General features: G+C 32.7%; 201 protein-coding genes (1 of these 201 cut by a window edge). 116 read left to right on the top strand and 85 right to left on the bottom strand.

The genetic code is table 11. The features are described 5' to 3' along the window. The 19 genes from DMB65_RS08355 to DMB65_RS08260 all read left to right on the top strand — a co-directional run. On the top strand, window positions 1–418 hold the 3' portion of the coding sequence (locus tag DMB65_RS08355; RefSeq protein ID WP_073246144.1) for a GNAT family N-acetyltransferase. It extends 29 nt beyond the left edge of the window; 418 of the gene's 447 nt are visible here — the last part of the coding sequence; the start codon falls outside the window, past its left edge; its stop codon occupies window positions 416–418. 266 nt (window positions 419–684) lie between these two features. Continuing rightward, entirely contained in the window at window positions 685–936 is a 252-nt protein-coding gene (locus DMB65_RS08350; RefSeq protein WP_110306189.1) for a type II toxin-antitoxin system ParD family antitoxin, read from the top strand. Continuing rightward, window positions 929–1222 carry a type II toxin-antitoxin system RelE/ParE family toxin gene (locus DMB65_RS08345; RefSeq protein ID WP_110306188.1) on the top strand — a complete coding sequence of 98 codons (294 nt, stop codon included), beginning with the start codon at window positions 929–931 and terminating at the stop codon, window positions 1220–1222. Before DMB65_RS08350 ends, DMB65_RS08345 begins: the two co-directional genes overlap by 8 nt. A 173-nt stretch (window positions 1223–1395) precedes the next feature. After that, on the top strand, window positions 1396–1842 hold the full coding sequence (locus tag DMB65_RS08340) for a GNAT family N-acetyltransferase (protein WP_110306187.1): 447 nt from the start codon (window positions 1396–1398) through the stop codon (window positions 1840–1842). Window positions 1843–2082: 240 nt separating this feature from the next. Continuing rightward, window positions 2083–2427 (top strand): hypothetical protein, encoded by a 345-nt coding sequence (locus DMB65_RS08335; protein ID WP_110306186.1) that lies wholly within the window; start codon window positions 2083–2085, stop codon window positions 2425–2427. A 17-nt stretch (window positions 2428–2444) separates the two neighbouring features. After that, on the top strand, window positions 2445–2906 hold the full coding sequence (locus DMB65_RS08330) for a pyridoxamine 5'-phosphate oxidase family protein (protein WP_230470628.1): 462 nt from the start codon (window positions 2445–2447) through the stop codon (window positions 2904–2906). Window positions 2907–3249: 343 nt separating this feature from the next. Then, window positions 3250–4086, top strand: a complete 837-nt coding sequence (locus DMB65_RS08325) for a hypothetical protein (RefSeq protein ID WP_110306185.1) — start codon at window positions 3250–3252, stop codon at window positions 4084–4086. A 273-nt stretch (window positions 4087–4359) separates the two neighbouring features. Continuing rightward, entirely contained in the window at window positions 4360–5064 is a 705-nt protein-coding gene (locus tag DMB65_RS08320) for a DUF6563 family protein (RefSeq protein ID WP_110306184.1), read from the top strand. A gap of 706 nt (window positions 5065–5770) precedes the next feature. Continuing rightward, window positions 5771–6238, top strand: a complete 468-nt coding sequence (locus DMB65_RS08310; protein WP_123955298.1) for a hypothetical protein — start codon at window positions 5771–5773, stop codon at window positions 6236–6238. 163 nt (window positions 6239–6401) lie between these two features. Then, the gene (locus tag DMB65_RS08305; protein ID WP_123955296.1) at window positions 6402–7475 is read left to right on the top strand and encodes a ComEC/Rec2 family competence protein; all 1074 of its coding nucleotides are present in this window, start codon (window positions 6402–6404) and stop codon (window positions 7473–7475) included. Between the two features lie 167 nt (window positions 7476–7642). After that, window positions 7643–8320: a tetratricopeptide repeat protein gene (locus DMB65_RS08300; protein ID WP_110306180.1), complete on the top strand. Its 678-nt coding sequence runs from the start codon at window positions 7643–7645 to the stop codon at window positions 8318–8320. Between the two features lie 171 nt (window positions 8321–8491). Continuing rightward, complete coding sequence (locus tag DMB65_RS08295; RefSeq protein WP_110306179.1) at window positions 8492–9136, top strand: hypothetical protein; 645 nt, start codon at window positions 8492–8494, stop codon at window positions 9134–9136. A gap of 175 nt (window positions 9137–9311) precedes the next feature. Further along, window positions 9312–9776, top strand: coding sequence for a hypothetical protein (locus tag DMB65_RS08290; RefSeq protein ID WP_110306178.1), 465 nt, complete (start codon window positions 9312–9314; stop codon window positions 9774–9776). A 207-nt stretch (window positions 9777–9983) separates the two neighbouring features. Next, window positions 9984–10439, top strand: a complete 456-nt coding sequence (locus DMB65_RS08285; RefSeq protein WP_110306177.1) for a DUF2750 domain-containing protein — start codon at window positions 9984–9986, stop codon at window positions 10437–10439. A gap of 176 nt (window positions 10440–10615) precedes the next feature. Continuing rightward, window positions 10616–11080: a hypothetical protein gene (locus DMB65_RS08280; RefSeq protein WP_110306176.1), complete on the top strand. Its 465-nt coding sequence runs from the start codon at window positions 10616–10618 to the stop codon at window positions 11078–11080. Window positions 11081–11441: 361 nt separating this feature from the next. Beyond that, window positions 11442–12464 carry a nucleoside hydrolase gene (locus tag DMB65_RS08275; protein WP_110306175.1) on the top strand — a complete coding sequence of 341 codons (1023 nt, stop codon included), beginning with the start codon at window positions 11442–11444 and terminating at the stop codon, window positions 12462–12464. A gap of 235 nt (window positions 12465–12699) precedes the next feature. Further along, window positions 12700–13371 carry a hypothetical protein gene (locus DMB65_RS08270; protein WP_110306174.1) on the top strand — a complete coding sequence of 224 codons (672 nt, stop codon included), beginning with the start codon at window positions 12700–12702 and terminating at the stop codon, window positions 13369–13371. A 396-nt stretch (window positions 13372–13767) separates the two neighbouring features. Then, window positions 13768–14304, top strand: coding sequence for a DUF2975 domain-containing protein (locus tag DMB65_RS08265; RefSeq protein ID WP_110306173.1), 537 nt, complete (start codon window positions 13768–13770; stop codon window positions 14302–14304). Window positions 14305–14307: 3 nt separating this feature from the next. Continuing rightward, window positions 14308–14535, top strand: coding sequence for a helix-turn-helix domain-containing protein (locus DMB65_RS08260; RefSeq protein WP_110306172.1), 228 nt, complete (start codon window positions 14308–14310; stop codon window positions 14533–14535). Between the two features lie 240 nt (window positions 14536–14775). On the opposite strand, the gene DMB65_RS08255 is transcribed toward DMB65_RS08260, so the two are convergent. Further along, complete coding sequence (locus DMB65_RS08255; protein WP_110306171.1) at window positions 14776–15762, bottom strand: GlxA family transcriptional regulator; 987 nt, start codon at window positions 15760–15762, stop codon at window positions 14776–14778. Between the two features lie 129 nt (window positions 15763–15891). Here DMB65_RS08255 and DMB65_RS08250 point away from each other — a divergent pair, with 129 nt between their 5' ends. Beyond that, window positions 15892–16317, top strand: coding sequence for an SRPBCC family protein (locus DMB65_RS08250; protein WP_110306170.1), 426 nt, complete (start codon window positions 15892–15894; stop codon window positions 16315–16317). 51 nt (window positions 16318–16368) lie between these two features. Continuing rightward, window positions 16369–16905, top strand: a complete 537-nt coding sequence (locus tag DMB65_RS08245) for an SRPBCC family protein (RefSeq protein ID WP_230470627.1) — start codon at window positions 16369–16371, stop codon at window positions 16903–16905. 67 nt (window positions 16906–16972) lie between these two features. Here DMB65_RS08245 and DMB65_RS08240 read toward each other — a convergent pair whose 3' ends face one another. The 10 genes from DMB65_RS08240 to DMB65_RS08200 all read right to left on the bottom strand — a co-directional run bounded on the left by DMB65_RS08240 (window position 16973) and on the right by DMB65_RS08200 (window position 29610). Then, on the bottom strand, window positions 16973–17605 hold the full coding sequence (locus DMB65_RS08240; RefSeq protein ID WP_110306169.1) for a DNA-3-methyladenine glycosylase: 633 nt from the start codon (window positions 17603–17605) through the stop codon (window positions 16973–16975). A gap of 13 nt (window positions 17606–17618) precedes the next feature. Then, complete coding sequence (gene uvrA / locus DMB65_RS08235) at window positions 17619–20450, bottom strand: excinuclease ABC subunit UvrA (protein ID WP_110306168.1); 2832 nt, start codon at window positions 20448–20450, stop codon at window positions 17619–17621. Between the two features lie 297 nt (window positions 20451–20747). Then, window positions 20748–21497, bottom strand: coding sequence for a hypothetical protein (locus DMB65_RS08230; RefSeq protein WP_110306167.1), 750 nt, complete (start codon window positions 21495–21497; stop codon window positions 20748–20750). A gap of 17 nt (window positions 21498–21514) precedes the next feature. Then, complete coding sequence (locus DMB65_RS22115; RefSeq protein WP_165834897.1) at window positions 21515–21667, bottom strand: hypothetical protein; 153 nt, start codon at window positions 21665–21667, stop codon at window positions 21515–21517. A 12-nt stretch (window positions 21668–21679) separates the two neighbouring features. After that, window positions 21680–22087 (bottom strand): TM2 domain-containing protein, encoded by a 408-nt coding sequence (locus DMB65_RS08225; protein WP_230470626.1) that lies wholly within the window; start codon window positions 22085–22087, stop codon window positions 21680–21682. Between the two features lie 228 nt (window positions 22088–22315). Next, window positions 22316–25312, bottom strand: a complete 2997-nt coding sequence (locus tag DMB65_RS08220) for a sensor histidine kinase (RefSeq protein WP_110306166.1) — start codon at window positions 25310–25312, stop codon at window positions 22316–22318. Beyond that, window positions 25296–26051, bottom strand: a complete 756-nt coding sequence (locus tag DMB65_RS08215; RefSeq protein ID WP_110306165.1) for a LytR/AlgR family response regulator transcription factor — start codon at window positions 26049–26051, stop codon at window positions 25296–25298. The genes DMB65_RS08220 and DMB65_RS08215 overlap by 17 nt, the downstream gene beginning before the upstream one ends. Before the next feature lie 53 nt (window positions 26052–26104). After that, the gene (locus DMB65_RS08210) at window positions 26105–27058 is read right to left on the bottom strand and encodes a Fic family protein (protein ID WP_110306164.1); all 954 of its coding nucleotides are present in this window, start codon (window positions 27056–27058) and stop codon (window positions 26105–26107) included. Between the two features lie 59 nt (window positions 27059–27117). Continuing rightward, window positions 27118–28902 (bottom strand): chloride channel protein, encoded by a 1785-nt coding sequence (locus tag DMB65_RS08205; protein WP_110306163.1) that lies wholly within the window; start codon window positions 28900–28902, stop codon window positions 27118–27120. 120 nt (window positions 28903–29022) lie between these two features. Further along, window positions 29023–29610, bottom strand: a complete 588-nt coding sequence (locus DMB65_RS08200; RefSeq protein WP_110306162.1) for an acyl carrier protein phosphodiesterase — start codon at window positions 29608–29610, stop codon at window positions 29023–29025. A gap of 211 nt (window positions 29611–29821) precedes the next feature. Here DMB65_RS08200 and glmM point away from each other — a divergent pair, with 211 nt between their 5' ends. After that, window positions 29822–31210, top strand: coding sequence for a phosphoglucosamine mutase (glmM, locus tag DMB65_RS08195; RefSeq protein WP_110306161.1), 1389 nt, complete (start codon window positions 29822–29824; stop codon window positions 31208–31210). Between the two features lie 75 nt (window positions 31211–31285). Here glmM and DMB65_RS08190 read toward each other — a convergent pair whose 3' ends face one another. The 7 genes from DMB65_RS08190 to rsfS form a co-directional block, all read right to left on the bottom strand. Then, window positions 31286–32065 carry a superoxide dismutase gene (locus tag DMB65_RS08190; RefSeq protein WP_110306160.1) on the bottom strand — a complete coding sequence of 260 codons (780 nt, stop codon included), beginning with the start codon at window positions 32063–32065 and terminating at the stop codon, window positions 31286–31288. A 7-nt stretch (window positions 32066–32072) separates the two neighbouring features. Further along, a complete protein-coding gene (locus DMB65_RS08185; protein ID WP_110306159.1) occupies window positions 32073–32342 on the bottom strand; it encodes an acyl-CoA-binding protein in 270 nt (89 codons plus the stop codon). Beyond that, window positions 32342–32995, bottom strand: coding sequence for a phosphatidylserine decarboxylase family protein (locus tag DMB65_RS08180; RefSeq protein WP_110306158.1), 654 nt, complete (start codon window positions 32993–32995; stop codon window positions 32342–32344). The genes DMB65_RS08185 and DMB65_RS08180 overlap by 1 nt, the downstream gene beginning before the upstream one ends. After that, entirely contained in the window at window positions 32985–33875 is an 891-nt protein-coding gene (locus DMB65_RS08175; protein ID WP_110306157.1) for a phosphatidate cytidylyltransferase, read from the bottom strand. The genes DMB65_RS08180 and DMB65_RS08175 overlap by 11 nt, the downstream gene beginning before the upstream one ends. A gap of 1 nt (window position 33876) precedes the next feature. Beyond that, the gene (locus tag DMB65_RS08170) at window positions 33877–34482 is read right to left on the bottom strand and encodes a lactate utilization protein B/C (RefSeq protein WP_110306156.1); all 606 of its coding nucleotides are present in this window, start codon (window positions 34480–34482) and stop codon (window positions 33877–33879) included. A gap of 114 nt (window positions 34483–34596) precedes the next feature. Next, window positions 34597–36522, bottom strand: a complete 1926-nt coding sequence (gene ftsH, locus DMB65_RS08165; protein WP_110306155.1) for an ATP-dependent zinc metalloprotease FtsH — start codon at window positions 36520–36522, stop codon at window positions 34597–34599. 18 nt (window positions 36523–36540) lie between these two features. Next, the gene (gene rsfS, locus DMB65_RS08160) at window positions 36541–36912 is read right to left on the bottom strand and encodes a ribosome silencing factor (RefSeq protein WP_110306154.1); all 372 of its coding nucleotides are present in this window, start codon (window positions 36910–36912) and stop codon (window positions 36541–36543) included. Between the two features lie 93 nt (window positions 36913–37005). On the opposite strand from rsfS, the gene DMB65_RS08155 reads away from it, so the two are divergent. Further along, window positions 37006–37734, top strand: a complete 729-nt coding sequence (locus tag DMB65_RS08155; RefSeq protein ID WP_110306153.1) for a biotin--[acetyl-CoA-carboxylase] ligase — start codon at window positions 37006–37008, stop codon at window positions 37732–37734. Between the two features lie 218 nt (window positions 37735–37952). On the opposite strand, the gene DMB65_RS08150 is transcribed toward DMB65_RS08155, so the two are convergent. Continuing rightward, window positions 37953–38345, bottom strand: a complete 393-nt coding sequence (locus DMB65_RS08150; protein WP_110306152.1) for an SRPBCC family protein — start codon at window positions 38343–38345, stop codon at window positions 37953–37955. Between the two features lie 29 nt (window positions 38346–38374). After that, window positions 38375–39019, bottom strand: a complete 645-nt coding sequence (pyrE, locus tag DMB65_RS08145) for an orotate phosphoribosyltransferase (RefSeq protein WP_110306151.1) — start codon at window positions 39017–39019, stop codon at window positions 38375–38377. Window positions 39020–39026: 7 nt separating this feature from the next. Between pyrE and DMB65_RS08140 the strand changes: the two genes are divergently transcribed. The 13 genes from DMB65_RS08140 (at window position 39027) to DMB65_RS08080 (ending at window position 55942) form a co-directional block, all read left to right on the top strand. Next, a complete protein-coding gene (locus tag DMB65_RS08140) occupies window positions 39027–39614 on the top strand; it encodes an NUDIX hydrolase (protein WP_110306150.1) in 588 nt (195 codons plus the stop codon). A gap of 510 nt (window positions 39615–40124) precedes the next feature. Then, on the top strand, window positions 40125–41795 hold the full coding sequence (locus DMB65_RS08135; protein WP_123955294.1) for a hypothetical protein: 1671 nt from the start codon (window positions 40125–40127) through the stop codon (window positions 41793–41795). A gap of 18 nt (window positions 41796–41813) precedes the next feature. Continuing rightward, on the top strand, window positions 41814–43868 hold the full coding sequence (locus DMB65_RS08130; RefSeq protein ID WP_110306148.1) for a hypothetical protein: 2055 nt from the start codon (window positions 41814–41816) through the stop codon (window positions 43866–43868). 11 nt (window positions 43869–43879) lie between these two features. Continuing rightward, window positions 43880–44797, top strand: a complete 918-nt coding sequence (locus tag DMB65_RS08125) for an SdiA-regulated domain-containing protein (protein ID WP_123955292.1) — start codon at window positions 43880–43882, stop codon at window positions 44795–44797. A 432-nt stretch (window positions 44798–45229) separates the two neighbouring features. Continuing rightward, complete coding sequence (locus DMB65_RS08120; protein ID WP_110306146.1) at window positions 45230–47593, top strand: N-6 DNA methylase; 2364 nt, start codon at window positions 45230–45232, stop codon at window positions 47591–47593. Window positions 47594–47604: 11 nt separating this feature from the next. Then, window positions 47605–48045: an IS200/IS605 family transposase gene (gene tnpA, locus DMB65_RS08115; protein WP_110306145.1), complete on the top strand. Its 441-nt coding sequence runs from the start codon at window positions 47605–47607 to the stop codon at window positions 48043–48045. Between the two features lie 249 nt (window positions 48046–48294). Continuing rightward, on the top strand, window positions 48295–49638 hold the full coding sequence (locus DMB65_RS08110; RefSeq protein ID WP_165834895.1) for a restriction endonuclease subunit S: 1344 nt from the start codon (window positions 48295–48297) through the stop codon (window positions 49636–49638). 4 nt (window positions 49639–49642) lie between these two features. Beyond that, window positions 49643–49990 (top strand): hypothetical protein, encoded by a 348-nt coding sequence (locus DMB65_RS08105; RefSeq protein ID WP_123955290.1) that lies wholly within the window; start codon window positions 49643–49645, stop codon window positions 49988–49990. A 6-nt stretch (window positions 49991–49996) separates the two neighbouring features. Then, window positions 49997–52204, top strand: a complete 2208-nt coding sequence (locus tag DMB65_RS08100; protein ID WP_110306142.1) for an AAA family ATPase — start codon at window positions 49997–49999, stop codon at window positions 52202–52204. A 212-nt stretch (window positions 52205–52416) separates the two neighbouring features. After that, on the top strand, window positions 52417–52827 hold the full coding sequence (locus tag DMB65_RS08095) for a hypothetical protein (protein WP_110306141.1): 411 nt from the start codon (window positions 52417–52419) through the stop codon (window positions 52825–52827). Window positions 52828–53278: 451 nt separating this feature from the next. Then, window positions 53279–53803, top strand: coding sequence for a helix-turn-helix domain-containing protein (locus DMB65_RS08090; RefSeq protein ID WP_110306140.1), 525 nt, complete (start codon window positions 53279–53281; stop codon window positions 53801–53803). Window positions 53804–53916: 113 nt separating this feature from the next. Next, window positions 53917–55260: a DEAD/DEAH box helicase gene (locus DMB65_RS08085; protein WP_110306139.1), complete on the top strand. Its 1344-nt coding sequence runs from the start codon at window positions 53917–53919 to the stop codon at window positions 55258–55260. Window positions 55261–55492: 232 nt separating this feature from the next. Then, the gene (locus DMB65_RS08080) at window positions 55493–55942 is read left to right on the top strand and encodes a hypothetical protein (protein WP_110306138.1); all 450 of its coding nucleotides are present in this window, start codon (window positions 55493–55495) and stop codon (window positions 55940–55942) included. A 74-nt stretch (window positions 55943–56016) separates the two neighbouring features. On the opposite strand, the gene DMB65_RS08075 is transcribed toward DMB65_RS08080, so the two are convergent. The 3 genes from DMB65_RS08075 to DMB65_RS08065 form a co-directional block, all read right to left on the bottom strand. Next, window positions 56017–56532, bottom strand: a complete 516-nt coding sequence (locus tag DMB65_RS08075) for a DUF421 domain-containing protein (RefSeq protein WP_110306137.1) — start codon at window positions 56530–56532, stop codon at window positions 56017–56019. 106 nt (window positions 56533–56638) lie between these two features. Next, window positions 56639–58006, bottom strand: coding sequence for a 30S ribosomal protein S6--L-glutamate ligase (rimK, locus tag DMB65_RS08070; protein ID WP_110306136.1), 1368 nt, complete (start codon window positions 58004–58006; stop codon window positions 56639–56641). 141 nt (window positions 58007–58147) lie between these two features. Then, window positions 58148–60694, bottom strand: a complete 2547-nt coding sequence (locus tag DMB65_RS08065; protein ID WP_110306237.1) for an ATP-dependent Clp protease ATP-binding subunit — start codon at window positions 60692–60694, stop codon at window positions 58148–58150. Between the two features lie 259 nt (window positions 60695–60953). Between DMB65_RS08065 and gyrA the strand changes: the two genes are divergently transcribed. Next, entirely contained in the window at window positions 60954–63599 is a 2646-nt protein-coding gene (gene gyrA, locus DMB65_RS08060; protein WP_110306135.1) for a DNA gyrase subunit A, read from the top strand. A gap of 44 nt (window positions 63600–63643) precedes the next feature. Further along, the gene (locus tag DMB65_RS08055) at window positions 63644–64912 is read left to right on the top strand and encodes a tetratricopeptide repeat protein (protein WP_110306134.1); all 1269 of its coding nucleotides are present in this window, start codon (window positions 63644–63646) and stop codon (window positions 64910–64912) included. A 485-nt stretch (window positions 64913–65397) separates the two neighbouring features. Here DMB65_RS08055 and DMB65_RS08050 read toward each other — a convergent pair whose 3' ends face one another. The 4 genes from DMB65_RS08050 to DMB65_RS08035 form a co-directional block, all read right to left on the bottom strand. After that, on the bottom strand, window positions 65398–65805 hold the full coding sequence (locus DMB65_RS08050) for a T9SS type A sorting domain-containing protein (protein ID WP_110306133.1): 408 nt from the start codon (window positions 65803–65805) through the stop codon (window positions 65398–65400). A gap of 347 nt (window positions 65806–66152) precedes the next feature. Then, window positions 66153–66560 (bottom strand): T9SS type A sorting domain-containing protein, encoded by a 408-nt coding sequence (locus DMB65_RS08045; RefSeq protein ID WP_110306132.1) that lies wholly within the window; start codon window positions 66558–66560, stop codon window positions 66153–66155. A gap of 595 nt (window positions 66561–67155) precedes the next feature. Next, window positions 67156–67557 carry a T9SS type A sorting domain-containing protein gene (locus DMB65_RS08040; RefSeq protein WP_110306131.1) on the bottom strand — a complete coding sequence of 134 codons (402 nt, stop codon included), beginning with the start codon at window positions 67555–67557 and terminating at the stop codon, window positions 67156–67158. 348 nt (window positions 67558–67905) lie between these two features. Further along, on the bottom strand, window positions 67906–68313 hold the full coding sequence (locus DMB65_RS08035; RefSeq protein ID WP_110306130.1) for a secretion protein: 408 nt from the start codon (window positions 68311–68313) through the stop codon (window positions 67906–67908). 576 nt (window positions 68314–68889) lie between these two features. Here DMB65_RS08035 and DMB65_RS08030 point away from each other — a divergent pair. From DMB65_RS08030 to DMB65_RS08020, 3 genes are all read left to right on the top strand, one after another. Then, window positions 68890–69762 (top strand): AraC family transcriptional regulator, encoded by an 873-nt coding sequence (locus tag DMB65_RS08030; RefSeq protein WP_110306129.1) that lies wholly within the window; start codon window positions 68890–68892, stop codon window positions 69760–69762. A 106-nt stretch (window positions 69763–69868) separates the two neighbouring features. Then, window positions 69869–70738 (top strand): alpha/beta hydrolase, encoded by an 870-nt coding sequence (locus DMB65_RS08025; RefSeq protein ID WP_230470625.1) that lies wholly within the window; start codon window positions 69869–69871, stop codon window positions 70736–70738. Window positions 70739–70828: 90 nt separating this feature from the next. Beyond that, complete coding sequence (locus DMB65_RS08020) at window positions 70829–71350, top strand: hypothetical protein (protein WP_110306128.1); 522 nt, start codon at window positions 70829–70831, stop codon at window positions 71348–71350. A gap of 57 nt (window positions 71351–71407) precedes the next feature. Here the strand turns inward: DMB65_RS08020 and DMB65_RS08015 are convergent, their stop codons facing one another. Next, on the bottom strand, window positions 71408–73204 hold the full coding sequence (locus DMB65_RS08015) for a T9SS type A sorting domain-containing protein (protein WP_110306127.1): 1797 nt from the start codon (window positions 73202–73204) through the stop codon (window positions 71408–71410). A 344-nt stretch (window positions 73205–73548) separates the two neighbouring features. Here DMB65_RS08015 and DMB65_RS08010 point away from each other — a divergent pair, with 344 nt between their 5' ends. After that, window positions 73549–75969 carry a TonB-dependent receptor gene (locus DMB65_RS08010; protein WP_110306126.1) on the top strand — a complete coding sequence of 807 codons (2421 nt, stop codon included), beginning with the start codon at window positions 73549–73551 and terminating at the stop codon, window positions 75967–75969. A 119-nt stretch (window positions 75970–76088) separates the two neighbouring features. Here DMB65_RS08010 and DMB65_RS08005 read toward each other — a convergent pair whose 3' ends face one another. Beyond that, a complete protein-coding gene (locus DMB65_RS08005; RefSeq protein ID WP_110306125.1) occupies window positions 76089–77057 on the bottom strand; it encodes a TerC/Alx family metal homeostasis membrane protein in 969 nt (322 codons plus the stop codon). 273 nt (window positions 77058–77330) lie between these two features. Further along, window positions 77331–78347 (bottom strand): glutamine synthetase beta-grasp domain-containing protein, encoded by a 1017-nt coding sequence (locus tag DMB65_RS08000; RefSeq protein ID WP_110306124.1) that lies wholly within the window; start codon window positions 78345–78347, stop codon window positions 77331–77333. 430 nt (window positions 78348–78777) lie between these two features. Between DMB65_RS08000 and DMB65_RS07995 the strand changes: the two genes are divergently transcribed. From DMB65_RS07995 to DMB65_RS07935, 13 genes are all read left to right on the top strand, one after another. Next, window positions 78778–80967, top strand: coding sequence for a glutamine synthetase III family protein (locus DMB65_RS07995; RefSeq protein ID WP_110306123.1), 2190 nt, complete (start codon window positions 78778–78780; stop codon window positions 80965–80967). 144 nt (window positions 80968–81111) lie between these two features. Then, window positions 81112–83706 (top strand): T9SS type A sorting domain-containing protein, encoded by a 2595-nt coding sequence (locus tag DMB65_RS07990; protein WP_110306122.1) that lies wholly within the window; start codon window positions 81112–81114, stop codon window positions 83704–83706. A gap of 202 nt (window positions 83707–83908) precedes the next feature. After that, the gene (locus tag DMB65_RS07985; RefSeq protein ID WP_110306121.1) at window positions 83909–84613 is read left to right on the top strand and encodes a leucine-rich repeat domain-containing protein; all 705 of its coding nucleotides are present in this window, start codon (window positions 83909–83911) and stop codon (window positions 84611–84613) included. 14 nt (window positions 84614–84627) lie between these two features. Further along, window positions 84628–85800, top strand: a complete 1173-nt coding sequence (locus DMB65_RS07980; protein WP_123955288.1) for a hypothetical protein — start codon at window positions 84628–84630, stop codon at window positions 85798–85800. A gap of 12 nt (window positions 85801–85812) precedes the next feature. Beyond that, a complete protein-coding gene (locus DMB65_RS07975; RefSeq protein WP_123955286.1) occupies window positions 85813–86982 on the top strand; it encodes a hypothetical protein in 1170 nt (389 codons plus the stop codon). A 4-nt stretch (window positions 86983–86986) separates the two neighbouring features. Then, on the top strand, window positions 86987–88132 hold the full coding sequence (locus DMB65_RS07970; RefSeq protein ID WP_110306118.1) for a hypothetical protein: 1146 nt from the start codon (window positions 86987–86989) through the stop codon (window positions 88130–88132). 128 nt (window positions 88133–88260) lie between these two features. Continuing rightward, window positions 88261–88833 carry a hypothetical protein gene (locus tag DMB65_RS07965; RefSeq protein ID WP_123955284.1) on the top strand — a complete coding sequence of 191 codons (573 nt, stop codon included), beginning with the start codon at window positions 88261–88263 and terminating at the stop codon, window positions 88831–88833. An 85-nt stretch (window positions 88834–88918) separates the two neighbouring features. Next, on the top strand, window positions 88919–89371 hold the full coding sequence (locus DMB65_RS07960; protein ID WP_110306116.1) for a hypothetical protein: 453 nt from the start codon (window positions 88919–88921) through the stop codon (window positions 89369–89371). Between the two features lie 44 nt (window positions 89372–89415). Beyond that, the gene (locus DMB65_RS07955) at window positions 89416–91326 is read left to right on the top strand and encodes a tetratricopeptide repeat protein (protein ID WP_110306115.1); all 1911 of its coding nucleotides are present in this window, start codon (window positions 89416–89418) and stop codon (window positions 91324–91326) included. Between the two features lie 94 nt (window positions 91327–91420). Beyond that, complete coding sequence (locus DMB65_RS07950) at window positions 91421–92368, top strand: hypothetical protein (RefSeq protein WP_110306114.1); 948 nt, start codon at window positions 91421–91423, stop codon at window positions 92366–92368. Between the two features lie 44 nt (window positions 92369–92412). Further along, window positions 92413–93474, top strand: a complete 1062-nt coding sequence (locus DMB65_RS07945; protein WP_110306113.1) for a PQQ-binding-like beta-propeller repeat protein — start codon at window positions 92413–92415, stop codon at window positions 93472–93474. Window positions 93475–93492: 18 nt separating this feature from the next. After that, entirely contained in the window at window positions 93493–94725 is a 1233-nt protein-coding gene (locus tag DMB65_RS07940; protein ID WP_196239569.1) for a leucine-rich repeat domain-containing protein, read from the top strand. A 194-nt stretch (window positions 94726–94919) separates the two neighbouring features. Continuing rightward, on the top strand, window positions 94920–96089 hold the full coding sequence (locus DMB65_RS07935; RefSeq protein ID WP_110306112.1) for a hypothetical protein: 1170 nt from the start codon (window positions 94920–94922) through the stop codon (window positions 96087–96089). Between the two features lie 10 nt (window positions 96090–96099). On the opposite strand, the gene DMB65_RS07930 is transcribed toward DMB65_RS07935, so the two are convergent. Then, window positions 96100–96330: a hypothetical protein gene (locus DMB65_RS07930; protein ID WP_110306111.1), complete on the bottom strand. Its 231-nt coding sequence runs from the start codon at window positions 96328–96330 to the stop codon at window positions 96100–96102. Between the two features lie 248 nt (window positions 96331–96578). On the opposite strand from DMB65_RS07930, the gene DMB65_RS07925 reads away from it, so the two are divergent. Together DMB65_RS07925 and DMB65_RS07920 are read left to right on the top strand one after the other, a co-directional pair. Continuing rightward, complete coding sequence (locus DMB65_RS07925; RefSeq protein ID WP_110306110.1) at window positions 96579–96971, top strand: hypothetical protein; 393 nt, start codon at window positions 96579–96581, stop codon at window positions 96969–96971. Then, window positions 96972–97634: a hypothetical protein gene (locus DMB65_RS07920; protein WP_110306109.1), complete on the top strand. Its 663-nt coding sequence runs from the start codon at window positions 96972–96974 to the stop codon at window positions 97632–97634. It abuts the gene before it with no gap. 260 nt (window positions 97635–97894) lie between these two features. Here the strand turns inward: DMB65_RS07920 and DMB65_RS07915 are convergent, their stop codons facing one another. Both DMB65_RS07915 and DMB65_RS07910 read right to left on the bottom strand, forming a co-directional pair. Further along, entirely contained in the window at window positions 97895–98536 is a 642-nt protein-coding gene (locus DMB65_RS07915; protein WP_110306108.1) for a response regulator, read from the bottom strand. 66 nt (window positions 98537–98602) lie between these two features. Next, window positions 98603–100756: a tetratricopeptide repeat-containing sensor histidine kinase gene (locus DMB65_RS07910; protein WP_230470624.1), complete on the bottom strand. Its 2154-nt coding sequence runs from the start codon at window positions 100754–100756 to the stop codon at window positions 98603–98605. Between the two features lie 472 nt (window positions 100757–101228). On the opposite strand from DMB65_RS07910, the gene DMB65_RS07905 reads away from it, so the two are divergent. Continuing rightward, window positions 101229–102044 (top strand): M48 family metallopeptidase, encoded by an 816-nt coding sequence (locus DMB65_RS07905; protein ID WP_110306107.1) that lies wholly within the window; start codon window positions 101229–101231, stop codon window positions 102042–102044. Between the two features lies 1 nt (window position 102045). Here DMB65_RS07905 and DMB65_RS07900 read toward each other — a convergent pair whose 3' ends face one another. Both DMB65_RS07900 and folP read right to left on the bottom strand, forming a co-directional pair. Then, window positions 102046–102672 carry a hypothetical protein gene (locus DMB65_RS07900; protein WP_110306106.1) on the bottom strand — a complete coding sequence of 209 codons (627 nt, stop codon included), beginning with the start codon at window positions 102670–102672 and terminating at the stop codon, window positions 102046–102048. A gap of 1 nt (window position 102673) precedes the next feature. Further along, complete coding sequence (gene folP / locus DMB65_RS07895) at window positions 102674–103498, bottom strand: dihydropteroate synthase (RefSeq protein ID WP_110306105.1); 825 nt, start codon at window positions 103496–103498, stop codon at window positions 102674–102676. Window positions 103499–103650: 152 nt separating this feature from the next. Between folP and DMB65_RS07890 the strand changes: the two genes are divergently transcribed. The 6 genes from DMB65_RS07890 (at window position 103651) to DMB65_RS07865 (ending at window position 109213) form a co-directional block, all read left to right on the top strand. Beyond that, the gene (locus tag DMB65_RS07890; RefSeq protein ID WP_110306104.1) at window positions 103651–104199 is read left to right on the top strand and encodes a DUF1599 domain-containing protein; all 549 of its coding nucleotides are present in this window, start codon (window positions 103651–103653) and stop codon (window positions 104197–104199) included. Between the two features lie 27 nt (window positions 104200–104226). Continuing rightward, a complete protein-coding gene (locus DMB65_RS07885; RefSeq protein ID WP_110306103.1) occupies window positions 104227–105327 on the top strand; it encodes a BT_3928 family protein in 1101 nt (366 codons plus the stop codon). 196 nt (window positions 105328–105523) lie between these two features. Further along, entirely contained in the window at window positions 105524–106543 is a 1020-nt protein-coding gene (gene porQ / locus DMB65_RS07880) for a type IX secretion system protein PorQ (RefSeq protein WP_110306102.1), read from the top strand. A gap of 10 nt (window positions 106544–106553) precedes the next feature. Further along, window positions 106554–107153 (top strand): murein L,D-transpeptidase catalytic domain-containing protein, encoded by a 600-nt coding sequence (locus DMB65_RS07875; RefSeq protein ID WP_110306101.1) that lies wholly within the window; start codon window positions 106554–106556, stop codon window positions 107151–107153. A 40-nt stretch (window positions 107154–107193) separates the two neighbouring features. Continuing rightward, window positions 107194–107886 carry a (d)CMP kinase gene (gene cmk / locus DMB65_RS07870; protein ID WP_110306100.1) on the top strand — a complete coding sequence of 231 codons (693 nt, stop codon included), beginning with the start codon at window positions 107194–107196 and terminating at the stop codon, window positions 107884–107886. A gap of 64 nt (window positions 107887–107950) precedes the next feature. Beyond that, window positions 107951–109213, top strand: a complete 1263-nt coding sequence (locus tag DMB65_RS07865) for a nucleoside permease (RefSeq protein WP_110306099.1) — start codon at window positions 107951–107953, stop codon at window positions 109211–109213. A gap of 76 nt (window positions 109214–109289) precedes the next feature. On the opposite strand, the gene DMB65_RS07860 is transcribed toward DMB65_RS07865, so the two are convergent. The 5 genes from DMB65_RS07860 to DMB65_RS07840 are packed head-to-tail and all read right to left on the bottom strand — an operon-like array spanning window position 109290 to window position 112180. After that, window positions 109290–109760, bottom strand: a complete 471-nt coding sequence (locus DMB65_RS07860) for a nuclear transport factor 2 family protein (protein WP_110306098.1) — start codon at window positions 109758–109760, stop codon at window positions 109290–109292. 50 nt (window positions 109761–109810) lie between these two features. Then, window positions 109811–110335, bottom strand: a complete 525-nt coding sequence (locus DMB65_RS07855) for a hypothetical protein (protein ID WP_110306097.1) — start codon at window positions 110333–110335, stop codon at window positions 109811–109813. A 13-nt stretch (window positions 110336–110348) separates the two neighbouring features. Continuing rightward, a complete protein-coding gene (locus tag DMB65_RS07850; RefSeq protein ID WP_110306096.1) occupies window positions 110349–110822 on the bottom strand; it encodes a hypothetical protein in 474 nt (157 codons plus the stop codon). A gap of 6 nt (window positions 110823–110828) precedes the next feature. Beyond that, entirely contained in the window at window positions 110829–111506 is a 678-nt protein-coding gene (locus DMB65_RS07845; protein WP_110306095.1) for a peptidoglycan DD-metalloendopeptidase family protein, read from the bottom strand. Between the two features lie 8 nt (window positions 111507–111514). After that, window positions 111515–112180: a spermidine synthase gene (locus DMB65_RS07840; protein ID WP_110306094.1), complete on the bottom strand. Its 666-nt coding sequence runs from the start codon at window positions 112178–112180 to the stop codon at window positions 111515–111517. A 63-nt stretch (window positions 112181–112243) separates the two neighbouring features. On the opposite strand from DMB65_RS07840, the gene DMB65_RS07835 reads away from it, so the two are divergent. Further along, window positions 112244–112795: a 1-acyl-sn-glycerol-3-phosphate acyltransferase gene (locus DMB65_RS07835; protein WP_110306093.1), complete on the top strand. Its 552-nt coding sequence runs from the start codon at window positions 112244–112246 to the stop codon at window positions 112793–112795. Between the two features lie 63 nt (window positions 112796–112858). Here the strand turns inward: DMB65_RS07835 and DMB65_RS07830 are convergent, their stop codons facing one another. Next, the gene (locus DMB65_RS07830) at window positions 112859–113311 is read right to left on the bottom strand and encodes a helix-turn-helix domain-containing protein (RefSeq protein ID WP_110306092.1); all 453 of its coding nucleotides are present in this window, start codon (window positions 113309–113311) and stop codon (window positions 112859–112861) included. A gap of 301 nt (window positions 113312–113612) precedes the next feature. Between DMB65_RS07830 and DMB65_RS07825 the strand changes: the two genes are divergently transcribed. From DMB65_RS07825 to DMB65_RS07810, 4 genes are all read left to right on the top strand, one after another. After that, window positions 113613–114767: a M14 family metallopeptidase gene (locus DMB65_RS07825; protein ID WP_110306091.1), complete on the top strand. Its 1155-nt coding sequence runs from the start codon at window positions 113613–113615 to the stop codon at window positions 114765–114767. A gap of 77 nt (window positions 114768–114844) precedes the next feature. Beyond that, window positions 114845–115324, top strand: coding sequence for an Lrp/AsnC family transcriptional regulator (locus tag DMB65_RS07820; RefSeq protein ID WP_007805990.1), 480 nt, complete (start codon window positions 114845–114847; stop codon window positions 115322–115324). 89 nt (window positions 115325–115413) lie between these two features. Next, window positions 115414–117999 (top strand): phosphoenolpyruvate carboxylase, encoded by a 2586-nt coding sequence (locus tag DMB65_RS07815; protein WP_110306090.1) that lies wholly within the window; start codon window positions 115414–115416, stop codon window positions 117997–117999. 12 nt (window positions 118000–118011) lie between these two features. Continuing rightward, on the top strand, window positions 118012–118530 hold the full coding sequence (locus DMB65_RS07810) for a DinB family protein (RefSeq protein WP_110306089.1): 519 nt from the start codon (window positions 118012–118014) through the stop codon (window positions 118528–118530). A 1-nt stretch (window position 118531) separates the two neighbouring features. Here DMB65_RS07810 and DMB65_RS07805 read toward each other — a convergent pair whose 3' ends face one another. The 4 genes from DMB65_RS07805 to DMB65_RS07790 all read right to left on the bottom strand — a co-directional run bounded on the left by DMB65_RS07805 (window position 118532) and on the right by DMB65_RS07790 (window position 121923). After that, window positions 118532–118672 carry an SsrA-binding protein gene (locus DMB65_RS07805; RefSeq protein ID WP_110306088.1) on the bottom strand — a complete coding sequence of 47 codons (141 nt, stop codon included), beginning with the start codon at window positions 118670–118672 and terminating at the stop codon, window positions 118532–118534. 83 nt (window positions 118673–118755) lie between these two features. Beyond that, on the bottom strand, window positions 118756–120486 hold the full coding sequence (locus DMB65_RS07800; RefSeq protein ID WP_110306087.1) for a M56 family metallopeptidase: 1731 nt from the start codon (window positions 120484–120486) through the stop codon (window positions 118756–118758). Between the two features lie 6 nt (window positions 120487–120492). Beyond that, complete coding sequence (locus DMB65_RS07795) at window positions 120493–120861, bottom strand: BlaI/MecI/CopY family transcriptional regulator (protein ID WP_110306086.1); 369 nt, start codon at window positions 120859–120861, stop codon at window positions 120493–120495. 159 nt (window positions 120862–121020) lie between these two features. Next, window positions 121021–121923, bottom strand: a complete 903-nt coding sequence (locus tag DMB65_RS07790) for a right-handed parallel beta-helix repeat-containing protein (protein WP_110306085.1) — start codon at window positions 121921–121923, stop codon at window positions 121021–121023. Window positions 121924–122303: 380 nt separating this feature from the next. On the opposite strand from DMB65_RS07790, the gene DMB65_RS07785 reads away from it, so the two are divergent. The 5 genes from DMB65_RS07785 (at window position 122304) to DMB65_RS07765 (ending at window position 125965) form a co-directional block, all read left to right on the top strand. Beyond that, window positions 122304–122903, top strand: coding sequence for a DUF1684 domain-containing protein (locus DMB65_RS07785; protein WP_110306084.1), 600 nt, complete (start codon window positions 122304–122306; stop codon window positions 122901–122903). A 2-nt stretch (window positions 122904–122905) separates the two neighbouring features. Continuing rightward, a complete protein-coding gene (locus DMB65_RS07780; protein ID WP_110306083.1) occupies window positions 122906–123556 on the top strand; it encodes a TatD family hydrolase in 651 nt (216 codons plus the stop codon). 43 nt (window positions 123557–123599) lie between these two features. Further along, entirely contained in the window at window positions 123600–124316 is a 717-nt protein-coding gene (locus DMB65_RS07775) for a tRNA threonylcarbamoyladenosine dehydratase (protein WP_110306082.1), read from the top strand. Window positions 124317–124388: 72 nt separating this feature from the next. Further along, window positions 124389–125051, top strand: a complete 663-nt coding sequence (locus DMB65_RS07770; RefSeq protein ID WP_110306081.1) for an HAD family hydrolase — start codon at window positions 124389–124391, stop codon at window positions 125049–125051. Window positions 125052–125122: 71 nt separating this feature from the next. Further along, a complete protein-coding gene (locus DMB65_RS07765) occupies window positions 125123–125965 on the top strand; it encodes a DUF2911 domain-containing protein (protein ID WP_110306080.1) in 843 nt (280 codons plus the stop codon). A 65-nt stretch (window positions 125966–126030) separates the two neighbouring features. Here the strand turns inward: DMB65_RS07765 and DMB65_RS07760 are convergent, their stop codons facing one another. Then, the gene (locus tag DMB65_RS07760) at window positions 126031–126882 is read right to left on the bottom strand and encodes an aldose 1-epimerase family protein (protein ID WP_110306079.1); all 852 of its coding nucleotides are present in this window, start codon (window positions 126880–126882) and stop codon (window positions 126031–126033) included. 186 nt (window positions 126883–127068) lie between these two features. Here DMB65_RS07760 and DMB65_RS07755 point away from each other — a divergent pair, with 186 nt between their 5' ends. The 13 genes from DMB65_RS07755 (at window position 127069) to DMB65_RS07695 (ending at window position 142907) form a co-directional block, all read left to right on the top strand. Beyond that, window positions 127069–129336 (top strand): M1 family metallopeptidase, encoded by a 2268-nt coding sequence (locus DMB65_RS07755; RefSeq protein ID WP_110306078.1) that lies wholly within the window; start codon window positions 127069–127071, stop codon window positions 129334–129336. Window positions 129337–129803: 467 nt separating this feature from the next. Next, complete coding sequence (locus DMB65_RS07750; protein ID WP_110306077.1) at window positions 129804–130442, top strand: GNAT family N-acetyltransferase; 639 nt, start codon at window positions 129804–129806, stop codon at window positions 130440–130442. Between the two features lie 61 nt (window positions 130443–130503). Next, window positions 130504–131697: an argininosuccinate synthase gene (locus DMB65_RS07745; protein WP_110306076.1), complete on the top strand. Its 1194-nt coding sequence runs from the start codon at window positions 130504–130506 to the stop codon at window positions 131695–131697. Beyond that, window positions 131690–132667: an N-acetyl-gamma-glutamyl-phosphate reductase gene (argC, locus tag DMB65_RS07740; RefSeq protein ID WP_110306075.1), complete on the top strand. Its 978-nt coding sequence runs from the start codon at window positions 131690–131692 to the stop codon at window positions 132665–132667. The genes DMB65_RS07745 and argC overlap by 8 nt, the downstream gene beginning before the upstream one ends. A 78-nt stretch (window positions 132668–132745) precedes the next feature. Next, a complete protein-coding gene (locus DMB65_RS07735; RefSeq protein WP_110306074.1) occupies window positions 132746–133885 on the top strand; it encodes an aspartate aminotransferase family protein in 1140 nt (379 codons plus the stop codon). Window positions 133886–133982: 97 nt separating this feature from the next. After that, a complete protein-coding gene (locus tag DMB65_RS07730; protein WP_110306073.1) occupies window positions 133983–135179 on the top strand; it encodes a glutamate-5-semialdehyde dehydrogenase in 1197 nt (398 codons plus the stop codon). 126 nt (window positions 135180–135305) lie between these two features. Then, complete coding sequence (gene proB / locus DMB65_RS07725) at window positions 135306–136067, top strand: glutamate 5-kinase (protein ID WP_110306072.1); 762 nt, start codon at window positions 135306–135308, stop codon at window positions 136065–136067. Window positions 136068–136144: 77 nt separating this feature from the next. Further along, complete coding sequence (locus DMB65_RS07720) at window positions 136145–137092, top strand: N-acetylornithine carbamoyltransferase (RefSeq protein ID WP_110306071.1); 948 nt, start codon at window positions 136145–136147, stop codon at window positions 137090–137092. An 86-nt stretch (window positions 137093–137178) separates the two neighbouring features. After that, window positions 137179–137955 (top strand): acetylglutamate kinase, encoded by a 777-nt coding sequence (gene argB, locus DMB65_RS07715; RefSeq protein ID WP_110306070.1) that lies wholly within the window; start codon window positions 137179–137181, stop codon window positions 137953–137955. Between the two features lie 85 nt (window positions 137956–138040). Next, on the top strand, window positions 138041–139111 hold the full coding sequence (locus DMB65_RS07710) for a M20 family metallo-hydrolase (RefSeq protein ID WP_110306235.1): 1071 nt from the start codon (window positions 138041–138043) through the stop codon (window positions 139109–139111). Window positions 139112–139323: 212 nt separating this feature from the next. Beyond that, complete coding sequence (gene argH / locus DMB65_RS07705) at window positions 139324–140604, top strand: argininosuccinate lyase (protein ID WP_110306069.1); 1281 nt, start codon at window positions 139324–139326, stop codon at window positions 140602–140604. Window positions 140605–140745: 141 nt separating this feature from the next. Next, on the top strand, window positions 140746–141741 hold the full coding sequence (locus DMB65_RS07700) for a DUF2157 domain-containing protein (protein ID WP_110306068.1): 996 nt from the start codon (window positions 140746–140748) through the stop codon (window positions 141739–141741). After that, entirely contained in the window at window positions 141738–142907 is a 1170-nt protein-coding gene (locus tag DMB65_RS07695) for a hypothetical protein (RefSeq protein ID WP_110306067.1), read from the top strand. Before DMB65_RS07700 ends, DMB65_RS07695 begins: the two co-directional genes overlap by 4 nt. Before the next feature lie 76 nt (window positions 142908–142983). Here the strand turns inward: DMB65_RS07695 and DMB65_RS07690 are convergent, their stop codons facing one another. The 3 genes from DMB65_RS07690 to DMB65_RS07680 all read right to left on the bottom strand — a co-directional run bounded on the left by DMB65_RS07690 (window position 142984) and on the right by DMB65_RS07680 (window position 146094). Further along, window positions 142984–144366, bottom strand: coding sequence for a pectate lyase family protein (locus DMB65_RS07690; RefSeq protein ID WP_110306066.1), 1383 nt, complete (start codon window positions 144364–144366; stop codon window positions 142984–142986). A gap of 409 nt (window positions 144367–144775) precedes the next feature. Continuing rightward, window positions 144776–145564, bottom strand: coding sequence for an anti-sigma factor (locus DMB65_RS07685; RefSeq protein WP_110306065.1), 789 nt, complete (start codon window positions 145562–145564; stop codon window positions 144776–144778). Continuing rightward, entirely contained in the window at window positions 145564–146094 is a 531-nt protein-coding gene (locus tag DMB65_RS07680) for an RNA polymerase sigma factor (RefSeq protein ID WP_110306064.1), read from the bottom strand. The genes DMB65_RS07685 and DMB65_RS07680 overlap by 1 nt, the downstream gene beginning before the upstream one ends. Window positions 146095–146821: 727 nt before the next feature. On the opposite strand from DMB65_RS07680, the gene DMB65_RS07675 reads away from it, so the two are divergent. Beyond that, on the top strand, window positions 146822–147406 hold the full coding sequence (locus tag DMB65_RS07675; RefSeq protein WP_110306063.1) for a glutathione peroxidase: 585 nt from the start codon (window positions 146822–146824) through the stop codon (window positions 147404–147406). Window positions 147407–147453: 47 nt separating this feature from the next. Here the strand turns inward: DMB65_RS07675 and DMB65_RS07670 are convergent, their stop codons facing one another. Both DMB65_RS07670 and DMB65_RS07665 read right to left on the bottom strand, forming a co-directional pair. Beyond that, window positions 147454–148401: a tRNA dihydrouridine synthase gene (locus DMB65_RS07670; protein WP_110306062.1), complete on the bottom strand. Its 948-nt coding sequence runs from the start codon at window positions 148399–148401 to the stop codon at window positions 147454–147456. 84 nt (window positions 148402–148485) lie between these two features. Then, window positions 148486–148983: a GNAT family N-acetyltransferase gene (locus tag DMB65_RS07665; protein ID WP_110306061.1), complete on the bottom strand. Its 498-nt coding sequence runs from the start codon at window positions 148981–148983 to the stop codon at window positions 148486–148488. Between the two features lie 181 nt (window positions 148984–149164). On the opposite strand from DMB65_RS07665, the gene menD reads away from it, so the two are divergent. Beyond that, window positions 149165–150826 carry a 2-succinyl-5-enolpyruvyl-6-hydroxy-3-cyclohexene-1-carboxylic-acid synthase gene (menD, locus tag DMB65_RS07660; protein WP_110306060.1) on the top strand — a complete coding sequence of 554 codons (1662 nt, stop codon included), beginning with the start codon at window positions 149165–149167 and terminating at the stop codon, window positions 150824–150826. Between the two features lie 120 nt (window positions 150827–150946). Further along, window positions 150947–151801 (top strand): CvfB family protein, encoded by an 855-nt coding sequence (locus DMB65_RS07655; protein WP_110306059.1) that lies wholly within the window; start codon window positions 150947–150949, stop codon window positions 151799–151801. A 181-nt stretch (window positions 151802–151982) separates the two neighbouring features. On the opposite strand, the gene DMB65_RS07650 is transcribed toward DMB65_RS07655, so the two are convergent. Next, window positions 151983–152852, bottom strand: a complete 870-nt coding sequence (locus DMB65_RS07650) for a lysophospholipid acyltransferase family protein (protein ID WP_110306058.1) — start codon at window positions 152850–152852, stop codon at window positions 151983–151985. A gap of 113 nt (window positions 152853–152965) precedes the next feature. On the opposite strand from DMB65_RS07650, the gene DMB65_RS07645 reads away from it, so the two are divergent. Then, window positions 152966–153604: a rhomboid family intramembrane serine protease gene (locus DMB65_RS07645; protein ID WP_110306057.1), complete on the top strand. Its 639-nt coding sequence runs from the start codon at window positions 152966–152968 to the stop codon at window positions 153602–153604. Window positions 153605–153656: 52 nt separating this feature from the next. Beyond that, complete coding sequence (locus DMB65_RS07640; RefSeq protein WP_110306056.1) at window positions 153657–154346, top strand: SIMPL domain-containing protein; 690 nt, start codon at window positions 153657–153659, stop codon at window positions 154344–154346. 118 nt (window positions 154347–154464) lie between these two features. Here the strand turns inward: DMB65_RS07640 and DMB65_RS07635 are convergent, their stop codons facing one another. The 4 genes from DMB65_RS07635 to DMB65_RS07620 form a co-directional block, all read right to left on the bottom strand. Beyond that, window positions 154465–157455 (bottom strand): glycoside hydrolase family 2 protein, encoded by a 2991-nt coding sequence (locus DMB65_RS07635; RefSeq protein ID WP_110306055.1) that lies wholly within the window; start codon window positions 157453–157455, stop codon window positions 154465–154467. 293 nt (window positions 157456–157748) lie between these two features. Beyond that, window positions 157749–161372 (bottom strand): helix-turn-helix domain-containing protein, encoded by a 3624-nt coding sequence (locus DMB65_RS07630; protein WP_165834893.1) that lies wholly within the window; start codon window positions 161370–161372, stop codon window positions 157749–157751. A 1004-nt stretch (window positions 161373–162376) separates the two neighbouring features. Continuing rightward, window positions 162377–163534 (bottom strand): mannonate dehydratase, encoded by a 1158-nt coding sequence (gene uxuA / locus DMB65_RS07625; RefSeq protein WP_110306234.1) that lies wholly within the window; start codon window positions 163532–163534, stop codon window positions 162377–162379. 25 nt (window positions 163535–163559) lie between these two features. Then, window positions 163560–164372, bottom strand: coding sequence for an SDR family oxidoreductase (locus DMB65_RS07620; RefSeq protein ID WP_110306053.1), 813 nt, complete (start codon window positions 164370–164372; stop codon window positions 163560–163562). 469 nt (window positions 164373–164841) lie between these two features. On the opposite strand from DMB65_RS07620, the gene DMB65_RS07615 reads away from it, so the two are divergent. Then, window positions 164842–165540 carry a DUF1826 domain-containing protein gene (locus DMB65_RS07615; RefSeq protein ID WP_110306052.1) on the top strand — a complete coding sequence of 233 codons (699 nt, stop codon included), beginning with the start codon at window positions 164842–164844 and terminating at the stop codon, window positions 165538–165540. Between the two features lie 400 nt (window positions 165541–165940). Here the strand turns inward: DMB65_RS07615 and DMB65_RS07610 are convergent, their stop codons facing one another. The 8 genes from DMB65_RS07610 to DMB65_RS07575 all read right to left on the bottom strand — a co-directional run bounded on the left by DMB65_RS07610 (window position 165941) and on the right by DMB65_RS07575 (window position 173102). After that, window positions 165941–166444: a hypothetical protein gene (locus tag DMB65_RS07610; RefSeq protein WP_110306233.1), complete on the bottom strand. Its 504-nt coding sequence runs from the start codon at window positions 166442–166444 to the stop codon at window positions 165941–165943. Between the two features lie 178 nt (window positions 166445–166622). Further along, window positions 166623–168455, bottom strand: a complete 1833-nt coding sequence (locus DMB65_RS07605) for a BamA/TamA family outer membrane protein (protein ID WP_110306051.1) — start codon at window positions 168453–168455, stop codon at window positions 166623–166625. A gap of 80 nt (window positions 168456–168535) precedes the next feature. After that, the gene (locus DMB65_RS07600; RefSeq protein ID WP_110306050.1) at window positions 168536–169636 is read right to left on the bottom strand and encodes an AI-2E family transporter; all 1101 of its coding nucleotides are present in this window, start codon (window positions 169634–169636) and stop codon (window positions 168536–168538) included. A 102-nt stretch (window positions 169637–169738) separates the two neighbouring features. Beyond that, window positions 169739–170269: a mechanosensitive ion channel domain-containing protein gene (locus tag DMB65_RS07595; protein WP_110306049.1), complete on the bottom strand. Its 531-nt coding sequence runs from the start codon at window positions 170267–170269 to the stop codon at window positions 169739–169741. Window positions 170270–170279: 10 nt separating this feature from the next. Next, entirely contained in the window at window positions 170280–170864 is a 585-nt protein-coding gene (locus tag DMB65_RS07590) for a Maf-like protein (protein ID WP_110306048.1), read from the bottom strand. Further along, a complete protein-coding gene (locus tag DMB65_RS07585) occupies window positions 170857–171783 on the bottom strand; it encodes a geranylgeranylglycerol-phosphate geranylgeranyltransferase (protein WP_110306047.1) in 927 nt (308 codons plus the stop codon). Before DMB65_RS07585 ends, DMB65_RS07590 begins: the two co-directional genes overlap by 8 nt. Before the next feature lie 46 nt (window positions 171784–171829). Next, the gene (locus DMB65_RS07580) at window positions 171830–172357 is read right to left on the bottom strand and encodes a KdsC family phosphatase (RefSeq protein ID WP_110306046.1); all 528 of its coding nucleotides are present in this window, start codon (window positions 172355–172357) and stop codon (window positions 171830–171832) included. Further along, the gene (locus DMB65_RS07575; protein WP_110306045.1) at window positions 172341–173102 is read right to left on the bottom strand and encodes a Rossmann-like and DUF2520 domain-containing protein; all 762 of its coding nucleotides are present in this window, start codon (window positions 173100–173102) and stop codon (window positions 172341–172343) included. Before DMB65_RS07575 ends, DMB65_RS07580 begins: the two co-directional genes overlap by 17 nt. A 286-nt stretch (window positions 173103–173388) precedes the next feature. On the opposite strand from DMB65_RS07575, the gene ccsA reads away from it, so the two are divergent. Then, a complete protein-coding gene (gene ccsA / locus DMB65_RS07570) occupies window positions 173389–176664 on the top strand; it encodes a cytochrome c biogenesis protein CcsA (RefSeq protein ID WP_110306044.1) in 3276 nt (1091 codons plus the stop codon). A 259-nt stretch (window positions 176665–176923) separates the two neighbouring features. Here the strand turns inward: ccsA and DMB65_RS07565 are convergent, their stop codons facing one another. The 7 genes from DMB65_RS07565 to glyA all read right to left on the bottom strand — a co-directional run bounded on the left by DMB65_RS07565 (window position 176924) and on the right by glyA (window position 183278). Further along, window positions 176924–177298 (bottom strand): DUF4258 domain-containing protein, encoded by a 375-nt coding sequence (locus DMB65_RS07565; RefSeq protein ID WP_110306043.1) that lies wholly within the window; start codon window positions 177296–177298, stop codon window positions 176924–176926. A 39-nt stretch (window positions 177299–177337) separates the two neighbouring features. Further along, complete coding sequence (locus DMB65_RS07560) at window positions 177338–178537, bottom strand: alanine dehydrogenase (protein ID WP_110306042.1); 1200 nt, start codon at window positions 178535–178537, stop codon at window positions 177338–177340. Window positions 178538–178617: 80 nt separating this feature from the next. Further along, window positions 178618–179091: a GNAT family N-acetyltransferase gene (locus DMB65_RS07555; protein WP_110306041.1), complete on the bottom strand. Its 474-nt coding sequence runs from the start codon at window positions 179089–179091 to the stop codon at window positions 178618–178620. A gap of 9 nt (window positions 179092–179100) precedes the next feature. Then, a complete protein-coding gene (gene tsaE, locus DMB65_RS07550) occupies window positions 179101–179508 on the bottom strand; it encodes a tRNA (adenosine(37)-N6)-threonylcarbamoyltransferase complex ATPase subunit type 1 TsaE (protein ID WP_110306040.1) in 408 nt (135 codons plus the stop codon). Window positions 179509–179587: 79 nt separating this feature from the next. Continuing rightward, window positions 179588–181141 (bottom strand): T9SS response regulator signal transducer PorX, encoded by a 1554-nt coding sequence (porX, locus tag DMB65_RS07545; protein ID WP_110306039.1) that lies wholly within the window; start codon window positions 181139–181141, stop codon window positions 179588–179590. Between the two features lie 108 nt (window positions 181142–181249). Continuing rightward, window positions 181250–181843 (bottom strand): tRNA-(ms[2]io[6]A)-hydroxylase, encoded by a 594-nt coding sequence (miaE, locus tag DMB65_RS07540; RefSeq protein ID WP_110306038.1) that lies wholly within the window; start codon window positions 181841–181843, stop codon window positions 181250–181252. Window positions 181844–182003: 160 nt separating this feature from the next. Further along, entirely contained in the window at window positions 182004–183278 is a 1275-nt protein-coding gene (gene glyA, locus DMB65_RS07535) for a serine hydroxymethyltransferase (protein ID WP_110306037.1), read from the bottom strand. A 108-nt stretch (window positions 183279–183386) separates the two neighbouring features. Between glyA and fahA the strand changes: the two genes are divergently transcribed. After that, window positions 183387–184670, top strand: coding sequence for a fumarylacetoacetase (fahA, locus tag DMB65_RS07530; RefSeq protein ID WP_110306036.1), 1284 nt, complete (start codon window positions 183387–183389; stop codon window positions 184668–184670). Window positions 184671–184741: 71 nt separating this feature from the next. Here the strand turns inward: fahA and DMB65_RS07525 are convergent, their stop codons facing one another. Beyond that, window positions 184742–185782: an agmatine deiminase family protein gene (locus DMB65_RS07525; protein WP_110306035.1), complete on the bottom strand. Its 1041-nt coding sequence runs from the start codon at window positions 185780–185782 to the stop codon at window positions 184742–184744. A 522-nt stretch (window positions 185783–186304) separates the two neighbouring features. Here DMB65_RS07525 and DMB65_RS07520 point away from each other — a divergent pair. Next, the gene (locus tag DMB65_RS07520) at window positions 186305–187561 is read left to right on the top strand and encodes an OmpA family protein (protein WP_110306034.1); all 1257 of its coding nucleotides are present in this window, start codon (window positions 186305–186307) and stop codon (window positions 187559–187561) included. A gap of 68 nt (window positions 187562–187629) precedes the next feature. Here DMB65_RS07520 and DMB65_RS07515 read toward each other — a convergent pair whose 3' ends face one another. The 4 genes from DMB65_RS07515 to DMB65_RS07500 all read right to left on the bottom strand — a co-directional run bounded on the left by DMB65_RS07515 (window position 187630) and on the right by DMB65_RS07500 (window position 190899). Beyond that, window positions 187630–188517, bottom strand: a complete 888-nt coding sequence (locus DMB65_RS07515) for a carbon-nitrogen hydrolase (protein WP_110306033.1) — start codon at window positions 188515–188517, stop codon at window positions 187630–187632. Between the two features lie 152 nt (window positions 188518–188669). Then, on the bottom strand, window positions 188670–189731 hold the full coding sequence (locus tag DMB65_RS07510) for a DUF4097 family beta strand repeat-containing protein (RefSeq protein WP_110306032.1): 1062 nt from the start codon (window positions 189729–189731) through the stop codon (window positions 188670–188672). Continuing rightward, a complete protein-coding gene (locus DMB65_RS07505; RefSeq protein ID WP_110306031.1) occupies window positions 189715–190251 on the bottom strand; it encodes an anti-sigma factor in 537 nt (178 codons plus the stop codon). The genes DMB65_RS07510 and DMB65_RS07505 overlap by 17 nt, the downstream gene beginning before the upstream one ends. A 93-nt stretch (window positions 190252–190344) precedes the next feature. Continuing rightward, window positions 190345–190899: an RNA polymerase sigma factor gene (locus DMB65_RS07500; protein WP_110306030.1), complete on the bottom strand. Its 555-nt coding sequence runs from the start codon at window positions 190897–190899 to the stop codon at window positions 190345–190347. Window positions 190900–191184: 285 nt separating this feature from the next. Between DMB65_RS07500 and lon the strand changes: the two genes are divergently transcribed. Continuing rightward, window positions 191185–193644 (top strand): endopeptidase La, encoded by a 2460-nt coding sequence (lon, locus tag DMB65_RS07495; RefSeq protein WP_110306029.1) that lies wholly within the window; start codon window positions 191185–191187, stop codon window positions 193642–193644. A gap of 80 nt (window positions 193645–193724) precedes the next feature. Here the strand turns inward: lon and recQ are convergent, their stop codons facing one another. The 5 genes from recQ to aroB form a co-directional block, all read right to left on the bottom strand. Beyond that, on the bottom strand, window positions 193725–195842 hold the full coding sequence (gene recQ / locus DMB65_RS07490; RefSeq protein WP_110306028.1) for a DNA helicase RecQ: 2118 nt from the start codon (window positions 195840–195842) through the stop codon (window positions 193725–193727). A 130-nt stretch (window positions 195843–195972) separates the two neighbouring features. Next, the gene (locus DMB65_RS22110; protein WP_165834891.1) at window positions 195973–196380 is read right to left on the bottom strand and encodes a DNA primase; all 408 of its coding nucleotides are present in this window, start codon (window positions 196378–196380) and stop codon (window positions 195973–195975) included. Window positions 196381–196387: 7 nt separating this feature from the next. After that, window positions 196388–197356, bottom strand: a complete 969-nt coding sequence (locus DMB65_RS07480) for a deoxyhypusine synthase family protein (RefSeq protein ID WP_110306027.1) — start codon at window positions 197354–197356, stop codon at window positions 196388–196390. 115 nt (window positions 197357–197471) lie between these two features. After that, the gene (locus DMB65_RS07475; RefSeq protein WP_110306026.1) at window positions 197472–198875 is read right to left on the bottom strand and encodes a type III PLP-dependent enzyme domain-containing protein; all 1404 of its coding nucleotides are present in this window, start codon (window positions 198873–198875) and stop codon (window positions 197472–197474) included. 296 nt (window positions 198876–199171) lie between these two features. Next, window positions 199172–200239: a 3-dehydroquinate synthase gene (gene aroB / locus DMB65_RS07470; protein ID WP_110306025.1), complete on the bottom strand. Its 1068-nt coding sequence runs from the start codon at window positions 200237–200239 to the stop codon at window positions 199172–199174. 300 nt (window positions 200240–200539) lie between these two features. Between aroB and DMB65_RS07465 the strand changes: the two genes are divergently transcribed. Beyond that, window positions 200540–201709 carry a proline dehydrogenase family protein gene (locus DMB65_RS07465; RefSeq protein WP_110306024.1) on the top strand — a complete coding sequence of 390 codons (1170 nt, stop codon included), beginning with the start codon at window positions 200540–200542 and terminating at the stop codon, window positions 201707–201709. A gap of 70 nt (window positions 201710–201779) precedes the next feature. Here the strand turns inward: DMB65_RS07465 and purU are convergent, their stop codons facing one another. From purU to DMB65_RS07445, 4 genes are all read right to left on the bottom strand, one after another. Continuing rightward, window positions 201780–202634 (bottom strand): formyltetrahydrofolate deformylase, encoded by an 855-nt coding sequence (gene purU / locus DMB65_RS07460; RefSeq protein WP_110306023.1) that lies wholly within the window; start codon window positions 202632–202634, stop codon window positions 201780–201782. Between the two features lie 31 nt (window positions 202635–202665). Next, complete coding sequence (locus DMB65_RS07455) at window positions 202666–203385, bottom strand: DUF4197 domain-containing protein (protein ID WP_110306022.1); 720 nt, start codon at window positions 203383–203385, stop codon at window positions 202666–202668. 229 nt (window positions 203386–203614) lie between these two features. After that, window positions 203615–204199, bottom strand: coding sequence for a hypothetical protein (locus DMB65_RS07450; protein ID WP_230470623.1), 585 nt, complete (start codon window positions 204197–204199; stop codon window positions 203615–203617). A gap of 202 nt (window positions 204200–204401) precedes the next feature. Next, window positions 204402–205499: a pectate lyase family protein gene (locus tag DMB65_RS07445; RefSeq protein ID WP_110306020.1), complete on the bottom strand. Its 1098-nt coding sequence runs from the start codon at window positions 205497–205499 to the stop codon at window positions 204402–204404. A 238-nt stretch (window positions 205500–205737) separates the two neighbouring features. On the opposite strand from DMB65_RS07445, the gene DMB65_RS07440 reads away from it, so the two are divergent. From DMB65_RS07440 to DMB65_RS07355, 18 genes are all read left to right on the top strand, one after another. Continuing rightward, on the top strand, window positions 205738–206307 hold the full coding sequence (locus DMB65_RS07440) for a Crp/Fnr family transcriptional regulator (protein WP_110306019.1): 570 nt from the start codon (window positions 205738–205740) through the stop codon (window positions 206305–206307). 192 nt (window positions 206308–206499) lie between these two features. Next, window positions 206500–209940, top strand: coding sequence for a methylmalonyl-CoA mutase family protein (locus tag DMB65_RS07435; protein ID WP_110306018.1), 3441 nt, complete (start codon window positions 206500–206502; stop codon window positions 209938–209940). A 226-nt stretch (window positions 209941–210166) separates the two neighbouring features. After that, on the top strand, window positions 210167–210739 hold the full coding sequence (locus DMB65_RS07430) for an RNA polymerase sigma factor (RefSeq protein WP_110306017.1): 573 nt from the start codon (window positions 210167–210169) through the stop codon (window positions 210737–210739). A 242-nt stretch (window positions 210740–210981) separates the two neighbouring features. Beyond that, window positions 210982–211827: a FecR family protein gene (locus DMB65_RS07425; RefSeq protein WP_110306016.1), complete on the top strand. Its 846-nt coding sequence runs from the start codon at window positions 210982–210984 to the stop codon at window positions 211825–211827. A 74-nt stretch (window positions 211828–211901) separates the two neighbouring features. After that, window positions 211902–215123, top strand: coding sequence for a TonB-dependent receptor (locus DMB65_RS07420; protein ID WP_230470622.1), 3222 nt, complete (start codon window positions 211902–211904; stop codon window positions 215121–215123). Between the two features lie 481 nt (window positions 215124–215604). Continuing rightward, on the top strand, window positions 215605–216897 hold the full coding sequence (locus DMB65_RS07415; RefSeq protein ID WP_110306232.1) for a hypothetical protein: 1293 nt from the start codon (window positions 215605–215607) through the stop codon (window positions 216895–216897). Window positions 216898–217031: 134 nt separating this feature from the next. Then, window positions 217032–217880: a T9SS-dependent choice-of-anchor J family protein gene (locus tag DMB65_RS07410; RefSeq protein ID WP_110306014.1), complete on the top strand. Its 849-nt coding sequence runs from the start codon at window positions 217032–217034 to the stop codon at window positions 217878–217880. A gap of 23 nt (window positions 217881–217903) precedes the next feature. Next, on the top strand, window positions 217904–218677 hold the full coding sequence (locus tag DMB65_RS07405; RefSeq protein ID WP_110306013.1) for a hypothetical protein: 774 nt from the start codon (window positions 217904–217906) through the stop codon (window positions 218675–218677). Window positions 218678–218729: 52 nt separating this feature from the next. Beyond that, window positions 218730–220097: a S41 family peptidase gene (locus tag DMB65_RS07400; protein WP_110306012.1), complete on the top strand. Its 1368-nt coding sequence runs from the start codon at window positions 218730–218732 to the stop codon at window positions 220095–220097. 298 nt (window positions 220098–220395) lie between these two features. Then, window positions 220396–222159 carry a hypothetical protein gene (locus tag DMB65_RS07395; protein ID WP_110306011.1) on the top strand — a complete coding sequence of 588 codons (1764 nt, stop codon included), beginning with the start codon at window positions 220396–220398 and terminating at the stop codon, window positions 222157–222159. Window positions 222160–222184: 25 nt separating this feature from the next. After that, window positions 222185–223237, top strand: a complete 1053-nt coding sequence (locus DMB65_RS07390) for a ferritin-like domain-containing protein (RefSeq protein WP_110306010.1) — start codon at window positions 222185–222187, stop codon at window positions 223235–223237. 30 nt (window positions 223238–223267) lie between these two features. Then, window positions 223268–223705, top strand: coding sequence for a VOC family protein (locus tag DMB65_RS07385; RefSeq protein ID WP_110306009.1), 438 nt, complete (start codon window positions 223268–223270; stop codon window positions 223703–223705). A gap of 35 nt (window positions 223706–223740) precedes the next feature. Next, on the top strand, window positions 223741–224604 hold the full coding sequence (locus tag DMB65_RS07380; RefSeq protein WP_110306008.1) for an EboA domain-containing protein: 864 nt from the start codon (window positions 223741–223743) through the stop codon (window positions 224602–224604). 3 nt (window positions 224605–224607) lie between these two features. Then, window positions 224608–225516, top strand: a complete 909-nt coding sequence (locus DMB65_RS07375; protein WP_110306007.1) for a TatD family hydrolase — start codon at window positions 224608–224610, stop codon at window positions 225514–225516. Continuing rightward, a complete protein-coding gene (gene eboC / locus DMB65_RS07370) occupies window positions 225517–226413 on the top strand; it encodes a UbiA-like protein EboC (protein ID WP_110306006.1) in 897 nt (298 codons plus the stop codon). A gap of 16 nt (window positions 226414–226429) precedes the next feature. Then, the gene (locus tag DMB65_RS07365; RefSeq protein ID WP_110306005.1) at window positions 226430–227602 is read left to right on the top strand and encodes a 3-dehydroquinate synthase; all 1173 of its coding nucleotides are present in this window, start codon (window positions 226430–226432) and stop codon (window positions 227600–227602) included. Beyond that, entirely contained in the window at window positions 227596–228843 is a 1248-nt protein-coding gene (gene eboE / locus DMB65_RS07360) for a metabolite traffic protein EboE (RefSeq protein ID WP_110306004.1), read from the top strand. Before DMB65_RS07365 ends, eboE begins: the two co-directional genes overlap by 7 nt. Before the next feature lie 20 nt (window positions 228844–228863). Continuing rightward, window positions 228864–230237 (top strand): alkaline phosphatase family protein, encoded by a 1374-nt coding sequence (locus DMB65_RS07355; RefSeq protein ID WP_110306003.1) that lies wholly within the window; start codon window positions 228864–228866, stop codon window positions 230235–230237. The last annotated feature ends 449 nt before the right edge of the window (window positions 230238–230686 follow it).

Raw genomic sequence — 230686 nt, 5'->3', positions numbered from 1 at the left:
GTTTTGCATTTCAACCGACAAGGTAAAATTAGACCTTGACGCCATTCACGAATTTTTATCAACCAGAGCGTATTGGTGCATAAATATTCCGAAAGACAAGGTGCAAACTGCTATTGAAAATTCATTCTGCTTTGGTGTTTACCAAGACGAAAAACAAATTGGCCTTGCAAGAATCATTACCGATTTTTCAACGATTGCCTATTTGGGCGACGTATATATTTTAGAAGAATACAGAGGATTGGGGCTTTCTAAATGGTTAATGGAAACGGTTATGAACTATCCGAGTCTACAAGGTTTAAGACGTTGGATTTTACTCACAGGAGACGCACACGAGCTATATCGTAAATTTGGGTGGATAGACATTGCAGACCCAACCAAATGGATGGAACTTCATGATAAAAACGTTTATTCAAAGTAACAACGACAGGACAAAAACCAGCCCGAAACAAGCCCAAACCCCTAACACACGCTACAAGCAATTTGGGCATTAGGCTTAATTTGAAATTGGTTCTGTATTTGGGACGATTTACTTCGTCTGTTCGCTTCGCTCGGGTGGCAAAACCGAAAACTGGCCTTAATTTAGTCTCAAACCCGCTATAGTAACAGAACGTTATGTGAGATTCCAAAAAAAATAAGGAATAATTGAAGAAGTTACCATTTTTTGGTAACTTAGCTAAAAAAATTATGGGACGAAATACTTCTATATCGCTTGGTAATCATTTCGAAAATTTTATCGAACACAGTGTAAATGATGGAAGATTTAATAATGCAAGTGAAGTTATCAGAGCCGGTCTTCGTCTTTTAGAAGATGAGGAAAATAAAATTGTAGCTTTAAGAAAAGCAATCAATGATGGAGTTGAAAGTGGGCGTGCAGTAGATTTTGATGCTAAAAAACATCTCAACGTTTTAAAAGCAAGAAAAACATCAAATGGCTAAATATTATTTTACCAATAAAGCTGTTGATGACTTAACTGAAATTTGGGATTATACAATCGAAACTTGGTCAGAAATGCAAGCTGAAAAGTATTATGATTTACTTATGGCAGCATGTGATGATTTAGCAAATAATCCAGAACTTGGTAGAAACTATACTATAGTTACGAAAGGAATATTAGGTTTTAAATCAGGTGAACATATTATCTTCTACTCAATTATATCAAAGAACGAAATAGAAATCGCAAGAATTCTTCATGGAATAATGGATTTAAAAAGTAGACTATAAGGAACCTCACCTAACAGCTACAACGGATTTGGACATTCGGCTTAATGGAAAATTGGTCTTGTATTTGGAAGATTTGGCAAATCCGAAAATAGGGCTTAATTTAGTCCCAAACCCGCTGTAGTGGCGGGACGTTAGTGGTCAGGCTAAATCGACACGGAAAGTAAACAGAAACTATGACAGACATAAACATATACAAAGGCGAGTTTTGCATTTCAACCGACAAGGTAAAATTAGACCTTGACGCCATTCACGAATTTTTATCAACCAGAGCGTATTGGTGCATAAATATTCCGAAAGACAAGGTGCAAACTGCTATTGAAAATTCATTCTGCTTTGGTGTTTACCAAGACGAAAAACAAATTGGCCTTGCAAGAATCATTACCGATTTTTCAACGATTGCCTATTTGGGCGACGTATATATTTTAGAAGAATTCAGAGGATTGGGGCTTTCTAAATGGTTAATGGAAACGGTTATGAACTATCCGAGTCTACAAGGTTTAAGACGTTGGATTTTACTCACAGGAGACGCACACGAGCTATATCGTAAATTTGGGTGGATAGACATTGCAGACCCAACCAAATGGATGGAACTTCATGATAAAAACGTTTATTCAAAGTAACAACGACAGGACAAAAACCAGCCCGAAACAAGCCCAAACCGCTAACACACGCTACAAGCAATTTGGGCATTAGGCTTAATTTGAAATTGGTTCTGTATTTGGGACGATTTACTTCGTCTGTTCGCTTCGCTCGGGTGGCAAATCCGAAAACAGGTCTTAATTTAGTCCCAAACCCGCTGTATTGCAAAGACGTTATGCGGTATATTCCGAAAAACCGAAACCCTACAGAAAATAGACACAATGAATAACTACGACTTTAACAACAAGAAATTTGTACTAATTGAAAACTCCGAAAGTGGACAAGTAAACTCGGAAACTGTTTTTGAATATAGACAAGACAGCAATCTTGTAACCGCTGACTATTTTGGTGGAACAATAAAATATGGAAAAATTATTGCTGACTTGAAAGGAGATGAATTAAATATGTTATATCAATGTTTGACAACAGATAATTTATTGAAAGCGGGAAAAGCAATAGCTAAAATTTCTTTAACAGATAGCGGGAAAATAAAATTGAGTTTAGATTGGGAATGGCTAACAAACGGTAACGAAAAAGGCAAATCTGAATACATTGAAATTAACTAACCCAATAAACAAAAACTGTGGCTAAAATCGAACTAACTAAAGAGATTAAGGAATCTATTGACAAAAGCGTACTTTGTTGGCTCGCAACAGTATCAGTAGAAAACATACCAAATGTTTCGCCAAAAGAAATTTTTAATTATTATGGAACAGACAAGGTAATTATTGCAAATATAGCTTCTCCGCAAACGGTTTGTAATATTAAAATTAATGAAAATGTATGCATAAGTTTTATCGATATTCTGTTACAGAAAGGATTTCAAATTAAAGGGAAAGCTGAAATCATTGATGAAACTGACACCGAATTTTTAGCAATGGAAAAAATATTATCAAAAATGACTGAAGGCAAATTTCCTTTTAAATCTATAACCAAAATTACGATAGCACAAGTTAAAAGGATTATAGCTCCGAAATATATTTTATATCCAGAAACAACAGAAATTGAACAAATTGAAAATGCAAAAAAAGTTTATAGAATATAGAAACACCAACACAAAAAGTTTGAGCCTTACTTAATCGATTATAAGGGACCAACTTTATGGTTAAAAATACGCCGTATAACAGTGTTGAATTCTTAAACCATTCACGAAAAAGTCAGGTGACTTTTATTAGATTTACGGTTTTCGAGAACATTTAAAAAAATACGTAAAGTCTTCAGACTTTGCCAGCGGGATATTCATAAATTGAATTAATTTAGTGTGATTTATGAACATGAAGAGCTATATGAAGTGAGACTTTCAAGCACGGTTCCGTGAGAACGTAAGGGTGAAATTCCCTTGCGTGACTTGATTAGCAGTAATTTGAAACCGCAGAACCGAAAATTTTATGAGAGAACAAATATCAGTTGATAAAGCAATAAAAAGAGGACACTTGATTGTAAATGTCCCTGTATTCATTGCAATAATCGGTTGTCCAGCTTTAGCTCTTTATTTATCAGAACAGAACTTGATTCCTGGTTGGGGAATTGGAATTGCTTTCCTAATTGGATTTGTGTTAGCTTGGTTAATTTGGAGTTTTATGATAACCAAATGGAGAGTTTGGGCTTTTGAAAATGTTAGAAATGTTCACGAGTTAAAGAAAAGAGCAATTCAAGAAAAACTGATTTGGAATGATGGAAACATTTTCGAAAAAACTGAAATTAGAAATACCGATGATAAAAGAAAACTCAAAGACCTTGAAAAGAAATTTGAGCAAGAAGATGAATACAGAGAGGATTATTCACTTCCTCCAAAAATAGAAATTCACTTTTCAAAAGCGTATATTTATTTTGAACTCGGAATTTCAGTTTTAATAATTGGAGTCGGTATTTATTTATTCACTATAGGGGAAAAAAAACAATATATTTTGGGAGCAATTATGGCTGTAATTGGAATTTACAGCACAATAAAACAATACCGAAAAGCATTTAACAACAAACCACAAATAATAATTGACTCGAAAGGAATCCAAACTAAAAATGTTGAATTTAGAGACTGGTCAAATATAGAACTTGAGGAAGTAGTTCAAGAAGGTTACGGTAAATCCTCAAAATCCTACCTGATTTACTTTTACGATGAAGAAGAGTTTGAAAAGATAGAAATTGACTCTCTGAATGTAACACACAGAGAATTAGAGAATATATTAAGAACATATAGAATACGACATAATAAAAACTATAGCTAATAGCTAACAGATTAGTTGCATGCGCAGCACGAACAATGAAACCCGTGTTGAACGGAACCACTGAGACCGCAACACTGTAATGGGGCTACCAAAATAAAAGATTCTTAATCTGTTTTATCAAGTAGTACATTTCTAAAAAGACACATTGCAAACGCTTTGGTTTAGTTTGTACAAGTAAAACGGTACTCGTTCAAAACAATCAACGGATTGAGTTTTACAGCAAGTTTTTTTTGTAGTTTAAATCAGCTATATTTACGTTCAAAATAATAAAAAATGGAGGTTTTGAGACAAACGATGTTATGGGCTATTTTGCATCAGCAAACTGAAAGAAAATCAAGTAATAAAAAAATGAGAAATACAATTATAGCATTATTAATACTTTTGAGTGTCAACAGTTACGGACAAACAAAATATCAAAAAGGAATTTATTTAAATTATGAAGAAATAATTCAAAATAAACCGAGTGCAAATTATAACGTTGAATTAGAAAAAAGAACCGAAGGTGAAATTAAAATGAATGGCGGAAATGATTATCAATTAAATTCATTAGATAAATCAACTAACAGAGGTGAATTAAAAAAAGTAGTTGAAGCGTATTCCGACGGAGAAAATTTATATTTAAATTGTACTAAACTAGAAATTAGTAAATGGTACGCTAAAGTAATAAGCGCTAAAAAATATTTTGTTTTTAGTGGTTCATTTCCAAATAAATATAAAGAGTATGGATTAGAAATTGATAAATTGCCCTTTATGTTTGGTGGATTGGGTGGAGGATTAAGTGCAATGAAATTAGCAATGTTGAGATTTCCTTATATTATGGAAAAGTCAAATAAAAAGATAACTTTAGTTTCTGAAAAAAACATAACAGAAATTTTAACAAATGACAAAGAACTATTGGATAAATACAATCAAGATCCAGAAAAGAATAAAATGGAAACAATTCTAAAATATCTAGCAGAGTGGAATGAAAAACAATAAAAAAACAGCCCATAATAACCATCCCTCATAATATTTAAAAAGATAATTGTAGCGTTTGCAATGCGGGCTAATAAAAAAAGATTCTTAATCTGTTTTATCAAGTAGTAACTATCTAAAAAGCCACATTGCAAACGCTTTGGTTTAGTTTGTACAAGTAAAACGGTACTCGTTCAAAACAATCAACGGATTGAGTTTTACAGCAAGTTTTTTTGTAGTTTAAATCAGCTATATTTATGTTCAAAATAATAAAAAATGGAGGTTTTGAGACAAACTGATTAGCAGTAATTAAAAAAACTGAACGATAAAAAATGGGACTTGACATTAATATTGGAGTAAATAATGACGAAATTGTTTTTTCTGATGAATACCATAATGACGAAAATGGATATTTCGAAAGACATAGTCTGAGTAGAGAATTTTGTAATTTCATGAGTCGACAACATGTATTCTTAAGCCGTTTACGGAAAAGTCAGGAGACTTTTATTAGATTTACGGTTTTCATAAGAGCAAAAGTACAGTATTGAATATCTGATAAATCAAGAGTCATTTTGATGATTTAGGGTGATTTTTTTTATATTTGGTTAAAATAAAATCTGACTTTAGTCAGAACTATCTCTGTAATTTAGTCGTGATAGGTCTGATTTTATCAGACCTATATGCTAGTTGTATGCTATGTTAAAAGAACAGAACCTAATAAAGAGAAAATTTGAATTGGATAATTAGAAGCACTAAGAAATTGTATTGTCATACAAATCTAAATAATCTTTTAGATTCGTCGTGGATAGACATATCAGAATTTAATTGGTTAGTGTCAGATTTAGACGTTGTAAACTTTTCAAAACAAGAACTCCCTATTGACTTCCGTGAAAATTATTCAATACTTTCTTCCGAAAATTTCAAAAAAATAATCGAATCAAATCTTCAAATTATTTGGGGTGTGATTTCTGCCGTAAAAAAAACTGAAAATCCGAAATTTGACAAAGAAAACTTTCCTTACGTTGAAGGAAATGATAACGTTTGGAACAATGACCAATTTCAAGTGGAAAACGCAGTTTTTGAAATAACTGCTTGGGATAGTTCATATACAATTGTGAAATTTAAAGATGCAGAATTATCAGAAAAATTTAAGAATCACTTTGACGAAGCAATAGAATTAGATAAATACAAATTTTAGAACATAAAAAACACAGCATACAACACACGCTACAAGCAATTTGGGTATTTGGCTTAGTTTAAATATTGGTTTGTATTTGGAAGATTTGGCAAATCCGAAAGATAACGCTTATTTAATCCCAAACTGCTTGTAGCGCGAGAACGTTAGGCGATATATGACAAAAATGACAGAAATAATGATAAGAACATTTTATCCGATTGGGCAAGGTGCCTTCTACACAGAAAAACACGATAACAATATTAATATTGTATATGATTGCGGAAGTAAATCAAATAAAAATAAAGTGGATAAGAAGATTATAAATTCATTTAACAATGAAGTAATTAACATACTATTCATTTCACATTATGATGAAGACCATATTAATAAAATTCACTTATTAATACAAAATAATACCGTAAACATTGTAATCTTACCTTTATTACACGACGACGAAAGACAATTGTTATATAACTTTTATCTTTCTATAGGATTTAATGAAGTTGCAAGCTTAATTAATAATCCTGATTCATTTTTTTCGGACAATACAAAAATTATTTATGTCAGTCCTGATGAAGATATTAAAAATGATGAAGACGAAACAAGTATAACTTTAAAAGAATTAGAAACTAATAGTATCACAACTTTAAAAAGTAAAACAAAAATATTGATAAATGAATTTTGGGAATACATTCCATATAATCATTTATATACTCAACGCAATGAGGAATTGATTAATTTACTAAAAGCTAACACAATAGATGTTGAAAACTTAAAATCAGACCTAAACTATGGCCTAAAAAACATAAGTACTATTCGAAAAATATATAAAGAATTATCTGGTAATATAAATGAAAATTCATTAATTGTATATTCTGGTCCTTTAGAAAACGTAACAAGTCATATTTTACTTGAATGTCCAATATTTCTCAACCATTGGTTTATAAATGACAAAGTTGCGTGTATATTTACTGGAGATACCAACTTTAATATCGTGAATATAAAAGAAGTTTTTAAAAAGAAATGGAAGTTAGTTGGTACTGTTCAGATTCCACATCACGGTTCAAAAAAAGATTTTAATCAAAATTTTCTTTTAGAAAATAGCCTAATTTGTCCAATCTCTTTTGGTACTGAGAATATATTTGGACATCCATATATTAAAGCCATAGAATTAATAACTTCAAATGATTCATTCCCTAAATTAATAACAGAAAATACGGATACCATATACATACAACAAATAAAGTACATCGCCTAACAGCCACTACAACGGATTTGGGCATTTGGCTTAATGGAAAAATGGTTTTGTATTTGGGATGATTTGGCAAATCCGAAAATAGGGCTTAATTTAGTCCCAAACTGCTTGTAGCGCGAGAACGTTAGCGGTAATGTTGAAAAATGACGGAGAATTCAATAAAGTGATTTATGAAAATTATAAAAAAAACACTTCTATTTTTATTTACTATTAACTCATTCGCACAAACTATAAAACAAGAAAAAGATCTTTTAGGTGTGGATATGAGTTTTAATAATAGTTATTATAATGAAGGAACGAACAAATATTCATTTGGAGATTTTAGTGGTGCAATATTAGCATTTAACAAAGCAATAGAAATTTCTCCGAACGAGGAATATATTTACGCCAACAGAGCAGATGCAAAATTCGCACTTGATGATTTTCGAGGTGCAATATTAGATTATAGTATTTCTATTAAAATCAATGCTAATAGTTACTCATATAATAATCGTGGCATCTCTAAATTTAAATTAAACGATTATAGAGGAGCAATAAAAGACTATGACATGGCAATAATTGAAATAGATAAACTAATCGAAGAAGATCCTAATGATTACTATAAAAGCGAAAAAGCGAAAATTCAATTAAACAGAGGAAATGCAAAATTTATGCTTAACGATTTAACTAGTGCAATAAATGATTACAATTTAGCAGTATCTGAATATGAAATTGATATTGCTTATTTTAACATGGGAATTGCCAAAATTAAATTAAATCAAAAAGATAGCGGATGTCTTGATTTAAGCAAGTCAGGCGAATTAGGCTTAGAAGAAGCTTACAAAATGATAAAAAAATATTGCAATTAAAAAAGCACTACCGCTAACAGCCGTTTGGCGAGATTGAGGTTTTAGGCTGAATTTAAAGATGGTTTTGTATTTGGGAAATTTGTGTTCAACCGAAAATCTCGCATCTTTATTCCCCAACCTCGCCAAGCGCCAAGACGTTATGCGCAAATTTCCCACAATAGAGCTTTAGTTATGAAATGGACTTTTCTTTTACTTTTCCCTTTATTAGTTTTTTCGCAAGACAATAGTTTTAATGGAATAAAAAAACTGACGAAAGAAAAACTAGAAATTGTTATAAATGATAGTATTCAGAAAATGGAATCGCTTAATTTATACAATTTCCTTTTGTACATAGAGGAAGAAAAATTAGCGAATCTGAAAGATTACAATAGACAGTTAATCGCAAAAATGGAAGCGTCAAAATGGCCAATCGATTTACATTTTTTATCTAAAATTCTTATTGAGCAAAAAACCAAAAAAAACATTATTGAAAATATTTTAGATAAAAAAAGAGACGTTTGGGAACTAAATTCCAATTGGTCTCCAAAATTTTGGAAAATGATTAATGACAACAAATTGAATATTACGCCAAGTTCTATTTACACAAAGGAGAAAATAGCTGAAGTGATTGACAATTACGTAAAAGAAAATAAATTAGGAGCAAATCCAATACTTAGTCTCAATGGCTACGATCTCACAGAATATGAAAAAGACAAGCTTAAAGAGTATCTTTATCAATTTAATATTCTTTACATAGGATTTGTGTCGAAAGAAGAATGTCCTAAAACTTATGGTTACCGAGGAAGAGATGGAATGTTAATCGTGAAAACAAAATAAAATCTGCGCATAACAGCGGTTTCGCGCAATTGCTGGTTTTTATTTTTACGCGTTCACGAAAAACTTTTATCTTTAACAGAAAATAATCAGTTCGCTGGCTTCGCAACTGTCGCGAAGCCGCGGAACGTTACCGGTAATTTTCGCGGACGAACGGACTTGAAACAGAATCAATAAAATGAAAAACTTAGTATTACTTATTTTACTATTTAATGGCTTATGTTCATTTGGACAGAATCACCCTGCAAAATCTAAGTTGTTAAAATCAGGACATGTCAAAATTGATAGTATAGAAGTTCATGTTTCCGTTTACGAATACGGCGAAATTGTAACTGAAAGTTATTTTGAAAAAAGTAAAACCAAATTAAGTGTTGCTTATTTAAAATTTGATAAGTCATCTTATAAAATTTCAACCCGAGAAAATAGTTCAATGCCTGAAGATTTTTGGCGTACAAATGAATTTGACTTTGAAAATGGAAAAACGCTAAACGGAAAAGAAAGGTTTTGCTTTAGTGGAAAAATGAGTGGAATATTTGGAAAAACTAATGATGAATACGGAAAATATTTTAGCAGGACTCTGAATTCTAAATTTGTTGAAATATATGTAGCAGAATTGTTTGAGAAGATAAAAAACTACCGGTAGCAGCTACAACGGATTTGGGCATTTCGCTTAATGGAAAAATGGTTTGTATTTGGGATGATTTACTTCGTCTGTTCGATTCGCTCGGGTGGTAAATCCGAAGAATGGGCTTAATTTAACTAAAAAACTACTGATTATCAAGGTGTTGTCGGAAATAGCAACAGAAAACAACGAAAACAGAAATTCAACAGAAATCTAATAGAAACGAAGATGTTTAAAAATCATATTGACGTAAAATTGAAACATGAGAAATTCGTTAAAAAAGTTTGTGAAACAAGTTTGGTTTACGGATTAGAAAATGAAGATGGATTTGCAACTTCAAGTTCAAATGATTTGGAAGATGAAGACGGAGAACCGATTGGAATAATATGTTTTTGGTCAGAAAAAGCTTTAGCAAAATCATGTGCTAAAAATGGTTGGGAAGTATACGAAACAACAGAAATAAACCTAGCCGAATTTATTGAGAATTGGTGTATCGGAATTGACAATGATGAATTATTAGTTGGAACAAATTTTGACCAAAATATGTTTGGCTATGAAATTGAAGGTTATGAACTTATTCTAGAATTAATAGAAGAATTAAAGAAGAATAATAAAGATTTAGTCTTTGAAAAGTTTGAGAATTTAGAAGATTTGGAAACTCAAATTAGAGAAGCAATGGAATAAAAGCCACTATCCGCCAACAGCTACAACGGATTTGGGTAATTGGCTTAATGGAAAGTTGGTTTTGTATTTGGCAGTTTAGTGATAACCGAAAAATAAATCTTAATTTAGAACCTAAACCCTTTGATTACCATGACTTTAGTTAGAATGACCACGCAGAATCAACAATTCATTTGTAAATGAGTAAACCAACTTTTGAGGACTTTATAGAGCTTTGCAAACTAAACACAGAAAATGCATATGTTCCTGAATTACTAAATATAACAAAAGATTCAGATTGTATTTATTCATCAGGAATAATTATGCCTTATGAACACGTACTGGATATTTATACAATAAGATTAGAAATTGCAGAAGAAAATAAAAAACTTTCAGAAAATGAAATTTTAGATTCTAAAAGTTGTGTTAATAATATTTCTAAAGTTAAATCTGAAAATATTGGAATTTTAAATTTAGCTACTGAAAATAATTTTTATATGCTCTTTTATGAACCAAAAGAAAATAGAATTATTGGAATTATAAAATTTCTAAAAACAGAATCCCTAAATGATGTCGAAAATTACAATGATGAAACTATTCAAAAAGGATTTTCTTCAAAAGCTCAAAAATATTCAAAAGGAAAATTAATTAAAGAATGGAAATAATACTACTGCAAACAGCTACAACGTATTTGGGTAATTGGTTTTGTATTAGTGATGATTTCTTCGTCTGTTCACTATCTCGGGTGGTAAATCCGAAAAATGAGGTTAATTTAGTCCCAAATCTGCGGTAGTGAAGAACGTCAGGCTGTGAAAAAAAACGCTTCAAATTTAAAAAGTATTGGGAGGGCTGCCAAAGAAAAAACTCAAATAAGAGATTCTCAAGAGGCTGATTTTAGTTTTTTACAGACAGACGCCGGATGCCATTTTAGGAACCGCAGGACATGAGACTTTTAACAAAATAGTCATCAAAAATTTAAAAAAGATTTTTACTTTACAGAATTAAAAGGATTAAATATTTAAATTAATGAAACATATTATTCAAAGATGTCTAATTGGAATAATTCTGCTACAAGGATTTTCTGTCTACGCTCAAAAAAACACTGTATATTTTAATGAAACTGTTAAATCGAGAATTCGTGTAATAATTGATAATGACTTTGGCGGAGACCCCGATGGTTTATTTCAATTGGTGCATCATATACTATCGCCATCGGTTGAAATTAAAGGAATAATAGGTTCTCAACATTATAAAGATGGATTTTATGGTTCACCGGGTACTGTAGCTTATGCATGTACCAAAGTAAATGAATTATTAAGTATAATGCAATTAACCGGAAAACTGCCTGTTTATGAGGGTGGTGCTTCAGGGTTGGCAGATATTAAAACACCAATTGTATCAGATGGTGCTAAGGCTATTGTGCAAGAAGCAATGCGTGAGGATACAAAAATGCCACTATATGTGGTTTGCGGTGCAGGCTTAACCAATATAGCGAGTGCTTATCTTTTGGAACCTCGAATAGCTAAAAAAATTATATTGGTTTGGATTGGAGGTGCAGAATATCAAGGATTAGCATTACCACCTCCCAAGGGCAAAAATCTTGAATATAATTTAGGGATTGATATAAAAGCCACTCAGGTAATTTTTAATGTTTCTGATATTTCAATTTGGCAGGTACCAAGAGATGCATACCGACAAGCATTATATTCATATTCAGAATTAGTTTATAAATTTAAAGCAAATGGCTCAACTGGGGAATTTTTAATTGAAAACCTTGAGGATTTAATGAAAAGGTCAAAACGTTCTCTTGGAGAAGCGTATGTTTTAGGTGATAGTCCTTTAGTTTTACTAACTGCTTTGCAAACTTCATGGGAATCAGACCCGGCATCTTGTAAATATGCAATAAAACGAGCTCCAGGCATTAATGATTCTGGATTATATGAAGAAACTTCGGAGGGTCGTAAAATTAGAGTTTATACCAGTTTAGATACTCGATTAATGCTTGACGATTTGGTTGCAAAACTAGTTTTGTTGAATATGAAAAAATAAAAAAAACAGCATTCAGTCGGGTAGGCGGCTCCCCTCTGGTGCTCGTTTCGCAACGAGTGCCTACATAAATTTAAAAAGATAATTGTAGCGTTTTCGTGTTACCAAAACAAAAGGTTCTTGAAACGTTTTATTAAGTTGTAATTATCTAAAAAACACATTGCAAACACTTTGATTTTAAGACAAACTGACGTTGGCAGAGATTTTGTGTGAGAACTCGAAAAATAAAACTTCTAAAATGAAATATTTTTTTTTAATAGTGATTTTATTTAACTCTTGTAATAATTTAGAGTCCAAGAAGAACATAAATAAAGAGCAAAAAATAACAAAAGAAAAAGTAATTAAGAATATTTCAATATTGAGAAAATGTGGTTTTTTCAAATCTTATGAAAAATTAAATGACTATGAAATATTTGAGAAAATACATTTAGAAAGAAAAGCCAAGTATGCAAAAATATTTGAAAAAAAATACGACCCAGGAATGGAGTTAGATGAATTTGAATTAGCTTGTATTGACAAAACCAAAGCTATCTTTATTGATTTAGAGGCTGATGTTTGCAGGGAAAATAAAGTATATACAAAAGTAATAAAAGCATTTTCTGTGCTAACAAATAATGTTTTTAATCCAAAAAGAATAAAAGAAAATTGGATTGGAGAAACTGGACCAATAGAAATCGAATTTGAACTCGAAAATATAAAGTCAAAATTCAAACCTAAATATAATGATGATTGGTTAGATGAAATTGTTTTCAAAGTTTGTGAAAAGAAAATCAAAGAAAAAAATATTAGACTTGTTGATTGTTTAGGTGATAGCCAATATGGATTTGGACAATCAATATTAATAATGAGACTAACCAGAAAAGAGCAAAATATTTTACAAGATAATTTTAACTGGAAATTTGTAGAATAAAAACCCGATCACGATATGTCTCAATGATGGCAGAATGGCTTGCTGTACCTGCATTCACAATCCAATAAATTAGCTTAAAATAATTTATGAAAGTGAAAATTTGGTTCTTTCGATTTCGAAATAACTTCAACACTTTACTAATCCTGTGTCTTTTTCGACTTGTAGATATAATTAATTAAGCTGAAATACCTAAAAGGTTTAAAAAAAACTGAAGAACAAATGCAAAAATCAATAGATCTATTGAGAGTCCCGGCATGCCAGAAAAATGATACTCACGTGCACACTCTAACAGATGTTTTGGAGTGATTTTATTGTTTCGCTTGTTTTTTAATAAAAATTTATTGTTTATCAATAATTGTTTATTATATTTACAAAGTTATTTTAAATTTAATATTTATGTCAAAAACTAATAACTTCGTATTTTGGGGGCTATATATAGTGGCCTGGATGATTTTTGTTGGCTTGTGCATTGAAGCAGGAGGTTTAATTGTTAATTTCGTTTTCAGCTTGTATAGACCTGAATTTATCCATAATCTTTATCAAAAGCTGGACTTAATTAATATGTATCAAAGCAGTAAATTAGCTTTTTTCGCTGTTTATAGTTTTATTTTAATCATTTCAATTTTAAAAGCCTGGCTGTTTTATACAGTTACCGTACTAATGCACAAAATGGATTTGTCAAAACCATTCAGTACTTTTGTAGCAGGACAAATTTCACAAATTAGCTATTATACCCTTTCGATAGGATTTTTGAGTTGCATTGCCAGACAATTAGTTGAAAATTTAAAGCATCATGGTTTTGTTCCCGACAACTTAAACCAGTTTTGGGCAGACAGTCAGGCTTTTATTTTAATGGGAGCTGTAATTTATATTATTGCGACAATTTTCAAAAAAGGAGTAGATATTCAAAACGAAAACGATTTAACTGTTTGATCTATGTCAATAATTGTAAATTTAGATGTGATGATGGCCAAAAGAAAAATTTCTCTCAATGAACTTTCTGAAAGAGTTGATTTGACATTATCTAACCTTTCAATCTTAAAGACTGGAAAGGCAAAAGCAATCCGTTTTAGCACTTTAGATGCAATCTGTAAAGCCTTGGACTGTCAGCCAGGTGATATTTTAGAATACATAAGCGATAGTAAAACAACGGAGAACCATTAAGCTAAAATTTATTAGGCATGTAGAACTAACACGTACTCTCTTCTGGTGCTCGTTTCTCAACGAGTACCTACATAAATTTAAAAAGATAATTGTAGCGTTTGTGTGTTACCAAAACAAAAGGTTCTTGATACGTTTTATTAAGTTGTAATTATTTAAAGACCAATATTGCAAACGCATTCACTTAGTTTGTACAGGTAAAGAGAGCTTTATAGGTTAGCAGCTAAATAAATATATCAAAATTCAACTTCCTATATTATATTTTTCCTTGTAGTCGATAGGAGTTGTTCCGGTTATTCGAGTAAAAACTTCCCGAAATGCTTTTGCATCCATATAACCCACTTCATACATTACTTCATTGACGGATTTTCGCGAATTTTCAAATTCCTTTTTAGCAACTTCAACTTTTATCCTTTGTAAATAATCAAAAGGTCTGAGACCTGTTGCTTTAATAAATCTTCTGTCAAAGTTTCGTCTGCTTAATCCAAATTTTAAGGATAAATCTTCAATAGAAATCTTGTCCTGATAATTATCTTCCATAAAAGTTTGTGCTTCAAGAATAACATCATCATTATGATTTTTATGGCCTTTAAAAATTAAAAATTCGGATTGTAAATTTCTATCCAGATCAATCTGAAAGTATTTGGCACAATAAATAGCCGCTTTTCGGTCATAAAATTTTTCGACCAAATACATCAATAAATGCAAAAAAGAATATGCTCCGCCATTGGTATATATTCCGTTGTCGTCAGTTATCAGTTTATCAGTCTGCAAATCGACATTAGGAAATAAGCTCTTAAACTCTTCTGCCAATGCCCAATGAGTAGAGCAAATCCTTCCCGAAAGCAGTCCTGTTGAAGCCAGCATAAATCCGCCAGCACACATACTTGCAACTTCTGCTCCTTGTTTGTATTGTAGTTTTATCCAGTTAATGAGTAATTTATTGTTTTCTGTAGCCGTTTCATAACTCCGAATCAATGTGGCGGGAATAATAATAAGGTCGTTTTCCCGGCTTTCTTTTATAGTAAGATTAGAGTTTATGGATAAGAATCCATTTTTAAGCACTTTTTCATCCGAAGCACTTACCAAATCGACTTTAAATACAGGTTTTCTGCCCAGCTTTTCAAAAAAAGCATTAGCAGCACTAAATACCTGATAGCTTCCAACAATACAAGCAATGGTACTCATACTTGTCTGATCATCCGGAACTAATATCCCCAACTGTTTCATTTGAGTAAAATTTGGTATAAAGATAAATCAAACGAATGGCTAAATCAACCCCTTACAATGTCTAAATAACACTCTGATAAATTGTGTATTAGAAATTATCTTTGTCATTCAAATATAAAATTTAGAAACATGAGCAATTATACATTTTGTTTCGCAACACATAAACCGTCAAAGGAAATATTTGATTTATTATTAGATATAGATAAATGGTGGTCTGGTATTTTTGGAGAAACCATTACAGGTAACAGCCGAAAAATTGGTGATGAATTTACTTTTTCTGCTGGAGATGGCATGCATTTTTCAAAGCAAAAATTGGTAGAATTAGTTCCTTATAAAAGGATTGTTTGGGAGGTCACAGAAAGTAATCTTTCTTTTTTGGATAACCCAAAAGAATGGGCAGGCACAAAGCTTACTTTTGATATTTTAGAAAATAAAGGAGAAACACAAATTCAGTTTATGCATTTGGGGTTAGAACCACAAAATGAATGTTATGGAGGATGTTCGACAGCCTGGAAACAATATTTTCAAAATCTGGAACAAAAACTAAATAATTAATAAAAAACACCAACAGCAATATTTTTAATAATCGTATTGATTTCCTGCAATATGAATAACAAAACAGGAGATCAGACTTTAAAAGTAACAATAATGAAAGACAAAAATTATACGTCGATAATTGCAGTAAATAAAGATACCGAAACATCTTTCAAAGCTATTAAAAACTTTAGAGCCTGGTGGTCAGAAGAAATCGAGGGCAATACTGATAAACTTGATGAAACATTTTTCTATCATTACAAAGATGTTCATGTTTGCAAACTAAAGCTTATTGAAGAAATTCCAAACAAGAAATTGGTTTATCTGGTTATAGATAATGCATTTAATTTCACAAAAGATAAAACCGAATGGATAAACACGAAACTTATTTTTGATATTTTGAAAGAAGGCGAACATTGCAAAATAACCTTCACGCATGAAGGTTTAATTCCGCAATATGAATGTTATGAAGTATGTAACGATGCCTGGACAGGTTATATTCAGGGAAGTCTGAAAAAATTAATAGAAACCGGAACTGGAAAACCGAATGGTAAGGAAGGCGGATTAAACGCTGAACTCGTTAAAAAATGGGGACTCCCGAATAAATAAGTTTGGATGTTACTTTCTTCCATATAATCCTTCGGATATACTTTTATATTGAGTAAATAATTTTGTGTTATATCTTGTTGGGTTTGCTTACATATTTAGTACCCTTAATAAAAAATCTCCAGGGTAAAAGTGAATCTTCCTGTGCATACGCTACGCCAATACGAGGAGTTGAAACAATTTCATGCGTATTATACCGAATGCCATGATTCTCAATCCAGATTTCCTCTCCAGTTAAATCTTTTTGATTAAAAGACCTGTCGATACCCAGTGCTTTGGCAGCAGATCCCGGACCTGATGAGATTGCTGCTTTCGTGGAAGGAATCTTACGTCTGATTTCCATAATATCTTTTCCAATGAAGGGTTCAATACTGCGTATCAATATAGCATGAGGTTCACCCGCCACTGAAGTAACAACATTAAAAAGATGATGAATTCCATAACATAGATAAACGTATGAAACGCCTCCTTCGCTATACATCGTTTCGGTTCGGTTAGTACGTTTACCGCCATAGGCATGTGAAGCTTTATCAGTTACTCCAAAATAGGCTTCGGTTTCTGTAATGATACCAGCAGTTAATTCTCCATTAATTTGGGTAAAAAGTACCTTTCCCAAAAGATCTTTAGCAAGGAAAAGGACATCCTGATTTTGATAATAAGAAAATTGTAATTTTTCCGGATTATTTTTGGGAGATGCCGACATAAATTTTGTAGCGTTAACGGAGCTCTTTCTTCAAAAATTTAGCGGTGTAGCTTTTTTTGTTTTGTGCAACTTCTTCAGGAGTCCCTTTGGCAACAAGCTGTCCGCCGCCTTTTCCGCCTTCCGGACCTATATCGATAATGTAATCGGCAAGTTTGATAACGTCCATATTATGTTCGATTACCAGAATTGTGTTTCCTTTATCAACGAGTTTATTGATAACGTCCATTAAAACTCTAATGTCTTCAAAATGAAGTCCTGTAGTTGGTTCGTCTAAAATATAGAATGTATTTCCGGTATCTTTTTTAGACAATTCTCCTGCCAGTTTGATACGCTGTGCTTCACCCCCCGAAAGTGTGGTGCTTTGCTGACCCAGGGTAATGTAGCCTAAACCAACATCCTGAATGGTTTTTACTTTTCTGTAAATCTTCGGAATGTTTTCAAAAAACGGAACCGCTTCATCAACCGTCATATTCAGTACATCCGAAATAGATTTCCCTTTATATCGAATTTCTAAAGTTTCTCTGTTAAAGCGTTTTCCCTGACAGGTTTCGCATTCCACATAAACATCCGGTAAAAAGTTCATTTCGATTGTTCTTACACCGGAACCTTCACAAGTTTCGCAGCGACCGCCTTTTACATTAAAACTGAAACGACCTGCTTTGTACCCCCTGATCATACTTTCAGAAGTCATCGTAAACAGATTTCGGATTTCTGTAAAAACCTCCGTATAAGTCGCGGGATTAGAACGTGGTGTTCTGCCAATCGGGCTTTGGTCAATATCAATTACTTTGTCAATATGTTCTAAACCTTCTATTTTTTTGTATGGTTGTGGTTTTTTTACGCCATTAAAATAATAGGCATTCAAAATAGGGTAGAGCGTTTCATTAATCAAAGTGGATTTTCCGCTTCCTGAAACTCCAGTGACACAGATTAATTGTCCTAACGGAATTTCAATGGAGACATTTTTAAGATTATTTCCTGTTGCTCCGGTCAGTTTAAGGAATTTTCCATTTCCTTTTCTACGTTCTTTTGGAATCTCTAATTTCATTTTACCATTCAGATATTGAGCAGTAATCGTGTTCGATTTTAAAGTCTCGGCAGGAGTTCCAATACTGATGATTTCACCACCGTATTTTCCTGCTTTTGGACCAATATCAATTACATAATCAGCACGTTCGATCATGTCTTTGTCGTGTTCTACTACAATAACGGAGTTTCCGATATCACGTAATTGTTCCAATGAATGAATCAGTTTTTCATTATCTCTTTGGTGTAAACCAATACTTGGCTCATCCAAAATATATAAAACACCAACCAATTGTGAACCAATTTGTGTTGCAAGGCGAATACGCTGAGCCTCGCCACCCGAAAGTGATTTTGAACTTCGGCTTAAAGCCAGGTAATTCAGCCCTACATTCATTAAAAAGTTCAAACGGTCTTTGATTTCCTTAACTACTTCTGAAGCAATTAAAAGCTGTTTGTCTGATAAATGATTGTTCAGATCCAGAAACCAGGCTGTCAGATCAGAAATATCCATTTCACACAGCTCAGTGATGTTTTTTCCATTAACCCTAAAAAACTGGGCTTCTTTCTTTAAGCGGGAACCATCGCAAACCGGACAATCAATTTCGTCCATGAAATCTTTTGCCCAACGCTTTAAAGTTGTCGAGGAACTTTCATCATATTGATTTTTGATGAAATTAGAAATTCCTTCAAAATCAATTTTATAATCCCTTGTAACCCCCAGATCTTTAGAGCTTATCGTAAATTTATCTTTTCCGCCGTGAAGAATCATCTGCATGGCTTCTTCAGGAATTTTTTCAATTGGATCTGTAATTTTAAATCCGAATTTTTCTCCTATAGTTTCTAATTGCTTAAAAATCCACGAAGATTTATATTCACCAAGAGGAGCAAAACCACCAGCTTTTATAGATAATTTAGGATTCGGAATAATTTTTTTTACATTGATTTCATGCACAGTACCTAATCCATTACAATGTGGGCAAGCACCTTTTGGAGAGTTGAATGAAAATAAATTTGGTTCAGGATTTTGATACGAAATCCCTGTCGAAGGACACATTAAGTTTCTGCTGAAATAGCGTACTTCGTTAGAATCCTGATCCAAAATCATCAGGACATCTTCACCATGATGCATGGCCGTATTAATACTTTCTGCCAATCTTTTTTGAGTTTCGGCAGTATCATCTATGACCATTCTGTCAACAACAATTTCAATATCGTGCGTTTTATAACGGTCTAATTTCATTCCGGAAACCAAATCCTGAACTTCGCTATTTACACGAACTTTCAGAAAACCCTGCTTGGTAATTTGTTGGAATAATTCGGCATAATGCCCTTTTCTGGCTCTAATAATTGGCGCTAAAATGTTAATTCGTTTTCCGTTAAAATCCTGAATAATCAAATTTTTAATTTGTTCATCAGAGTAAGAAACCATTTTTTCGCCTGTATTGTAGCTGTAAGCATCGGCACCACGGGCAAAAAGAAGTCTAAGGAAATCATATATTTCTGTAATTGTCCCAACGGTCGAGCGTGGACTTTTACTTGTTGTTTTTTGTTCAATCGCAATTACAGGCGAAAGTCCGTCGATTTTGTCAACATCCGGACGTTCCAGCCCGCCAAGAAATTGTCTGGCATAAGCCGAAAAAGTTTCTACATATCGACGCTGTCCTTCAGCATAAATAGTATCAAAAGCCAAAGAGGATTTTCCTGAGCCTGATAAACCGGTAATTACGACCAGTTTTTCTCTCGGAATCGAAATATCGATATTTTTCAGATTATGAACTCTTGCGCCAAGAACTTCAATAGTATTGTCTTTTTCTAACATAATTTTGAGCAAAACGCAAAGTTACCACTTTGATTTATTCTTTTGTTGCTAGAGTATAGAAGTTTATGTTAAAAATTGTAACAAAAAACGCTAAGTTTTGAGGTTAGCGTTTTCGATAATTTGAATAAGTTTAGATTTTTTTAAATAATCTGATACTTAATTATTCTTTTCACAATGACAATTCCATTCCCATTCATCACATCGTTTGCAATACAAATAGATAGCTTTATTTAAGAATCTTTTTAAATTTTTCATTTTTGTTTAGATTAATATTTTTTTTAAAATAAGATTAGAATTTTATTTGCATAATCTTAAAAGTCTCTGTGGATAAACTAGTTGAAAAGGAATGTTTTCTTTTTCATTCTCATAAATAAACCTTCTGCTGGATAGTATTTGATAGTTGCATTCAGGTTCTACTTCATATATATTATTGTGAAAAATAACTTTATCTACACAGTATCCTGATGAATCTCTAAATCCATAATCATGTTCATATTCTATGGTAATACCTCTATTTTCTTTATAACCTTCTATGGTTTTATAAGCAAGTACTTCAAAAGTTTTTTCTTTTTCTTCAGGTTCTAAACCATTTTTATTTTTAACTCTTACTGTAAATATTTTAAATTCGTTAAGATTCAATTTTGACATGAATTCTCCTGAAAGTCTTGGTTCTGATGTAGGATTGGTATCAACTTGGATGAAGTTTAAGATTTTTGATTCTTCCTGTGTTTGGATATTTTCTGTATTGTTGTCATTGATTTTAAATATTTGTTCTATCGAATTACTAGCTTCGTTCTTTGATAATTCATTTTTCACTATCGTTTTTCCTAAAATTAATAATCCAATAATAGCAACAATCCATTTTGTTTTGGCTGTAAGTTTTAAATTAGCTTTTTCTTCTATTAAAAACTGATATGTTGATGGAATTATAAATAAACCAAATGGAATTAAAATTAAACCTATAAAATTTTGTTGAATTATAGAGCCTAACGCTACTAGTAAAAAATATATTCCTATAATCCATTTTAAAATTATTTTTGCTTTCATACTCATTTTATAATTAATTATTTTTTCTTTTTAAAAAATGATATCGTTTTACCTTTTCTTCCACTTCCTCCTTTTTTGATATAACTTCCACTTTTGCCTTCCCACAATCTAAAGCCTTCTTTTTTGCCTCCTTCGGTTAGAAAAGTGATGAAGCTGTCAAATATTCCCATAATTTTAGTTTTTTAATTCCCTTTTGCAGCAAGTAACATTGCCAAATTTCTTGCCTGTTCGGCATCTCTGTCTCTTTTTTCTATTTCGTCAATTTGTTGAAAAATTAGAGCATTATGATTAGCAATTCTTCCTGAAAGAGTAAATAAATCTATAATTGCCCATATAAAGAAACCTCCGAAAGTAATCCAATATAAAATTTGAAGTCCCCATTTGCCGAGATAAGCATAATGAAATCCAAAAAAGAACCATAATAGATATGTTGTTCCAGATGATTTTATTTGTGATTGTAAGTAATGTTTGTTCATGTTTGAATTGCTGTTATTAGTTATTTTATTTCTTTTGATAATTATTATTGCAACAATTATTACAACGAGCATTAGATATGCTAATATTCGTTCTACAGAATTTAATCTTTCCATTTTTTATTTTAATTTGTTAATAATTTTGATGTTGTTGTATTCGCAATAAAAATTGGGCATATTTTTTTAGTTTTATGGTTATGATTCAAAAATACTCTAATACTTATTTGTTGCTTTTTTACTTTATAAAAGCACTATAAAATACTTTGAAAGTATCATTCTACCCAATAAACAAAAAAAAAGCACTTGCTAAAAAAACAAGTGCTTATAAAATAATAATTAGAAATTTTAAACCATCAACAGTATCGTTACCGTTGTGCCATCATTTTCTGAAAACGTAGTTTCAATAGGGCTACTATTCAAATCTTGCAAAAGCAAAAGCCGCTCTTTGGTAAGCTCAATTCCTTTTGATTGATGTAGTTTGTTTTTTTTAGATGCCTTGAGTCCCATTCCGTTGTCAATAATTTTGCATTCTAAAATGGTTTCTGAAATCATTTTAAACGAAATTATCAATTTTGGAGAAGGAATAGATTCATTGAAAGCATGAACAAAAACATTTTCTACAAAAGGCTGTAATAACATTGTTGGAATTTTTGTAAAACAAGTGTCAACTTCTGGCGAAATTTCAATTTCAAAATCGATTAGATTATCAAATCGCATATTTTCGATTGTAATGTATGCCTCCAGGTACTCTATTTCTTCATCAATTGTAATCTTTTGTTTTGACGAATTTTCCAATGTTTTCCGAATTAATTTTGAAAATTCGCTAATGTAGAGCAAGGAGTTGTCAATATCGTTACTAATGATGAAATCCTGAATGGCATTCATTGCGTTAAAAGTAAAATGGGGGTTCATTTGACTTAATAATGCTTCCAATTTTGTCTCGGCAATACGTTGCTGAATGATGGTTTTTTCATTAGATTTTCTTTTAATTCTTAGAAAAACGAATATTATTAAAGCTAATAAAAATAGAATAGTTAATGTTATAAACCACCAACTCAACCAAATTGGCGGCTGAATTTGAAGTTGTAAAATTGTAAAAATTCTTGATTTTCCGGCATTCATATCAAAAATTTCAATTTGTACATTATAGTTTCCGTAGGGCAGATAAGGTAAAAATAAGTTCGTTTTTTCACTATAAGGACTCCATCGCTCATTTGATTTTAGACGGTAACGAAATTTTAGTTTATTGGGAAAAGAATGCCCTTTCGGAATAAAATCGATCGAAAGTGAATTGTGCTTATAGTCGCAAACTATTGTTTTTGAGTTGTAGCGAAACCATTTATAATTGTTGGGGCTTAACGGTACGTTATTTATTGAAATTTTGCTGATACCTATTTCAGAAACTGTGAGTTGAGTAGAAATTAATCGATTTAAATCAATGGTATAAAAACCTTTTTTTGTTCCGAGCCACAAAGCATTTCCAAAAATTTGCGACGTGGTTATATTACAGTCTTTTAATCCTTGCTCTTTATCAATAAGCCTGGTAACTCCATTTTTATAAATATTAATTCCTTTTTCGGTACCTATCAAAATGTAATCTTTGTAGGCTTCGAGAAATAAAATAGTATTCCCGGTAATTTCTTTTTTAGAAATAGTTTCCAGAATCTTAAAAGATTTTGAATCATCAACAATAAAAACATCGCCAAATTCTGCCCCTAAGATAAGCTGCCCTTTATTGTTTTTTGTAATGTGTTTGAACTTTTTTTCGTTCCAGATTCCATTAGCCAAATAGGATTGAAATTGATTGTTTTTATAAACATACACGCCATTAAAAACAGATAAAAGATAAGTCTTATTATTGTTGTTTAAAATTTTTACGATGTATTGTGGAGTGTTTTTCTGGAACTTTGAATAATGTGTGTTTTCTAAAGTTTTTAAATTTTCGTAAACGCGAACTCCGGCATAAGTAATAGTTTCAATTAATTTACCATTATATGTAAAACCAATTTTTAAGCTATGTTTTGGTAAGTAATTAATTATTTTATAATTTTTATCAATTTCAAAAATTCCAATGTTACTATTAATCCATAAAGAATTTTGATTTTTTACGATTTCGTAAAACTCAATTTCATTTGTCGGAATATTAAAATTTAACTCAAAATCTCGCGATTCTGCCCCCTGTTTATTTGAGATATTTTTTCCCTTTCTATAAAAATTCATTTCAATTTTCTTAAAATCTTCAAGTGAAATTGAATTAATAATTTGTTGTTTTGGGTTTAGAACTTTTACTCCTGTGGTTTCTAAAATTAATTTATGATTATTAAAATTTTCAAAATCTATGATGGATGTAGTATTGAATAAATTATAATTAATGATTTGATCCAATCTTATCTGATAAATTCCATTATTGTTCGAACCAACATAAAGTATGTCATTAAATTGATCATAAACAACATTTAGTAAATTTTTGGAATCAATTCCATATATAGTAGAAACATCTGTCATTTTATCATTTGCAATAGTATAAAGTCCTCCATTAGGAGTGTAGACGCCCCAAGCTGCAGCAAAAATGGTATTTCTATTGTCTTTTGCAAATTGCCAAACAAAAGATTTTCCAAAGTTTATTGATGATTTGTCTCCTTTTGAAATTTTATTAAAGTCAAATTTATTAATATAGGTTTCGTTTCCGCTATAAAGTGTAGAACCGAAGAGTCCTAATGAATAGGAATTTTTATGTAAAATCACAGACCTAATGCGAGGAGTTGAAAATGACTCATCAATTTTAAATAAACCTTCAAAAATAGAAGTGAAATATACAGTACCATTATATTCAACAAAGGCTATAGAAATAAAATCTTCTTTGTGCTCTGGAACTTTTGGAGTAATGAGCCTGTTCGTTTTTATATCAATTATAGAAATACCTTGCTCGGTACCAACGTAGATTTTGCCTTTAGACGAAAAAACTTTCCTAGTTTTATTGGCTAAAAGCCCATTTTTGGTTGTGAAAACAGTGAATTTTTTTCCGTCAAATTTACTTACGCCTCCGCCATAACTGGCAAACCACATATTTCCATCTGTATCTTCAGTAATATCCCAACAGCTATTATGACCTAAGCCACTGCTTTCATCAATGGTAGTAAATATTCCGTTTTCCATTCTTGAAACACCGTTTTCAGTTCCTATCCATAATATGTTTTTAGAATCTAAAAATAAAGAACGGACGGCATTATTGGGTAAACCATCAGCAGTCGTAAAATTTCTCGATGGAAAATATTGACCAAAAATAGAAGATGTAATTAAAAGAAATAGTGATGCTAAAAAAAACTTATTTTGTAATCGCATCAATAAGTTCTTTTTTATTAAATGATTTGTCTGAAACAGGAATTTTATCACCAGAAGTCATTTCTAAAACATAAACGTCAGATTTGAAATTCTTTACATATTCCGCATTAATCAAATAGCTTCTGTGCACTTTTAGAAATTTGATTTCAGATTCTAATAATTCACCTATTTCTTTAAACGATTTGGAAGTATAATGTTGTTGTTCTGTAGTTTGAATGAAAGTATAAGAACCATCAGATTTACAAAAGACAATTTTATTTATATGAATTATTTCAAAACCAGTTTTGGTAGGAAATGCAATTCTTTGTTTTGCTGAAGTCGGCTGGTTTAAATTTTCGGTCAGTAATTGATATCGGTCTAAGTTGTGTTTGTTTTCTAAAACAGATTCAAGTCTGTTAATAGCAGTTTTAAAATCTTGTACATCAATTGGTTTTACCAGATAATCTAAGGCACTTTTGCGAATTGCTTCAATTGCAAATTCTTTATGAGCTGTTGTAAAAATGATTTCAAAAGGAATATTTTCAAATTGAGAAAGCAATTCAAATCCATTTTCATCGGGCATCTGAATATCCAGAAAAACAAGATTTGGAGTATTATTTTTTATTGAAATTAAAGCCGAAGCAACAGAATTGCATTCATCGACGATTTCGATTTTATCTGGAAAATATCTATTGCATAATTTTTTTAGAAAACTACGTGCATGAGATTCATCATCAATAATAATGGTTTTAATTTTCATGTTTAAAATTTGAATTATAATCCTTTCAAATTTTTAATTTGAAAGGATTAATTTTAGCGTTTCCTTTTTCTTGTTGCCATATATTCTTCGATAGCTTCTCTGGTTGTATACCAGTTTCTGCCTTCTTTATAAGCATCTATTTTTCCGGTTCTGGCTAGTAAACTTACATATTCCTGACCATAAGGAGTTTCTGGTTCACTAACAATATCAGAGATTTTCTGATACTCGTAGTCACTTCCTGGCATGGCATTTAAATAAATATTAATTGTTCTTTCAAGTGCCTGACACATCAAAAGGGTCAGCTTTTGATAATTGCCATTGTTGGCCTGATTAAGGGCTTCATAATATTTTTTTCTGTCATTTTTGAGGATAATTGCCGGAGGAAAACCACAACGCATTAATAACAGATTCATACTCAAACGTACCGTTCGCCCGTTTCCATCAAAGAACGGATGTATCCAGACCAGTTTGTGATGAAAAACTGTAGCAAGTTCAATATCGTTGAGATTAAGTGGGTTGGTATTTATAAAATCAATCAATTCATCCAGATAATCAGAAACTTTATTCGCATTTGGAGGAACAAAATTGGCTCCTGAAATCCGAACACCTCCGTTTCTTAGACGCCCAGCAAAATCATCTTCAATAGAACGTAAAACTAAACCATGAATAGAAAGAATATCAATGCTTCTAAGTTGATAAGTATCATCTACAATTGAATATAAATAGTCAATGGCTTTATCGTGATTATGGGTTTCGAAATGTTCTCTTAAAGATTTTCCTTTAATGGTAATTCCTTCCTGAATAACCATTTGAGTTTCACGTAAACTCATGGTGTTTCCTTCGATGCTGTTCGAATTATAGGTCCATTCTAATGATAAGCTTTCTCTGATTTTATTCAAAGCGATATTTGGGAGGGGTCTGCTTTTTTGCAAATCCTGTCTTTTTTGATATAACCTGTTAAAGGTTGATTCAAATTCTGATCGGTATGAGAGGTCTATATTCCACATGCCACAAAGATACTTCTTAATATCGGGTAATAAAAATATTTTCCATATCCGATATTAATTTATTCAATAGTCATGGAACGCAATTTCATTCTGTAGGCTTCAAGTGCAATGGATTTGGAGATAAAACCATAGTATTTCTCATTTCGTATAACAGGAAGAAAAGCTGATTTAGATTTTTCAAACTTACTCATGACTGTTTCCATGCTGTCAAAGGAGTAAATAGTTGCCAAAGGTTCTTTCATTACATCTTTGATCTGGGTATATTTTACTCGGTATTCATTAAAAATAATTTCCCTGATATCGTTAAAATGAACTATGCCCATTAAGTCTTTTTCATTATTTATTACGGCAAAAACAACCTGATTTGAATGTGAAATCAAATCAACAAGCCTACCTAAATTTTCATCTGGGTATACTGTTAAATAATCGCATTGAATGATCGTGTTAATGTCGAGAGTTGATAAGATATTTGAGTCTTTATTACTGGTAAAAGCATGACCTTTTTTGGCAAGACCTTTTACATCAAGCGAGTATTTTTCGAATTTTTTAGAAATAGCAAAACTTATTGAAGAGACAATCATAAGCGGAATCATTAAGCTGTAACCTCCTGTTATTTCTGCAATTAGAAAGATAGCTGTAAGCGGTGCATGAAATAATCCGCTCAATATGCCTGCCATTCCAACCATGGTAAAATTAGTAACAGGCAGTTTTGATAAACCAATGAGAGTAATGAATTTTGAAAAGAAATAGCCTAAATAAGAACCTAAAAATAAAGATGGTGCAAAATTCCCTCCATTTCCGCCACTTCCAATTGTAAGTCCCGAAGCAAATACTTTAATCAGCATAGTGCATCCTACAAAAAGAAGCAAAATCCATTGATTGTTTCTAAAATCAGAAAACAATGTATTGTCTAATAATTTTCCCGGATCAGTTTCGGATAAAGTTCTAATACTTTCATAACCTTCACCAAAAAGAGTTGGGAAAACAAAAATTAGTAATGCCAGAAGCGATGAGCCAAATAAAGCCTTTTTGTAAGGATCCATATTCAGTTTTGAAAAGTAATGCTCGACCTTTTGAAAATTTCGCGCATAATAAACGGCCATAAAACCAGTCAATATGCCTAAAAGGATATAAAAAGGAATGTTATGAAAATTAAAAGCTTCCTGCTTTTTGAAAGATAATAAAATGCTTTCGTCTAATACAATCGCAGAAACCAAAGCACCTGTAGCTGCAGAAATCATAATAGGAGTAAAGGCTGAAATACTGACATCAACTAATAAAACCTCAATTGCAAATAATACTCCGGCTATTGGTGCGTTAAATGCGGCTGCAATTCCGGCTGCAACGCCACAGCCAATCAATAAAGTTCTGTCTTTATAAGCTAGTTTGTAGTTTTGTGCAAAGTTAGATCCAAACGCAGCTCCTGTAATCACAATTGGACTTTCTAAACCTGCGGAACCCCCTAAGCCAACAGTTAATGAACTCGTTACAATCTGGGCATACATTTGTTTTTTCGGTATAATACTCGCTTTTTTTGCTACAGCATACAAAATTTGAGAAGTTCCTTTTTGAATAGTGCCATACAGTATTTTTTTTACTACAAAAACGGTTAATAGTATTCCGATAATTGGTAGAATACTATTAATGAAACTTAATTTTAGAATTCCGTTTATATAAGTTGCAAAAGAAAAAACACTGTGGGCAAATGTTTTTAAAACAATAACGGCAAGTGAACACGAAATTCCGATTAAAACGCTTGATAAAAAAATAAATTGTTTTTGAGTCATTAAGGACTGAGCCAGAGCAATTATACTTTCAAGTTTTCTAAAATATTTTTTAAGCATTCTGTATCTAAAATTAAGGGGGATATTGCAAATTTAGCTCATAACATTTGAAAAAGAGTTGTTTTCGAGAAAAAATAGGCTCAAAATTTATTTTACGGATTTGTTATTTTAAAGATAATTTTAGTTTTCTAAAAGGAGTTTTTGCTTGGTCTGCTTTTGAATATCTTCAAAAAAAATAGTAAATTCCTGTTCAAATTCGTTATAAAATTCTATTAATTCCACACTCGCAAACTGCATCTTGGATATATTTTTAGACCTTCGGTCCATCTGAGTTAAAATTTGATGAATTCCTTCGACTGTCTGATAACTCAAAAGCCAGTTTCTTTCAATCATATAAGGCATTAAGCTTTGTGTTTTTTCAGTAAGTATAGAGTAATTATGATGTAATGAATTATAAAACCGATTGATAAATTCTTCTAATTTTTCATCCGAATATTTCGTCCAGTTTTTGGCTAAAAAATGATCATAAATAATATCTACAATCACTCCGGCATAATGATGGTATTTTTCATGTAATCGTTTGGTACTTTGTCTGAAAACAACATGAGAATCAGTGTATGTATCTATAAAACGATGCAAAATAATTCCTTTTTGCACATCATCCGGGAAATGTTCAAATTGTTTTCCACGAATGCCATCGGCCATAAAATTACCAATTTTAATTAAATCATTTTCGCCTGAAAGATATATATGAGCAAGGAAATTCATTGTTTTTGTAATATTTAGGATTCTGGAGAATGAAGGAATTATGATCGTCAGGTAAATATATAAAAAAAACTTTTTAAATCATTTTTGTTAAATAAACAAGCCGTCATTTAATCCTATTTATTTAACGATTATTTTAAAATCTTAGTGTTTCAATATCCCAGTAACTCAGCAACTTTTTTATATTTGTAACAAATAACCATAACTCACAAAAATGACTTTAATAAAATCAATTTCAGGAATAAGAGGAACAATCGGAGGGAAAGTAGGAGATAACCTGACTCCTTTGGATGCTGTGAAATTTGCATCGGCATACGGAACCTTTCTGAAAAATAATACTTCAAAAGAAAAACTGACCGTTGTAATTGGTAGAGATGCCAGAATTTCAGGACCAATGATCCATAATCTGGTCGTAAATACTTTGATAGGTTTAGGAATTAATGTAATTGATCTCGGACTTTCGACAACGCCAACTGTAGAGATTGCTGTGCCATTAGAAAAAGCAGATGGTGGAATAATTCTAACTGCTTCTCATAATCCAAAACAATGGAATGCGCTAAAGTTACTGAATGAAAAAGGGGAGTTTTTAAGTGGTGCTGAAGGTTCAAAAATTCTTGAGATTGCAGATGCTGAAGCTTTCGATTTCTCTGATGTAGATAATTTAGGGGATATTATAGTAAATGATGCCTATATGGACATTCATATTGATGAAGTCTTGAATTTACCATTGGTAGATACTGAACTTGTAAAATCTGCAAAATTTAAGGTTGTTGTAGATGGGGTAAATTCATCTGGAGGAATCATTATTCCGAAACTATTAGAACAAATGGGCGTTGAAGTTGTAAAGCTATACTGCGAACCAAACGGACATTTTCCTCATAACCCGGAACCTTTAAAAGAACATTTGACAGATATTTCAGAATTGGTTGTTAAAGAGAAAGCACATTTAGGGATAGTAGTCGATCCTGATGTTGACCGCTTAGCCTTTATTTGCGAAGACGGTGAAATGTTTGGAGAAGAATACACTTTGGTGGCTTGTGCAGATTATGTTTTAAGTAAAACTCCAGGAAACACAGTTTCGAATATGTCATCATCACGTGCATTACGCGATGTAACTAATGCACATAGCGGTAACTACGAAGCAAGTGCAGTAGGTGAAGTAAATGTTGTAGAGCTGATGAAGAAAAATAATGCTATTATTGGTGGTGAGGGCAATGGTGGAATTATTTATCCTGAATCACACTACGGCAGGGATAGTTTGGTTGGTGTAGCATTGTTTTTAACACATTTAGCAAACAAAAAGATATCAGTTTCAGCATTGCGTGCTTCCTACCCTGAATATTATATGAGTAAAAATAAAATAGAATTGACACCACAAATTGATGTTGATACGATTTTAGTTGCCATGACTGAAAAATATAAAAATGAAGACATTTCGACAATTGATGGAGTAAAAATTGATTTTGCGGGAGAATGGGTTCATTTAAGAAAATCAAATACAGAACCCATTATTCGAATTTATACTGAAGCCCCTTCTCAGGAAAAAGCTGATGTTTTAGCACTTCGAATAATTGATGAAATAAAAGTTATTGCCGGTATTTAAGTTTTCAATATCAGTTAGAAAAAAAGTTTGATGAAAATTTAGTTCATCAAACTTTTTTTTTCTAATTCAATTTTTTTAATACTTTTTAACCTTGCTGAGAGCAGTTTTATAATTTTCATTTACTTTCTCCCAATTGATTAATTTGTAAAAAGCATCAATATAACTTCCTTTTCTATTCTGATAATCCAGATAGTAGGCGTGTTCCCATAAGTCAATTCCTAAAATAGGCGTACCTGGTATCAGGGCATTTCTCATTAGAGGATTATCCTGATTTTCGGTAGTTGTAATTTGTAGCTTTCCTGCTTTGTCAACAATTAACCAAACCCATCCGGAACCGAATTGTTTGGTTGCCTCATTTTTAAATTGAGTAGTAAGATTCTTAAAAGAACCAAATTCTTTGTTAATAGATCCGGCTAAAGTATCTTTAGGAGTTTGTTCTTTAGGAGTTAAAATATCAAAATAAAGAGTGTGATTATAATAACCTCCAGCATTTTGACGAAGTTTGGCATTATTCAGATCCATTTTTTTCAGGATATCTTCAATAGAAGCATTTTCAAACTCAGTTGATGCTATTTCTTTGTTTAGGTTATTGGTATAGGTTAAATAATGTTTAGAATAATGAGTTTCTAAAGTCAATGATCTTATAGCCGGAGCTAAAGCATCGTATCCAAAAGGTAATTTTGTTAATGCAAATGAACCTTCATCTGCCTTTACGTCTGCAGGCGTTCCTATTATAATCTTTTCTTCTTTTGTTGGCAAAGGAACTTCAACAACTTCGGTTAACTTATTTTCATTACAGGAAAATAACATCAGTAACGAAGTTGTGAGAGTAAAACGAATGATGTTTTTCTTCATAATCTAATTATTTTGATGTAAGTGAATTGATTATTTCAATATAATTCTCTTTTGCTTCTTCAATTGATATATGACTAATTTGCATCCATGCATTTGTTTTAAATGCATCTCGTAGACCAAAACTTTCAGATTGATTGTATACAGCTGTACCAAATGTAGCTTGTTTATAATAAGCATAAAGCCTTAGCTGCACATCTTGTGGAAGTGAGGCCTGTGTCATTTTCATAGCTATTTCTACAGCTTCAGAAAAACGAATATCTAAATCTTTTTTAGTCATTAAGCTTTTGTGGCGATAATAGTTTTACCTCCAATTGCTTTTTGGCCTAAAACCACATCGATTGGAGTACCCAAAGGTAAAAATAAATCTACTCTCGAGCCAAATTTAATAAAACCTGCATCGGTTCCCTGAATAACCTGCATTCCTTCCTTTGCGTAATTTACAATTCTGCGTGCCAATGCACCAGCAATTTGTCTGTAAAGTATTTGTCCAAAGGTATCGTTCTCAATTACAACAGTAGTTCGCTCGTTTTCTTCACTAGCTTTTGGATGCCATGCAACTAAGAATTTACCAGGGTGATATTTACTAAATTTAATAATGCCATCCATTGCATAACGTGTTACGTGTACGTTAATTGGAGACATAAAAATAGAAACCTGTAAACGTTTATCTTTAAAAAACTCACCTTCATAAACTTCTTCAATAACTACTACTTTTCCGTCTACCGGGGCAAGAATTTGGTCGCTATTTCTGATTGCAATCCTTTTCGGATTTCTGAAAAATTGTAGAATAATAATTAAAACAGCCAAAGCAAAAATTTGCACTAGTTTCTGTAACCAATAAATATTAATAAACTGGTCAGCTAATAAAACTACAATAACAGTAAAAACTACACCTAATAAAATCGATGGTCCTCCTTCTTTATGAAACATAATATAAAATTTGATAAAATAAAAATATAACTGGTGCTACAAATATAACACTATCTAATCGATCTAAAACACCACCATGACCCGGCATTATTGCTCCACTATCTTTTACACCTGCAATTCTTTTAAACTTAGATTCAATTAAATCTCCTATTGTTCCAAAGATACTGGCAATTAAAGCAATAATCATCCAGATTAAAATAGATCTGCTGCTGAAATCAGGATTGGGCTGAATGTATAATTTTGAAATTAAAAAACCTGCAAAAGCGGCAAAAACTGTTCCTCCAAGAAATCCTTCAATGGTTTTTTTTGGAGAAATGCGTTCAAATAGTTTGTGTTTTCCAATAGATTTCCCTACTAAATAGGCAAATGTATCATTGGTCCAGATCAAAATAAATAATCCGATAATAATTTTCGGATTATAGTCATTGGTGCCAAAAGAAATTTTAATAATAAATACAAAAGGTAATGTAATGTATCCCAATAAATACAAGTATTTTGAAGAAGTACTTATTTTCTGTACATTATCATAAAATAAAAATAAAATACATTTAATAGCTATAACAATAGTTACAGCAAGCAATATTAAGTCTAACTGTTGTATATTGGTATTTAAATCTAATTTTGAATTAAAAGTACTGTCCAAATATTGAGTAATCTCTTTATTGTAATGACTAACCAATATGATGGCTGTGTATAATAAAATGCCAAAAAGAATTGAAAATACTTTATTAAGATTGACTAAATTACAAAATTCGTAAGTAGCAATAATTAAAAAAATGCCAAAAAGAATAATAAAGCTTTCGGTAGAAAACAGAATAGAAGTTAGTAATAAAGCGATATAAACAGCACCAGAAATGGTTCTCTTGAGTGTTTCATTCATCTTAAAGGTCCTCTAAGAGCAATAAATACAAATTTTTTGCAACACTTCCGTATTGGGTAAAATCTTCTTCTTTTGCTTTTTCGAAATATTTTATGGTGGTAATATTCGTAGGGTAATCTCTTTCGTATTTTCTTTTAATAGCGCTTAAACCATCGCTTTTCATAGGCAGGATTTGGCTTGTAGTTGCTATTATGACAATATTTGCCGGCAACTCGTTTGGTTTCTCTTGTCTGATTTGTTTTGATGAAAATAAAATTGAACCTTCATCAGCAATAAGATTTTCGCAGGAAGCCAATAAAAATTTTGGACTTTTAGGCGAAATATAAAGTAGTTTGTTCTCTTCTAATAAAGGAAAAAGTCCTGATTCATAACATAAAGCTTCACTTTCAAACCAATCATTTTCTTCTAAAATATTTTCTAACTGTTCTTCAACTTCCTGTTTGTTTTCGCAATACAAAAATTTTCCTCCATTTTTCTTAAAATTAAAAATGAATTGTTCATCTATAGATAAATGACTGTTGGGGGTAGGATTGTTTCCATACTCACTTTCATTTTCTTCGTCAGATGAAGTATTGGCAGAGCCAAATATTTTTTTGAAAAAACTCATTTTATGTGAAATACTTTACATGTTAATTGAAAACGTTCAAAGATAAAAAAATCTTAATTCAAAAGAGGTATTTGAATTAAGATTTTAAAAAATATTAAATATTTCCTTGAAAATTTATGAAACGACTTCTCCTAAATTTTTGTCAAAAGTACGTTTCCCAAATATTGTTTCTAAGTCATCTTTAAAAATAACTTCTTTTTCAATCAATATATCGGCAAGCTGATTTAACTTGTCTTTGTTCTCTTCTAAAATTTGAATGGCTCTTTGATATTGACCTTCAATTAATTCTGAAATTTCGGCATCAATAATTTTTGCTGTTTCATCAGAATATGGTTTAGAAAAGTTATATTCACTCTGTCCTGTTGAATCGTAATAGGTAACGTTTCCAATTTTATCATTCAGACCGTAAATCGTTACCATGGCTCGAGCCTGGCGTGTAACTTTTTCCAAATCGCTTAATGCTCCTGTCGAAATTCTGTCAAAAGTTACTTTTTCAGCAGCTCTTCCGCCCATTGTGGCACACATTTCGTCCAGCATTTGGTCAGTTCGTACAATTTGTCTTTCTTCTGGTAAATACCAGGCAGCTCCTAAGCTTTGTCCACGAGGAACAATAGTTACTTTGATTAATGGAGCAGCGTGTTCTAGCATCCAGCTTACAGTTGCATGACCGGCTTCATGTATAGCGATTGCTCTTTTTTCTTCTGGAGTAATAATTTTATTTTTCTTTTCAAGACCACCAATAATTCTGTCAACAGCATCTAAGAAATCTTGTCTGTCGACTGCTGCTTTGTTATTTCGGGCAGCAATTAAGGCAGCTTCATTACAAACGTTTGCAATATCAGCACCAGAGAATCCCGGGGTTTGTTTTGCTAAGAAATCCAGATCAAGACCTTCTACTTTTTTGATAGGAGCGAGGTGAACAGCAAATATTTCAGCTCTTTCGCGAATATCCGGTAAGTCAACAAAAATTTGTCTGTCAAAACGGCCTGCACGCATTAAAGCTTTGTCAAGAACATCGGCTCTGTTGGTTGCAGCTAAAACAATTACGTTTGAGTTTGTACCAAAACCATCCATTTCGGTTAGTAATTGGTTTAAGGTGTTTTCTCTTTCGTCATTTCCGCCAGACATATTGCTTTTTCCTCTTGCTCTACCAACAGCATCGATCTCATCAATGAAAATGATAGCCGGAGATTTTTCCTTGGCTTGTTTGAATAAATCACGAACACGTGAAGCACCAACACCTACAAACATTTCCACAAAATCAGAACCGGATAATGAGAAGAAAGGTACCTGAGCTTCGCCTGCAACAGCTTTCGCTAATAAAGTTTTACCAGTTCCCGGAGGTCCTACAAGTAAAGCTCCTTTTGGAATTTTACCGCCAAGGTTAGTATATTTTTCAGGGTTTTTAAGGAATTCTACAATTTCCTGAATTTCTTCTTTTGCACCTTCTAAACCTGCAACATCCTTAAATGTTGTTTTAATATCTGTTTTTTCATCAAAAAGTTTGGCTTTAGATTTTCCAATGTTGAAAATTTGTCCGCCACCGCCACCTGCACCACCTGACATTTTGCGCATAATAAAAATCCAGACACCAATAATGATGATGATAGGGAGTAAGCTTACTAAGATATCACTCCAGTTGCTTGCTTCCTTGAAATCATAATCGACTAATTTTTTTGCAGCCTTCGCCTTGTCAAGTTTTTCCTGAAAAGATTTCAGATCACCAAACTTTGTGGTGTAATGAGGTCCCTTATTAGGCCGGTCAAACATATCCCTAGCAACCTTTTTATTTGCTGGATCTTTTAACGCTGCATCAGAAAGATAAATTTCAGCATCTTTATTATTGAAAATAATAACATTTTTAATTTGCCCTTTAGCTAACATATTATCAATGTCAGACGATTTTAATTGAGCAGGTTCGCTTAAATTTGACCCTCCTGTTGCAAAACTTATAAATAAAAATACAAGGAGTATAGCGGTGTATATTAACCAGGGACTTATCTTAAATTTACCCGGATTTGGATTATTATCTTTAGCCATTAGTAGAGAAAGTTTCTTTTAGTATTTGTTTTCGATTGTAGTTATTTTGGCATCACCCCAAAGGCTTTCGATATTGTAGTATTCACGAATATGCTTTTGAAAAACATGCACTACGATATGCACATAATCCATAAGTACCCATTCTGCATTATCGGTTCCTTCTACGTGCCAGGGTTTATCTTTTAAGTCTTTAGATACTGTTTTTTGAATTGAGTTTACAATGGCGTTAACCTGAGTATTTGAACTTCCGTTACAAATCACAAAATAGTCACAAACTGCCGTTTCTATTTCTCTTAAGTCCAGAATATCGATATCGTTTCCTTTTACTTCTTCGATTCCTTTGATTATGTTCGCCAATAGAACATCATTATTAATAGTCTTTTTCGCCATGAATTATTTTATATGAATTTGTAAAGTTACCAAAATTTGTGATTATTTTTGAACCTTAACAAAATATTAAATTAAGTTATTTAAATTACTTGAATGAAACTAATCAAACTCGATGCCATAGATTCAACAAACGACTTTCTTAAGGCATTATCAAGTCAGGAAGAACTAGATAATTTTACAGTGGTAACGGCTGAAAATCAGACAAAAGGCAAGGGGCAGATGGGGGCTAAATGGGAGTCTGAATCCGGTAAAAACTTAATTATGAGTATTTTGGTGAAGGATTTTTTATATGATAATGAGCAGGTTTTTAATATGAGTGTCATAGTTTCATTAGCCGTTATTGAAACATTAAAATCTTTAGATATTCCTGGTTTAAGTATAAAATGGCCAAACGACATTATGTCAGATAATAAAAAAATTGGTGGCATACTTATCGAAAACACGATTAAAAGTGATGGCAGGATTGTGTCAGTAATTGGATTGGGGTTAAATGTTAATCAGATAAATTTTGGACATTTGCAACAAGCTTCTTCTTTAAAAGTAATTTGTAACGTTGAATTTGACAAAGATTCTTTATCATTTTTAATTATTGAAAAAATAAAAGAAAAAATAGAGTTCTGGGAAACTAATTCTGCTCTTTTTTGGAAAGAATATTTCAATTCGTTATTCCGAAGAGGGATTCCAACACCATTTAAAAACCTTTATAATCAAAATTTCATGGGGATAATTAAAGGAGTTTCTTCTGTCGGAAAAATACAAATTTTATTAGAAGATGATTCGGTTTCAGAATTTGATATTAAACAAATCCAAATGCTTTATTAATTAAAATATCTGCAAAAACAGATACTTTTTATAATACCAATAAATTCTTTTATAGTTCGGAAATTTTATGATACAATGTCGATATCCTATGATAACAGACTTTTTTAGCGCATATTAAATTTATAATCGGTATCGGAAAAGTATATTTTTTCAAGTTGGTGAAATAAAAAAAGTCCTGATTTATAGCCAGGACTTTTAATTTTATCAATAATAAGTAATTATAATTTAGTCATATTGTTCGCCAGAGTTTCAATAAATTTACTAATTGGCCCCTTAATCATCATCGCCATCATTGGATTAAATTCTCCTTCAAACAATAATTGAACAGCACTTGAAGAGTCAGTAACGCTTTCGATATTTGAAACTAGAGTAAAAGGTAGTTTATCACTTGCAGCTCCTAAAACAATTTTGCTTGGGGCTGATTTTTCTTTCATTTTTAATTTTATTTCTGGCATACCTTTCAGTCCAAAAATAAAAGCATCTTCACCAATTACTTCAAATTTAGCAATGTTTTCAGGCATTAATTTTTCAAAATTCTTTACATCACTCAATAAATCAAATAAATCCTGAGCTGATTTCTGAACGGTAACTTTTGGACTTTCTAAGTTCATATTTTTATTTTGTTTGTTTTAATGTAAAATTATTCCTGTCTCCAAGTAGATGGACTGACACTCCAATCCTGTAAGGCACTTTGTTGGTCTTCGCTTATGTATTGCTTTTGAACTGCTAAATCCAATAAATTAGCATAATTACTCAGTGTGTACAAGTCAATATTTGCATTTTTGAAGTTTTCTTCAGCAACATTAAAACCGTAAGTAAAAATAGCTGCCATTCCTTTAATATTAGCCCCTTCATTACGTAATGCTTCAACAGCCATTAAGCTGCTTTTTCCTGTGCTGATTAAATCTTCAACAACAACAACGTTCTGGCCTTTGTGCAAAAAACCTTCAACCTGGTTTTGTCTGCCATGTTTTTTGGCTTCTGGTCGTACATATACAAATGGTAATCCCAGACTTTCGGCAACAAGAATTCCAATTCCAATGGCTCCTGTAGCAACACCAGCAATAACCTCTGGTTTTCCAAATTGTCTTTCTATGTTTTTAGCAAATTCATCACGAACATAATTTCGGATAGCAGGAAATGAAAGAATTAACCTGTTATCACAATAAATAGGTGATTTCCATCCAGACGCCCATGTAAAAGGATTTTCTGGATTCAATTTAATTGCATTTATTTGCAAAAGCAATTCTGCTGTTTTTTCGGCGGTATCTTTATTAAAAATCATAGTACAAATGTATAAAGTTTTTGTGAACGACAAACCACTTTTTTTGACAAATGAAATCTCAAAAGAGACTAATTTTCAATTATTCCTATTGGAAAGTATTGATATAGAGCAGGTAATCGTGAAAATGTTTCAAAATAAAATTCAGAAAGCTTACCTGTATCACCCTGATGAAAAGGAAATAATGAAAACTTTGAAAGCCAAAATACCGGTAAATAAGGCAGGTGGCGGCTTTGTGTATAATAAAAAAGGAGAAGTTTTATTTATTTTTAGAAATGGAAAATGGGACTTGCCAAAAGGCGGAACTGAAAAAGGAGAAGAAATTGAAGATACAGCCATGCGGGAAGTTGAAGAAGAAACCGGTGTTGGTAAACTCCGAATTACAAATAAACTCCAAAAAACATATCACGTCTTTAAACGTAACGGAAAATATAAATTAAAAATCACACATTGGTTTGAGATGCATTCAGATTTTGAAGGTATACCACAAGGTCAGCTTGAAGAGGGTATAGAAAAAGTTGCCTGGCTAAATCCTGAACAAATCAAAGAGGCCTTGAAAAACTCTTATGAAAACATCAAATTATTATTTGAAAAATAGCATCTTTTATAAATTCATATTTACCCGGAGAATTCTATTTTAGAATAGAATTCTCAATACCAAAAGTACTCTGTTTTCATCCTTGAAGTTAAAAAGAGTAAAACTAAATTACAAATTTTAAAATCGTAAAAGTTACATAAAATCACTGATTATTAGCGAATTGAATCAAAAATAATTAACTATGTACTTTTATGAAGAACTTTATAATTCTTAATTTTTTGCATTACCGCACATTTTTAGCAACGCTATTCATGTTAATTTTTTTAACAATTTATTTTTGAGCTATTATTATTACTAAATTATTAAAAGTTCAACCCTCCCTAACAACTGTTATTTTTTTCGCTACTTTAGTACACCACCAAATATTAATCCGTTTAACTTAATGATTATTAATGAAATACCTTAAAAGAGGTGTTGAGAATTTCTATGCTTTTAAGTTAAATTATTATATAAAACCAGGATGCTGAAAAGGGTTTTTTAGAGTAGGCTGAATTTTAATTATTACTTATTATGTCCTCAACACATTTTTTTATTTCATTCAGCATCATAATGATGATGCTAAGTTTAGTTTCTGAACGGGCTGCAAATTTTATTAAATTATATTTTCAGGGAAAAGAAATTTACATTCCTTTCATTTCCAAGATAAAGGGGAAATGGCAATATTATTTAAAAGTTAGACTTGAAATATTAGCTTATAAACAGCCAACTGAAATGGCTGAAAAAGAAAGAGAATATAGGGTTATGATTATCAACGTTCTTGTAGGAATCGTTATTGCCTCACTCGCCAATGCCAGTCTCTTCGAATTAATAAAACAAATCAGTAGTAATGAAAATGAAAGTATTGCCATTAAAGGAATTCTCTTTAACAATGATAATGCATGGAATCTAATTGTTGGGGCGATTTACATGCTCTTTTTTTTATGGTCGATGAGTTTAATTCTTTTTAGCCGCTTGCCTGAATTTGAAAGTGACAATAAAAAAAAGAATTATAAAACTCCTTTAATTATTTGGTTTGTTACAACTGTAATAATAGTAATTGTTTATAAGATTGGTGAGAACATGAAAGATCCTTTTCGTACCGATTTGGACTTCTTGTCAATCGTTAGGCATGTTATGGGTTATATTTTTACCGGATTATTCTTAAGTCTAGGTTCAAAATTTTGGCATGATTTACTTGATATTTTCTTTCAGTTAAAAAATACACAGCAAGTACTATCGGACAAAAAGACCTATACGGATTATGATAGTGCTGATAAATTAATTTCGTTAGCTGAAACCCCGCAATATGATATAGCAGAAGGATTATATGGCATATATAAGGATCAAATTAAGGACATTGAAGGAGTAGTTTCACATGGTTTGACCACTGTCTTAGATGATACCACCAAACTTTATAAAAAAATTATCGAGGTCGAATTTACCAATCCTGAAGCACAAGAAAAACTGCAAAGGCTTAAATTCAGTGGTAGTATTGTTTTGAAATTAAACACCTTTTATTTGAAGGATTATTTAAGAATTCTTAAAACAGATTATTTGAGGGCACTTACCACTACTGAAACACCTCCATTGTGTTATGTCTGCAATGCCGATTCAACTTCAAACATGGGGTCATTCAATACGCTAATCAGAAATGAAAAATACTATGCGGTTAGTAACCTACATGTTTTTGCAGATGAAAAGGAATTGATAGATTTTAACAGTGGGAAGATTAACCATTTTACCAAAACAGCTATTCACTTCAATATTCAAGGAAAGGTTTTTTTAAGCGATTTTGAAGCAGATGGTTTGCAGTTTGGCAATAAGAATTTTGAAGGGAAAGACCAATGTTTTGCTCCAATAACGAAAGATATTTATGTTGCCCACCAAAACTTCTTAAGTCAATATAACTTAAACAATTTTAGTCCTTCAAGAATGGTACTTTTTGGTGCTACAAGCAAGTATCTAGAAATACCCCGGTTTAGCGACCTTCAACCTACGGATTGTAGTATCAAATATAAGGGATTTGTCAAACAACTAAACTTGATAAAAATTGATTGCCAAAACGACAATAATGTAGATTTTGGTGATAGTGGTTCATTTGTGTACTACAAAATAAAAACAGGTCAGACTACTTCCATCAAAAAAGGAGTCATTGTCGCCAAAAGTCAAAATTTCGCCTTTATGTTCAGATATAGTAACTAATCTTAAAATTTAAAAATTATGAAAAAATATTTATTGGCATTATTCGTTAGTGCATTTTTTAACAATTATTCCTATGGACAATATGGCGTTTTCCTTGATAAAGATGCTTTACAAGTTTCAAAAATTGGAACTATTGGAACTATTACATTTCATGATGGCGACCCTAGTGGTGTAAAGACAAAAACTTCGGACGAAAAATTAGAAGCAAAAGTATTGACTACCGACTGCGAAAAAATCAAAGACAAAAAAGTTATTGCAATAAAAGAAGGTCTTGAATTTACATTTGCCATTGACTGCGATAAGAAAACAGTAGTTATTGGTTATTTAAAGTCAACACTAAATTTCACTTATGACAAAGAGTTATTTAAGCAGGTAAAAGATATAACGATACCACCAGTAGTAACTCCACCACCGCCTGCAACTACCGATTTATCTAACCAAGTTTCGGTGTATATTGAAAATGAAGAGATTAAAGCTGATTCAACAGGAAGCCTTAATAAAATCTTATTCTATGACGATAACCCTAAGACTAAAAAATTAGAATCAAAATTTACAGTTGATGAAAATAGTTTTGGAAAAGATTGCAAAAAAGATTCTGTCTCTGTTAGTGCTTCTTTAAGTTATGTTTTGGATTGTAATAATAAAGAAGTAACAATATTCCGAGGCAAAATTATAAAGGAAAATTTTAATTTTAAATTTAAATATAATAAAGACAGTAAAGTATTTGAATTTATAGCAAAACCGATTGAAAAAGTAGTTAAAGACATTGTTTTTTTTCCTTTAAACGAGAAAAGGAATAAAGACAGGAATAAAGAAGGTTCGTGCAGTATATTACATAAAAAAAATCGTGTTTTAATACTAGACGCCAATCCTTCAAAATGCCATAATTGTGACGGAACTGGCTTGTATAAATTTAAAAAGATTACGAAAGAGTCCTGTACAATCCAAGATGGAGCTGATAAAAAATTAGGGGAGGCATCATCTAATGGAGAAAAAACCTGTAGCTGTCCCAGAGTGAATGCCGAGGCCTTACCTATTAACCGTTATCTATCGGTATTAATTGAGAACTATAATTTTTATGACCTAGAGCAGTTTTCAATTACTATGAATGGCGAGAATTATAGCTACGACCAAGATTTGAAGAAAATATATGAAATTGCATTAGCTAAGCCAACTAAAGCTGATAATAAAACAGATGGTTCAAGTGCTGGCACAGGTAATGATCTTACTGAACGCTCAAATGGCAAACCATTAAATAATTACCTAAAGAGAATCATTGACATTTTAGATACCTACGAATATTTAAACCTGAATGACTTATATAAACTAGAAGAGTACAAGGATAATTTAGAAATTTATTACAATAATCATAAATCGGAATTTAATGACAAGGAGCCATTTTTTGATGAACAAGCCAAAGGTTACTTACAAAAAATAATGGCCTGGTTTCCTAAATATGTATCTCTAACTCCTATTTCTATTGATATTCCAGACAGGGATGAAGTGGATATAAGCTACACTATGAAAAATAAAGGAGCCAATGCAGTTACCAAACCGCTAGGGAATTTTAAGACTTTTGGTGGTGTTTCTGTTGACTATGGAGCCGCATTCTACCAAACAGATTTAAAAAACCAAAGGGTTTATACTAAAACCACAGGAACAGTAGCTGACAATAATCAGGATACAAGGGCATATATGTCTTCGAAAGACGGCGATTCTATCGGTTTTGGGCTGAATATTGGCCTCTCTTACCGCACCGGAATCCACATGAGGCCTACCTTTAACTTTGGCTTTTTCGTACCACTAGAAGAAGATATTACACCCTTTATAGCTACCGGACCAGGGATTGGCTTCTACAGCAAAAACTATAAAGTAAATTTTTCATGGGGGATATCATTGGGGAAAGTCAATAGCATAAAAGATGAGTATATAGAACATGACCCAGCTTCAGCCAATGTAGGACAATCCATAAATCTGAGTGGCCTGAATCTAACCAATGAAGCTTTAACCGAAAAAGTTTTAAAAACCGGCCACTACTATAGTATTTCCATAAGTTTTAATGTATTTAAATAATGAGTCATATTATGAAAAATATATTGCTTTTTTTGGGGCTTCTTTATTCAGCTTTGGGCTATAGCCAATTCAATTTTCCACAACAAGAAATGAAGTTAGATATTGAGATTAATCATCATTTAAAAAAAAAGGATTACCATCCTGAAATTTCTGGAATGACTATGTTAGAAAACGACTTTTATGTTGTTTGCGAGAAAGATAATCGTATTCTTAAATATGATACACAATTTAATTTAGTGGATTCAATCAAAATACCTCTATTAAGTGAATTACCTAAACCTGAATATGAAGGTATTGCTGTGTACAAAGACCATTTTCTTCTTTCCGATGAAAAAAATGTTACAATCATTGATTTTACAAATAAAACGATCATTCCTATTTCAGTGCCGGAAATAAACGGTATGAAAGATGATTCCGGAGTAGAAGGAATCGCAATAGATGCTGAAGCCAAAAAATGCTACTTAATGCAGGAAAAAACCGGAAGTAATGGATATAGCATTTTACTTGATTGTGATATAACTGAAGATAATGGTCATATTAAATTAACAACTAAAAATAGTATTATTATCAATCATACCTATTTAGGCAAAGAAAAAGATACTATCTCGCGTTATAGTGATATTTATGTTTACAACCATAAAATATATGCCTTGAAATTGCATTATCCGGAAAACCCAAAGTATTACATTGATGAAATAAATATTGATGCTATTCGTAAGGACAAACCTAAGGATTGGAAAATTGATAATTCAAACAAAAAGTACTTTAATAGCAAGGAAATTACAGATTTCATAAATAAAGAAGATTCCAATATTGAAGCTGTAGTACTTTCAAAAAAAGATAATTATTTTTATATAATCAATGATGATAAAATGAGCGATAAAAAGGATAAAACTACTTTGTATAAATTAAAAAACCCTTTTGAATAATTTTACTATTATAGTCGATTATGACAAATAGTAAGATAATCGATAGTAAAACTTAACAAAGAATTTCAAAAAGTTTTAAAATCATAAATTCTAAATAAATAAACCTTGAAGCCAGGAATGTTAAAACGAAAGATTATTATTAAGTTTGAGAAATCTTAAAATATATTTTGTCCCTGCTCCCCAAAGCGTTCCAATAAAAAGCTCCGCAAATGTGTCCTGACTTTGCGGAATTTTTCTTTAAAATCTACAGTCAAGTATATCTTGTGACAAAATTTTCGTTTCAAAAAAAAAATCACAAAAAGTGTGACAAAAATTTCAGTTCAAAAAAAATGTCACAATTCAGACTATAAAATGCACAACTAAAATACTTCTTTAGAATTGCCTATATGTGAGAAATTTGGTAGGTTTGAAGGAATTATATACATTAACAAAATGAAATTAGAAGTTCAGATAAAGGATCATAAGATATTTGCCCCTTTACAAAACAAGTGGTTAGTGCTCAAACCCGAAGAAAACGTTAGACAGCAATATATTTGCCGTTTGGTAAATGACTATGGCTTTGCTCTTGACCAAATGGATCAAGAAGTTAAAGTTAGCAATTCGCAACGTGGACAAGGTAGAGCAATGGCTGATATTGTTATTTGGAGAAATCCCAAAGACAAACACGAAAGCAAAAGTCCTATTGTGGTTGTGGAATGTAAAGCAGAACATATTACCGTTCGTGAAGAAGATTATTTTCAAGGATATAATTATGCCTCTTGGGCTGGAGCAGATTTTTTTGTTACTTCAAATATTAAAGAAACTCGAATTTTTAAAGTTATAAAAGGTAATATTCCAAAAAAGTTAGAAGAAATCATTGATATTCCTAAAGCAAATATTGTTAATGACGAAAAGAAAATCTCTGATTTATTAAAGCAAACCAAAGCCTTTACAAGAGATGAATTTTCTAAACTGCTTTTCAAATGCCACAATATTATTCGTAACAATGACAAACTATCTCCAGAAGCTGCATTTGATGAAATAAGCAAAATTTTGTTTATCAAAATTAGATATGAGCGTTCAAACACGGGTTCTCAAATATTTTCAAAAGAGAATTTTAAGAAAGCTAAAGAAAGTTACGACCAATTCAAGTCTAAAGATGCAAAAGATTTTTACCAAAATTTATTTGAACAAACTAAAGAAGATTTCAAAGATGATGATTTGTTTGAAGCATCAGAAATTATACGAATTCGTGAAAATAGTTTTGAAGCCATTGTTGAAGAATTACAAATTTACAACCTTTCTACAACCAGTGACGATGTCAAAGGAATTGCATTTGAGCAATTTTTAGGCAGAACATTTAGAGGAGAATTAGGGCAGTTTTTTACACCAAGAACAGTTGTTGATTTTATGGTTAAAGTGCTTGACCCCGAAGAGGGAGAAATCATTTGCGACCCTTGTTGTGGTAGTGGCGGTTTCTTAATCAAGGCGTTTGAATATGTAAGAGCCAAAATTGAGCAAGAAATACACGAGGAAAAAGAACGCATAAAATTACTTTATTTTGATGAAGCTTTTGATAAAATGCCTGAAAAGGAAAAAGAAAAAGTTGATGAAATCGTAAATGATTTGTTTGCCAAATTAAATGCAGAATTGGACATAAACAACGAAAAAAGTAGGTTGAGAGTATTGAGTTATGATTGTATTTTTGGTACAGATGCGAACCCAAGAATGAGCCGTACCGCCAAAATGAATATGATTATGCACGGCGACGGACACGGTGGCGTACATCATAATGACGGTTTGTTGAATGTAAACGGAATTTTTGAAAATAGGTTTGATGTTATTTTAACTAATCCTCCATTTGGGGCAAGAGTGGAGAAATCTTTAAAAATTAGCGAAGCAGATAAATATACAGACGAAGCCAGAATTATAAAATATCGTCAGCGTTATGGAAAAGCTTATGATGAAGCATTAAAACAAGTCAATAATAATATTGGTAAACCCTTATTGAGTTTGTATAAAACAGGAGCAATGAGTACGCTTACCGAAGTGCTATTTATTGAGCGTTGTCTTAATTTGTTGAAACCTGGTGGAAGATTGGGTATTGTTTTACCAGAAGGAGTTTTAAACAACACCAATTTGCAAAAAATTAGAGATTATGTTGAGGGTGTTGCAAAAATTATACTAATCACCTCTATTCCTCAAGATGTATTTATTGCCAGCGGTGCTACCGTCAAACCCAGTTTGTTGTTTTTCAAGAAGTTTACAGAAGCAGAAGCCAAAGAGTATAAAAGCATAAAAACAAAAGCAAAAAATGAAGTAGATTCAAAATACTTGATAAAGGTCGCTGAACAAAAGGAAGCTTTGGTTATGGTAGAAGCGGAATTGAATACTGTTTCTAAAGAAATAAAAGATTTTAAAACTTTCAAAAGAGGGTTGAAAGTTCAAGTGAATCAAGAAAAACTTGATGATTTATTTGAAAGAGAAACTCAATCTAAAAATAAAGTCAAAGAAGCTAAAAAAATCTATGTTGATGCTTTAAAACAATTTGAAACCGCAAAAGAAAATGAAATTAAAGCTTTGATTAAACAACGTTTTGATTACCAAATACCCATTGCCGAAGTTGAAAAAGCAGGAATTAGCACAACAGGTTCCGTAATTGAAAACGAATTAGAACCGCTTGAAGTTGAATTTACCGCTTATAGAAAAGCCAATAAACTTTGGGAAAATGTAATTGAAGAAGTAAAGTATGAAATTATAGACGAAAACATTTTTAGAATGGTTGCTGGAGAACCCGAAATATTTTATGGTAAATAAAACAAGAACTTATGCCTTTTATAAAAGTATATATTCATTTTGTTTGGAGTACAAAAAACAGACAACCCTTTCTTGCTACTAAAGAATTGAGGTTAAAAATGTGGAATCATATCAGAGAAAATGCCAATGAAAAAGGGATTTTTGTTGATTTTATAAATGGCTATAGTGACCATTGTCATTGTTTAGTATCGCTTGGAGTTGATCAAACAATTCAAAAAACAATACAATTGATAAAAGGCGAATCTTCTTTTTGGTTTAATAATCAAAAATTGATACTTGAAAAATTTCAATGGCAGGATGAATATTTTGCAGTTTCAGTTTCAGAATCTATGATTGACAAGGTGAGGAATTATATCAAAAATCAGGAAGAACATCATAGCAAAAAAACATTTCAAGAAGAGTATGATGAATTTTTTAAAAAATATGGATTTCAAAAATTTGATGATAAATAATATTTTGGCTAAAGCCAATTTAATCAAAATATAATGTTCCTCCAGATAAATCTGGAGGCAATTCAAAATTTGAGACATTTCAAAATTCGCAAACAATTCAAAATGAATAGGAATGGGTTTCAACCCATTCAAATAAATAATGAATTACAAAAATTGGCTTTAGCCAAAAGATAATAATGAAACAAAAAATAAACAATAATAGTTTTAAAATAGAACTTGGCGAACCCGAAACATTTTATGGTAAATAGTATGCAAATATCAAAATATATAACATTTGTTCCGTTTGCTAATTTTTCGAGTTGGGATGTAAAAACTTATGGTAATTCTAAATTATCATTTAACTTCATTTCTGTAAAATTAAATTCAGTTTTAAAACCTATTAAAACGGAATGGGTAGACATAAAAGATGATGAATTATATCCCATTTTAGGAGTCAAAGGACAGGGTAAAGGATTATATATAAATAGAGTTTCGAAAGGAAGTGAGTTGACAATGAAGCGCTATCAAAAATCAAAATTATTTCATCTTTTTTATTGTAAAGTTAGAACTGTTGGAGGGCAATGGGGTGTTGTATATCCTCAATTTGAAAATTCTTTTGGTTCAAGTAATATGCAATATCTAAAAATTGAGTTAGATATAATAAAGCCTGAATTTTTAGAACTATTATTAAAAGTAAAAAAACTAACTGACGAATGGGATAAAAATGCTATCGGTGCTGATGGAAGACATTTTACCTTATCCACTTTATTAAATTTAGAAATCCCACTTCCAACAATAGAAGAACAAAACAGAATCGTTGCCAATTATAATAACAAACTGCAACTTGCCCAGCAACAAGAACAACAAGCCAAAACACTCGAAATTGAAATTGAAAGGTATTTATTTGAGGAGTTGGGTGTTGAGAAAATGATTGTAAAACCTTTTGTCAAAGGTGTATTGAATCTATTTAATTTTTCTGAAATTTTTGATAGATGGGATTATAACAAAGGTTCAAGTTCTGTTTTTTCTATTTTGCATCAATCAAAATATCCTGTTAAAACTTTAGATGAAGCATTTAATTTCACTAATAGAAGTTGGAATAAAAAAGCACACAAAGAAAAAACTTTTACTTATGTTGAAATGGGTGGAATAGATGCAGGTTTAGGTATTGTAGAATCAACCAATTTAGAAGTTTCAAAAGCACCAAGCAGAGCAACTCAAACTATCTTAACAGGCGATTTGATTATTGGAACAACACGGCCTTATTTGAAAAAATTTGCAATTGTATCAGAGAAAAATAATGAAAACATTGCTTCTTCCGCCTTTCAAATTATTGCACCAAGCGAAAATTACTGTTTAGATTATTTACTTGAGTATATCAAATCAGAATTTGGAGTAAAACAATTTGAGTATTATATGACAGGTGCTTTATATCCTGCTATAACTTCAAAAGATTTGAGAAAAGTTCTAATTCCATTTCCACCAGTTGAAAAGCAAAAACAAATTTCTAACCATATGAATTCATTAAAAATAAAAATAAAAGAATTGAATGCTTTGAGTGCAAAAAATAGAGATGAAGCTATTGTTGAGTTTGAGAAAGAAATATTTAATTAAGATTATGCTAAACGGAGAAGAAATAAATAATACTTACAAATATGAAAATTTTATAAATAGAATTTTTAGAATAGATAAAAGATTATCAAAAGCAAGCAAAAGAGAGTTTGCAGATTTATTAATTGTCGAAAAGGGTTCGTTTGATTCAATTTTACCTAGTTATGAAATCCAATCAAAAGCTATCAAACAAAAAATCGAAAGAGCTTTTGAAATGCTATATAAATACGATTTAACAGAAAATGAGAAAAAGTGGTTACCTATCTTAATGAGTGAAAATGCACAAGCAAAAACAACTGTGGATTTTGTAAAAGTTATAGAAAGAGGATTAGAATTTACAGATAGATTTAAATAAATAATTATGAAGCTAAAAAACCTAAAAATTGTAGGTCAACATAAAAATTTTCAGAATCTTGAAATTGACTTTTCCAGTTGCAAAGGTGTTGCTGCTTTTATAGGGAATAATGGTAGTGGAAAAAGTAATATTCTCGAAGTTTTTAGCGCTATTTTCAAAGCTTTGTATCTTGATGAAAAAGATGAGTTTGCTTATTTTTTAGAATATGAAACTTTCAATACTATTTCTGTAAAAATAACAAGTAATGGAAAAGGTAGAGTTTTTGCTGTAAATGGAAATCCTGTATTTGATATAAAAGAGTATTTGCCCAAAAGGGTAATTGCTATTTACAGCGGTGAAGAAGACAGACTTTGGAGGAAGTATTACAGACCGGTTTACATGAACTACATAGCTGGTGTAAATCAATCCAATGTTTTGGAATACCCAAAAATGTTTTATTTGAACAAGTTTTATTGGAATATTATATTACTATCATTATTAGTTTCAGAAGCTAATGATGTAAAAGAATTTGTAAAAGAAAAGCTTGGAATTATAAACGTAAACGAAATAAAATTTAAGTTTTTTAAAGATCGCTACAAGAATTATAATAATAGTCCTGCATTAAGCTTTATTAAACAAATTGATAGTGTTGATTCCTATTCCTTGGAAAGTTTTAAAACAGTATTAGGAGGCGATTTTAGTTCAGAAGATTATAATTCGGATGACTATTTCACTGGTTACGACAGTACTGATGTGTTTCAAGCATTATATATCGCTTTTACTCCGGAAGACAAAAAAATAATTGACGACATTGAAATTACTTTTAATGACGATTTAAATGTTAGTTCTTTAAGTGAAGGTCAAAAGAAAATGCTTCTAATAAAAGCAACGTTAGAATTTGCTAGTTCTGAAGATACTTTAATTTTACTGGACGAACCTGATGCACATATACATATTAATAATAAAGAACAAGTAGTTAAAGTTTTTGAACCCTATGAAAACAACCGCCAAATTATAATTACTACTCATTCGCCAACACTTACGCAAAGTTTCAAAGACGAAAATGTCTTTATGCTTACTGATGGTGAATTAATAAAAAAAGACAGGCAATATATAATCAATGAGTTAACTAAAGATTTCTGGAATAAACATCAGCAGAGTAATTTTCTTGGCGAAAATAAAGATACTATTTTAGTAGAAGGTAAAACTGACATAACACATATTAAAACTGCTTTAGAAAAGTTGAGTTCTATTGATGAAAGATATAAAGTTTTAGATTTTAAATTTTTACCATTTAATGGAGCTAGTGGGTTAAAACTATTTGTAGATGAATTTCCAGTTAATAAAAACACGAAAACCTTTGCTTTTTTAGATAGAGACCAAGCAGGCTTTGAAGCTGTAAAAGAAACTCTAAATTTCAAGGGAACAAAAGATGAATTTAAAGGAGATGAGAAAAACAATATTTATATAAATTATATACCAAAAAAGGAAGGCCATACAAAGTCTGATTTTATAATTGAAGATTATTATCCCTTAAATAAATACAAAGACTTCTTATTTGAAAACGTAAGTTGTGTAACTGAAATGCCCAATCATTCAAGCAGTAGATTTAAAATTAAATTTGCGGAGAAAACAAAAGAATTTGAAATATCAGATTTTGATGGATTTAGAAAATTATTTGATTTAATTTTAGAAATAAGTAAATTAAATAAAATTCCTGTTGCTCCTATTGTAACTCCGCCAGTTTCACCTCAAAATGAAGCTTTCAAACAAGAAGAAACAAATGTTGAAAAAACAGACAAAGAAGAAGTGTCAGATGAAATTAAAAAAACATCATCAAATTTTGTCAATTTAAAACACAAAAAGAGTGGTATCGCAATTACTGAAAGTCAGCATTTAAGAAATAAGCCTGCTTTTGTAAAAAGAATGTATACTCTTTTGAAAGAAGAAATTTTAGAAAAAGATTCTTCTATTGTGATAGACTCGAAAGTAGAATATATTGCTTTTAAAAGAAACAAGAAAAATATTTTTGATATTAAAATACAGGACAAAAAAATAATTCTTTGGGTAAATAAAAAGAAAGGTGATATTCCTGTACAATATTCAGCATTATTTCAAGATTGTTCAGGAAAAGGTCATCACGGAAATGGCGACTATGAAATACATTTTAGTTCAGAGGCCGAAGTTAGAGGATTTATTGTAGTTGATGTAATTGATAGTATATTAAAATTATAGATTTATGGAATTTGGATTAAGAGATTTATTAACAATTGTTGGTATAGTTTGTACTACAATTGTTACTTTCTGATCAACAAGGTATAATTAGTCGAGATGAATAGGTTACATCCTAATTAATACTTTAAGAAAAATCCTAAATTTTTCTTAAAGTAAAATATTACATATTCAACTATCGTTCAATGTGTATTATTAACTTTAAATCCTTTTTTATGTCTTATTCCATTAGTAAAATCACCTCTGTAGCAGACTGTGATTTATTACTTGCTTGGGCTGCAAAAGAAAGAGCAGACCTCAATTTCAAAAAACTTTCTGAGGAAAGATTAACGACCAACTACAGCGCCACCTCTATCGAGATCGATGCTGAACTACAAGCCATCACCACTGAGATTGCGTCAACAGAAACCGTTATTGCGGCCCTGCCAGCGGGTAATAGCAAAGAAGATGCGATTAAGAAAAAAGTAAAACTAGAATACAAAAAGTTTTTACTTGAAAATCGTAAAGAAAGTTATGGTGTGGTTGCCCTATTAGAAAAAGAGCTCGATTTAACCATGGTTACACTCGAACTCGCAGAAATTGATACTTTCTCGGCAGCCATAACCACCCGAAAAGCAGAATTGTAGCAGTGCAGTTGTAGATAAGCAAAGAGGTTGTTCGAGAGAGCAACCTTTTTTTGGGTAAATAGATCTGCTCCTAGATTGAGAACATTATAAAAAACGTTTTGCTCTTTTGAGTTCAATTGCCTTTGGCTTTAGCCAAAGGTTATTTAGAAATTGTATTTATTGGCTTTAGCCAAAATGGTATAACTCTTTTGGCTAAAGCCAATTCAATAGTTAACCTAAATTCCGTTGACTAAAGTCAACGGCAATTGAAAAACAATAGTAACCTAAATTTAAGATAAACAGAATTAACTCTATTTTCATTTTGTGACATTTTTTTCAAAACGAAAAAAAAATCACAAAATCGGTGGCAAAATTTTCATTTCAAAAAAAATGCCACAATTTCTGTGGCAAAAAATTCGTTTTAAAAAAAAATGCCACAACTGTAACCCCCATAAAAAAATAGCAGCTAACTATGAACCAAGATAAAAAAATAAGAGAACTACTAGGCTTGAGACAGGAGGATATGGCAATACTTTTGCGGGTTACTCGAACGCAGTGGTCAATGTATGAAATAGGAAAGCGAGATTTGCCGCTTGTAGCGCAACTAAAATTGGGCGAATTGCTTGCCTTTATTCAAGAACCCAAAAACGCAACAATTGATAGTTTCGTGGATCTAAAGAGTGAAGAAGCCAAAGCAAAAAAAGTTTTTGAAAACCTAAAACTGATTAATAAACACCGACAAATCCTCACGGAATACAAACTAAAAGCTATTGAAAAAAAATACGAAGCGGGCGTTACTACCTTGCGCTTTATTCATTTTTTAGAAACCAAAGACCAACAAATAGTTGCCGAACAAGAAATGGTACTAACCGTATTAAAAGCAAAAGCCGAAGATGCAATGCGAAAAAATGGTTTACCGCTTCAAGCAAAATATCGGTTTAAACTGAAATCACTTTTACAAGAAGAGGTACTATTGAATGAAATGGTACAGGAATAGTTTTCAGATTGCAGATTTTAGGTTTCAGATTCTTCCAACTTCCAACTCCCATCTTTTCTCACAACTGAACACTAAAAACTGCCATCTGCCAACTTTTTCCCTACCTTTGCCAAATGAATAAAAATCACCATTCTAATAATATACTTTCGAACTTAGGGATCAAAAGCCTAAACGAAATGCAAGAAGCTGCGCAGGATGCTATTTTAAACGAAAATAATGTTCTATTGCTTTCTCCTACAGGATCAGGAAAAACATTAGCTTTTTTACTGCCAATTTTAGAATTATTACAACCTGAAATTCTTTCGGTTCAATGTTTAATTTTAGTTCCTTCGCGCGAATTGGGTTTGCAAATTGAACAGGTTTGGAAAAAAATGGGAACCAGTTATAAAGTGAATATTTGCTATGGCGGACATTCTATAGATACAGAAATTAAAAACTTAAGTAATCCACCAGCTGTTTTAATTGGAACTCCGGGCAGAATTGCAGATCACATTGACAGAGAAACTTTTAGGACAGATAAGATTCAGACTTTAATTTTGGATGAATTTGACAAATCACTACAACTGGGTTTTCATGAGCAAATGTCTTATATTATTGGAAAGTTATCAAAATTAAACAAGAGAGTACTTGTTTCAGCGACTTCAGATATTGAAATTCCAAAGTATACCAGAGTAATTAATCCAACAGTTTTAGATTTTATTACAGAAGAAGAAGAAAAAGCGAATCTTTCGATGAAAATGGTGGTTTCGCCAGCCAAAGATAAATTAGGAAGTCTATTTAATTTGATTTGTTCTTTGAAATCACAATCCGCTATTATTTTTTGTAACCATCGTGATGCGGCTGAACGGATTAGTGATACTTTGAATGAGAAAGGAATTTACGCTACTTATTATCATGGAGGAATGGATCAGGAAGAACGTGAGCGCGCCTTGATTCAGTTTAGAAATGGAAGTATGAGTTACTTAATTACAACTGATTTAGCAGCCCGTGGTTTGGATATTCCTGAAATGAAACACGTAATTCATTATCATTTGCCCTTAAAAGAAGATGAATTTACACACAGGAATGGTCGTACGGCACGTATGGAGGCTTCGGGTACAGCTTATATTATCATCCACGAAAGTGAAAAACGATTAGATTATATTGATTATGAAATGGAAGTATTAAAGGTAAGTGATATAACTACTTTACCGAAACCACCGGAGTTTCAAACCATTTATATCAGCGGTGGAAAAAAAACAAAACTGAATAAAATTGATATCGTTGGATTTTTTTCTCAAAAAGGAAAACTCGAAAAAGGTGATTTGGGTTTGATTGAAGTAAAAGATTTTGTCTCTTTTGCAGCAGTAAAATATAATAAAGTAAAAGATCTGCTTAAAAATGTAAAAGATGAGAAGATGAAAGGCAGGAAATTCAAGATTGAAGTCGCAAGAAAAGTCATAAAAAAGGAAGAATAGGAATGATTTTTTTAGTTATTTTATAAAATTTGAGTAAAAAAAACAGCTAATTTTTCTTTTTGATTTTTTTGTAATTTGTTGATTATGAAAATATTGCGATTTTTTTAACTAACGAATAAATCAATATTGAGTAAAATTCACAATTTATTGTTAACCAAACTGTAATTTTAGAAGTAATTTTTCATAATTTCGGCGTTCATTAAAGTAGTAAAAAAATTAACCCCAATTCATTATGAAAAAGATTATTACCCTTGCCATTTTGTTATTTAGTTTTGTTTCATTTGCACAGATCAAAGTTCTAGAAACTGTACCGGTTGAAAAATTAGGAAAAGTAAATAACAACTATATTCAAAAAATCGGAGATGAATACACTGTTTATTATACTAGTATTGTAAGTGATGGCGATGATTCTTCAACCTTAAGAAAATTCTCTTTCAAAAACGTTAATAACGATTATACAAATCTTTACAATATTATTATAAATGGTTTTAGTGCAACTCCATTGTATGATATTAAATTAGAACTACCGAATAATTACATTTGGTTGCATTATACAGGAAGTACTTTACCTGAAAAAGCTACAGTTCAGTTTATGGTTTCTAGCAAAGATGCTTCTTCAGGTTCAAGTAATGTTTCTGAGCCGTTAGTAAAAGATCAGATTAATAAATTATTTCAAAAATAATTTTATTCTCAATAAAATGAAAGGGCTTTTCAATATCTGAATGGCCCTTTTTCTTTGTGAAAAATTTAAAAGTTTTACTTTCTAAAATTTTTATGATTGCGTTTTCGTTTATAATGTGATTGCTTAAGGTTTTTTTTATCTTCAGAAATTACACTGATAGTACCGTCAATTTCCAGCATACATAATTTTACTTCTGTATAGTGTTCTACACCATGTTCCCGAATGGCTTCTTTTAATTCGTCGTTAGAAATGTCTAATTTGCTTAAGGCTTTAAAATCTAATTTTCCATTGTGAATTAAAACTTCGGGTTTATCCAATAACAATTCATCCAATATTTTATACTTCCGGGTTAATTTTTTAATTATAAAATTAATTACAAATAGTACCAGCGCAGCCACTAAACCTCCCCAAAGACTCGTGTCTGAGCCAACCATTGCATTTTGAACAGAGTTGCTAATTAATAGAATCAGGATAATATCAGCGGTATTTAATTGCGAAAGTTCTTTTTTACCAAAGATTTTTAATGCTATTGTCATAAAAAGATAGACAGCAGCACTTCTTAAAATGATATCTAAGTAGGGGAACAACATATTTTTTATTTTAAAGTTTTAAAAAAGCTTTCTCAAAAATATGTTGATGACAAAGCTTTTAAAACAAGGTATAAAATTTAGAGAGTGTATTTAAGAGCACTTAGAATTATAATTTAAAATTCTTTTCAATAGCTTTGATCATTTCACCGGCAACATCTTTGTTCGTGGCCCCTTCAATGCCCTCAAGACCAGGGGAAGAATTTACCTCTAATAACAAAGGTCCTTTAGAAGAGCGGATGATATCAACCCCAGCTACCTTTAAATCCATTGCTTTTGCGGCTTTTATAGCAATTTTTTTCTCCTCAGAAGTTACTTTGATTACAGATGCAGTTCCTCCAAGGTGTATATTGGCTCTAAATTCTCCCGGCATAGCTTCGCGCTGAATGGCGGCGACCACTTTTCCGTCAATGACAAAACAACGAATATCTTTTCCGTTTGCCTCTTTGATGAATTCCTGAACCAGAATGTTTGCATTTAAGCTTTTAAAGGCATTAATAACACTTTCTGCAGCTTTTTTGGTCTCGGCCAAAACAACGCCTTTTCCTTGTGTTCCTTCTAGTAACTTTACAATTAATGGCGAACCGCCAACCATTTTAATGAGGTTATCAGTGTCCAATGGTGAATTAGCAAAACCAGTGGTAGGAATATCGATACCACTGTTTAAAAGCAACTGTAAAGAGTATAATTTATCACGCGATTGAGTTATAGCTGTAGCCGAATTTAAAACAAAAACCTTCAAAGCTTCAAACTGACGTGTCAAAGCACAACCATAAAAAGTAATGCTAGGTCTAATCCTCGGAATTATAGCATCAAACTGATTTAAGATTTTTCCGCCTCTGTAATGAATTTCCGGAGTCTTCGCATCTAGTTTCATGTAACATTCTTTAATATTCAAAAAATGCATTTCATGTCCACGCATTTCGCCGGCTTCCATGATTCTTTTATTACTGTATAATTCCGGATTACTGGCCAAAAGCCCAATTCGTAATCCGGAAGCTGCTTTTTCAGAGTTTTGGTATAGCTCTTTTAATGTTTCTGTAGATGGCTGTCCTAACATATATTTCTCTTCAGGATCTACCAATACACGGCCGCTCATTGCTTCACGGCCTAAAAGCATACGAAAACCCATTGAATCGCGATTGGTCAATGTCATTTCGATTGGCCATTTTATTTCACCAAGCTTAATACTGGTCTGGATTACATAACGATGTTCCCTGAAGCCGCTTGAACTTTTTACAATTCTTTTGTCAACCAATGGAGCTTCACAATGAATGACAGTTTTGATATTATTTTGGATTGGATTAATGTCAAATTTCACCCAATTGGCATCATTTTTTATAAAAGGAGCTATGTTTATAGCGTGCATAGCCGAAGTTTTTGCACCAGAATCCACACGGGCTTTAATTGTAGGGATCCCAAGATCGGGAAATGCACACCATTCTTCACTCCCTAAAATGACTTTGTTTTGAAGCATATATTGTTTTTTATTGTAGAAATTTAATATTCAAAAATAGCTATTTGTATTTACTAAAGATAGTGAATTACCTAAAAAAAACACCCGTTATGTTATGAAAACGTAACGGGTGTATTATTTCTGTTATGATTTTTAACTAATTTATTGATTAGTCGGCTCTTCTGCTTTGTGTATTTCAACTGAAAGTTCTTGAGAACCATCTTTTAAATCCATTAAGATTTCATCACCTGAATGTATTTTTGAAGTTATGATTTCTTCAGCCAACAAATCTTCAACATATTTCTGGATTGCCCTTTTTAGAGGTCTTGCTCCAAATTGTCTGTCAAAACCTTTTTCTGCAATAAAAGCTTTTGCTTTATCAGTCAAACTTAAATTGTATCCAAGTTCAGAAATACGTGCATATAGTTTTTTAAGTTCAATTTCAATGATAAGATCAATATCAGCTTTTTCTAATGCATTAAATACAATTACGTCATCAATTCTGTTTAAGAATTCAGGAGCAAAAGTTTTTTTCAATGCATTTTCGATTATACTTTTTGAATTTTCATCAGCCTGAGCGACTTTCGCAGCAGTTCCAAATCCTACGCCTTGTCCGAAATCTTTTAACTGTCGTGCCCCAACATTCGAAGTCATGATAATGATCGTATTTTTAAAATCGATTTTACGACCTAAACTATCTGTCAAATATCCGTCATCCAATACCTGAAGCATCATGTTGAACACGTCTGGATGTGCTTTTTCAATCTCATCTAAAAGAACTACACAATAAGGTTTTCTGCGAACTTTTTCAGTTAATTGCCCACCTTCTTCGTATCCTACATATCCCGGAGGTGCTCCAACTAAACGTGAAATAGCAAATTTTTCCATGTATTCACTCATGTCGATACGAACTAATGCGTCTTCAGAGTCAAATAATTCTTTTGCTAAAACTTTCGCTAATTGTGTTTTACCAACTCCGGTCTGACCTAAGAAAATAAACGAACCAATAGGTTTGTTAGGATCTTTAAGTCCGGCTCTGTTGCGTTGAATCGAACGTGCAATTTTTAGTACAGCATCATTTTGACCAATCACTTTATTTTGAATTAATTCAGGTAATTTGGCTAATTTGTTGCTCTCTGTTTGTGCAATTCGGTTGACAGGAATTCCAGTCATCATAGAAACAACATCAGCGACATTGTCTTCTGTAACTTCAATTCGGTTGCTTTTTGAATCTTCTTCCCATTGTTCCTGAGCAAGAGCTAAATCTTTTTCAATGCGTTTTTCGTCATCACGAAGTTTGGCAGCCTCTTCATATTTTTGCTTTTTGACAACCATATTTTTGTTTTCACGTACTTCTTCTAACTGACGCTCTAAATCAAGAATTTGTTTTGGAACATCAATATTGGTGATGTGTACACGAGAACCAGCTTCGTCAAGGGCATCGATGGCTTTGTCAGGTAAAAAACGCTCAGACATATATCTGTTTGTTAATTTAACGCAAGCTTCGATAGCTTCAGGCGTATAAGTTACGTTGTGGTGATCTTCGTATTTATCTTTTACATTATTTAGGATAGCGATTGTTTCCTCAACAGAAGTTGGTTCAACAATTACTTTTTGGAAACGTCTTTCCAAAGCACCATCTTTTTCAATATATTGTCTGTACTCATCAAGGGTAGTAGCACCAATACATTGAATTTCACCTCTTGCCAGTGCAGGTTTGAACATATTTGAAGCATCAAGTGAACCAGTTGCTCCTCCTGCACCTACAATGGTGTGAATTTCATCAATAAAAAGAATGATATCGTCATTTTTCTCAAGTTCGTTCATTACAGCCTTCATTCTTTCTTCAAACTGTCCGCGGTATTTTGTTCCTGCAACTAAACTGGCTAAATCAAGTGTTACTACACGTTTATTAAAAAGGATACGGGAAACTTTCTTTTGGATAATACGCAAAGCTAGTCCTTCTGCAATGGCAGATTTACCAACTCCTGGTTCACCAATAAGAAGCGGATTGTTCTTTTTTCTTCGGCTTAAAATTTGAGAAACACGTTCAATTTCTTTTTCGCGTCCCACTACCGGATCTAGTTTTCCTTCTTCAGCCATTTCTGTTAAATCTCTACCAAAATTATCTAAAACCGGAGTTTTGGATTTTTTGTTTGACTTATTGGCTGGATTGTTAAAACTACTTTCCTTTAAACTGTCATCTTGTCCTGAATCATCGTTGTATGATTCGTTTTTTGGCAAGTTTTCTAAGAATTCTTCTTCGTTTGGAGTCATATTTAAATATTGTTCTTTAGCTATGTCATAATCTATTTTTAGTTTATTCAACAGCTTGGTTGTTGGATCATTTTCGTTTCGTAAGATGCATAAAAGCAGGTGTGCCGTGCTGATCGATGAGCTTTGAAATACTTTAGCTTCAAGAAAGGTTGTCTTCAGGGCTCTTTCGGCCTGTCGGGTAAGGTGAAGATTTTTCTTTTCGGTATTTACTTCAACGCTGTGGTTGGCGGGACTCAGTATTTCTACCTTCCTGCGTAAATGATCTAAATCGACTGCAAGGTTATTAAGTATGTGAATAGCTTTTCCATTACCATCTCTTAAAATGCCCAGCATGAGATGTTCAGTACCAATAAAGTCGTGTCCTAAGCGAAGGGCTTCTTCCTTACTGTAAGTAATAACATCTTTTACTCTTGGTGAAAAATTATCATCCATAATATATAATTGGTATTGTAAATTTAATGAATTTAGTGATTGAAAAACAAAAACCATACCTTTCAGAAACACCTGTCAGCTAATAGACAAAAAAAATAATAATAAAATAGTTAAAAAAGGCTTAATTTATTAACTAAAACGCAAAAAAAAGTTGTTAATAAATCATTGAAATATGTGTAAGGAAATAGCCGAAAAAATTTCAAAAAAACGTATCTTGGCACGCTTTGAAAATTAATATAATTATTTAATATAACAATTTATGTCTGAAGGAGAAAAGTTAATTCCTATTAACATCGAAGAAGAAATGAAATCAGCTTACATCGATTATTCGATGTCGGTAATTGTATCAAGAGCGCTTCCGGATGTTAGAGATGGCTTGAAACCAGTGCATCGAAGGGTTCTTTATGGAATGTATGACTTAGGAGTAACATCAAGATCAGCCCACAAAAAATCTGCAAGAATTGTAGGGGAGGTTTTGGGTAAGTATCACCCACATGGAGATACATCTGTTTATGATGCCATGGTGCGTATGGCTCAGGAATGGAGTCTGCGATATCTTTTGGTAGATGGTCAGGGTAACTTTGGTTCTGTAGATGGCGATAGTCCCGCTGCGATGCGTTATACAGAGGCGAGAATGAAAAAGATTTCGGAAGAAATTATGGCAGATATCGAAAAAGAAACAGTTGATTTTCAATTGAACTTTGACGATACATTATATGAGCCAAAAGTTATGCCTACCAGAGTTCCTACCTTGTTAGTAAATGGAGCAACCGGTATTGCGGTTGGTATGGCAACTAATATGCCTCCACACAATTTAACTGAAGTTATCAATGGGACATTGGCATTCCTTGATAATAATGATATCGAAGTAGAAGAATTAATGACACATATTAAAGCTCCGGATTTTCCAACAGGAGGTATAATATATGGTTATGAAGGAGTTCGCGAAGCATTCAAAACAGGTAGAGGACGTATTGTGATGCGTGCTAAAGTTGGTTTTGAAGAAGTTGACGGAAGAGAATCCATCATTGTTACTGAGATCCCATATCAGGTTAATAAAGCTGATATGATCAAACGTACAGCAGACCTTGTTAATGAAAAGAAAATAGAAGGTATTGCCAATATTCGTGATGAATCTGACAGAAACGGTATGCGTATCGTTTATATATTGAAGCGTGATGCGACACCAAATGTAGTTCTAAACACACTTTATAAATTTACACAATTACAATCTTCTTTCAGTGTAAATAATATTGCATTAGTAAAAGGTCGCCCTCAAATGCTGAATCTAAAAGACATGATTCATTATTTTATAGAACACCGTCATGATGTAGTAGTCAGAAGAACTCAATTTGAATTGCGCAAAGCTGAGGAAAGAGCGCATATTTTAGAAGGTTTAATTATCGCTTCAGATAATATTGACGAAGTGATAGCAATCATCAGAGGTTCTAAAAATACTGAGGAGGCACGTGAAAAATTAATTGAAAGATTTAGTTTAAGTGATATTCAGGCCCGTGCAATTGTTGAAATGCGCCTTCGTCAGTTAACAGGTCTTGAACAAGATAAGTTAAGAGCTGAGTTCGAAGAATTAATGAAGTTAATCGAGCATTTGAAAGCGTTATTAGCGGATGTAAATTTAAGAACAAACGTAATTAAAGAAGAATTAGAAGAAATTCGTGATAAATATGGTGACGAACGTCGTTCTCAAATTGAATATTCTGGAGGAGATGTAAGTATCGAAGATTTGATTGCTGATGAAAATGTGGTTATTACAATTTCTCATGCAGGTTATATCAAACGTACAAATCTTACAGAATACAAAACTCAAAATAGAGGAGGCGTTGGTCAAAAAAGCGCAGGAACAAGAGATCAGGATTTCCTTGAGCACATGTTCGTAGCGACGAATCATCAATATATGATGTTCTTTACGCAAAAAGGAAAATGTTTCTGGATGCGTGTTTATGAAATACCGGAGGGAAGTAAAACGGCAAAAGGAAGAGCAATCCAGAATCTTGTGAATATTGAAAGTGATGATAAAGTTAAAGCTTTTATTTGTACACAAGACTTAAAAGATAAGGACTATATCAACAGCCATAATCTTGTGATGGTTACAAAACAAGGTCAGGTTAAAAAAACATCTTTAGAGAAATATTCTAAACCAAGGGTAAATGGTGTTGCAGCTATTACGATTAAAGAAGGTGATGAGTTAATGGGAGCACAGTTAACAAACGGAGAAAGTCAGATTATTCTCGCAGTTAAATCGGGTAAACTCGTTCGTTTTGAAGAAACAAAAACCCGTCCAATGGGAAGGACTGCTTCAGGAGTTCGCGGGATTACTTTAAAAGATGATACTGATGAAGTAATAGGTATGGTTACTGTTGATAAAAACGACATTAATGATTCACAAATTTTAGTGGTTACTGAAAACGGATACGGCAAACGTACCAAACTGGTTGACGAAGATGGTGAAGATGTCTACAGAATTACCAACCGTGGAGGTAAAGGGGTTAAAACTCTTAATATTACTGAAAAAACCGGGAAATTAATCTCGATTAATGCTGTAACAGATTCTGATGATTTAATGATTATCAATAAATCCGGATTAACTATCAGGATGGCCATTGAAGATTTACGTGTTATGGGACGTGCAACTCAGGGAGTAAGATTGATTAACCTGAAAGGAAAAGATTCTATTGCGGCTGTAACCAAAGTAATGAAAGATGAAGCAGAAGAAGTTGTTGTTGATGAAGATGGAAATGTTATCGAATCAGGAATTGCAAGAGTTAAACCGGATTTAGAAGTTCTTGAAGATGATGGTACGATAGAAGAGGATGAAGAAGATGATGCTGAAGGTGAAGCCGAAGATGATTCTGAAGATGAAGAATCAGAAGAATCAGAAGAATAAAATTGAATGACACAAATTAAAATTAAATATACAAATAGAATATTATGAAAAGTAAATATGTAATACTAGCGTCAGCATTATTGATTTCAGTAGCTACTTTTGCTCAGAAAGATCAAATAAAAAGTGCTGAAAAAGCATTAAAAGGTGGTGACGCTCAAGGTGCAATTGCGCAATTAAAAGATGCAGAAAATCTTATTGTAAATGCAAAAGATACTGAGCAGGCGCAATACTATTTTATTCAGGGAAATGCGTACTTAGACCTGGCAACTAAAAAAGTAGAAGAAAGTAAAAATCTTTCTTTAGCTGCTGAGAGTTACAAAAAATTAATTGAAGTTGAAAAAGCTTCCGGAAAGCAAAAATATTCAACTCAGGCTGCAACATCTATTGCAAATATTAAAGGGCAATTAATCAATTCTGCTATTGCAGATACTCAGTCCAACAAAAGTGCTGAAGGTGCAAAAAAATTGTATGAAGCATACATGTTGGATAAAAAGGATACAATCAATTTATATTATGCGGCTTCAACTTACGTGAATGCTCAGGATTATGATGCGGCTTTACCAATGTATGAGGAGTTAAAAAAATTAAATTATTCAGGAAAAGGAACCAGTTATTCAGCTTTAAATAAGGCTTCGGGTAGTGAAGATGGTTTTAATACGGCAAATGAGAGAGATCTGGCCGTAAAATTAGGGACACATGAAAAACCTAAGACAGAAACAATCCCTTCTAAGAGAGGAGAAATTTATAAAAATTATGCTTTAATCTTAGTTCAGAAAGGAAGAACTGAGGATGCTAAAAAAGCTATTGCTGATGCAAGAAAAGCCAATCCTGAGGATTCTTCTCTAATCCTTTCTGAAGCTAACTTATATTTAGAAACTAAAGATTATGATACTTATAAGAAATTAGTTGGTGAAGCTTTGCAGAAAGATCCAAATAATAAAGAGCTGATTTTCAATCTTGGCGTATTAAGTGCCAATGCTAAAAATGCTGCGGATGCTGAGAAATATTATTTAAAAGTGATTGAAATAGATCCTAATTATGCAAATGCTTACCTAAATCTTGCCGCATTAAAATTGGAGGCAGAAAAACCAATTATTGACGAAATGAATAAATTGGGTACCTCAGATAAAGATATGAAGCGTTACGATATCTTAAAAAAACAGAGAGAAAATGTTTTCAAAAGTGTGATTCCATATCTTAAAAAAGCAAATGAATTAGATTCAAATAACCAGGACGTTTCAAAAACATTATTGGGTGTTTATAAAGCCCTTGAAATGACGGCTGAAGCCAAAGCGTTAAAAGCTAAAATGTAGCGATCTTTAAAAGCAAATAATACTAAATTAAACCGTCAAGATTGATTCTCTTGGCGGTTTTTTTTGATTTTAAATCAGCTGGTTAATGAAAACTTTTTACCAATTATGATTATCCTAAATCCTGCATAAAAAAGCAGGAATTGAATTCATTCGTTTTTAATATTGTTGTATTGGTCAAATGTAATCTTCGTTGCCTTTTCTGCAAGATCAGGAACTTTTTTCTCAAGTTTGTATTTTTAGCGGGGTTCGGGATACGTTCTGCTTGGTTCTCCCATTTTTAAGTTCAAAATACAAAAGTATCCTTACACAAGAATAGCCCGTGAGCTCTTGTTTTAATTGAATAATTCAGTTTCGCTGCGAAATCTGATAAGGATTCAAAAAAAAACAGCTCAAGAACCACCAAGAGCTGTTTTAAAAACCGTTAAGTTTTAAACTTTACTAACTATCTAACCTCATTTTTATACTTTATGAAAGCATAAACTTTTTTAGCGTACTGCTACGCTTGTATTTTGAGCAGAAAACCCTGCTTTGTAAACTGAAGAAATTGCTTTTGATGATATAACTGCAATATCACCTTTAATGGTAATCTCATGCTTTGTAGTTTTTACCTTATCTTCTACTTCTAAGAAATAGGTTCCGGAAGGAAATTCTTCAAAACTAAAAGTTTTTAAAATCCCGTTTTTACCTGAAGCATTTTCAGAATAAATTAGATTTCCATTTTCGTCATAGATTGACAATTTTGCTTTTGTAACATTGTTCAGTCCAAAAGTCACTTTATTGCCATCTCCTTTTATTACATGAAGAGTTGCATTTTCATTCCCATCGATTGCATATGTACTGATTCCTGAAAACAGTACTGCACATACTAAACTTAATTTTAACGTCTTTTTCATGGCTTTATTTTTTTAAATTTTTGTTCTAATTCTATACTGCTAAATTAATTTAATAGTGTTGTATAGTACACAACTGAGTTTTCTAATATATGTGCTATATTCTCATTTACGAAACCGTTATAGGTTAAAATTTGAATTATTTATATCGTTAATGTTAATTTGACGATTATTTAACAAAGTATTGAGGTTGTTGACAAGTCCGGGAGCAATAGATTAATCTACTCTTCAGGTAAAAAAAGCATAAAAAAAACAGCTCAAGAACCACCAAGAGCTGTTTTAAAAACCGTTAGGTTTTAAACTTTACTAACTATCTAACCTCATTTTATACTTATGAAAAGCATAACTTTTTAGCGTATTGCTACGCTTGTATTTTTAGCAGAGAATCCCGCTTTGTAAACTGAAGAAATTGCTTTTGATGATATAACTGCGATATCACCTTTAATGGTAATTTCATGCTTTGTAGTTTTTACACTATCTTCTACTTTTAAGAAATAGGTTCCTTCAGGAAATTGTTCAAAGCTAAAAGTTTTTAAAATTCCGTTTTTACCTGAAGCGTTTTCAGAGTAAATTAAATTACCGTCTTTATCGTAGATAGATAAGTTAGCTTTTGTTACATTGTTTAATGCAAAAGTAACTTCCATACCATTTCCTTTAATAACATGAAGAGCGAAATCTCCATTTCCATCAATTGCATATGTACTGATTCCTGAAAAAAGTATTGCTGCTACTAAACTTAATTTTGACATCTTTTTCATGATTAAATTTTAAAATTATTGCTCTAATTCTATAGTGCTAAATTACTCTAACTGTAAAGTAAAGTACACAACTGAATTTGCTGATATATGTGCTATATTCTCATTTACGAAACCGTTATATGTTAAATTTTAAATTATTATTGGTTTTTTGAATGATTTGATTATAATTTTCTAAAATTTAGAGACAGATTACTAATTTTGAATTTCAAAGTGGGTTTTTATTTGTATATCGTAATTTTCCGGACATAAAAATCGGTTTAATCTATTTTTTGCTTTTTTAAAATTATATAAGGTGTAATTTTTGAGTGTTTTAAGTAGGTTTTGTTAATAGAAATCCGGTAAAACAGGTAAAATATAACAGAATGTATCGGTAAAACAAATTTTCTCACGTTGACCAAATAGGATTCAATTATTGCGAATCAAAAAAAAAATTTTTAATTTCTTTACTCAAAAAACACGGGTGAAGAGGATTCATTTTCTGAAAGCATAAAAAAAAAACAGCTCCTTAACCATAAGAGCTGTTTCTTATAAAAGCATCAAGTTTAATTCTTTTGCTATCGAACCATTTTATACAATCATTAAAACTGTACCTGTTTTAACGAACAGCCACGTTTGGATTTTTGGCAAAATTATTTTTATAAACTGATGAAGTTGCTTTTGTGGATAAAACTGTTTTGTTATTTCCAACAGTAATTTCATGTCTTACTTTTTTGATACTGTCTTCTACTTCTAAAAAATAAGTTCCTGCCGGAAATTCCTCCAGACTGAATGTTCTTAAAATTCCATCTTTACCTGAAGCATTTTCAGAATAAATTAGAGTTCCGTCCTGATCATAGATTGCTAATTTTGCTTTTGTTACTTTGTTTAAAGCAAAAGTAATTAGGTTTCCATTTGTTTTTAATACATGAAGATAAAAATCTTCGTTACCATCGATTGCATAAGTACTTGTTCCGAAAAGTACTGCTACTGCTAAACTTAATTTTGAAATCTTTTTCATGACAATAGTTTTAAATTATTAGTTCTAATTATCTGATGCTAAATTAGTTAGGTTATGTGTGGTTTTGCACAGCTCTGTTTGCTGATATATGTGTTATATTCTCATTTACGAAACCGTTATAGGTTAAATTTTAGATTATTGTAATTCATAATGTTAATTTGATGGTTATTTAATAAATTCTATTTAAAAATAAAAACTGAGGATGTAAGTATAAGTTCCTGTATTGTGCACAAAAAAAGGCATAAAAAAAACAGCTCAAGAACCACCAAGAGCTGTTTTAAAAACCGTTAAGTTTTAAACTTTACTAACTATCTAACCTCATTTTATACTGTATACAGCATAACTTTTTTAGCGTACTACTACGCTTGTATTTTTTGGAGAAATTCCTGTTTTATAAACAGATGAAATTGCTTTTGATGATAAAACTATTTCGTTATAACTAATAGTAATTTCATGTTTTGTTATTTTTACATTATCTTCTACTTTCAAGATATACGTTCCTTCCGGAAAATTTTCAAATCTGATTTTTTTTAGGATACCATCTTTACCAGAGGCATTTTCAGAATAAATTTCATTACCCTCCTGATCATAAATTACTAATTTAGCTTCTGTTACCTTGTTTAATCCGAAAGTAATTTCGTTACCATTTTGTTTAATTACGTGAAGGATATAATCTTCATTCCCATCAATTGCATAGGTACTGATTGTTGAAAATAGTACTGCAACTACTAAACTTAATTTTGACATTTTTTTCATGATTATATTTTTTAAGTTATTTCTTCAAATTTTATACTGCTAAATTACTTCGGCTTTAGAGTAAAATACACAACTATATTTGCTGATATATGTGCTATATTCTCATTTACGAAACCGTTATATGTTAAAATTTGAATTATTCTTAATGTTATTGCTAATTCGGTTGTTATTTTTCAAAACCCTTAGTCAATTGTAAATACTAAAATCAATTCAATGATTTTGTGTTGTATTTGTTATTTTTGTCAGAAAAAAATCATTATTTAATAATTTTATTAAAAAAGCTGAATCTGAATATTTAATGTTTAAGGCGTTTTTTTGATAATTTCAAAATTTTGCATTACATATTTGTCTGCAACAGTTATTTCTTAAATAACACGGATTATTGAAAATTTAATTTAAAAACTTTTTAATAACGTTGATTGTCAAATTAATCTCTAATTTTAGATTTGTTAAAAATAATTAACATTATTATGGTTTTCAATGCGTTTTTCTTAGTTACGAAAGCGTTGTAGGTTAAAATTCGATTTTTTTTAGGTGATTTTGTTAAATTTGCTCTTATTATTTAATCATTACGAAATGAAACCAATTGCCCCAGCTCTTGAAATAATATCCTGTTCCTACGGAAGCTCGTTTACTTATACTAAACATGCTCAAAAAACAAACAGTAAGTCGCATCTGCTGCATTACCATCCCGAAATTGAAATTGTTTTTGTAAATGGTGGAGCAGGAAAGAGACAAATAGGAAGTCATATTTCTTACTATACCAACGGTTCTCTGATTTTGATAGGTTCTAATTTACCGCATTGCGGATTTACCAATGAAAAAACGGGGAATACAGATGAAACGGTGATTCATTTTAAGCCTGATTTTTTGGGAAATGATTTTTTTGGTATTCCTGAAATGAAAAAAATTCAGAAACTTCTTGAGCAGGCAAAAGCAGGAATTGCATTTGGAGGAGAAACAAAAAAAATAATAGGAACAAGAATGGAATTGATGGAAAACAAATCTCCGTTTGAGCGTTTCCTGACTCTTTTAAGCATTTTAAAAGATCTGGCATCTTCTGAAGAGTATACAGTTTTGAATGCAGATGGTTTTCTGCTCGAAATGCAGGTACCGGACAATGACCGGATGAATGTAGTTTTTAGTTATGTAAAGGACCATTTTCAGGAACCAATTTCGGTAGATGAAGTTGCGAATCTTGTAAGTATGACAACCTCATCTTTTTGTCGTTACTTTAAAAAAATATCCAATAAAACCTTTACAGAATTTGTAAATGAATACCGTTTGGTTCATGCCTCTAAGCTTTTGGCAGAAAAACCAATTAGTATAAACGAAGTTTGTTATGAAAGCGGATTTAATAATTTCAGCCATTTCAGTAAGTCGTTTAAGCAATATACGGGTAAAAGTGCTTCAGAGTACAGGCAGGAGCATAGGGCTATGATTATGTAAATGCAGCTTTTATAGGGATTTAATAATGACCATCAATTCGTTGATGGTTTTTTTATGCTGTTTTGAACATAAAAAAGTATATTTATCTTTCTTTAAAAAATCTAAAATGATGAAGTGCTTTAAAATTTTACTATTCATAGTAGTCTTGTTTTCAGGAACAGCTTATGCAGCTAAAGTAGATACCTTACAGATAGCTAGTACGGCAATGACTAAAACATACAAAGCGGCTATTGTGCTGCCCGATTCTTATTCCAAAACCAAAATGACATTCCCGGTTTTGTATTTGTTGCATGGTGCTTACGGACATTTTGATGACTGGCTGAAAAAAACACCAGACAGCGAACTTGTAAAAAAATTAGCAGATCAGTATAATTTGATTATTGTAATGCCCGAAGGCGAAACGTTTAGTTTTTATTTAGATAGTCCTGTAAATACAGGAAGTCAGTTTGAAACTTTTATTACGAAGGAAGTCATCCAGAAAGTAGATAAAACATATAGAACGATTGTTAATAAAAGTGGTCGTGTTATTACCGGACTTTCCATGGGCGGGCATGGTGCTTTGTATCTATCAGCCAAACATCCTGATTTGTTTTGTGCAGCCGGAAGCATGAGTGGAGCCGTTGATATGAGTGTTATGCTGAATCGGGATTCTTCTGCTCAGGTTCTTAAGTTGATAGAACCTGTTTTTGGAGACAAGAGTAATGATATAAAAATGTATGAGCAGCATGCTGTTTTAAATATGATTGATAAAATTAAAGCCAATAAACTGCCATTGATTATTGACTGTGGCATTGATGATTTTTTAATTGAGCCGAACAAAGAGTTGCACAGAAGGCTGGTATACAATAAAGTAGATCACGATTATACGGAAAGACCGGGAGCGCACACCTGGGAATATTGGGAAAACGCATTGCCTTATCATGTATTATTTTTTAGTAAAATACTGCTTAAAAATCAAGTGGTTACAAAAAAATAATATTTTTTTTGATAGGGAAGTGGATAAATTTTTTTTTTGGTTTGATTTTTGGGCTACCTTGTAATATATAAACTTTAAATATAAAAAATTATGAAAAAAATATTGACACTTTTCGCTGTTGTTGGATTATTTGCATTTACAAGCTGTGAGGGACCGGAAGGACCTGAAGGGGCTCCAGGGCAAAATGTAAATAAAGTTTTTGAGATCTTAAATGAAGATTTTGATTACAATAATGATGATGGTTATAATATATATGGTATATTTAATCCTTTGATAGGAGATGCTAGTACTATTTTAATTTATCGATTAGCAGGAACAATTGATTCAAATACTCCAGTTTGGCAGTTGATCCCAAGAACTATCTACTTATCTAATAATCGTGAATTAGATTATGACTATGATTTTAGTAAAGAGGATTTTAAAATTTATGTAAGAGCAAATTATGATATGGAAACTACTGCTGCAGATTATTTAGATAATCAAACTTTTAGAGTTGTAATTGTACCTGGTAGTTTTACAAATAAATCATCCGTTAAGCCAGATTATTCAGATTATTATGAAGTTATCAAGAAATATAATATTGATGATAGCAACGTTAAAAAAATAAACTAAAATTAGTTTAAAAAGCAAAAAAGGAAATCGTGAGATTTCCTTTTTTTATGGTTATTATTAATTTTTAATGAAAGTAAATTGTTTCTTATAACCTCTTCTTGGGTTTTTACTTGAAACATTTATAAAATAAGTTCCACTAATTAAATTTGAAATATCAATGCTAACATGATATGGGGTTATTTTTGTGAAATTATTTAAATTCACAATATTTCCCATCATATCTACAATATTAATACTTGGATCACTCAAATGATCTTCTGTTAATATTCCTGTGGTTGGATTTTCTATATTTATTATAGAAGTTGCTGGATTTGGATATATTATTAATGGTACACTAGTATTAATATTATTTGTTGGAGTTAAGCTTATTTCATTACTATAATATTCTTCTCCTTTATAACTATTATCTGTTGCTATTCGTCTATAATTATAAGTTGGTACTGTAGCAGGATTTCTTCCGATTCCAGGAATGGATTCTAATGCAGGTGGGGAGTAATCTTTCAAATTTGAATTTGGTATGTTAACCCAATTGCTAAATTTTGAATCACGTTCAGAAAACGTTCTACTTTGCCAACGATAAGATAGGTAAGTGTTTTTGTCAGATATGGCAGTTGTTCCAGTTATGATAGATGGTATTTCGATTTCATCCGAAGATGAAATTTGTAAAGTTTGATCGCAACATATAGTATTATTTTCACGAATTGCACGAAGAGATATTGTCAATGAATTGCTAGTTAATCTTAAATCTTGATAAATTGCAATTCTTCTAATTATGTAGAAATTGTCTTTAGAACTATTTGAGCGTGGCAAATATGATGAATTTATTGATGCTGAAAATTGATTTGGAATAGTTGTCCAAATGTTCTCTTTGGAAGTGCCATTTGTTATTCGATATTCCCATTCATATTTCTCAATCATAATGCTTGCTTCACCTCTTTTAGGAATATAATATGGATCTTGTAGTACATTTAAGTTTATGAATGATAGGTCGCCAAAAATGTCTATAGGACTAGCACTGCTGATTTCTATCGACTCATCAGGATTTACAGATCCATTTGAAAAAATTTTATTGTTAGATATAGGAGAAGGAACTACTTTTATTTTAACTGTATTGCTTTTATTTGGCAATTCTCCACCATATACGTATCCAAGTTCTCTATTAATTGTTATGTCTTTTAATTCTGTAGTGTAATCTAAACTTAAAATTTTATTTAGATCGTCATAATTATCAATAATACCGTTATTAATGGTTATTCTATGAGTTATTCCATAAGGCAAGCCCTCATAAGGATTTAAATATTGGGAGAGAATTATTGGAGCGGGTTTCTCCCCTAATCTAATGGTTTGATTGCAGCATAATGTATTTACAATTTTTTTGGGGTTAGGTGCATCTGCAGGAGGATTTAAATTTGTTCCTGTATTTACAGTGGCATTTTTAATCACAGCAATATTTGAACTTACGTAAGCTTTGCTGCTTTTGTATTCAGCAAATATAAAACCCCCAGAGGTTAAAAAATCGCTCCAGTCCAATTTTATAATAAAACTTCTTGTAGCAACTTTTCCGTTTCCGAAATACAATGCGCCACCATCACCGCCATTACTGATATTTGATCCTAATGCAGTGCCTTTTGAAAAGTAAATTTTTATAGTACCCTGGTCTCCCACTGCAGCTGTTGCTGGAATGTCAACTTTTACAGATAATGAAATGGTAGAAGTAGGTGTAGACTTTAGATTGATAGCACCACCACTATAAGCTACTCCGTTTACAAGTGTTGGAGTAAGTGTAACTGTTTGCCCAAACATCGAAATGTTTAATAAGAGCAGTAATACGAGATGAACGTAATTTTTTCTCATGATAAAATTTAATAATTTATAATGAGGCAAAAATAGTTTTTAATAATGTATAATCTTACTTTTTTATTGGTTTAATTGTAAGTTTTATATACATAGTTGCATTACTATTATTAAGTTTTTTAGCTTTAAAGGCTTATAGATCATACTAATATAGAAAGTGAAATGAAATTTAACGGAGAATAGGAATTTAAGTCGTAAACTATTTGAATCTCAAGTTTAGTTTTTCAATAGATAGAGTTAATTATTTAAACTGTTGAATTTTTTCTCTGGTTCATAGTTAAAATTAATAAGATTTTTATGTATTTTTAGCTTTTTTTAATGCGCTGATAAAATCCATATCATAAATGTTTAAAACTATTACTCAAATTAAAAAATACAGCTTCTTTTGTTTTTTATCAATTATTTCAGCATGTGGTTGCTGGGCACAAGACAACAAAACGATTCCTGATATTGAAAAAATATATCTTCATACAGATAATTCAAGGTATTTTGTTGGAGATGATTTATATTACAAAGCTTATAATGTACGTGCCAATAACAACTTGCTTTTTGATAACAGCAATATTTTATATGTAGAATTAATTTCCCCGGATGCTAAAATAATTGCCAGAAACAAGACCAACTTAGAAATGGGGTTAGGTAACGGCGACTTTCAATTGTCAGATTCTCTTGGCGTAAAACCGGGAGTTTATCAGTTACGGGCTTACACCAATTGGAATAGAAATTTTGGTGAAGATTTTGTATTTAAAAAGAATATTGAAATCATTGATGTTTTTGAATCGCATTCCAAAACTAATAAAACTCAAAATGGTATTTCAGATATTAAAACCACTGAAATCAGCAAACAAAATAACTTCAAGATTGATTTCTTCCCTGAGGGAGGTTCTCTTTTGCTAAATGTGACAAGTGTTGTCGGGTTTAAGGCTGTCGACTCAAAAGGATACCCAATAAACGTTACAGGAGAAATTTTTGACTCCGATAATGAATTGGTCACTTCTTTTTCAAGCACTCATGATGGGATGGGGAAATTTCAAATTATACCGATAGAAGGTAAAAATTATTATGCAAAAACTAAGTTTCCGGATACGCCAGACCTGAGAACTGAACTTCCAGGAATATCAAAATCTGGTTATTCATTGAATTATAAAGTAGTAAGGGGAAAAAGTATTATAGCTATATTGACCAACGAGCAAACGTTGCTGCAAAATCCAAATGCAGCACTTACTGTTGTTTGCAGTGCAAAAGGTGTCGCTTACTTTGAAAGCCTGCAAACCGTGACTCAAACGGTCATGTCTTTTGAACTTCCTAAAGAGATAACCCCAGAAGGAATAAGTCAGATAACACTATACGACAGCAATTTAAAACCACTAAGCGAGCGTTTAATTTATATCGAAAAAGAACAGGATTTAGAAGTACAGTTATCGACAGACAAAGTAAGCTATCAGCCAAATGAAAAAGCTACGGTAAACGTTATTTCCAAATCTAAAACAGGCATAGCCAAATCAGCCAGTTTTTCATTAAGTGTAACAGATATGAATGGTGTGACAGAAGAGAAAGATTTTGGTACAACTATTAGTTCTTATTTTTTGATGGAATCAGATATTAGGGGAAAAGTGTATAATCCCGGATATTATTTTGATACTGCGAATCTAAAAAGACTTGATCATTTAGAGAATTTGCTTTTAACGCAAGGCTGGCGGGATTTTGTATGGAAAACTACACCAGGATCTAATGATAATATTAAATATATGGCCGAAAAAGGTTTTACGATAGCCGGAAGGGTCAAGCAGCTTTTTGGTGATAAGGCAAAAGTTAATAACAGGATAGGAATGGTCTTAATGAATAAAAAGCACATGAACAGTTTTAAAACATATACTGATTCAATAGGAAGTTTTAAATTTGAAAATATCATGTTTTCAGGAAAAACCAAAATGTCATTATATTCAAGAAATGAAAAAGGAAAATATAGCGGTGAGATAATAGTAAATCCTATTGAACAGCCTCCATTAGCTGTCTTTTTTAAGAATGAAACAATTAACCGGAATGAATCTACAACGCTAATCGTTGAAAACGTCTTTAAGAAATATACGTCTTTTGGAGTAAAACCTGAAAATATGCTGGCTGAAGTCAGTATTGCCGGAAAAAAGAAACCCAGATCAATTTCCCATTTTGGAATTCCGGATGCAAGTTATGTAGCAGATAAGGATATGTCTTTATTTACCAATATTTATGAACTTATTGAGCAAAAAATAGCAGGAGTTGTGTCCTTTGAAGATTCTGTTCGTTTTGTTCGTTATGAAGCAGCACCACTTTTTGTGATTAATGGAATGGCAGCTTTTAAAGAAGAAGTAGATGCTATTTACCTGGGAGATATAGAAAGAATAGACGCTATAAAAGGAAGTCAGGCAAAGTTATATTTTGGTGACGAAAGCAGTAATGGTATCATTGCAATTTATACGAACCCGAATGCAGGTAATAGGTCTAAAAATGAATATTTCCATTCTATTCAACAAGAAGTAGACGGGTTTTACATGGCACGTGTTTTTTATTCACCAGATCCGGAAAAGATTTCTTCAGAGGATAATAAACTGGCTGTAAGAAATACGCTTTATTGGAATCCCTATGTTCATCCTGATAAAGCAGGAAATGCTAATGTAAACTATTATAATACCAAAGTTGAAACCAAAATAAGAGTAGCTTTAGAAGGAATTACCGGATCAGGTATTCCTGTTGTAAAGAATGCTTATTATATTATTAAAAAATAGAGCAAAGTCTGGTTGGTGTAATATTAAAAACGTCAGTTCAGGAATATGTTTATTTGCAGTCTATAAAAAAAGGAAATTTTGTAATTTCCTTTTTTTATAAATAATGTTTTGATAAAAAACTATTCTTCATCTAAGTCATTCAGTACTTTCTCTTCTCCAAACTTTAAAGAAACGAGAATGCCAACCAATAGCGAAAGTGCAATAAATCCTAATGAAGCCCATTCCGGAAGGTGAATATAATCGTGAAGTAGCATTTTTAATCCAACAAAAGCCAATATAGCAACCAGGCTATATTCTAAATAACTGAATTTTGCCAGCATATTTGCTAAAAAGAAATACATGGAACGCAATCCTAAAATGGCAAAAATATTAGAACTGAATACCAAAAAAGGGTCAGATGTAATAGCTAAAATTGCCGGGACACTGTCAACCGCAAAAAGAACATCCATTACTTCAATTACAATCAAAGCTACGAATAGGGGTGTAGCGGCTTTTTTTGCTTTTTTTGTTGTTATAAAAAACTTCTCACCATCGGTTTCAGCGGTAATCGGAATTATTTTTCCTAATATTTTATAAACAAAAGAATCCTTTGGCTGAAAATCTTCATCTTCGCCTGAAAACAACATTTTTATGGCTGTAAATAATAAAAAGGCTCCAAACAAATAAGTTGTCCAGGTAAATTTGTTAATAAGCATGACACCGAAGAAAATCATCAATCCACGGAAAACAATTGCTCCAAGAATTCCCCAGAACAAAACACGATGCTGGTATTTTTGAGGTATTTTGAAAGAAGCAAAAATGATGGCGATTACAAATATATTATCTACACTTAAAGAAAGCTCGATTAAGTAACCTGTAATAAACTTCATAGAAGCAACAGCAGGTTTTAGATCATCTGGATTTGCAATGTAATCTGTGGTGTAAAGCCAATAGATAACTCCAGAAAAGAGAAAGGAAAGTGTTACCCAAATTAATGTCCATTTGCTGGCTTCTTTTGTACTGATTATATGAGGTGTTTTATTGAATACTCCTAAATCTAAGGCAAGAATAAAAATTACGGCTAATAAAAACAATGTCCAGACTATCATGATGATTTTTTTAAATGATTTACAAAGATAACTCTTGAAATCTAACTTAAAAATTTATTATTACGAAAGTTCGTTTCAAAATTTCAATGTTTGATTTGTGTTAATTTGTATTTTGCACCAGTAGGAATTACATTCTGTATTCGACAAAAATGAGCAATTTTATTTGCAGGGTTTCCAGTGTGATTTATCCTCTGTATATAAACAATATTGTGTAAACAAAAAAAAGTGCCATCAATTACGACGGCACTTTTAGAATATAATGTAAGCTTAGAATTATAGCGCTGATTTAACAGTTTTGATAATTCTTGCAGCGATTTTGTATGGATCACCGTTTGAAGCTGGTCTTCTGTCTTCTAACCAACCTTTCCAACCTTTTTGAACTGTCATCAAAGGAATTCTGATTGAACATCCTCTGTCTGAAACTCCGTAAGAGAAATCGTGGATAGAAGCGGTTTCGTGCTTACCAGTTAAACGTTGTTCGTTGTAAGCTCCATAAACTGCGATGTGCTCAGCAGTAACAGGACGGAATGCTTCACAAATTCTTTCGTAAGTAGCCTGATCTCCACATGTTCTCAATACTTCATTAGAGAAGTTAGCATGCATACCTGAACCATTCCAGTCTGTATCTCCTAATGGTTTTGGATGGTACTCAATATAGTAACCATATTTCTCAGTCAAACGATCTAATAAGTAACGTGCAACCCAGATTTCGTCTCCAGCTTTTTTAGCACCTTTAGCGAATAATTGGAATTCCCATTGTCCACAAGCAACCTCCTGGTTAATACCTTCAAAGTTGATTCCTGCAGCGATACATAGATCAGCATGCTCTTCTACTAATTTTCTTCCGTGAGTGTTTTTTCCACCTACAGAACAGTAGTACATACCTTGTGGAGCAGGATAACCTCCAACTGGGAATCCTAATGGCAATAAAGTTTTTGTATCCATGATGAAATACTCTTGTTCGAAACCAAACCAGAAATCATCATTATCATCATCAATTGTAGCTCTACCGTTAGAAGGGTGTGGAGTTCCGTCAGCGTACATAACTTCAGACATTACTAAATATCCATTAATACGAGTTGGATCTGGATAGATCGCAACTGGAACTAATAAACAGTCAGAAGAACCGCCTTCAGCTTGTTTTGTTGACGAACCATCAAATGACCAGTTTCCAAGTTCTTCTAATGTTCCTTTGAAATTTTCGTGCTCTTCAACTTTAGTTTTACTTCTAAGATTTTGAGTTGGTTCATATCCATCTAACCAAATGTACTCTAACTTAATTTTAGCCATAATAATATAAATTAATTTTTTTTTGTTTTTTTCGCTGGGTCAAATATAGATTTATTTTTTTAGCCGTAAAAATTAGGGGGTGCATTTTGTTTCGATAGATATAATTTTTTGCATAAGCGCAATTTTGACAGGGGTATATTTAAAAAATAGCAATTTTTTAATGTTTTAAAAATAAATTCGTAATAAACCCCTGTGTTTTTTAAATTTGCTTCTATTCAGATTGCGAAAAAATGTTTGATTATTTAGTAATATTCGTATGATTTGTTATATTTTTTCTAAAGTAATTAATTATTCTTTGTAAAAAGTGTTTTTTATTGCTAAAATGCTCTTTAAAAATCTAAATTTTATTCTTAATAAAGGTTTTTTTATTCTTTATATTTGTTGTCCTTATTTTAAATCCAAATTATTACGAATTTTTAAAATTATATACATGTCAACATTACGTTTTCAGGCCTTACAGGAAGCTTCATCAAGAAAGCCGGTGCATTTTGAAGAAATTGATAGGAAATCAACTCTTTTTGGTGCAAATGTTTTTAATGAAAAAGCAATGAAGCAATATTTAACTTCAGATGCTTTTAAAGGAGTGAGGGATGCGATTCAGCACGGAACTAAAATAGACAGAAAGCTGGCTGATTATATTGCAATGGGAATGAAAGAGTGGGCTTTGTCCAAAGGTGTTACGCATTACACACACTGGTTTCAGCCGCTTACCGGTACTACTGCAGAAAAACATGACGCGTTTTTTGAAACTTCTTATGACGGCAGTGATCCTGTAGAAAAATTTGGCGGTGCACAATTGGTACAGCAGGAACCGGATGCATCGAGTTTTCCGAATGGCGGAATCAGAAACACATTTGAAGCCAGAGGATATACTGCCTGGGACCCGACTTCTCCGGCATTTATTTATGGTACCACTTTATGTATTCCTACTGTATTTATTGCTTATACTGGTGAAGCATTAGATAATAAGATTCCATTGTTAAGAGCCTTATCTGCAATGGATGAAGCAGCAACAGAGGTGTGCAGATATTTTGACAAAAACGTAAAAAAAGTAACAGCCACATTAGGTTGGGAGCAGGAATACTTTTTGATTGATAAAGCTTTGGCAAACTCTCGTCCAGATTTGATGATGACCGGAAGAACCTTATTAGGACATACTTCGGCAAAAGGACAACAGTTAGACGATCATTATTTCGGGTCTATTCCAACACGTGCTTTAACTTATATGAGAGATTTAGAGCAGGAATGTATGTTGTTGGGAATTCCCGTAAAAACACGTCATAACGAGGTCGCGCCAAATCAGTTTGAGCTGGCTCCCATTTTTGAAGAAACCAATCTTGCTGTTGACCACAATTCTTTATTAATGGATGTGATGCAAAAAGTCGCAGAACGTCATGATTTTAAAGTTTTATTCCACGAAAAACCTTTTAAAGGCGTAAACGGTTCCGGAAAACATAATAACTGGTCTTTGGCGACTGATACTGGCGTTAATTTATTGAGTCCGAGTAAAACGCCAATGAGCAATTTACAGTTTTTAACGTTTTTTATTAATACCATAAAGGCAGTTAATGATTATGAAACCTTATTAAGAGCTTCTATCGCAACAGCTAGTAACGACCATAGATTAGGAGCAAATGAAGCACCTCCGGCTATCATTTCTGTTTTTATTGGAGAACAATTGACAAAAGTTTTAACTGAACTGGAAAGCGTAACTACAGGAAAATTATCTCCTGAAGAAAAAACCGATTTAAAACTGAATGTTGTGGGTAAGATTCCGGATGTTCTATTGGATAATACGGATAGAAACAGAACTTCACCATTTGCTTTTACAGGAAATAAATTCGAATTCAGGGCAGTGGGTTCAAATTCAAACTGTTCCAATGCAATGACAACTTTAAATGCAATTGTGGCGAAACAATTAAAAGATTTTAAAATCGAAGTAGATGCTTTAATTGATACGAAAGGGTTGAAAAAAGACGAAGCTATATTTAATGTTTTGAGAGAATATATCAAATTGTCCAAAAAAATACTTTTTGAAGGAGATGGATATAGTGATGCCTGGGAAAAAGAAGCCGCTAAAAGAGGTTTAAGCAACTTTAAAACCACTCCGGAAGCCATCAGAGCCAAAGTTTCTAAACAAGCTTTGGATTTATTTGCAGAACTTGGAATTTTAAATCACGTTGAAGCCGAAGCGCGTTATGAAATAGAACTGGAAGAGTACACTAAAAAAATTCAGATCGAGGGCAGGGTTTTAGGAGATATTTCTAAAAATCACGTAATTCCGACTGCTATTCGTTACCAAAATACCTTAATTGAAAATGTAAAAGGCCTTAAAGAAATTTTTGGCGCAGCATTTGAAACGATTGCAAAAGAGCAAATTATTCTGATCAAAGAAATTTCAAGTCATATTGAAGGAATCAGTTCTAAAGTGGAGGCCATGACCAACGAAAGAAAATCAGCAAATAATTTGACAGATGCTCAAAAAATGGCTGAAGCCTATTGTGATAAAGTAAAACCTTATTTTGAGGACATCCGTAATCATTGTGATAAACTCGAATTATTGGTTGATGATGAGAGTTGGACTTTAACTAAATACAGGGAATTATTGCTTACGAAATAGAATAATTTTTTACAATATTTTGAGTGCCTTTCCAATTTATGGAGAGGCATTTTTTTTTATTTTGAAATTATTGAGGTAACAATTGTAAATGGAATCTGATATAAGGGGGTATATACAACTTTATTAACCTCAAAATATTTTATTATGAAAACAATTGTACATCTAATTACGGGATTGTTCATTTTAATGTGCGGCTCTGTTTCTGCACAAAAATATCAGGACACATTAATAACAGTCAAAAATGTTAAACTGCACTATGAATATGATGTAAGCTGGAGTAAAGAAGTGAAAGCGAGAAACATTGAACAGTTTATCAAAAACCAATCAGAACCTTCTATTAAATCTTCTACACAAATCCAGTCTATTCTGCAGCATATAAAATTATCTAAAGAACCTTGCGATAATTCGGGATTTGAAAGCGGCTACAGCGGTTGGACAGGCTTGAGTTTAAAACACGGAATTACAATACTTCCCATTGAAAATGGCTTAATATTAAATCCGGGTGTTTCACCATTACCTTTTACCGGTACTGCATACGGGCAGAATTTTACTTCAATAGAAACAACAGGTACAGATGCTCTTTTATTGAGTTCGACGCCTTCTTTTTCAATGTCTAAAACAGCACCAGGATCCTCAGGGACACAATCTATTCGTTTAGGAAACGATCAGCCGGGATTTGGGGCAGAAGGTATTGCCAAACGTTTTGTTGTAACCGCTGCCAATGCTAAATATTATTTTCAATATGCTATGGTAATGGATAAAAGCCACTCAAACGCAAACGGTAGTGCAAATGGTTCTGAAGTTTTTTTTATTGCAGAGGCAGTAGATATGACCGGGGTAACTGTCGATAAAATGGTAGATATTGCAGCTCCATCCAATCCTTTTATCAGTGCAACTAATACTCCCGGTGAAGGAGTGAAGTATTACAGGGACTGGCGTTGTGCGTATCTGGATTTATCAAGCCATATAGGTAGGGAAGTAGTAATCATGTTTATTAACTCAGATTGTTCTGCGGGTGGTCATAATGGGTATACCTACATAGATGATACCTGTGCAACGTGCAAAAATACAGCTGAGGGAGCAATTGATTTAGATTTAAAAGGGCATGAATGTATAAATCCGAAACAAACTTTCAATGGTACATTTACGGTTCCTCAAGCGGCAACCAATGTTCAGATTAGTTTTGAGATTTATCAAAACGGAACAATGTTAAACACCATTGCTGCCAGTACAGTTTCAGGTTCCAATTATACAGTTGATGTAGCCGCAACAGATTTTCCAAATCAAATGCCCGGTACTTGTTATGATGTAGTGGCAAAACTGACTTTTAATTTAACTGACTTAAACGGAAACGTACAAACAGTTGTTCAGTATTCTGCAAATCCGGTTTTAGGGGTACAATACGGACAAACGTCCGGCTTTAATAATGATATTTGTTTTTGTATCAATAATTTAGGAGCCTATTGTTGTGATTCTGAAAATTTGGTTGTAAACGGTAATTTTGAAGCTGGAAATTCAGGTTTCACAAGTGCTTATACCTTAGACCCATCTACATATCCGGGACAATACAATGTAACGAATACTGCAGTAGCTTTTGGAGCAACAGTAACAGATCATTCTTTTTGTGTTGATCCTGTAACGTATGCTTCAAACGATAATTATTTGACCGTGAACGGAAAAACACAACAAACAGGTTCGTCTGTAATTTGGGAACAAACGATAACAGGATTAAGAAAAGGTGCTACCTATCGTTTTTGTGCTAATTTCAAAAACATGAAACAATGTACTTTTGATATTTTTCCAAAAGTTAAAATAGAAGCGGGATCTGCAAGTTCGGCCGTATTTACAGTAAATATGCCAACAGCCAATGCTTGTGCCTGGCAAAATGCTGACCTGGTTTTTACAGCAACAGGAGCCAGTGAAACTGTTCGGATTTATCTGGATGAGACTGGTAATGGTGATGGTAATGATTTAGCAATTGATGATATTTACGTTGGAGCCCTGAGTGATCCGGGACTAGCTATAACTGTACAGCACAATGGAACCAATAATGCGATTATTGCATCGGTTAATAGTATAGCTACAACAGATGATACTATTAAAGGAAATTGCAGAAAATACTATTGGTATGTAGCCGAAGTAACTTCGTATCCTTCTATCGTGATTAACTGGAGCACTTTTGCTCACGGAAATAATACTGGAAGTAATTTACCACCATACGCAGGAACTTCATCTGCTACGACCTGGGATCTTACAACTGCTTTTCCGGGTTATACTTTTGCCAATAATAAATTGTATATAATCGGAATGTACACACCGGAATGTGATTGTTATGATAGTGATTTTACTTACCAGTTAACCTTTAATACCACCGCTAAAAACGCCAATACTGCTGGTATTACAGAAGAACAAAAAGCAGAGATTATCGATGCCATCCTAAACGGATTAAAACCGGGAAAAACAGATTCATCAAGTACAGATGATCTGGAAACGGCACTAAAAGACAATGTACAGCTTTATCCTAATCCTGTAATGAATGAATTGACAGTTTCTGCTTTAAATGAGTTAATTACAGAAGTAGTCATTTCAGATTCAGCAGGTAAAATAGTTAAAAAACAATCTTTTGTATCACAGAACAGTGTAGAGAAAATGAATGTTTCAGGATTGGCTCAAGGACTTTATTTTGTTAAAGTAATAAGCGATAAAAACGTTTATACATCAAAATTGATTAAAGATTAAAAAACAGGTTTACTAAACAAATGGGTTATCTATAAAGCATTTAGATAGCCCATTTTTTTAGATATAAAATCATTATTTATAGTGATTACTTTCGTTTTGGTAAGAATTAAATTTGATGTATTAAAATAATCGTATGTTTTCTCCAGGATGTTATCTGTAATAATGAAATTTTACGATCTGCCATTTTATAAATTTTTACTTAATGAAAAATATTTTACTTCTTTTCTTTCTTTTTTTTAGTATTTCAAACTATGCACAGTTCACCGGTATACCTGAAATTAATTTCGAAAAAAAACTCATATCCCCGGGAATTGACAGCGGAACCCCTGATGAAAAAGTTTTAACTTCGGCTATCTCATCCGTAACTGCATTGTCTGTTGATAATAGCGGTATAAAAGATCTAACAGCTATTCAGGATTTCTTGGCTCTTAAAGAGCTTTATTGCTACTATAATTCGTTAACAAACTTAGATCTTTCAAAAAACACAAACCTTACAATAGTCCAATGTTATAACAACAATCTGACGAACCTAAATCTTGAAAAAAATATAAGTTTAACCTATTTAGATTGCTCTGCAAATGAATTAATGAGTTTGGATGTTTCAAAAAATTTGATGCTAAAAAAAATATCATTTTCATCTAACCAACTTACTTCAATCAATGTTTCTAAAAATGACAAGCTGGAAACATTACAATGTAATTTTAATAAACGGGCTGTCTTAGATATTCAAAACAATAAAGCTTTGGTTAATTTAATGACTACAAATAATCAAATTACCAGTCTTGATGTTTCTAAACTAACAGACTTAAACCGAATTGAGTGTGGAGACAATCTGTTAAAAAACCTTGATAGTATTGTCTTAGAAAGCGAAAATAAAACAGTTAGCCGAAAAATTATCATCAATTAGAATTGGTAAAAAAGTTGGAAATATCAATCAGATCATTGGATTTAAAAGAAAAATTTAAAGATATTCATCATGTAGAGATTGCAGAGGTGAATGCTTTTGCTACAAACTATTCGTTGCTTCTAAATATTTGGAAAACGGAAGAATATAAGTCATTGAACCAGCAAGTGATTGTCCTCAATAAATTAGAAATCATTGCCAAATATAAGTTTTCAAAAAATTTAAAATGGAATTGTATTCATAACCTCAATAATGGCTTTTATCTGTTGGGAAGCAAATTTTCAAGCTTATACTCGGGTGCTGTACTGGCTTTATTTAAAGAAAATACCATTATAGCTTCACAACTATTTGCTAAAGGATATGCTACTGAAATACATACGATACAAAAAGACAAAGAGGATTCTTTTTTAATTAGCGGCAGCTGGTACCAATTTCTGCCGTGTGGAAGTCATGATGATTATGTTCCGGTACAATGGCAAAGTCAAATAACGATAGAAAGTTCCGGTTTTAAGGATAGAGATCAGGCCAGTCTAAAAACGATTAAGTCTCATATTCCGGATTCAGATACCGAGTCAAAAAATTATTACATACTGGAAGATTATGGCATTTCTAAATATAATAAAGATGATGAATTAATCTGGAATCAGGGCCTTGGAAATGTAGGTCATGAAAGTTTAAAGCCAATTCATAAAATAGTTCCGTTTTTTAAAACCCATAATGGGAAAACAGTTCAGGATGGTGTATGGTTTTCAGGAGCAGATTTTTCAGAACCATTATTTGGAAGAGTAACGGGCGGAGGTACGATTTTATCTTTTAAAAACATACTGATAGATTTTCAGGAGATTTATAAAATTTATACGCTGATTCCGGGACAGGACAACAATTGTTTATTGATTGGAGAAACTCTGATTGCAGGGAAAGGCATGGGCTTATTTATACTTTATAATCATTTTACTGAAGGTATCTGGCAACAAAACATACAATACATCAACTTTAGTGAGAACGGTTTAAAATTTAAAATTCAGGATTCGCCTGAATTTCATAATCGTTATTTACAAATCAAGGCAATCTGTCCTCAAAGTGAACGACTTGAGGATCTTGAGGAAATCATCATTTTTGGAAATGCAGATCATCTTCGCGACCGGAATAACGGTTTTATATGGTCTGTCAGAATAAACAACGCTTTTTAATACCGGTTTCAAATGAAGAATCTCATTTTATTGTTTTTACTTTTTAATACTATAATCATCAACTCGCAGAATAAAAATATGGAATACGAATACGATCAGGAAAAACTGAATAGTGCAGGACAACGTGAGGGTGAATTGATTCATACCTCTTATGATGAAAAGACAGAATACAAACATTTGTATAAATCCGGAAAGCTGATAGAGACGACAAACTACCGTTATTTTGTAGAGGGCAAAAAAGAATTGGTTGGAAGATATAAAGATGGAAATCCTTTTCAAGGCTATTTTGTTTATAGAAATGAACTTGAAATTCCACTGATAGATTATTATGAAAACGGAGTATTTATGTCTCAATATACTTGTTCACTGCTGGATTTGATTCAGTTTGAAGGACAGGAATTTAATTTAAAGTTTACTAAAACCACTTATAAAAATAATAAACCTTATGATGGATTGTTTCATAAAGAAGAATTCCGTTTAGATGGAGCCCATCTTTTAGCTTCGGAATATTACAAAGATGGCAAAATTACCAATGTAGATTTTTGGATTATGGCCCTGCATTATGCCGAATTAATTAAGATGAAGTTTTTGCCAGACGGTTATATGGTTTATAAAGAAAGTCTGCCAAATGTTGAAGATCCGGAAGTTGATAATAAATTCAGAAGCATCACGGTTGAATTCGAAAATCCTGAAAACGGAAATGTTCTTTTTGAGGTCGAAAACAAATTAATAACAAAATACCATTTTAGTTATTCTGATATATCTCAAAATATAAAACCGCTGGCAGGCATTGTATCCTACTTTTTCTTTGATGATAATACGGTTTTAAAGACTCAGAATTACAATCTGAAAACTGATAAAATTTTATATAATGAGGCTTACGGATCTAATTCTAATTTAATTTCTCAGGTTTTTTTAATGATAAATAATCAGCCAGTTCCTCATTTTTCGAATGAAGGTAAAAATGATTATTCACTTTTATTAGATCTGGACAAGCGCATCAATACCAATTCAGTTTTATATCTGGATGAAAAAGGAAATCCGGTGAGAGGCTTTTTGATCGAAAAAGAGAAACAAGACAAATATAAATACACATATTACGAAGATTCTAAAATCATTTCCAAAAAGGATGCATTGACTTTAGAATCTTTGAAAGGATTAATTTTAAAAGAAAAGAAGTAATAATATGAAAAATTTTGAAAAAACAATCAGTCAGGAAGTAGCAGATTTTGCAAAGGATAATCCAGGTAAATATAAGTTAATTACAGACAAGATAAGATCGTACCATTATAACGACTACACTAATGATTACTATTCTTTTGCGCCATTTAAGAATCAGTTATTAGATATTTATATAAACCATGCTTTGCAGGATTACAGGATTTCAAGAAGTAAAAACCTTAGAAATGAAATCATTGAAATTGCCGATTATAAGCTAGATAGACGCTATGACGTCATTATTGCGCTTGACGACGAAGAAGCGTTTCAAAAAGTATTAGGCTATGCGACAGATTTTTTAAAGGGTGACTCTTTTTTATTTGATCAGAAATTGTATGTAAACAGTCAATCCCTTTTTGCATTAGTAAAGGCTTATTATAATCCGAAGTATAAAAATACGGTTCTTTCCTTTTTTAATACAGCTTTTGAATATGCTAAAGTTTATGCCAAAGAAAAAATTGAATTTGGAAGAAAAGCAGACACAGATCCTGATGCAGAAACATTATTAGAACTGGTTCAGGCTATTTCGTCATTTAAAGATGAAGACAGAGAGCAATTTGCCAGTTTGATTTTTGAAATTTACACTTTTAGTAGTCAAAAAAAGAGAGGTTACGCAATGTATCAAGCTTCAGGGTTTATGGCAATTCAGTTAACATATTTTCAGGCCAGCTTTAATATAAAAGTCATAATCGATGCTATAGAAATTACGGGTAAATACTATGCCGACAATATTTTTGTAAAACAAACTTTGTATGCCAAATGGTTTTTAGAAAAAAATACAAAGGAAGCATTTCTTTACTTTCAAAGTAACACTAATCCTATGTTTGCTGTTTTTGTTTTAACCGATTTGGGTTTTAAAGATGCATTGCCCTTATTTATCGAAAAACAAAAAGAAGAAGAAAATCCTGTAATGTGGGAAATTTATGAAGAGGCGATACAAAGGCTGAAAAATGATTTTCTGCCTAAAAATCAAACAGAGAGAATGAGTTGGTTAAACGGAAACTTAACTCCTACCCAAAGAGCACTGGGTGCAGAAAATGACAATGTTTTTGTACAACGTGCGCAGCAAAAAACATTTATTGATGATAACGTATATGAAACTGATAATGATTAATAAAAAAATGAGGCAACAGTTTTCAGACGATACCGATTTTTTTAGTTGCTATTAAAGATGCGTAATGAACTATAATTTGAAAGAAGAATAACAGGAAAATGAAGTTTTTAATAATCAAAACTATTTTAATGCTAAACATCATTACTTGTTTGGCTCAGTCTTCTAAGAAATATATTATGGAACAATTAAAGTCAAAACAAAAACAAGAACTCATTGTAATAGCGCTTCATATTCTAAAAGAAAAGCAGCCTTCATTGGTAATTAATTTTGAGGATTTTGAAAGTACAGTATGGGGAAACAGTAAAGAAATACTAGTCAAATTTCGAAGAATTATAAGATATATTCCACTTAGTACTAATCCTGAAAAACGCTTCTCATACGATATAACAGTGAATTTAAACACCAATGAAATTTCACCATTTGATGTTTGGTTTCAATCTGAATTTTATATTGAAACCAAAGCAGACCAAAAAGCACTTGCGTTTATAAAGAAAAATTTTGGTGTGTTTTCCAGTGATTTTGAAAACATAATTCAAGAAGATGAAGAAGATTATTGTATACATCAGACCAATTCTTACTCTTTAGGTATCTACAGGTTAAATAAAAAAACAGGCAAAGTAGAAATGTCACTTAACGGACACATGGAACCAACGCCCAAACCTATAATTCAAAATCCTGATGATTTTATTGAAATCAAATAACTTAAACAAAGCTGTTTTATAGTTTTAAAAGTTATAAATCGAAATATTTTTGATTGAATAACATTGAGATACAAAAGAAATAAACATGAACGAATTACTTATTACTAAACAAATACAAGAAACATTATTAAAAATTGTTTCCCATGAAGACAATCCTGTAATCGTTTTTATTTACATCGATACTTCTACGGATGAAAATAGGGAAATAGTACCTTTTTTGAATATATATGCCAGTTTGATTTTTGATGGAGCGAACTTTGATGAGGCTATAAAAAACGCAGTTGATAATTGCAATAGCGGTTATATAGAAGATGTTTTACAAGATATTGATTCAAGTAGTTTTGAAATTAATCTTTCAGTATTCTATCCAGACTGGCCTGATGAAGTTGAAATTGGAGACCAGAAGATACTAAATATTCTTAATTTGTTCGTTAATAAAAATCAGGATAAATTCAATCTGATAGAAAAATTATATTTCGATTATGTGGATAATTTTGATTTTGTAAAAATCATTGATAAGTCCAATACTAAAAATTAAATTGCAGCCAATACTAATTTCTTTAAAACAGATTAAATTAAAACATGAAAAATTATAGCAAATACAAAAAAGCAAAAGAAGTTTATTTGAGTCCTGAATTCGCTTTTCCGATAGCGGTGATCGTTATGGCTTCTGCCATTACCTATGGATGTTTATACTTTTTGGGTATTACCGTTGCAATTCTTTTTAATGTATTTATTTCGTTTTGTGGAAATTTCTTTTTCTATTATTATGGTAAGTCATCTACACATATAACTTTAGAATTTTTAATTCGTGTTGCCCTTACTACTGCCTTCTTTTTATTCATAGATTATGGCGTTTATGCACTGGTCATTTATCAAAAAACAGATGTTTTCAATAAATTATACTTGTATATATGGTTGACTATTATCGTAGGAGGGCCTTTTTTGTATTATGTTTTCCAGCATAGCCGCTATTATTTTCAGGAAAAGTCAATGGCGGTAACGTATATAAAAGTTTTTTTTAAAGTTCATCACGACAGGGAATTACTGAGCTATATTGATACTATTCAGTTTGTTAATACAGCAAGATGTACCATGTCTGATATTAAATTAGAAAAGCCTAATTGTTTTTATTCAGAATCTGAATTAAACAAAATGGATAGCAGAGATAGAAACTACTATACAGGAAAAAGCGTTTTTAGTGAAATGATCCACTTACCTTTTGGTACAGATAGTCTTTTTATGTCCTGGTATTCTATTATTGAAGACAAATACTATGATATCGAAGTGCCTTTTCCTTTCGAAAAGCTGGTGATTGAGCAGGAAAAATATCCTACGAATGTTTCTGCTGCTTTAAGGGGTAAGAAAACCAAGAAACTCAATTTACACATTCATGAAAATGGCGGAATTCGTCTTTTTAATGAGGATGAGGTTTTAATTGACCTTCCTGAAAGTATTCCTACTGTCATTTCAGAAGAGCAACGAAATGAAAAAATAGAGTTCCATCGACATTCACATGATTATTATCGAGACCAGAAAGCTTTTTCAGGTTTGATAGAAAAAATTAAAACTTCAGGGCGAATCCAGGAGCGCTTTTTAATAAAAAACAAATTGATGCTGTGGAGTATGACTCTTTCCGGCCTTAAAGGAAATAATTATTTGGATCTGCAGGATGTGTCATTTAGTAAATACAAAACGGAATTGGCAGAACTGGAAACAGAAAATTTAAGATTTCTGCCAAAGGAGATCGGAATTGTATACAGAGGGAATTATTTGTATGATTGGCTGACGTTATCCATCAATACTCTGGAACTGTATCATTCTATTCAGGAGCTGACTGCTGGAAATCATGAAATTCCTGTTTTGTTTGACCTTGTTTTTGAAGATTTTTCAGAAACAGGATTGAAATTTACAATTAGAGCCAGGGATAAATTTGTACTATTTAATAATTGGAAAATTGATATCAAAAAGGATCGTAAACAAGACATGACAGATCATTTGCTTGATATTGATGAAGATCAGCAAAAAAGGGATTTATATAAAGAAGCATGGGATTTGGTTGCAGGAAAACAATACGATCTGGCACAGGCAAAATGCGATGCCATTAAAGCAATAGACCCCAGATATGGTTTTGCTTATTTTCTGGAAGCCCGTTTGGTATGGTATAAAGAAGGCTTAGAAGCCTGTTATGCCAAAAAAGATTATTTTATTGCTAAAACACAGCATGAACCTGCTGCACTGGCACATATTTATAACAATTACGGTTGTTTGTATGACTTAGAATCCCGTTATGAGGAGTCTTTATCAGAGTTTGAAAAGGCCATTGCAAGCAATCCGAAAGAAGGGACTTATGTATGTAATCTTGCCGAAGTTTACTGCAAGTTGAATAATCCCCAAAAAGCACTTGAAGCTGCAGAAAAATCTAAAAAAACAGGGCATGAGTCAGCCACACTCAATGCTATTTTAGAAAGTAAAGGAATGCGTTATTCGTAGAAAATCATTACAAATAGTGATGTCCGGTAAAACCGATAGTGATAAATTTGATTTAAATTTTTTCTGCCTAAATCATTTATAGGTTACCTGCGATATGAAAAAAATTAGATTGTATAAAAAAATAGAGCCCGTAGGGGGAAATTTTGAGCAATATCTTCGCTATGCTATTTTGCCTTTGCTGGTGGCTTCATATATTTTTTATCCCATTTTATATTTTTTAGGTACAGAAGCTGCGTTGTTTTACAATATCATTTTGGCTTTTACCGCAGCATATTTTTACAAGGGCCTAAGGAAATTCTCGTCATTTTTATGCATCAACAGCAGTGATCAGAAAATCAGATCACTTATTTCTTTTGTTGTCATATTGATTATTCTGCTCATTACCAATTACGGTTTTTATTTATTGGTTTTATATCAAAAAAACAACGAGTTCAGTAGCATTAATTTTTATTCCTGGCTGGTTATTTTGTTTGGTATACCGCTAATGTACTATAGCTTTAAATTAGCTCAGTATCATTATGTAAAAAAACAGCAGGATCAGGCGTTTGTAAGTATAGAACTTGTTATCAGTTATGATCTGGATCTTTTCTTAGCGATAGATACCATTCACTTTGTAAATACAGTAAATAGAAAATCTTCTGATATTAAAATTACAAATAACATAAGGTCATATTCTCAAAAAGAATTTATGGCAATGAAAACAAAATCTAGATATTATTATATCAATAAAGAAGGATTTAGAGAGACGGTTCAGATTCCTTTTAATGCAAATATGTTTTTATTGTCATGGTTTTCCTATGTTGAGAATAAATATTATTGCATAGAAATCCCATTTCCTTTTAAGAAATTTATTGAAGAGCAGGAAAAATGTTCAATAGATAAGTTTAAAGTATTTACAGGCAGTGAAACAAAACCGTTGTATCTGCATCTTTATTTAAACGGTGGTTTTAAATTTTTTTACAAGGATGTAATACTAATTGATTGTCCTGAAAATAAGGAGCAACAGATTAGTGAAGAACACAAAAAAATGAAATTCGGATGAATCATAATTATTGGTAATAAGATAAATAGTAAAGGCTTTTTAAAATGAAATCAACACCTAAACAATTTGACCTTGCAAATGGAAATTATATCTTGGACATTCACGGACCTGTAAAAAAAGTAAAAGAGTTATGGAAAAGGAATTTCGAAGCCAAATCTGCTCCATTCGTTTATGAAGGTATTTTATACACCTGCGAAGATCAGACTCTATATGCTATCGATTCGAAAACAGGTAATTCTATTTGGGAGATTACAATTCCGGGACGTGCCACAATTCCGGTTTTTTATAATGATCTTCTGATTTTTGGAGGAAATTATATTGATAGTCATGTATATGCATTAGATAAAAATTCAGGTAAGGAAATCTGGAGATACAGGACTGGACCATCAACAGCCCCTGTTAAAATAGCACCTATCATTGCTGATGATTTACTTTATGTGTCGGCAGGTAAAACCATACATTGTCTTTCGGTTCTTAGCGGAAAAAAACAATGGACATTTGGTTTGAAAAAAAAGTCAGGAAATACCAATATGGTTATCGCCTCAGGAAAAATATATGCTGCAACACAAGAGGCTTCCGGCAAAGAAGAATTACAATGTATAGATAGTGAGAAAAAAGAACTGCTGTGGAAAATCAAAACGCCTGGTCTTTGGTCAAATCTTATTTGTGCAGAAGAATATCTATTTTATCTGAATACGAGTGCCGAATTATGCGAAGTAAATTTAATTACCGGAAAGGTAGAGCAGTCAAAAATAGCAAATCTTACCAATCGCATAACCAATGGAAGTCTGAATTACAACAATGGAATTTTGATTATAACAGTTGCAAGTTATATCCTTGGCCTTAATTTAACCACAAATCCATGGTCTTGGCAATGGAATTTTAAAACGAAAGCAGACATTGGCAGACCGGTTATTGCACAGGACAAAATCTATTTTGCAACCATGGGTAACGGAATTTATGCGATAGATGCCAACTCGGGTCAGGAAATATTTCATAAAGAGTCGGAGGTAAGATCGGGCTTAGCTTGCGGAATTTATGACTCCATAATTTTTGTAGCCGGTTCAATGAGTGAAAAAGAGTTAACAGCATATGCTCAATTATAATCTAAAAACAACTCTTTAATGTTAAATACGTATATTTTAACTGCCATTTTATTTTTAGGAATTTTTCTTTTTTTAGTTCGAAATCTAAATCTCTCAAAATACAAATACTTATTTAGGAATACGATTCTAAGCAACTCCAAAAAATATGAATTGACACCTGTTCTTAGGGGACGCGTGTATTATCCTCGTTATTTTTACATTCCTTCCTTAAAACAATATTTGGTGTATTCGGATGTTGATGAAACAGGCGATTTTAGAGAAGATCAAAATAAAAATAAACCCAACGGAAAAACATATTCACTACTCGATGAAAACGGAAACAGTCTTATTGTTTTAGAAACACCTTTGTCGTTTTCTAACAGAAGCGGCTGCTTTTATGGACCGGCGTCTTATATTCCTTTATTAGAAGCAGGCAAAACAAAAGCGCTTCCTTACGATCAAATACATAACACAGCCCTGGATCTGGGACGCAGGGATTTTGAAAAGCTTTTTATACAATTGTACACATCATCTGAGTACATAGAGTTTATTAATCTTCGGGTGCTTGGCGACCAGATTCATGAAGCAGGTGTAGTTTTCAGACGTCAGGGTAAAATTGAGATTTTGCTTTCAGGAGTAAGAGACAGTCGAATGATTTGTCGGTTTCAGGAAGACAGGATCACCAATAATTTTGAAGATTATTATCTGCCGGATATTTCAAATAAAGAAACTTTTCCGCAATCAGAGCCAGAAATCGAAATGATCAGACTGCAAACCACTAATATTAATCCATTTGTACACTGGAGAATAGGTTTCAATCGTGAGTTTAATATAGAGAACTATAAAAATAAATATTCTGAAGGATTGCAGGGGGGTGGAAGATATGGCTGTATACCAATTTATGTACTTGGTGAATCCGTGGGTACTGCTTATGTTCGCTTTAGGACAAAAGGAGAAACTTTCAGGATTAAAGTTTTAGAAGTAGCAAAAATGAGTTTTGTACCGGCTTATAATTTAGGCCTTCGTACTTTTCAGGTACCCCAACAGCATCAGACTAAAAGGTCACTGGTATTTATGGAATCGGTACAAAATGGTGGTAGCAACCGTATGGGCGGCGGAGTTTTTGTGGTTCGTCCAACGATAAATAGGAATCCATCAGCTGATCTTCCTCAGGATATGAAAGAGAAAGAATTTAATAAGCTGCCCCTCAAATTACAATGGGAAATATTAAATCCGGTTAGTGGCAGCTATCAAAAAAATAAGAAAAATTAGCTGGCTTATCAAAATTTAAAAGAATTTCTGAACTGAAAAAAAGATTGAAAACGTTTTCCGGCAACTTTCTGTTTCATCATGCTTCTCAATTAAACTGGGTAAAACTAAATAAATTGTCAATTGAAACGTTAACTGTATGTGGGGAAAACATAAGGAAGAAATTAGAGGCAGACCATAATTGAGACTTAATAAATATGAACAATACATTATACGCCAAAATACAGGAAGAATTTAATCACATTGCAGATACGTTTATAGAAAAAGAGATTGATGTATTAGCAGATGAAAATCTGATTACGATTCAGTCAAAATATAACCTGTACGATATCCAGCCTTATTTTGCACAGCTTACCAACGATGTATTGGCACCGGATACAAAGCTGACAATTGAATCTGAAGATGATTTTGATCCGGAAACGGATGATTTGTACGAATACAAAATCAATTTTGAAAACAGAAGGGCTTATCTCAAAAGAGAACATTATGGAGACGGTGTTTTTTATAGCACTCTTTATGAATATACAGCTCAATATCACAAAAGTTTTTCGGTATATCAAAATAAAGAGACTGTAAAAGCGATCAACCTTAGTTATCTCTATTTAAAAAACGGGCTGCCTGATCAGTTTATAGAATGCACAGAGTATGGTATTTCGCTTAAAACCTATACTTGCGAAAACGAAATTATTAAAAATTATAAGCTGGAATGGCCTAATCACGATCATCATTGTATTGGTGAATTGACTTTTGATACTGAAAAAAAACTGGTAATGATTACTGAAACAGCTTCTGATGGAAGGGTTCGTGTTTTGTTTGATACTACAGCTCCGACTAAAAATATTGAAGAAGTTTTAGAAAAAATAGAAGCGTTTTTGGTAGAGAACATAGCAGATCAGATTCTTGAAAAAGTAAAAATAGAAGAACCTGTTTATTGTATATTGTTTGAATATACCATGCAGGGGCCTTTTCCGCCAACAATTGCTTTTGGCATAACCTCAGAAGTAGAGGGCAATTTTGAAGATAAAGAATTATATGAACTTTACAATGCGCCTGACATGCGGTATTTCTCTGAGAACGATGAACCCAACCCCATTAATATTGATTTTTATCCAGTCGATATTCAGTCCAGTTACTTGATTGCCAATTCGTATGGAGAAAATATCCCATGGCAAAATGAAGAAGCATGTGAACTATGGGAAAAACAGATATTTGATACGTATTTAAGGATTTGCAAACGATTGATGCATTTTGATTTTTCAAAATCATTTGCTAAAACAGAAAATTTTTTGGTAATGGCGCGCGATTTTGAACAATGTAACGAAGAAGATTTTTATCAAAATATGTTGTATTACATAGCCAAAAAATAAAGGACTAACGTTATTTTAACCAATACGCAATATATTCTTTCGGCATATGACGATCTGGTAATTCTGCATCAGGGTCTAATGCGACTATTTCTCCACATAGTTTAACTAATTCATTAAAGACCACGTAGTATTCATGAAGTACCTGAAAATGCTCAGGGCTTTCATCTAATGATGACCTGTATTGAGTGGCAAGATTTGCCAATTTTATATGCAATTGGTTTATTTTGGTACTATCTTTCATAGTGATTTTTTTACTGTTTAATTTTCATCATAAGACATTAAAGCAATTTTCTTTGATAAAGATATACTTCTGACGATTTAAAATAAAAAGTTTTTTGCATCAATTAAATTTCATTATTAATTATTCTGATTAATAATTTTTGTAAGATTCTTTTCAAAACATAAAATCATTATTTCTAATGACTGCTACTTAAAAACCCAGGATTAAATTTGCAGTAATAAATTTATAATTAACTAAAAAAATAACTCATGGGATTAGCAGAAAAACGTTTAGCAGAATCAATTAAAGTTGAAAAAATACCGGCTTTTGAAGCAAAATTAAAAGATAAGGCAGGATACGATATCAAAGTAGATATTGACTGGAATACTTTTACAGCTTTTAATCAGTATCCGCTTGAAAGATTAGATATTGTTTTTGATGATTTGGAATCATTTGTAAAAAAAATATGTGCTGATGATATGGGGAAAGAAGCTTTAAAAGAAAAACTTTCAACTATTCATTTGACCAACACAGAAAATAATGATGAGGTGGCAATGGAACTAAAAGACAATACTTTGTATTTGACGCATCAGTTGGTTCAGGCTTCTTTTAGCTCACAAACCGATTCGCAAATTGCAGATTACGTAGAAAAGTTACTGTAAATGATTGAGTCTTATAAAAAGAATCTTTTCATTGAATTTTCTGGCTGGTTTATAAAACTTGCTGATTTTGCCGATAAAGCAGAAGATGTTTATACTTTACCTAAACTCGAATTAGTATTGCATACAGGAAATATTATTCGCGGTTGTATTATAGGATATGACAGAACCAGACAAGATAAGCTATTGATGGTTATAGGAATTCCTGATTCAAATCCAAAATCTGAAATTACCTTAGTTCCGGGTTCTCAGGTGGCAGCAATAACTTTTATGGATGCTAATGAGACACTGAGGGTGCTTGAACCTAGTGCTACAGTTAGTGTTTTGGAATTAAAGCGTAGTGTCAAAAAAGTTGAAGAAGATCTGGAAAAAATTGTTGAGTCTAAAATCAGTCTTGTTTTAGACACAGATAATTATCCTGAAAATAATAGAAAAATTGTTTTGGAAACGATTAAATTTTTGCCATCAATTTTTGAATCGCTGACTGAAGACAAACTAGGAAAAAAGGCTGTTATTGAAAATATAGAGAATATTAAAATTTCGATTACAGAAGCGAATTCGATGGTTTTAGAAAACAAAGAACTTCATATCGCAACAAGTACTGGCTATAAACTTCCAGGTAAGGAAAAAGAAAGAATGAAAAGGGAAATTGAGAGTGTTTTGTAATACATTTTTTTTCAATTTCAAAAGATTAAGGTTACTCTAAAAATTTCAAGAGTAACCTTAATTGTTACTATTATTTGTTCAAAAAACAAGAAGTATGATCAAAATTTAGAGTTTAAAAAAATACATTTTAGCACGCGCCAAAGTCCCTGATTACTATTAGACACTTATAACGTATGCATTGAATTTGCTGGAATATATGGATTTTTCAATGACAAATCTAATACTACATTAGTTATTGATGTAGGTAAAGGTTTTGTAAATTAATCAACCAGTCCATTTTCAACAGCATATTTTACCAGCCCGGCCGTATTTTTAGCATTTAGTTTTGATAGCAAATTACGGCGATGGGTGTTGACCGTATTCAAACTGATAAATGTTTTTTCAGCTATTTCTGCCGTGTTGTATTCTTGTGCAATTAAGACCAAAATTTCTTTTTCACGAGAACTTAATTCGGTTATGTTGGAAATTTGCTTTTCTATTTTTTGGTTGTTATTCAAATATTGCTCTTCTACTTCTTTAGAAAAATAGTTCTTACCTCTGGCAACGCAGTAAATTGCTTCTAATAATTCTGATTTCTCCGCATTTTTTAGTAAATAGCCATTTACACCAATCCTGATTAATCTTGAAATTATTTTTGCATTGCTATGCGTACTCACGATTATAATTTTTATGAACGGGTATTCCTTTTTCAATATTTTGCTTAACTCAATTCCGTCCATTTCAGGCATACTAATATCCAGCACTACCATATCTGCACTTTGAATTTTTAAAATATTCAAAACTTCAATACCATTTACTGCTTTGCCAATTATTTTTATTCCGGATTCATGTTCAATTAGTGAAGCAATTCCTTGCAGAAACATCGTATGATCATCAGCAATGATAAGTTTTAATTTTTCCATTATCAATAATTTGGGGTTATAGTTGGGTTAGATTATCAAGTTGTTTTTTTACATTAATTTCTTTTTTTATTTATTTTCTGTATTAGACAATGGTAAAACAGGGATTTCAATATTGGCAATCGTACCTCTTTTAAGTTTAGAATCCACTACAAAAGAACCATTTAGTTTGACTATTCGGTTTTCTAAGTTAATGAAACCAATTCCCGGTTTGTAATTTTCAGGATTAAAACCAATACCATTATCTTCAAATAAAATATTCAGGACATTTTCGATAAGATTAAGTTGTAAATCCATTTTTGAAGCTTTTGCATGTTTAATTGTATTGGTCAGAAGTTCCTGTATTATTTTAAAAATCTCAATCTGGATTTCTTCATTTAAAGCATCAATTTCTTTTTTCGGATATACCGTAAAATCGGTTTTTATGTTACTGGCTTCACCAATATTATTAAAATAGGACTCTAAAACTTCACAAAATTTGTGATGTGTAAATTTTTTAGGAATCAAGGTGTGGGATAAATTTCTAACCTGCTGATAAGTTTCATCTAATAAGGCAGTAAGGTTTTTTATTTTTGGAGAACTGGAAATTATCAAATGATTCAATTGAAGTTTTATTGCGGCTAAATTTCCACCAATACTGTCATGCAACTCCTGAGAAATACGCTCTCTTTCTTTATCCTGGCCACTAATGGACGCTTTAATTAATTTTAACTCCTGATCTTTTAAAAGATTATTTATATTCTGGGTACTTATTTCAGCCTGTTGGATGTTTAACAATCGCTGTGTTTTAAGTCGTTTATAATACTGAAGCAACAATCCGATTATCGGAATCAAAACAATAAGAAAACCAAAAATGGTCATCAGTTTAGTTTCTTTTTCCTGCTTTATCTGTAACGATTTTAGCTGCTGATCCTTTTTTAGCAAAGATATTTCGCTTAATTTTTTTTGTGATGAATTCTGAAAAAATAATATCGTATTTTCGGTTATCTTTTGAGAGATCTCTTCCTGAAGGTTCATATTCTCAATAGCTTCCTGTTGTCTTTCAAGTTTTAACTTTTTAGTAGTATTGTCAAATTGTAAGAACCTGATTTCTTTTTCTCTTTGAGCTGTTTTGTATTTGATTTCCAGTTCGTTAATTTCACTGGTTTTCTGAATCTTATTTATTGAATCTTTTATTTTGGTAGACTTTGTCAGGTAATCAAAAGCATTTTTATAATCTTCTTGTAAAACTGCAATTTTTTTGAGCTCATCATAAAAATATACCTGGTTATCTAAGTAACCGAAATCAGTCGCTTTTTGTAGGGCTTCTGAAAAAATCAACTTGGCATGCTTATAGTTCTTTAAATCGATATAGGTATCACCAATATTTCCGCGTGCAATTAAAGCGATTTGGTTTAATTCGTTTTTATCAGCAATGGAAACAACTTCTCCATACATTTTTAAGGCTTCAGCTGTTTTTTGCTGCAGTTGATAATTCGCTCCGATGCTCAGGGCAATTACTGCTTTGGCTTGTTGATTGTTTGTTTTTTCACTAAGCTGTTTTCCGAGATTATAATAATAATTGCCTTTTTCATACTCTTTTGAATTTGAATAAATATTACCCAGATTAATATAACTTCCCAGACTTATTTCTTCATCATTTTTGTATTCTAAGCATTCTTTATATGATTTTATAGCGTTTGTTTTGTCTCCTAAAGCCTCATAAATGCCAGCTAACCCGTGCAGATGTGTGTAGTATAAATCGGTTTCTTTATATTTTTGACAAGTTATAAGGCCTTTTAAATGCCATTTTTTGCTTAAATCAAATAACCCCTTTTTTTTATAATTCAGACCCATTAGATTATATCCTAAAGAGAGGAACCTGTTTTTTAGAGAGTCGTTCGTTATTTTTGTATTGTACTTTAGAGCTTGGTCAGTATAATAAATAGACGAATCTAATACAGCTCTTTTATTATAATAGTAAGCCTGCAATAAAATAAGGCTGGCTCTGTTAGAGGGGTATCTTACATCTTTTAAAAATGTTTTTGCCTTTTTTAGTGCTTTTTTTTCTTCTCCTTTGTTGTATAAATTATAGAATGATGTAACAACTTCATCTTCTTCATCTTCAGCAGATTTTTTTACCGTTGATAATATTTTTTTTTTATTTCCGTCAATTTGAGCATACAAACAGCTTGATACTATAAAAAAGACAAGTAGAAAAAGACATTTAAAATTAGCTGTCATGCGGTTAAATTACGAAAATAAAAGAGTAAAAATCGGTGTGTTGTTATTTGTTATTTGTTTTTTTGAGACTTTAAATTTAGCATAAATAGATTTAAAATCTTCTTTTTATGTAAATAAAAATGATAAATAAGTTAAATAAATTTAGTGGTAAAATATTGTTAATGGAATGCGTTGAGTGTAGTTCGTTTTTGATTATAGTTTTTCGTCAGTCGATTTTTTTTTAGATAAAAATTGTATGAGGAACAGAAAAATTATCATCAAAATCGGTTATCGATACTTTTTAGTTCCTTTTCTCTGTACAAAAAAACAACTGACGTTTTGAATAATTTCACCCAATGGATTAGTGATAAATATCAATAATTGAAATTATTTTTTCCAACAAAAATTAAAATTATACTATTTTAGAAATAAATTGTGTAACATAAAAAGATAGAATTTTAATAAATTTACCCTATTCAAAAAAGATAAGGTTATGAAAAAATACTTATGCATAACAACGTTTGTAATACTTCTGGTTTGCTCTTGTGCAACCAATCCTGTTACAGGAAAAAAAAGCCTTAATTTTGTTTCTAATGGTGAATTGTTCCCATCTTCCTTTCAGCAATATGAGACATTTCTTAAAGAAAATAAAGTTATATCAGGAACAGCAGATGCTAAAATGGTAAGCAATGTTGGGGCAAGGATAAAAGCAGCTGCAGAAAAATATGTGACTTATTTAGGTCAAAATCAATATCTTAAAGAGTATCAATGGGAATATAAATTGGTAGAAAATAAAGAAGTAAATGCTTGGTGTTTGCCTGGAGGTAAAATTGTAGTCTATTCCGGTATCTTACCAATTACGCAAAATGAATCCGGTTTGGCAACGGTTATGGGACATGAAGTTTCGCATGCTTTGGCAAATCATGGTGCTCAAAGAATGAGTGCGTCCCAACTACAACAATTAGGTGCTGTAGGTGTTGCAGTTGCAACTGGAAACCAAACTGCAGAAAAGCAGGCTATGTGGCAGCAATATTATGGATTAGGATCAGAGGTAGGAGTGATGCTTCCGTTCAGCAGAAGCCATGAGAGCGAAGCTGATAAAATCGGATTAACACTTATGACGATTGCAGGCTATAATCCTGATGACTCAATTGCCTTCTGGACAAGAATGTCTTCTAAATCAGGAGGTTCTGGCACACCTGAGTTCTTAAGCACACACCCTTCAGATGCAACCAGAATTGCTAATCTGAAATCTTTGATTCCACAGGCAAGGCAAATAGCGGCAAAAGTTGGGATTGTCAGGATTTAATCTAAAATATAAACTCCTCATTAGTTAAATTGTAATCAGGCAATTTTAAACGGCCTACCCATATTTTGTTTTGAATATAATTTTCGAAACTCATGTCTTTTTCAAACGAAAACATCAATTTGTTGGGTTTGTCGCTATCCAGGTTGGTTAAATAATTTTGTAGATCGACTTTATCAACTGAAACACCATTTACGAAAATAGAATTTGTTTTAGTGAAAAAAATCAAAATACCAAATTCAGGTTTATTCATCTTATAATACACATTTGTAAAAGGCAAAAAGGCTAAATTTTTTCCAACAGAATCGGCATAAGAATAATAATTGTGCGCCTTTTCATTTTTATGGGCTCTATCACTCCGTTTCTTTTCCTGCAGTTTTATCACTTCGGGAATTATAAGTTTTAATGGCAAACGTTTATCAATATTGAAAATCCAATTGGTTGAAATGATGCTGTTTTTTCTGTTGACTTCCGCAATTGTATCTTTTTCTTCGGTTTTAAAAAAGATATAAATTGGAGAATGATCCTCGACATTTTTAACGATTGAAACATTCGCTTTTGGTAATAATACATCTTGTTTTTTCGCACACGAAATAAAAAGAAAAATTATAAGTAAACTGATGTATTTCATTTTATAAGTTTAATTTATTAAATAACGTCACACACTCTACCGCTTCTTTTACATCGTGAACCCGGAGAATTTTTGCACCTTTTGTTAAGGCTATCGTATTAAGGACAGTTGTTCCGTTTAAAGCTTCGTGAGCCGAATTATTAAGGGTTTTATAAATCATTGATTTTCTAGAAACTCCAGCTAAAATGGGTAATTCTAAGAAATTAAAAAGTTCCATTTTCTGTAAAACTTCATAATTTTGATCTATAGTTTTGGCAAATCCAAAACCCGGATCTAAAATTAAATCATTAATTCCCATATTTCTGGCTTTTTTTACTTTTTCAGAAAAGTAGAAAAGCATTTCTTTTACGATATCATCATATTGTGTCAAACCCTGCATTGTCTGTGGATTGCCACGCATGTGCATCATGATATAAGGAACATTATATTGTGCAATAATTTCAAGCATTTTAGGGTCTAATTCACCGGCAGAAATGTCATTTATAATTGCGGCACCATTTTCTATCCCAGCTTTCGCAACCTCAGATCTAAAAGTATCAATGGACAAAAATGTATCAGGAAAATGCTTCATAATCAATTCGATTACCGGAACAATTCGATCCATTTCTTCTTGTTCAGAAACAAACTCAGCACTTGGTTTACTGGAATAAGCGCCAATATCAATAAAATGAGCTCCTTCAGAAAGCATTTTTTCAACCTGAGAAAGAATTTCAGTTTTATTTTTATATTTTCCGCCGTCATAAAACGAATTTGGGGTGAGATTTAAAATCCCCATTATTTTAGGAACTCTTAAATCAATCAAACGGCCTTTACAGTTAATCAACATTTTGTATGTGTTTTATTTTTGTCAGTTTTAAGCCTCAGATTGTTCGATTAACAATTTGTTTAGAAAAAACTTGAAACAAAGAAACCTGAAACTTGAAACTATTTAATTTAATCCTTATTTTTGAACAAATTTTAGCAAATATACAGCAATAAATGAAGAATACTTCCCTTGAATTTGATAATGTTATTACAGTTTGCCGCACCTTGTTTATCAATAAAATGAAAGATTATGGTAGTGCATGGCGTATTCTGAGACTACCTTCGTTAACAGATCAAATATTCATAAAAGCTCAAAGAATCAGAAGTTTACAGGAGAATGAAGTCCGAAAAGTGGATGAAGATGAAAAAGGTGAATTTGTTGGAATTATTAATTACTCAATCATGGCTTTGATTCAGTTAGAATTAGGAATTGCGGATCAGCCCGATTTGGATGTTTCAAAAGCAACCGAATTATACGATGCTAAAATTAAATTAACCAAAGAGTTAATGGAAGCTAAAAACCATGATTACGGAGAAGCCTGGCGTGATATGCGCGTAAGTTCGTTGACCGATTTGATTTTGCAGAAATTACTTCGCGTCAAACAGATTGAAGACAATAAAGGAAAAACCCTGGTTTCTGAAGGGATCGATGCTAATTATCAGGATATGATTAATTATGCTGTTTTTGCATTGATTTTAGATCCGCTTGCACCACAACAATAGATTTCAAATAAATCCCAAATTTTAAAGATGAAAAATAGTATTACCCAGTTCTCCCGCCTTTTTGTTGGCGTATTGTTTATTATTTCCGGATTAATTAAGCTAAATGACCCTGTAGGTTTTTCGTATAAATTGGCGGAGTATTTTAGTGAACCTGTATTTAATATTCCTTTTTTAGAGCCACTGGCTTTAGGTTTAGCGATCTTTTTGGTGATTTTAGAAGTGGTTTTAGGAGTTGCCTTACTTGTAGGATATAAAGCAAAAACAACTATATGGAGTTTACTGCTTTTAATAGTTTTCTTTACTTTCCTGACTTTTTATTCGGCTTATTTTAATGTGGTTAAAGATTGTGGCTGTTTTGGTGACGCATTGCATTTAACCCCTTGGCAATCATTTACAAAAGATGTTGTTTTATTGTTCTTTATTCTCGTTTTATTTTTCAATCAAAAATTAATCAAACCCTTATTTTCAACTCCAAAAACTAATTTTTCGGTTTATTTAAGCGTTGTTTTATGCGCATTTATGGCAGTTTGGGTGTTAAATCACAATCCGATAAAAGACTTCCGTCCATATAAAGTAGGAACTAATATAGAAAAAGGAATGGAAATTCCTGAAGGTGCACCAAAATCAGTTGTAGAAATGATTTTTATTTATAAGGTGAATGGCGTAGATAAAGAATTTACTGAAAAAGATCTAATGAATATTCCGGAAGGAGCCATATTTGTTGATCGAAAAGACAAAGTAATCACAGAGGGTTATGTACCGCCAATTCATGATTTTACAATGACAAAAGAGGACTCTGATTATAAAGAAGAATTATTGAAAGAACCAAAATTATTGGTTTTTGTAAGTTATGACCTGACCTTAGCAAATCCGGATGGGATGCAAAAATTAGAAAAACTAAATCAGGAAGCTAAAGCGCAAGGATATAAAGTAATTGCAATGACGGCTTCAGGAATTGATGAAATCGCAAAAACAAAAAAACAATATGCACTGAATGTGGATTTTTACTTTTGTGATGCAACTGCTTTAAAAACTATTGAAAGAGCAAATCCAAGTGTTGTGGTTATTCAAAAAGGAACAATTATTCAAAAAGTACATTATAACGATATTGATAAATTAGCATTGTAAAGCCTACTCGTTAAAAAGATTTTTAATTCATAAATGTTTTATAATTAAGCTGTTATTGAATATTCTTTTTTTGTACTTTTATTGCAGTTTATAAAATATATGTGGATTTTAAGTTATATTTTAAAATACAAATGTTTCAGAATTATAATTTTATCTTCATATTTACGTTCTAATGCAGATTAAGCCCTTAACATAAATGTTGAAAAAAGTCACTCTGTTTTTTGTGTTTTTTAATATTTCCCTCACTTTTGGACAAATAGGCGGGAGATATGCTTATCAGTTTTTAAATTTAACAACCTCGCCAAGACAGGCAGCTTTAGGAGGAAAAGCAATTACCATTTATGATGAAGATGTAAATCAGGTAATGTTTAATCCTGCAACATTAAATGCAGATATGGATAATCATCTGGCTATGAATTACGGTAATTATTATGGTGAAGCAACTTATGGAACAGCTTCTTATGCTTATACTTACGACAGGCATTTGCAAACATTTTACGGAGGGATAAGCTATATAAATTACGGTAATTTTGAAGGCTATGATGAAAATGGACAGCCAACATCAGATTTTACAGGGAGCGAAGCTTCTCTTTCAGTAGGTTACGCTTATAATATTCCGTATACAGATATATTTGTTGGAGCAAATGCTAAGTTGATAACTTCTGCTCTAGAGACTTATAATTCTGTTGGAGGTGCATTCGATTTAGGTTTTTTGTTCATTGATCAAAGAAATGATGTGAACTGGGCATTGGCAATACGTAATATTGGAACTCAGTTTACCACCTATTCAGGGATGAAAGAAAAATTACCACTTGAAATTATCGCAGGTGTTTCACAAGAATTAGATCATGTACCGATTAGATGGCATTTATCTTTAGAAAATTTGCAGCAATGGAATATTTCTTTTTCAAATCCTGTTCGTGCACAAAGTAATATTGATGGTTCAACTAAGGAAGATAAGGTTTCATTTGTTAATAATGCTCTGCGACATGTGGTTTTTGGAGTGGAACTTTTTCCCAAAAAAGCATTTAATATTCGATTAGGATATAATTTTAGAAGAGCCGAAGAATTAAGAATAGAGGAACAGCGTAATTTTTCGGGAGTTTCTTTAGGTTTTGGATTAAAAATGAATCGATTAAAATTCAATTATTCGTATTCAAAATATACATTAGCAGCAAACACAAGTCTTTTTGGTTTAAATATTAATCTTCAATGATGTATTTTGTATGAAAATATTTAATTTAATTTTAGTTGTATTAGTATCAGTCTTCTTTATAAGTTCCAAACCTTATTTGAAAGATAAACCCAATAGTCTGGAAATAGAAAGAATTAATTTTAGGATTGAGGAAATGAAATCAATGCTGAATGCTAATTCTAAATACAATGTTAAGATTGCTTTTTTTATTGATATGAAAATTCCATCCGGTAAAAACCGTTTTTTTGTCTATGATTTACAGAATAATAAAATTATAGATAAGGGCCTTGTTGCTCATGGCTGTGGCTCAGAAACAGGAATCAAAGGAAACTTGAAATTTAGCAATACACCCAATTCAAATAGTACTTCATTAGGAAGATATTCTATCGGGGCTAATTATAACGGCATATTTGGCAAGGCATATCGATTATTTGGCTTGGATGAAACCAATAGCAATGCATTTAAAAGAGCGATTGTTTTGCACCATTATTCAGCAGTTCCATACGAAGAACAAGACCATCACATCAGTCGTAGTCACGGTTGTCCAATGATTAACGAACAATTTTTTAAAAGAATTGAGAAAATTATAGATTCTTCGAAATCAAACATACTTTTAGATATTTATTATTAAAAAAAGTAACAAAAAAATACCTTAATTTAAAATTATCACTTTGAGAAATATTACGATTGCTATTGACGGCTTTTCCTCAACCGGAAAAAGTACTTTAGCAAAACAACTGGCCAAAGAACTTGCTTATGTTTATGTAGATACGGGAGCAATGTATCGCGCAGTTACTTTGTTTGCAATGAACAACAACTTTATTAAAGCTGATTTTTTTGATAAAAAAGCTTTAATTAATTCACTTCCTAAAATTAAACTGGAGTTTAAATACAATCCTGAATTGGGTTTTGCAGAGATGTATCTAAATGGTGAAAATGTTGAAAAACAAATTCGCACTATCGAAGTTTCCAGTTTTGTAAGCAAGGTTGCCGAAGTTTCTGAAGTGCGCTCGAAATTAGTTGAACAGCAACAGGAAATGGGAACCAATAAGGCTATCGTAATGGATGGGAGAGATATCGGAACAGTTGTTTTTCCAATGGCTGAACTCAAAATTTTTATGACTGCAAGTGCAGAAACCCGCGCACAGAGACGATTTGATGAATTGCGACAAAAAGGTGATAATGTATCTTATGAAGATGTCTTAAAAAATGTGGTCGAAAGAGATTATATTGATACACATCGTGAGGATTCTCCTTTAGTAATAGCTGATGATGCAATAGAAATCGACAATTCATACTTAAATCGAGAAGAACAATTTACCGCAGTTTTAGAATTGGTAAATGAAGTTGTTAAAAAAGTTTAATTCTTTGTAGATTTCATTTTTAATAGTAGTTTTACTGCTTCATCATTTAAAGACAAATACTATTATGAGTATAAAACTAAGGCTTACAATCATGAACTTTTTCCAGTTTTTTGTATGGGGAATATGGTTGATTTCATTAGGAGGATATATGGGACAGGTTTTTGGCCCTATCGAAGGAAGCAGTATCGGTTTGTCTATTGGCAGAACATATGGTTCGATGGGTTGGGCAAGTTTGTTTATGCCGGCTTTGCTGGGGATTATTGCAGATAAATACCTGAGTGCTCAAAAAGTATTGGGAATTTCGCATATCATTGCCGGAATTGCAATATACTTTGCCACAAGAGCAACCAATTCAACAGAAATGTACTGGATTATTTTTGCCACAAGTTGTTTTTATATGCCAACAATAGCATTAAACAATTCTGTAAGTTATGCGGTTTTAAATAAATTCAGCTTTGACGTCCAGAAAACCTTTACCCCAATCCGTGTATGGGGAACAGTAGGTTTTGTAATCGCTATGTGGATAACTGATTTAACGGACTGGAAATCAAATACGCTTCAGTTTGTTTTTGCTTCAGTATCTATGATTATTACAGGGCTTTTTTGTTTTACATTACCGGATGTACCCGCAGAAAATAAAAACAGCAATCAATCACTTACCAGCAAATTTGGGTTAGACAGTTTTGTACTTTTTAAGCAAAAGAAAATGGCAATATTCTTCGTTTTCGCTATGTTATTGGGGGCTGCATTGCAAATAACGAATATGTTTGGTGATACTTTTATAAGAGATTTTGGCTCTAACCCGCAATATCAAGGCACTTTTGGTGTTGAACATTCTGTTTTTATAATTTCATTATCTCAAATTTCAGAAACGCTGTTTATATTGACTATTCCATTTTTCTTAAAACGATTTGGAATAAAACAGGTTATGATTTTTAGTATGATAGCATGGGTATTACGTTTTGCGCTATTTGGGATTGGAAATCCCGGTTCAGGTGTTATTTTCCTGATATTATCGATGATAGTTTACGGAATGGCATTTGACTTTTTTAATATTTCAGGTTCATTATTTGTTGAAAAGCAAACTGACAGTAAAATCAGGTCTAGTGCTCAGGGACTTTTTATGTTAATGACGAATGGAATAGGAGCCATAATTGGTGGCGAACTTGCAGGACGTACAGTAAGTTATTTTACAATAGGTAATAAAATACAATGGTCTAATGTCTGGTTTACATTTGCGGCTTATGCGTTTGTTATCGCAATAGCATTTGCAATTTTGTTTAAATATAAACATGACCCAAAGGAACTGGAAAATTTAGAGCATTAAAAAATTTTTAGATGTAAAAAACAATCCCGCTATAATTAGGCGGGATTGTTTTTTTATAAATTTGAGTATTATAGTTTTATTTAGTTTGCTGGAATTTTTTAAGCGATAACAATGCCTGTTCTTTTATCTTGTTTTGAAAAAAACCTGTCCATCCTAATAAATATCCGGTAATTCCGAAAGCTTGTTTTGACCATTTCCAAACATCAAAATTATCAGTATGTTTAATAATCAATCCATCCTGAAAAATAAATTCAGAAGAAATCCTGTTAATTACTTTACGGTTTGTTTTGCTGAATTTATAAGTAGCAACCCACCGTGCAGATCCTGAAAATTCATCGGTTTTTATATTTGAAAACTCAATTTTAATATCTCCTTTGCTTTTTAAAATCAGCATCTCCCACATTTTAGAAACCTGATCACCTTTTAAAAGACCAAAAGCAGGGTCTACAAAATGGACTTTTGGATGATAACATTCGACCATTGTTTTTACATCAGCATTTGCAAATGCAGTATAAAATTTACCAATTAGATTTTCGTTAGAATTCATTTTAACAAAATTAGACTGTAAAAATAGGATTATTTTTGGTTAAATAATCTTTATAAGAGATTAATAGAAGCAGCTGTATCAAAAGTTTTTTTAGACTTGTCAAATGCAGTCGAGAAATAACTCTTCCTGCTTACTGCTGTAAAGTAACCAGTTTGGTTTCCAAATGCATTTGAATTACCTGAAATTATAAATCGAATTGCTTTTATGTCGGTTTTTTTTAATTTTAAAAATTCTGCAGGTGTAAAATAATAATAGGATGTTGTTTTTCCTTCTTCGGTCTCCTTGACATTTTTATCTACACATGCAATTACATCAGCATTGACTAAATCAACATATACACCACCTGAGATCCTGGTCTTGTCATTTGTGGTTGCTATTGTTAGTTTTAAAATCCCACCCTTTTCTGTTTTTGCAATCTGCACATCAACTTCTCCCGTAAGAGCGTATTTTTCGCAAATAAAAGTATAACTTTCAGTTGCCGGGTAAGGTTTTGATCCTTTAATAGTGATCGTTTGCTGAGCATTGGCAAAAGGTGAGATTAAAAGAAACAAAAAGAAAGATAATTTAAAATTCATAATTTTTTACTTGTTATTCATTTATTTGCTTGTCAAATTTTTCATCCCAGTCCATTGATTTTATGGCAGAAACCAAATTTTCATCGTTTACAAAAACCCGAAGTTCTTTATTGGCCACCTTTTTCGTATACAATGCATGATAGCGATAAATAGTTTCTTGTTTGGTTTTATAAACACCGTCTAATTTTAAATCAATAAAGCTTCCGTAATACTGCCGAAATCTTATACAAGTTTTGGTAAGATGTTCTTCAGATGTATTATCCATAACCGATTTTGTTACTTCAGTTTCATTAAAAGGTTTGAATTTTGATGTATTGCATGTCTCCAGAACTCTTTTTCCCAATGAATATGCTTTATTTTGCTGATCCGGATTCATTTCGCCACTCAAAACTTTTTTAATTTTTATGTCTTCAGTATTTCTGCTTACTGTTTTGGATTTACAACCTATTAATAGTAGCAAACATATAATCAATACTGCTTTCCTCATAACTATTTATGTTATTTTTAATAATAAATTGGGATCCGGACAGTTTTCAATATAAAAATTTAAGTCTTTTGTATTGCAAACCCCGGGGTAATCGCCCCAATGATCGGCTATGTTTTTAATAATTTGAAAATGTAAATGCGGTGCATAATCTCCGTTGACATCTGAATTTCCAATATTAGCAAGGTATTCTCCTTTTTTAAAAAAATCACCGACACTAATTCCTTCTATACTTTCTAACGACAAATGTCCATATAAAGTATAAAATTTTTGATTTTCAATTTCATGCTCCAAAATTATGGTAGGACCATAATCACCTAATCCAATATTGTTTTTGAAACTATGTATTTTTCCATCAAGAGCTGCTAAAACAGGAGTTTCAGCTTTTACCCATAAATCCATTCCAATATGAATATTGCGTTCAGGAATTAAATCGTTTTTAAAAATGGCACTTCTTTGATACAAAGTCCGCCCTTCTATGTAGCCACCAAAAGCTACCTCGCCATTGTTTTTTTTTAGATGATTAGTGATATATTCTTCAAAATAAGCTGAATTACCGGGTTTATTACCTGTTAAAATCTGGTTATTTATAGATAAATCCAAAGGAATGTATTTAGAATAAGCAATAGTTGAATCGATAATTTTTGTAGGGGGGATATTTTTTAATATAGAGGCTAAAGGTCTCATAATAGTTATTAGGCAACTTTTTCAATAATAATTAATTCGTTATGATGCTCTATGCGAGGCAGCATTTTAGTTGTATATAATTCAGGATCAATTTCTGAAACGTATTTACGATTTCGCGCATTATGCTTTTCATCAAGGATCATAGTGTTAAAAAGTACAAAGCCCTGCTTTTTTAAAATAGAACAGATTTTTTCACTAAAGAAACGTTCAAACAAAAAGTTAGGCATATTAGTATCTTCAAAAATATCGATAATAATTAAATCGTATCGGTTTTTAGTTTTTAGAACAAATTCAAAAGCATCATCGATAACAATTTCTAGTTGCTTAATCTGAGAAAGATTAAAATATTGATCTGCAATCTGAATTATATCTGCATCAATTTCAACTCCTGTTATTTTGCCTTTAAATTCAACTTCATCAACCAGTGTTTTGATAACACTTCCTCCGGCAACACCCAACACCAATATATGATTCATTTCCTGAATAGTTTCAAAACCAATATTTCTTAAACCATATCTTAATATTCGCTGTAAACTTCCATACGAGTAATTTGTATTTTCAGAATCCAGAACTAATTGACCATTAACCCAGGTAACTTCAATCATTTTACTGCGACTTGATTTTTTTTTGAATATTTTAACAGGAATTAAATAACTAAATATTTTTTGAATCATTTTTTACGCTTTTACCCAAATTTAGTATTTATTTTTTTTATTTTGTGCGAAATATGAAATTTAATGAAGAAACAATTGTATGAATTTCTTTTTCTAAAGCTAATGGGCTGGAAGATAGTTGGGATTGAGAATGCTCAAGTAAAAAAATGTGTGATGATGGTTATGCCTCATACAAGTAATCATGATTTTTATTTAGGAATTTTTGTTAGAGGAATATCGGGTTTGGAGATGAACTGGGTAGGGAAAAAGGAATTGTTTAGATTTCCGTTTGGTTATTATTTTAGAAATGTAGGAGGTGAGCCGCTGGATCGGTCCGGAGGTTTGAATAAAGTTGATGCTATTACTTCTATTTTTGATAGAAAAGAAATTTTTCGGTTAGCTGTTGCTCCTGAAGGAACCCGAAAAAAAGTTACAGAAATCAGAAGTGGTTTTTATTACATCGCCCTAAAAGCAAATGTACCTATAATTCCGGTTGCTTTTGATTGGGGTAAAAAAGAAGTGAACTTAGGAAAAGCATTTTTTCCTACTGGTAAATACGATGACGATTTACAAGTTTTGAAAAAAATATATAATGGAGTGAAAGGTAAAATTCCAAATAACGGTTTTCAATTGTAGTATAGATTTTTTTCAAAGCCTAATAATTTTTTCACTGCTAATAAATTAGGAATTAATTTCTAATTATAAGGAATAGGCTTTAAATGTTCCGTTTTTATAAAAAAGTACAATTTTTTCAATTTGCTTGTCTTCTAAATCAAAATTATTATTTTTTAATTCTGATGGACTTTCATTTACTATTTGGCTATTTTCCTGAACGTTTGTTTTGGAAAAAGAATCTTCATTAGTGTTTTTATGGGAGGAAATCTGAGATGATACTTTTGAAATTTCTAAAGGGATTTCGTTGTTTCTTTTGGGGAAATGACCTTTTCCTGTCAAAATCCAATATAAGTCTACATCTGGAAAAACTTCCAGTATTTTCATTATAAAATCTAAACTTGGTTTATTTCTTCCCGATAGAAGATGGGACATACTGGAGCGTTGCACGCCTATTTTATCGGCAAAAGCAGATACACTCAAAGCGTAATACTCAAGCAGGCTTTCAAGTCTTTTTACAAATTCATCGGTGTTTAACATTGTAAAATTTTGTTTCAGGAAAATGTTTTACAAATGTAAACAAAAGGATTCGTCGAAACAATTTTAAAATCAAATTAAGTAGTTTTATTTTGAAATTAATAATTTAAATAATATTGTTTAAACTACTGATATTTAAAAATATAAATGTTATTCTTGTAAGATATTATTTTTATTGCTTTTTTTCTAAAATACGACTGGGAAACATGAAAAAACTGTTTACAATGTTGAATTTTTGTTGAATAAAATGATTTACAATTGTAAAAGTAAAGATGTTTACTTTTGTAAACTAATTAAAAAGACAATGAATTTAGAAGAATTATTTAATCAAAACAAAGAAAAATCTATTGAGGGACGATACCTGACCCTGGAACACATTGAGCCGTTATTGAATAAAATAAATTCCAATAATCAGGTTAAGATTATTGGAAGGTCTGTTTTAGGAAAACCTATATATAGTTATGAAATTGGTTCAGGTGAAATGCGAATTTATTTGTGGTCACAAATGCACGGAAACGAAAGTACAACAACGAAAGCATTGTTTGACTTTATTAATGTTTTGAATAGCGGTTCTGAGTTTGCGGATAAAATGCTTTCAGCTTTTACTTTCTATTGTATACCAATACTAAATCCTGACGGGGCTGCGTTATATACCCGTGCAAATGCAAATAAAATCGATTTAAACAGGGATTCACAAGATTTAACTCAGCCAGAAAGTAAGGTTTTGCGTGAAGTTTTCGAAGCTTTTAAACCGCATTTTTGTTTTAACTTGCATGATCAGCGTACTATTTTTGGAGCGGGGGAAACAGGTAAGCCGGCTACAGTATCGTTTTTGGCACCCTCGTATAATGAGCAAAGAGAAATTAATGAAAACAGATTGAAGGCAATTAATCTAATTGCTGCAATTAATGACAGATTGCAGGAATATATACCTGGACAGGTAGGACGCTTCGATGATTCATTTAATATTAATTGTATAGGTGATACTTTTCAGTATTTAGGAGTTCCTACAGTTTTATTTGAAGCTGGGCATTTTCAGAACGATTACAACAGGGAAGTCACTAGAAAATATGTATTCTTTTCGCTCGTTACCAGTTTTAAAGCGCTTTTCGAAAACGATATAGTTAATAATAGGATTGCTGATTATTTGAATATTTCACAAAATAAAGTGGTTTTTTATGATTTTATGTATAAAAATATCAAAATAAATTATGATGGTATCGAAATTATTACGAATTTTGTCGCTCAATACAAAGAGGAATTGATTGACAACAAGATTCAATTTAATGCTTATATAGTTGAAGTAGGGGAATTAGAAAATTACTTTGGACATTATGTTTACGATGCAAAAGGCGCCGCATACTCAGATGATTTTACCAATTTTCCGAAAACTGATCAAAAAGCAAGCTTTTATTTAGATAAAAACGTTAAGTTTGTTAATGGATTGATAAAAAGTTAAATTTTATGTGAATTTGTTGTTTTTTATATATATTTTTATACTTTGTAATACACATTAGTAATATTAATTAAAGAATTATGAGTAAATTTCGTTTAGATGAAGTAGATCACCAGATTTTAGATATGTTAATAGATAATACGAGAGTTCCGTTTACTGACATTGCAAAAAAATTGTTGATTTCTGCCGGAACGGTACATGTTAGAGTAAAAAAAATGGAAGATGCAGGGATAATCATGGGATCTTCGTTAGCCTTAGATTACGATAAATTAGGGTATTCATTTATTGCTTATGTTGGGGTGTTTCTTAATAATACATCACAGACAAAATTTGTATTAGAGCGAATTAACCAAATTCCATTCGTAACAGTAGCTTCTGTAACGACAGGAAAGTTTAATATTTTCTGTAAAATTAGAGCTAAAGATACTAAGCATGCTAAAGAGGTCATCTTTATGATTGATGATATTGAAGGAGTTTACAGAACTGAAACAATGATTTCATTAGAAGAAAGTATTAACGATAAGAAGCGTTTGATGCATACTATTTTTAAAAATATGTAATATTTTCTTGAATGCTATATTGATAAAATATAACCTCAAGTTTTCTTGGGGTTTTTTTATGACTAAATAACCAACAACTATAAAGGATTATGTACACGTTGCCAAAAATAGAACGTTTTAATCAGGATGTTCTTTCTAAATACCATATTTATAATAGTGTTTTTATAACATTACCTTTCGATTCTATTGATAATACAGGAGTGTTGCTTCCTTTGTTTACAGAAACCTGTGAAACAGGGTTTAAAAAACAGGAAACTCCTAAAGAAATTTTCGACTTTTTCTCAAGTAAATTTTTAAATAATGCTTCAGAAACAGAGAAAATAGATTTGATGTTTCGGTTTATTCAGTATATAGAACGCCAAATTGTATTATTTGATGCTATCGAAGATGCTGCTTTTCCTGTGGTTAATAATATGGAAGGACGAGGCTCTCTTCGTGATATTAAAGAAAAATCAGATGCAAAAGAAAAAGATGATAAATTAATTGATTTTCTTGAAAATTTCAACGTTAGAACTGTATTAACAGCGCATCCGACACAGTTTTATCCTGGACCGGTTTTAGGAATTATAAATGATTTAACGGAGGCTATCAGGCAAAACGATTTATTGAGAATCAAGCAGTTATTAGCACAATTAGGAAAAACACCTTTTATACAGAATGAAAAGCCAAATCCTTATGATGAAGCAGTTAGTCTGATTTGGTATCTTGAAAATGTATTCTATGAAACTGCAGGGGAAATAGTTCATTATTTACAAAAGAATATCCTTGAAGGAGAAGCAATCCAAAATCAATTAATCAAACTTGGTTTCTGGCCAGGAGGGGATCGTGACGGGAATCCATTTGTGACAACTGATATAACATTGAAAGTTGCAGAACGTTTGCGTACTTCAATTTTAAAATGTTATTATGTTGAAATGAGAAATTTAAAAAGGAAGTTAACTTTCTCAGGGGTAGATACTTTAGTAGCTGAACTTGAATATAAGCTTTACCGGTCTGTTTTTTATTCTAAAGGTGAAATCTATATTACCTTAGAAGAGTTGTTGACTCAGTTAAATAAAATCAGAACCATAATTATAGAAAAGCACCAGTCTTTATATCTGGATGAATTAGAAGCATTATTGGTTAAAATTAATTTGTTTGGATTTCATTTTGCTACTCTGGATATTCGTCAAAATAGTAAAATTCACAATGCTGTTTTTCATGATGTCGTAAATTATTATTTAAATTCAGACTCAAAAATATTTCCGGATAATTACTTTGACTTATCTGAGGATGAAAAATTAGTTGTTTTATCTAAAGTTAAAGGTGACTTAAATCCGGCTGATTTTGATAATGAAATTACAAAACTAACTTTGGAGTCTGTTCAGGCTATCAAGACGATTCAGGAAAATAATGGTGAATTTGGCGCCAATCGTTATATTATTAGTAATAACGAGAGTGCATTGAACGTAATGGAAACTTTCGCCATGATTCGTTTAAATAATTGGGAAAATCCAACGGTTGATATTATTCCGCTTTTTGAATCAGTAGATGATTTACAAAATGCACATGAAATAATGGAACAACTATATACGAATCCTGAATATGCTGCACATTTAAAATCTCGAGACAATAAGCAGACTATTATGCTTGGTTTCTCAGATGGTACAAAAGATGGAGGTTATTTAATGGCAAACTGGAGTATTTATCAGGCAAAAATTGAGCTTACGCAAATTTCAAGAAAATATGGTATAAAAGCTATTTTCTTTGATGGGCGTGGAGGACCTCCTGCACGTGGTGGTGGAAAAACTCATAAATTCTATGCGTCTCTAGGGCCAAAAATTGAAAACAACGAAATTCAAATTACTGTTCAGGGGCAAACTATTAGTTCTAACTTTGGAACTTTAGATTCTTGTCGTTATAATATTGAAAATTTACTAAGTGCCGGAGTAACTAATCAGGTTTTTAGTAAAGAAAAAAATGAACTTAGCCCTGAAGAAACTGCTATTTTGACTCAATTGGCAAATTTAGGTTATGATAAATATTTAAGTTTTAAAAATCATCCTAAATTCATACCCTATTTAGAGAAAATGAGTACGTTAAAATACTATTCTAAAACAAATATTGGAAGCCGTCCATCAAAAAGAAGTAAATCGGAGCAGTTGGATTTTGCTGATTTAAGGGCAATTCCTTTCGTGGGTTCCTGGAGTCAACTGAAACAAAATGTACCTGGATTTTTTGGAGTAGGTTCTGCTTTAAAACATTTTGAAGAAACGAATCAATGGGACAAAGTAAGCGATCTGTATCATAACTCATTATTCTTTAAAACTCTTTTAGAGAACAGTATGATGTCTCTGGCAAAATCATTTTTACCATTAACAGCTTACATGAGAAAAGATCCTGAATTTGGTGAATTCTGGCAGATTATCTATGACGAATTTTTAGAAACTGAACGTCTTTTGCTTAAAATTGCAGGTCACAAAACACTGATGGAAAATTATCCTGATGGTAAAGCATCAATTCAAATTAGAGAGCGTATTGTTTTGCCATTGTTAACAATACAACAATATGCTTTGTTGAGAATTAATGAACTGAATAAAGAAGTAACAGTAGATCAGGATTTGATTAAAGTATATGAGAAAATCGTAACCCGATCTTTGTTTGGTAATACAAATGCAAGCAGAAACTCTGCATAAAAAATATTTATTATGATAGCTTCCGATTTATCAACAAACGAATATTCTGTTTTTAATGCAACTTATATAAAAGCCTCAGATAATGGTAAAGAATTATTAGATGGCTTAAAAGATGGTTTGCCTCAGCTGGTTAATTTTGTTAAAAATATACCAACTGAAAAATTAGAATATCGTTATGCAAATGGAAAATGGACGATTAAAGATATTGTACTGCACATGATTGATACAGAAAGAATTTTTGTATATCGTGCCTTGAGGATTAGCAGAGGTGACAAAACACCTTTGCCAGGTTTTGAAGAAAATGATTATGTCCCTTTCGCATTTGCTAATTCACGTTCGATAGAAAGTTTATTGTCTGAATATGAAAATATCAGAAAGGCAACTGTCAGTTTTTTTGAAAGTCTCAATGAAGATCAACTTTTGTTTTTAGGTGTAGCTTCGAATACAGTTATTTCTGTAAGAGCAATTGGATTTATCATCACAGGACATCAAAACCATCACTTGAGAGTGATTTCAGAAAGATATTTGTAAATTAATCTAAGGCTCGTTTTGTGACATATGCGCGATAACCGATAATAGCCATCTGCCATTTTTTGGCTTTAGCAATATCTAGACCTTGTTTTGTAAAGCTTGGTAAAAGGATTTTGTTTATTTTGGCTAAAATTTTATACATAACGAGTTAATTTTTTCAAAGATATAAAAAAGACTTTGCAGTTAAGCAAAGTCTTTTTTGTGTTATTAGGTTTCAAAATAATTTTAAGATCGTTTATTTTCTTTCTCTAATTTTTTCATTTCTTTTTCCTGAAGTTTCATGTTTTTTTCATAAGCCTTCATGTCTTTTTCATATTGCTTCATATTTATTTCATACTCTTCAGAGTTTTTGCCATATTTCTCCTGAATCTCTTCAGTGAATTTCTCCATAGCAACATTGAATTTTTCCATGGCTATTTCGTATTTTTCCATTTCTTTTTCGAAAATAGCCTCACGTTTAGACATGATCTCTTCAATTTGTTTTTCATAAGCGGACATATCTGGTTCAAAAGATTCCATTTTTCTCTCAAATTCAGCCATTTCTTTTTCAAATTTGCTCATAGCTACTTTGTCCTTTGGATTTGCAGGAGGAACAGGAGGTTTAGGCATTTTTGACATATCTGCTGCTGGAGCTTGTGGCATTGGTCCAGTTGGAAACGCAGGCGGAGTAGGAGGGACAGGTAGTGTTATTGTTGAAATTGTACTTATTTTGTCAGGACTACTTGTTTCACTTACTTCAACAATCCGGTTTCCAATGACCATTGGTTTATCTATTCCGCCATCGGTAACTAAATTAATTTTCCTAGATCCATTTTCTGTTGCAATAACAATTCCACAGCTTTTAATGGGCTCATTACCTTCAATCTGAATGGTTTGATCTTGACCAGTACCTTTTTCAATATCAACCTTAATAGCGGTCAATTGATTATTTGAGTTCCTTTTTACTTCAGAAATTTCAATATCAACATGGTGAATTTCCTTCAGTTTTTTTGTTATTTCTTTTAATTCGGCATCCGTTGTGGTATTTTTAATTTTATAAACATCTACTGACTGATTTCTTTCTGAAACTTTTTTGGTTTCATTTTTTTCTTGTGCAATAGTTTTTATCTGAAATAAAAGGATAAATGCTACAAGTGCCGGAAGTATAGCATAATACTTCCAATAATTTCTCTTTTTTGATTGATTTTTGTTTAACATGACGATTCGTTTTTTGATTAATGATTGATAAAAATGATTGGTGATTGCAACACAATTTTCGTGTGTTGTTATTTTTAAAAGCGTGTACTGATACGCTTTTTTGTTGGATATTTTTTTGGCAGCTTCTTTATCTGCAATGAACTCAAGATTTTGTAAAATCGCTTTTTTGTACAGCCATATAATAGGGTTAAACCAAAACAACACACAAAAAAATCTGGAAATCAATACATCAACAGTATGATTTTGGTCACTGTGTACTTTTTCATGCTCAATAATATTCTCTAATTCTGCAGTTGTATACATTGATGAGTTGTATACGATGTAATCAAAATAAGAAAACGGAGCAATATTTTCAGATATATCAACGAATTTGAAATCAGCTTGTTGTTGTATTTTTTTTCCTTTCAGAACTGAATTTAGGCTGTAAAAATCAGCAGCAAATTTTATTAAAAGAGCAATAAATCCAATACAGTAAATCGAAATAAGTATATAATTCCAATTTATTTCAAATGATTCTTGTGGAATAGTTTGCGGTATAAAACTTTGTGAATATTTCAAATTTGGTACAGTAACAGGATCAATCCAAATGATTTTGGTGTAAACAAAAAAGGGCATAACTACTGAAGTCACTAATCCTGAAAGTAGAAACCATCTGTTACTATTAAAAAATGTTTCCTTACCCAATAAAAAATAATAAGCACAATAAAACAATATTATTAACCCGGATGATTTTGCGATATAAATGAAGATGGCTTCCATAAATGATTATTTTTCTTCTTTTGGATTTTCAATCATAGCTAAGATTTCGCGTAATTCTGCTGCTGAAATTTTTTCTTCCCTGGCAAAAAACGAAACCATGCTTTTATAAGAACTATTGAAATAATTATCGATTGCTGTATTCATGAAACCTTTTCGGTAATCTTCTATACTTACAATAGGAAAGTATTGATGTGTGTTTCCGAATGCATTATGGCTTACATATCCTTTTTCTTCCAGATTACGAACAATAGTTGAAAGTGTATTGTAATGAGGCTGGTCTTCAGTAATTTCTGCCAGAACTTCTTTTACAAAAGCTTTTTTTAGCTTCCATAAAATATGCATGATTTCTTCTTCTTTATTGGTTAACTTTTGCATCTGTTTTAATTTTTGTCAAATCTAAAACTATTTTTTTAGTTACACAACTATAAAAGTAGTTATTTAACTTATTTTGTAGTTTTACTAGTGTAAAAAACAGATTGTAAATAAAAAAAGGCTGCCAATTTAATGACAGCCTTGATTTTTTTTGTAAAAAGATTAGTAGAGACGAGTAAATAATCCTTTTTTGTTTCCTGAGCCTCCGCTGCCGGTAATTGTAATGTGTCCGGTATTGCCATTTCCGTCATAACCCCAGGCAAGATTATTTGTGGCTGTATTATTAGTCACGGTATGTGCAACATTTTGTCCGGCACTTCCTAATTTGAATCCGTTTCCGTCACCATTCGATCCAAAGCCGTTGTTGCTGGCGGTGCAGCCCTTTATTGTAACTGTGTATGGCTGTCCGTAAAGATCCCATCCGTCATCAGAATTGTGATTAGCGGTACATTTTTCAAATACATTGTTTTTTCCGGCAGATAATTTGCAGGCAAAACCATCCGCATTTTCACCTCCATTTGCAGTATCATAATTATCGTTTGATTTGCATGAAAGTACATAGTTATCATGTCCTCCGTTGTAGATTTGCAGACCTGAATCGCCGTTAGCTAGAGTGCTTACATTGTAAACGTAATTGTAGCCGCCACTTTGAAATACTATGCCACAGTCTTTTGCATTTTTAATTGTCATATTTGTAATGTTCCAGTAACTTCCGTTTACTTTTACACCCCAGCTCCCTGATGGCTGGCCTGAACAATTTAAAACACCTCCTGTTAAACTTATTTTTGAACTTGAAGTTCCGCTTTTTGCCAGTTCTAAAGTTTGAGTAAGGTTTATTGTACCGCTAATTGTGATAACATCTCCCGCAACCGCAGATGAAACGGCTGATCTCAATGCAGCTTCTGTTGTTACAGTACTATTTTTAGAAGTTAGACCACTATTCTGTGGTGTAGTTTCTTGATTATCAATAGCGGTTTCACTTTCTGTTATTGGTGTATCACTGTTATCACAAGCAGTAAAAGAAAGAATTGAACATAAAACAAGTAATTTAAAATTTGTTTTCATAATAATTTAATGGTTGATTATTGGTTAATAAAGTTCTTTGTTTTTAATTCCAAGCGCTTAGAATTAAAATACTGATTTTCAGTATGTAATCGATTACGCAAATTTATATAAAAAAAATGTTACAAAATGAATTTAATTTAAAAAAAATGTATTTTAATTGATTATTGCAAAAAATAATTGATTAAAAAATTGAATAAGTTCAATTAATTAACTGTTTTTTTGTTTTTTTTAACTGATTTTTTATGTAAGAAGTCAGAATTTATTCAGTGAAGATTATTTGAAAATCTATTTTAATGCTTAAAAACAGATAAAGATCAATAAAAAGTAAAACTGAACAATTAATTTATTGTTTTTGGTTAATTTTGCCCAAAATTTTAATGATGAAGAAAATCTTTATTTTTGTTGTGTTATTAATTTCTACTGTTGGTTTTTGCCAAAAGAAATTCAATCGTTTAGATGCTGAAAATTTCCAAAAAAAGATTAATGCAGAATATGCTGATGTTAAGACAAGTCCGTTAAAGGAAGAAGATTTGCGAATTTTTAAGTCGTTAGAATTTTATCCTATAAACGGTGCGTATTTTGTAAATGCAAAGTTTGTTAAATCAAAAAACGAAAAAGCATTTGAAATGAAAACTTCTACAAACAGAAAGCCTAAATACATCAAATTCGGAACTGTTTATTTTTCAATAGACGGTATAGCATTAAATTTGAATGTGTATCAGGATGTTGAGCTTTCTAAAACTGATGCGTATAAAAATCATTTGTTTTTACCCTTTTCGGATTTAACGTGTGGCAAAGAAAGTTACATTGGAGGGAGATATATTGACTTGGAAATTCCCAAAGGGAATACGATTGCAATCGACTTTAATCAATCTTACAATCCTTATTGTGCTTATAATCACAAGTACTCTTGCCCAATTGTTCCATTGGAAAATGATTTAAATATTGCCGTAAATGCTGGTGTAAAAAAATATCATTAAATATGTTTTTTTTTAATCTTCATACACATCACTTTACCAATAATCCGGATGTTTTAGAATTGGTTAATCAATATCCGCAAGATTTTGATGGTTCAGTTCCGTTTTATTCAATTGGGATTCATCCATGGTATATTGTTGAAAGCAGAATTGATGCTGATTTAAAAATCATTGAAGAAAAATTAAAAGAACATAATTGTCTGGCTATTGGTGAATGCGGTTTGGATAAACGAATTGAAATTCCGTTTGATCTGCAAATTTTGGTTTTTGAAAAACAGCTTGCTTTGGCCGAAAAATATAAAAAACCAGTAGTAATACATTGTGTAGCGGCTTTTCAGGAAGTAATTGCAAGTAAGAAAAAAACAAAAATTGCTGTTCCTCTAATTATACACGGGTTTTCAAAGAATCATCAAATTGCTAATCAGCTAATTAAGGAAGGTTTTTATGTTTCGTTTGGAAAATATTTATTACGAAATCCAGATTTGAAAACGGTTTTTCAAAACTTACCAAATGATCGTTTCTTTTTGGAAACAGACACAATTGAAGAAAGTATTCAACAGGTTTATGAAGTAGCTTCAAAATATAAAGAATTAAAAAATGAGCAATTACAATCTGTAATTTCAAACAACTATAAAAATGTGTTTCAGAATCAATAATCTGAAATAGAAATTAAACAAATTAAAATAACAAAAGAAATATATGGCAGAGTGGACAGAAAGAGCCGAGCTTTTATTTACAAAAGAAGGATTAAATAACCTGCAAAATGCAAATGTTTTAGTTGTAGGTCTAGGTGGAGTAGGATCTTTTGCAGCCGAATTTTTGGCAAGGGCTGGAGTAGGGAATATGACAATTGTTGATGGTGATGTTGTAGATATTACCAATATAAACAGACAATTGCCTGCTTTGCATTCGACTGTAGGTGAGCCAAAAATTAAAATTGTGGGAGACCGCCTGATGGATATTAATCCTGAGCTAAAATTAACCCGTGTGCAGGAATTTCTATCTCCGGATCGTGCTTTTGAAATCGTTTCCCCTGAATTTGATTATGTTTTGGATTGCATAGACAGTATTACACCAAAACTAAATTTGATTATTGCCGCAAAACGCAAAAGAGTAAAAATCATAAGCAGTATGGGAGCAGGTGGAAAAATGTTAGCTTCTAAAGTTAAAGTTTCAGATATTTCCAAAACAATTAATTGTTACTTTTCTAAAGCAATCCGAAAGCGATTAAAAGTTGCAAAAATTAACAAGTTAAAAGTTGTTTTTTCTTCTGAAATACAAGATGAGAAAAGCCTGAAATTAACCGATGGTAAAAATTTTAAAAAATCTTTTTACGGTACTAATAGTTATATGCCCGGATTGTTTGGTCTTCATGCTGCTGAGACCGTAATTCGGCACCTGATTAAAAAAGAATAAATTAAATGCTTAAGATTTTAGCTTCCTCTAATCAACAAAACTTAGATTTTCAGAACCTTTTGAACTAAAAAAATGATTAAAACAGTAATTTTTGATATGGACGGCGTAATTGTCGACACAGAACCCGTTCATCGTTATGCTTATTACAAACAATTTTCAGAGTTAAATATTGAAGTCACCGAAGAAATGTACACTTCATTCACCGGATTTTCAACCCGAAATACATTTCAGACTTTAAAAGGTTTTTTTCCAACTATAGAACATGGTGTGGAGGATTTAATTCAAAGGAAAAGAAGTATCTTTAATGATGCTTTTGATACTAAAGAAGATTTGTATTTATTAGAAGGAGTTGAGGATTTAATCAAGGATCTGTACGCTAACGGAATACAGTTGATTCTGGCTTCATCTGCTTCAAAAGTAACTATTGACCGTGTTTTTAACCGATTTAATCTACATCAGTATTTTTCTGCAGTTGTGAGTGGTGAAGATTTCCCACAATCGAAGCCAAATCCGGCAATTTTCGTGCATGCTGCATCATTATCAATTGCTCCAAAAGAAAATTGTATCATTATTGAAGACAGTACAAATGGTGTAAAAGCGGCTAAAGGTGCAGGGATATTTTGTATTGGGTACAGAAGTGAAAATTCCGAAGGTCAGGATTTATCAGAAGCAAATTTAATAATTAATCATTTTGATGAGTTAAATGCTTTAAAAATATCAGAATTAAGTATTTGAATTAAGTAAAATTTAACTATTCTCTTTTTTTGAATTCGTAATTTTGAAAAAAAACAAACAGATTTATAAAAATGAAAAAACTACTTATTGCATTAGTCATTATTTTGACACCTCTTTTTGGAGAAGCGCAAATAAAAACACCCCAGGCAAGTCCAAAAGGGTATATTAAACAAACCGTTGGATTAACGGATGTTGAAGTTACCTATTCAAGGCCAGGAGCCAGAGGTAGGGCAGTTTTTGGAAACCTGGTTCCATTTGGGAAATTATGGAGAACCGGAGCTAATGAAAATACGATAATCAATTTTGGGGATGACGTTGTCATTGACGGTAAAACATTAAGGAAAGGTAAATATTCCATTTATACGATTCCAAGGATAGAAAGCTGGGAAGTAATCTTTTATCTTTCTACAGATAATTGGGGACTACCTGAAAACTGGAGCGATGCATACGTAGCTTTAAGAACAACGGTTAAAGAAGATGCATTGCCAACTCCTGTTGAAACTTTTACTATTGGCATTAATACTCTGGATCAAAATTCTGGTTATTTAGAAATGGCTTGGGAAAACTCCCATGTAGCTTTGAAATTCGAAGTCCCTACTGCAAAAATAGCTACAGCAAGCATTCAAAAAACTTTAGCTGGTCCAACATGGAATGATTATTATGCCGCATCGCAGTATTTATTTCAGTCAAACGGAAATATGATAAGTGCAAGGGAATATATTGATAAAGCTTTGGAATTGAGTACAGATAAGCCTTATTATTTATCAAGATTGAAATCATTGATTCAGGCAAAACAAGGAGATAAGACAGGTGCTATTGAAACGGCTAAAATTTCTTTGGCTGCTGCCGAAGCTGCAAATAATCAGGACTATGTAAAAATGAATAAAGATAGTATTTCAGAATGGAGTAGGTAAGCTGTATTTTGATTTGATAATAAAAACCCATTTTGATGATACAAAATGGGTTTTTTATTGGTTACTTAAAAGGTCTCTATATCAAATGAAGCATTGAAAGTTTGATTTGCTTCGAGAATAACTATTCCTTCTTTTTTAAACAAATCACCATACTTTTGAAGCGTGTCAGAATAACCAAACCAAGGTTCAATGCATATAAAAGGAGCATTCTCTTTGGTCCAGATACCTAAATTTGGAAAATCTTTATAATCAACTTTAATGTAAGGTTTTGAGTTTTCCAGTATCGTTAACGAATTTGATTCAAGAGTTTTAAAAACTAAGGCATCGTTTTCAAATAATTGGTAATTTAGCGGTACAACTTTTTTTGAAGCTGCTAAAGTTTCGGTTTTATCGGAAATTAAACCATCTTCAAGAAGGAAAAAGTCTAATTTTTCTTCTTTTTCAAACTCAATACTATATTCTGAAAAATCTTTTGGTAGCGCAAAGGCTGGATGAGCACCTATAGAAAAAGGAAGATGTATTGCTCCTTTATTAATTACTTGATAAGTGATAATTAATTTAGTTTCTTCGAGTTTATACATAATCTGTAACTCAAATTTAAAAGGATATTTTAGAAGTGTTTCTTCATTGTTAGATAAAGAAAAAGTAGCTGAAGATTCTGTTTTTTCAATCAATAGAAATTCCAAATCACGTGCAAAACCATGTCTTGATAAGTGATAATCTTTTTCATTAAATCTATAAGTTTCATTTTTTAAACTTCCCACAATCGGAAAAAGTACTGGAGAGTGTTTTGGCCAATAATTTGGATCACCATTCCACATATATTCCTTATTTTGATTATCTGACAGTGAAAACAATTCAGCTCCTAGATGTTTTATTGATGCTTTAAGTTTTGAATTTGATATTGTTGTGTTCAAAATACTATTTTTTTAAAAGATTAATGTATTATTTATTGTAAATATAATTTTATAGTTTTATTTTCTTACGAAAAGTGTTTAAATTATTTTTTTGATAATATTTTGCTAAAATCAAATATAAGTTTTGGTTTTTCTCTGTAAATAGCTTTTTTTTTCATTAATTTGCTACATAAACAGGTATAAAATATGAAAAAGCAGTCCTTTAAAGCCTTATTGACATTGGCTTTGTTTGTAGGAATTTCTTCGGTTTGGTCACAACAGGCACCAACAGCGACAGAAAATCCGGTTAATAGATATAATTATCATGATGCGTTCGCGCCGCATTTTTACACAAAGAACGGTACACCAACCCGTTCAGCTAGTGGGCAGCCAGGTATTGAGTACTGGCAAAACAGAGCAGATTATCAGATCACGGCAAAATTAAATGCTACTATAAACGAGATTATTGGTACAGACGAAATTACCTATACTAATAACAGTCCAGATCAATTATCATTTTTATGGCTAAATTTAGATCAGAATTTATTCAAAAATGATTCAAGAGGAAATGCGGTTGTACCTTTAACAGGAAGCCGTAATGGGGCTCAGGGACAGATTTTTGATGGAGGATTTAAAATAAAATCTGTAAAGGTACTATCAGGAGATAAGAAAAAAACACAAACTGAAGCAAAATATAGTCTTACTGATACCAGAATGCAAATTTTTCTACCTGAGGAGTTGGCATCAAAAGGGGGTTCAGTAAAAATAAAAATTGATTTTTCATTTATTGCTCCTTTTGAAGGATCTGACAGAATGGGAGTTTTGGAAACCAAAAATGGCAAAATTTTTACGATTGCACAGTGGTATCCCCGCATGTGTGTGTATGATGATGTAAGAGGATGGAATACAGCACCTTATTTAGGAGCCTCTGAGTTTTATCTGGAGTATGGTAATTTTGATGTAAAACTTACGGTACCCGCAAACCATTATGTGGTAGGCTCGGGAGAATTACTCAATGGCGCAGAAGTATTTTCAGCCGAACAATTCAAGCGTTATAAAGAAGCCGGACAAAGTGACAAAACCGTAATGATTCGTTCTGCAGAAGAAGTTTCAGCTACTGCAAATGCAAATGTAACTACTGAAAAAACATGGCATTATCAAATTAAAAATGCACGTGATTTTTCGTGGGGTTCATCTCCTGCTTTTATTTTAGACGGAGCAAAAATAAACTTACCAAGTGGAAGAAAAGCTTTGGCTCTATCTGCCTATCCTGTTGAAAGTGCTGGAAAAGATGCTTATGGCCGCTCTACTGAATATGTTAAGGCTTCAATCGAACATTATTCTAAACAATGGTTTGAATATCCTTATCCGGCAGCTACAAATGTAGCAGGAAATGAAGGAGGAATGGAATATCCCGGCATTGTATTTTGTGGTTGGGAATCAAAAGGTAAAGATTTATGGGGGGTTACAGATCATGAATTTGGTCATATCTGGTTTCCAATGATTGTAGGTTCAAACGAAAGATTGTTTGCATGGATGGATGAAGGTTTTAATACTTTTATTAATTCATTAAGTACAAATGCATTTAACAATGGAGAGTACAAAGAAGAGGCTACCGATCTGCATGAAATGGCGGAACCTTTTACAAGACCGGATTTAGAAACCATTATGAGTTCTCCGGATAATATGAAAGAAGTTAATATTGGTATGTTGTGTTATTTTAAGCCAAGTTCAGGTCTAATTATTTTAAGAGAGCAGATTTTAGGAAAAGAACGCTTTGATACAGCTTTCAGGACTTATATTCAGCGTTGGGCATACAAACATCCGCAGCCAGATGATTTCTTTAGATCAATGGAAAATGTTGCAGGTGAAGATTTAAGCTGGTTTTGGAGAAGCTGGTACGTAAATAACTGGCGATTTGATCAGGGAATTAATTCAATAAAATACGTAAAAAATGACCCAGCGAAAGGAGTCATTATTAATGTTGAAAATTTTAACAAAATGCCAATGCCAGTTGTTCTGGATGTAAAAACGAAAGGCGGAAAAAAGACTAGAGTTAATTTGCCTGTAGAAATCTGGCAGCGTAACAATGCCTGGTCTTTCAAACATAATTCTACAGAAGAAATAGAAAGCATAACATTAGATCCCGATCATGTTTTTCCGGATAATAACGAAAGCAATAACATATGGTCAGCAGGAAACGGAAAAGTGGAGAAAGATATTATTCTTGATGGCTATTTAGGAATTTATTCAACAAAAACGGCTCCTTTAAAAATTGAATTAACAGAAAAAAACAGTGTTTTGAACGTTGAAATTACAAACTTTCCAAAATTTTCAGTAGAGCCTGTTGAAGGTGAAAAAGATACTTTTGCATCAAACAGAGCAGGTTTGAAATTCAAGTTCAACGAAGCTAAAACAGCTTTTGATATGACAGTTTTAGGAAACGGACAAGTAATACCATTCACTAAAAAATAAAATAAATTTTATAAGTAATTTAGCCCGATAGGTTTATAAATCTATCGGGCTTTTTTTGTTATATAAAAATAACACTACATTAAAAAAATGTTAGAATTTTGAAAATTGGTTTTCAGAATAAAAAAATAATGTACTTTTGCACCAATGAATAAAATAAGTTTACATATAACTTCTTTGTCACGGACAATCTCACCTGGTACTTCTCCCGAAGTACGGATGCTATCTATTTAGTATTCAAAGAGTTTTTCGCCGCATATTTATTTATATTCATTTTTTATTTTGAAATCACATAAGTTGTCTACCGGACAAACATATACCAAAAGCATTTATTTTTTAAAAAAGTTCCTTAATCAGTTTTTTGATTTCGGGAATATTGCTTCAATGGCTTATGGTTTTATTTGCCTGTCTTTTGGATTTCAAATCAAACAATACGTTTTAATATTTAACGCTAAACTTCAATTATTGAAATGAAGATCTCTATTGTTGTAACTCAGGAAGAACACTTCAAATTCGCACAGGAAATCTGTGATACGATAGAATCATCGGCCTTGTTAAGAGGTACGGGGATTGCTAAAAGAACTCCTGAATATATTCAGAAAAAAATGTCAAATGGTGATGCGATGATAGCTCTTGCAGATGGGAAATTTGCTGGCTTTTGTTATATCGAAAGCTGGCAGCATGGAAAATTCGTTGCGCATTCGGGTCTAATTGTACATCCTGATTACAGAAACCTAGGTTTGGCTAAAAAGATCAAATCAAAAGTTTTTGAATATTCTTTAAAAAAATACCCTGACGCAAAAATATTTGGTATCACCACTGGATTAGCTGTAATGAAAATCAATTCAGATTTAGGTTATAAACCAGTTCCTTTTTCTGAACTTACGACAGATCCAAGTTTTTGGGCAGGATGTAAAACGTGCACTAATTTTCAAATTCTGCAAAGCAAAGAAAATAAGATGTGTTTGTGTACGGGAATGTTATATGATCCTAAAGATAAACCTAAAGATCCGCCAAGACATCCTTTTAACGAAGTTGTTTTAAGCAGACTGAAAAAAATTAAACAGGCCTTATTTTTAAATAAATTATTGTCTGTTTTATTTACCTAACGATTATTAAAAAGAAATATCAAACTGCTACATACGGAAGTATTAGCCTAAATTATAAAAAATGAAAAAAGTAGTATTAGCTTATAGCGGAGGATTAGATACCTCGTATTGTTTGAAATATTTAAAAAATGAAAAAGGATATGAAGTTCATACTGTTCTTGTAGATACAGGCGGATTTTCTGAAGAAGAATTAACAGCAATTGAAAAAAGAGCCTACGAATTAGGAAGTGCGCAACATGCCAACCTGACAATTGTAGACAAATATTATGACAAAGCTATAAAATATCTGATTTTTGGAAATGTATTAAAAAACAATACCTATCCATTATCTGTAAGTGCCGAGCGTGTTTTTCAGGCAATCGAGGCTATAAAATATGCTAAAAAAGTGGGAGCAAGCGCTATTGCTCATGGAAGTACAGGTGCAGGTAACGACCAGATTCGTTTTGATTTGATTTTCCAGACTATAGCACCGGAAATTGAAATCATCACTCCAATTAGAGATTTAAAACTTTCAAGACAGGAAGAAGTAGATTATCTGGCTCAAAATGGTGTTCATTATTCTTGGGAAAAAGCACAATATTCTATTAATAAAGGACTATGGGGAACTAGTGTTGGGGGTAAAGAAACTTTAACTTCAAGCCAGCCATTACCTGGGGAAGCTTATCCTTCACAATTACAAAAAGAAGGAGAAGAAAAAGTCACTTTGCATTTTGAACAAGGTGAATTAGTGGCATTAAATGGAAAAAAAGATGTTCCTGAAAAAAATATTGTTAAACTTGAAAAGTTGGCAAATGCTTATGCAATTGGCAGGGATATTCATGTTGGTGATACCATTATCGGAATTAAAGGGAGAGTTGGTTTTGAAGCAGCTGCACCTTTAATTATAATCAAAGCTCACCATTTATTAGAGAAACATACGCTTGGAAAATGGCAGCAATACTGGAAAGAGCAATTAGGAAACTGGTACGGAATGTTATTTCACGAGGGTCAGTTTTTGGATCCTGTAATGCGTAACATCGAAACTTTCCTGCAGGATACTCAAAAGACAGTAAATGGAACAGTAACCGTTTCTTTAAAACCATATCACTTTTCACTTGACGGAATAGAATCTAAAAATGATTTGATGAATACTGGTTTTGGTCAGTATGGCGAAATGAACAATGCCTGGACATCTGAAGATGCAAAAGGATTTATTAAGATTTTAGGAAATGCACAAAACATATTTTCATCTGTAAATCATTTAGATCATGATTAATATAGGAATTATTGGTGGGTCGGGCTACACAGCCGGAGAACTCATCAGAATATTAATGTATCATCCTAATGTAAACATCGATTTTGTTTATAGTACAACAAACGCCGGAAAACCACTTTATGTAGCGCACCACGATTTGATGGGCGATATTGAAATGAACTTTACGGATAAAATTAATCCAGAGGTAAATGTTGTTTTCTTGTGTTTGGGTCACGGAAAATCGATTTCATTTTTGAAACAAAACCAATTTGCAAGTCATACAAAAATTATCGATTTAGGAAATGATTTCAGATTGAATAAAGGTGCATCTTTCGAAGGAAAAGATTTCATTTATGGATTGCCTGAAATCAATAAGACTGAAATCAAAAAAGCAGATTATATAGCAAATCCAGGCTGTTTTGCAACAGCCATACAGTTGGCATTGTTGCCTTTGGCGAAACATAATTTACTAAATAATGATGTTCATATAAATGCTACAACCGGAAGTACAGGAGCAGGAGTAAGTCTTTCAGAAACTTCTCATTTCAGTTGGAGAAACAATAATTTTTCTCATTACAAAGCTTTTGAACACCAGCATTTAGGTGAGATTTCAGAAAGTCTGGTCCAATTGCAGGATGATTTTGACAGTGAATTGCTTTTCATTCCAAACAGGGGAGACTTTCCAAGAGGAATTTTCGCCACGTTATATACATTATGTGATGATAGTTTAGAGCAATTAGTTGCCAAATACGAAGATTTCTATAAAGATGAGCCTTTCGTAACCGTTACAACTACAAACATCAACATGAAACAGGTGGTTCAAACGAACAAATGTATCGTTAGTTTATTGAAAAAAGGAAACCGGGTTCTCATAACATCAATTATAGATAACTTAACCAAAGGTGCTTCAGGACAGGCGATTCAAAACATGAATTTGATGTTCGGATTAGAAGAAACCACAGGTTTACATTTGAAACCAAGCGGATTTTAATAATAGTTTCAAGTTTAAAGTTTCATGTTCCAAGTTAACCTGAAACCTGAAACCTGAAACAAAATAAACAAAAAACACATGAACTTATTCAACGTTTACCCATTATACGACATAACTCCAGTAAAAGCAGTAGATTGTACAATTATTGACGACAAAGGAGTAGAATATTTAGACTTATATAGCGGACATGGTGTAATTTCGATTGGCCATACACAGCCTGATTATGTTGAAAAACTAAAAAATCAATTAGATCATTTGGGATTTTATTCGAATGCAATTCAGAATCCTTTGCAGGTTGAATTGGCACAAAAATTAGGAAAGCTTTCCGGATTAGAAGATTACGAATTGTTTTTATGCAGTTCCGGAGCTGAAGCCAACGAAAATGCTTTAAAGTTAGCTTCTTTTCATAACGGAAAATCAAGAGTGGTAGCTTTTCATAATTCTTTCCACGGAAGAACTTCTGCAGCCGTTGCTGTTACTGATAACAAAAAGATTGTTGCGCCAATAAATGCACAGCAGGAAGTCACTTTCTTGCCTTTAAACCAAATCGAATTAGTGGAGGCAGAGCTTGCAAAGGGTGATGTTTCTTCAGTAATTATCGAAGGAATTCAGGGAGTTGGAGGTTTAGATCAGGGAACAACTGAGTTTTTTCAGGCCTTAGAAAAAGCATGTAAAAAACACGATGTAGTTTTAATTTTAGACGAAGTACAATCAGGATACGGAAGAAGTGGAAAATTCTTCGCTTTTCAACACCACGGAATCAACCCTGACATTATTTCGGTAGCAAAAGGAATGGGCAACGGTTTTCCTGTTGGTGGAATTCTAATTTCCCCAAAATTCGAAGCCAGTTTCGGATTATTAGGGACTACTTTTGGAGGTAGCCATTTGTCTTGTGCAGCAGGAATTGCAGTTTTAGACGTAATAGAAAAACTTGATCTACAGAAAAATGTAAATGAAGTTTACCAATATTTCTTAGAAAAAATAAAAGAGGTGAAAGGCATCAAGCAAGTAAAAGGAAAAGGATTAATGCTTGGAGTTGAATTTGATTTTGATGTCGCAGCTTTAAGAAAGAAATTAATTATCGAAAAACATATTTTTACAGGAAGTGCGAACAACAAAAATCTATTGAGAATTTTACCGCCGCTAACGGTTAAAAAAGCGGATATCGACACTTTTGTTGTTGCTTTGAAAGAAAGTTTAGAAGAATTAAAAAACTAATTCGGATCATATAAAACCCGATAGTTTTTAAAAGCTATCGGATTTAGAATATAAATTTGAGTTTTGATTCAACCAGAAAAACAACCAACTATAAATTATGAATACAATACTTCCAATCGAAAAAAGGAATGCTGTTTTAACCACAATGGCGGCTTTGTTAGAGCAGGAAAGAGAAGCGTTAAAAAGTATTAATCAACAGGATCTTGCGAATTATTCAGGTGAAGATCTGGCAATGGAAAAGCGTTTGCTGGTTGATGATGCTAAAGTAAACGGTATGATTCTTTCGCTACAGCAATTAGCCATTCAGGAAGATCCGGTAGGACAGGTTCGTTTTACATTCACTCATGAAAACGGAATGAAAATCAGTAATAAAACAGCTGCTTTTGGAACTATTTTAATCATATATGAATCCCGTCCTGACGTAACTGTAGAGGCGGGAGGAATCGCTTTTAAATCGGGTAATAAAATCCTTTTAAAAGGCGGAAAAGAGTCATTGTTATCCAATCAAAAAATTGTGAGCCTTTGGCACCAAGCCTTAGAAAAAAATGGTGTTTCAACGGATTGGGTTGAATATTTGAATTACGACAGGGTTCAAACACAGGAATTCCTTGAAAAACCAACACAAAGAGTCGATTTAATTGTACCCCGTGGTGGCGAAAAATTAATTGAATTTACCAAAAAACATGCTACTTGCCCTGTAATTGTTAGTGGACGTGGAAATAATTTTGTGTATGTAAATGCTGATGCCGATTTAGAAAAAGCGATGACGATTATCATTAACGGAAAAACGTCTAATATCTCGGTTTGTAATGCTCTGGATAAAGTATTAATAGATACTAATCTGCCAGATTGGGATGTATTTGCTAAACAATTAGTGGCAGAATTAGAGAAATTTAAAGTGACTGTTTTAGGAGATGATGCTTTCGCTAAAGCAACCGGAGTAGCGACTATTGAAAGTGATTTAATTTGGTATGAAGAGTTTTTGGATTATAAAATCGTAATCGGAACGATAAATTCAAATCAGGAAGCAATTGCTAAAATCAATAAATATTGCGGAGGCCACTCAGCTTCAATTATTACAAAAAATGAAGCTTTGGCACAGGAATTCATGGACAATGTTGATGTATCTTCTGTCTACCATAATGCTTCAACCCGTTTTACAGATGGCGGACAATTTGGTCTAGGCGGAGAATTAGCAATCAGTACCGATAAACTGCATCAACGTGGACCAATTGGTTTGCAACATCTGGTAACGAATAAATGGTACGTTTATGGAGATGGACAGGTGCGATAGTAACACCTGGCAGTTTTTAGTGTTTAGTTGATTGCAGATTCAGAATTACGATTAATGATTTTAGATTTACTTTACGAACCTTGAGTTTGTAAAGACTTGAAATAAAAACCTTTGCGGTATAAAACCATGGCAAAAAAAAGAATATTATTAAAGTTAGGCAGCAATACCTTAACCAAAGAAACCAATCATATTTCGAGAGGAAAGATTGAGGATATTGGTATGCAGATTGCCGCTTTACAAGACCAATATGAATTTATTATTGTGAGCTCAGGAGCAATTGCTGCAGCAAAACAATTTGTGAAATTGGATAATAATGATAAAGATGTATTTGTAAAACAGGCACTTGCGTCTATTGGTCAACCACATTTAATGCGGATTTACCATGAAAATTTTAGTGATTTAGGATTGCATATTTCGCAATGTTTGCTATCTTATTCTGATTTTGAAAAACAGCAATCCAAAGACAATATTGTAAATACGATTAATGTATTGGTCAAAAATAATTATATTCCGATCATCAATGAAAATGATACTGTTGCGACAGATGAGATTAAATTTGGAGATAATGACAAATTAGCTGCTTTGACTGCAGAGCTATTAAATGTTGATATTCTGATAATTGCAACCAATACAAACGGAATTTATACCAAAGAATCAATTCATAATCAAGTTCCTGAAACTATTAAATTGGTAAACGATTTGAAACTTTTAGAAAAAGAAATCGGAGATTCAAAATCATCTCACGGAACAGGAGGGATGCAGTCTAAAATAGAAGCAGCCGGAATTGCAAAAGCAGCCAATATTGAAACCTGGATAGTCAATGGACTAAACGATAACTTTATTTTAAAAGCACTAAAGGATGAAATTCCATTTACTAAAATAATCTAATGAGTCAATTAGAAAATTAGATAATGCACAATTATCCAATTTTCTAATTATCACATTATCTAAATTAATTAAAAGACATGAACTACATTTCAATAAAAGATATTGACTCTTTATCAAAATGGGTAAAAAGCGCAATAAAAATCAAAAAAAATCCGCTTAAGAACAAAAAACTCGGAAAGAACAAAACTTTGGTAATGTTGTTTTTCAATTCTAGTCTGAGAACCCGTCTAAGCACACAAAAAGCAGCTATAAATTTAGGAATGAATGTTATGGTTATGAACTTTGGCAGCGAAGGCTGGACTTTAGAATTTGAAGATGGTGCTGTAATGAATTCAGGTGCATCAGAACATATTAAAGAAGCTGCAGAGGTTGTTTCTCAATATGCTGATATTATCGCTATCCGTGCTTTTGCAGGTTTGGTTGATAAAGAAAAAGATTATGCAGAAACTGTTATTTCAGGATTTTTAAAACATGCTACAGTTCCAATTGTAAACATGGAAAGTGCTGTTCGTCATCCTTTGCAGTCTTTGGCAGATGCCATCACAATGGAAGAACATAAAACGAAACACAAACCAAAAGTAGTGCTTTCATGGGCTCCGCATCCCAGAGCTTTGCCACAGGCAGTTGCTAATTCATTTGTAGAAATGATGCAAATGCAAAAAGAGATGGATTTTGTAATCACACATCCTGAGGGGTATGAATTGAGTCCTGAAATTACAAAAAATTGTAAAATCGAATATGACCAAAACAAAGCTTTTGAAAATGCTGATTTTGTTTATGTAAAAAACTGGAGCAATTTTAACGATTACGGAAAAGTGACGAACAATGACCCAAACTGGACTGTTACAGCCGAAAAAATGGCTTTAACCAATAACGGAAAATTCATGCACTGTCTTCCTGTTCGTCGTAATGTAATAGTAAGTGATGAAGTAATTGATGGTGAAAATTCAATCGTAATTGAACAGGCAAATAACAGAACGTATTCAGCACAAATAGTTTTGCAGAAGATTTTGAAGAAATTGTAGTTTTTTTTAAAGGTTCTAAGCTACTAAGCTACCGGGAACCTTTTTTATATAAAAAAAAGACATTATAATATTGAAGTCAATACATTATGAGTAAAGTTACCGTAATAAAAATAGGTGGAAACATCATCGACAATGCTACTGAGTTAGAACAATTTTTAACTGATTTTTCTAAAATAGAAGGATATAAAGTACTAGTTCACGGAGGTGGAAAATCGGCTACGAAAATGGCCCAGAGTATTGGGTTAGTTCCTCAGATGATTGACGGTCGTCGCATTACAGATGCTCCAATGCTAGATGTTGTGGTGATGATTTATGCAGGTCAGATCAACAAGCATATTGTAGCACAATTACAGGCAAAAGACAATAATGCAATTGGTTTTTCAGGAGCAGACGGAAATTTAATCCAGTCTGTTAAAAGAAATCACCCAACGATTGATTATGGTTTTGTTGGCGATGTAAAAAAAGTCAATACCGAGTTATTAGCCACATTACTTGAAACCGGAATTGTACCGGTTTTCTCTGCAATTACTCACGATAAAAATGGTCAGTTGTTAAACACAAACGCTGATACTATTGCGAGTGAACTAGCAATCGCTTTATCTGAAGTTTTTGATGTAACGCTAACATATTGTTTTGAAAAACAAGGCGTTTTACAGGATTCAGATGATGACTCGTCTGTAATTACTGAAATCAACGAAGCATTATATAACAAACTGAAATCCGAAAAAGTAATCCATTCCGGAATGATTCCAAAACTGGATAACTGCTTCAACAGCTTATCCCGTGGCGTGCAGAAAATCAAAATAGGGCATCATAAAATGCTTCAGAATCAGACTGTTTTGCATACAACTATTACATTATAGCACAAAAAGTTGCTAAGTTTCAAAGAAACCAAGACTTTTGCAGTCATAGAATATCAGAACCTTAGTGCCTCAGTACCTAAATAAAATGAAAAATATAGAAACGCTTACCCGGGAAGCAATTGAATTATTAAGAAACCTCATTGAAACTCCTTCATTTTCAAGTGAAGAAGATCAAACGGCTCTTTTAATAGAAAATTGGTTTACTCAAAACGGAATTCCTTTTAAAAGAGAAAACAATAATGTGTGGGCTTTCAATAAATATTTTGATGAAAAGAAACCAACACTTTTACTAAATTCTCATCACGATACGGTAAGACCCAATCAGGCGTACACAAACGACCCTTTCAAAGCAATCGAAAAAGACGGCAAATTATTTGGCTTAGGAAGCAATGATGCAGGTGGCTGTTTAGTTTCGCTTCTGGCTACGTTTGTTCATTTTTACGAAAACCAAAATTTATCACACAACCTGGTAATCGTAGCCTCTGCCGAAGAAGAAAGCAGCGGAAAAAACGGTCTGAACAGTGTTTTAAAACATTTGCCTGAGCTGGATTGCGCCATTGTAGGCGAACCAACTTTAATGCAGCTGGCTGTTGCTGAAAAAGGGCTTTTAGTTTTAGATGTAAAAGTAAAAGGAACGGCAAGCCATGCAGCACATCAAAATGATGATAATGCTTTATACAAATCAATTCCGGTAATGGAATGGTTTAAAAATTATAAATTCGATAAAGTCTCTGAAGTTTTAGGTCCGGTAAAAATGACTGTGACTCAAATCAACGCAGGCAAACAGCATAATGTGGTACCTTCAGAATGCGATTTGGTAGTTGACATTCGTGTAAACGATTGTTACACTAATTCTGAAATTCTGGAAGTAGTGACAGCCAGCGTAAATGCCGAAGTAAAACCAAGATCCATGCATTTAAATGCATCTTCTATTCCAATTGCGCACGGTCTTGTACAAGCCGGAATCGCCTTGGGTAGAATGACTTATGGATCTCCAACACTTTCGGATCAGTCGGTTTTAAGTTGTCAGTCACTCAAATTAGGACCAGGAGAAACATTGCGCTCACATTCAGCAGACGAATTTATATTTGTAAATGAAATAGAAGAAGGAGTCGATTTGTATATCAAAATACTGACCGATTTCTTTAAATTATAATAATTAGGAGCTATTTCCCGCTATCCGTTTCAATCTTTTATTTTTTAAAGAAAAAAACAAAAGGATTTCCACTGCTATCGGGGCTAGAAACATTATCAATATAAACAATGACATTAGAACTAAATTAGAAAATAATTTCAAAGAATACGACGTAAAGAAAAAATCTAAGAAGTCTAAAATCTAATAAGCTAACAGGTCAAAAAATCTAAGTTATGAAACTTTGGGAAAAAGGAATACCAACAGATAAACAAATCGAACAATTCACCGTTGGAAACGATCGTGAACTGGATTTGGTTCTGGCAAAATACGATGCTTTAGGTTCAATCGCCCATGCCAAAATGCTGGGGCAAATTGGATTATTAACGTCAGAAGAAACCACTTCTTTGGTAGGTGCTCTAAATGATATTATTGCCGACATTGTGGTTGGAAATTTCGAAATAGAAGACAGTTTTGAAGACGTACATTCTAAAATTGAATATTTACTTACCGTAAAATTAGGCGATACCGGAAAAAAAATCCATACCGCACGTTCCCGTAACGATCAGGTTTTGGTAGATGTTCATTTGTATTTGAAAGATGAAGTAAAAGCGATAAAAGAACAGGTAAAAACACTTTTTGACTTGTTGATGGAATCAGCAGAAAAACACAAAAATGTATTATTGCCTGGTTATACGCATTTACAAATTGCAATGCCGTCCTCATTCGGGATGTGGTTTTCGGCTTATGCCGAAAGTTTAATAGATGATATTACGATGCTGAATGCAGCTTCAAAAATCGTTGATCAGAATCCTTTAGGTTCTGCAGCAGGTTACGGAAGTTCCTTTCCAATCAACAGAACATTTACAACTCAGGAATTAGGTTTCGAAACTTTAAAATACAATGCCGTTGCCGCACAAATGAGCCGTGGAAAGGCAGAGAAAACCGTAGCTTTTGCCATGACCAGTGTGGCAGGAACGTTGTCAAAATTTGCCATGGACATTTGTTTGTATATGAGCCAGAACTTTGACTTTATCGGTCTTCCGGCACATCTTACGACAGGTTCGAGCATCATGCCTCACAAGAAAAATCCGGATGTTTTTGAATTAATCAGAGGGAAATGTAATAAGATTCAGGCGCTTCCTTACGAAATCACTTTAATTACAAATAATCTTCCAAGCGGTTATCACAGGGATTTGCAACTTTTAAAAGAAGGTTTGTTTCCGGCGATTCAAAACCTGAAAGCGTGTCTAGATATCGCTATTTTCTCTGTAAAGGATATTACCGTAAAAGACAATATTTTAAAAGATAAAAAATACGATTACTTGTTTACAGTAGATACTTTAAACGAAATGGTTGTGGAAGGAATACCATTTAGAGACGCTTACAAAGCAGTTGCAGAACAACTGGAAGCCGGAACTTATAAATCTCCAAAAGCAACCAGCCATACACACGAAGGAAGTATTAATAATTTATGCTTAGAGAACATAAAAGATAAAATGAAAGCCGCTTTTTAATTTGTTCATTTTAAAAAACTTAGAAACCGATTTGTATCTATTTGCAAATCGGTTTTTTTATGTAAAATTATACTAATCTGTTTTTAAGAAATTACCTCTTAATTATATACATTTGATGATTATTTAACCTAAAATTAAAATATGGCAGAATTTAAAGAACAGGCATCCCAAAAGCTATTTGAGAGAAATTTTATTACTGAAGAACAATTGATTCAGATAAAAAGTTATCGCAGTTTGGGCATTTTTTCGCTTAATGCTGAACTAAAAATGTTTTTGTATTTATCCGTTTTGCTTTTTACATCCGGTATTGGAATTTTGATTTACCAGAACATTGATACGATTGGACACGTCGTCATTTTGTCTTTATTATTTATTGTTACGATAATCTGTTTTTATTTCTGTTTTAAAAATTCAAAAGGTTTTCAAAAAACAGCAACTACATTTGAAAGTCCTGTTCTGGAATATTTGGTACTTCTGGCCAATATACTGACTTGTATTTTTATAGGATACTTACAATTTCAATACCAACCTTTCGGGATACATTATGGCTTGGCGACATTAGTTCCCACAATTGTCAGTTTTATTTGTGCGTATTATTTTGACAACAAAAGCGTCCTGACTATTGCCATTACAGGTTTGGCTGCTTATATAGGTTTTTCTGTAACACCACAGGATATATTTCATAATGATTTCTATTCTAATCAGGAGTTAAGCTATTCTGCAATTATTTTGGGTGGTTTATTGATTTTGTGGACAATTTACAGTTCAAGAGTGTCTCTTAAAACTCATTTTAATTTAACTTATCTAACATTTGCATTGCACATGATTAGTATTGCTTCCATTAGTAATATGGTCAATGAATATGAGGGTTTATGGGTTCTTTTCTCAGCTGTTTTTACAGGGTTCTGCTTTTATTTTTATAAGGCCAGTTATCAGCAGAAAGCAATTTCCTTATATGTTTTTATGATTATTTATGCTTATATCGGAATCAATATTTTTCTGTTCAGAGTTTTTGAGAGTATAGATTTTCAGGATATTTGGGTGCTATTTGTTTTAGCTATTCCAGGATATTTTATTGGCTCAATAGTCTTGTTTATAAAATTGATTAAAAACTTCAATAAAAATATTACATCATGATAGTGTTCGATAAAAATAAGTTAGAAAATTCTGTGTTGATTGAAGAAGCAGATGCGTTACAAAGTGCCGGTTTTATTGGTAAGGAACAACTGGATTTTATGAAAAAACAACTTCCGGCACTTAACAGCCATAAAAATATTTTGATTCGTATAGGTTTTTTTCTTTTAGGAACATTCTTATATTCTTCAATATGCAGTGCTGTTTCACTTCTGGCAATTTCAGGATTAGACCATTATTGGGAAATTTTTCCTTTTATCTTTGGCATTATTGGCATTATTGGATCAGAATTTTTAGCTCAAAAAGACTATTTTAGTCACGGATTAGATGATGCTTTTATTTTAGGCACTATATTATGTTTTGGGTGTGCAATTACAATTGTTACAGATTTCAATGAAGTGCTTCCGACTGCTATCATTGTTTCAATGGTTTCATTAATCATGTTTTTGCGTTACCTCCATTTATTGTCGGTATTGATTTTTTATTTAGCATTTACGACAACACTTGGGTATTTCATATTGGAATACATGGAGGCAGGTCAGTCAATTTTACCCTTTTTTATGATGCTTTATGGTGCTGGTATTTATTTTTTGTGCAAAAAAATAATTAATGATCTAACAGATTCTTATTACTACAATGGAATGCTTTTAATAAAAAGCATCAGTTTAATATTGTTTTATTTGTCTGGTAATTACTTAGTAGTTAGGGAATTATCAGCAAGTTTAACGGGGGGCTATTATGAGATAAGTCCCGAAATTCCGTTTGCATTTTTCTTTTGGGGTTTTACTTTTGTTGTACCGGTGTTATATCTTGTTTATTCATTAAAAAATAGAGACAGAATTATGCTTTGGATTGGCTTCCTTGCAATCGCTTTATCATTTTACAGCTTCCGGTTTTATCATTCGGTTTTGCCAATTGAAGTTGCATTAACGCTGGGCGGATTAATTATGTTTGCAACTGCGTTTTTTTTCGTAGGAAAACTCAAAACAAAAGAAAGTGGACTAACCTTTAAACCAGACAGAGTCTCAAATTCAAATACATTTTTAAATGCTGAAGCCGTAATAATCGCCTCAACATTCGGAATGAAGCCAGAAGCTAAACCAGCAGAATCTCCAATGGAATTTGGTGGTGGAGGTTTTAGTGGAGGAGGATCAGAAGGAAGTTTTTAATGCTCTTTCTGTAATCTTATAAAAAAAACAGCGGTAAATTATGTCTGCCGCTGTTATAAATTTATTAAATTATAAATTATCCTTTTAAAATCTTGAAGCTTTTAACTCTGTTGTCAATTTGAACTTTACAGATATAAACTCCTCTTGTAATGTTTGCAATGTTTAATTCTAATTTCTCGTTACCAGCAACATTTTTTGAGGTTGTATAAACTTTTGAACCATTTGGAGAAAAAATTTCTACAACTGCTTTACCATTCTCAATACTTGAAAATTCGATATTCAAAACATTATCGATTACTGTTGGATAATATTTAAGTTCTAAGTTAGCAACATTATCATTTACGCCTAAAGAATTTGGGCAATTTGTAGATATAACACCAGTAGCACTAACCTGAAGAGTGGCTCCTGCTCCACAATTTGCATCTGGAACATAAGTTGCTACCTGGGCTGCAGTAAGAGTAGTGTAGGTGTAAGATGGTTTTGAAGGTGCTGTTCCGGCATCAAGACCTGTAACAGCTGTTGGAGTTGATCCTTTAACACAACCATCAAATTTTACTTGAACTGTTCCGGAACCTTCGGTAACAGGACTGGAAATAGTGGCTACTTGTTCAAAATTACAATTTTCCACATAGCAAGTCGTACCTTTATTTCCTGCACCTAAACCAACGGCACTAGCTCCTGAAACAGAAGTTTTGTAATAACAATTTAATAGGTGTAATTCGGCATTTCTCGCTCTTGGCATTCTGGCCTTGCAGCCTTCTGCCCAATAGCAGTTTTTAAAAGTAATACTAAACCTTCCATTAGCATCTGTTGTTGGAAAATCATCAATTCCAGAACCTACTAAATTCGTAAAACGGTGGTCAGCAGAACCACCAGATCCTCCAGCTGTTGGAGCTTTTAAATAAGTAAATTTACACCATGAAATGGTTACATTATCTGCTTTTCCCTTATTATCAAAATTGCCATCTATCCCATCCTGAAATTCACAATGGTCAACCCAAACGTTTGTACCTTCGTTGGTAAGGTTATCACGTCCATCAACATCATATGCTCCGGGTCCTTGAAATTTAAGGTTTCGTATAATAACATTATCAGAACCCTGTTTTATATAAAGTATTCCTGAATTTGCAGCAGAAGTTGGGGAATTACCAATAGTTATCTGAGTGTTTCTAAGTGTAGCACCTGGTAATCCAATAATGGTTTTATTATTTAATTGTACACTAGTATAGATACAATCAATAACACCAGAGACCAGAATTACTGAATTTGCAGTTGCAGTAGATTTAAGTGCTGTTTCTAACTGAGCATAAGTAGTAACAGTAACAGTATTAGAAACGGTTGGGGTTCCACCTCCTGTAGCTGCAGCACCAAATCCTTCAGGAACAGACATATAATAATTTTGTGCAAAAACGCTGGATAAACTTAGAAGGAAAAATAATAAGGGGAATTTTTTTCTCATTTGTAAATTTGTTTTATGTTAATTGTTAATTTAACGATTGTGGTTTTGTAATCGATTGCACAAATTTAATTTAATAAATTTTAAAATGTTTTTTTTAAATAAAATTATTATAATTATAGCAGGTATTTTGTGTTAATGTAATTATAGTTGTGTTTTTTTTGATAAAAAATCATCCAAAAGAGGCTTTTGTTTGATAAAGTTAAAAAAAATATTTAGAATTTAGGACTCCTTACTCATTATTGAAAATCAGATTGTAAGAATTTTTAATTAAAAAAATTAAAATAAAGGAATGAAAATCAAATTCAGGCAAGGGCAAAAAAAATTGAAGCCAACAATTAAGCTTCACGCATTTAAACAATAAGCCCAAATCAGATTGGACTTATTTTATGTGTCTTACAATATTTGTTAATTAAACTTTTCCTAAAGTATATAATTGTTCCATCGTTGGAGATAAACTTCCTCCTGCCGGCTCTAATGTGATTCCAAAAGCTTCTGCATAAACTGTCAGATCTACAGCAAATATTTTTTGGTCGTTATCGTCAAAATTGTTTAATAGACCTATACTTGTAGGTGTTAGGGCAGGACTCAATTTAAGTGCCCAAACCTGATAAACTTTTCCTTTTGGAGGTTTTGGCAAACCTGCTGCATCAATATAGGTTGTTTTGGTTTCTTTATTCCAATACACTTTTGCAAATGATGACGGAGAGACAGCCTGACCACCTAGTGTTACTGCCGTATTTTTAATGTCCCTGACAATAGTTAAACTTTTTTCTGTTTCTTTATTTTGTTTCTCTAAATAAGCAAATTCTCTTTCTATTTTATTTTTTTCATTACCAACAGTTGCAATAACACCTTTTGTTTTGGTCAGTTCTAAAGTCTGATAGCTCAGACCTAACAATAACAGTACAGCGGCAGCCCAGCCAATATATTGAGTTCGGTTTGAGTTCGGTTTCATTTCGACAACTTTGCCGTGTTTCAGTTCTAATCGGGCTTTTATATTTTCAAAATTGGCAACTGAATGAAATGGCGAAAAACTGGATGATAAAGCTACTATTGCTTTTTCTATCGAAAGAATTTCCTGTTCGACTTCGGGATACTTTTTTGCCATTTCGGCTACTTCCAGGTTTTCAGGTTCGGTTAATAAACCGTAAACATATAGTTCTAAAATGCCTGATTCTATGTATTCTCTTGCTTCCATTATATTTTTAGATAATTACGTAAATCATTAATACAGTTCCTGTTTTGTGTTTTGACGGTTCCTAATGGCATTGCCAGTTCTTCAGAAGCTTCTTGTTGGGTATATCCTTTAAAAAACAGCAAGTCAATAATCTCAATGCATTTCGGTTTTAATTTTTTTACAAATTCCTGAATTCCAATTATATCAATTTTATTTGAGAGTTTATTACTGTCATCTAACAGATGTACGAAATTATCTGAGGAAAGGTTTTTTTGACTGTTATTAAAATTCTTAGATCTTAATTTATCAATAGAAGTATTTCTGGCAATATTAAGAATCCAGGTATAAAAACGTCCTTTACCTTCATTATAAGAATCTATGTTTTTCCAGATTTTTACAAAAACTTCCTGTAAAACATCTTCGGCTTCTTCTCTATTTTTTACTAAGACATTAATTACCGAAAACAAACTTTTGGAGTACATGTCATACAAGTGGGTAAAAGCTCTTTCGTCTTTCTTGTAGATTAAAACTAATAATTCTTCCTGACTCATATATTTAGATTTGACTTTTAATAAATTTAAATTACTTTTTTGGGTATCTCAGGATAAAGATAATTTATTTTTTTAACCTTCCAAATCTCAGTAAAATAAGAGATTATGAAAAAAGATAACTTTTTTTAGCTTTTTTTAAAACCATAGATAGTCATCTTACGTATGTGCTATTATAACATAAAACTTAAATATTTATATTTTAATAGCAAAAGAATAGGAGTTTTAAAAAAATAATCTTTTGAAGAGTTAATGAATAAAACGCAATATTTTTTTAAACAAAAGAAATTTCTGATATAATGTAATAATTGACGGTTTTTGACTTCAATACAAAAAAATATAATAATAGCCCTTTGGATGAAATTATTCAAAAGCATCAGTTTGAGTGTTTTTTGTGTAGAGAAACGGAACAAAATAAAGGGGTTTGTTTGAACATGAATACTAATAAAAGGAATAAAAATACCGGGTACGATCGAGAGCAGTTCGGTTTATTTACTAATGACCGGCACTGTTCACTCTTCCGGTAATTAAAGTAGTCTTCATAAAAATTTGAGAAAATTACTTTTAAAGAGTAGATAATTTAAAGATAGATGGTTTGATTTGTTTGAATGATAAAAGCCTAACGCCTGATTAACGTTAGGCATTTATTTAACGTTTGTTTAGTAAAATTAGTCATGGGATATTCTTGATTTCACTTATAATTTAATTAATTTTATAAAAAATAGAAACTATGAAAAAAATATTTATAGCATTTGGTGCTCTGTTTTTGTTTAGCTGTCAAAATCAGGCTCAAACTAATAAAACAAAATCGCCTAAAATAGAAAATATTATGGCTAATGAGACAATATATCAGTACAAAGTAGAAGATTTATCAGGTAATACATTTGATTTTGCTTCCTTAAAAGGAAAAAAAATTATGATTGTAAATACCGCTTCAAAATGTGGATTAACTCCTCAATACAAAGATCTTGAAGCTATTTATAAGCAGTATAAAGATAAAGGTTTTGTAATTGTAGGGTTTCCGGCAAACAATTTTGCATCACAGGAACCAGGTACCAATGAAGAAATTGGTGCTTTTTGCCAGCAAAATTACGGTGTTACCTTTCCAATGATGGATAAGGTTTCCGTAAAAGGAAGCGATATGTGTGAGATTTATAAATTTCTGACACAGAAATCTAAAAATGGTTTACAGGATTCAGAAGTTGAATGGAATTTTCAGAAGTATTTAATTAATGAAAGAGGGGAATTGGTAAAAGTGATTAAACCAAGAATATTGCCTACAGATCCTGAAATTGTGAATTGGATAAAAGGATAATTTTTACAAAAAAATAATTTGAAATGAGATTTTAGGAAACTGAAATCTCATTTTTCGTTTTTGAAGATGGAGGAAACTGCTGCTTCATAATTTCGAATACTTTTTGCCTTTTTTATCTGTTTTAATATTTTATGCGGATTTGAAAATGTTTCTGCGAAATATTCCCATAAATGATACATTTTTAGTAAAATATGAGTTTGTCCGGATAAAGATTCGCTGTAAATGGCATAAAGCGTATCATGAAACGCACTGAATAATTCCATTTTGTTTTTAGGATATTCAGTTGTATTGTTTTTTATCATCGTTGGTAAAAAGGGATCAGAAATTAATCCCCGGCCAATCATCCAGTGGTCTATGGCTGGAAAACGTTCCTGCATTTCCTGAAATTTAGCCACCGAAGTAATATCGCCATTGTAATACAATTTATGTTTTGTATTGTCAATGCACTGCTGAAATGCATCCAGATGTACTCCGCCTTTATATAACTGTTTGCCAATACGGGCATGAATTGCAATGTTTTTTAGGGGATAAGTGTCTAGAATTGGTAAAACATCCAGAATTTCTTCTGTAGTATCATATCCTAAACGCATTTTCATGGATACAATAATATCTGTTTCAGAATGTGCTCTGTCCAGTATGTGATTAATTTGATTGGTATTTTTAATCAAACCTGAACCCATTCCGGATTTGGTAACCATTGGGTAAGGGCAGCCTAAATTCCAGTTTAATTCTTTATATCCTAATTCACGGACATATTTGGCCACAAATAAAAATTCCTCTGCATCATTCGTTATAACCTGCGGAATAACCTCTAATCCAAGATTATTTTCAGGAAGCAAGTCCCTTTCATAAGATGCTTTTATTACCAGTTTTCCGTTTAAACGGATATACGGGGAGTAAAAAGTGTCTATTCCTCCAAAAAATTTGTTTTGGGCATTTCTGAAACGAAAATCTGTGAATCCTTGTAAAGGTGATGAGAGAAGGGTAAAGTCCATATTGTTTTAAAAGATACAAAGATACTACGGATTTTTGAATAAGATTTTATTTTCTAATTATTGCAGAGTTTTTTATTGAAATGGTTATTCTAAAATCAATTGCATAAAAACCAAATCAAGCCAATGATCAAATTTATAACCAACTTCCCGAATCGTGCCTGTTACCACAAATCCAAATTTTTCATGAAACGCAATACTTCCTGTATTATCTGCGTCAATTGCGCCAATCATAACGTGATAGCCTTGTTGTTTTGCCAGATGAATCAATTCGGTCAATAATTGTTTGCCAATGCCCTTTCCAATTACATTGTCAACCACATAAACAGAATGTTCAACAGTATATTGATAGCCAATTTTTTCCCGAAATTGACCATAAGTTCCATAACCTACAACTTCGCCATCTAAATCAGCTACTATTATGGGTAGGTTTTTAGAGTTTTTCTCTTCAAACCATTTTGTCTGGGTTTCTAAATTTTGGATTTCGTAGCTATAATTTGCTGTTGTGTTTAAAATAGAGTGATTTACAATTTCAAGGATTTTGTCTAAATCGGTTGTATTAGCCTGTCTAATGATTACGTTCATAATGTGAAACTTATAAAGAAGTTTGAAAATACGGGTTTACAAATATATTGTGTTTTTGCAAAAGGGGTCTTAATATCTTGCTAAGATATAAGTAAAATCAAGAGTGAAGTTTGTAACTTTGTGTTCACAAGAAAAGAAAATTGTAATAGTATATTTTCTTTTAAAAAAATACACCAACAGAATGATTTACCCCAAAATACCACTTGCTCAAAGCATTATCGAAATTTGTTCAGCAAAAGGAATTCATACTATTATAATATCTCCTGGATCCAGAAACGCACCCTTAACAATTGGTTTTGCCCAAAATCCTAATTTTAAATGTTACAGCATTGCAGACGAGCGTTGCGCTGCTTTTTTTGCTTTGGGAATTGCCCAGCAAACCAAAAAACCAACCGCACTTGTTTGTACATCAGGTTCTGCATTATTAAACTATTACCCGGCTGTCGCCGAAGCATTTTACAGTCAGATTCCATTAATTGTAATTTCTGCAGACCGCCCTCAGAATAAGATCGACATTGGCGACGGGCAAACCATTCGCCAGCAAAATGTCTTCCAGAATCATTCAGTTTTCAATGCTAATTTGACAGAAGAAGCTTCTGAAGAGAATGATTTAAAAATAAATAAAGCCTTAGAAACTGCTATTCTTCAAAAAGGTCCTGTACATATCAATGCCCCTTTTGAAGAGCCTTTATACGAAACAACAGATATACTTTTGGTTCATCCAAAAATCACCGATTATAATGAAATCATCGGAACAAAATCAATTGAAAATGTAAAAGAATTTGTTTCAATCTGGAATTCAGCTAAGCAAAAACTGATTTTGACAGGTGTAAATGAAGCAGGTTCAATTGATGAAAAAACAATAGAAAACCTGGCAAAAGATCCGTCAATTGTGGTTTTGACAGAAACGACGTCTAACTTACATCATCCAACTTTTATTAATAGCATTGATACTTTAATTACTCCTTTTGATGATGCTGATTTCAAAGAGTTTGAACCGGAAATTTTAGTGACTTTTGGCGGTATGGTCGTTTCCAAGCGTATCAAAGGTTTTTTGCGAAAATACAAACCGCTACATCATTGGCATATTGATACTTTACGTGCTTATAATACATTTAATGCTTTAACACAACATTTTGTGATGCAGCCCAATGATTTTTTCAATGATTTATTGCCCAGAACAGATTTTGTAAACAGCAATTATTTCAAGCATATTAATGAGGTTTATCAATTGCGAAAAATTAAAAAGCAAAAATATTTAGACAAAATCCCATTTTCTGATTTTAAAGTGTTTGAAAAAGTAATAGGATCGTTGCCGAAAAACAGTCAGTTACAAATAAGTAATAGTTCAGCTATTCGGTATGCACAATTAATTGATATTGATTCGTCAATAGAAGTTTTTTGCAACAGAGGTACAAGCGGAATCGATGGAAGTACATCAACAGCAATAGGCGCATCAGTTGGAAGTCAAAAACAAACCGTTTTTATTACCGGGGATATTAGTTTTTTATATGACAGCAATGCTTTGTGGAATTCCTATATTCCTAAAAACTTCAAAATCATTTTGATTAATAATGGAGGAGGAGGGATTTTCAGGATTCTGCCCGGACATGAAGAAAAGCCTGTTTTTAATACTTATTTTGAAACTTCTCATCATTTAACGGCAGAGCATCTCGCAAAAATGTATCAAATGAATTATTTCACTGCAACTGATTTAGATTCATTAGAAAAAAGCATCTCATCGTTTTATGCTATAAATGATGCTCCGAATATTTTAGAGATTTTTACCCCAACGGCTGAAAATGATCTTATTTTAAAACAATATTTTAAAGAACTTATTTAAAGAGTAAGAGCGTCGCTGAGGCGCTTTTTATATATCAGTATTTTTTTGGCTGTACCATTTTCAAACTTCGTACATTTGTACTTTAAAACTTAGCTAATTTCTGGCTTAGAACTCAAGAATATGATTGAAATAGGAAAATACAATGCACTTACCATATTGCGTGATACCAAAGTTGGATTATTTTTAGGAAATCCTGAAAAAGACCCTGAGGGAATTCATGATATATTATTACCCAATAAATATGTTCCAAATGAATTTGAAATAGGCGAGGAGCTTATTGTTTTTGTTTATCTGGATCATGAACAGCGTCCGGTTGCAACAACACTTGAACCTTATATTTTATTGAACGAATTTGCTCTGTTGAGAGTAAACTACACTAATCAGGTTGGAGCTTTTATGGATTGGGGAATGGAAAAAGATATTCTGGTTCCGTTTAAAGAACAGGCACGTCCGATGGAAAAAGGAAAACGTTATTTGGTTTACCTTTATATGGATGAAAAAACCAAGCGTTTGGTGGCTTCAAGTAAGTTAAATCAATTTTTAAAGAATGATCATCTTACAGTTGAAAAAGGCGAAGAAGTTGATTTGATCGTATCACATATCACCGAATTAGGAATTAATGTAATCATCAATGAACAACACAAAGGGTTACTGTATAAAGACGAAGTTTATGATGATTCGATAAGGACCGGAGACAGAATGAGGGGCTACATCAAAAATATTCGTCCTGATAACAAAATAGATGTGGCTTTGCAAATTCAGGGCTATCAGAGTGTAGAACCAAATGCGGAGAAAATTTTAGACGAGCTTCGTGCAAGTCGGGGCTTTTTACGCTTAAATGATAGTTCACACCCAGAAGACATTAAGACGGTTTTGAAAATGAGTAAAAAAACCTTTAAAAAAGCTATTGGAGCTTTGTATAAAGAAAAGCTCATTGAAATTAAAGAAGATGGTATTTATCTCGTAAAAGAATAAAATAAATCGCTTCACAAAAGAGAGGCTGTCTAAAAAGTAAAAACCTGAAAATTACCAATAAATTTTCAGTTTTTTTTTTAACTATATATCAGTAAAAGCTCTTTGAAAAGACAATGTTTTATTAAATTATTACCGAAATAAAAAATATAACAATTGATTGTACTTTCCGGACAGCCTTTTTTTATTTTTTATGCTTCCATCTTTTATGTGTCCACAAATAGTATTCCGGTTCTTCATAAATTTGTTTTTCTACTTCCTTTAAATACATTTCTGTAATTTTAAAATCTTCGTAATCTTTTGAATTGTCAGCCAGAGATAAAAAGGTAGCTTCATAATAACCTCTTTTTACTTTTTTTACTTTTACGAATATTACACTTAAATCGTATTTTTTTGCCAGCATTTCGGCGCCCGTATGCACAGGAACTTCAATTCCCATAAAACTGCTTGCATGAAAGATACGATCTAATTTTGGTGACTGATCGCTTGCTAATCCATATAAACTTAATTTTCCGTCACGTTGATTTTGCGCCATCAACGGAATAGCTTTTTTTGTTTCGATTAATTCAGTGTTATATTTTGAACGAATTTTCCGAATTAATTTGTCGAAATACGGATTAGCCAGTTTTTTATAAACAGCAATACCCTGAAAGCCAAGTTTTGGATTAATAGTCAAAAGCCATTCATAACTTGCATAATGCGAAGCCACGAGAATTACACTTTTTCCTTTTTTTGCATAATCCAATATCAAATCAATATTCGTTACATGAAATCTTTTTTCCATTTCTTCAGCAGAAATGCTCATTGTTTTGATCATTTCTAAAAACATATCGCACATGTGCTGGTAAAATTTCTTTTCTATTTTTTTTCGTTCAGCATCGCTTAAATGCGGCAAAGCAAGCGCCAGATTGGCTTGAACCACTTTTTTACGGTAGCCAATAATATAATATACCAAAAAATAAACACAATCTGAAAACCAGTAAAATATTCTAAATGGAAGAATAGAAATAAGCCAAAGTAAGGGATAGGCTAAAATATAAACAAGGAACTGCATCGAACTTTTTTTCACAAAGATAAAATAAAAAAAATGCCAACTTTAAATTTTAGTAATTCTCTAACCTTTATTAGGAGAATGATTATATTTACAACTCACAATAATTATTATTTATGAATATCATTTTATTAGGTATTATCGTTGCAAATGCTGTTATTAGTTATAAAGGTTTCAATGATATTTATTTTTTCAGGAAGTATGAATTTCACGTTGGAAGTATTCGGTCGGGAGAGCAAATCAGGATGCTTTCGTCTGGTTTTTTGCATGTAGATATGATGCATTTAGCATTTAATATGCTGACACTTTGGTTTTTTGCTCCTACTGTTATTGATTATCTAGGTAATTATTCGTTTGCTTTAGTTTATTTTGGGAGTTTAATTTTTGGAAGTCTCCTTACAATGCTTTTTCATAAAAATGATTATAGTTATCGTGCTGTAGGCGCTTCGGGAGCTGTTACGGGAGTTTTGTATGCTGCGATTTTGCTTGAACCAAATTCGAATATAGATTTATATTTTATTATTTCGGTTCCTGCTTATCTTTTCGGAATTTTATATTTATTATATTCTATTTATGGAATGAAGGCCAAAAATGACAATATTGGTCATACGGCACATTTTGGAGGAGCTGTAGGAGGTTATTTGATTACTTTGATAAAAGAACCATCATTGATTATGGATCATAGCTTGATGACAATTGCATTGGCAATTCCTATTATACTACTTTTCATAATGGCTAAAATGAATAAATTATAATGCTGGCATAACTTTTGAAATGCCATTATCAATAATTTAAAATATAACAAAAATGAAAAAACTAGTATTATTTTTAACAATTATGTTGATGACCATTTCTTACGGTCAGGAAAATAAACAAATTCCTCTAATTAGTGTTAATGGGGAAGGAAAAGTAAAAGTAGCACCTGATCAGGTTTGTATTTCAGCAACCGTTGAAACAAAAGGGAATAATGCTAAAGAGGTCAAAAAACAAAACGACGAAAAGATAGATGCTGTTTTAAAATTCATTAAAAAAATGAATATCCCAACAGTTGATTTTAAAACCAGACAAGTTGCGCTTAATCCGCAGTATGATTACGAAAAGAAGAAAACAAGTTATAATGCGACACAAACCATTGAAATTGTGGTCAAAGATTTGTCTAAATATGACGAGTTAATGGAGGGTTTAGTACAACAGGGAATCAATCGTATTGATAAAGTAACTTTTGAATCCTCTAAAGAAGCCCAATTGCAGTCTGAGGCCAGAAAATTAGCTATGAAAGATGCAAAAGCAAAAGCTGAAGATTATGTTTCAGTAGTAGGTCAAAAAGTTGGAAAAGCATTTGTTATTTCTGATAATTCACAAACTTACCATCCACAGCCTATGTATGCTTCAATGAGAATGAAAGAATCAGCTGATGCCGGTGCTTCAAACGAAACTCTTGCAATTGGAGAAATTGAAATAACCGCAAATGTAAGTGTTAGTTTTATTTTAGATTAGTTATAAAATCTTAATCTGGAACTTCAATAACTAAAACAAAATCTATCAAAATCCCAAATTTTACGCTATAAAAGTAAAATTTGGGATTAATTTATTTTAGGGATTCGGGTTTTTATGATTATTTGTCAAGAGGCTCATAAAATTCTACTTCTACGATTGGTAATTCGCCATTCTTTTTATCTCCTGATTTTAATCCGGCCTGGTCCACTTTACCAGTGATTTCAACCAAATTGATTTCATTACTGTCTTTAGTGACGCCAGCCAGTTCAATTCTCACTTTTTTGCCTTTTGAAGGCTTGCATTCCAGTGTTACATATCCTAAACTGGTTGGCGTAGTGCCATTAAATACTTCCTTATCGTTTACATAAATCCGGATAGGATATTTTTTGCTTCTCCATCCTGCAAATTTTATTACTGCCTGATTAATAAGAGCTTCACGTTCCAGTTCAAATTCAATTACCGGACTTCCGTCTTTACTGTTCGACCATTCGGTTAATTCGTTATCATCAAAACTTTTAGCTGCATCAGACTGGTTAGAATTTGTTTTGGCATCAATTATAGTAATCGGTGTTCTGGTTTTTTTAAAAGAGGGCGTACTTGGTGACGGCCCTTTTTGGGTATAAGAAGGCAGTTTATAATCCGGCATAATTGTGGCAAGTTTTCTGCTGTCTGCCGGAATAGTTTTAATGACCAAAGTACCGGTTTTAAGATTTTCAGAAGAGGCACTAATTTTAATTTCTCCTTGCTTTACCCCGGCTCTTACCATGATTCGGTTAACCCCACATTCAACAGGAATATTTTTCGAACCGATGTAATTATCCGGACCCTGAGCTATTCCGCCAATAAAAGTACCCAGTCCCTGAACATCAAAATTGATCATATTCAATGCTGTTGGACAGCGGTTTCCCTTGTCATCTACCACTTCAACTTCTACAATTGCAACATCATTGCCATCTGCGAATGTTCCTCCTGGTCTTTGAATGGGAGTTAGTTTAACAGCTGCAGGTTTGCCTGCGGTTTTAATTTCCGTTTCACAGATTTTTTTACCTGTGCTGTCATATCCAACTGCATGAATAGTTCCCGGTTCAAACTTTATATTGTCGAAGCTGAATAAAAATCGGTCGGACTGAATGCCCTTTCCGAAGCTTTTGTTGTTAATAAATAACTCTACTGTATCAGCAGATGATACTACAGTAACTTTTTTGGTAATATCACTGTCATAGTTCCAGTGCCCAATAATATGAGCGCCTGGACTTTCGATATCTACCCATCCATCCCACATGACTTTATGGGCATAAAAACCGTCTTTAGGAATCCTCATCGGATCAACTTCACCGCTCCTTCTGTAATTTTCAGCCCCTCTGAAATGCGTATTACTGTCGGAGAAAATAATATTCACACCTCCCGAACTTACTCTTGCACCCGTTCCTGGACGCTCCCGATAGTAATCATACCAGCGTGTTACATTTTCTATGGCATGGGTGTCCTGATTATGATTATAGGCGCTTGCGTCTGCTACTTTTGTTCCGTTAACATTGGTATGCGTTGTACCGCCCGTTCCTTCCTTATGAAAAGGTGGCGTTTCCTCGTCCCAGTATTTGCGCAGACCTTCGTCACGACTGTATTCTGTGGCCCAAAAAGGAAGTCTTGCACTTTTGTTGATATATAACATTTCCCCGCCATACTCCGCTATTTTGCTGTCCAGCATTTCCCTGCTTCCTATGGCACGTCCTCCATTAGGGTCGTACTTATCCCGAATGACTTTCATTTCTGCCATGTGTTCTTCAGAAATGCTTTCATTGCCACATTCGTAGAACAAAATACTCGGATTGTTTCGGTTGTAAATAATAGCATCGCGCATTAACTCGGTACGCTGTTCCCATCGTCTTCCGGTAACATCTTTTTCAGAATCCCCTGCCGGCATTGCCTGAATTAAACCAACTCTGTCACAGGATTCAACATCCTGTTTCCAGGGCGTAATGTGCATCCAGCGTACCAGATTACCGTTACTTTCGATCATCTTACTGTTGCTGTAATCACTCATCCAGGCCGGAACTGACATTCCTAATGACGGCCATTCGTTACTCGTTCGCTGTGCATAACCGTGGATCATAATTACACGATCGTTGAGCCAGATCATTCCTTTTTCGAATTTGGTTTTTCGAAATCCAGTGCGAATCGTGGTGTGGTCCACAACTTTATTGTTTACAACCAATTCACTTTTGATATTGTATAGATAACCGTAACCCCAGCTCCAGAAATTCAGGTTATTCAAAGCTTTGGAGGCTTTTAAATCTTTTATTTCATTAGGATATATTTTAGCAGTTTCTCCTGTAAAAGTTGCAACCACTTTTCCGTCCAGGTCTGCAACACTAATTTTTAATTGTGCATTTACAGCCACTGACTGCTCATTTTTAACTTGTGATAAAACATTGATTAGGGCTTTCTTTTTTGAAATATCAATATCTGATGCATATACGTAAGTACCCGTTGTACCCAAACCTGAAAATAGAGGCAGGGTTTGGTATACATTTGATTTTATATGCAGATAAACATTCTTAGGAATGCCACCGTAATTAGCATTGAAGTTTTTATCATTCCACTGAAATCCCGAGCCAGTAGTTTTCTCCTTGTATTTCCAGTCGTTATCTGTTTTTACGGCAATAACATTTTCCTGAGGAAAAGGCTTTACTAAAGGAGTAATATCGAAACCAAAAGCCATAGCGCCATTTTCATGTCTTCCCACGAATTCACCATTTACATAAATCTCCCCCATTTGTCTTACACCTTCAAATTCGATGAAGACTTTTTGATTTTTTGATTTTTCAGGAAGCTGAAATGATTTGCGGTACCATGCAATGCCTGTTGATAATCTTGTAATATCTACTTTAAAAGCTTCTGTCTGATTCCAGGCGTAAGGAAGATTTACTTTTGTCCAGTTTTTATCATTATAAGACACATTTTTTGCCTGATTATCATCACCTGTAAAAAGTCTCCAGTCATAATTAAAATTATATTTGTTGCCCTCAGAATTTTGTTTTTGTGCAAATGTAAAGTTGGCAAGCAGAAGTAATAAAGTGAAGAGAGGATAAAAAAACGTTCTGGTCATGTTGGTTCTTAATGAATTAGTAATCTTTAGGCTTCTGTTAAAAAACGGTGAGAAGCTTTGGCAAATTTAGTTTTATATGCTGTTTTTCTGCTATCAAAATTTGCCAATTCCTATCATATTCTGCCATGTCAGTTTATGATAACAAACTGTTTTTATATTTATAGATTTGATTTATAGATAATTAATAAGGTTTGTTTGTTGGCATAATAAAAAACTGCTGACGATTTTTATCATCAGCAGTTAAGAAATTTAAAATAATAAGAAGCGTAGATTAAATTAAATGTCAGTACTTTTCATTTACCATATTGTGAAGGGCTGCAGCCAAAATGTTTCGAGAATGTTCTTGAAAAATTAGAGGCTTCTGAAAAACCTACTTTATAAGCAATCTGCGAAATACTGAGGTCTGAATTCAGAAGAAAGCTTTTGGCATGATCCATTCTGACTTTTGTAATAAACTCATGAACAGTACAGCCGCTAACAGCTTTTATTTTTCTATATAACTGTCTCTGACTGATTTTTAATTCATTTGCGAGTATTTCAGCACTAAAATCTGTTTCTTCGATATGGGAGCTAATCAAATCAACGGTTTTGGTCAGAAAAGCTTTGTCCAGGTTTGGTGATTCAACCTGAAGCTGACGAATACTGCTGATGTGGGCCAGTCTGTTTTGCAGAATGAGCCTGTTTTCCAGTACACTTTTGATCTGTGCCTTTAAAACTTCTACGCTGAAAGGTTTCATTACATAAGCTTCGGCACCTAATTCATACCCCTCAATCTGATTTTCATCAGATCCTTTTGCCGTTAGTAAGAGTATTGGAATGTGACAGGTGTTTTCATTCATTTTAAGCGCCCGGCATAATTGAGTTCCTTCCATTTCTGGCATCATAATGTCCGAAATAATAATATCAGGAATGGTCTCTATGGCTGTTTCAAGTCCTTTTTTTCCATTGTATTCCTGAATTATAATATATTCATTTGATAATTCATTATTTAAATAGGCCTGTACGTCAGGATTATCCTCAACAAGAAGTACTGTTAGTTTATTGTTAGTATCCTGTACAATAGATAAATTATCAAATGATTTGTCTTCTAAAGTTGCAATTGATATTTGTTTACTGCAGATAAAAGGTGTTTCAGATGAAGCGTTAAACGGTAATGAAACGATTACAGTAGTTCCTTGTCCTACAGTACTTTCAATAGTAATTGCGCCATCTAAAAATTCGACCAGGCTTTTGGTCAGCGATAAGCCGATTCCCGAAGAATATCCGTGGAAAGGGTTAGGACCTGAATTGTTAAAAGGCTCAAATATTTTTTCTAATTCTTTTGATTCAATCCCGATGCCATTATCCTGAACCCTAATTTCTAATGTATTATTATTCAATTGTGCCGAAAGCAAAACGATACCTCCGTTGGGTGTGTATTTTAAGGCATTGGATATTATATTAATCAGGATCTGCTCAGTTTTTTCGAAATCTAAATAACAATTCAGAGTTGTTTGATCTACTTCAAGTTTAAAATTAATATTGCGTTTATCTGCTATATATTTAAAAGTGTTGTAACATTCTTCGATAAATATATTAAAATCCTGCGTATTTGTATTTAATTTTAATTTTCCAATTTCAGATTTCCTGAAATCTAAAATCTGCTGAATTAATCGGGTCAGGTAATTTAAATTTCTGTTGATTATTGAAAAATAAAGTGCTTTTTCATTTGGCGATAAATCTTTGTTTTCTAATTGTTTTACAGGATCTGCAATCAGGGTTAAAGGCGTTTTTAAATCATGGGAAATATTGGTAAAAAACTCCAGTTTCTCCCGATTTATTTCTTCCTGCTTCTCTGTATTCAGTTTTGAAAGTTTGATTTCATTTTTTAGCCGTTCCTTGTACAAAATCTCTTTAAAGATCCAATAAACAGAACCAATTATTACGATCAAGAACAACAGCTTAGCCAGCAGCGTATCATACCACGGAGCACTAATGTTTATTTCTAAAGTAAGGATTGGGGATTTTATATCATTAAGGGATATAATTCTGGCTTTAAAAATATAGTTACCCGGCGTTATTTTGTTATAAACAATATGAGTAGAACTGGTTTTGATCCATTTCTCATCATAACCTACGAGCCTGTACTCAAAGATTTCTTTATTGGTTTTGTTGTAATTCAGGGATGCCAATTCTATTGTAAAACTGCGGTTTTCGTAATCGAGCTGAATTTCTTTGGTTTGTGAAAGGTCTTTTTTAAGTACCTGCTTTCCGTTAATGAGTTTCATTGGACTCACTTTTTCATTGTTTAAATACAAAGATTTAAAAATAAGTCTGTTATTTTCTATTACGGTTTTAATTTTATTAGGATTAAAAGCCACATATCCATTCTTACCTCCAAAATATATTTGGTGTTCAAAAGAATCTTTATAAACAGCCCGCTCTGAAAATGTCCACAAGCCAAACCGGTCTTCTTTCTGGTAATTTGAAATTTTATTGGAACCAATATCAATCATCGAAACTCCCTGTTTATGGGCGATCCAAAGATTACCCTGATTATCATCTGTTATAGAGGATATATAAGAATTTGGGGTTTCCGAAAAAAGTTGTATTTTTTCAAACCGGATAGGAGCAGAGGAGAGCAAAATTTTATTTAAGCCCTCGCTGGTACCCGCCCAAATGTTTCCGTGTTTGTCCTTGTGCAATGCAAATATGATATTGTCTGAAGAATTGTATTTGGAACCTTTCTGAAATGAATTTAACGGGACTACATTTTTTACATTACCATTAGAGGCCAATTTTACACAAACAATACCATTGCCTTCTGTTGCCAGCCAGAGTTCATGATTACTGACCGACAAAATATCCATTACGCTGTGTTGATTAATTTCTTTTGATAAATTAAAAAAACGGATGCTGTCATCGGCTAAATTGACACGGGCGATTCCGTTATAGAGACCAACCCACAAATAGCCGGAACCGTGGTATTCTAATGAAAATACAGACCATGTTCCTAATTTTGGTGCCATAATTTTATTGATAAAAAGTTTGCACTGATTCGTTTTAGGATCATAATATTCAAGTCCGGTGGTTCCTCCAATCCAGATTCTCCCTTTATTATCTGTGAACAAACTGCGTACATTCTTAATGCTGTTATTGGATTTATAAAATGGGTCACCAGAATCCAATTCATCATTTTTGTAGATCAGAATCCCTTCATCAGTACCCAGCCAGACTTTTGCTCCGGATTTTGTTAGCGCTCTTACCGTTGCTAATTTAGTATTGACGCTTCCTTTTCTAAAACTGTAATGCATTTCAAAAGGGTTGCGGTTGGGGTTTGCTTTATAAATGTCGCCTCCTCTGGTTCCGAGCCATATAATGCGCTGTTCATCGATAAAAAAGTCGGTTATATAATCATCCAGTAAATATCCCGGATGATTGATATTGGCTGTATACTGATATTCCTTTCCGGAGCTCAGCTCATTTGAAGTAAAAATATGAGAAGATAAAAAATATCTTTTCCCGTCTATCATTTTATTTTTGTTTGCTGAATTGGAATCACTCCCAAGGTCTTTCACCACAGATTTTGGAACATAAATCGAGTCAACAATTTTAAAAGAATTCAGTGCATAATTGAATTTAACATATTTTCTGTCAAAGGTTAAAAACCACAAACCTTTTTTTTTATCAGAAATAATATTACGAATACGATTATTAGGGAGTGATGTTTTATCGTTTGGATTATGATAATAAAAGTCAAATGTTTTGCCATCATACCTGTATGCTCCATTCCAGCTTCCGAACCAGATATAGCCTACAGAGTCTTTGGCAATTCCGTGAATTGGTGTAACGGGAGTTATTTCTTTTCCGGAAATTTTTTCAAAAAAAAGGTTTTGCGCATCTAAGGCCGTTAAACACGTAAAATAGATAATTAACAAAAAGCTATAGTAATTTTTATGTTTTTTTCTTTGCATATTACGTAGTACAACTGTTGTTTGTGTATCAATTCCCTGAATGAAGTTTATTATTTAAACGCTACTAATATATAAACTTCCTGTTCTAATTATAGAGCAGTCAAATTCTTCAAGCATAATTATTTCAAATTAGGAATCAATTTTCCAAATATACCAATTAGAGAATCTTTAAATTCAAGAATTATGATTTAGTTTTCTTTAATAATTCCTCATATCCAATATTAAAGCCCAATTCGACGGGAGTCTTGGCATTCTCTATTGTATTTAGCTAATAAAGTTGAAGATCAGTTCAAATTGGGAAGTATCAATAGTGGTGTTAAACCAAAATCAATTAAGAAGCAAAAACATAAAAAGAACAATTAATAGCTATTTATTCATTAGTAACAGAATCACAGGTCAAAAGATTAGAGCAGTTTTTTGAAATAATCAGAGAAAAAGCCACAGCAAAAACTGCGACGCAATGGTAGGTCTTATAAGGGAAGGGGGAGCATAATGGATGAGACGGATCAAGGATCAGTAAGAGATTAGTGAATAAGCATATTGCAAAAAAAGAACATTATCAAATAGCTTCTTTTATGGTACATTAGCTGCCTTTGCACTTACATTAGCAGAAGATGAAGTTGCTTGCAACAGACTTTGTAAGAAGAAAAGGAGGCAGACACTATACTCAATCAAACTGCGCTTAACGCTATTTTATAATTCTGAAAATAGCAGACTCATACAATTTACATAAAAACATCACTGAAAGCCGTGATTATTTGTATTATTTTTCTGAAATGGAGATCAAAATTAATCTGCGTGTATCCATCTTGCCACACCAATTGACCCGATTGATACTTTGTATGAAGATGTAGAAAAAATTATTACTAACGGCAATCAAACCAAATTATGATCTTTTATTACTATGGGGATATTTTGACTAAATCCACCTCGACATTTTATATAAAAGATCAAGGTGGAATATCGTTTTATAAACTTCTTTTAATTCCAAGTTCCAAACCTCTTAATTCGGCGAGACCTCTTAAACGGCCTATTCCTGAATATCCCGGATTTGTTTTTTTCTTCAGGTCATCCAGCATTTGATGACCATGGTCAGGACGCATCGGAATAATTCTTCCGGTTTGTTGTTCCATTTTTAAAATAGACTTTACAACTTCATACATATCTACATCTCCTTCTAAATGATTGGCCTCATAGAAATTGCCTTCTTCATCTCTTTGTGTGCTTCTTAAATGGATAAAATTCATTTTTTCTCCATTACGGTCAATCATTCCCGACAAATCATTTTGAGCAATTACACCGTAAGATCCTGTACACATACAGAATCCATTGGAAGGAGAATCGATAGCATTTAACAGTTGTACTAAATCAGCTTCTGTACTCACTACTCTTGGTAATCCTAAAATTGGGTACGGAGGATCGTCAGGATGAATTGCCAATTTGACACCTGCACTCTCGGCTACTGGTACAATTTCACGTAAGAAATAATATAAATTTTCTTTTAATTGATTAGCATCTATACCATCATAGCCCTGAAGTACTTTCAGGAAATCTTCAACTGAATAAGATTCTTCGGCTCCAGGTAAACCTGCGATGATGTTTTGCTGCAGTTTTATTTTGTCAGCCTCGGTCAGTTTTTCAAAAGTTGCCTGAGCTTTAGTTTTTTGTGCTTCTGTATATGTTTCTTCTGCTCCGGGACGTTTTAAAATAAATAATTCAAAAGCAGCAAATTCATTGACATCAAACCGTAAAGCTTTGGAACCATCGGGCATTTCGTATGACAAATCAGTTCTGGACCAGTCCAAAACAGGCATGAAATTATAGCAAACAATCTGAACGCCGCAAGCTGCCAGGTTTCTGATGCTTTGCTTGTAGTTTTCTATATATTTCAGGTAATCACCTGATTGTTTTTTGATATCTTCATGCACCGGAATACTTTCTACAACAGAAAAAGTCAATCCTGCTGCTTCAACTTCATTTTTTCGTTTCATGATTTCTTCCACTTCCCAGACCTGTCCATTTTTGATGTGGTGTAAAGCAGTTACGATTCCGGTTGCACCGGCTTGTCTGGCATCAGCTAATTGTACAGGGTCATTTGGTCCGTACCATCTCCATGTTTGTTCCATAATTTTATATTTTTTTAAATTGTAATTAAATACTTGAAGCACCAAAACCTCCGTCAACTTTGATGATTGTTCCGGTAACAAATTTAGACATATCACTGCATAAGAAAAGCAATACCCCATCCAGATCTTCCGGAACACCAAAGCGTCCCATAGGTGTATGGTCAATAATCTTGATTCCTCTTGGAGTTAATTCACCCTCCGGAGTCAGTAATAAAGCCCTGTTTTGTTCACCGATAAAAAATCCCGGAGCAATAGCATTCACACGAATTCCTTCTCCATATTTGGAAGCCAATTCAACAGCCATCCATTTTGTAAAGTTATCAATAGCCGCTTTTGAAGCTGAATAACCAACTACTCTTGTTAAAGGACGTTCTGCAGATGCAGAAGAAATATTGATAATTATACCGTTTTTTTGTATTGCAAAAAGTTCAGAGAATACTTGTGTTGGCAAGATAGTTCCAATGATATTAAGGTCAAGTACTTTTTGTAAATGATCTGTCTTTAAATTATAAAACGCCTGGTCCGGTCCAATTGTGGCTCCGGGCATATTACCGCCGGCGGCGTTAATCAGAATATCCAAACGACCATATTTCTCAATAATGATATCGCGAATGGCTTCCAGTTCTTCCTGATTTAAAACGTTTCCTTTTACTGCAAATGCTTTTCCTCCCTTTTTTTCTATTTCAGTTACGGTAATTTGTGCTTTCTCAAGTGTCTGTCCCATAATCCCTGTAACAACGCCCTGCTTAGCCAAAACCTTAGCCATATTACTTCCTAATACACCTGCACCACCTGTAATAAGTGCTATTTTTCCTTCTAAATTAAATATTGAATTCATTTTTCTTTTATATTTTATAGTTTATAATATTTTCAATCTCAGATGAAATACCGGGTTTTTTCCGGTGCATTTAGAAAAATCACATTTGTAAAAGCTAATTGACTTAATTACTATCTTTATTTATCTTCATAATATAAGGAGTAGCAATATTTCTCTGAATGCGATAAACTCTTTTCACATGGTTTATTATTAACGTGATACAAGCTGTTATCTTTCTAAAAATAAATTCGATTACTTATTTCGAATTGGTGTATAACAATCCTTTTTTGCTCCTAATATTAAACTATTAAAACATTCGTGTGCGTACACGTATCTTTTACAAATGTATATAAAAACTTAAATAAAAAAATAGCACTTTTGAAATAAAAATGTATCATTTCAAAAAAAATATAGAAAAAATGTAGCAACTGACTTCTATTACCTAATTTTGTACTGTTTGAAGTAGCAGTCATCTTAAACTATTGTAATTATGAATAATACATTTTCTGACAGCAGACAAATTGGAAAAGTATTTACTTTCTCTGAACTTGTAAATACAGATTTCAAGGGAGAAATGAATGCATTATGCTGGGAAAGAAATTTAGATGGCGATTTTAACGAGATTGTTGTCAAGTTATCTTTAAAAGAAAATATAACGGAAGTTTATCCCGAAGACCTAATAGCGTTAGAACTCTCAGAGAAGGGTAATATAGCAAGACAAATAATTTTAAATGATTTACAAATATTGGCTGATTTTGGAGCTTCGCCATTACTTAATTTACTGAAGTGTTATGAGCGTGATAACGAATTTGATTTTATATCTACTGATGTCTATTCGTTTCATGTTGATCGTTCGGCAATACCTACAGATACTTTTTTATGTACCTATCATGGAGCGGCAAGTGATATTATTTCTAATTCTCAGGCAGAGCAAAAAATTTTAATCCCGGAAATTCGGACAAAACTAAAAGCGTTGCATGATGGTACAGACGAAGAATTCGAAAACTTTTTGAAGAAGAATTACTTCGATCTGCATTATCAGGTACAGGAGGATATAGAACCTATTAATTTAGGATTAATGAATATGTGGCGTTTGGCCGTAGATCATCCAGAGCAACAAGTCCTTCCATGTATTCACAGAGCACCAATAGAAAACGAAGGAGAATATCGTTTGTTATTGATTTGTTAGTAATTATTCGAAGCGACAGGAAAACATTTGTAAAAGATTTTTGATGTCATGATTCCAAAAGGGGGGCATTTAATTTGTTTTAAAAAGACTATATTTTCCAAACTACTCTCAATTTTGATCTGATTATATGAGTATGAGTAAAATGCAAACAATTCCGCCATATTCTGATGTCTGAGTACATTAATTTTGGTTTAATTTTTAACTAGCCGAAATTAACTACTTATAAAAAAATCTGTTCGTTATTATACTGATCGACAATTATTGATAATTATTTTTCTCTCACCAATGCTGTTTTACAAGTTTTAGGTTAAGCATATTCAACAGGTTTTGAATATTTTATCGTTAAAACAAAAGAGAGTACGAATTAGGTACTCTCTTTTGTTGAAATTAAGATAAATTTTTATCTTCTTCCATGATCATGATTATCATGCCTCTCATGTCCATCATGTCTATTGTGATGCTTATCGTAATGTTTGTAGTTTTTCTGATTATCATTACGGCGATCATTATGCACATAAGCTGGTCTCGGCTTATAACATCTTTGAGGTGCTCCATGGTATCCTTTGTAATATTTTACTTTGTGATGATCAAAATATTTATATGGAGTTTTTCCATGGTAATCATTTAATACTACTTTATAGCCACTATACAAGTCATAATTTCTATAAGCTCTTGGAAGGTAATTTGTTCTAATCCATCTTCCACCTCCAAAATAAATAAATTGTGAGGCGCGTACATCATAGTAAGCTTCTATGTCCGGAAGATAATAATATTCCATTTCTAAATATCCTGCAGGTCCCCAAGCCGGAGGAGTTCCTATGTTTACATTTATTGATACCTGAGCCTGCGTGGTATTTGCAAAGATTAGAAATAATCCAATGATTGCTATTTTGATTGTTTTCATTTTTAATAATTTTAATGTTAATCTGTAAATGGTAATATTCATATACTGTGCCAAAATAATACTTCTAAATGGATCTGACCCGTAAAAAATGATTTTATTAAGTTTAAAAAAGAATAATAATTTATATGTGTCTGATTATTAGTATTTTTTGGTAAAAATAAAACTAAAAAGGATGAGATTATTTATATTCAATTGCTGCAGGCTTTGCTAATTCAAAAGACTGAAGTCCGATATCCTGAGTTTCTATAGCATTTGTTTTAAAGATACTTTCTCCCTGAAATGGAATACTGGGATAATACGAAATAGATAGCTGAAATGCACTGAATACAAGATAATCATTACTTATTAAAACTCCCAGACTGAATTTTGAATAATATTTATTTTGTAGTAAACCAGAATTACTGTTTCCCAATACGGCAATAGAATAATTAAAATAAGGATTTAACCTAAATCCTAAAACTTCCTCAGGTGCATAAGTCTGCGTTTGTAGGGTGAGTACCATTTTACTGTTGCCATAGTATGCTGCATTAAAACCCTGAAGTCCGTAATTCTCGTTTATAGTAAGCTGATCCCCTACGGAACTTTCCCGATTAATTCCGATAATCATTTCGGGCTTTATGAATTGTCTTAATTTCCAATTTCCAATTGTCAGTAGATTTGTAAAATAATTGGCTCCTAATGCAATAGAAGTCTGATGGGTTTTAGCCTGATGGAAAAATGTTCCGATTTCAAAATTTGTACTTAGAAATCCCCATTTATAATAGTCCCCAAAAGAAGCCTGAGCTCCGAGATAAGGTCGCCATATTTTATTTTTATATTGGTAACCCGCTGTAATTCCATATATTCTCCCAATCGGAATATCTTCGGTATATCCGTTTCTGAAAATATAATTATCCTTGACGAATTCCCGTGTGTTGATTCCAAAACCCATTAAAATCATTTTTTCATCTGAAAAAAAGTTGATGGAATCAAATACAACGCTGGGTTTTTCGGTATAATCAATATTTAGGAAACGTCCGGAAACAATCAGGTTAGTAGTTTTTTCCTTTTTTTGGGTATTTACACCGCTTATATTAAATGCTTTAGCACCCCAAAAATCATGAGAATTATATTTAAAAGGCTGGTATTCATATCTTAGGGTTGCATCCTGTAAGGTATCACGTCTAAATTGCTGTTCTAAAATAATACCACCTGCCCATTTGGCAAGAGGAGAATAAAAAGGACGTTCTATTGAAATGCTTTTATTATAATTATCATTTAAATCTCTGTAGTACTTAAATTTAGTTGATATAAAAGTATTTTTAATGTTAGGTATGGTATATAAAGCATTATGACCATTATGTCCGTCAGCAAACCGATTAGTAAATCGATACTCTAGCTGTTGTCCCGTACCTCCAATGTTCCGATCATTAAATCCGACACCAACCCGTGAACTTGATATTGAGAATTTTGGAAGCAGGCTCCACGCATCTAAAACACGAATTGTAACATCAATAGAATCAGTACCTGTACCAACCAATTCTTCTGATATATTTACTTTATTTACAAATTTTTGAGATCTTATTATACGTTCTGTTTCTTTAATTTTATAACTGTCGTATAAGGAGTTTTTTCTAAAAAGCAGTAAATTTTGAATCGCAAATTTTTTGGTTTTGAGATGTAATTTATTTCCTGTTCGCTCTCCCCAATTATTTGGAACCATGATAGAATCTGTATCAGAATTACCAAAAGGATCTAATGTTATAATTCTGATGTTTCTAATAATTTTTCCATCAATATTTGGCAGGTGTTTTTTTTCAGCTAATGTTTTGTTCTTCTTTTTAATTTCCGAGGAGTTGAAAATTATTTTTCTTAAAAAGTTTGTAAACTTCCTTTTTTCTGAAAGTTTTTTAATTTTCCCATACGTCTCAATACTGTCTTTTTTAGTCTGTTTTTCTTGTGAAAAAGCACTTTGGGAAAAATTCCAAAGTAAAACAAAAAGTATAAAGATTTTTATAAAGTTTCGAAACATGCTAATAAGTTAGCTTTAAAGTTATTGGGGCAATTCTGTTAATTATTAATGTAATATAATATAATGAAGTTTAACACAATTTATTTTTCAGATTTTATTTTTCTAATTCTCCAGGTAAATTTTTCAGGCATATGGTTGCCTATAACGTAGCCCCATGGTTCTAAATAGTCAATTCTGTCAAAAATAATTTTTAAAATTGCCAATAAAGGAATTGCTAGAAACATCCCTGAAATTCCACCAACAGCACCGCCAACAATAATGCCTATAATTGAAAACAAAGCATTAATTTTAACTTTTGAGTTGATAATTAGAGGAACGAGTATATTATTATCTAAAAGCTGAACAATGATGTTTACAACGATGATACTTACAAATATGGATATTTCAGGTGTTCCGCTTAAAGAAGATAAAATAGTTAGAATACCCGCAATCATAATTCCGATATATGGAATTAAATTTAAAATTCCGGTCATGAGTCCTAGTAAAATAAAATATTTAACCCCTGTCATCCATAGTCCCAAACCAGTTAAAATAGAAACAACCAACATTTCAAAAATAAGACCCAGTATATAATTGTTTATAGAAATTTTTATCTGAGTAATAATTTTCCTCAATTTTTCATGGTCTTCCTTATTAAATAATTTAGCCAAAAAGAGAATAAAATGGGTTTTGTATAAAAGAAACAAAAATGTAAAAACGACTACAAGCATACAATTAAAAAATACATCACTTAATGAACCTATCGCAGTTCCTAATGTCCCGGATCCATTTTGTACAGAATCGTTTGTTACTTTTTCTATGTATTTTTTTTGTTCCCCAACACTGATCTGAAATTGCTCATGAATATAAGATTGCAAATTATTAAAAAAGGATATTGCATTCTTCTTAATGATGTCAAAATCATTGGCAATATCTGTTATTTGATAAGATAGGAATGTTAAAATCGCAACGATACAAAGTACAAAAAATGTTACAGTTATAAAAGAAGCAAGATAGATTGGAAAACGTAATTTTAGGTGTAATAAACGATGTAAAGGCAATAGTAGAACAGTAAACAGGAATGCTAACATTACTGGTGTTATTATATTGCTTCCAATGTAAGTGATAACACCTATACAAATTAAACTTAACAATATGCATGTAAATTTGATGTAAAAAGGCAGCGTTAGAGGTTGATTCATTTTTTATTTTTTAAACTAAAATTAGGCTAAACAAATATGAAACTTTATTTATTGAATTTGTTTTAGCTTTAAAAATATAGTTTACAAAATTCCCATTAAATTTTAATCAAAGAACTCTTTATCATCATACACAGAAGGCGTAATTGAAATTCCTTTTTGCAATAAAAGATTGTTCGGATAGATAATTTTTTCTCCTTCCTTAGTTCTTAAATTCACGTGAAAAGCACTGATGTCTTCAATTTCTGCTTCAATTGGGAAATCTTTATCATGGATTTTGATGGTATCACCAATTCGAAAAGGAAAAGAGAAAAACAAGATCATTCCCGAGGTAACGTTGCTTAATATAGACCATTGAGCAAACATTGCCACACCAATTACTGTGGCAATCGACGAAATGGTTATAAAAATATCTTTAGTATCAACTCCCCAAATAATAATCAGACTTATGGTTACCAAAATATTCATTAAAATATGAATGTATTTAATAACCAGATTAGTACGGTGTTCTAACAAATGACTTGTGCTGGCATATCTTCGAACTAATTGCGCAACGATAACACGCAGGGCAGCCAATGCGATGAGGAGAATTATAGTGGTTAAAATTTCCTGGCTATATTCTTTAAATGAAAACATAAATTAAATTTTACTCTAATATACTCAAATATTCGTAAACTTTTGCTGTTGGAAGTCCCATAACATTGGTGTATGAACCTTCAACTTTTGCAACAGCCATAAAACCAAACCATTCCTGTATTCCATAAGCACCTGCTTTGTCGTAGGGTTTATAGTTTTCAATATAATACAAAATAGCCTCGTCTGATACTGTATTGAAAGTTACTTTTGTAATGTCGTTCAAAACAGTAGAGGCAGAGCTGGTTTTAAAACAAACCGATGTAATTACTTCATGTGTTTTTCCCGACATTGATTTTATCATTTCAAAAGCTTCTTGTGCATTTTTAGGTTTACCCAAAGCTTTATTTTCATGCCAGACAATTGTATCGCTGGTTACTAAAATTTCATTTGTTTTCAGGTCTCCTTCGAATGCATCAGCTTTTAATTGTGCCAGATAATCTGTTATCTCAACTGCTTTTAATTCGGGAGGATAGGTTTCTTCTATATCTTTTAACCGAATTTCGAACTCCAAATCAAGATCCTTAAAAAATTGCTGTCTTCTAGGTGAGCCTGAAGCTAGTATTAAAGTGTATTTTTTTAGTTTTTCTTTAAGCATTGTAATGAATATTTAGGGTAATAACCACAATTGATAGAATTCCGAAAAGTAAAATTAATTTCAAAACTGTGCTTAAATGGTGAAACTCTTTTGGCGATTTAGCAGAGAAGACCTTGATTATAAAATAAAGAAGCGGAGCAAGAACTAATATAAATGCATATAAAGTTGCTATAAAAAGACCGTTTTCAACAAAATAATTTTTAATATAAAGCAGTAACAGAACAAAAGGAACTATAGAAATTACGGAAGCAATTTTTGCCGTTCTGCTTGTGCCAATAGCGATAGGAAGCGTGTTCATTCCCTGATTATAATCTCCGTTAACATCTTCTATATCTTTTACTATTTCCCTGATAAAATTAATCATGAAAGCAAATAGAGCATAATCGGTTAAAATGGAAAACAAACTGGTCATTTGTGCTTTGTTTTCGGGGATTATTGCAGGAAAAATATCGAAAATTCCAATAATAATTACACTCAGTGCCAATACTAAAGCCACAATAATGTTTCCTAAAATCATAATTTGTTTCAGGGTTGTGGAATAAAAATAAAGCATTGAAGCAATTAATATAAAAATTGTAGCAAAACCAGGCCTCTGAATAACATTTGATAAATAAAATCCAATTGCAACACCTGCAATATTCAAGGTAATATAAATGTTGTAGCCAGCAGCCTCAGAAATTCCTTTGCCAATTATAACATCGTTTGGTTTGTTTATTTTGTCAGTTTCAGTATCAAAAATATTATTAATTACATAACCGGCTGCAGCAATTAAAACGGTGCTTAAAACCAATAAACCATATTGCCAGTCTGATAAGGCCAAAGGAATATTTTGTCCTTTTAAAAAGGCATAGCGAAATAAAACCTGCATAAAAGCCAGCATTAACAAGTTTTGGTACCGAATAAGTTTGAGGAATTTCATTTTAAGTTCAAAGATTAAGATTAACAATTAACAATTGATAATTATTTTAGTCATGTTTTCCGTTAAAATATTCCATCCATTTTCCCTGTACTTTCATAACCTGCTCGATGACATCACGTGCGGCACCTCTTCCGCCTTTAACATGCGAAACATAACGGCAGATATTCTTAATTTCCGGACTTGCATCTTGCGGACAGGTAGGCAAACCTACTAATTTCATAACATGAAAATCCGGAATATCATCACCCATATACAATACATTTTCAGGCTTAATGTTATGAAGATCTGTATATTTCTTAAAAGTTTCGACTTTATCAGGAGTGCCTAAATGTATGTCCGAAATCCCCAAATTACGCAATCGGATACGAACACCATCATTGCTTCCACCAGAAATAATGCATACATTAAATCCACTTTCTACAGCTGCTTTCATCGCATACCCATCGCGAATATTCATGGTACGAAGCATTTCTCCTTCGTTGGTTACAAAAACGGAACTGTCTGTCAGTACGCCATCAATATCAAAAACAAACGTCGTGATGTCATTCATTATTTCTTTAAAGTGTTTTGCCATTATTTTGTATAGATTGTGTTAGTATTTTATAGATGTTTCTCTGATTTTCATCAGTTAAATAATTCAGATGAGCCTCAATCGTTGTAGAATCATGTCTTTTTGCCGGACCAGTTTGTGCGTCAACGGGTGTAAGGGTTTTTATCTTTTCTGCAGTTTCGAGAATCAGAGGTTTTAAAATTTCGAAAGGAACCAGATGTTCTTCACAAATCTGCTGTCCTATCTGATATAAATGGTTGGTGAAATTATTCACAAATACAGCCGAAATATGGATTGCTTTTCTTTGCTCAGAACTAATGGAAAATACCGCATTTGAAATACTATCAGCAACCGTTTCCAAAATACTATAATCGGTTTGGTTTTCAGCTTCCAGACAAATCGGAATAGTCGAAAAATCAACGGGTTTGGCTATTGAAAAAGTTTGTAAGGGATAAAAAACGCCTCTTCGGTTTTTTGAACTTAAAATAGCAATCGAAGAAGTTCCGGATGTATGAACTACTAATTGATTTTGAAAAGGCAGTTGTTCTGAAACTTCAGAAATAGCATTATCAGAAATAGAAATAACATACAAATCGGCTGCTTTTAAATCTGAAAAACGAGTTACTATTTTATCTGATTCAATTAAGTGTACTAGTGATTCTTTTTTCCTTGAAAACACTTGCCCAATTTCGATTCCTTCACTTTTTGTGAAAGCTTTTATCAAATGTTGTGCAACATTGCCGGAACCAATTATACTTATTTGAATCATATCGCAAAATTAGCATTATTTTTTTTAAAGATATCGATGTGGCTGAAACTTTGATTACGCTTTTAAAATTCCAAAATAGGATTTAATAATAAAAACCGCAATTCAAAATTGAAAGAAAATAAATAAAATACGCGCTTTAAAATAAATTGTAACAGAATACTTCTTTAAATGTCAAATGAATTGTTTTAGAGTTCTGTTTTTGGTTTTAATTAACAAATGTCAAATAATAGAACTCAACATTTTTAAGTACTTTTGTGCCACTTTTATACACTGTAATTCCTTAAAAATGGATAAAAAAATATTCTCTTTTTTGTTTTCTACAAGATTAATGGCCGTTCTTTTTTTAACATTTGCAATCGCAATGGGTGTTGGAACTTTTATCGAAAGTAAATACAATACAGATACAGCCCGAATTTTAATTTATAATACCTGGTGGTTCGAGGCTATAATGGTCTTTTTTATGATCAATTTCTTTGGGAATATTAAACGTTATCAATTATTGAAAAAAGAAAAATGGGCAACTTTATTACTTCACGTTGCTTTTATTTTTATTCTTTTAGGAGCATTTATTACGCGTTATATCAGTTATGAAGGGGTAATGCCAATTCGTGAAGGAGCAGCTGAAAATCAAATTTATTCTGATAAAACTTTTCTAACCGTTTTTGCAGATGGAGAATATAATGGAGAAATGAAACGCAGAACTTTTGAGAAAAGTCTTTTACTTTCGCCAGTAACCAATAATAATTTTACCCTTTCAGGCAAATTTGACGAAACTCCTTTTGAAGTAACTTATGTGAATTACATCATGGGCGCAAAAGAAATTATAAAACCAGATCCAAAAGGAACTTTATACATTAAATTAGTTGAAGCCGGAGCCGGCGGACGTGAAGAACATTTCCTTAAAGAAGGAGAAGTTCAAAATATTCACAATGTTTTGTTTGCTTTGAATAAACCAACTGATGGTGCTATAAATATTAATACAACTGGTGAAAAATATACTATTAAGACACCTTTTGAAGGTGCGTTTATGAGAATGGCTGATAAACTTCAGGGAAAAGTAACCAAAGATAGTGTTCAGCCTTTGATGATGCGTTCCTTATACAGTATTGGTGATATCCGAATTGTATTTCCGGATCCTGCCGTAAGGGGAATTGTTGACTATGAATCGAATAATGATTATAAAGCAAAATCTCATACTGACGCATTAATCGTCAAAGTTAAAGCAGATGGTCAGGAAAAAGAAGTACGCCTAATGGGCTCGAAGGGAAGTGTGGGAGAGCCGCAAACCGTGAAAATTGGAAAAATGGAATACAGTTTATTTTATGGAAGTAAGGCTTATATTTTGCCTTTCAAGATTAAGCTAAACGATTTTATTGCAACAAAATATCCGGGAACAGAGAAAAGTTATTCAGCATTCGAAAGTAAGGTTACCGTTCAGGATTCATCAGAAACCTTTGATGCTCGAATTTACATGAACCACGTTTTAGATCATAAGGGATATCGTTTTTTTCAATCAGGATTTGATCCGGATGAAAAAGGAACAATTTTATCCGTAAATCATGATTTTTGGGGAACTTCAATTACTTACTTAGGGTATTTTATGTTGTATTTTGGCTTAATGGCTATTATGTTTACCAAAGGTTCCCGTTTTACAGATTTAAAACGCAAACTGGAGAAAGTAAAAGAGAAAAAAGCAAAATTGATTACGATTTTAGTTTTAATGTTAAGTTTCAATGGTTTTGCCCAGGAACCACATGTACACACGCCGGGACATAATCATACTCATAACGAAGATCCAAATAATCATGCTAATCATGTAACACGTCCACCAAGCCAAAAACAAATCGATTCGTTACTGAATATTTATAAAGCACCGGAAGCTCACGCAGCTAAATTCGGCCGTTTGATTATTCAGGATGCAGGAGGAAGAATGAAGCCTATTAATACTTTCTCTTCTGAATTATTACGAAAAGTGAGCCATAGTGATACATACAACGGAATGAATTCTGATCAGGTATTTTTGTCGATGACACAATATGCCCAGGTTTGGATTCAGGTTCCAATTATTTATCTTAAAGCAGGAAATGATAGTATTCGTAAAATTATCGGAATTGATAAAGAAGCTGGATTCGCTCCTTTTGTAAAGTTTTTTGATGCTAATGGAAATTATAAATTATCTCCCTATTTGGATCCTGCTTACAAAGCGGCAAATCCAAATCAGTTTGAAAAAGATTTTATTGAAACCGATAAAAAAGTCAATCTGATGGAATCTGCATTAAGCGGAAGTATTTTAAAAATATTCCCTGTTCCAAATCATCCGGGCGATAAATGGATATCCTATATGGAATTAGAACATGCAAGTTTAAAAGGAATGGAAGCAACTTATACCAAACAAATCCTGCCACTTTATTTCAATGCACTAAATAATGGATCTATTTCAAAAGATTTTAAAACTGCTGATGATTTAGTCGAAAGTATCAACGGCTTCCAAAAGAAATTCGGAGCTAAAGTACGCCCGAGCGAAGATAAAATTGATGCCGAAATTGCTTATAATAAATACGATGTTTTCCAAAAACTTCCGTATTGGTATATTACAGCTTCTATTTTGATGTTATTTTTTACGATTTTAAACATCTTTTTTGAGAAAAAATGGATTGGTGTTACTGTAAATGTTTTTCACGTTATCGTTGGGTTATTATTTGTGTTACACACATTAGGACTTATTGCGCGTTGGTACATTTCTGGTCACGCACCTTGGAGTAACGCTTACGAATCGATTATTTATGTAGCCTGGGCAGCCATGTTCTTCGGATTAGCTTTTGATTTAAAGCTTAAATTACCAATTACATCTTTACCACGTACAATTTCAACTTTATATGGGTTGTTATATATTAAAGCGGAAAGCCAGTCTAAGTTAACAGTTGCTTCTTGTGCTTTTGTAACAGCCATGATTTTAATGGCAGCATATATGAACTGGATTGACCCAGAAATTGCAAACTTACAGCCTGTACTTAATTCGTATTGGTTAATGATTCACGTTGCGGTAATTGTAGCAAGTTACGGTCCAACTGCATTAGGAATGATTTTAGGTTTTGTTTCCTTAGTTTTAATTTTCTTTACAACAGAAAAAAACAAAGCCAAAATGGATCTGAATATTAAGGAGATCACATACATCAACGAAATGGCATTGACAATCGGATTGATTATGTTAACGATAGGAAACTTCCTTGGAGGACAATGGGCCAACGAAAGCTGGGGACGTTATTGGGGCTGGGATCCAAAAGAAACATGGGCTTTGATTTCCATCATGATTTATGCATTTGTAATTCACGCTCGTTTTGTTCCTGCTTTAAGAGGGAAATGGACATTTAATTTAATGAGTATGTATGCTTTTGTATCTATTTTATTTACTTACTACGGTGTAAACTTTCATTTGGTAGGACTTCATTCATACGCAAGTGGAGAGGCACATTCATTAAACTGGATCTGGTATTCATTGGGAGTAATTTCACTAATAGGAGCGATAACGTATCCTAAATATCTAAAATATTATAAAAAATAACATATTATTAATTTCATTTAAAAAAAGGTTCAACGATGATAAGCTGAACCTTTTTTTGTTTCCAATAATATGAAATCTGTTATTTATAATTGAAGAATAAGAAGCTATTCCTGCTGTCCGCTATATCTTTTATGCCAAACACCGGCATAAAAGGATGCCACTGCCATCAGGGCTAGGGCTTTAGGTTTCATAATAATATTTCAGGTATAAAAAAAGGATAGCATTTACTACTATCCTTGTACTTATTATTTTAATTAGATTATTTTTTTATAATTTCTTCTAAAACGGCTTTGTTTTCGTAGTTTGTTACTTTAAGGATAATCTCTTGGTTTTTAATGGTTTTACCTTCTATTACGTATAATTTTCCTTTGTTGTAAGGAACATTACTTTGGTCAAAATCGACATCACCAAACTGCAATGTGTTTTTGATATCAGCAGTATCTATCCATTTTTCATTAAGCGTTTGAATTGCTTTTTCAGAATATTGAAAAGGTTTTGTTCTTAAGCTATTCAAAACCCTCGCATTCGGAAAGTAGTTACAGCGGGTATCTTTTCCGCTAAAAACGAGTGCTACAAAAAAACATCCTATAACTAAACCAATCAAATAATAAGCAAAACGGTGTACGAACTTCATGAATTAATTTTTTTTTTGCAAAGGTAAGCTAAAGTTGCTTTAGAAAACAAGTAAATTAATATCGTTGTCAGGCAAATCAAACCATTCTCCAATAGCTTTGTTAGTCAGGATTCCATGATAAAGATAGATTCCGTTTTTTAAACCTTTGTTGCATCTGATGGCACTTTCCAAACCGCCATCTTCGGCTATCTGTAATAAATAAGGAGTGATGATATTGCTTATCGAAAGAGAAGCCGTTTTAGAATATCTCGAAGGAATATTAGGCACGCAATAATGCAAAACATTGCTTTTTATAAAAGTTGGTTTTTCGTGTGTTGTAACTTCTGAAGTTTCAAAACAGCCACCTGTATCAATACTAACATCCACAATTACAGCACCTTTTTTCATGTGTTCCACCATAGTTTCAGTAACAACAATCGGGCAGCGTTCTTTTCCCCGCATGGCACCTATGGCTACGTCGCAACGTCTTAAGGCTTTAAGTAGTGCTTTCTGTTGAATTGTTGAAGTAAAAACACGTTGATTAAGATTATTTTGTAAACGACGCAATTTAGTAATAGAATTGTCAAAAACTTTTACATTAGCGCCTAAGCCAATAGCTGTTTTTGCAGCAAATTCCCCAACAGTTCCGGCACCTAAAATAACAACATCAGTAGGAGGGACACCAGTAATATTTCCAAATAAAAGCCCTTTTCCAAATTCGTCTGTAATCATCAGTTCAGCAGCGATAAGTATAGAAGCCGTACCGGCAATTTCACTCAATGATTTTACAGCAGGATACGACCCGTCTTCATCTTTTATATATTCAAAAGCCAAAGCCGTGATTTTTTTCTGGGACATGGCTTCAAAATAAGCTTTCTTTTTTGTTTTTAACTGAATAGCAGATATGATAGTCGTCTCAGGATGAATCATTTTGATTTCTGCCAAAGTAGGGGGTTCTACTTTTAGTAATAACGGACAACCAAAAACTTTTTTAGTATCTTTTGTAACTTCTGCTCCTGCATCACTATATTCCTTGTCAGAGTAACTCGAACTTTCTCCGGCTCCGGACTCAATCATGACACGGTGTCCTTCATAAGTCAAAGAATTTACGGCATCCGGAGTAAGGCAAATACGACGCTCCTGATAACTTGTCTCTTTTGGTATACCTATAAAAAGTTCTCTTTTCTTACGGCCAACTTCAAGTTTCTCTTCTTGTGGCAACAATTGTTGTTTCGTAAACGGGGTTAAGGTTATTGACATGGGTTATGCAAAAATTAAGTGTACAAATTACGTAAAAAGTTTTATAATCAATGTAAAAATGTGCTAATACTAATTAATAATTAAGGCATTATTTTTTCCATTTTAATATTGGCTCTTTCGTAAACGTTTGCTTCAAGCGGAATTTCTACAAAACCAAATTTTTCATACAAATGAATGGCAGGAAGAAGAATTCTGTTGGAATATAAAAGCAGTCTTTTAATATGATTTTCTTCAGCCGCTGAAAAACAATGCTCCAATAATTTTTTTCCAATTCCAAGCCCCTGAACTTTGTCTGAAACGGCCATTTTACTCAATTCAAATGTTGAATTATCAATTTTTATTAAAGAGACAGTGCCTAAAATTTCAGCATTATATTTAGCATAAAAAATAAGTCCGCCCTTATCTATAATTTCTTCCTGCGGATTTGAAAGGACTAATTCGTCTTTTTCTTCAACACTAAAATATTTTGTAAGCCAGGCAACGTTTAAAGTTTTGATATGATCTTTTAAATCAGGTGAAAAAGGGATTATTTCTATGGTATTCTGAATATTCATTTGAAATTTTTAAATCAATTGTAAACTCCTTTTCCCATCAGCTGATAATGCAATATCCACTACAGAATGTCCATCAGGAATCAGGCTTGCAATTTTTTCGGACCACTCAATAAAACACCAGTTTCCTGAATACAAATAATCGTCAACACCCATGTCAAGAGCCTCAGTTTCTTTGTTTAATCTGTAAAAATCAAAATGATAAACGATTTGATTGCTTGAAGTGTGATATTCATTAACTAAAGAAAAAGTAGGACTGCTTGTAGCATCCCCGACTCCTAAAGTTTTACATAATTGTTTGATTAAAGTAGTTTTTCCAACGCCCATTTCTCCGTTAAAAAGAATGATTTTCTTTGGATTTTGAGCAATAATTTGTTCTGCTACTTCCTGAATTTGATCTAATGAAAAAACGATATTCATTGTTATATTTATTTATGTAATAGTCACAGTTTTCGGTTTTGAGTCTCAGCTAAAAACGGAAAACTGCGACTGAAAACTTTTATTTTGGGTTAAATACCAAAAACGGAATAATCATTTCTTCAAGCGAAATTCCGCCGTGTTGATAGGTGTTTTTATAATAACTTACATAATGATTGTAATTGTTTACGTACGCTAAAAACAAATCATTTTTAGCAAAAATAAAGGAACTGCTCATGTTTATGGCCGGCAAACCAATAGTTTTTGGTTCTTTTACCACATAAACATCTTTTTGTTCGTAAGTTAAACTACGTCCGGTTTTGTATCGTAAATTCAGACTTGTATTTTTGTCTCCAACCACTTTCGAAGGGTTTTTTACGTTTATAGTCCCGTGATCGGTAGTCAGGATTAATTTGAAACCTAAAAGCTGTGCCTGCTGAATAATTTCTAAAAGAGGCGAATTTTTAAACCAGCTTAAAGTCAGTGAACGGTATGCTTTATCGTCTGAAGCTAATTCTTTTACCACTTCCATTTCGGTTTTAGCATGTGATAGCATATCTACAAAATTATAAACGACGGTAACCAGATCATTGCCTTTTAGTGCTTTAAAGTTTTCTGCCAGTTTTTTACCTCCGGAATAATTGGTGATTTTAAAATAATCTTCTTTTATATTTAATCCCAATCGCTTCAATTGAGCACTTAAAAATTCTGCTTCATAAAGGTTTTTTCCACCATCTTCAACATCATTTTTCCAATATTGCGGAAATTGTTTTTCCATTTCTACCGGAAGTAAACCTGAGAAGATGGCGTTTCTTGCATATTGTGTGGCTGTTGGAAGTATTGAAAAGTACGGAACTTCTTTTTCTAATTTATAATAATTGGAAACTACGGTTTCAAAAGATTTCCATTGGTCATAACGCAGATTATCTATAACAACAAATAAAACAGGTTTGTCTTTCTTTTTTAGTTCAGGCACAACAAGCTCCTTGAATAAATTATGGGACTGAATAGGTTTTTCTGCTTTTGGGGCAAACCAGTCTTCGTAATTTCGTTCGATATATTTTCCAAATTGCGAGTTAGCTTCTACTTTTTGAGACTCCAGAATTTCAATCATCGCCTGATCTTTAATGTTTTCAAGTTCTAATTCCCAGAAAATCAATTTTTTGTAAAGTTCAACCCAGTCTTCAAAAGAATTGACCATAGCTAATTCCATTGAAATTTTCCTGAATTCTTTCTGATAATCCAAAGTAGTTTTTTCAGAAATTAATCTGGAATGATCCAGATTCTTCTTTAAGCTTAACAGAATTTGATTCGGATTTACAGGTTTTATAAGGTAATCGGCAATTTTAGATCCAATTGCTTCTTCCATAATATATTCTTCTTCACTTTTGGTAATCATAATCATCGGAGTAGCTGATTTTTTTTCTTTCATCTCCGAAAGAGTTTCCAGACCGCTCATTCCGGGCATGTTTTCATCCAAAAAAACAATATCAAAATTTTCTTCTTCAAAAAGACCAATAGCGTCTAATCCATTATTGCAGGTCGTAACTTCGTAGTTTTTTTTCTCCAGAAATAATATATGTGGCTTCAAAAGATCGATTTCATCATCGACCCAGAGTATTTTTATTTTATCCATAATTGACTTTAATTTTAATGCAATTTAAAAGTATAGAACTTAAAAAGTATTAAAAATAGTATAAAATTAAATGATCAATTATAATTATTTGGTCTATCGAAGAAAAAATCAACCATGAATCGTTTCGGCTTTTCCGTAATTAGAAATAATAGACTCCTCAAAAGCAAGCCATTCTCTCCAACGCTTTTCAACATCGATTCCAATACCGTATTTTCTTGCGTATGTTATGAAAGTAGTATAATGCCCTGCTTCGCTTTCCATCAATTCTCTGTAAAAAACAGCTAATTCTTCATCCTGAATGTTTTCAGAAAGTACTTTAAAACGTTCACAGCTTCTGGCTTCAATCATGGCTGAAAATAATAATCTTTCTACCAGGCCAGAGACACGGCTTCCATCACCGCTTTTTTTCATATACAAATACAATTCATTTACATAATCGTCTTTTCGCTCTCGGCCTAACTTTAATCCTCTTTTGATAATTATATTGTGTACCTGCTCGAAATGATCGATTTCTTCTTTGGCCAAAGCCAATAAATCCTGAACTAAATCCTGATGTTCAGAATTATTAGTAATAATTGTTATGGCATTCGTAGCTGCTTTTTGCTCGCACCATGCATGATCTGTCAGGATTTCTTCTATGTTTTTTTCAACTATATTTACCCATCTTGGGTCTGTTGGTAATTGTAATCGTAGTACGCCCATGTGTTATTTTGTTTAAAGTTTTATTTGTTTCAGGTTTCAGGTTTCTTCTCCAGTTCGGCTTTTAGACTCTAATGAGGTTTTGTTGAGAAATAAAAAAGTTTAAAGTTTTGCACTTTAAATAGCGCAAAACCTTAAACCTTAAACTTTAAACTTGAAACTTTTAGTAAACGAAAATTGGTCTTTCGCTCATCATTTCGTCTACTTCGTTTGCTACTTCTTCGATAACAGTTTCATTTGTATGATCAGTCAACACCTTGTCGATTAAGGCAACAATAGTTTCCATGTCTTCTTCAACCAATCCGCGAGTTGTGATTGCAGCTGTTCCAACACGAATACCTGAAGTAACAAATGGCGATTTATCATCAAAAGGGACCATATTTTTGTTTACCGTAATTTCTGCTTTTACCAATGCGTTTTCGGCTTCTTTTCCAGAAATATTTTTGTTTCTTAAGTCAATTAACATCATGTGGTTGTCAGTTCCTCCAGAAATAATATTGTATCCTCTTTTTACAAAAGCATCCGCCATAGCATTTGCATTTTTTTGCAATTGCATTGCATAGGTAAAGAATTCATCTTTTAATGCTTCACCAAATGCAACTGCTTTTGCTGCAATAATATGTATTAAAGGTCCACCCTGATTCCCTGGGAAAACAGCTAGATCTAATAAAGATGACATCATTCTGGTTTCACCTTTTGGAGTTTTTAATCCCCATGGGTTTTCAAAATCTTTGCCCATTAAAATCAAACCACCCCTTGGTCCACGTAGTGTTTTGTGGGTTGTAGTAGTTACAATATGGCAATGTGGTATCGGATCATTCAATAATCCTTTTGCAATTAAACCAGCAGGATGAGAAATATCTGCCATCAAAATTGCGCCAACGCTATCAGCAATTGCTCTGAAACGCTCAAAATCCATATCACGGGAATAAGCAGAAGCTCCTGCGATGATTAACTTTGGCTGCTCTTTAGTTGCGATTTCCTGAATTTTATCGTAATCCAATCTTCCGGTTTCTCTATCCACTCCGTAAAAAACAGGATTATAAACACGTCCTGAAAAGTTTACAGGAGAGCCATGAGTAAGGTGACCACCGTGTGATAAGTCAAAACCTAAAATTTTATCCCCTGGCTGTAAACAAGCATGAAAAACAGAAGCATTTGCCTGAGAACCAGAGTGAGGCTGTACGTTTGCATATTCAGCACCAAATAATTCTTTTGCTCTGTCAATTGCAATCTGCTCAATAACATCAACTACTTCACAACCGCCGTAGTATCTTTTGCCAGGATATCCTTCGGCATATTTATTAGTTAAAACTGAACCGGCTGCTTCCATTACTTCATCACTTACGAAGTTTTCTGAAGCAATAAGCTCTAATCCGTGAATTTGTCTGTCTTGTTCCTCTAGTATAAGGTCAAAAATTTGTTCGTCGCGTTGCATTTTTTCGTTTTTCGTTAATTTCCTGCAAAAATACAAAAAAACGTTTGTGAAACTGTTAGATTATGATATATTTGACATACAATTTTTCAACAAATAATTAACATTCACATGCCAATAACCGCCAACGATACTAAAAGAAAATCATGGTTAGAAGTACCAGAGAATAGTGATTTTCCTATTCAGAATATTCCTTTCGGGGTATTTCTTACCAAAGAAAATGTCGTTACAGTAGGAACGAGAATTGGCGATTACGCTATTGATTTAGGTGCTTTGCAACAATTAAACTATTTTGAAGGAATAGATTTAACAGATGATATGTTTATGCAGGACACGCTAAATGATTTTATTTCTGATGGAAAAAAAACATGGCGATTGGTTCGAAACCGTATTGCAGATATTTTTGATGTAGAAAATCCGCAACTAAGGGATTCACAAAAAGACCGTGATATTGTAATTTTTAAAATTGATGATGTCGAGATGCAACTGCCGGTTCTGATTGGTGACTACACTGATTTTTATTCAAGCAGAGAACATGCTACTAATGTCGGTAAAATGTTTCGTGATCCGGAAAATGCATTATTACCAAACTGGCTGCATATTCCGGTAGGTTATCATGGAAGGAGTTCAACTATTGTTCCGTCAGGAATTCCGGTTCACAGACCTATGGGACAAATCTTGCCTGCTGGTGAAAAATATCCTGTTTTTGGTCCGTCCCGTTTGGTAGATTTTGAATTAGAAACTGCCTTTATTACAACAGATGTCAATGTAATGGGAGAAAATATTTCTACTTATGAGGCAGAAGATTATATTTTTGGGATGGTTTTGCTAAATGACTGGAGTGCACGTGATATTCAAAAATGGGAATATGTGCCTTTAGGGCCATTTTTAGCCAAAAATTTTGCTACCTCAATTTCACCATGGATTGTAACTATGGATGCTTTAGAGCCTTTTAGAACTAAAGGACCAAAACAAGATCCAACGCCGCTACCTTATTTACAAACCAAAGGTAAAAAAGCTTTTGATATTCATTTAGAAGTAGCACTTAAGCCTTTGAATCAGCAAGAAACGGTTGTTTCAAGATCAAACTTTAAATATTTATACTGGTCTATGACGCAACAGCTGGCGCACCACACTTCAAATGGCTGTCGTGTAAATTCGGGTGATATGATGGGATCAGGGACTATTTCAGGGCCAACTCCTGATAGTTTTGGCTCTATGCTGGAGTTAACATGGGGAGGGAAAAACCCATTGAAATTAAATGACGGCAGTGAACGTAAGTTTATTGAGGACAATGATACCGTGATTATACGAGGTTTTTGTGAAAATGCTGAAGTAAGGATAGGTTTTGGAGAAGTTTGCAGTCAATTGCTGCCACCTTTTATCAGGCAATGAAGATCAGATAAGAAAACTAAATAAAAAAAACTTGTTAGCTTTAAATCCTAACAAGTTTTTTTTCATATTAATTACTCAGGAACCTGCTGACTTAAACAGTGTAGAGTTCCAAACCCCCAAATAAAATCAATGCAACTTATTCCGATTACTTCACGATCCGGAAAACATTCAGAAAGTATGTTTAAAGCGACACGATCATTGCTGTCATTGAATGTTGGTACTAACACACAATTATTCAAAATGAGAAAGTTAGCATAACTTGCGGGTAATCTCAGATCTTCAAAATCAACCCGTTTTGGCATTGGTAATGCAACTATTGTTGGCGACTTGCCGTCTTCTAATTTTGCATTTTGCAGACGTTTCAAATTTTCCTGTAAAGGTTTGTAATTCGAATCGTTTTTATCAGTTTCAACAATTGTAACAATTGTATCTTCATTTACAAATCGGCATAAATCGTCGATGTGCCCATGTGTATCGTCACCTTCAATTCCGTCTCCAAGCCAGATTACGTTTGTAACGCCAAGATATTCCTTAAAAACAGCTTCGTAATCTTCTTTAGTAAAGCCAGGATTTCGAACCTGAATGGTAGGGTGCATCAAACATTCTTCAGAAGTCAGTAAAGTTCCTTTTCCGTTTACATCAATGGCACCTCCTTCAACGATTACAGGTTTTCCTTTGTAAACTACCTGAGTTAAAGGGATGTTAATAAAATCTGAGATTTTGATTGGTACAAATTTATCTAATTGATGATTTTTATACTTTGCCCATCCATTAAAATTAAAATTTAAAGCTTCTCTTTTAGAACCATTTTTTACAATAATAGGACCAGAGTCTCTCATCCAGCTTCTGTTAGTTTTGTGAATTACAAAAGAAACGTTCGAAATATTGATACGTGCTCTTTCCATCATTTCAGCTACTTTTTCTTTTAATTTTTCATCTGCTACAACCAAAAAAACAGTTTCATAACTGGTTATTTTTTTAATAAATTCTATGAATGCCCACTGAACTGCCTCATATTTCCCAGGCCAATCATTACCATTATGTGGAAAACATAATATGATTCCCTGTTGTTTCTCCCATTCTGCTGGAAATCTTCTACTACTTGCTGTCATAAAAGTTCTAAATTAAATGAGCACAAAGATAACCATTCATTAGGATTATAAAACAGCAGGGAAACCCAAAGTTGATTTGTATGATTTAATTTTTATATTACAGAAAATAGTTTAAAAAGCATGTCTAAAAATATTAAATATTAAAAATAATTTTATTTTTTAACTTTTTTGTTGATTTTTTTTCAAATTAAGACTTTGATTTTTTACAAACAAAACACTTTGATTTAAAAAAAAAATATTAATTTTGACTTTTTAAAATATAGCTGTCTTTTAATAAAATCTAATTTTATAAGATTTGACTAGTTATTAATTTAAAAAATATATCGCCCCAAGTTGTTTTAAGAAAAAGCGAAAATTCATTATTCTCATTAACCTACCTTATGGGAATTATGTAAAAGTTCAGAAAACGAATAGAACGCTTTTATTTATCATTAACATAATTTTGTTGTAAGTTTTAATAAAACTGGCAACGTTAAATTTTTGTTAAAGCTTAAAAATGTAAATTTAAAACACTTAGATATAATGAAAAAAAAATTAGCTTTCTTAATACTTTTAGTGCTGTCCTTTACAGCAAATGCGCAAAATGCGACAACTTCCTCACCCGAGGCCTCTGGTGAATCTTATAATAAATGGTCTGTCGAGGTAAGTGGTGGTTTAAATAAACCATCAAAATCAATGACATCAGGTTACTATACAGAACTTTTTAAATCTCTGCACGCTGATTTAGGTGTAAGATATATGCTTAATCCCAGATTTGGTCTTAAATTAGATTTTGGATATGATAAACTTCAAGAAGGAGCCAATTCACCTGAATTTGAAAGTACCTATTTGAGAACGAGTTTGCAAGGTGTTATAAACCTTGGCAGAACTTTAAATTTTGAGACCTGGACAAATACAATTGGACTATTGGTTCATGGAGGGATGGGAGCTTCTCAATTAACCAGTAAAAATGGTTTTGATGGCGAGGATTATATGGTTAATGGAATATTAGGTTTAACCGGACAAGTAAAATTGAGTAACCGTGTTGCATTGACAGGAGATATTACTGGAATTGTTAATGCCCAACAGCGCTATAATTTTGATGGAATGAGTGGTATTCGATCTGCTGTTTTTGATGGTGTTTTAGTTAACGCTTCTATAGGATTGACAGTTTATTTAGGTAAAAATAACAACCATGCAGACTGGGCAGTAGCAGAAAATAAATATGATAAACTGGAAAAAAGGCTGGAACTTGTTGAGTCAGGTCTTTTAGACACAGATAAAGACGGAGTGGCTGATTTGTATGATTTAGAACCAAATTCTATTGCGGGTATTGCCGTAAACACAAAAGGACAATCAATTGATAGTAATCAAAATGGTGTTCCGGATGAATTAGAGAGTTATTTAGAAAAAACTTATGGTCAAAAAAGCGATAAAATTGCTACCGATACAACTGTAGAAGAATTAATTAATGATGGGTATGTAAATGTATATTTCGATTTTAATTCTTCAAAACCAACAAATGCTTCTTTAGCTGGTATTGATTTCTTAGTAAAATATTTGAAAAATAATCCTGAGAAAAGTGCTGATGTAGTAGGATATGCTGACGAAATAGGTGGTTCAAGCTATAACGTTGAATTGTCAAGAAAAAGAGCCGAAGCAGTAAAACAAGTAGCAATAAATGCAGGAATTGATGCTTCAAGATTAAATGTAATTGCTAATGGAGAAGACACCTCTGTTAATAAAAATTCAAAAGAAGCACGTCAAATAGTGAGAAGAGTTAGTTTTCAGGTGAAATAATAAACTCAAATTAAGTAATGAAAAAAGGCTGTTACATTTTGAAACAGCCTTTTTTTATAAAATTGAATCTAATCAATTGCTCTTTTTGTAATATCCCCGAAAGCATCGATTCTTCTGTCCCTGAAAAAAGGCCAGTTCTGACGTACATTTTCCTGAAGATCTAAGTCCACTTCAGCAATTAAAATTTCTTCCTGATCGTGTGATGCCTGCGCTAAAATTTCTCCCTGAGGACCAGCAATAAAAGATGCTCCCCAAAACTGAATTCCATCAGTTCCATCAATATATTGTTCTAAACCAATTCGGTTTGCAGCAGCAACAAAAACACCATTTGCAACGGCATGACCTTTCATAACGTTCATCCAGGCTCCATATTGATTTTCACCATATTGGTCTTTTTCTTTTGGATGCCATCCAATTGCAGTTGGATAAAACAATACTTCAGCACCTTTTAAAGCTGTAATACGGGCTGCTTCGGGATACCATTGATCCCAGCAAATAAGGGTTCCTATTTTTCCTTTTTTAGTTTCAATTGCCTGAAAACCTAAATCTCCTGGCGTAAAATAGAATTTTTCATAAAAATGAGGATCATCCGGAATGTGCATTTTACGGTATAAACCTGCCTCGGTTCCATCAGTATCTATAATGTAAGCGCTGTTATGGTAAATTCCAGCCATTCTTTTTTCGAAGAAAGGTACAATAATTACTACGCCTAATTGTTTTGCTAATTCACTAAAAGCGATAAATGATGTACTGTAAAGCGGTTCTGCTAATGCAAAATTGGCTACATCTTCGCTTTGGCAAAAATAATGACTACTATATAATTCTGGTAAAAGGATAATTTCAGCACCTTTTGATGCGGCATCTTTCACCCAGCTAATACATTTTTTAAGATTATTTTCGGCAACGTCATTAAGGTTTAACTGAACAACGGCTATTTTATATTTTCTTTTCGGCATGACATAAAATTTAGAGTGCAAAAATAGTAATTTTTGAAGGAATGGCAAAGACTGCCGAAAGGTCTTGTGGAATATATCTTTATATCTAAAAACAAAAAACACCAGTACGGCAAACGGGTGTTTTAATTATAAAAAAAGTAGTAAGTTGAATTTTATTGTTTTTTGCTTAAGGTTACATTGCCATAATTAGAATTGACAATGATTTTATTTTGCCCTTTCTTTTTGTTGAATCCACTTACTCTTTTCTTATTGTTTTTGTTTTCTGAAAGCGAAATATCCAAAGAACTGTCTTTCTTTATATTTCCATATTTGGTATTTATATCAAAATCAAAAGCATAATTTGTATCATACCCCAAGCAAACATCTGAATAGCCAGAAATAATATTGACATTATTGGCGTTTTTCGTTATCGTCGTAATATTCACTTTGCTGTAATTAGTATCTATATTTATATTATTTGAAATCTCAGCAATATTGATTGTAAGGTAATTACCGGATCCTATAAACGAATTTATTTTTTGGAATTTAAGATTCCCGTAGTTACAATCGTATTTAATATTTTGTCCTTCAGAGATAAACAAATCCGTATAATTGGTATCTAAGTTCAAATTTCCTGAGTCATTTATTTTTAACCCTGAATATCGAGCTTCAATTGTTCCGTTTTTTATATAATCGATAGAAGAATTTTGGCAATATTCGATTTGAACACGATTATTTGAGCCGTTAAGTTTTCCAAGCATCACTTTACCGTATTTACAAGTAATATCAGTTGTTGATTCTAAACTAACTGCTGAAATATTCCCGTACTTATTGTTCAGTTTTATGGTTCCGTTTTTCGGAATTTTAATCACATAATTAATCTCAAAACTGTTGCTGCTTCCTTTACTTTTTAAAGACGAATTTGCAATTTTTGTAATGGCAGTAACCATTGATTTTAGTGCAGTTATATCAATATCAATACTGTTTAGTTTTTCGTTAACCCACTTTTCGTTTCCTCCGGTCACTTTTATAGTAATGTCAAGATCAATTTTGTCTTCATCCCAGGTTGATACTGAAATATTTCCGTATTTATTATCAATATCAATTCCTGCGTTCGGGTTGACAATGTACGTTTTTTTGATACTTTTTTGTTTTGAAATAAAAGTATCATCATTTGAAAATCCTAAAAAAGGAATTAAAATAAAAAGAATCAGTATGTTATAATGTTTTTTCATGAGTTGTATTTTTTAAATTTTCATTTTCTTCAATACGCTGCAAAACCGTTTGTAAAAAAGATATTCGGGTTTGCAGGTTGCTGATCATAGCATAAATAATTTGTTTGTTTTCACCGTTTTTCTGAACTTCTTTTATGATTTTTTCATAATCTGAATCAAAAACTTTCATTTGTCTTAAGGCATCATTTATGATTTGCTCATTTTCGGGTGAACTTTTTTCTTTTAATTTAACGAGTTCATTATCAATTAAAATGCTGAAAATAGAATCTGTTTGTTTTGTTTCTTTTGATGCAAATTTAAATTCTTTAGGTTTCTCGTTATTATTATAAAAAACAGATACACCTAATAATATTGCTATTGAAGCAGCAATGCCCCAAGTGGCATAATTCTTTTTCTTCGGTTGTTTTTTATTTAATTTATTTAAGAAATCAATCTGATGATCAGAATTCATTTCGTGTACATCCCACTGATTTTCCAATTTTTTAAATAACTCGTCTAAGTTTTCATTCTTCTTTTTCATATATCCAAATTTTTATTTCTTAGAGATGATATAGGGTATCGCCTTTTTGTTGATTTGTTTTTGTTGTCACAAAATTGTTTTTAAATGGCGATTTTATATTTCCTCTAATTTTTTTCGCAAACTTTCTTTAGCTCTGCTTAATGTGGTTCTGCAATTGGCATAACTAATATTTAAGATTTCGCTGATTTCTTCCTGATCATAACCTTCAATATAAAAGAGTGTTAAAACCATTCGGTAATTGTCTTTTAGTGTAGAAATAGTCTCTAAAACCTGTTTTACTTTGAGTGAATTCAAATCGATATTTTCAGAAAAAAAAGTATCGTTCTCTTCAATTTTATAAAGTGTTTTATTCAGGTCTTCCATCTGAAAAGCATTCTTCTTTTTATAAAAATCAATGCTATAATTAATAATGATTTTTTTTAGCCATGACCCAAATGCAACTTCCTGTTTATAATCGTTAATCTTTGTAAAAGCTTTCAAAAAACCTTCCTGCATGACGTCTTGTGCAAAATGTTCATCCTTTACAATTCTGTAAGCCACATTATACATAGCTTTACAGTAGCGATTGTAAACTTCAAATTGAGCCTTTTGATTATTTTCTTTACAAAGTTTGATTAACTCTTCGATATTTTGATTGGTTGTATTCAAGTAATGATTGCTGGTTTTTAATAATGACTTTGCTTTTTTGGGTTTGTTACACTTTTGATAAAACTAATTCGATTTTTTTAGAAATGAATGTCATGCTTATATTAAGTACTTTTTTAAATAAAAAATCAAAACAAATGTCTTTGTTTTTGGCATAATGATTGTCTATTTTTATGACCTAACTTTCAAAGACAGTTTTTAGCCTGATTTTATTTAAAACACAGCTTTTATAGTTACTATTTGAGATTAGAACAAACCTTTTAATGACAAAACGACTTATATATTATTATGTCAAACCATAAAATACTTACTATTGACAATCTGTCACTTCAGGAATTTGACTCGGAGGCAGAATTAATTCCATTATTAACTCCCGAAGACGAAGAGGAAATGAATAACGAAGATCTTCCGCTTTCGTTACCCATTTTACCTTTACGTAATACTGTTTTATTTCCGGGTGTTGTTATTCCGATTTCTGCTGGAAGAGACAAATCAATAAAATTAATTAATGATGCTAATGCCGGTGGGAAAATCATTGGTGTAGTTTCTCAAATTAATGAAGAAGATGAAGATCCGTCAAAAGATGATATTCATAAAATTGGTACTGTTGCAAGAATTCTTCGTGTTTTAAAAATGCCAGATGGAAATGTTACGGTTATTTTACAAGGAAAGAAGCGTTTCGAAATTGAAGAAGTTGTTTCAGAAGAGCCTTATATTACAGCAACAATAAAAGAAGTTTCAGAGGAACGTCCTGATGAAAATGACACTGAATTTACAGCTATTTTAGATTCTGTTAAAGAATTAGCTATTCAGATTATAAAAGAAAGCCCGAATATTCCGTCAGAAGCTACCTTTGCGATTAAAAACATTGAAAGCCAGTCGTTTCTAATCAATTTTGTTTCTTCTAATATGAATTTATCGGTAAAAGAAAAGCAAGGTTTACTTTCGATAAACGGATTAAAAGAAAGAGCGCTTGAGACGTTGCGTTATATGAATATAGAGCTTCAAAAATTAGAATTGAAGAACGATATTCAGTCAAAAGTTCGTTTCGATTTAGATCAGCAGCAACGTGAGTATTTCCTTCATCAGCAAATGAAAACCATTCAGGAAGAATTGGGAGGTGTTTCGCAGGAAGAGGAAATGGATGAAATGGGACAGAAAGCGAAAACCAAAAAATGGGATGAAAAAACGCAAAAACATTTCGAAAAAGAATTGTCTAAAATGCGTCGTATGAATCCGCAGTCGCCTGATTTTGGTATTCAGCGTAATTATCTGGAGTTATTCCTGGAATTGCCATGGGGTGAATATTCTAAGGATAAATTTGATTTAAAATTTGCCCAGAAAATATTAGATAAAGATCATTTTGGACTTGAAGACGTTAAGAAAAGAATGATTGAACATTTGGCAGTTTTAAAATTGCGAAATGATATGAAATCGCCAATAATTTGTTTAACCGGGCCTCCGGGTGTTGGTAAAACTTCTATTGGGCGTTCTGTTGCCGAAGCTCTTGGGCGTGAGTATGTGCGCATATCATTAGGAGGTTTACGAGACGAAGCAGAAATTCGCGGACATAGAAAAACGTATATTGGTGCAATGCCAGGCCGAATTATTCAGAGTTTAAAAAAAGCCGGAACTTCAAATCCCGTTTTTATTTTAGATGAGATTGATAAATTATCAAATGGAAACAGTGGTGATCCGTCATCAGCTTTGCTAGAAGTTTTGGATCCGGAACAAAACAATGCGTTTTATGATAATTTCCTTGAAATGGGCTATGATTTATCTAAAGTAATGTTTATCGCTACTTCAAATAATATGGCATCCATTCAGCCAGCCTTGCGTGACAGAATGGAAGTGATTAAAATGTCAGGTTATACTATTGAAGAAAAAGTAGAAATTGCAAAACGACACCTTTTTCCAAAACAATTAGAGGCACACGGATTAAGTGCTAAAGATTTGACAATTGGTAAAAAGCAATTAGAGAAAATTGTGGAGGGCTATACAAGAGAATCTGGTGTTCGTAACTTGGAAACTAAAATTGCTCAGGTAATTCGTAATGCCGCAAAAGCGGTTGCAATGGAAGAGGAGTACAACAAAAAAGTTACGGATGAAGATATTGTAAAGGTTTTAGGCGTACCAAGACTGGAGCGTGACAAATATGAAAATAATGATATTGCCGGAGTTGTAACAGGTTTAGCATGGACAAGCGTTGGAGGGGATATTTTGTTTATAGAATCTTTGATTTCTGAAGGAAAAGGTTCTTTGAGTATCACAGGAAATTTAGGAACAGTAATGAAAGAATCAGCTACCATTGCCTTGGAGTACATTAAAGCCAATGCAGAAAAACTGGGTCTTGATGTAGCTTTATTTCAAAAATATAATATCCATTTGCATGTACCAGAAGGCTCAACTCCAAAGGACGGTCCAAGTGCCGGTATTGCAATGCTGACTTCATTGGTTTCCTTGTTGACTCAAAAGAAAGTAAAGAAAAGTCTGGCCATGACGGGCGAAATTACCCTTCGGGGGAAAGTATTGCCAGTAGGTGGAATCAAAGAGAAAATCTTAGCAGCAAAAAGAGCCGGTATTAAAGAGATTATCTTGTGCCATGAAAACAAATCTGATATTGATGAAATCAAAGCAGAATATCTGGAAGGCCTGACTTTTCACTATGTAAAAGAAATGAGCGAGGTCTTAACCTTGGCTTTAACAGATCAGAGTGTAAAAAATGCTAAAATATTGAATAAACTTTAATCTTAAATTCCAGTAATTATAAATCCAAATTCCAAACTGAAGAATCAGGCAGGAATTTGGATTTTTATTTTAGGGTATATTTAGAGTTTCTTTTTCTCAAGTACAGCAAGACCAAACCGAATTTTATCATATCCCATTTTTTCTTCAAAATGTTCGTAGTAAGGTTTTAAAGCATTTGGATTTTCAAGTTCAGTCTTGGCTTTTTCTAATTGTGCCACTTCTTCATCAGAAATAAACTGAGTGGAATCAATATCAACTCCGTCTAAATACAATTTTGCCAAATGTGAAATAATGGTTGAAAGTCCTAAGTTTCTTGTTTTAGCGATCTCTTCTACAGAAATTCCGTTTTGAAACATTTCCAGGGTAGTTTTATAAGTAGTGTTTTCTTTTTTTAGTTTAGTAGTTGAAGTTTTTCTTTTTTGAAATTCAACAATGGCATTAATAAATTCAGAACCATATTTTTCGAGTTTTGTTTTTCCAACACCATCAATTGCCCGAAATTCATCATCACTCATTGGTCTTAAACTTTCCATTTGTCTTAAGGCAGCATCACTGAAAATGACATATGCCGGAACTTCTTCTTCTTTGGCAATTTCGTAACGCAATTTTCGAAGTATTTCAAAAAGCGAGTTTGCAACGGTTTTGGGTTTTTCTTTAGATCCTTTAATTTCGTTCTTATCAATTACTTTTTTGACTACCGTTGTCAATTTTACTTTTTCACCTTCAAACAAAACTTTTCTTGCGAAAGGTGTCAATAAAATTTTATTATGCTGATGAAAGGCAATTTCACAATATCCTAAATTAATTAACTGAATCAGGTATTGATTCCAGTCATACCAGGAAATGTCAGCACCAATTCCGTATGTTTTTAAGTCCTGATAGTTTTTTTCATAGATATAGGCGTTTTTCGAACCCCTTAAAAAATCTACAATTACAGCTAGCGGTTCAGATTCCTTCAAGCGGGTAATTGCTGATAATGCCTTTTGTGCTAAAATTGTACCGTCAAAAAATGTTGGAGGATTTTTGCAGATATCGCAGTTGCCGCAATTTTCAGTAACTAGTTCGCCAAAATAAGAAAGCAGAATTTTTCTTCTGCAGCTCAAAGCGTCCGCATACTGCTTCATTCTGTCTAATTTTGCCAGCTGTATATCTGAATTTAAACCTTCAGATGCAAATTTCTGTAATTGAATTACATCAGCATAACTTTCAAACAAAACCGTTTCAGCGGGTAATCCGTCACGACCGGCACGACCAATTTCCTGATAATAACCTTCAATGTTTTTTGGTAAATTATAATGAATCACCCATCGGACATTCGATTTGTCAATTCCCATTCCAAATGCAATTGTTGCACAAACAACCTGACAATCATCGTTTATAAATTCATCCTGGGTTTTAGCACGAACCTTATTGTCTAAACCAGCGTGATAGGCTTTTGCGGTAATGCCCTTTTTTTGTAGTTTTTCAGCCAGTTCTTCTGTCGTTTTTCTGCTCAGACAATATATAATGCCAGATTCATTTGGTTTATTTTCTACAAAATCTATAATTTGTTTTACGCGGTCAAGTGCCGGACGAACTTCCAGACTTAGGTTTTTTCTGTCAAAGGACGCAATATAAGTTTTAGAATTTTTTAAATTTAATTGTTTTGTAATATCGGTACGAGTCGCTTTATCAGCTGTAGCGGTCAACGCCAAAATTGGAGTAGAAGGGAAGCGGTTTTTTAAATACCCCAAATTGGTATAAGCAGGACGAAAATCATGTCCCCATGAAGAAATACAATGTGCTTCGTCAATTGCAATTAGACTGATTGTTAATTCGTTAAAAACTATATCCAGATAGGATAAACTTTCTGGTGCAATATAAACGAGTTTAAAGGTGTTTGATTTTAAATTATCAATATAAAATTGCTGTTCCTCACTGGATTGACTACTGTTGATATAACATGCTGATATTCCGTTGGCTTTTAAACTATCGACCTGATCTTTCATTAGGGCGATTAAGGGAGAAATAACAACAGTAATTCCCGGTAGAACCAATGCTGGTAATTGAAAGCATATCGATTTTCCACCTCCTGTAGGCATAATAGCCAAAGTATCCTGGCCTTTAAGAATGGTATTTATTATATTTTCCTGATTGGGTCTGAACTTTTCAAAACCGAAATTTTCTTTTAGTTTGGCATGTAATATTTCTGAATTCATTTGGCTGATATTTTTCTCAAAGATAGCATAAAATATTAGTATTTTTCTTATGCTAAAAAAGATGTTTCAAATTAGTCTATAAAAAAAGGAACCCTAAATTTGAGTTCCTTTAATTTATTTCTGAGATGAATTAATCTTCATCGTCTTCGTCATCATCTTCGTCACTGATATCGTCTTTGTCATCATCGTCATCGTCATCATCTCCGCCATCTGTATCAGGTTTGTCGAGATTGTCATCCTCATCGTCATCATCGCTATCATCATCAAGATCAAGACCTTTTACAGGCTCGATTGTATCAACATCAAGATCTATATCGTCGTCTTCATCATAATTTTCAATTCTGTCAGCAAGTTTTGTACTAATTTTTACTAAATAAATAGTGTCATCAGTACGAACTTCAACAGCTTCGATTAATTCGTTTTTAGCATTTCTAAAACGGATAACATCCGAATCATCATAACCGTCAGGGAATTTCTCTACCAAAAGGTTTAGAATTTCGTTGGTAAGTTTGGCGTAGTCTACTATAACTCTTTTCATAAATATCCTATAAATCTAATAAGTAAGCAAAAATTAATGGTGCAACAATTGTAGCATCCGACTCAATAATAAATTTAGGGGTTTTAATGTCTAATTTACCCCAAGTGATTTTTTCGTTTGGTACAGCTCCGGAATAAGATCCGTAACTGGTCGTAGAATCTGAAATCTGGCAGAAATAACTCCAAAAAGGGACATCATGCATTTCCATATCCTGATACAGCATAGGTACCACACAAATAGGGAAATCACCAGCAATACCACCACCGATTTGGAAAAAACCAATCCCGTTTTCACTGTTTTTTGTATACCAGTCAGCAAGGAATGTCATGTATTCAATACCGGATTTCATGGTTGAAGCTTTCAAATCTCCTTTAATTACGTATGATGCAAAAATGTTACCCATTGTACTATCCTCCCATCCAGGAACAATAATAGGCAAATTTCTCTCGGCAGCTGCATACATCCAACTGTCCTTTAAATCAATTTCGTAGTATTCTTCCAAAACGCCGGATAACAACATTTTATACATGAATTCATGCGGAAAATAACGTTCTCCTTTGTCATCTGCATCTTTCCAGATTTTATAAATATGTTTTTGTAAACGACGGAAGGCTTCATGCTCCGGAATACAGGTGTCGGTAACACGATTTAGTCCTCTTTCAAGTAAGGCCCATTCGTCTTCCGGGGTTAAATCACGATAGTTTGGCACTCTTTCATAATGTGAATGTGCTACCAGATTCATGATGTCTTCTTCTAAGTTAGCTCCGGTACATGAAATAATCTGAACTTTGTCCTTTCTGATCATTTCGGCAAAAATTTTACCAATTTCTGCTGTACTCATCGCGCCAGCCATACTTACCAACATTTTAGCTCCATTTGCCAATTGTTGTTCATATGCTTTTGCAGCATCAACCAGGGCAGCAGAGTTAAAGTGTAAATAATGTTTTTCAATAAACTGACTGATTGGTCCTTTCATTTTCTTTGTTTTTTGTTTTGTTTTTTTTTTTTTTTTGAATTGTAATTTTGACCTTGTGAGTTCTACTGCAAATTAATAATTTTATATTTATTAACTTTTAATTTGCATGTTTTTTTTATACTTTTTTGGTGTAACCTAAAATCTTTAATACATCGTCAGAAGTTTGCTGTTCTGAGAAAACTTCTGTTGCCAAAATTCCGTTTTCGTCACGATCGATTAAAATATGTTTAGGCTGAGGAATTAAACAGTGGTGTAAACCTCCGTACCCTCCTATGGTTTCCTGATATGCCCCCGTATTGAAAAAACCAATGTACAACGGTTTTTCTTTGTTGTATTTAGGCAAATAAATGGCATTCATATTTTGTTCAGAATTGTAATAGTCATCACTATCACACGTCAGTCCACCTAATAAAACCCGCTCGTAAGTATCATTCCAGCGGTTTACTGCCAGCATGATAAAACGTTTGTTTATCGCCCATGTGTCAGGCAAAGTAGTAATGAAAGACGAGTCGATCATGTTCCACTTTTCCCTGTCATTTTGTTGTTTTTGATATAAAATCTGGTAAATTGCACCACCGCTTTCACCCACGGTAAAGGAACCGAATTCTGTGAAAATATTTGGAACATCTACTTCAGCTTCATCACACGCAATTTTAATCTGATTGATAATTTCATCAATCATATATTGGTAATCATATTCAAATGCAAGTGAGTTTTTGATGGGGAATCCTCCTCCAATATTTAGGCCATCAAGGGTAGGACATTCTCTTTTAAGAGCTATATATACTTTGATACATTTTACGAGTTCATTCCAATAATATGCAGTATCGTTTATTCCGGTATTGATGAAAAAGTGAAGCATTTTAAGCTCTAATTTGTCATTCTCCTGAATTTGCTTTTTATAAAAAGAAACAATGTTTTTGTATCCGATACCTAATCGGGAAGTGTAAAATTCGAATTTAGGTTCCTCCTCAGCTGCAATTCGGATTCCGATTTTAAATTTTCCTTTTATTTCACTCTGAAGTAAATCAAGTTCTTCATAATTATCAATAATCGGAATGGTGTTTTTATGTCCGTTATTAATTAATCGTGCAATATTTGTAATGTACTCGTCTCTTTTGAAACCATTACAAATCACATAAGTACTTTTGTTAATTTTGCCGTTTTCTAATAAATTTTCAACAATATTGATATCAAAGGCAGATGAAGTTTCGACGTGAATATTGTTTTTAAAAGCTTCATTCATAATGTATTCAAAATGAGAACTTTTTGTGCAATAACAATAGTAGTATTTTGCCTCGTATTTGTTTTTTTCCATCGATTTTCTGAACCAGGCTTTTGCCTTATTGATGTTTTCAGAAATCTGTGGTAAGTATGTAAATTTTAATGGGGTTCCATATTGTTCAACTAATTTCATCAGATCGATGTTGTGGAACAAAAGGTTGTCTTTATTAAGTTTGAACTCTTCCTGAGGGAAATAATAGGTTTGGTTGATTAAGTCGGAATATTTTGTATTCATTGTAGTTTTGAATATTTAGAATGTATTTTAAATCCAGTTAATGTTTCTAAATCTTAAATTCAAACCCTGATATTGGCAAATACAATTTCCAGTTTTTCGTGTTCTGCCTTTGAACATAAAAAAAAGTCTGAACAAAACGGGCTTTTACTATTGTAAAAACGATCCAACATCCTTAATAAGGAACTATTGAGACGGTTTCTGTAAGAGCTAAAATGCCTTTGTTTGCTTTTTCTTTTCATTGGGGCAAATGTAAAAAATAATATATACCTAATGCAACGCTTTTTCTTAAAAAAAGTTTAAGACTTATAATCCTGAAATGCATCCAGAATCAATTTATTTTCAACAGATTGGTTAATCTTAATTTTTCCGATGCCTTCAATTAGTGCAAATTGAATCAAACCATACTCGTTTTTTTTGTCGTGGATGAGCAATTCAAGTATGGGTTTTATGTCATTTTCTTCAAAAAGCACATGGTCATAAATGCTTTGAATTGCAGTCTTGATTTCTGAATATTCTTCGGGTGTTATTAAATTTTTATGCAGTGAAATATAACTTTCGAGAATCATTCCGATAGCAATGGCTTCACCGTGTAATAATGTTGTTTTAGCCTCGCTTTCTAAAAAATAACTTTCGATGGCATGCCCTAAAGTATGGCCAAAATTCAAGGCTTTACGAATGTTTTTCTCTGTTGGATCCTGAATTACAATATCATTTTTGATTTCGACAGATCGATAAATCAATTCATCAAAATCTGCGTAATCTATTGATTTTAAATTTAAAAACTGTTTCCAGTAGTCAGCGTCATAGATAAGACCGTGTTTTAGCATTTCTGCAAGACCGGAACGCATTTCGCTTTGTGGTAAAGTTTCCAGATATTGTGTGTCAATTAAAACCATCTTAGGTACATTAATCACTCCAATCTGGTTTTTGAGATTTCCTAAATCAACACCGGTTTTTCCTCCTACCGAAGCATCTACCATAGATAATAATGTAGTGGGAATATTGATAAAATCTACTCCACGCTTAAATGTAGAAGCTACAAAACCGCCTAAGTCAGTTACAACACCGCCACCAAGATTTATAACTAATGATTTTCTGTCAGCACCCAATTCGGTAAGTACATTCCAGATTTCAATACAGGTTTCTATATTTTTATTGGCTTCGCCAGATTCGAATTCTATAATTTCAATAGTTAATTCAGTTTCCAGCAAAGGCAGGAATTTAGGCAAACAATACTCATTTGTTTTATCATCAACAATAATAAATACATTAGAATATTTATTTTCCTTTAAATGGTTATTTAAGGCTTTGTAAGCATTTTGGTTAAAATGTACTAAATAATTATTTGCTTGAATAGACTGCATAATTCATCTGTTAATTGAAACCGCAAAATAAGGCATTTTTAACTAAATAATTTTCAAATACTCTTTCTAATTTGTTTAAAAAATGAGTTTTTTATAATCGTTAGTACTGAATTTCTTTGATAGGTTTTAAGTATTTTATTTCTCTTAGATCCAAAATTATGCTTTGTAATATTATTATTTACTGATAATTACCCGTTTAATTTTTGTAGATATACAATGATGTTATAATTTTTATAAAAACACATCCTTTTTGTTAAATAATATTAACTACACTCTATATCTTTGCAAAAACTAAATTTAATGGAAAAAATATTTGACAATACTCAGGTTGCGTTTTCGTTGAAAAGTGATACAGAACTTGACAGGGCTTATTTTCTTTTTAAAATGATTGACAGTGAACCCTTGGTGAGGATTGGGACTGCTGTTACCAATTTTGCTATTAAAGCACATCTTCCGGTAGAAGGATTAATTCGTGCTACTGTTTTTGACCATTTTTGTGGTGGAGTAAACGAAGATGATTGTCTCACTGTTGTGGATAAAATGTTTACAAAAGGCGTTTCGTCTGTTTTGGATTATTCTGTCGAAGGAAAAGAAGAGGAAGAGCAATTTGATGCCGCTTTAGCAATGACTCTGAGAACAATTGAGTTTGCCAAAGAACGTCTGGCAATTCCGTTTGCTGTTTTCAAACCGACTGGCTTGGGGCGTTTTGAGTTGTATGAAAAATTAGGAGAGAATCTGGCTTTAACAGCGGTTGAACAAGCAGAATGGGACAGGGTAGTAGCCCGCTTTGATCAGGTTTGTAGTGAGGCACATAAAAAAGATGTAGCATTGCTGATCGATGGTGAGGAAAGCTGGATGCAGGACGCAGCCGATGATTTGGTAACCGAAATGATGCGTAAATACAATAAAGAAAAAGCCATAGTTTTTAATACGCTGCAAATGTACAGATGGGATCGTATGGATTATTTGAAAAAACTCCATGAGGTTGCCAAAAATGAGGGCTTCTTTATCGGAATGAAATTAGTTCGCGGTGCCTACATGGAAAAAGAAAATAAAAGGGCAGAAGAAAAAGGATATATTTCTCCAATTTGTATTTCTAAAGAAGCTACCGATGAAAATTATGATGCAGCAGTTTTTTATATGTTAGAGCATCTTGATACCATGTCCATTTTTGCAGGAACTCACAATGAATTAAGTTCTTATAAATTAATGAAATTGATGCAGGAAAGGGCAATTGCAAAAAATGACACTAGAATCTGGTTTGGACAATTGTACGGAATGAGTGATAATATCAGTTATAATCTTGCTGAAAATGGTTATAATGTAGCAAAATACCTGCCTTTCGGACCAGTAAAAGATGTGATGCCGTATCTGATTCGCCGTGCTGAAGAAAATACTTCTGTTGCTGGACAAACCAGCCGAGAATTGTCGATGATTAAAGCGGAACGTAAAAGAAGAAAAGGGAAGTAAAGTTGTAATATATTTTAAATTCAAAAAGCCGTTTCAAGAATTAAAACGGCTTTTTGAATTTTATAAGTCTTTAAGAAAAAACAACTGTTTTGTTACTGTAAACCATTGTTTTACGTTCAGCATGCAATTTTATGGCTCTTGCCAAAACAATTCGTTCCAGATCACGGCCTTTCATTATAAAGTCTTCAACAGAATGGATGTGGGAAACCCGAGCGATGTCCTGTTCAATAATTGGGCCTTCGTCTAATTCTTCTGTTACATAATGACTAGTGGCTCCAATAATTTTTACACCTCTTTTAAAAGCAGAATGGTATGGTTTTGCCCCAGGAAATGCCGGTAAAAAAGAGTGGTGGATGTTAATGATTTTATTTTCGTACAACGAAATCAAACCAGGTGTAATAATTTGCATATAACGCGCCAGTACAATAAAATTGATCTGATATTTTTTTAACAATTCTATTTGTTTGGTTTCGCCTTCTTCTTTGTTGTCTTTTGTAAAAGGAATGCAGTGAAACGGAATATCAAAACGCTCTGCGATCGAACGTAAATCATTATGATTACTGATAATTACCGGAATCTCAACATTTAATTCCCCTGCACTGTAGCGTCCTAAAATATCGAACAGACAATGATCGTACTTAGAAACAAACAAAGCCATTTTGGGCTTTTGTTCTTGATTATACAAGTCCCACGACATATTAAAATCAGTTGCAATGCTTTGGTTGAAATCATCTATTATGGCTTCAATACTTATATTAGGATTCGTCAAATCACATTCTAATCGCATAAAAAAGACATTTTGCTCAGTATCAACATGCTGATCGATATAGGTAATATTCCCTTCTACTTTTGCAATAAAAGCTGTTACTGCAGCAATAATTCCTTTTTGATCCTTGCAGTGAATCAGAATAGTTATTTTTTGCATTATAATTTTTATGGTTAAATCGGTTAGTTGCTTATTTCTTGTCCTGCATGGCAAAAACACTTTTTAATAGCGGTGTAGTTCTTGCACTAATGTTGTTGCGGATTTCTTTTTCTTCAACGGCAATCATTTTAAAAACACCTGCTAAAGCCTGATTTGTTGTATAATCAGTAAGATCAGGATTTACTTTTTTTACCAGCGGAATTGTGTTATATTTTGTAATTATTTTAGTCCAGACCACATCTGCACCTACTTTTTCAAACGAACTTTTAATTACCGGATTAAATTTTCCGTACAAAGCTGTTGTAGTACTCCCTTGTAAATAGCTTGTTGCAGCACTTTCATTACCTAACAGAATATTTTTGGCATCTGTAAACGACATGTTTTTAACAGCCGAAACAAAGATAGGAGTGGCTTCTTTTACAGCATCTTCTGCAGCACGATTCAACATTTTTATGCCTTCATCAGCCAGTGAACTAAGACCAACTTTTCGTAAAGTAGCGTCTACTTTTTTTAATTCGTCTGGCATCAGGATTTTTACGGCTTCATTTTTATAGAAACCATCAACAGCGGTTAATTTACTTACTTGTTCAGTAATTCCTTTGTTTAAAGCTTCTTTTAATCCTGAAGCAATATCTACACCTCCAATACCGGGGATTTGTGATGATAATTGCGGTAACTGATTTAAGGTTTGTTGCACCTGTGCACAAGAGTTAAGAGAAAATGCCAGTGCTAAAAGTAAAATCTTTTTCATTAGATGGGGTTTTATTAAGGTTCAAAAATACTACTTATTCAAAAACAAAGCCACAATTTTATTTCAGGAGCACAAACATTTTGTTTCATAATTAACTTTTGTCCCGCTGTCCGCTAAATTCCGCACAAAAAAAGTGCGGGATACCACTTCCATCGGGGCTATTTTAGAAATTTTTGTTTTTTTAAGACGTGAAGTTTTTAGAAAAAAATAAAGTTACTGTTGTGTAAAACTACTGGAAACTGCCGTCGATATTTTCTCTGTCAGTTTGTTTGATTTCACTTTTTGTAAATGAATAAGTTGATTCTTCAGTCCATTTCCAGTTTTTCGAATGTATCATATCTACACCAATTGCACTATAAATAATTTTAATGGTATTTTGACTGGTGACCATTTTTAATTCAATAAGCTGATCTCTAATTTTTGCTGAAGATTCTTTTTTTTCGCAATCCTGTAAATCTTCAAGGACTTTTTTATCTTCTTTGAACCATTCTTTCAAAAAAGACAAGTGCGTCTCAGAACATTGATAGCCAAGATTAAGAGCAGTAAGAAGTTTACACTTTAAATTACTTTCATCAGTTTTTTTATCTCCATCCCAATAGCACTCATTACCAATAAAAGTCACAATATAACCTAACGCTGCACGTTGTTGATTGGTTAATGTTTTAATATAATTCTCATTCAACTGAATAGTATTGTTTTTGTCCAGCCAAAGTATTTTAATGTACGTGTTTTGTATTGCTTTACTTTGATTTTCCTTATTAATGGATGTAGTTTTTTGATTATTTAAAGTTTGTGAGAAAAACGGAATGCTCAAACTTAGAAAAATTAATAGAAAAAAGAGTCGTAAATTCATGAGTGGATATGTAAAATTATAATGACAAAAGTACTGGTTATATTTTATTTTTCTGCAGGGTTAATTTATTTGTTGCGTAATAAAGCATCATTTACAAATTAGCGGATAACAAAAAAGCCATCCAAATTGGATAGCTTTTTCTGTAAAAACAATTTTTTAAAATTTAGAAAGAACCACAAGTATTACCTGCAAATGTAGCACCTGCTCCTGCAGAAACATCAGCCTTTACAGCAGTTGCCGCAAGAGTTACAATGCTGTATGGAGGGGTAAATGCAGTGTTTGCCCCAGCTTGATTACCTGTTGTAGAAGTAAAAATGTTTCCTGTAGCAGTAACTGCAGTATAACCTGTCATTAAATCGATAGGAGTTTTTACACCTTCAAACACATTTTTTTCTACAAGTATATTAGCCTCAAAACCTGCAGCAACACATTTGTTACTGGCGGTACTGTTAAAATAACAGTTTATGATGTGTACCTTTCCAAATCGAACTCTTGGCATTCTTTCTTTACAACCAGGAGCCCACCAGCAACGTGCAAATGTAATTCTTAATGTACCACGGTCACCTGTTGCACTGTCGCTTGAACCAATTAAATTTGAATACCTGTGATCATCAGAACCTCCTGGACCGCCAGCTTTTGGAGCTTTTAAGTAAGTGAACTTCGTATAGGAAACAGTTATATAATCAGATTTATTTTTGATGTCAAAATTGCCATCAACACCATCTCTGAATTCACAGTGGTCAACCCATACATTCTGGCAATTATCAAGTATAGCATTGTCCCAGCCATCAGTATCATAAGCTCCAGGCCCTTCAAAAATAAGATTTCTAATGATTAGGTTTTTGCATCTTTTAATGTTGATTATTCCAGAACCATCTTTAGTCTGGTTGGTTGAAACTAATTTAGCTCCACTGGTACCGTAAATGGTTTTGCCAGTCTGATCCTGCAATGATAATCTAGTAGTAATAGTAATTGTACCAGAAACTTTAATCACTTTTACAGAAGTGTTTTCAATAGCTGCCTTTAATTGTGCGTAAGTAGTTACGGGTGTTTCTGCAGCGGTACCTCCTCCGGTTGTTCCTCCATTTTGAGATGCCCATCCCGGAACTTCTGAGCAAACTCCAACTTTCGATGTTGAAACATTTTGATTTGTTGTCAGATTTGCATTTTCAGTGTTTTCTGAAGCATCTTCTGTATTGCAGCTTGTGAAAGCTAAAGCAATCGTGAATAAAGCAATTGTAAATTTGGTTTTAAAAGTCATGATAGTTTTTGTTTGGTTATTATAATATTTTATAGTGATGCAAAGATGTTTATTAATTTTTATGTAGAAATTGAACTTGTTCAATAATTTTGTGATTAATTTGAATATTTGATTTTTTTTATATAATTATTCTGAGTATAATATAATTTTTATATTTTTACGTAATCGATTACATTATTAAAATTCACTCCCAAATCTCATGAAATTTATAATTTTAATTTAGAAATAATTAAAAAATATGTACGAAGAACTAAGGCAAAATATAGAAAGAAAAATCACTCTTACAGACGAAGAGTGGGCTTTTATTCTTGATAAAACAGAATTCATTAAACTAAAAAAGAATGAATTTTTGCAGATTCAGGATTCCAATAATTCATATGAAGGTTTTATCCTGAAAGGGGCTTTTAAAACTTATATTTTGAATGAAAACGGAACAGAAAGTGTCATTTTCTTTTCATTTGAAAATGAATGGATGTGTGACCTGGAAAGCTTTTATTACCAAAAATTGACAAAATACAACATAAAGGCAATAGAAGACAGTGAAATACTGGTAATTAATAAATCTAACAAGACCTTGTTGTTTAAACAGGTGCCAAAACTTGTCCAGTTTCACATTTTAATGGTAGAAATGGCTAATATAGCAATACAGGAAAGACTGTTAGATGTTTTAAACAAAACGTCCAAACAGAGGTATCTTGAATTTGTAAACAAGTATCCGCAAAAGACAAAAAAAATAAATAATAAGAATTTGTCGTCTTATTTAGGAGTGACCCATGAATTTTTATCAAAAATCAAGAAGAGTTTTTAATAAGAAAGATTAAAATGTAATCTGTTTTAACTTATTTAAATCATTGATTTCCAAATGTCATCTGAAATATTTTCAGATGACGGGAATCATAATGTCTTTGACGTAATCGTTTTTTATTAACAAGTCGCCATGTTGTTTATGATTTTTTAAAATATTTTGTAAATTGCACTATAAAATTATCATATTCATAAAATGGAATACCAAAAACCGTATAATCCTAAAAATAAAGTAAGAATTGTCACAGCTGCGTCACTCTTTGACGGACATGACGCCGCTATAAATATTATGCGTCGTATTATTCAGTCTACTGGTGTAGAAGTCATTCATCTTGGACACGACCGAAGCGTTGAAGAAGTAGTCAATACAGCCATTCAGGAAGATGTCAACGCAATTGCAATGACTTCTTATCAGGGTGGTCATATTGAGTACTTTAAATATATGTATGATTTGCTTCGTGAAAAAGGTGCAGGCCACATTAAAATTTTCGGAGGTGGTGGCGGTGTAATCCTGCCAGCCGAAATTCAGGAATTGCATGAATACGGCATTACCAGAATTTATTCTCCGGATGACGGACGTTCATTAGGACTTCAGGGAATGATTAATGACTTAGTAGAGCGTTCTGATTTTCCTATTGGAGATCAATTAAACGGAGAAATTGATCATATCGAAAACAAAACACCAACCGCAATTGCACGTTTGATTTCAGCTGCCGAAAATTTTCCTGAAATAGCTAAACCTGTTTTTGATCAAATTCACGAAAGCAATACTACTTCTAAAATTCCTGTTTTAGGAATTACCGGAACAGGTGGAGCCGGAAAATCTTCTTTGGTAGACGAATTAGTGCGCAGATTTTTAATTGATTTTCCTGAAAAAACAATAGGTCTGATTTCTGTTGATCCTTCCAAAAGAAAAACCGGTGGTGCACTTTTGGGAGACAGAATCCGTATGAATGCCATCAATAACCCTCGTGTATATATGCGTTCGCTCGCGACACGTCAATCTAATCTGGCATTGTCAAAATATGTTGCCGAGGCGATTCAGGTTTTAAAAGCAGCAAAATACGATTTGATTATTTTAGAAACTTCCGGAATTGGACAGTCTGATACTGAAATTATGGATCATTCTGATATATCCTTATATGTCATGACACCTGAATTTGGTGCGGCAACGCAATTAGAAAAAATCGATATGCTTGATTTTGCTGATTTAGTAGCACTAAATAAATTTGATAAAAGAGGTGCTTTGGACGCGATTCGTGACGTAAAAAAACAATATCAGCGCAATCATAATCTTTGGGACAAAAATCCGGATGAAATGCCGGTTTTTGGAACGATTGCATCTCAGTTCAATGATCCAGGCATGAACACACTTTATAAAGCGATTATGGATAAAATTGTCGAGAAAACAGATTCAAACCTGAATTCGACCTTTGAAATCACACGTGAAATGAGTGAAAAAATCTTCGTGATTCCGCCACACAGAACACGTTATTTGTCTGAAATAGCTGAGAACAACAGAAATTATGATGAAACGGTGCTTTTACAGCAAAAAGTAGCGCAAAAATTATACGGAGTTTTCAAAACCGTAGAATCTGTTTCTGGAAAAGTACCTCAAATCACAAAAGCAGGAATCGAAGATCGTTCTGTTTTACCGGCTGGAATTGCTGAACATGACGAAAATAAAATTTTCTTAAACCTTTTACTAAATCAGTTTGATAAAGTAAAAATGGATTTAGATCCCTACAATTGGGAAATTATCCTGAATTGGAACGAAAAAGTGGCTAAATACAAAAATCCGGTTTACAGTTTTAAGGTTCGGGATAAAGAAATAAAAATTGCGACACATTCAGAAAGTTTATCGCATGTACAAATTCCTAAAATTGCTTTGCCTAAATATGAAGGCTGGGGCGATATTCTGCGTTGGAACCTGCAGGAAAATGTTCCCGGAGAATTCCCTTTTACTTCAGGATTATATCCGTTTAAACGTGAAGGCGAAGATCCGTCGAGAATGTTTGCGGGCGAGGGCGGACCAGAAAGAACCAACAAACGGTTTCATTATGTAAGTGCAGGAATGCCGGCAAAACGGCTTTCGACAGCTTTTGATAGTGTAACATTGTATGGAAACGACCCCGATTTGCGTCCTGATATTTACGGAAAAATTGGTAATTCGGGAGTTTCTATCTGCTGTTTAGACGATGCTAAAAAACTGTATTCAGGGTTTGATTTGGTTCATGCTTTAACTTCGGTAAGTATGACAATAAATGGACCAGCACCAATGTTGTTAGGCTTTTTTATGAATGCAGCAATCGATCAGCAATGTGAGTATTATATTAGGGAAAACGATTTAGAAAAAGAAGTTGAAGCAAAAATCAACAAAATATACAAAGAAAAAGGTGTAGAGCGTCCAAAATACCAAGGCGATTTACCGGAAGGAAACAATGGTTTAGGATTAATGCTTTTGGGCGTTACCGGAGATCAGGTTTTACCTTTGGATGTTTACGATAAAATTAAAGCCAGAACCTTATCTCAGGTTCGCGGTACTGTTCAGGCTGATATTCTAAAAGAAGACCAGGCTCAAAATACCTGTATTTTCTCTACTGAATTTGCGCTAAGATTAATGGGCGATGTTCAGGAATATTTTATCAATAAAAATGTTCGAAATTTTTATTCAGTTTCCATTTCAGGATATCATATTGCAGAGGCGGGAGCAAACCCAATTACACAATTGGCTTTTACGCTATCCAATGGTTTTACTTACGTGGAGTATTATTTGAGTCGTGGCATGAACATCAACGATTTTGGACCCAATTTATCTTTCTTCTTTTCTAACGGAGTTGATCCTGAATATTCAGTAATTGGTCGTGTGGCACGTAAAATATGGGCAAAAGCCATGAAAAACAAATACGGCGCCAATGAAAGAGCCCAAATGCTGAAATACCATATTCAGACCTCTGGACGTTCTCTACATGCGCAGGAAATTGATTTTAATGATATCCGTACAACTTTGCAGGCTTTGTATGCCATTTATGATAACTGTAATTCATTGCATACCAATGCTTACGACGAAGCGATTACAACACCAACAGAAGAATCAGTTCGTCGTGCCATGGCTATACAGCTAATTATCAATAAAGAATTAGGTTTGGCAAAAAACGAAAATCCAATTCAGGGATCATTCATTATCGAAGAATTGACAGATTTGGTGGAAGCAGCCGTTTTACAGGAGTTTGACCGAATTACAGAAAGAGGCGGAGTTTTAGGTGCCATGGAAACCATGTACCAGCGCTCTAAAATTCAGGAAGAGAGTTTGTATTATGAAACCTTAAAACACAACGGGAATTTTCCTATTGTAGGGGTCAATACATTCCTGAGTTCAAAAGGTTCTCCAACAGTAATTCCGTCAGAAGTTATCCGCGCCACTGAAGAAGAAAAACAATATCAGATTAGGATGCTGCATAATCTTCATCAATTTTACGAAGAAAAAGTCCATGAACATTTAAATAAACTTCAGGAAGCAGCGATTAAAAACGAAAACTTATTCGATTATTTGATGGAAGCTACAAAGGTTTGTTCGCTGGGGCAGATTACTTCGGCTTTGTTTGAAGTGGGCGGGCAGTATAGAAGAAATATGTAGTTTTTACTATTTTATATAGCTTTATCGACGAGGTCGTCTTTTCAGGCAACCTCGTCTATAGTTAAAATTATGTAAATACTGCGTTGGGTTAATTAGCTACTTAATTGGTTTAATTATGTGGGTGTATATTAATAAATTATTAAATGAATAAATCATAAAATATCCAAATAGGGTTTATTATACTTTTGTAGGGCTCTTCTTTTTTAACCAATTTAAAATTGCAGTAATGAGATCCGATTTAGTATTACGATTACGAGAAGGAGATGATTTCTGTTTTAGGGAAATCTATGATTTATATCACTTTAAAGTTTTTTGTTTTGTAAAAAAATATACCGCACAGCTTGCAGATGCAGAGGATATAACGCAAAATGTTTTTATACATCTTTGGAAATACAGAAGAAAATTTGACCCCAATGTAGCGTTAGAAGCCATTTTATTTAAAAGTTCAAAACAAGAAATATCTAAGTGGTACAAAAAACAAAACAGGATTTTTTCTATCGAAGACGAGCAACTTATCAGGGAATTAGAGAGCGATGAAAAAAATGAAGTAAATCTTTCTTCAAGACTTGAACAAATAGAAGATTTACTACAGCAAATTCCGGAAAAAAGACGAAAAATTTTTGCACTCCATAAGTTTGATGAAATGAGTTATAAAGAGATTGCCCAGGAAATGGGAATGTCTCAGAGTGCCGTTGCTAATCAGATCTCGAAAACATTGCAATACCTCAAAAAAAATTCGGTGAAAAACCATGAAATTTATTGGTTTGCCCTGTTTTTTATTCAACATACCAATCTTTAATTTTTATAAATATTAATACGATCTAAGGATTAATGTATCTAATATGTGAAGTAAATGTAATTTGATTTTTTGGTAACACTTTTTAAAGTACTGAAATTGAATGGTATAAATGAAGTAACTACTTCTTTTTGTATTACTAAATTATTAAGTGTGGAATTGCCCGTGATTTTTTGAAGTAAAGAAATCTAATGTGTATAGAAGGAAATTTTTGAATTTCTCAAAGTATTAATTACACAACTAAGATGAGATTGGACAGACTACAAGAAGAATGGAACGAATTGCCACATCAGGGTATATTTTCTGAGGAAATAAAACTCAGGATGTGGAATAATATTCTGAACGCTACAGTCAACAGACGTAAAAACAATTACCGAATAGCAATGGCTGCCTGCGCAGCACTCTTTATTTCTATAACCGGGTATCAGTTTTATACCTCATTAAATTCTGCTAGAACACCAGAAATCATTACCCAGACATTTACAGAAGATATTCGCCTGCTCCGTCTGTCTGATGGTACTCGTGTTTGGGTAAATGAAAATACACAAATAGAATACCCGAAAGATTTTGCTTCTAATGAGCGTATTGTAAAATTAAAAGGAGAAGCTTTTTTTGAAGTTGCCAGAGATACTAAACGACCTTTTATTATTAGCTCCGGAAATATTAAAACGACAGTTTTAGGGACTTCTTTTGATGTTAAGGCCTACGGAGAAATTGCAGAAGTGAATGTAAGGACTGGAAAAGTAAAAGTAGAAGGCCTACAAAATACTATTTTTTTAGAAAGGGGATATACTGCGGTATTTGTACCAAAGGACAAAACGCTAAAGAAACAAAAATCAGTAATTCTGGAGCCGGAGTGGAAAAAAGCACTTCTGGATGTCGATGGACTGACGTTTGAAGCCGTTATTGAAAGGCTAAAAATCAACCATAATTTTACATTACAATATACTAGCGAAAATTTAAAATTACTTCAGGTTAAAGGAACATTAGATACCAGACAAGGTGTTCCTGAAATACTACAAACCATAGCCTTTGCTTTAGAAATTACCATTAAGCCGATTGGTAATGATACCTATGTAGTGAGCAGATAAATAATAAAGAGGTATGCTGCCCCAATTGTTATTACAGTCCAGTTAGATATACAACCAAAAACACATTATTTATTATGAATGATTATTTTAGGCAATTCCCTATTGCCATACAAATGCTTTTTTTTAGCATTTTCTTCGGAATTACCAATGCTTATTCTCAGTCGGGCACTATATCGGTAGACTTTAAAAATGCGTCTCCAAAGGAAGTTTTCGAAAATTTAGAATCCAGGACTCCATATCGTTTTATCTATCAGAAAGATATCGATTTTAGTAAACCGCTTATCAGTTTTAAAAAAAATGACATTACAATCAATGATTTATTAAATGAACTTCAAAAACTTACAAGCTTAAATTTCAGGAGAAATAATAACAATATTGCAGTCAATAAAAAGACTGCATCAGGAAAAAAACTGGGAAGCATTTCAGGGAAAATAGTCGATAAAAATGGTTTAGCTCTCTCGGGTGCTTCTGTGAAAGTCGCAGAAACAGCTAATGCCACAGTTTCTGATTTTGATGGAAATTATTCTTTTGATCTCGAGGATGGAATTTATTCAATAGAAGTTAGTTATGTTTCTTTTCAGACACAAAAAATTACAGGTATACAACTAGACGGATCAAATATTGTACTCAATGTGATCCTTAAAGACGATGCCGAATCGCTGAACGAAGTAGTTGTAACACAAACATTTCAAAAAGCTACCGCGACTACAGAAGGAATGCTTTTGCAACAAAAAAAAGCCGCTCAGTTTTCAGACGGAATTTCTGCTGAACAAATTGCCAGAACACCAGATAAAGATGTTGGAAGTACTTTAAAAAGAATTACAGGTGTAACCACTATCGACGAAAGATATGTAGTAGTCCGTTCCATGGCTGAGCGTTGGAACCAGTCTGTAATGGATGGGGTTAATTTGCCTAGTACAGATGCCAACCAACAGCAGTTTAATTTCGATATTATTCCAACTACAATGGTAGAAAGTGTCGTGGTAAGTAAAAATGCCACTCCGGATATGTATGCTAATTTTGCTGGTGGAAGCATAGAAGTAAAAACAAAGGATATCCCTAAGAAAAATTTCTTATCATTCTCTTTAGGAACTGCTTACAACAGCCGAAGCACTTTTAATGAGCGTCTTACCAAACAACAGGGAGCAAACGATTATATAGGGTATGATGATGGCAGAAGGGATTATCCATCTGGACTGGTTAATATAGATGAACCTACAACAGAAGCAGCATCAGGACCTTATTTAGAACAGTCGAAGAGATTTACCGAGGATAATTTTAGCACCTTTAAAACCTATGCGGCTCCAGGAACTTCGCTCCAGTTTGCCATAGGGAGAACATACGAATTAAAAGATAATAACAGATTTGGTTTTGTTGGTTCAGTATATTTAAAAAACAGGCAGGATCAGTTACAGATTGATCATACGGAAAGAGGAAATTATAAAGTGAATACTTATTTTATGCCAGCACCGGAAAACGGTTATTCGACTTATGAAAAATACGGATTTAAAAACTCTGGTACTAGTTATAATTTCAATTCTGTTTTAAGTGGAATGTTTAATGCAGGTGTTCAGTTAGGGAAACACAAAATTGCCACCAGAAACTCCTATATGCACATGTATGACAACCAGTTGACTCAGGTAACAGGCTGGTTATTAGGTGCTACTATGAGTGAAATCTTAGATGGGACAGATTTGCCTTTTACTGAAGAGACAGACTATCCGGTTTACCAGACTTTTATACAGAATAAAATAGAAGGAAATCATCGCTTTGAAAATCTGGAAATTAATTGGTTTGGTGCTTATGCAAGTACTTCAAAAGATACTAAAGACGCTACTTTTGTAACCCAATACAGAAGATATGCCGGAGACGATATACAGCTTTATACACAAATATATAATGCCAGTGACAGCTTTAGAAGATCTAATATTACAAGCAGCGAAAAAGATTATAATGTTGGGCTTAATTTTAACTACGCTTTTGAATTTGGCGAATTGTTCAAAAATAATATCAAAGGCGGTTATTTCGGAACGTATAAAAAAGCAAGAAATCAGCAGGAAACAGCAGCATTAACAGTAATTGGTCAAGGTACTGACACAGCAAATGTAGAGATTCCATATTCGCAATTACTGAACGGATCTTATTATCGCTGGGGAGGTTTTGGCTGGACTTCAATAAAATCATACGGTAATGAATATATAGGTGATGTTAAAGTACACTCTCCTTTTTTAATGCTTGATAATAAAATTTCTCAGTATATAAGGTTAGTATGGGGAATGCGTGCCGAAAGTTATGTTTACACACAAATTGCCAGCCAGTCAAATAGTGCGAATAATTTTGATACAGCCCAGTTAGATGATACTGCCTGGCAATACCTGCCTTCGGTGAATTTAACGGTAAGTCCCACAAATAAAACAAATTTCAGATTAGGTTATAACAAATCAGTGATACGCCCTCAATTTGCTGAACGCCTGATCTTGCCTTATTATGATCCTGTACGTAATTCACTTGTTATTAATGCTACCGGCGGAATTGTTTCTACCGTAGTCGAGAGTTATGATTTTAAAACAGAATGGTTTCCGTCTCCGGGCGAAATTATTTCTTTTGGCATTTACCATAAAAATCTTGATAAGCCAATAGAAGGCGTTACAGATATTGGAGCAGAGTCATCTAGATCCATAAAAATGATGAATTCTGATAGTGCCAGACTCTTTGGAGTAGAATTTGAAATCTATAAAAACTTGTCTTTTCTGGGAGAGGGAGATCTTTTAAACAAAATTTTTATATGTGCAAACGCTTCCTTTAATAACACAAAAGTTACCGGATATAAACAAACTGACGGTACAGGAGGACTCTATGAAGCCAATCGTCCTTTATACGGACAATCTCCATACAATTACAATCTGGGAATGGATTTTATTAGTGACCGCACGGGATTTAGTATCAGGCACAACGCTATTGGTGACCAGTACATTTTAGTAGGTTTTAGCTACGAAGGCGAGGAAATCCGTATGCCTTATTCTGTTACAGATACTCAGATAAGCCATAAATTTTTTAAGGAGAAAAAATTAGAAGTAAAACTGGGTGTAAAAAATCTTTTTGACACTGCGATCGAAACCTATAATAATTTTAATAGTTATAGTGATAAAACAGGAGCGGCTACAGGTTCAAACCCAAGAGAGTTTTACTCGCTTAGTCCCGGCGCAACAAAGAAATTTGATCAGGATATCGATAAAAAAATATTCAAGGCATGGACCGGCAGAACCATTAGTCTTTCTGTAAGTTATTCTTTTTAGTAACATTAAATTATTGATTTCACCTACAATAGCTGGTTAAAATTAAGAAACAGTTAAGGATAAAAAAACAAGTGATTTTTCGGTCTTTCAAAATCTAATGTAGTTAATGAGGCAATATTCTTGCCCTTAAACAGATCTGTTTAAAATTCATCTTTGAAAAATTGAAATAAATAAACCGGAAATATTAACACGTCAGAAGTTAGCAAAAAAACCAGGTCAGAAAGCGACTAAACGGACAATTGATTTTCACGTTAAAAAATAATTTCGACTTGTATGTTTTGATTCTTAGAAAGATGCTTTCATATCTGCCCTAAAGTGAAAGATAGACAATTAGGGAATAAGCTCTGGTGGTAAACGGAAAACTTATTAGAAAAGCTTTACCAAAAAAAAGGAAAGGTCAGAGGGAAGAAAATTTGCTGCTCCTCCCAACGACCTCTAAATGTATAAATTATGCAGCAAAGGTAATCAAAATTCAATAATCATGAAAAAAGTTTTTTTGTTAGCGATTGCAATTATGTTCTTCAATTCTTGTCAAAATGATGATGCTGTGGCAGATTCATCTTTTGCAATGAAATCTGCCAGTGCAGATTATTCTTCTTATCCTGCTACAGTACAGACTGTAAGCGGAAACATTACTACAAATACTACGTGGACAAACGACAGAGTTTGGGAAATAGACGGGGTAGTTCGTGTTATAGGTGCAAAATTAACCATACAGCCAGGCACTTTCATCAAAGCAAAACCATTAGCTGCCGGAGTCGCTACAGGTGTTTTGGTAATTACTAAAACGGGGCAGATCGATGCTCAGGGAACAGCTGAGGCTCCCGTTGTATTTACAAGTTATAATTTGCTTGACGGAACCGCTACAACAGCTTCACCAGGTGACTTTGGTGGATTAGTTATTTTAGGAGATGCAAATGTAAATAATGGCCTGACTACAAATGTGATAGAAGGATTGGGGGATCAGTCTTCTCTATCTGATTTTTACTACGGAGGATCAAACAATGAGCATGACGGCGGAGCTTTAAACTATGTGCGTATCGAGTTTGCAGGTCGTATTTTGGATGCAACAACAGGTGTTGAAATCAATGGTTTAACATTAGGAGGTGTAGGTAACAAAACAGTAATAAACCACGTTCAGGTATCTTATGGAAGAGACGATTCATTCGAATTCTTTGGAGGAACAGTAAATGCAAGTCACCTGGTTTCTTTTGCACCTGATGATGATAATTTTGATTTTGATTTAGGTTATACCGGAACCATTACAAAAGCAATCGCTATTGCAGACAAAAATTCTACACACAGTAAAAGCGGTAGTAATCCGGATTCAAATGGTATAGAGTTGGATAATAACGCATCAGGAACATCTACAGTGATAATTACAAGACCTGTTATATCTGAATTATCGATCATTGGTGTAAGCTCAGCTACAGATGGTGCTCTTTATGAGAATGGTATTCACGTTCGCAGGTTAGGGGAAATTGATCTTACAGATGCTACAGTTACAGGATATGTTACGGGTATCAGATGGGAGTCTCCTTCAGTGTTTGGTAATTCAAGCTACAGTGGTTTAGAAATTCACGGATTTACAAATCCATCGTTGCCTACTGGTGCTTTATTTGGTTTTTCTACATCTACTAATAATCCTGCAGATGACTGGGGTTTAACACAGCCATTTTTTAACAATGGTACTTTAAACTTATCTGGTTCAACAGGAGCATTTACAACAGAAGCAAACTGGACAAATACCTGGACAAAGTTTACCAATTTTTAATGCATACATATAATTATTAAATAATCAACGAGGCTGTCTAAAAAGTTTTGTTTTTATAAAAAGTAGCAGGATAGGTTGAATCTTGTGTTTCCTATTCTCACTTTTTAGGCAGCTTTTGTTTTAAATATACAAAAATGAAAATACTATTACCATTATTAATGCTTATTTCTGGAATAGCTTCAGCACAATTTACAATTTGGGAAGATGATTTTAATGATTCAGATGTGTCCGACTGGATCTTAATTGATGCGGATGGCGATGGTCATAAGTGGATTCCATGCATGGATTGGCAAATAGATGCAAATAATCAAACTATTAGTGGGACTTATAATATATTAGGTTCTTATAATACTAATCAGGCAACTGGAGTTCCTTATAATTTATTGCAACAAAACTGGGCAATAACTCCCGAAATTGATTTATCTTACTATGCTACAGGGATACAATTAATCGTAAATGCACAGCCATCCATACTTAGCGGTAATCAGGATATTTATGTTTATGCTTCAACTACTAATACAGATATAACTTCTTTTACCCAGATAGGAACTTTAAAATTACTAAGAAAATCCAGCAGGACAGGAACTGCATTTGCTGATTACACACTAGATGTTTCTCAGTTTGCAGGACAGTCTAAGGTATATTTAGCTTTTTTAACCACGACTAAAAAAACGTATGTAGGTTTAGAAATAGACAAAGTTTCCATCACTGCTACATCTTTATTAGGAGTAGAGGATGTAAAAAATGTTTCGGCAACAGTATTAAAACAAAATCCTGTTGAGGATTATTTGCAATTGCAGTTAAGCACTTCATTAAAAGAGGAAGAGGTTACTTTAAAAATATACAATACAACCGAAATATTGGTTAAGGAAACAAAGTATAACGATTCAGGTATTTTAATCAGCAATTTATCAAACGGTATTTATTTTCTTATTATTCAGGAAGGAAATAAAATACAAAAGATAAAATTTATCAAGAAATAAATAATTAAGTTAAGTCATAATTAATGAAAAAAATAATTAAAGGAATTTTAGTTTTTTTAATTCCGGCCCTGTTCTTTACGGCATGTATGAATGAAGATTTGATTCCGGTCCTTCAGGAACAAAAAGCAGGAAAAATACTTATAAGGGGATATAATGCATTACAGGATTCAATTCAGATTTCCATCGATGGAAAACTATTGGTTATAGATAAGAATACTGCTTTTGTAAACAAAATCACAAAAGATCATGCTTTTGTTTTTTACAATAATGCACCTAAAAGAATAGAGGTAATCAATAAAGTATCAAAGGAAGTTTTACGGTCATATAATTTCACGGTAGCCAAGCCTGTTGATACACTTTCTTTTTATACTGGCAAAAACATATACATTTCAAAAGTTTTGTCATACAAACCCGTTGTTTTGACTGTTGCCGGACATGTCGGTTTTCGATTTATATTTCCAACTCTTAACAGATATTCGAACAGTGGTTATAAAGGTTCAGTTGATGCAATTCTTAAGAAAACAAATGGACAAATGATCGGGATAGCCGAAAATATAAACCAGGATGGTTTTAATTCTTTTTTAGAGTTTGCCTATGTGGCACCTCCAGTTATAAATGTTGAACTTGTAAAACACGGAACAACCGAATCGTATGTTCCCGGAATGCAGGTTAAGCTCCAGATGATCATCCAAAACAATAAATCGAAATTAATTGTTCTGGATGAAAAAGCAAATGAAGCAGGTGTTTTTACCGGTGTTGATGGCAATATTAATTTAGTAGATTATTTTACTTTTTAGTAATTAGTAACTTTAGGTTATCCTGTTCATATAACTTTCTCAATACAGATAAATGAAAAATTTTTCAGTTGCCTCTAAAGTATTTTTTTTTGTTATTGGAACTCTGCTTATTTCCTGCCAAAGTGATGATAGCCCCGTATCATATGAAAAAGGAAGTAATCAGTACACAAATATGTGGATTAATGAACAAATGAGGAAATACTATTATTGGAATCAAGATTTGCCCGTTTTTACAAATTTATCGATTAATCCCAAAGAGTATTTTACAAAGTTATTGAACAAGGATGATCGCTTTTCGTATGCTATAAATCCTGCCAATCCGGAAACACTCCCTAAAAGTATCAGAAACACATACGGATTTGATATTTCGTTTGTTGAATACGAAGGGAAGGCTTTTGGAGTCATTCTTTTTGTCTTAACAGATTCTCCCGCAGAGAGAACTGGTCTCAAAAGAGGCCAGTTTATAAAAAGCATCAATGGCACGTTGGTTAATCATCAGAATTTTGAAAATTTATATAACGATTTGGCTTTTTCAGCTAAAGCACAATTGGAAGTATTTGAATATTCCTCAGAAAAAGGTTTTTCAGCAATAAAAAATGTAGAAATAATAAAAGGATTTACATTTTTACAGCCCATAAAATACCATATTATTCTTTCCGGTAATCAAAGGGTGGGATACATAGAAATCCCTCATTTTGATATCGGGCTTGCAGCCACTTTTCTTCGGATTTTTAAAGAATTTCAGGATCAGTCTGTCTCCAAAGTCATTGTTGATTTAAGATATAATGGTGGAGGGGATGTATCATCTGCTACAGCTTTAAGTACAATTTTGGCACCCAACATTAAATCAGATGACTTCTTTATTCGATTCAAAGGAAATAAAAATGGTGGTGTTGTCAATCAAACGTTTAAAGAAGCTTTGGAGATGAACGAATCAAAAGTAAGTTTTGAATCTTTAAGAAGTGTTCATCCTTCAATTCAGGAATTGTATGTTTTGTGTGGTAATCATACAGCATCGGCATCTGAACTAATACTGAATAATCTAAAGCCATTTCTGAGGATAATTTCTATAGGAGAAAAAACACTAGGCAAGGACACCGGTGGATTTGCTATTGAAGATAACAGGATGTCCGATAAAAAAGGATGGGTTTTGTACCCCGTTATTTATAAATTATTTAATGCTAACAATCAGGGCAACTATGCTGAAGGTATAAGTCCGTCAATTGAATTAAGCGAATTGCAAAACCCTGAAATCTTTTCTTTGGGCGATAGTAGGGAAGTATTACTGACAAAAGCTTTGAATGGAACAATGTCTGATAAACAACTCTCTGTTCCTAGTGTTAATAGCTTAAAATTGAAAGAGCCTTGTGTTAAAGATGCCGATTTGTTAGTAAAATTTATTTTAAATAAGCACAGATAAAATTACCAGGATTCGAACCCAGATTCAGCTATTGTGGGAAATATTGATTTTTTATAGACAAAAAAGTTATGATTCATTTTTACTTCATTTATTAATTTTATGACCAACCTTCATAAAAAATTAATTCTATACATAGTTTTTTATACTCTATAGCAAAAAAAAAGTAACCTGTGACATTTGATTATGGATTCAGGAGATTGTAGTTTACTTTTAATACACCAACTATACAAAATTTAATGAAAAGTGTATTTAATATTAAAAAGTCAATCGTTCTGAATTTTAATCAAAAAATAAAATTATGTCATATTTAAACGTCCCGCGCCTTACATTTTCTGGACAATTTCAAGCCGATCCATCGACAGTAAATAATGATCCAACACATTTTAACAATGAAACATTTAGACCAGAGTACCAGAATTATAGTACAGCTGATGCGGCAAACGGCTGGTGGAATCCTGATGGTACTGGTAATTGGCGATTTATAGGCTGTAAAATAACAAGTGTTACATATCAGGATGGAACCAGTACTGATAATCCACTAGTAGATCCTATTATCGGTATGTCAATCATGGATACTGACGCACGCACTGCGGGTAAAATTGTAGATTTAGATTCGCAACAGCAAATGGTATCTGAACTTTGGGGATTTGTTGTAAGGATCGTAAATAATGAGGGGAATACACTTATGAAAGGTGACTATGAAGTAGCAGCTTTCAGTAATATTTGGTTTACAAGGTCGGTTGATAAATCATTTGATGCTGCAGCGGGGGCAACTTATCAGTCAATTATAAAGAATATCGATTGGAATTTTGAAATATCCAACTCAAGATACCTTAATGAGTTAAAAGCTGTAAGTTGTGATCAATTATCAATACAGTTTACTGTGGACAGATATAACGGAACGAATACTTCTCCTCAATTTACCTTAGGAAGAATTGCTGGATCAATAGGGCCTTCAAGTAACAACGAGCCTAAACATTTCGTATTAGGACGACAATTATTTCCAAACCCACTTCCTCAAAGTTTAAATCCTGGACAAGTACAAACCTATAATTATGCTACAGCACTAGTAGATGAACAATTGAAACAAGTAGTACTCGATTTTGGAAATGCCTTACAGTTTACTACAGGAGGAGTAGTTAACTCATTTGTAGATTTGCATCTTGTTATTAATACAAGTACAGAGACATCAACAAGTTATGTAGATATTGGAAAAATAGATTATTCAAGTCCGGATTGGTATATGGGCACATCCGGAATTTTAACCTTTCCACTTTCAGAGCAACAACTGAGCCTCGTAAATGAATATCCATTGGCTATTACGCAAATTGTAACTACACCTAATAATGTTTTTACTTTGGATACAACTCAAACTTCAAAGGCAATTTATACGGAATCTGCAGACTATGTATGTGCAGATAAATTCGTATTCCGATTGGATCCAGATGATAACTGTAAAGTTCATTTTTACGCAACCCATTTAGGTAAAGCACTTCCAAACGTAATTATTCAGGCTCAAGATGCTACGCAAAAATTGCTTTTCGCACCGCCACCGCCAGTATTGCCAGTAGTTGGTATTCCAACAATACCGTTTTTTTCAGGGACAGATCCGGCTTCAGTTACGACAGATGCAAACGGAAAAGCTACGCTTGAGTTTACAGCTCCCGATCCCGGAAATCCAAGAGTATATATTGATGGACAGATATATGGAATTTCATATAATTTAAGTACCCAAAACTTTGCTAAGGATTGCAATCAGTCCAATTTTATTAGTCTCTTGATTTACTCTGGCGCTCCGGCATCAGAAATAGTACCGGATTGGGACAATTTTATTCAGCCTATCATGCAGCAATATGCCAACTTGTATCCGTTGATGTCGAAAGGAATTTTTAATCTGGCTGATAGAACAGTGTTTGAAAATAATGCTCAAATATTGCATTTAGTTTTTAGTAAAGATCCAGAAGATTCTAATTATATGCCGGCCACCAGAGATCTTTCTAAGTATAAAAAGACGGTTATACTGGATTATCTGCAAAACATTATTGATAAGACAAAAGCATAGTATTCATAAAAATAAAAATATAATTATGATATTCTTAAAAACAATAAAAATAGAAACCCTTGCCGATCTTAAAAAGGCATTACAAACTGCCATTGAATTAGAACATGCAACAATACCTCCTTATTTAACGGCAAAATTTACACTTTTTGAAACAGGTAACGATCAGATAGCGAATTTAATTGGTTCTGTAGTGGGTGAAGAAATGCTTCACTTGTCTATTGCCTGTAATATATTAAATGCAATAGGAGGAAGTCCGGTTATTAATAAACCTGGTTTTATACCAATCTACCCCGGACCATTACCGGGTTCTGTAGAAGATGGGTTAATAGTTCCATTAGAAAAATTTTCCTTGAAACTGATACACGATGTTTTTATGGTAATTGAAGAACCTGAAAAAACTGTTCCTATACATAATAATAGTTTTGCAATAGATAAAAAGCTTACTATTGGGGAGTTTTATACCAACATAAAGAAAATAATAAGAGAACTTGAAGCTGCTGCAAAAGCAGAAGGAAAGACAATATTTGTTGGAAATCCGAATTATCAAATGACTTTTGAAAAATTTTATGATACTTCTGTATTATTTCCAATTGTCGATGAAGAAACAGCTATACGAGGTATAGACATCATTATTGATCAGGGAGAAGGAACAACAACAGATCCATTTGTAACTTCTGCAGATGACGGGAATGTTCCTGAATTAGCACACTATTATCGTTTTGAAGAAATTTATGAAGGTAAAACAATACAGCCAGACCCTGCAGGAGGATATATGTTTGGAGAACCTGCGATTCCATTTGACCCGAAATTAGTACCAAATATGTGGCCAAATCCAAAAATGGATGATTATCCTAAAGATTCTCAGGCATATATTAATAGTAAGTTTTTTAATTATAACTATACGTCATTACTTAATAGTTTGCATGAAACATTTAATGGGGAACCAGAGAAAATTAATACCGCAATGGGAATAATGTATTCTTTAAGATTATATGCTCTTAAATTATTGGCTATACCTGACCCTAATAATCCGGGTTATGTAGCAGGTCCTAGTTTTGAATATGTTGTTGGAGAATAATTTATGGAATAAAAGAGAAAATATCCAAAAATGAAATTCAGGTCAAAAGCAGTAGTGATAAAATTATCAGTGAGTGATATTCTTAAATCTAAAAAATTCTATGAGGAAATCCTCAATTTTAAAACAGATAACAGATACACACTCAATTCTGATGGCAATTACGGTACAGCATCTTTTATACAGTTATATCTTGGGGATAAATATGAAAAAAGTTTTATGCTGGGATTGTACAAAGATATTGAGACTCCTTTTAATCCGTTGCCCGAAACAGGAACTGTACCCAGTTTTATTGTAGAAAACATTCAGTCAACACTTGATTATTTAAGAATTCATGAGGTGGTAATTGATGAAATAGACGGAGTCATAATAAACACGAATACCTCAGACGAAGGTTATATGGATCGTTTTTTCTTTTTCAGAGATCCGGATAATAATTCACTCGTTGTACGGGAGAATATTCTGAAGTAATTAGGCAGAGAAATGTTTGTAAAATAAAAAGCTACATGACAGCAATAGCACTAAAAACCGGCTCAGAAGAAATCATACAAACCATCATTCAATGCAGACTTTCAAAAGCTGAAGCAGATTGGTTTGAAAACAATATCAGGTTTGAAAATAACGCACAGTTTTTTCAGACGTTTGGTTTAATCGCCAGAAAAATTTCGCCTGTAGTTCCAGAATGGACTATACAGGAAACAGTTTTACTTGAAGAATTATATCCCGGTTTCACAAAAGGAAATTGGGATTTACAACAGCTTTGTCGTGGTTTGCTAATGACACAGCTTCCGGTGCATCAAAATGTTGAAATAATAAAGAACCTCGCAGAGATGGCTGATATAAAAGAATTGGTTGTTTTGTATAAGAGCCTTTTTTTCTTAAAAAATGCAGCCGATTTCATTTTGACAGTTCAGGAGGGAATCAGAACTAATATGGTCGCTGTGTTTGATGCTATAGCTTTAGCAAATCCTTTTGCAGCAAAATACCTGCCGGTTGATGCCTGGAATCAATTGGTTTTAAAAGCTCTTTTTATGGGACGTCCGCTGTATCAAATCATTGATTTAGATTTACGTAAAAACGAAAAATTAGCTTTAATCATACACGATTATATTCATGAACGATGGTCGGCAGGCCGATTGGTATCGCCGGAAATATGGAGACTGGTATCCGGTTTTGTAAATTGGGAAGTAGCAGCCGATCTGATAAAAGCAATACAAACAGGGGAGTTATTGACCCAACAAGCTGCTGTGAAAGCATTAAAAGAAAGTTCGTTTTTCAACGAAAATGAAATTCCTGAAAAGGTATTGTCTCAAAGTACAGTAACATGGGAAGCAATAGGAACCCAATATTATTCACAATTAAAAATTTAGTATATGTATTACATTGATCCACATATTCACATGGTATCCAGAACGACTGATGATTACCAGGCAATGCGCGCTGCAGGTATTGTGGCAGTTATAGAACCTGCTTTTTGGCTAGGTCAAGCCCGAACAGAAGCTTCTTCTTTCAAAGATTATTTCAGCACTTTGGTGGGTTGGGAAAGATTCAGGGCGTCACAATTCGGAATCAAACATTACTGTACGATTGGTTTAAATTCAAAAGAGGCAAACAACGAAGCACTGGCTGAAAAAGTAATGGACTTATTGCCTTTGTTCGCTGCAAAAGAAGGAGTTGTGGCTATTGGAGAAATTGGTTATGATGATCAGACCGCGGCCGAGGATAAATATTTTAGATTGCAGATTGAACTTGCACTAAAATTTAATTTGCCGGTAATGGTTCATACACCACACAGAGATAAAAAAAACGGGACCATTAGAAGTATGGATGTGTTGGAAGAACACGGAATTGCTCCTCATATGGTAGTTATTGACCACAATAATGAAGAAACTGCCAAACATGTTTTGGATAGGGGGTACTGGACGGCTTTTACGATTTATCCTAATACCAAAATGGGGAATGAACGTATGGTTGAAGTTGTAAAACAATATGGATCTGAGCGTATTATTGTAGATAGTTCTGCCGATTGGGGTGTAAGCGACCCTTTATCTGTTCCTAAAACAGCAGCTTTAATGCTGGAAAGAGGAATTGCCAAAGAAGATGTTCATTTAACGTGTTATAAAAATGCATTAACAGCCTATTCTCAAAGTGGGCAAATGCATGAAGAAGACTGGAAAAATGAAATGGTAATTACGCAGGATTCACTCTTTGAAGGGAGTAGTGTTCTTAGAGGGCAGGAAGCCAAAGAAATTGTGTATCCTAATATTATTATAGAAAACTAAATGTCAGGCAAGCCATTTTATTTACTAACCTTACTGCGTCCCGCAAATATCATTACAGCAATCACTGATATTCTTGCGGGTATTGCAATTTCGGGAGTTTTAGTTTTTAATACCAACAGCAGTCATTTTATAGTTGATTTGTTATTACTGCTATTTTCTACCATTGGTTTATATGGAGGAGGGATTGTATTTAATGATATTTTTGATTTGGAATCGGACTCCATAAACCGTCCAGAAAGAATACTTCCTCGTGGTTTAGTTAGCAAAAATGAGGCAATTTTACTAGGATGCCTAATGTTGTTAATGGGCGTTGGACTTGCTTTTATAGTATCGGTTCTTAGTGGTGTTTTAGCATTTATTATTAGCCTTTTAGCACTTAGTTATGATAAGATAAGTAAACATTATCCTATTGTAGGTCCATTAAATATGGGACTTTGTCGGGGAGGTAATTTGCTTTTAGGAATGAGTATTAGTAACGATGCCGTTTTTAATTATTGGTACATTGGGATTATACCCATTTTATTTATTGCAGCTATTACACTTACGGCCAAAAAAGAAGCATCCGGTAATAACAAAGCAGCCATACTCGTTGCCTTACTGCTGGATGCCATTGTGGTAATTCTATTTGTTTATATAGGGCACTTACTTGGGTTTAGGTTTTGGATTTTATTGCCTTTTCTTCTTTTTTGGTACGGAATTAATTTTTTTGCAAAATATAAGGCCTTCATTTACAACCAACCAGCGACTATACAAAAAGCTGTGAAAACAGGAGTATTGTCATTAATTCCGCTTAATGCGAGTTATGTAGCAGGTTCAGCAGGATTGTTTTATGCGTTATTTGTTCTGTCTTTATTACCATTATCCATTTTGTTATCCAAAAAATTTGCAGTCACTTGATTATATCTTACAAAAAATGAAACACCAATATATACTTCAGCAAAATTTTCAAGTCACCTTTAATTATGACATTATTTTTAGTCGTTCCTTATTTGATGTTAACAATTCGTCGCTTATTGAGGTGATTAAAAAAGAGTCTGGTTTCCAACAGCCCAAAGTAACAATTGTAATTGATAAAGGAGTTGTCGATTGTACAAACCAATTTATTACAAAGGTTATCAATTATTTTAATTATCATCAATTTAGAATTACCGAATCCAATATACTTGTAGTTCAGGGAGGTGAAGCCGTTAAGAATAGTCCGGATCATATAGAAGCGGTACTGCAATTAGTAAACAATAACAAAATAGACAGACATTCTTTTCTTATAGCAATAGGAGGGGGAGCAGTACTCGATGCTGTGGGATATGCTGCAGCGATTGCACATCGTGGTGTACGCCTGATCCGAATACCGACAACAGTTTTATCTCAAAATGATTCGGGTGTTGGGGTAAAGAACAGCATGAATTATTTTGGCAAAAAGAACTTTCTGGGCACATTTGCGCCACCATACACAGTAATTAATGATTCTGATTTTTTGAAGACTTTAAGTGAACGCAATTGGCGATCCGGAATATCCGAAGCCATAAAGGTAGCTCTTATTAAAGATTCCTCTTTTTTTGACTGGATAGAACAAAACACACAAGCACTCAACAATAGAGATATTCCGGTTATGGAAACACTTATTATTCGTTGTGCAGCTTTACATACCGACCACATTTCTAAAAAAGGAGATCCTTTTGAGAAAGGTTCTTCGCGTCCTTTAGATTTTGGACATTGGGCAGCACATAAAATGGAGCAGCTTACTGATTATGAAATGACACACGGAGAAGCTGTGGCAATAGGTATCGCACTTGATGTTACTTATTCTTTTTTAGCACATAAAATTGACAAACCCAGCCTGAATCGAATCTTAAAATGTTTCTTAACCTTAGGTTTTGCTATAACTCAGCCTATTCTTGATACGCATCTTGATGAGGTTATAAAAGGATTAGACGAGTTTAGAGAACATCTTGGAGGTCAGCTTACCATTATGTTATTAAGTAATATTGGAACAGGAGAAGAAGTACACTCGCTCGATAATACATTAATTGCAGAATCTGTTCAATATCTGTATTCATTTTGTCAATTAAATACCGAAGTATGTTAATAAGTCCAAGTGGTCATTTAAGTTATTGTACCAACATTCACGCAGGCGAGTCATGGGAAGCTGTTTTAAAAAGCATTGAAACGTATTGTATTCCTCTCAAGAAAGAAGTGTCACCGGATAAACCTTTTGGAATTGGTTTACGTCTTTCATACCAAGCCACGACCGAATTAATGCTAGATGATAATCTTTCGATTTTTAAAGATTGGTTACTAGACAATGAAATGTACGTATTTACGATGAATGGGTTTCCGTATGGAAATTTTCATAACGAGCCAGTCAAAGACAAAGTTCATTTTCCGGATTGGACAAGCGACGACAGATTGCAGTATACTCAGTTACTTTTTACTATTTTGGCTGAACTTTTGCCATCTGGTATAGAAGGAGGTATTTCGACTTCACCACTCTCTTATAAGTATTGGCATACTACTGAAGTTGATTTAATTAAGGCCAAACAAGTTGCTACAAAACAATTAGTTGAAGTAGTTACTCAGTTAGTAGAATTTTATGAGACTAAAGGTATAATGATGCATTTGGATATTGAACCGGAGCCCGATGGTATAATTGAAAACAGCGATGAATATATTGCTTTTTTTGAAGATTATTTACTCAGGGAAGGTGCTGTATCATTAGCTTCAACTCTTGATTGTGGCTTATTGCAGGCACAGGAATATATGCGAAACCATATACAGCTTTGTTATGATGTTTGTCATTTTGCCATTGGATTTGAAGAAAGTGAAGAAGTAATTCAAAAGATGGAAAAACACGATTTAAAGATTGGAAAATTACAGATTAGTGCAGCTCTTAAATGTACAGCTTCAGCGAATGTAACAATTGATGAACTACAAGAATGTCTGCGTACTTTTGACGAACCGACCTATTTGCATCAGGCAGTAATTAAGACGATAAATGGAGAGTTTCTCAAATTTAATGACTTAAAAAATGGAATAGAAGCCATGAAACGTACCGACTTTAAGGAGCTTCGCACGCATTTTCATGTCCCGATATTTGTTGAGGATTACCAACGATTACAATCTACCCAAAATGATATTATAACAATTTTGCAAAGCTGGCGCAAAAAAGAATTTACCAAACATTTAGAAGTTGAGACCTATACATGGGAAGTATTACCTGTTCATTTACAAACGGATTTGGCTAAATCTATCGAGAGAGAATTAAAATGGGTTATCAACAGGGTAACCCATAATCTGAAAGAGCAAATTATAAATGTAAATATGCTTTAAAAAATAGTAAAACCAAAACAATGCAACAAACAGTCGTTATTAATGTAGTAGGACTTACAACTACTTTGCTTCAAAATCCAGATCTCTTTTTGAACCAATGGCTAAAGAAGAATGGACATTTAAGTATCATTGAACCAGTACTTCCTGCCCTTACCTGTTCAGCTCAAACCACTTATTTAACAGGGAAATGGCCTTCAGAACACGGAATTGTTGGTAATGGATGGTATGATAGGAGTGATGCAGAGGTAAAAATGTGGAAACAATCGAATAAACTGGTACAATCACCGAAAATTTGGGATTTAGCAAGGAAAATTGATCCCTCATTTACCTGTGCCAATCTGTTTTGGTGGTACAATATGTATTCTGATGCCGATTTTACAGTGACACCACGCCCGCAATATTGGGCTGATGGACAGAAAAAACCAGATTCGTATTCAAAACCGGCCCATTTGCGGGATCGCTTACAAGACCAATTAGGAGTATTTCCGCTCTTTGATTTTTGGGGACCAAAAACAACCATCCGTTCCAGTGAATGGATTGCCAAAGCATCAAAACTGGTTTATGAATGGTACAATCCCACACTTACCTTAATTTATCTGCCTCATTTAGATTATTGCTGTCAAAAATTTGAGCCCGGATCATCTGAAATCAGCAATGATCTAAAAGATATTGATAAATTATGTAAAGATTTAATTGAATTTTTTGAAGGCAATGGCGTAGAAGTTATTGTTTTATCTGAGTATGGTATTACCAAGGTGACTAATCCAATACATATAAACAGATTCTTACGTACGCAAGGATATTTGCAAATAAGAGAAGAACGAGGATTAGAGCTTCTTGATGCAGGTGAAAGCAGGGCTTTTGCATTGGCAGATCATCAAATAGCTCACATATATATAAAAGATAAAAATGATATTCCTGAGCTCAAAAAAATACTGAAAAAAATACAAGGAGTAGCAAAAGTATTAGATGATGCAGGAAAAGCAGAGTATCACCTCAATCACGAACGTTCAGGGGATCTCATACTTGTGGCAGAACAAGATAGTTGGTTTACCTATTATTATTGGATGGATGATAAAAAGGCACCCGATTTTGCGCGTACAGTTGAAATTCATAAAAAAACAGGTTACGATCCTGTAGAGTTGTTTTTGGATCCAAAAAAGAAATTTATTTTGCCACGCATTATTTTAAAATTAATTAAAAAGAAACTAGGTTTTCGTACCCTTATGAATGTTATTCCATTAGATGCCAGTTTGGTAAAAGGATCTCATGGTTGTATTCCGGACAAAAAAGAAGACAAACCGATACTAATCGGTAAAAAGACTTTAACAGATAAAGTTGAAAGCAATTATATTTGTCAGTATATACTAGATGTTGTATTCAGATCTAGGTAGACAGGATTGGAAATAATTGTTTGGATTATATGGTAAATTAGAAGAGAGCTCCAAAATTTTTTATATTTTAATTTGCCTTCACTATTTTAAATCATTTATACTTTATAGTTCAGTTCGAATTTTTATAAAAAAAGAATATTAGTTATAAAATTTGTAGAAATATGGTTTAAAAAAAAGGCTAGAATATTTCAAAAACAAGAAAAATCTTATATTGTCAAAAAAAAAGATATAATGCAAACTTAATATTATCAGAGCATTAAGAGAGATTTAAAAAAAAAGATGAAAAAACTATGGTCAAAGTCTTGTAAGTCTCGATAAAGTGTCTACTTTTGCACCCGCTTTGAGAGACAAACGACAAGCGAAAAAAGGAATAATAAATATTACGTTCGTAGACATATTGAATTGACAGCCGTTTTAACAGAGATGTTAGAACAAAAGAATAAAGAGTA

It is taken from the genome of Flavobacterium cheongpyeongense (assembly GCF_003202435.1).
Taxonomy (GTDB): Bacteria; Bacteroidota; Bacteroidia; order Flavobacteriales; family Flavobacteriaceae; genus Flavobacterium; species Flavobacterium cheongpyeongense.
This window is presented reverse-complemented; position numbering and strand designations above follow the sequence as displayed.

Bases quoted from the DNA above. Each gene is read 5' to 3' on its own strand.
- DMB65_RS08350 (WP_110306189.1), top strand. From the start codon at position 685: ATGGGACGAAATACTTCTATATCGCTTGGTAATCATTTCGAAAATTTT.
- DMB65_RS08345 (WP_110306188.1), top strand. From the start codon at position 929: ATGGCTAAATATTATTTTACCAATAAAGCTGTTGATGACTTAACTGAA.
- DMB65_RS08340 (WP_110306187.1), top strand. From the start codon at position 1,396: ATGACAGACATAAACATATACAAAGGCGAGTTTTGCATTTCAACCGAC.
- DMB65_RS08335 (WP_110306186.1), top strand. From the start codon at position 2,083: ATGAATAACTACGACTTTAACAACAAGAAATTTGTACTAATTGAAAAC.
- DMB65_RS08325 (WP_110306185.1), top strand. From the start codon at position 3,250: ATGAGAGAACAAATATCAGTTGATAAAGCAATAAAAAGAGGACACTTG.
- DMB65_RS08320 (WP_110306184.1), top strand. From the start codon at position 4,360: ATGGAGGTTTTGAGACAAACGATGTTATGGGCTATTTTGCATCAGCAA.
- DMB65_RS08305 (WP_123955296.1), top strand. From the start codon at position 6,402: ATGACAGAAATAATGATAAGAACATTTTATCCGATTGGGCAAGGTGCC.
- DMB65_RS08300 (WP_110306180.1), top strand. From the start codon at position 7,643: ATGAAAATTATAAAAAAAACACTTCTATTTTTATTTACTATTAACTCA.
- DMB65_RS08295 (WP_110306179.1), top strand. From the start codon at position 8,492: ATGAAATGGACTTTTCTTTTACTTTTCCCTTTATTAGTTTTTTCGCAA.
- DMB65_RS08290 (WP_110306178.1), top strand. From the start codon at position 9,312: ATGAAAAACTTAGTATTACTTATTTTACTATTTAATGGCTTATGTTCA.
- DMB65_RS08285 (WP_110306177.1), top strand. From the start codon at position 9,984: ATGTTTAAAAATCATATTGACGTAAAATTGAAACATGAGAAATTCGTT.
- DMB65_RS08280 (WP_110306176.1), top strand. From the start codon at position 10,616: ATGAGTAAACCAACTTTTGAGGACTTTATAGAGCTTTGCAAACTAAAC.
- DMB65_RS08275 (WP_110306175.1), top strand. From the start codon at position 11,442: ATGAAACATATTATTCAAAGATGTCTAATTGGAATAATTCTGCTACAA.
- DMB65_RS08270 (WP_110306174.1), top strand. From the start codon at position 12,700: ATGAAATATTTTTTTTTAATAGTGATTTTATTTAACTCTTGTAATAAT.
- DMB65_RS08265 (WP_110306173.1), top strand. From the start codon at position 13,768: ATGTCAAAAACTAATAACTTCGTATTTTGGGGGCTATATATAGTGGCC.
- DMB65_RS08260 (WP_110306172.1), top strand. From the start codon at position 14,308: ATGTCAATAATTGTAAATTTAGATGTGATGATGGCCAAAAGAAAAATT.
- DMB65_RS08255 (WP_110306171.1), bottom strand. From the start codon at position 15,762: ATGAAACAGTTGGGGATATTAGTTCCGGATGATCAGACAAGTATGAGT.
- DMB65_RS08250 (WP_110306170.1), top strand. From the start codon at position 15,892: ATGAGCAATTATACATTTTGTTTCGCAACACATAAACCGTCAAAGGAA.
- DMB65_RS08245 (WP_230470627.1), top strand. From the start codon at position 16,369: ATGAATAACAAAACAGGAGATCAGACTTTAAAAGTAACAATAATGAAA.
- DMB65_RS08240 (WP_110306169.1), bottom strand. From the start codon at position 17,605: ATGTCGGCATCTCCCAAAAATAATCCGGAAAAATTACAATTTTCTTAT.
- uvrA (WP_110306168.1), bottom strand. From the start codon at position 20,450: ATGTTAGAAAAAGACAATACTATTGAAGTTCTTGGCGCAAGAGTTCAT.
- DMB65_RS08230 (WP_110306167.1), bottom strand. From the start codon at position 21,497: ATGAAAGCAAAAATAATTTTAAAATGGATTATAGGAATATATTTTTTA.
- DMB65_RS22115 (WP_165834897.1), bottom strand. From the start codon at position 21,667: ATGGGAATATTTGACAGCTTCATCACTTTTCTAACCGAAGGAGGCAAA.
- DMB65_RS08225 (WP_230470626.1), bottom strand. From the start codon at position 22,087: ATGGAAAGATTAAATTCTGTAGAACGAATATTAGCATATCTAATGCTC.
- DMB65_RS08220 (WP_110306166.1), bottom strand. From the start codon at position 25,312: ATGCGATTACAAAATAAGTTTTTTTTAGCATCACTATTTCTTTTAATT.
- DMB65_RS08215 (WP_110306165.1), bottom strand. From the start codon at position 26,051: ATGAAAATTAAAACCATTATTATTGATGATGAATCTCATGCACGTAGT.
- DMB65_RS08210 (WP_110306164.1), bottom strand. From the start codon at position 27,058: ATGTGGAATATAGACCTCTCATACCGATCAGAATTTGAATCAACCTTT.
- DMB65_RS08205 (WP_110306163.1), bottom strand. From the start codon at position 28,902: ATGCTTAAAAAATATTTTAGAAAACTTGAAAGTATAATTGCTCTGGCT.
- DMB65_RS08200 (WP_110306162.1), bottom strand. From the start codon at position 29,610: ATGAATTTCCTTGCTCATATATATCTTTCAGGCGAAAATGATTTAATT.
- glmM (WP_110306161.1), top strand. From the start codon at position 29,822: ATGACTTTAATAAAATCAATTTCAGGAATAAGAGGAACAATCGGAGGG.
- DMB65_RS08190 (WP_110306160.1), bottom strand. From the start codon at position 32,065: ATGAAGAAAAACATCATTCGTTTTACTCTCACAACTTCGTTACTGATG.
- DMB65_RS08185 (WP_110306159.1), bottom strand. From the start codon at position 32,342: ATGACTAAAAAAGATTTAGATATTCGTTTTTCTGAAGCTGTAGAAATA.
- DMB65_RS08180 (WP_110306158.1), bottom strand. From the start codon at position 32,995: ATGTTTCATAAAGAAGGAGGACCATCGATTTTATTAGGTGTAGTTTTT.
- DMB65_RS08175 (WP_110306157.1), bottom strand. From the start codon at position 33,875: ATGAATGAAACACTCAAGAGAACCATTTCTGGTGCTGTTTATATCGCT.
- DMB65_RS08170 (WP_110306156.1), bottom strand. From the start codon at position 34,482: ATGAGTTTTTTCAAAAAAATATTTGGCTCTGCCAATACTTCATCTGAC.
- ftsH (WP_110306155.1), bottom strand. From the start codon at position 36,522: ATGGCTAAAGATAATAATCCAAATCCGGGTAAATTTAAGATAAGTCCC.
- rsfS (WP_110306154.1), bottom strand. From the start codon at position 36,912: ATGGCGAAAAAGACTATTAATAATGATGTTCTATTGGCGAACATAATC.
- DMB65_RS08155 (WP_110306153.1), top strand. From the start codon at position 37,006: ATGAAACTAATCAAACTCGATGCCATAGATTCAACAAACGACTTTCTT.
- DMB65_RS08150 (WP_110306152.1), bottom strand. From the start codon at position 38,345: ATGAACTTAGAAAGTCCAAAAGTTACCGTTCAGAAATCAGCTCAGGAT.
- pyrE (WP_110306151.1), bottom strand. From the start codon at position 39,019: ATGATTTTTAATAAAGATACCGCCGAAAAAACAGCAGAATTGCTTTTG.
- DMB65_RS08140 (WP_110306150.1), top strand. From the start codon at position 39,027: ATGTATAAAGTTTTTGTGAACGACAAACCACTTTTTTTGACAAATGAA.
- DMB65_RS08135 (WP_123955294.1), top strand. From the start codon at position 40,125: ATGTCCTCAACACATTTTTTTATTTCATTCAGCATCATAATGATGATG.
- DMB65_RS08130 (WP_110306148.1), top strand. From the start codon at position 41,814: ATGAAAAAATATTTATTGGCATTATTCGTTAGTGCATTTTTTAACAAT.
- DMB65_RS08125 (WP_123955292.1), top strand. From the start codon at position 43,880: ATGAAAAATATATTGCTTTTTTTGGGGCTTCTTTATTCAGCTTTGGGC.
- DMB65_RS08120 (WP_110306146.1), top strand. From the start codon at position 45,230: ATGAAATTAGAAGTTCAGATAAAGGATCATAAGATATTTGCCCCTTTA.
- tnpA (WP_110306145.1), top strand. From the start codon at position 47,605: ATGCCTTTTATAAAAGTATATATTCATTTTGTTTGGAGTACAAAAAAC.
- DMB65_RS08110 (WP_165834895.1), top strand. From the start codon at position 48,295: ATGCAAATATCAAAATATATAACATTTGTTCCGTTTGCTAATTTTTCG.
- DMB65_RS08105 (WP_123955290.1), top strand. From the start codon at position 49,643: ATGCTAAACGGAGAAGAAATAAATAATACTTACAAATATGAAAATTTT.
- DMB65_RS08100 (WP_110306142.1), top strand. From the start codon at position 49,997: ATGAAGCTAAAAAACCTAAAAATTGTAGGTCAACATAAAAATTTTCAG.
- DMB65_RS08095 (WP_110306141.1), top strand. From the start codon at position 52,417: ATGTCTTATTCCATTAGTAAAATCACCTCTGTAGCAGACTGTGATTTA.
- DMB65_RS08090 (WP_110306140.1), top strand. From the start codon at position 53,279: ATGAACCAAGATAAAAAAATAAGAGAACTACTAGGCTTGAGACAGGAG.
- DMB65_RS08085 (WP_110306139.1), top strand. From the start codon at position 53,917: ATGAATAAAAATCACCATTCTAATAATATACTTTCGAACTTAGGGATC.
- DMB65_RS08080 (WP_110306138.1), top strand. From the start codon at position 55,493: ATGAAAAAGATTATTACCCTTGCCATTTTGTTATTTAGTTTTGTTTCA.
- DMB65_RS08075 (WP_110306137.1), bottom strand. From the start codon at position 56,532: ATGTTGTTCCCCTACTTAGATATCATTTTAAGAAGTGCTGCTGTCTAT.
- rimK (WP_110306136.1), bottom strand. From the start codon at position 58,006: ATGCTTCAAAACAAAGTCATTTTAGGGAGTGAAGAATGGTGTGCATTT.
- DMB65_RS08065 (WP_110306237.1), bottom strand. From the start codon at position 60,694: ATGGATGATAATTTTTCACCAAGAGTAAAAGATGTTATTACTTACAGT.
- gyrA (WP_110306135.1), top strand. From the start codon at position 60,954: ATGTCTGAAGGAGAAAAGTTAATTCCTATTAACATCGAAGAAGAAATG.
- DMB65_RS08055 (WP_110306134.1), top strand. From the start codon at position 63,644: ATGAAAAGTAAATATGTAATACTAGCGTCAGCATTATTGATTTCAGTA.
- DMB65_RS08050 (WP_110306133.1), bottom strand. From the start codon at position 65,805: ATGAAAAAGACGTTAAAATTAAGTTTAGTATGTGCAGTACTGTTTTCA.
- DMB65_RS08045 (WP_110306132.1), bottom strand. From the start codon at position 66,560: ATGAAAAAGATGTCAAAATTAAGTTTAGTAGCAGCAATACTTTTTTCA.
- DMB65_RS08040 (WP_110306131.1), bottom strand. From the start codon at position 67,557: ATGAAAAAGATTTCAAAATTAAGTTTAGCAGTAGCAGTACTTTTCGGA.
- DMB65_RS08035 (WP_110306130.1), bottom strand. From the start codon at position 68,313: ATGAAAAAAATGTCAAAATTAAGTTTAGTAGTTGCAGTACTATTTTCA.
- DMB65_RS08030 (WP_110306129.1), top strand. From the start codon at position 68,890: ATGAAACCAATTGCCCCAGCTCTTGAAATAATATCCTGTTCCTACGGA.
- DMB65_RS08025 (WP_230470625.1), top strand. From the start codon at position 69,869: ATGATGAAGTGCTTTAAAATTTTACTATTCATAGTAGTCTTGTTTTCA.
- DMB65_RS08020 (WP_110306128.1), top strand. From the start codon at position 70,829: ATGAAAAAAATATTGACACTTTTCGCTGTTGTTGGATTATTTGCATTT.
- DMB65_RS08015 (WP_110306127.1), bottom strand. From the start codon at position 73,204: ATGAGAAAAAATTACGTTCATCTCGTATTACTGCTCTTATTAAACATT.
- DMB65_RS08010 (WP_110306126.1), top strand. From the start codon at position 73,549: ATGTTTAAAACTATTACTCAAATTAAAAAATACAGCTTCTTTTGTTTT.
- DMB65_RS08005 (WP_110306125.1), bottom strand. From the start codon at position 77,057: ATGATAGTCTGGACATTGTTTTTATTAGCCGTAATTTTTATTCTTGCC.
- DMB65_RS08000 (WP_110306124.1), bottom strand. From the start codon at position 78,347: ATGGCTAAAATTAAGTTAGAGTACATTTGGTTAGATGGATATGAACCA.
- DMB65_RS07995 (WP_110306123.1), top strand. From the start codon at position 78,778: ATGTCAACATTACGTTTTCAGGCCTTACAGGAAGCTTCATCAAGAAAG.
- DMB65_RS07990 (WP_110306122.1), top strand. From the start codon at position 81,112: ATGAAAACAATTGTACATCTAATTACGGGATTGTTCATTTTAATGTGC.
- DMB65_RS07985 (WP_110306121.1), top strand. From the start codon at position 83,909: ATGAAAAATATTTTACTTCTTTTCTTTCTTTTTTTTAGTATTTCAAAC.
- DMB65_RS07975 (WP_123955286.1), top strand. From the start codon at position 85,813: ATGAAGAATCTCATTTTATTGTTTTTACTTTTTAATACTATAATCATC.
- DMB65_RS07970 (WP_110306118.1), top strand. From the start codon at position 86,987: ATGAAAAATTTTGAAAAAACAATCAGTCAGGAAGTAGCAGATTTTGCA.
- DMB65_RS07965 (WP_123955284.1), top strand. From the start codon at position 88,261: ATGCTAAACATCATTACTTGTTTGGCTCAGTCTTCTAAGAAATATATT.
- DMB65_RS07960 (WP_110306116.1), top strand. From the start codon at position 88,919: ATGAACGAATTACTTATTACTAAACAAATACAAGAAACATTATTAAAA.
- DMB65_RS07955 (WP_110306115.1), top strand. From the start codon at position 89,416: ATGAAAAATTATAGCAAATACAAAAAAGCAAAAGAAGTTTATTTGAGT.
- DMB65_RS07950 (WP_110306114.1), top strand. From the start codon at position 91,421: ATGAAAAAAATTAGATTGTATAAAAAAATAGAGCCCGTAGGGGGAAAT.
- DMB65_RS07945 (WP_110306113.1), top strand. From the start codon at position 92,413: ATGAAATCAACACCTAAACAATTTGACCTTGCAAATGGAAATTATATC.
- DMB65_RS07940 (WP_196239569.1), top strand. From the start codon at position 93,493: ATGTTAAATACGTATATTTTAACTGCCATTTTATTTTTAGGAATTTTT.
- DMB65_RS07935 (WP_110306112.1), top strand. From the start codon at position 94,920: ATGAACAATACATTATACGCCAAAATACAGGAAGAATTTAATCACATT.
- DMB65_RS07930 (WP_110306111.1), bottom strand. From the start codon at position 96,330: ATGAAAGATAGTACCAAAATAAACCAATTGCATATAAAATTGGCAAAT.
- DMB65_RS07925 (WP_110306110.1), top strand. From the start codon at position 96,579: ATGGGATTAGCAGAAAAACGTTTAGCAGAATCAATTAAAGTTGAAAAA.
- DMB65_RS07920 (WP_110306109.1), top strand. From the start codon at position 96,972: ATGATTGAGTCTTATAAAAAGAATCTTTTCATTGAATTTTCTGGCTGG.
- DMB65_RS07915 (WP_110306108.1), bottom strand. From the start codon at position 98,536: ATGGAAAAATTAAAACTTATCATTGCTGATGATCATACGATGTTTCTG.
- DMB65_RS07910 (WP_230470624.1), bottom strand. From the start codon at position 100,756: ATGACAGCTAATTTTAAATGTCTTTTTCTACTTGTCTTTTTTATAGTA.
- DMB65_RS07905 (WP_110306107.1), top strand. From the start codon at position 101,229: ATGAAAAAATACTTATGCATAACAACGTTTGTAATACTTCTGGTTTGC.
- DMB65_RS07900 (WP_110306106.1), bottom strand. From the start codon at position 102,672: ATGAAATACATCAGTTTACTTATAATTTTTCTTTTTATTTCGTGTGCG.
- folP (WP_110306105.1), bottom strand. From the start codon at position 103,498: ATGTTGATTAACTGTAAAGGCCGTTTGATTGATTTAAGAGTTCCTAAA.
- DMB65_RS07890 (WP_110306104.1), top strand. From the start codon at position 103,651: ATGAAGAATACTTCCCTTGAATTTGATAATGTTATTACAGTTTGCCGC.
- DMB65_RS07885 (WP_110306103.1), top strand. From the start codon at position 104,227: ATGAAAAATAGTATTACCCAGTTCTCCCGCCTTTTTGTTGGCGTATTG.
- porQ (WP_110306102.1), top strand. From the start codon at position 105,524: ATGTTGAAAAAAGTCACTCTGTTTTTTGTGTTTTTTAATATTTCCCTC.
- DMB65_RS07875 (WP_110306101.1), top strand. From the start codon at position 106,554: ATGAAAATATTTAATTTAATTTTAGTTGTATTAGTATCAGTCTTCTTT.
- DMB65_RS07865 (WP_110306099.1), top strand. From the start codon at position 107,951: ATGAGTATAAAACTAAGGCTTACAATCATGAACTTTTTCCAGTTTTTT.
- DMB65_RS07860 (WP_110306098.1), bottom strand. From the start codon at position 109,760: ATGAATTCTAACGAAAATCTAATTGGTAAATTTTATACTGCATTTGCA.
- DMB65_RS07855 (WP_110306097.1), bottom strand. From the start codon at position 110,335: ATGAATTTTAAATTATCTTTCTTTTTGTTTCTTTTAATCTCACCTTTT.
- DMB65_RS07850 (WP_110306096.1), bottom strand. From the start codon at position 110,822: ATGAGGAAAGCAGTATTGATTATATGTTTGCTACTATTAATAGGTTGT.
- DMB65_RS07845 (WP_110306095.1), bottom strand. From the start codon at position 111,506: ATGAGACCTTTAGCCTCTATATTAAAAAATATCCCCCCTACAAAAATT.
- DMB65_RS07840 (WP_110306094.1), bottom strand. From the start codon at position 112,180: ATGATTCAAAAAATATTTAGTTATTTAATTCCTGTTAAAATATTCAAA.
- DMB65_RS07835 (WP_110306093.1), top strand. From the start codon at position 112,244: ATGAAGAAACAATTGTATGAATTTCTTTTTCTAAAGCTAATGGGCTGG.
- DMB65_RS07830 (WP_110306092.1), bottom strand. From the start codon at position 113,311: ATGTTAAACACCGATGAATTTGTAAAAAGACTTGAAAGCCTGCTTGAG.
- DMB65_RS07825 (WP_110306091.1), top strand. From the start codon at position 113,613: ATGAATTTAGAAGAATTATTTAATCAAAACAAAGAAAAATCTATTGAG.
- DMB65_RS07820 (WP_007805990.1), top strand. From the start codon at position 114,845: ATGAGTAAATTTCGTTTAGATGAAGTAGATCACCAGATTTTAGATATG.
- DMB65_RS07815 (WP_110306090.1), top strand. From the start codon at position 115,414: ATGTACACGTTGCCAAAAATAGAACGTTTTAATCAGGATGTTCTTTCT.
- DMB65_RS07810 (WP_110306089.1), top strand. From the start codon at position 118,012: ATGATAGCTTCCGATTTATCAACAAACGAATATTCTGTTTTTAATGCA.
- DMB65_RS07805 (WP_110306088.1), bottom strand. From the start codon at position 118,672: ATGTATAAAATTTTAGCCAAAATAAACAAAATCCTTTTACCAAGCTTT.
- DMB65_RS07800 (WP_110306087.1), bottom strand. From the start codon at position 120,486: ATGGAAGCCATCTTCATTTATATCGCAAAATCATCCGGGTTAATAATA.
- DMB65_RS07795 (WP_110306086.1), bottom strand. From the start codon at position 120,861: ATGCAAAAGTTAACCAATAAAGAAGAAGAAATCATGCATATTTTATGG.
- DMB65_RS07790 (WP_110306085.1), bottom strand. From the start codon at position 121,923: ATGAAAACAAATTTTAAATTACTTGTTTTATGTTCAATTCTTTCTTTT.
- DMB65_RS07785 (WP_110306084.1), top strand. From the start codon at position 122,304: ATGAAGAAAATCTTTATTTTTGTTGTGTTATTAATTTCTACTGTTGGT.
- DMB65_RS07780 (WP_110306083.1), top strand. From the start codon at position 122,906: ATGTTTTTTTTTAATCTTCATACACATCACTTTACCAATAATCCGGAT.
- DMB65_RS07775 (WP_110306082.1), top strand. From the start codon at position 123,600: ATGGCAGAGTGGACAGAAAGAGCCGAGCTTTTATTTACAAAAGAAGGA.
- DMB65_RS07770 (WP_110306081.1), top strand. From the start codon at position 124,389: ATGATTAAAACAGTAATTTTTGATATGGACGGCGTAATTGTCGACACA.
- DMB65_RS07765 (WP_110306080.1), top strand. From the start codon at position 125,123: ATGAAAAAACTACTTATTGCATTAGTCATTATTTTGACACCTCTTTTT.
- DMB65_RS07755 (WP_110306078.1), top strand. From the start codon at position 127,069: ATGAAAAAGCAGTCCTTTAAAGCCTTATTGACATTGGCTTTGTTTGTA.
- DMB65_RS07750 (WP_110306077.1), top strand. From the start codon at position 129,804: ATGAAGATCTCTATTGTTGTAACTCAGGAAGAACACTTCAAATTCGCA.
- DMB65_RS07745 (WP_110306076.1), top strand. From the start codon at position 130,504: ATGAAAAAAGTAGTATTAGCTTATAGCGGAGGATTAGATACCTCGTAT.
- argC (WP_110306075.1), top strand. From the start codon at position 131,690: ATGATTAATATAGGAATTATTGGTGGGTCGGGCTACACAGCCGGAGAA.
- DMB65_RS07735 (WP_110306074.1), top strand. From the start codon at position 132,746: ATGAACTTATTCAACGTTTACCCATTATACGACATAACTCCAGTAAAA.
- DMB65_RS07730 (WP_110306073.1), top strand. From the start codon at position 133,983: ATGAATACAATACTTCCAATCGAAAAAAGGAATGCTGTTTTAACCACA.
- proB (WP_110306072.1), top strand. From the start codon at position 135,306: ATGGCAAAAAAAAGAATATTATTAAAGTTAGGCAGCAATACCTTAACC.
- DMB65_RS07720 (WP_110306071.1), top strand. From the start codon at position 136,145: ATGAACTACATTTCAATAAAAGATATTGACTCTTTATCAAAATGGGTA.
- argB (WP_110306070.1), top strand. From the start codon at position 137,179: ATGAGTAAAGTTACCGTAATAAAAATAGGTGGAAACATCATCGACAAT.
- DMB65_RS07710 (WP_110306235.1), top strand. From the start codon at position 138,041: ATGAAAAATATAGAAACGCTTACCCGGGAAGCAATTGAATTATTAAGA.
- argH (WP_110306069.1), top strand. From the start codon at position 139,324: ATGAAACTTTGGGAAAAAGGAATACCAACAGATAAACAAATCGAACAA.
- DMB65_RS07700 (WP_110306068.1), top strand. From the start codon at position 140,746: ATGGCAGAATTTAAAGAACAGGCATCCCAAAAGCTATTTGAGAGAAAT.
- DMB65_RS07695 (WP_110306067.1), top strand. From the start codon at position 141,738: ATGATAGTGTTCGATAAAAATAAGTTAGAAAATTCTGTGTTGATTGAA.
- DMB65_RS07690 (WP_110306066.1), bottom strand. From the start codon at position 144,366: ATGAGAAAAAAATTCCCCTTATTATTTTTCCTTCTAAGTTTATCCAGC.
- DMB65_RS07685 (WP_110306065.1), bottom strand. From the start codon at position 145,564: ATGGAAGCAAGAGAATACATAGAATCAGGCATTTTAGAACTATATGTT.
- DMB65_RS07680 (WP_110306064.1), bottom strand. From the start codon at position 146,094: ATGAGTCAGGAAGAATTATTAGTTTTAATCTACAAGAAAGACGAAAGA.
- DMB65_RS07675 (WP_110306063.1), top strand. From the start codon at position 146,822: ATGAAAAAAATATTTATAGCATTTGGTGCTCTGTTTTTGTTTAGCTGT.
- DMB65_RS07670 (WP_110306062.1), bottom strand. From the start codon at position 148,401: ATGGACTTTACCCTTCTCTCATCACCTTTACAAGGATTCACAGATTTT.
- DMB65_RS07665 (WP_110306061.1), bottom strand. From the start codon at position 148,983: ATGAACGTAATCATTAGACAGGCTAATACAACCGATTTAGACAAAATC.
- menD (WP_110306060.1), top strand. From the start codon at position 149,165: ATGATTTACCCCAAAATACCACTTGCTCAAAGCATTATCGAAATTTGT.
- DMB65_RS07655 (WP_110306059.1), top strand. From the start codon at position 150,947: ATGATTGAAATAGGAAAATACAATGCACTTACCATATTGCGTGATACC.
- DMB65_RS07650 (WP_110306058.1), bottom strand. From the start codon at position 152,852: ATGCAGTTCCTTGTTTATATTTTAGCCTATCCCTTACTTTGGCTTATT.
- DMB65_RS07645 (WP_110306057.1), top strand. From the start codon at position 152,966: ATGAATATCATTTTATTAGGTATTATCGTTGCAAATGCTGTTATTAGT.
- DMB65_RS07640 (WP_110306056.1), top strand. From the start codon at position 153,657: ATGAAAAAACTAGTATTATTTTTAACAATTATGTTGATGACCATTTCT.
- DMB65_RS07635 (WP_110306055.1), bottom strand. From the start codon at position 157,455: ATGACCAGAACGTTTTTTTATCCTCTCTTCACTTTATTACTTCTGCTT.
- uxuA (WP_110306234.1), bottom strand. From the start codon at position 163,534: ATGGAACAAACATGGAGATGGTACGGACCAAATGACCCTGTACAATTA.
- DMB65_RS07620 (WP_110306053.1), bottom strand. From the start codon at position 164,372: ATGAATTCAATATTTAATTTAGAAGGAAAAATAGCACTTATTACAGGT.
- DMB65_RS07615 (WP_110306052.1), top strand. From the start codon at position 164,842: ATGAATAATACATTTTCTGACAGCAGACAAATTGGAAAAGTATTTACT.
- DMB65_RS07610 (WP_110306233.1), bottom strand. From the start codon at position 166,444: ATGAAAACAATCAAAATAGCAATCATTGGATTATTTCTAATCTTTGCA.
- DMB65_RS07605 (WP_110306051.1), bottom strand. From the start codon at position 168,455: ATGTTTCGAAACTTTATAAAAATCTTTATACTTTTTGTTTTACTTTGG.
- DMB65_RS07600 (WP_110306050.1), bottom strand. From the start codon at position 169,636: ATGAATCAACCTCTAACGCTGCCTTTTTACATCAAATTTACATGCATA.
- DMB65_RS07595 (WP_110306049.1), bottom strand. From the start codon at position 170,269: ATGTTTTCATTTAAAGAATATAGCCAGGAAATTTTAACCACTATAATT.
- DMB65_RS07590 (WP_110306048.1), bottom strand. From the start codon at position 170,864: ATGCTTAAAGAAAAACTAAAAAAATACACTTTAATACTAGCTTCAGGC.
- DMB65_RS07585 (WP_110306047.1), bottom strand. From the start codon at position 171,783: ATGAAATTCCTCAAACTTATTCGGTACCAAAACTTGTTAATGCTGGCT.
- DMB65_RS07580 (WP_110306046.1), bottom strand. From the start codon at position 172,357: ATGGCAAAACACTTTAAAGAAATAATGAATGACATCACGACGTTTGTT.
- DMB65_RS07575 (WP_110306045.1), bottom strand. From the start codon at position 173,102: ATGATTCAAATAAGTATAATTGGTTCCGGCAATGTTGCACAACATTTG.
- ccsA (WP_110306044.1), top strand. From the start codon at position 173,389: ATGGATAAAAAAATATTCTCTTTTTTGTTTTCTACAAGATTAATGGCC.
- DMB65_RS07565 (WP_110306043.1), bottom strand. From the start codon at position 177,298: ATGAAGTTCGTACACCGTTTTGCTTATTATTTGATTGGTTTAGTTATA.
- DMB65_RS07560 (WP_110306042.1), bottom strand. From the start codon at position 178,537: ATGTCAATAACCTTAACCCCGTTTACGAAACAACAATTGTTGCCACAA.
- DMB65_RS07555 (WP_110306041.1), bottom strand. From the start codon at position 179,091: ATGAATATTCAGAATACCATAGAAATAATCCCTTTTTCACCTGATTTA.
- tsaE (WP_110306040.1), bottom strand. From the start codon at position 179,508: ATGAATATCGTTTTTTCATTAGATCAAATTCAGGAAGTAGCAGAACAA.
- porX (WP_110306039.1), bottom strand. From the start codon at position 181,141: ATGGATAAAATAAAAATACTCTGGGTCGATGATGAAATCGATCTTTTG.
- miaE (WP_110306038.1), bottom strand. From the start codon at position 181,843: ATGGGCGTACTACGATTACAATTACCAACAGACCCAAGATGGGTAAAT.
- glyA (WP_110306037.1), bottom strand. From the start codon at position 183,278: ATGCAACGCGACGAACAAATTTTTGACCTTATACTAGAGGAACAAGAC.
- fahA (WP_110306036.1), top strand. From the start codon at position 183,387: ATGCCAATAACCGCCAACGATACTAAAAGAAAATCATGGTTAGAAGTA.
- DMB65_RS07525 (WP_110306035.1), bottom strand. From the start codon at position 185,782: ATGACAGCAAGTAGTAGAAGATTTCCAGCAGAATGGGAGAAACAACAG.
- DMB65_RS07520 (WP_110306034.1), top strand. From the start codon at position 186,305: ATGAAAAAAAAATTAGCTTTCTTAATACTTTTAGTGCTGTCCTTTACA.
- DMB65_RS07515 (WP_110306033.1), bottom strand. From the start codon at position 188,517: ATGCCGAAAAGAAAATATAAAATAGCCGTTGTTCAGTTAAACCTTAAT.
- DMB65_RS07510 (WP_110306032.1), bottom strand. From the start codon at position 189,731: ATGAAAAAACATTATAACATACTGATTCTTTTTATTTTAATTCCTTTT.
- DMB65_RS07505 (WP_110306031.1), bottom strand. From the start codon at position 190,251: ATGAAAAAGAAGAATGAAAACTTAGACGAGTTATTTAAAAAATTGGAA.
- lon (WP_110306029.1), top strand. From the start codon at position 191,185: ATGTCAAACCATAAAATACTTACTATTGACAATCTGTCACTTCAGGAA.
- recQ (WP_110306028.1), bottom strand. From the start codon at position 195,842: ATGAATTCAGAAATATTACATGCCAAACTAAAAGAAAATTTCGGTTTT.
- DMB65_RS22110 (WP_165834891.1), bottom strand. From the start codon at position 196,380: ATGAAAAGAGTTATAGTAGACTACGCCAAACTTACCAACGAAATTCTA.
- DMB65_RS07480 (WP_110306027.1), bottom strand. From the start codon at position 197,356: ATGAAAGGACCAATCAGTCAGTTTATTGAAAAACATTATTTACACTTT.
- DMB65_RS07475 (WP_110306026.1), bottom strand. From the start codon at position 198,875: ATGAATACAAAATATTCCGACTTAATCAACCAAACCTATTATTTCCCT.
- aroB (WP_110306025.1), bottom strand. From the start codon at position 200,239: ATGCAGTCTATTCAAGCAAATAATTATTTAGTACATTTTAACCAAAAT.
- DMB65_RS07465 (WP_110306024.1), top strand. From the start codon at position 200,540: ATGGAAAAAATATTTGACAATACTCAGGTTGCGTTTTCGTTGAAAAGT.
- purU (WP_110306023.1), bottom strand. From the start codon at position 202,634: ATGCAAAAAATAACTATTCTGATTCACTGCAAGGATCAAAAAGGAATT.
- DMB65_RS07455 (WP_110306022.1), bottom strand. From the start codon at position 203,385: ATGAAAAAGATTTTACTTTTAGCACTGGCATTTTCTCTTAACTCTTGT.
- DMB65_RS07445 (WP_110306020.1), bottom strand. From the start codon at position 205,499: ATGACTTTTAAAACCAAATTTACAATTGCTTTATTCACGATTGCTTTA.
- DMB65_RS07440 (WP_110306019.1), top strand. From the start codon at position 205,738: ATGTACGAAGAACTAAGGCAAAATATAGAAAGAAAAATCACTCTTACA.
- DMB65_RS07435 (WP_110306018.1), top strand. From the start codon at position 206,500: ATGGAATACCAAAAACCGTATAATCCTAAAAATAAAGTAAGAATTGTC.
- DMB65_RS07430 (WP_110306017.1), top strand. From the start codon at position 210,167: ATGAGATCCGATTTAGTATTACGATTACGAGAAGGAGATGATTTCTGT.
- DMB65_RS07425 (WP_110306016.1), top strand. From the start codon at position 210,982: ATGAGATTGGACAGACTACAAGAAGAATGGAACGAATTGCCACATCAG.
- DMB65_RS07420 (WP_230470622.1), top strand. From the start codon at position 211,902: ATGAATGATTATTTTAGGCAATTCCCTATTGCCATACAAATGCTTTTT.
- DMB65_RS07415 (WP_110306232.1), top strand. From the start codon at position 215,605: ATGAAAAAAGTTTTTTTGTTAGCGATTGCAATTATGTTCTTCAATTCT.
- DMB65_RS07410 (WP_110306014.1), top strand. From the start codon at position 217,032: ATGAAAATACTATTACCATTATTAATGCTTATTTCTGGAATAGCTTCA.
- DMB65_RS07405 (WP_110306013.1), top strand. From the start codon at position 217,904: ATGAAAAAAATAATTAAAGGAATTTTAGTTTTTTTAATTCCGGCCCTG.
- DMB65_RS07400 (WP_110306012.1), top strand. From the start codon at position 218,730: ATGAAAAATTTTTCAGTTGCCTCTAAAGTATTTTTTTTTGTTATTGGA.
- DMB65_RS07395 (WP_110306011.1), top strand. From the start codon at position 220,396: ATGTCATATTTAAACGTCCCGCGCCTTACATTTTCTGGACAATTTCAA.
- DMB65_RS07390 (WP_110306010.1), top strand. From the start codon at position 222,185: ATGATATTCTTAAAAACAATAAAAATAGAAACCCTTGCCGATCTTAAA.
- DMB65_RS07385 (WP_110306009.1), top strand. From the start codon at position 223,268: ATGAAATTCAGGTCAAAAGCAGTAGTGATAAAATTATCAGTGAGTGAT.
- DMB65_RS07380 (WP_110306008.1), top strand. From the start codon at position 223,741: ATGACAGCAATAGCACTAAAAACCGGCTCAGAAGAAATCATACAAACC.
- DMB65_RS07375 (WP_110306007.1), top strand. From the start codon at position 224,608: ATGTATTACATTGATCCACATATTCACATGGTATCCAGAACGACTGAT.
- eboC (WP_110306006.1), top strand. From the start codon at position 225,517: ATGTCAGGCAAGCCATTTTATTTACTAACCTTACTGCGTCCCGCAAAT.
- DMB65_RS07365 (WP_110306005.1), top strand. From the start codon at position 226,430: ATGAAACACCAATATATACTTCAGCAAAATTTTCAAGTCACCTTTAAT.
- eboE (WP_110306004.1), top strand. From the start codon at position 227,596: ATGTTAATAAGTCCAAGTGGTCATTTAAGTTATTGTACCAACATTCAC.
- DMB65_RS07355 (WP_110306003.1), top strand. From the start codon at position 228,864: ATGCAACAAACAGTCGTTATTAATGTAGTAGGACTTACAACTACTTTG.